At 53.6% G+C, this 230,686-nt stretch carries 197 protein-coding genes, 4 tRNA genes and 2 pseudogenes (2 of these 203 cut by a window edge); 70 read left to right on the top strand and 133 right to left on the bottom strand.

Going from position 1 to position 230,686, the window contains the following annotated elements; all coding sequences use genetic code 11:
* The 7 genes from EGT74_RS17460 to EGT74_RS17490 all read right to left on the bottom strand — a co-directional run.
* On the bottom strand, window positions 1–4,430 hold the 5' portion of the coding sequence (locus tag EGT74_RS17460) for a LamG-like jellyroll fold domain-containing protein (protein WP_123847857.1). It extends 184 nt beyond the left edge of the window; the window shows 4,430 of its 4,614 coding nt (coding positions 1–4,430); it begins with the start codon at window positions 4,428–4,430; its stop codon lies off the left edge, out of view.
* A gap of 257 nt (window positions 4,431–4,687) precedes the next feature.
* Window positions 4,688–6,436: a right-handed parallel beta-helix repeat-containing protein gene (locus EGT74_RS17465; RefSeq protein WP_158618200.1), complete on the bottom strand. Its 1,749-nt coding sequence runs from the start codon at window positions 6,434–6,436 to the stop codon at window positions 4,688–4,690.
* A gap of 219 nt (window positions 6,437–6,655) precedes the next feature.
* Window positions 6,656–7,099, bottom strand: coding sequence for a DUF5018-related domain-containing protein (locus EGT74_RS17470; protein ID WP_123847859.1), 444 nt, complete (start codon window positions 7,097–7,099; stop codon window positions 6,656–6,658).
* Window positions 7,100–7,127: 28 nt separating this feature from the next.
* Window positions 7,128–8,822 (bottom strand): RagB/SusD family nutrient uptake outer membrane protein, encoded by a 1,695-nt coding sequence (locus EGT74_RS17475; protein ID WP_123847860.1) that lies wholly within the window; start codon window positions 8,820–8,822, stop codon window positions 7,128–7,130.
* Window positions 8,823–8,846: 24 nt separating this feature from the next.
* Entirely contained in the window at window positions 8,847–12,170 is a 3,324-nt protein-coding gene (locus EGT74_RS17480) for a TonB-dependent receptor (RefSeq protein WP_158618201.1), read from the bottom strand.
* A 238-nt stretch (window positions 12,171–12,408) separates the two neighbouring features.
* Window positions 12,409–13,470: a FecR family protein gene (locus EGT74_RS17485; protein ID WP_158618202.1), complete on the bottom strand. Its 1,062-nt coding sequence runs from the start codon at window positions 13,468–13,470 to the stop codon at window positions 12,409–12,411.
* Between the two features lie 71 nt (window positions 13,471–13,541).
* Entirely contained in the window at window positions 13,542–14,099 is a 558-nt protein-coding gene (locus EGT74_RS17490; protein ID WP_123847863.1) for an RNA polymerase sigma-70 factor, read from the bottom strand.
* A 244-nt stretch (window positions 14,100–14,343) separates the two neighbouring features.
* Here EGT74_RS17490 and EGT74_RS17495 point away from each other — a divergent pair, with 244 nt between their 5' ends.
* On the top strand, window positions 14,344–16,695 hold the full coding sequence (locus EGT74_RS17495; RefSeq protein WP_123847864.1) for an SEL1-like repeat protein: 2,352 nt from the start codon (window positions 14,344–14,346) through the stop codon (window positions 16,693–16,695).
* Window positions 16,696–16,698: 3 nt separating this feature from the next.
* On the opposite strand, the gene EGT74_RS26945 is transcribed toward EGT74_RS17495, so the two are convergent.
* The 7 genes from EGT74_RS26945 to EGT74_RS17525 all read right to left on the bottom strand — a co-directional run bounded on the left by EGT74_RS26945 (window position 16,699) and on the right by EGT74_RS17525 (window position 23,775).
* Complete coding sequence (locus EGT74_RS26945) at window positions 16,699–16,857, bottom strand: hypothetical protein (RefSeq protein WP_158618203.1); 159 nt, start codon at window positions 16,855–16,857, stop codon at window positions 16,699–16,701.
* A 68-nt stretch (window positions 16,858–16,925) separates the two neighbouring features.
* Window positions 16,926–17,810, bottom strand: a complete 885-nt coding sequence (locus EGT74_RS17500) for an AraC family transcriptional regulator (protein ID WP_123847865.1) — start codon at window positions 17,808–17,810, stop codon at window positions 16,926–16,928.
* A 105-nt stretch (window positions 17,811–17,915) separates the two neighbouring features.
* Window positions 17,916–19,160, bottom strand: coding sequence for an NAD(P)/FAD-dependent oxidoreductase (locus EGT74_RS17505; RefSeq protein WP_123847866.1), 1,245 nt, complete (start codon window positions 19,158–19,160; stop codon window positions 17,916–17,918).
* 13 nt (window positions 19,161–19,173) lie between these two features.
* The gene (locus EGT74_RS17510; RefSeq protein ID WP_246008239.1) at window positions 19,174–20,178 is read right to left on the bottom strand and encodes a 4-hydroxyproline epimerase; all 1,005 of its coding nucleotides are present in this window, start codon (window positions 20,176–20,178) and stop codon (window positions 19,174–19,176) included.
* Window positions 20,175–21,746, bottom strand: a complete 1,572-nt coding sequence (locus EGT74_RS17515) for an aldehyde dehydrogenase (NADP(+)) (RefSeq protein WP_123847867.1) — start codon at window positions 21,744–21,746, stop codon at window positions 20,175–20,177. Before EGT74_RS17515 ends, EGT74_RS17510 begins: the two co-directional genes overlap by 4 nt.
* Window positions 21,725–22,660 carry a dihydrodipicolinate synthase family protein gene (locus EGT74_RS17520; protein ID WP_123847868.1) on the bottom strand — a complete coding sequence of 312 codons (936 nt, stop codon included), beginning with the start codon at window positions 22,658–22,660 and terminating at the stop codon, window positions 21,725–21,727. The genes EGT74_RS17515 and EGT74_RS17520 overlap by 22 nt, the downstream gene beginning before the upstream one ends.
* A 347-nt stretch (window positions 22,661–23,007) precedes the next feature.
* Window positions 23,008–23,775, bottom strand: a complete 768-nt coding sequence (locus tag EGT74_RS17525) for an MBL fold metallo-hydrolase (protein ID WP_123847869.1) — start codon at window positions 23,773–23,775, stop codon at window positions 23,008–23,010.
* Between the two features lie 80 nt (window positions 23,776–23,855).
* Between EGT74_RS17525 and EGT74_RS17530 the strand changes: the two genes are divergently transcribed.
* Window positions 23,856–24,548, top strand: coding sequence for a sterol desaturase family protein (locus EGT74_RS17530; RefSeq protein WP_123847870.1), 693 nt, complete (start codon window positions 23,856–23,858; stop codon window positions 24,546–24,548).
* A 106-nt stretch (window positions 24,549–24,654) separates the two neighbouring features.
* Window positions 24,655–25,101: a GNAT family N-acetyltransferase gene (locus EGT74_RS17535; protein ID WP_123847871.1), complete on the top strand. Its 447-nt coding sequence runs from the start codon at window positions 24,655–24,657 to the stop codon at window positions 25,099–25,101.
* Between the two features lie 57 nt (window positions 25,102–25,158).
* Here EGT74_RS17535 and EGT74_RS17540 read toward each other — a convergent pair whose 3' ends face one another.
* From EGT74_RS17540 to EGT74_RS17585, 10 genes are all read right to left on the bottom strand, one after another.
* The gene (locus EGT74_RS17540) at window positions 25,159–26,112 is read right to left on the bottom strand and encodes an alpha/beta hydrolase (protein WP_123847872.1); all 954 of its coding nucleotides are present in this window, start codon (window positions 26,110–26,112) and stop codon (window positions 25,159–25,161) included.
* A 13-nt stretch (window positions 26,113–26,125) separates the two neighbouring features.
* Window positions 26,126–26,788, bottom strand: coding sequence for an NAD-dependent epimerase/dehydratase family protein (locus EGT74_RS17545; RefSeq protein ID WP_123847873.1), 663 nt, complete (start codon window positions 26,786–26,788; stop codon window positions 26,126–26,128).
* A gap of 49 nt (window positions 26,789–26,837) precedes the next feature.
* The gene (locus tag EGT74_RS17550; RefSeq protein ID WP_246008240.1) at window positions 26,838–27,881 is read right to left on the bottom strand and encodes an MBL fold metallo-hydrolase; all 1,044 of its coding nucleotides are present in this window, start codon (window positions 27,879–27,881) and stop codon (window positions 26,838–26,840) included.
* Window positions 27,878–29,455: a Na+/H+ antiporter gene (locus tag EGT74_RS17555; protein WP_123847875.1), complete on the bottom strand. Its 1,578-nt coding sequence runs from the start codon at window positions 29,453–29,455 to the stop codon at window positions 27,878–27,880. Before EGT74_RS17555 ends, EGT74_RS17550 begins: the two co-directional genes overlap by 4 nt.
* A gap of 49 nt (window positions 29,456–29,504) precedes the next feature.
* Entirely contained in the window at window positions 29,505–29,762 is a 258-nt protein-coding gene (locus EGT74_RS17560; RefSeq protein WP_220392897.1) for a Rossmann-fold NAD(P)-binding domain-containing protein, read from the bottom strand.
* 268 nt (window positions 29,763–30,030) lie between these two features.
* Window positions 30,031–30,597 (bottom strand): DUF4256 domain-containing protein, encoded by a 567-nt coding sequence (locus EGT74_RS17565; protein ID WP_123847876.1) that lies wholly within the window; start codon window positions 30,595–30,597, stop codon window positions 30,031–30,033.
* A 99-nt stretch (window positions 30,598–30,696) separates the two neighbouring features.
* A complete protein-coding gene (locus tag EGT74_RS17570; protein ID WP_123847877.1) occupies window positions 30,697–31,215 on the bottom strand; it encodes a DUF6691 family protein in 519 nt (172 codons plus the stop codon).
* Window positions 31,216–31,237: 22 nt separating this feature from the next.
* The gene (locus EGT74_RS17575) at window positions 31,238–31,801 is read right to left on the bottom strand and encodes a YeeE/YedE family protein (RefSeq protein WP_123847878.1); all 564 of its coding nucleotides are present in this window, start codon (window positions 31,799–31,801) and stop codon (window positions 31,238–31,240) included.
* A 14-nt stretch (window positions 31,802–31,815) separates the two neighbouring features.
* Window positions 31,816–33,219 (bottom strand): MBL fold metallo-hydrolase, encoded by a 1,404-nt coding sequence (locus tag EGT74_RS17580; protein WP_123847879.1) that lies wholly within the window; start codon window positions 33,217–33,219, stop codon window positions 31,816–31,818.
* Between the two features lie 85 nt (window positions 33,220–33,304).
* Window positions 33,305–33,937, bottom strand: a complete 633-nt coding sequence (locus EGT74_RS17585) for a Crp/Fnr family transcriptional regulator (RefSeq protein WP_123847880.1) — start codon at window positions 33,935–33,937, stop codon at window positions 33,305–33,307.
* Window positions 33,938–34,037: 100 nt separating this feature from the next.
* Between EGT74_RS17585 and EGT74_RS17590 the strand changes: the two genes are divergently transcribed.
* Entirely contained in the window at window positions 34,038–34,835 is a 798-nt protein-coding gene (locus tag EGT74_RS17590; RefSeq protein ID WP_123847881.1) for a sulfite exporter TauE/SafE family protein, read from the top strand.
* Between the two features lie 95 nt (window positions 34,836–34,930).
* Here EGT74_RS17590 and EGT74_RS17595 read toward each other — a convergent pair whose 3' ends face one another.
* On the bottom strand, window positions 34,931–35,422 hold the full coding sequence (locus EGT74_RS17595; protein WP_123847882.1) for a hypothetical protein: 492 nt from the start codon (window positions 35,420–35,422) through the stop codon (window positions 34,931–34,933).
* 255 nt (window positions 35,423–35,677) lie between these two features.
* Window positions 35,678–36,655 (bottom strand): NAD(P)-dependent oxidoreductase, encoded by a 978-nt coding sequence (locus EGT74_RS17600; RefSeq protein WP_123847883.1) that lies wholly within the window; start codon window positions 36,653–36,655, stop codon window positions 35,678–35,680.
* A gap of 32 nt (window positions 36,656–36,687) precedes the next feature.
* On the opposite strand from EGT74_RS17600, the gene EGT74_RS17605 reads away from it, so the two are divergent.
* Window positions 36,688–37,068, top strand: coding sequence for a winged helix-turn-helix transcriptional regulator (locus EGT74_RS17605; protein WP_123847884.1), 381 nt, complete (start codon window positions 36,688–36,690; stop codon window positions 37,066–37,068).
* 81 nt (window positions 37,069–37,149) lie between these two features.
* Here the strand turns inward: EGT74_RS17605 and EGT74_RS17610 are convergent, their stop codons facing one another.
* Window positions 37,150–38,124: a methylenetetrahydrofolate reductase gene (locus EGT74_RS17610; RefSeq protein ID WP_123847885.1), complete on the bottom strand. Its 975-nt coding sequence runs from the start codon at window positions 38,122–38,124 to the stop codon at window positions 37,150–37,152.
* Between the two features lie 441 nt (window positions 38,125–38,565).
* Here EGT74_RS17610 and EGT74_RS17615 point away from each other — a divergent pair, with 441 nt between their 5' ends.
* Entirely contained in the window at window positions 38,566–40,929 is a 2,364-nt protein-coding gene (locus tag EGT74_RS17615) for a CBM96 family carbohydrate-binding protein (RefSeq protein ID WP_123847886.1), read from the top strand.
* A 175-nt stretch (window positions 40,930–41,104) separates the two neighbouring features.
* Here the strand turns inward: EGT74_RS17615 and EGT74_RS17620 are convergent, their stop codons facing one another.
* Genes EGT74_RS17620 through EGT74_RS17635 form a run of 4 tightly spaced genes read right to left on the bottom strand, consistent with a single transcriptional unit; the run spans window position 41,105 to window position 47,727 of the window.
* Entirely contained in the window at window positions 41,105–42,706 is a 1,602-nt protein-coding gene (locus tag EGT74_RS17620) for a RagB/SusD family nutrient uptake outer membrane protein (protein WP_123847887.1), read from the bottom strand.
* A 15-nt stretch (window positions 42,707–42,721) separates the two neighbouring features.
* A complete protein-coding gene (locus EGT74_RS17625; RefSeq protein ID WP_123847888.1) occupies window positions 42,722–46,108 on the bottom strand; it encodes a SusC/RagA family TonB-linked outer membrane protein in 3,387 nt (1,128 codons plus the stop codon).
* A 46-nt stretch (window positions 46,109–46,154) separates the two neighbouring features.
* Entirely contained in the window at window positions 46,155–47,117 is a 963-nt protein-coding gene (locus EGT74_RS17630) for a FecR family protein (protein WP_123847889.1), read from the bottom strand.
* A 46-nt stretch (window positions 47,118–47,163) separates the two neighbouring features.
* On the bottom strand, window positions 47,164–47,727 hold the full coding sequence (locus EGT74_RS17635) for an RNA polymerase sigma factor (protein WP_123847890.1): 564 nt from the start codon (window positions 47,725–47,727) through the stop codon (window positions 47,164–47,166).
* 528 nt (window positions 47,728–48,255) lie between these two features.
* Between EGT74_RS17635 and EGT74_RS17645 the strand changes: the two genes are divergently transcribed.
* The 5 genes from EGT74_RS17645 (at window position 48,256) to EGT74_RS27220 (ending at window position 52,556) form a co-directional block, all read left to right on the top strand.
* Window positions 48,256–49,314, top strand: a complete 1,059-nt coding sequence (locus tag EGT74_RS17645) for an AI-2E family transporter (protein WP_148089628.1) — start codon at window positions 48,256–48,258, stop codon at window positions 49,312–49,314.
* A gap of 14 nt (window positions 49,315–49,328) precedes the next feature.
* Window positions 49,329–49,730, top strand: a complete 402-nt coding sequence (locus EGT74_RS17650; protein ID WP_123847892.1) for a hypothetical protein — start codon at window positions 49,329–49,331, stop codon at window positions 49,728–49,730.
* Window positions 49,727–50,347 carry a hypothetical protein gene (locus EGT74_RS17655; RefSeq protein WP_123847893.1) on the top strand — a complete coding sequence of 207 codons (621 nt, stop codon included), beginning with the start codon at window positions 49,727–49,729 and terminating at the stop codon, window positions 50,345–50,347. The genes EGT74_RS17650 and EGT74_RS17655 overlap by 4 nt, the downstream gene beginning before the upstream one ends.
* A 34-nt stretch (window positions 50,348–50,381) precedes the next feature.
* Complete coding sequence (locus tag EGT74_RS17660) at window positions 50,382–51,215, top strand: universal stress protein (protein WP_123847894.1); 834 nt, start codon at window positions 50,382–50,384, stop codon at window positions 51,213–51,215.
* A 132-nt stretch (window positions 51,216–51,347) separates the two neighbouring features.
* On the top strand, window positions 51,348–52,556 hold the full coding sequence (locus EGT74_RS27220; RefSeq protein ID WP_246008241.1) for an LOG family protein: 1,209 nt from the start codon (window positions 51,348–51,350) through the stop codon (window positions 52,554–52,556).
* 7 nt (window positions 52,557–52,563) lie between these two features.
* Here EGT74_RS27220 and EGT74_RS17670 read toward each other — a convergent pair whose 3' ends face one another.
* The 3 genes from EGT74_RS17670 to EGT74_RS17680 all read right to left on the bottom strand — a co-directional run bounded on the left by EGT74_RS17670 (window position 52,564) and on the right by EGT74_RS17680 (window position 55,309).
* Window positions 52,564–53,088, bottom strand: coding sequence for a flavodoxin domain-containing protein (locus tag EGT74_RS17670; RefSeq protein WP_123847895.1), 525 nt, complete (start codon window positions 53,086–53,088; stop codon window positions 52,564–52,566).
* Between the two features lie 9 nt (window positions 53,089–53,097).
* A complete protein-coding gene (locus tag EGT74_RS17675) occupies window positions 53,098–53,940 on the bottom strand; it encodes a hypothetical protein (RefSeq protein WP_123847896.1) in 843 nt (280 codons plus the stop codon).
* Between the two features lie 94 nt (window positions 53,941–54,034).
* A complete protein-coding gene (locus tag EGT74_RS17680; protein ID WP_123847897.1) occupies window positions 54,035–55,309 on the bottom strand; it encodes an MgtC/SapB family protein in 1,275 nt (424 codons plus the stop codon).
* 383 nt (window positions 55,310–55,692) lie between these two features.
* On the opposite strand from EGT74_RS17680, the gene EGT74_RS17685 reads away from it, so the two are divergent.
* From EGT74_RS17685 to EGT74_RS17700, 4 genes are all read left to right on the top strand, one after another.
* Complete coding sequence (locus EGT74_RS17685) at window positions 55,693–55,926, top strand: hypothetical protein (RefSeq protein ID WP_123847898.1); 234 nt, start codon at window positions 55,693–55,695, stop codon at window positions 55,924–55,926.
* Between the two features lie 15 nt (window positions 55,927–55,941).
* The gene (locus EGT74_RS17690; RefSeq protein WP_123847899.1) at window positions 55,942–56,880 is read left to right on the top strand and encodes a 1-phosphofructokinase family hexose kinase; all 939 of its coding nucleotides are present in this window, start codon (window positions 55,942–55,944) and stop codon (window positions 56,878–56,880) included.
* 474 nt (window positions 56,881–57,354) lie between these two features.
* Window positions 57,355–57,795, top strand: coding sequence for an Hsp20/alpha crystallin family protein (locus EGT74_RS17695; RefSeq protein ID WP_123847900.1), 441 nt, complete (start codon window positions 57,355–57,357; stop codon window positions 57,793–57,795).
* Window positions 57,796–57,987: 192 nt separating this feature from the next.
* On the top strand, window positions 57,988–58,812 hold the full coding sequence (locus tag EGT74_RS17700; protein WP_123847901.1) for an adenine nucleotide alpha hydrolase family protein: 825 nt from the start codon (window positions 57,988–57,990) through the stop codon (window positions 58,810–58,812).
* Window positions 58,813–58,932: 120 nt separating this feature from the next.
* Here EGT74_RS17700 and EGT74_RS26950 read toward each other — a convergent pair whose 3' ends face one another.
* Window positions 58,933–59,094 (bottom strand): hypothetical protein, encoded by a 162-nt coding sequence (locus EGT74_RS26950; RefSeq protein ID WP_158618205.1) that lies wholly within the window; start codon window positions 59,092–59,094, stop codon window positions 58,933–58,935.
* A 40-nt stretch (window positions 59,095–59,134) separates the two neighbouring features.
* On the opposite strand from EGT74_RS26950, the gene EGT74_RS17705 reads away from it, so the two are divergent.
* From EGT74_RS17705 to EGT74_RS17715, 3 genes are all read left to right on the top strand, one after another.
* On the top strand, window positions 59,135–59,548 hold the full coding sequence (locus tag EGT74_RS17705) for a polysaccharide deacetylase family protein (RefSeq protein ID WP_262697167.1): 414 nt from the start codon (window positions 59,135–59,137) through the stop codon (window positions 59,546–59,548).
* Window positions 59,549–59,764: 216 nt separating this feature from the next.
* Window positions 59,765–60,826 carry a response regulator gene (locus EGT74_RS17710; RefSeq protein ID WP_123847903.1) on the top strand — a complete coding sequence of 354 codons (1,062 nt, stop codon included), beginning with the start codon at window positions 59,765–59,767 and terminating at the stop codon, window positions 60,824–60,826.
* A gap of 110 nt (window positions 60,827–60,936) precedes the next feature.
* Entirely contained in the window at window positions 60,937–61,776 is an 840-nt protein-coding gene (locus EGT74_RS17715) for a universal stress protein (RefSeq protein ID WP_123847904.1), read from the top strand.
* A 43-nt stretch (window positions 61,777–61,819) separates the two neighbouring features.
* Here the strand turns inward: EGT74_RS17715 and EGT74_RS17720 are convergent, their stop codons facing one another.
* From EGT74_RS17720 to EGT74_RS17770, 11 genes are all read right to left on the bottom strand, one after another.
* Complete coding sequence (locus tag EGT74_RS17720; RefSeq protein ID WP_123847905.1) at window positions 61,820–62,656, bottom strand: universal stress protein; 837 nt, start codon at window positions 62,654–62,656, stop codon at window positions 61,820–61,822.
* Window positions 62,657–62,753: 97 nt separating this feature from the next.
* On the bottom strand, window positions 62,754–63,779 hold the full coding sequence (locus EGT74_RS17725; RefSeq protein ID WP_123847906.1) for a hypothetical protein: 1,026 nt from the start codon (window positions 63,777–63,779) through the stop codon (window positions 62,754–62,756).
* A 253-nt stretch (window positions 63,780–64,032) separates the two neighbouring features.
* A complete protein-coding gene (locus tag EGT74_RS17730; RefSeq protein ID WP_123847907.1) occupies window positions 64,033–65,334 on the bottom strand; it encodes an HlyD family secretion protein in 1,302 nt (433 codons plus the stop codon).
* Entirely contained in the window at window positions 65,324–67,531 is a 2,208-nt protein-coding gene (locus EGT74_RS17735; protein WP_220392898.1) for a peptidase domain-containing ABC transporter, read from the bottom strand. Before EGT74_RS17735 ends, EGT74_RS17730 begins: the two co-directional genes overlap by 11 nt.
* Window position 67,532: 1 nt before the next feature.
* Complete coding sequence (gwsS, locus tag EGT74_RS17740; protein WP_123847908.1) at window positions 67,533–68,603, bottom strand: grasp-with-spasm system SPASM domain peptide maturase; 1,071 nt, start codon at window positions 68,601–68,603, stop codon at window positions 67,533–67,535.
* A gap of 13 nt (window positions 68,604–68,616) precedes the next feature.
* Window positions 68,617–68,802 carry a hypothetical protein gene (locus tag EGT74_RS17745; RefSeq protein WP_123847909.1) on the bottom strand — a complete coding sequence of 62 codons (186 nt, stop codon included), beginning with the start codon at window positions 68,800–68,802 and terminating at the stop codon, window positions 68,617–68,619.
* The gene (gwsG, locus tag EGT74_RS17750) at window positions 68,780–69,754 is read right to left on the bottom strand and encodes a grasp-with-spasm system ATP-grasp peptide maturase (RefSeq protein WP_123847910.1); all 975 of its coding nucleotides are present in this window, start codon (window positions 69,752–69,754) and stop codon (window positions 68,780–68,782) included. Before gwsG ends, EGT74_RS17745 begins: the two co-directional genes overlap by 23 nt.
* Before the next feature lie 88 nt (window positions 69,755–69,842).
* Complete coding sequence (locus EGT74_RS17755; protein ID WP_123847911.1) at window positions 69,843–70,034, bottom strand: hypothetical protein; 192 nt, start codon at window positions 70,032–70,034, stop codon at window positions 69,843–69,845.
* A gap of 35 nt (window positions 70,035–70,069) precedes the next feature.
* Complete coding sequence (locus EGT74_RS17760) at window positions 70,070–70,249, bottom strand: hypothetical protein (protein ID WP_123847912.1); 180 nt, start codon at window positions 70,247–70,249, stop codon at window positions 70,070–70,072.
* A gap of 254 nt (window positions 70,250–70,503) precedes the next feature.
* Window positions 70,504–71,493: a hypothetical protein gene (locus EGT74_RS17765; protein ID WP_123847913.1), complete on the bottom strand. Its 990-nt coding sequence runs from the start codon at window positions 71,491–71,493 to the stop codon at window positions 70,504–70,506.
* A 32-nt stretch (window positions 71,494–71,525) separates the two neighbouring features.
* On the bottom strand, window positions 71,526–72,596 hold the full coding sequence (locus tag EGT74_RS17770; protein ID WP_123847914.1) for a nucleoside hydrolase: 1,071 nt from the start codon (window positions 72,594–72,596) through the stop codon (window positions 71,526–71,528).
* 222 nt (window positions 72,597–72,818) lie between these two features.
* Here EGT74_RS17770 and EGT74_RS17775 point away from each other — a divergent pair, with 222 nt between their 5' ends.
* Window positions 72,819–74,165 carry a M60 family metallopeptidase gene (locus EGT74_RS17775; RefSeq protein WP_123847915.1) on the top strand — a complete coding sequence of 449 codons (1,347 nt, stop codon included), beginning with the start codon at window positions 72,819–72,821 and terminating at the stop codon, window positions 74,163–74,165.
* A gap of 127 nt (window positions 74,166–74,292) precedes the next feature.
* On the opposite strand, the gene EGT74_RS17780 is transcribed toward EGT74_RS17775, so the two are convergent.
* Window positions 74,293–74,961 (bottom strand): DNA alkylation repair protein, encoded by a 669-nt coding sequence (locus tag EGT74_RS17780; RefSeq protein ID WP_123847916.1) that lies wholly within the window; start codon window positions 74,959–74,961, stop codon window positions 74,293–74,295.
* Window positions 74,962–75,139: 178 nt separating this feature from the next.
* Between EGT74_RS17780 and EGT74_RS17785 the strand changes: the two genes are divergently transcribed.
* On the top strand, window positions 75,140–75,634 hold the full coding sequence (locus tag EGT74_RS17785; protein WP_123847917.1) for a PH domain-containing protein: 495 nt from the start codon (window positions 75,140–75,142) through the stop codon (window positions 75,632–75,634).
* A 33-nt stretch (window positions 75,635–75,667) separates the two neighbouring features.
* Here the strand turns inward: EGT74_RS17785 and EGT74_RS17790 are convergent, their stop codons facing one another.
* The 3 genes from EGT74_RS17790 to nudK all read right to left on the bottom strand — a co-directional run bounded on the left by EGT74_RS17790 (window position 75,668) and on the right by nudK (window position 77,592).
* Window positions 75,668–76,036: a VOC family protein gene (locus EGT74_RS17790; protein ID WP_123847918.1), complete on the bottom strand. Its 369-nt coding sequence runs from the start codon at window positions 76,034–76,036 to the stop codon at window positions 75,668–75,670.
* A 71-nt stretch (window positions 76,037–76,107) separates the two neighbouring features.
* Complete coding sequence (locus tag EGT74_RS17795; protein ID WP_123847919.1) at window positions 76,108–76,926, bottom strand: AraC family transcriptional regulator; 819 nt, start codon at window positions 76,924–76,926, stop codon at window positions 76,108–76,110.
* 87 nt (window positions 76,927–77,013) lie between these two features.
* Window positions 77,014–77,592 carry a GDP-mannose pyrophosphatase NudK gene (gene nudK, locus EGT74_RS17800; protein ID WP_123847920.1) on the bottom strand — a complete coding sequence of 193 codons (579 nt, stop codon included), beginning with the start codon at window positions 77,590–77,592 and terminating at the stop codon, window positions 77,014–77,016.
* A 53-nt stretch (window positions 77,593–77,645) separates the two neighbouring features.
* On the opposite strand from nudK, the gene EGT74_RS17805 reads away from it, so the two are divergent.
* The 7 genes from EGT74_RS17805 to EGT74_RS17835 all read left to right on the top strand — a co-directional run bounded on the left by EGT74_RS17805 (window position 77,646) and on the right by EGT74_RS17835 (window position 86,803).
* Entirely contained in the window at window positions 77,646–78,404 is a 759-nt protein-coding gene (locus tag EGT74_RS17805) for a DeoR/GlpR family DNA-binding transcription regulator (RefSeq protein ID WP_123847921.1), read from the top strand.
* Between the two features lie 169 nt (window positions 78,405–78,573).
* A complete protein-coding gene (locus EGT74_RS17810; protein WP_123847922.1) occupies window positions 78,574–79,152 on the top strand; it encodes an RNA polymerase sigma factor in 579 nt (192 codons plus the stop codon).
* Window positions 79,149–79,604, top strand: a complete 456-nt coding sequence (locus tag EGT74_RS17815) for a cupin domain-containing protein (protein ID WP_123847923.1) — start codon at window positions 79,149–79,151, stop codon at window positions 79,602–79,604. The genes EGT74_RS17810 and EGT74_RS17815 overlap by 4 nt, the downstream gene beginning before the upstream one ends.
* 31 nt (window positions 79,605–79,635) lie before the next feature.
* Window positions 79,636–80,058, top strand: a complete 423-nt coding sequence (locus EGT74_RS17820) for a hypothetical protein (protein ID WP_123847924.1) — start codon at window positions 79,636–79,638, stop codon at window positions 80,056–80,058.
* Entirely contained in the window at window positions 80,058–81,716 is a 1,659-nt protein-coding gene (locus tag EGT74_RS17825) for a serine hydrolase (protein ID WP_123847925.1), read from the top strand. Before EGT74_RS17820 ends, EGT74_RS17825 begins: the two co-directional genes overlap by 1 nt.
* 94 nt (window positions 81,717–81,810) lie before the next feature.
* Window positions 81,811–82,728 carry a PorP/SprF family type IX secretion system membrane protein gene (locus EGT74_RS17830; RefSeq protein ID WP_123847926.1) on the top strand — a complete coding sequence of 306 codons (918 nt, stop codon included), beginning with the start codon at window positions 81,811–81,813 and terminating at the stop codon, window positions 82,726–82,728.
* Window positions 82,729–82,756: 28 nt separating this feature from the next.
* Entirely contained in the window at window positions 82,757–86,803 is a 4,047-nt protein-coding gene (locus EGT74_RS17835) for an FG-GAP-like repeat-containing protein (RefSeq protein ID WP_123847927.1), read from the top strand.
* Window positions 86,804–86,915: 112 nt separating this feature from the next.
* Here EGT74_RS17835 and EGT74_RS17840 read toward each other — a convergent pair whose 3' ends face one another.
* From EGT74_RS17840 to EGT74_RS17860, 5 genes are all read right to left on the bottom strand, one after another.
* On the bottom strand, window positions 86,916–87,671 hold the full coding sequence (locus EGT74_RS17840; RefSeq protein WP_246008242.1) for a helix-turn-helix domain-containing protein: 756 nt from the start codon (window positions 87,669–87,671) through the stop codon (window positions 86,916–86,918).
* Window positions 87,672–87,770: 99 nt separating this feature from the next.
* The gene (locus tag EGT74_RS17845; RefSeq protein ID WP_123847929.1) at window positions 87,771–88,739 is read right to left on the bottom strand and encodes an aldo/keto reductase; all 969 of its coding nucleotides are present in this window, start codon (window positions 88,737–88,739) and stop codon (window positions 87,771–87,773) included.
* Window positions 88,740–88,890: 151 nt separating this feature from the next.
* The gene (locus EGT74_RS17850) at window positions 88,891–89,466 is read right to left on the bottom strand and encodes a c-type cytochrome (protein ID WP_158618206.1); all 576 of its coding nucleotides are present in this window, start codon (window positions 89,464–89,466) and stop codon (window positions 88,891–88,893) included.
* Between the two features lie 152 nt (window positions 89,467–89,618).
* On the bottom strand, window positions 89,619–90,398 hold the full coding sequence (locus EGT74_RS17855) for a LytR/AlgR family response regulator transcription factor (RefSeq protein WP_123847931.1): 780 nt from the start codon (window positions 90,396–90,398) through the stop codon (window positions 89,619–89,621).
* Window positions 90,379–91,464: a sensor histidine kinase gene (locus EGT74_RS17860; RefSeq protein WP_123847932.1), complete on the bottom strand. Its 1,086-nt coding sequence runs from the start codon at window positions 91,462–91,464 to the stop codon at window positions 90,379–90,381. The genes EGT74_RS17855 and EGT74_RS17860 overlap by 20 nt, the downstream gene beginning before the upstream one ends.
* A 212-nt stretch (window positions 91,465–91,676) precedes the next feature.
* On the opposite strand from EGT74_RS17860, the gene EGT74_RS17865 reads away from it, so the two are divergent.
* A complete protein-coding gene (locus EGT74_RS17865) occupies window positions 91,677–92,945 on the top strand; it encodes a hypothetical protein (protein ID WP_158618207.1) in 1,269 nt (422 codons plus the stop codon).
* Between the two features lie 363 nt (window positions 92,946–93,308).
* Here EGT74_RS17865 and EGT74_RS17870 read toward each other — a convergent pair whose 3' ends face one another.
* Complete coding sequence (locus EGT74_RS17870; protein WP_123847934.1) at window positions 93,309–93,755, bottom strand: DinB family protein; 447 nt, start codon at window positions 93,753–93,755, stop codon at window positions 93,309–93,311.
* A 224-nt stretch (window positions 93,756–93,979) separates the two neighbouring features.
* On the opposite strand from EGT74_RS17870, the gene EGT74_RS17875 reads away from it, so the two are divergent.
* Together EGT74_RS17875 and EGT74_RS17880 are read left to right on the top strand one after the other, a co-directional pair.
* Window positions 93,980–95,116: a helix-turn-helix domain-containing protein gene (locus tag EGT74_RS17875; RefSeq protein WP_158618208.1), complete on the top strand. Its 1,137-nt coding sequence runs from the start codon at window positions 93,980–93,982 to the stop codon at window positions 95,114–95,116.
* Window positions 95,117–95,287: 171 nt separating this feature from the next.
* A complete protein-coding gene (locus EGT74_RS17880) occupies window positions 95,288–96,313 on the top strand; it encodes an alpha/beta hydrolase (RefSeq protein WP_158618209.1) in 1,026 nt (341 codons plus the stop codon).
* Between the two features lie 138 nt (window positions 96,314–96,451).
* Here EGT74_RS17880 and EGT74_RS17885 read toward each other — a convergent pair whose 3' ends face one another.
* Window positions 96,452–97,633, bottom strand: a complete 1,182-nt coding sequence (locus tag EGT74_RS17885; protein WP_123847937.1) for an FAD-dependent oxidoreductase — start codon at window positions 97,631–97,633, stop codon at window positions 96,452–96,454.
* Window positions 97,620–98,123 (bottom strand): transposase, encoded by a 504-nt coding sequence (locus EGT74_RS17890; RefSeq protein ID WP_123847938.1) that lies wholly within the window; start codon window positions 98,121–98,123, stop codon window positions 97,620–97,622. Before EGT74_RS17890 ends, EGT74_RS17885 begins: the two co-directional genes overlap by 14 nt.
* A 134-nt stretch (window positions 98,124–98,257) precedes the next feature.
* On the opposite strand from EGT74_RS17890, the gene EGT74_RS17895 reads away from it, so the two are divergent.
* From EGT74_RS17895 to EGT74_RS17905, 3 genes are all read left to right on the top strand, one after another.
* Entirely contained in the window at window positions 98,258–99,238 is a 981-nt protein-coding gene (locus tag EGT74_RS17895) for a helix-turn-helix transcriptional regulator (RefSeq protein WP_123847939.1), read from the top strand.
* 130 nt (window positions 99,239–99,368) lie between these two features.
* Window positions 99,369–99,881 carry a ClbS/DfsB family four-helix bundle protein gene (locus EGT74_RS17900; RefSeq protein WP_123847940.1) on the top strand — a complete coding sequence of 171 codons (513 nt, stop codon included), beginning with the start codon at window positions 99,369–99,371 and terminating at the stop codon, window positions 99,879–99,881.
* 266 nt (window positions 99,882–100,147) lie between these two features.
* Complete coding sequence (locus EGT74_RS17905; RefSeq protein ID WP_123847941.1) at window positions 100,148–100,714, top strand: hypothetical protein; 567 nt, start codon at window positions 100,148–100,150, stop codon at window positions 100,712–100,714.
* A 1,017-nt stretch (window positions 100,715–101,731) separates the two neighbouring features.
* Here the strand turns inward: EGT74_RS17905 and EGT74_RS17910 are convergent.
* The 3 genes from EGT74_RS17910 to EGT74_RS17920 are packed head-to-tail and all read right to left on the bottom strand — an operon-like array spanning window position 101,732 to window position 103,864.
* Window positions 101,732–102,454 carry a LytR/AlgR family response regulator transcription factor gene (locus EGT74_RS17910; RefSeq protein ID WP_123847942.1) on the bottom strand — a complete coding sequence of 241 codons (723 nt, stop codon included), beginning with the start codon at window positions 102,452–102,454 and terminating at the stop codon, window positions 101,732–101,734.
* A gap of 16 nt (window positions 102,455–102,470) precedes the next feature.
* The gene (locus EGT74_RS17915) at window positions 102,471–102,860 is read right to left on the bottom strand and encodes a response regulator (protein WP_123847943.1); all 390 of its coding nucleotides are present in this window, start codon (window positions 102,858–102,860) and stop codon (window positions 102,471–102,473) included.
* Window positions 102,857–103,864, bottom strand: a complete 1,008-nt coding sequence (locus EGT74_RS17920) for a sensor histidine kinase (protein WP_220392899.1) — start codon at window positions 103,862–103,864, stop codon at window positions 102,857–102,859. Before EGT74_RS17920 ends, EGT74_RS17915 begins: the two co-directional genes overlap by 4 nt.
* 249 nt (window positions 103,865–104,113) lie before the next feature.
* Between EGT74_RS17920 and EGT74_RS17925 the strand changes: the two genes are divergently transcribed.
* A complete protein-coding gene (locus EGT74_RS17925) occupies window positions 104,114–106,486 on the top strand; it encodes a TonB-dependent receptor (RefSeq protein ID WP_123847944.1) in 2,373 nt (790 codons plus the stop codon).
* 16 nt (window positions 106,487–106,502) lie between these two features.
* A complete protein-coding gene (locus EGT74_RS17930) occupies window positions 106,503–107,321 on the top strand; it encodes a DUF4249 domain-containing protein (RefSeq protein ID WP_123847945.1) in 819 nt (272 codons plus the stop codon).
* 220 nt (window positions 107,322–107,541) lie between these two features.
* Here EGT74_RS17930 and EGT74_RS17935 read toward each other — a convergent pair.
* The 4 genes from EGT74_RS17935 to EGT74_RS17950 form a co-directional block, all read right to left on the bottom strand.
* Window positions 107,542–107,614: transfer RNA gene (locus tag EGT74_RS17935), tRNA-Lys, on the bottom strand.
* 103 nt (window positions 107,615–107,717) lie between these two features.
* A complete protein-coding gene (locus tag EGT74_RS17940; RefSeq protein WP_123847946.1) occupies window positions 107,718–110,123 on the bottom strand; it encodes a penicillin acylase family protein in 2,406 nt (801 codons plus the stop codon).
* Between the two features lie 13 nt (window positions 110,124–110,136).
* Window positions 110,137–110,628, bottom strand: a complete 492-nt coding sequence (locus EGT74_RS17945; protein WP_123847947.1) for a hypothetical protein — start codon at window positions 110,626–110,628, stop codon at window positions 110,137–110,139.
* Window positions 110,629–110,674: 46 nt separating this feature from the next.
* A complete protein-coding gene (locus tag EGT74_RS17950) occupies window positions 110,675–111,784 on the bottom strand; it encodes an aminotransferase class I/II-fold pyridoxal phosphate-dependent enzyme (protein WP_123847948.1) in 1,110 nt (369 codons plus the stop codon).
* A 40-nt stretch (window positions 111,785–111,824) separates the two neighbouring features.
* Between EGT74_RS17950 and miaE the strand changes: the two genes are divergently transcribed.
* A complete protein-coding gene (gene miaE / locus EGT74_RS17955) occupies window positions 111,825–112,424 on the top strand; it encodes a tRNA-(ms[2]io[6]A)-hydroxylase (RefSeq protein ID WP_123847949.1) in 600 nt (199 codons plus the stop codon).
* Here the strand turns inward: miaE and EGT74_RS17960 are convergent.
* A complete protein-coding gene (locus EGT74_RS17960) occupies window positions 112,421–114,646 on the bottom strand; it encodes a patatin-like phospholipase family protein (RefSeq protein WP_123847950.1) in 2,226 nt (741 codons plus the stop codon). The two genes, miaE and EGT74_RS17960, sit on opposite strands and share 4 nt — an antisense overlap.
* Window positions 114,647–114,755: 109 nt before the next feature.
* Between EGT74_RS17960 and EGT74_RS17965 the strand changes: the two genes are divergently transcribed.
* Window positions 114,756–116,261: an MFS transporter gene (locus EGT74_RS17965; RefSeq protein WP_123847951.1), complete on the top strand. Its 1,506-nt coding sequence runs from the start codon at window positions 114,756–114,758 to the stop codon at window positions 116,259–116,261.
* A gap of 54 nt (window positions 116,262–116,315) precedes the next feature.
* On the opposite strand, the gene EGT74_RS17970 is transcribed toward EGT74_RS17965, so the two are convergent.
* The 5 genes from EGT74_RS17970 to EGT74_RS17990 all read right to left on the bottom strand — a co-directional run bounded on the left by EGT74_RS17970 (window position 116,316) and on the right by EGT74_RS17990 (window position 119,994).
* Window positions 116,316–116,660: a DUF1801 domain-containing protein gene (locus EGT74_RS17970; protein ID WP_123847952.1), complete on the bottom strand. Its 345-nt coding sequence runs from the start codon at window positions 116,658–116,660 to the stop codon at window positions 116,316–116,318.
* A gap of 91 nt (window positions 116,661–116,751) precedes the next feature.
* The gene (locus EGT74_RS17975; RefSeq protein WP_123847953.1) at window positions 116,752–117,729 is read right to left on the bottom strand and encodes a GSCFA domain-containing protein; all 978 of its coding nucleotides are present in this window, start codon (window positions 117,727–117,729) and stop codon (window positions 116,752–116,754) included.
* Between the two features lie 12 nt (window positions 117,730–117,741).
* Complete coding sequence (locus EGT74_RS17980; protein ID WP_246008243.1) at window positions 117,742–118,605, bottom strand: hydroxymethylglutaryl-CoA lyase; 864 nt, start codon at window positions 118,603–118,605, stop codon at window positions 117,742–117,744.
* A gap of 36 nt (window positions 118,606–118,641) precedes the next feature.
* The gene (gene rlmB / locus EGT74_RS17985) at window positions 118,642–119,418 is read right to left on the bottom strand and encodes a 23S rRNA (guanosine(2251)-2'-O)-methyltransferase RlmB (RefSeq protein WP_123847954.1); all 777 of its coding nucleotides are present in this window, start codon (window positions 119,416–119,418) and stop codon (window positions 118,642–118,644) included.
* Between the two features lie 18 nt (window positions 119,419–119,436).
* Window positions 119,437–119,994, bottom strand: a complete 558-nt coding sequence (locus EGT74_RS17990) for an NUDIX domain-containing protein (RefSeq protein WP_123847955.1) — start codon at window positions 119,992–119,994, stop codon at window positions 119,437–119,439.
* A 117-nt stretch (window positions 119,995–120,111) separates the two neighbouring features.
* On the opposite strand from EGT74_RS17990, the gene EGT74_RS17995 reads away from it, so the two are divergent.
* On the top strand, window positions 120,112–120,648 hold the full coding sequence (locus tag EGT74_RS17995) for a hypothetical protein (RefSeq protein ID WP_123847956.1): 537 nt from the start codon (window positions 120,112–120,114) through the stop codon (window positions 120,646–120,648).
* A gap of 58 nt (window positions 120,649–120,706) precedes the next feature.
* On the opposite strand, the gene EGT74_RS18000 is transcribed toward EGT74_RS17995, so the two are convergent.
* The 7 genes from EGT74_RS18000 to EGT74_RS18030 form a co-directional block, all read right to left on the bottom strand.
* On the bottom strand, window positions 120,707–121,150 hold the full coding sequence (locus EGT74_RS18000) for a GNAT family N-acetyltransferase (RefSeq protein WP_123847957.1): 444 nt from the start codon (window positions 121,148–121,150) through the stop codon (window positions 120,707–120,709).
* Entirely contained in the window at window positions 121,137–122,072 is a 936-nt protein-coding gene (locus EGT74_RS18005) for a GNAT family N-acetyltransferase (protein WP_123847958.1), read from the bottom strand. The genes EGT74_RS18000 and EGT74_RS18005 overlap by 14 nt, the downstream gene beginning before the upstream one ends.
* Window positions 122,056–122,970, bottom strand: a complete 915-nt coding sequence (locus EGT74_RS18010; protein ID WP_158618210.1) for an EamA family transporter — start codon at window positions 122,968–122,970, stop codon at window positions 122,056–122,058. The genes EGT74_RS18005 and EGT74_RS18010 overlap by 17 nt, the downstream gene beginning before the upstream one ends.
* A gap of 93 nt (window positions 122,971–123,063) precedes the next feature.
* Window positions 123,064–124,491 (bottom strand): pyridoxal phosphate-dependent decarboxylase family protein, encoded by a 1,428-nt coding sequence (locus EGT74_RS18015; protein ID WP_123847960.1) that lies wholly within the window; start codon window positions 124,489–124,491, stop codon window positions 123,064–123,066.
* A gap of 143 nt (window positions 124,492–124,634) precedes the next feature.
* On the bottom strand, window positions 124,635–125,081 hold the full coding sequence (locus EGT74_RS18020; protein ID WP_246008244.1) for a methylated-DNA--[protein]-cysteine S-methyltransferase: 447 nt from the start codon (window positions 125,079–125,081) through the stop codon (window positions 124,635–124,637).
* 13 nt (window positions 125,082–125,094) lie between these two features.
* Window positions 125,095–125,991: a DNA-3-methyladenine glycosylase family protein gene (locus EGT74_RS18025; RefSeq protein ID WP_123847962.1), complete on the bottom strand. Its 897-nt coding sequence runs from the start codon at window positions 125,989–125,991 to the stop codon at window positions 125,095–125,097.
* Entirely contained in the window at window positions 125,988–126,461 is a 474-nt protein-coding gene (locus tag EGT74_RS18030) for a DinB family protein (protein WP_158618211.1), read from the bottom strand. Before EGT74_RS18030 ends, EGT74_RS18025 begins: the two co-directional genes overlap by 4 nt.
* A gap of 93 nt (window positions 126,462–126,554) precedes the next feature.
* Between EGT74_RS18030 and EGT74_RS18035 the strand changes: the two genes are divergently transcribed.
* Entirely contained in the window at window positions 126,555–127,973 is a 1,419-nt protein-coding gene (locus tag EGT74_RS18035; protein ID WP_181954757.1) for an aminotransferase-like domain-containing protein, read from the top strand.
* Window positions 127,974–128,042: 69 nt separating this feature from the next.
* On the opposite strand, the gene EGT74_RS18040 is transcribed toward EGT74_RS18035, so the two are convergent.
* The 18 genes and pseudogenes from EGT74_RS18040 to EGT74_RS18120 all read right to left on the bottom strand — a co-directional run bounded on the left by EGT74_RS18040 (window position 128,043) and on the right by EGT74_RS18120 (window position 144,835).
* Window positions 128,043–129,161 carry an ABC transporter permease gene (locus tag EGT74_RS18040; protein WP_123847964.1) on the bottom strand — a complete coding sequence of 373 codons (1,119 nt, stop codon included), beginning with the start codon at window positions 129,159–129,161 and terminating at the stop codon, window positions 128,043–128,045.
* Window positions 129,161–130,267, bottom strand: coding sequence for an ABC transporter permease (locus tag EGT74_RS18045; RefSeq protein ID WP_123847965.1), 1,107 nt, complete (start codon window positions 130,265–130,267; stop codon window positions 129,161–129,163). Before EGT74_RS18045 ends, EGT74_RS18040 begins: the two co-directional genes overlap by 1 nt.
* Window positions 130,268–130,271: 4 nt before the next feature.
* The gene (locus tag EGT74_RS18050) at window positions 130,272–131,018 is read right to left on the bottom strand and encodes an ABC transporter ATP-binding protein (protein WP_123847966.1); all 747 of its coding nucleotides are present in this window, start codon (window positions 131,016–131,018) and stop codon (window positions 130,272–130,274) included.
* Window positions 131,015–131,929, bottom strand: a complete 915-nt coding sequence (locus tag EGT74_RS18055) for an ABC transporter ATP-binding protein (RefSeq protein WP_123847967.1) — start codon at window positions 131,927–131,929, stop codon at window positions 131,015–131,017. Before EGT74_RS18055 ends, EGT74_RS18050 begins: the two co-directional genes overlap by 4 nt.
* Before the next feature lie 6 nt (window positions 131,930–131,935).
* The gene (locus EGT74_RS18060) at window positions 131,936–132,832 is read right to left on the bottom strand and encodes an HlyD family secretion protein (RefSeq protein WP_123847968.1); all 897 of its coding nucleotides are present in this window, start codon (window positions 132,830–132,832) and stop codon (window positions 131,936–131,938) included.
* A gap of 1 nt (window position 132,833) precedes the next feature.
* Window positions 132,834–134,096 carry a TolC family protein gene (locus EGT74_RS18065; protein ID WP_123847969.1) on the bottom strand — a complete coding sequence of 421 codons (1,263 nt, stop codon included), beginning with the start codon at window positions 134,094–134,096 and terminating at the stop codon, window positions 132,834–132,836.
* 98 nt (window positions 134,097–134,194) lie between these two features.
* Window positions 134,195–134,806 carry a TetR/AcrR family transcriptional regulator gene (locus EGT74_RS18070; protein ID WP_123847970.1) on the bottom strand — a complete coding sequence of 204 codons (612 nt, stop codon included), beginning with the start codon at window positions 134,804–134,806 and terminating at the stop codon, window positions 134,195–134,197.
* Between the two features lie 707 nt (window positions 134,807–135,513).
* Entirely contained in the window at window positions 135,514–135,990 is a 477-nt protein-coding gene (locus tag EGT74_RS18075) for an acyl-CoA thioesterase (RefSeq protein ID WP_123847971.1), read from the bottom strand.
* A 138-nt stretch (window positions 135,991–136,128) separates the two neighbouring features.
* Entirely contained in the window at window positions 136,129–136,890 is a 762-nt protein-coding gene (locus EGT74_RS18080) for an SDR family oxidoreductase (RefSeq protein WP_123847972.1), read from the bottom strand.
* 68 nt (window positions 136,891–136,958) lie between these two features.
* On the bottom strand, window positions 136,959–137,228 hold the full coding sequence (locus EGT74_RS18085) for an ArsR/SmtB family transcription factor (protein WP_123847973.1): 270 nt from the start codon (window positions 137,226–137,228) through the stop codon (window positions 136,959–136,961).
* Between the two features lie 217 nt (window positions 137,229–137,445).
* On the bottom strand, window positions 137,446–138,918 hold the full coding sequence (gene cls, locus EGT74_RS18090) for a cardiolipin synthase (protein WP_123847974.1): 1,473 nt from the start codon (window positions 138,916–138,918) through the stop codon (window positions 137,446–137,448).
* A 111-nt stretch (window positions 138,919–139,029) separates the two neighbouring features.
* A complete protein-coding gene (locus EGT74_RS18095; protein ID WP_123847975.1) occupies window positions 139,030–139,428 on the bottom strand; it encodes a hypothetical protein in 399 nt (132 codons plus the stop codon).
* A 51-nt stretch (window positions 139,429–139,479) separates the two neighbouring features.
* Window positions 139,480–139,983 carry a Spy/CpxP family protein refolding chaperone gene (locus EGT74_RS18100; RefSeq protein WP_123847976.1) on the bottom strand — a complete coding sequence of 168 codons (504 nt, stop codon included), beginning with the start codon at window positions 139,981–139,983 and terminating at the stop codon, window positions 139,480–139,482.
* Window positions 139,983–140,324 carry a hypothetical protein gene (locus EGT74_RS18105; protein WP_123847977.1) on the bottom strand — a complete coding sequence of 114 codons (342 nt, stop codon included), beginning with the start codon at window positions 140,322–140,324 and terminating at the stop codon, window positions 139,983–139,985. The genes EGT74_RS18100 and EGT74_RS18105 overlap by 1 nt, the downstream gene beginning before the upstream one ends.
* A gap of 46 nt (window positions 140,325–140,370) precedes the next feature.
* Complete coding sequence (locus EGT74_RS18110; RefSeq protein ID WP_123847978.1) at window positions 140,371–140,937, bottom strand: RNA polymerase sigma factor; 567 nt, start codon at window positions 140,935–140,937, stop codon at window positions 140,371–140,373.
* Between the two features lie 19 nt (window positions 140,938–140,956).
* A complete protein-coding gene (locus tag EGT74_RS27380) occupies window positions 140,957–142,546 on the bottom strand; it encodes an outer membrane beta-barrel protein (protein ID WP_394338037.1) in 1,590 nt (529 codons plus the stop codon).
* A 969-nt stretch (window positions 142,547–143,515) separates the two neighbouring features.
* Window positions 143,516–143,917, bottom strand: a pseudogene (locus tag EGT74_RS27385) (carboxypeptidase regulatory-like domain-containing protein); the annotation flags it as partial.
* A 21-nt stretch (window positions 143,918–143,938) separates the two neighbouring features.
* The gene (locus tag EGT74_RS18120) at window positions 143,939–144,835 is read right to left on the bottom strand and encodes a hypothetical protein (RefSeq protein WP_123847980.1); all 897 of its coding nucleotides are present in this window, start codon (window positions 144,833–144,835) and stop codon (window positions 143,939–143,941) included.
* A 104-nt stretch (window positions 144,836–144,939) separates the two neighbouring features.
* Here EGT74_RS18120 and EGT74_RS26800 point away from each other — a divergent pair, with 104 nt between their 5' ends.
* Both EGT74_RS26800 and EGT74_RS18130 read left to right on the top strand, forming a co-directional pair.
* On the top strand, window positions 144,940–145,653 hold the full coding sequence (locus EGT74_RS26800) for a glycine-rich domain-containing protein (protein ID WP_148089629.1): 714 nt from the start codon (window positions 144,940–144,942) through the stop codon (window positions 145,651–145,653).
* A 24-nt stretch (window positions 145,654–145,677) separates the two neighbouring features.
* Window positions 145,678–146,019, top strand: a complete 342-nt coding sequence (locus EGT74_RS18130; protein ID WP_123847981.1) for a hypothetical protein — start codon at window positions 145,678–145,680, stop codon at window positions 146,017–146,019.
* Window positions 146,020–146,103: 84 nt separating this feature from the next.
* Here the strand turns inward: EGT74_RS18130 and EGT74_RS18135 are convergent, their stop codons facing one another.
* From EGT74_RS18135 to EGT74_RS18155, 5 genes are all read right to left on the bottom strand, one after another.
* Window positions 146,104–148,512, bottom strand: coding sequence for a S9 family peptidase (locus EGT74_RS18135; RefSeq protein ID WP_123847982.1), 2,409 nt, complete (start codon window positions 148,510–148,512; stop codon window positions 146,104–146,106).
* A gap of 87 nt (window positions 148,513–148,599) precedes the next feature.
* Window positions 148,600–149,268 (bottom strand): response regulator transcription factor, encoded by a 669-nt coding sequence (locus tag EGT74_RS18140; protein WP_123847983.1) that lies wholly within the window; start codon window positions 149,266–149,268, stop codon window positions 148,600–148,602.
* 40 nt (window positions 149,269–149,308) lie between these two features.
* On the bottom strand, window positions 149,309–150,049 hold the full coding sequence (locus EGT74_RS18145; protein WP_123847984.1) for a sensor histidine kinase: 741 nt from the start codon (window positions 150,047–150,049) through the stop codon (window positions 149,309–149,311).
* A 12-nt stretch (window positions 150,050–150,061) separates the two neighbouring features.
* Complete coding sequence (locus EGT74_RS18150; protein ID WP_123847985.1) at window positions 150,062–150,727, bottom strand: hypothetical protein; 666 nt, start codon at window positions 150,725–150,727, stop codon at window positions 150,062–150,064.
* A 26-nt stretch (window positions 150,728–150,753) separates the two neighbouring features.
* Window positions 150,754–151,278 (bottom strand): hypothetical protein, encoded by a 525-nt coding sequence (locus EGT74_RS18155; RefSeq protein WP_123847986.1) that lies wholly within the window; start codon window positions 151,276–151,278, stop codon window positions 150,754–150,756.
* 201 nt (window positions 151,279–151,479) lie between these two features.
* Between EGT74_RS18155 and EGT74_RS18160 the strand changes: the two genes are divergently transcribed.
* On the top strand, window positions 151,480–152,073 hold the full coding sequence (locus tag EGT74_RS18160; RefSeq protein ID WP_123847987.1) for a DUF1801 domain-containing protein: 594 nt from the start codon (window positions 151,480–151,482) through the stop codon (window positions 152,071–152,073).
* 86 nt (window positions 152,074–152,159) lie between these two features.
* On the opposite strand, the gene EGT74_RS18165 is transcribed toward EGT74_RS18160, so the two are convergent.
* Complete coding sequence (locus tag EGT74_RS18165) at window positions 152,160–154,658, bottom strand: phosphocholine-specific phospholipase C (RefSeq protein WP_123847988.1); 2,499 nt, start codon at window positions 154,656–154,658, stop codon at window positions 152,160–152,162.
* An 80-nt stretch (window positions 154,659–154,738) separates the two neighbouring features.
* On the bottom strand, window positions 154,739–155,899 hold the full coding sequence (locus EGT74_RS18170; RefSeq protein WP_123847989.1) for a hypothetical protein: 1,161 nt from the start codon (window positions 155,897–155,899) through the stop codon (window positions 154,739–154,741).
* An 83-nt stretch (window positions 155,900–155,982) separates the two neighbouring features.
* On the opposite strand from EGT74_RS18170, the gene EGT74_RS18175 reads away from it, so the two are divergent.
* From EGT74_RS18175 to EGT74_RS18195, 5 genes are read left to right on the top strand one after another with little or no spacing between them, the layout of a single operon-like run.
* Window positions 155,983–156,552, top strand: coding sequence for an RNA polymerase sigma factor (locus EGT74_RS18175; protein WP_123847990.1), 570 nt, complete (start codon window positions 155,983–155,985; stop codon window positions 156,550–156,552).
* The gene (locus EGT74_RS18180; protein WP_123847991.1) at window positions 156,549–157,001 is read left to right on the top strand and encodes a cupin domain-containing protein; all 453 of its coding nucleotides are present in this window, start codon (window positions 156,549–156,551) and stop codon (window positions 156,999–157,001) included. Before EGT74_RS18175 ends, EGT74_RS18180 begins: the two co-directional genes overlap by 4 nt.
* 11 nt (window positions 157,002–157,012) lie before the next feature.
* Window positions 157,013–157,447: a hypothetical protein gene (locus tag EGT74_RS18185; RefSeq protein WP_123847992.1), complete on the top strand. Its 435-nt coding sequence runs from the start codon at window positions 157,013–157,015 to the stop codon at window positions 157,445–157,447.
* Entirely contained in the window at window positions 157,444–158,592 is a 1,149-nt protein-coding gene (locus tag EGT74_RS18190) for a C1 family peptidase (RefSeq protein WP_123847993.1), read from the top strand. The genes EGT74_RS18185 and EGT74_RS18190 overlap by 4 nt, the downstream gene beginning before the upstream one ends.
* A gap of 2 nt (window positions 158,593–158,594) precedes the next feature.
* Complete coding sequence (locus tag EGT74_RS18195) at window positions 158,595–158,990, top strand: hypothetical protein (RefSeq protein ID WP_123847994.1); 396 nt, start codon at window positions 158,595–158,597, stop codon at window positions 158,988–158,990.
* A 6-nt stretch (window positions 158,991–158,996) separates the two neighbouring features.
* Here the strand turns inward: EGT74_RS18195 and EGT74_RS18200 are convergent, their stop codons facing one another.
* The 6 genes from EGT74_RS18200 to EGT74_RS18225 form a co-directional block, all read right to left on the bottom strand.
* The gene (locus EGT74_RS18200) at window positions 158,997–159,695 is read right to left on the bottom strand and encodes an SGNH/GDSL hydrolase family protein (RefSeq protein WP_123847995.1); all 699 of its coding nucleotides are present in this window, start codon (window positions 159,693–159,695) and stop codon (window positions 158,997–158,999) included.
* A 240-nt stretch (window positions 159,696–159,935) separates the two neighbouring features.
* Window positions 159,936–161,528: a hypothetical protein gene (locus tag EGT74_RS18205; protein ID WP_123847996.1), complete on the bottom strand. Its 1,593-nt coding sequence runs from the start codon at window positions 161,526–161,528 to the stop codon at window positions 159,936–159,938.
* A gap of 34 nt (window positions 161,529–161,562) precedes the next feature.
* Window positions 161,563–163,269, bottom strand: a complete 1,707-nt coding sequence (locus tag EGT74_RS18210) for a RagB/SusD family nutrient uptake outer membrane protein (RefSeq protein ID WP_123847997.1) — start codon at window positions 163,267–163,269, stop codon at window positions 161,563–161,565.
* Between the two features lie 24 nt (window positions 163,270–163,293).
* Window positions 163,294–166,086, bottom strand: coding sequence for a SusC/RagA family TonB-linked outer membrane protein (locus EGT74_RS18215; protein WP_123847998.1), 2,793 nt, complete (start codon window positions 166,084–166,086; stop codon window positions 163,294–163,296).
* Window positions 166,087–166,126: 40 nt separating this feature from the next.
* Window positions 166,127–167,899, bottom strand: a complete 1,773-nt coding sequence (locus tag EGT74_RS18220) for a RagB/SusD family nutrient uptake outer membrane protein (RefSeq protein WP_123847999.1) — start codon at window positions 167,897–167,899, stop codon at window positions 166,127–166,129.
* A gap of 20 nt (window positions 167,900–167,919) precedes the next feature.
* Window positions 167,920–171,021: a SusC/RagA family TonB-linked outer membrane protein gene (locus EGT74_RS18225; protein ID WP_123848000.1), complete on the bottom strand. Its 3,102-nt coding sequence runs from the start codon at window positions 171,019–171,021 to the stop codon at window positions 167,920–167,922.
* A 605-nt stretch (window positions 171,022–171,626) separates the two neighbouring features.
* Between EGT74_RS18225 and EGT74_RS18230 the strand changes: the two genes are divergently transcribed.
* The gene (locus EGT74_RS18230; RefSeq protein ID WP_123848001.1) at window positions 171,627–172,319 is read left to right on the top strand and encodes an alpha/beta fold hydrolase; all 693 of its coding nucleotides are present in this window, start codon (window positions 171,627–171,629) and stop codon (window positions 172,317–172,319) included.
* A 67-nt stretch (window positions 172,320–172,386) separates the two neighbouring features.
* Here the strand turns inward: EGT74_RS18230 and EGT74_RS18235 are convergent, their stop codons facing one another.
* From EGT74_RS18235 to EGT74_RS18245, 3 genes are all read right to left on the bottom strand, one after another.
* Complete coding sequence (locus EGT74_RS18235; protein WP_123848002.1) at window positions 172,387–173,256, bottom strand: pirin family protein; 870 nt, start codon at window positions 173,254–173,256, stop codon at window positions 172,387–172,389.
* Between the two features lie 149 nt (window positions 173,257–173,405).
* Window positions 173,406–173,996, bottom strand: coding sequence for a Crp/Fnr family transcriptional regulator (locus EGT74_RS18240; protein ID WP_181954758.1), 591 nt, complete (start codon window positions 173,994–173,996; stop codon window positions 173,406–173,408).
* Window positions 173,997–174,079: 83 nt separating this feature from the next.
* A complete protein-coding gene (locus tag EGT74_RS18245) occupies window positions 174,080–175,087 on the bottom strand; it encodes an MBL fold metallo-hydrolase (RefSeq protein WP_123848003.1) in 1,008 nt (335 codons plus the stop codon).
* Between the two features lie 107 nt (window positions 175,088–175,194).
* On the opposite strand from EGT74_RS18245, the gene EGT74_RS18250 reads away from it, so the two are divergent.
* The 3 genes and pseudogenes from EGT74_RS18250 to EGT74_RS18260 form a co-directional block, all read left to right on the top strand.
* A complete protein-coding gene (locus tag EGT74_RS18250) occupies window positions 175,195–175,566 on the top strand; it encodes a winged helix-turn-helix transcriptional regulator (protein ID WP_123848004.1) in 372 nt (123 codons plus the stop codon).
* Window positions 175,567–175,809: 243 nt separating this feature from the next.
* On the top strand, window positions 175,810–177,399 hold the full coding sequence (locus EGT74_RS18255; protein WP_123848005.1) for a M60 family metallopeptidase: 1,590 nt from the start codon (window positions 175,810–175,812) through the stop codon (window positions 177,397–177,399).
* Between the two features lie 106 nt (window positions 177,400–177,505).
* Window positions 177,506–178,063: pseudogene (locus EGT74_RS18260) on the top strand (IS256 family transposase); the annotation flags it as partial.
* 43 nt (window positions 178,064–178,106) lie between these two features.
* Here EGT74_RS18260 and EGT74_RS18265 read toward each other — a convergent pair.
* The 3 genes from EGT74_RS18265 to EGT74_RS18275 all read right to left on the bottom strand — a co-directional run bounded on the left by EGT74_RS18265 (window position 178,107) and on the right by EGT74_RS18275 (window position 179,512).
* On the bottom strand, window positions 178,107–178,388 hold the full coding sequence (locus EGT74_RS18265; protein WP_123848007.1) for a hypothetical protein: 282 nt from the start codon (window positions 178,386–178,388) through the stop codon (window positions 178,107–178,109).
* 106 nt (window positions 178,389–178,494) lie between these two features.
* Entirely contained in the window at window positions 178,495–179,025 is a 531-nt protein-coding gene (locus EGT74_RS18270; protein WP_123848008.1) for a hypothetical protein, read from the bottom strand.
* 73 nt (window positions 179,026–179,098) lie between these two features.
* Window positions 179,099–179,512: a hypothetical protein gene (locus tag EGT74_RS18275; RefSeq protein WP_123848009.1), complete on the bottom strand. Its 414-nt coding sequence runs from the start codon at window positions 179,510–179,512 to the stop codon at window positions 179,099–179,101.
* Window positions 179,513–179,713: 201 nt separating this feature from the next.
* Here EGT74_RS18275 and EGT74_RS18280 point away from each other — a divergent pair, with 201 nt between their 5' ends.
* Genes EGT74_RS18280 through EGT74_RS18290 form a run of 3 tightly spaced genes read left to right on the top strand, consistent with a single transcriptional unit; the run spans window position 179,714 to window position 182,697 of the window.
* Window positions 179,714–180,448, top strand: a complete 735-nt coding sequence (locus tag EGT74_RS18280; protein ID WP_123848010.1) for a hypothetical protein — start codon at window positions 179,714–179,716, stop codon at window positions 180,446–180,448.
* Between the two features lie 10 nt (window positions 180,449–180,458).
* Complete coding sequence (locus EGT74_RS18285; protein ID WP_123848011.1) at window positions 180,459–181,412, top strand: hypothetical protein; 954 nt, start codon at window positions 180,459–180,461, stop codon at window positions 181,410–181,412.
* 55 nt (window positions 181,413–181,467) lie between these two features.
* Entirely contained in the window at window positions 181,468–182,697 is a 1,230-nt protein-coding gene (locus EGT74_RS18290) for a hypothetical protein (RefSeq protein ID WP_220392901.1), read from the top strand.
* A 403-nt stretch (window positions 182,698–183,100) separates the two neighbouring features.
* Here EGT74_RS18290 and EGT74_RS18295 read toward each other — a convergent pair.
* Window positions 183,101–183,185 (bottom strand) — tRNA-Ser (locus tag EGT74_RS18295).
* Between the two features lie 183 nt (window positions 183,186–183,368).
* Complete coding sequence (locus EGT74_RS18300; protein WP_123848013.1) at window positions 183,369–183,881, bottom strand: GNAT family N-acetyltransferase; 513 nt, start codon at window positions 183,879–183,881, stop codon at window positions 183,369–183,371.
* 154 nt (window positions 183,882–184,035) lie between these two features.
* Here EGT74_RS18300 and EGT74_RS18305 point away from each other — a divergent pair, with 154 nt between their 5' ends.
* Window positions 184,036–184,716, top strand: a complete 681-nt coding sequence (locus tag EGT74_RS18305; RefSeq protein WP_123848014.1) for an aspartate/glutamate racemase family protein — start codon at window positions 184,036–184,038, stop codon at window positions 184,714–184,716.
* 597 nt (window positions 184,717–185,313) lie between these two features.
* Here the strand turns inward: EGT74_RS18305 and EGT74_RS18310 are convergent.
* From EGT74_RS18310 to EGT74_RS18335, 6 genes are all read right to left on the bottom strand, one after another.
* A tRNA-Ser gene (locus tag EGT74_RS18310) sits at window positions 185,314–185,398 on the bottom strand.
* Between the two features lie 329 nt (window positions 185,399–185,727).
* Complete coding sequence (locus EGT74_RS18315) at window positions 185,728–187,137, bottom strand: efflux transporter outer membrane subunit (RefSeq protein WP_123848015.1); 1,410 nt, start codon at window positions 187,135–187,137, stop codon at window positions 185,728–185,730.
* A gap of 18 nt (window positions 187,138–187,155) precedes the next feature.
* Window positions 187,156–190,329 (bottom strand): efflux RND transporter permease subunit, encoded by a 3,174-nt coding sequence (locus EGT74_RS18320; protein WP_123848016.1) that lies wholly within the window; start codon window positions 190,327–190,329, stop codon window positions 187,156–187,158.
* A 76-nt stretch (window positions 190,330–190,405) separates the two neighbouring features.
* Window positions 190,406–191,587 (bottom strand): efflux RND transporter periplasmic adaptor subunit, encoded by a 1,182-nt coding sequence (locus EGT74_RS18325; protein ID WP_123848017.1) that lies wholly within the window; start codon window positions 191,585–191,587, stop codon window positions 190,406–190,408.
* A 456-nt stretch (window positions 191,588–192,043) separates the two neighbouring features.
* Window positions 192,044–192,928 (bottom strand): helix-turn-helix domain-containing protein, encoded by an 885-nt coding sequence (locus EGT74_RS18330; RefSeq protein ID WP_123848018.1) that lies wholly within the window; start codon window positions 192,926–192,928, stop codon window positions 192,044–192,046.
* A gap of 63 nt (window positions 192,929–192,991) precedes the next feature.
* Window positions 192,992–195,097, bottom strand: a complete 2,106-nt coding sequence (locus EGT74_RS18335) for an endonuclease MutS2 (protein ID WP_123848019.1) — start codon at window positions 195,095–195,097, stop codon at window positions 192,992–192,994.
* Between the two features lie 262 nt (window positions 195,098–195,359).
* Between EGT74_RS18335 and msrA the strand changes: the two genes are divergently transcribed.
* Window positions 195,360–196,001, top strand: a complete 642-nt coding sequence (gene msrA, locus EGT74_RS18340; protein ID WP_123848020.1) for a peptide-methionine (S)-S-oxide reductase MsrA — start codon at window positions 195,360–195,362, stop codon at window positions 195,999–196,001.
* An 81-nt stretch (window positions 196,002–196,082) separates the two neighbouring features.
* On the opposite strand, the gene EGT74_RS18345 is transcribed toward msrA, so the two are convergent.
* Window positions 196,083–196,283, bottom strand: coding sequence for a hypothetical protein (locus EGT74_RS18345; protein ID WP_123848021.1), 201 nt, complete (start codon window positions 196,281–196,283; stop codon window positions 196,083–196,085).
* A gap of 153 nt (window positions 196,284–196,436) precedes the next feature.
* Here EGT74_RS18345 and EGT74_RS18350 point away from each other — a divergent pair, with 153 nt between their 5' ends.
* The 4 genes from EGT74_RS18350 (at window position 196,437) to EGT74_RS18365 (ending at window position 203,330) form a co-directional block, all read left to right on the top strand.
* On the top strand, window positions 196,437–196,976 hold the full coding sequence (locus tag EGT74_RS18350; protein WP_158618214.1) for an RNA polymerase sigma factor: 540 nt from the start codon (window positions 196,437–196,439) through the stop codon (window positions 196,974–196,976).
* Between the two features lie 83 nt (window positions 196,977–197,059).
* Window positions 197,060–198,103, top strand: a complete 1,044-nt coding sequence (locus tag EGT74_RS18355; RefSeq protein WP_123848023.1) for a FecR family protein — start codon at window positions 197,060–197,062, stop codon at window positions 198,101–198,103.
* Window positions 198,104–198,323: 220 nt separating this feature from the next.
* Window positions 198,324–201,647 carry a SusC/RagA family TonB-linked outer membrane protein gene (locus EGT74_RS18360; protein ID WP_158618215.1) on the top strand — a complete coding sequence of 1,108 codons (3,324 nt, stop codon included), beginning with the start codon at window positions 198,324–198,326 and terminating at the stop codon, window positions 201,645–201,647.
* Window positions 201,648–201,671: 24 nt separating this feature from the next.
* Entirely contained in the window at window positions 201,672–203,330 is a 1,659-nt protein-coding gene (locus tag EGT74_RS18365) for a RagB/SusD family nutrient uptake outer membrane protein (protein ID WP_123848025.1), read from the top strand.
* 77 nt (window positions 203,331–203,407) lie between these two features.
* Here the strand turns inward: EGT74_RS18365 and EGT74_RS18370 are convergent, their stop codons facing one another.
* The 6 genes from EGT74_RS18370 to EGT74_RS18395 form a co-directional block, all read right to left on the bottom strand.
* Entirely contained in the window at window positions 203,408–206,779 is a 3,372-nt protein-coding gene (locus EGT74_RS18370; protein WP_220392902.1) for a family 16 glycoside hydrolase, read from the bottom strand.
* A gap of 13 nt (window positions 206,780–206,792) precedes the next feature.
* Complete coding sequence (locus EGT74_RS18375) at window positions 206,793–208,073, bottom strand: Gfo/Idh/MocA family oxidoreductase (protein WP_123848027.1); 1,281 nt, start codon at window positions 208,071–208,073, stop codon at window positions 206,793–206,795.
* A gap of 153 nt (window positions 208,074–208,226) precedes the next feature.
* Window positions 208,227–209,828: a RagB/SusD family nutrient uptake outer membrane protein gene (locus EGT74_RS18380; RefSeq protein ID WP_123848028.1), complete on the bottom strand. Its 1,602-nt coding sequence runs from the start codon at window positions 209,826–209,828 to the stop codon at window positions 208,227–208,229.
* A 17-nt stretch (window positions 209,829–209,845) separates the two neighbouring features.
* Window positions 209,846–213,052 (bottom strand): SusC/RagA family TonB-linked outer membrane protein, encoded by a 3,207-nt coding sequence (locus EGT74_RS18385; RefSeq protein ID WP_220392903.1) that lies wholly within the window; start codon window positions 213,050–213,052, stop codon window positions 209,846–209,848.
* 186 nt (window positions 213,053–213,238) lie between these two features.
* On the bottom strand, window positions 213,239–214,303 hold the full coding sequence (locus tag EGT74_RS18390; RefSeq protein WP_123848030.1) for a FecR family protein: 1,065 nt from the start codon (window positions 214,301–214,303) through the stop codon (window positions 213,239–213,241).
* A gap of 74 nt (window positions 214,304–214,377) precedes the next feature.
* Complete coding sequence (locus EGT74_RS18395; protein ID WP_158618216.1) at window positions 214,378–214,950, bottom strand: RNA polymerase sigma factor; 573 nt, start codon at window positions 214,948–214,950, stop codon at window positions 214,378–214,380.
* 128 nt (window positions 214,951–215,078) lie between these two features.
* Between EGT74_RS18395 and EGT74_RS18400 the strand changes: the two genes are divergently transcribed.
* Together EGT74_RS18400 and EGT74_RS18405 are read left to right on the top strand one after the other, a co-directional pair.
* Entirely contained in the window at window positions 215,079–215,873 is a 795-nt protein-coding gene (locus EGT74_RS18400) for a helix-turn-helix domain-containing protein (RefSeq protein WP_123848032.1), read from the top strand.
* 76 nt (window positions 215,874–215,949) lie between these two features.
* Complete coding sequence (locus EGT74_RS18405) at window positions 215,950–216,330, top strand: VOC family protein (RefSeq protein WP_123848033.1); 381 nt, start codon at window positions 215,950–215,952, stop codon at window positions 216,328–216,330.
* A gap of 181 nt (window positions 216,331–216,511) precedes the next feature.
* On the opposite strand, the gene EGT74_RS18410 is transcribed toward EGT74_RS18405, so the two are convergent.
* The gene (locus EGT74_RS18410) at window positions 216,512–217,303 is read right to left on the bottom strand and encodes a lysophospholipid acyltransferase family protein (RefSeq protein WP_123848034.1); all 792 of its coding nucleotides are present in this window, start codon (window positions 217,301–217,303) and stop codon (window positions 216,512–216,514) included.
* Window positions 217,304–217,332: 29 nt separating this feature from the next.
* Window positions 217,333–218,004: a uracil-DNA glycosylase gene (ung, locus tag EGT74_RS18415; RefSeq protein WP_123848035.1), complete on the bottom strand. Its 672-nt coding sequence runs from the start codon at window positions 218,002–218,004 to the stop codon at window positions 217,333–217,335.
* Window positions 218,005–218,096: 92 nt separating this feature from the next.
* On the opposite strand from ung, the gene EGT74_RS18420 reads away from it, so the two are divergent.
* The 5 genes from EGT74_RS18420 to EGT74_RS18440 all read left to right on the top strand — a co-directional run bounded on the left by EGT74_RS18420 (window position 218,097) and on the right by EGT74_RS18440 (window position 226,340).
* A tRNA-Arg gene (locus EGT74_RS18420) sits at window positions 218,097–218,170 on the top strand.
* A gap of 505 nt (window positions 218,171–218,675) precedes the next feature.
* Entirely contained in the window at window positions 218,676–219,878 is a 1,203-nt protein-coding gene (locus EGT74_RS18425; protein WP_123848036.1) for an ROK family transcriptional regulator, read from the top strand.
* 786 nt (window positions 219,879–220,664) lie between these two features.
* Window positions 220,665–223,928, top strand: coding sequence for a SusC/RagA family TonB-linked outer membrane protein (locus tag EGT74_RS18430; RefSeq protein ID WP_394338038.1), 3,264 nt, complete (start codon window positions 220,665–220,667; stop codon window positions 223,926–223,928).
* Window positions 223,929–223,947: 19 nt separating this feature from the next.
* Window positions 223,948–225,708, top strand: coding sequence for a SusD/RagB family nutrient-binding outer membrane lipoprotein (locus tag EGT74_RS18435; RefSeq protein WP_123848038.1), 1,761 nt, complete (start codon window positions 223,948–223,950; stop codon window positions 225,706–225,708).
* A 245-nt stretch (window positions 225,709–225,953) separates the two neighbouring features.
* Window positions 225,954–226,340, top strand: coding sequence for a hypothetical protein (locus EGT74_RS18440; RefSeq protein ID WP_123848039.1), 387 nt, complete (start codon window positions 225,954–225,956; stop codon window positions 226,338–226,340).
* A 183-nt stretch (window positions 226,341–226,523) separates the two neighbouring features.
* On the opposite strand, the gene EGT74_RS18445 is transcribed toward EGT74_RS18440, so the two are convergent.
* Complete coding sequence (locus tag EGT74_RS18445) at window positions 226,524–227,321, bottom strand: DUF1266 domain-containing protein (RefSeq protein WP_123848040.1); 798 nt, start codon at window positions 227,319–227,321, stop codon at window positions 226,524–226,526.
* Window positions 227,322–227,445: 124 nt separating this feature from the next.
* Here EGT74_RS18445 and EGT74_RS18450 point away from each other — a divergent pair, with 124 nt between their 5' ends.
* The 3 genes from EGT74_RS18450 to EGT74_RS18460 form a co-directional block, all read left to right on the top strand.
* Window positions 227,446–227,820: a YccF domain-containing protein gene (locus EGT74_RS18450; protein ID WP_123848041.1), complete on the top strand. Its 375-nt coding sequence runs from the start codon at window positions 227,446–227,448 to the stop codon at window positions 227,818–227,820.
* A gap of 152 nt (window positions 227,821–227,972) precedes the next feature.
* Complete coding sequence (locus tag EGT74_RS18455; protein ID WP_158618217.1) at window positions 227,973–229,259, top strand: glycoside hydrolase family 2 TIM barrel-domain containing protein; 1,287 nt, start codon at window positions 227,973–227,975, stop codon at window positions 229,257–229,259.
* Window positions 229,256–230,686 carry the 5' end (the start) of a glycosyltransferase gene (locus EGT74_RS18460; protein ID WP_123848043.1) on the top strand. It continues 2,349 nt past the right edge of the window, so only the first 1,431 of its 3,780 coding nucleotides appear in the window; its start codon is at window positions 229,256–229,258; the stop codon falls past the right edge of the window. The genes EGT74_RS18455 and EGT74_RS18460 overlap by 4 nt, the downstream gene beginning before the upstream one ends.

Consider the following 230,686-nt stretch of genomic DNA (forward strand, 5'->3'; position numbering starts at 1 on the left):
TCACGGCCGGCGGTAAACTCAACGGTGAGGTCTTTTGCCACCGGGTTCGGGTACAACACAAATCTTCCTTTCGGATTTTTCTGCGCTGCGTGGTCCCTGGCAACGGCAGCCTGTGCAGGCGTGGTGATTTCTCCTTCGGAGAGGTTGATCTCGGCTACAGACGACCAGTCCGCGTTATTGATCACGCTCAGGGAGTGCAGCTTCACATAACGGCCAATCCTTGGCGTAAAGTTCACGATACGGGCGGTAGCTCCGTTTGCCGGCCAGCTGTCGTGGGCCACGAGCGTCCACAACACACTGTCCTGGCTGATATAAATCTCATATTCTTCGATCTTTCCGCCGGCGCTGCCCATATCCTGCCGTGGCAGGTAACTCAGGCTGCCGATGGTGGCGCAGGTCCCCAGGTCGATCACCAGGTCGTGCGGGTGGGTGGCGCCACCGGAAACGCTCGACAGCCAATAGGTGGAAATACTGTCATCAATGGCATGGATGGCACGGCCGTTATGGGCGCCGGCATTCACCGTTTCTTCAGACGAAGCCGCAATGCGCCAGGTGCTCTTTGCCGGGATGGCGCCGCCTGTACAGGGCACGAAGGAATTACCCTCCGTAGCGATGATGAACTGCCCGAAGCGGTTCATACCGCAGCTGCTACCGAAGGTCACGGAACCGCTGGTACCGGGGTTCGTACTGTCAGCCGCACAGATGAACGAATTCCATGTGGTATCAAAGGCGTTTTCCGGGCGTTTGAATAATTTGAGCACGGAAGGGTTTGCCGCATCTCCAACCGTTACCGCCAGCCTGCCGAAAGTGATATGATCAAGCGGTGCAATGGAATCGTTGACCCCGTAGTTCCTGATGATCCAGTAATCAGGGCTCAACCTGCCGGCAGTGGCGGGCAGCCCATTCGGCTGGCCGTACAAACGGTGCACCACCACTTCCCCGTTCGGCACACGCGTAGCGTTCACATGCAGTCCTACCGCGGGTACGTCGAAATTGTACTGGCCGCCGGCTGCAATGGTGAGGCGTTCACTCACCCCCGTGCCCACCGGTGCGGTGGACGTTGTGATGAGGCTGTTGCCAACGATGGCGGGAACACCTGTACCCAGCGCATCATAGAGGGTGCTCGAGGTTGCGTCGTACTGGTTGAACTGGTAATAAGCCACCAAACCGGTATCAATACCAGGCCTCCGCACAAAATGCATCTTCTCGCGAATCTCTTCCTGCGTCATCGTATAGTTTACGATCGCCAGCTCATCGATGGCGCCTTTAAAGTTACCACCCTGACCGGCATGCAGGTCTTCATTGATCGTTAGCGCCTGCTGCGAAAAGTCGATCGGCGCAAAGTTGCCGTTGGTTACCCAGGGCGTACCACCGTTGAGGTAGATTTTGATCGTGGTCGGCGAATACGTCACCGCAATGTGATTCCATTGATCCACGGCGAGGTTGATGGAAGAAGTGATTCCGTAAGACAACGTGCTGTTGCTCACCACGAGGTTGTTATTGGCTGCATACCCTTTGAAGGCGAAGCCTATCCCCAGCCTGCTCGGGCCTTTCACGGATACGATCTGCGAGAAGCTCTTTTGCAGGCCTTTCGGTTTCACCCAGGCGGTTACGGTAAAGGTGTTGCTGTTGTAAGCGATTTTCTTCAGCGGTATGCGCGAAGTGGCGGTACCGCTGATATCAAGGGCTTTACCGGCGATGGTGTCCGCCTTGCAGATATCTGTCTGGAAGTTGATGAATTGTGTGAGGGTAATCTCGTCAGACACATTCGCCGCGTTGGTCACCTTCAGCTTCACATCATACCGGCCCGGTGTGGTGTACACTACTTTCGGATTCTCCAGGCTGGAAACCGACGGAGAGCCGCCGGGGAAATGCCACTCGTAAGTAACCGCACCCGGCGCTACCGCCGCCGCGCTGTAAAACTGCAAGCTGTCGGCCCCGCAAACGGCATTCCAGCGTTCCGAAGCAATATTCGCTTCAACGCCGGATGTTTCATACAGGTCGTTTTCCCATGCGCCACGGGAACTGCCGAAGCGGATTTTGTTTTTAGCGGGCACTAAGTACAATCGGCCCTTGATGTACCCCATCATCGGCAGGGTGCTGCCCACCTGCTCCCATTGCGGCATGGTGTTGTTACGGTACCAGACTTTCGTGCCGGTTGCGGTGATCGTGATGATGTACACCCCGCCGTTGGTTCCACGTTGGTAAGCAATGTCGCTCACGGCAGCCGCGGGAAGGTTCGGCGTGGTGATGTTGGTCCAGGTAGTGCCCCCGTCGGCAGAGCGCAGCACTTTCGCCGCATTCTGCGCGTTGCCGTAGGAGGCCCACAGTTCGTCCGGCGTTTTACCGGTTTCGATGGCGGTGATGTTCGTCTGGTTGCTGCTGGCGGTCAGGGAGGGCGTTACATTCACCCAGGTCACGCCGCTGTCGGTCGTTTTCATGATCTTTTTCTGGCTCAGCAGCACGTACATGATTTTCGGGTCGCGGCGGGCGATGCGCAGAGCGTTCACTGTTTCTCCAAAATCTTTGAAAGTGGCGGCAGACGCCATGTTATCAGACGACTGCACCAGTATTTTATTATTGGACTTTTTAATGCCGAAAATATTAAAAGCAAGATGGGGATGGAATTGCAGGGAGCCCAAATCCACATCCGACGCAACGGACGACTCGGTGACGGTGCCGTTTTCATTCAAATATCCCTTGTTCACACCGTATGCCCAGTCGTAATACAACCAACGGTCCTGGTACGGATTCACCGAACATACGCCCGCGTCGGCGCCTTTGATATTGCGCCATCCGCCAGGCCCTTCAAAACTGCGCACGAAGGTCTGGTTATGGTCGAGGCCGGCCAACACAATGTCGCTTTTCGGGGATGAAGAAAATCCCCAGATATCCATCGAGTTGATCTCGAAACCTGTGCCCACCATGGTAACACCACCGTTGGTGGAAATGCCCAGCCCGCCGTCGTTGCCTACCAGTACCACATCGCCCACCGCACTGATGCCGCGGATGTCGGCGTGAAGATAGTTACAGCCCGGGCCGTAAGGTTTTACGAACGTTTTACCGCTGTCCGCGGATTTGAGTATATAATCGGGACTGTATTGCCCCTGGTACATCACGTTGCGGTTATTCCAGTCGATATCAAAAGCTTCCACGTAGGCTTTAATGGTATCTGCCCCGAGGAAAGCACCGGTAGAAGAAATTTTATAGCGGGGTTTGTTGCTCACGTACTGCTGGAATACAGAAACCATGTCCGGGCTGGAGGGAATGGTTTTCATGCCCACCATGCTGGTGCTGGTCCAGCCGGTGTTCAGTGTGGTGTTCAGGTTCACCAGCAGCGAGAAGGTGGCGCCTTTATCGGTCGACTTGTAGATACAGGCCTGGTTGGCGCCGTTCCAGACACCGAGATAAAACTCATCCGGGTTGCTGAAGTTCGCTTCGAGCCCGAAGAAGTTAAAAAACCGTTCGTTGAGGCCGAAAGGTGTGTTCAGGTTGTACTGTGAGGTACCCCGGCGGTTGGCGCCGCCCAGGCTGTTATCAAACACCACCGTCCAGGTGTTGCCGCCGTCGGTGGAGCGGTACAATTTCCTGCCGAAGGTGCTGAGCACCACCTGCTGGTCGTCGGAGGCGAGGGTGACGAAATAGGGCCTTTCCGTCGGGGAGGCATTGCGGTTCAGTTGCGGCAGCAGCGTCCAGTTGATGCCGCCGTCGGTCGACTTCAGCAAGCCCGCTTCGGTGGCAGAATAGACCAGATCGCTGTTCAGCTTGTGCGCTTCGATTTCACCGTAATAATAATCGCGGTTGGCGTAGGTGTTAGTGCCGTTGGCGAAGCTGCCATCGGTCAGCTGCCAGGTGCCACCCTGGTCCTTGCTCACCCATAACCCGCCGTAAGAGAATCCTGCGAACAGGTTCTGCGTGTTGTAGGGGTTGACGTACACCCGGTCGCAGAAACCACCCGTTACCAGATTGTTATTACCGCATTGCTGGCGGGTCATGTTCGCCGGGCCGATCATTTTCCAGGTGCCGAAGGTACCGTCGGCCGTAGCAGGCATGCCGGCAACGGCGGTTTTGGCGGCCCTGTTCTTTTTAAGCACGGGATAAGCGCCGCCCATGCCAGCTTTGTCTTTGTAGAGTGCAGCCATCTGCATCCAGGTGACGAAACGGTCTTTCAGCTTGCTGTCTTCATTCGCATGTTTGGCGAAATAACTGTTAAATGCGGCTTGTGCTTTCCGGATGTCCGGTTTTCGTTTGAGCATCTCTGCAAACCAGGAACTGTGTGCATGCGCGTATTCGTTTTTCTCGTTCTCTCTTTCTTTCTTTTCGTGCTCTTCATGCTCTTCCGATTCGTAGTTTTCTTTGCGCTCCTGCGCGAACGTGGTGGTGCCCAACAGTGCCAGCACCGTTACAAGGCGGGTAAATTTACTTATCATACAAGGGGACTTTAGATTTCGGTTCTTAAGAGTAGCGGATATGTGATCTCGGATTCTAAACAGTAGTCAACAACGCATCCATGTGGAAGATACAGCGTGGGGTATGAAAGCAGGGAATCCTCCGGGCGTGAAATGACAATCCCATAACAATTCCGCCTATACGGGCAGAACTGTTTGTTGTACGATTTTCAAGGTCAACCGGCCTGACAATGCAGACAAAAACGGGTTAACAAACAGTTTTTGGGGATTGTTGATTGTTATTGATCCACGTTGAGTTTTTCAAATCCATGGAGGGTATTCCCCTTCACCGTCACTCCCCTGCAGCCCTGCAAAACAATACTGGCCCTCACTGGCCCGGCCGGCATGAATTGCGTCCGTTCGATCCGGTTACCGGTAAATGTGAGCCGATCGGTGCTACGGGCAAAGAGAACGGGATAATCGTACTGGGCGAAGGTGTTGCCGGTGATGCGGATGTTGCGATGCACGTAATGCCCCGGCACGGCCTTCTTTACCTCCGGCTCTATGGCGATCGTAAAATTATGCCCTCCCCTATTGTAACCGCATTCCCGGAATTCGTTGCCCCGGATGGTCACGTCCTGCACCGGCCCGGATTCGTACCAGCCGGAAGCGTCATTGGCGATGAGGATGGCATGCATCCCTGTTCTGTAAAAGACGTTGTTTTCTATCAGTACTTTCCGGCGGGTGGTCACCAGCAGCCCGCGGGTGTTGGTGCCCTCAAACCGGCAATTGCGAACGGTGAGCGAAGGTGTCCAGGTCACATTCTCCACGGCATCGCCGGGTTTGATACCCGCAGGAAGGGGCGATTCAAATGTGAGCTCCATTTCCCGCTCTGATACCAGCCGGGCCGATTTTATGACGGGGAATGCGTATATCCGAAGGGAAGCCGCATCCAGCAGAGCAGTGCTATCACCCGGGAAAAACGCCTCCATTCCGTAAGTTTGCGCATGCATGAAACGCACCCGCAGTTTGCCGGGGGAAACCACCTCCTGCACAATGAGATGGGTACCGTGCACATTGACGGGATCGTCGTGCGAGCCGTTAAAGCGGCTATTTTCAATGGTGATCTGGCCACGGCACCCGGAAAAATGCATGCCGTCTGCAAAGGCCGCAATGCGCCGGCCGCTTTCTTCACGAGGCATCACTACCACACCGTCGTAGTGCAGGTTTTCGGAGAATTGCGCCACAATGCCCAGCCCGTGCATGTAATGCATCCGTACGTTTTTCAGCCGCACATTGGTGGAGCGGTTGACGAATGCGCCCACATGGTCGCGAATAGGATCCCGGACGCTGATAACATCTCCGGGTACAAAACGCCGCTTCCGGAAATCGCCGGAGAAACGCACTGTACCAGGCGCCAGCTGCATGGCCCTGCTTTTTTCAAAAGGCTGCCAGTTGTCGTACCACAGCGTATTATCAGCAGGCCGTACGCGGATGGCATGAAAGTGGCGCATCCCCCATCCTTCGCCATACCACCGCAATTGCCCGCCGGCGATCTCGTAACGGGAATCCGGGTTCACACTTACGTTCACGGTGGAGTCGGCAGCTGAAAGGATGGTCATTTCCGACATACTGGGCCGCTCAAAATCCACGTCCAGGTGTTGAAGCGTCATATTCCGGCAGCGGTCCATGGCCCAGGTGATCATCTTCCCGTGAAACATCAGCAGGGCGCCGTTTCCTTCCACAGTGAGGTTTTCCATCCCTTCGAACAACAGGCCGACTTTTTTCAGCTTGGACGGGCATTCCGTTTCCGACGAGGTATTGGAAATAAAATATTCCCGCACTGCGGCATGTTCGGGCCAGATGTCGTACCGACCGGAATCGAGTAGCAGCACGGTTGCTTTTTTCTCCTTGCAAACCGCAATCGCGCGTTGCAGGGCAGGCAGCGCATCTTCGTAACTGCCGGCTTTCGCGCCGAAATCCGATGCACGCACGGTGTCGCCCGGGGTAACGCCTTGTGCTGACACACCTACTGTTAGCCAGCTCATGATCATTATGCTTATTCTTTTCATCTTTCGTAAAGTTAACGACCAGTATCTCGACAGTTCTCAACAGAATTTGCAATTGCATCTGTTTTTTTTGCAATGCGCGATTCCCGCCTCTTACGGCACCAACGGCGCGGTCGCTAAAAAAAAGCCATGCAACATATTCAACGCATCTAAAAAAAGCAGCCCGCACCGAGCGCGGACTGCCTGTAAATAACCGGATTATTTGATGAGCGTCAGCTGGAGCGTCCAGGTGTTTTTGGTAACACCATCGGCAGCCGTCACTTCATAGGAAGCGGGTTTGGAATAATCGCCGGGCGTACCGAGTGCCGGTGAACCGTTCACCGGTTTGATGGAAGCGGCGGTAGACACATCGCACATTCCCACGATGTTGGCGGCGGAAACACCGTTGCGGACCGCTGCGGTAAAATTACCGGCTGCGGCCGGCACCGTGGTGGTGACGGCAATGGTTTTGCCGTTCACCACCGGTGCGGCGGTATTAAAACGTATGACGCGGAAAGTGCCGTTGTCGTTCCAGCGGTATTCAAAGTCGAACCGTGTAATATTGGCGCCTTTAAATGCCGGCAACTCGTCAAGCCCTTTTTTGAGGCACGACGACAGCAGGCCCGTTACAGCGACCAATATGATCAGCAAGTATTTTTTCATATCCTTTGAGTTGAATCAGTTTAATAAATCACCATCCATCGTTATTCGGCGCCAGGTTAGGATTGGCCTGTATCTGGCCCTGCGGCACCGGGAACAGGAACCTCCTTGCATTGAACTGCCGGTTGGAGTTATTGTTCAGCGTGATGGCGGCAATGGTAAAGGAACGTCCGTCGGCCGCGATGTCGATGCCGCGGATGGGCTCCGCCAGTTCGGGAATGGTCGCCTGGCCGTTGAATTTCGCCCATCGCAGCAGGCTCCAGTAACGGTCTTCTTCCAGCACCATGTCTACCCGCCGCTCGTTGCGATAGGCCGTCCACGCTTCTGCCTGGGTCAGCGTTCCCAGCGCAGGCAATCCGCCATGCGTTTCCCTGGTTTTATTGATAGCGGCCACCGCTTCGGCGGTACGGCTTTTCAGCAGTAGCGCTTCGGCATAGTTCAGGTATACTTCCCCCAGGCGGATGACGGACTGATGGTGATCCGTCGGGTCGCTGTACCAGAGTTTCTTTACTTCGTACAAACCTTTCCGGTAGTAATAGTTGGATTCAGATACGCCCCATTCGCCGCCTACGTTGCTGAGGCGGTTCATATTGCCGAGGGCGCGGGTAAGCACTGCATTGTTGAACAGTTTGGTGGAATCGTACACCACAGTGGCGTAAAACCGTTTGTCGCGGTTGCGGTAGATGGCTTTGGACACATATCCCCCGTTGGCCAGGAAATCCGTGTAATAAGAGGTCGCGTTCCATTTTTTTGCTTTCCCGTCGGCTTCGTCCACCACCTCATAAGCATCCACCAGGTTCTGCGAAGGAAACCTTTCCGGCCATCCTTCGAAGCTTTCGGTGAAAGGCGGATGGTTGTACCCGGGGTTGAGCTTTTCGTTACCGTGATTGGGGCAAAGTGCCTGCATGGCCGTACTGCTGAAAGACGTATTGATGCCTTTCCGGAAGTACGCAAGAATAAGCTCTTTGGAAGCCTGCGCTTTGCCGAAATCGTTGAACATGCCTGCATAGTCGGCGTCGAGGGCGTAATTCATCCCCAGCACCGCTTGCGCGTCCGCGATCACGATATCGAGGTACGCATCCTTTTTTGCAGGGATGTAGGCCGCACCCTGCAGTGCCACACGGGTGCGCATGGCCAGCGCAGCGCCTTTGGAAGCGCGGCCGGTGGCTGCCGTGGCCGGCAGGTCGGTAGCCGCTTCGGCCAGATCTTTCAGGATAAAATCATAGGTTTCCGGCATACTCTTGCGGGGCAGGCGAAAATCCGCCGTGTTGGCCTCCAGCACCTTGTCTACGATCATCACGCCTCCGAAACGCTGGGCCATGAAGTAATAAACCAAAGCGCGGAGAAATTTCCCTTCGGCGATCATCACTTTCCGGTCGGCCTCCAGGATCGCCGTGTTGTTGGTGAGTTTTTCGAGAACGAGGTTGCAGTTACGGATGCGTGCATATTGGTTCCATCCCGCATCGTAATTGTTATCGATGTTATCGAGCGATACATTGTTCGTATAATTATTGCAGTTATTATCCGTCCAGTCGTCGAGTTTCTGGTTGTAATACAGCTGCAGCACGCGGCCATAGGTATCGAACACATACCCTTCGGCCAGGCTTTTATCCTTCCAGATAGCTTCTTCCGGGAAGCGGTCGAGGTAACCCTTGTCGAGCAGGTCTTTTTTGCAGGCGGCCGCCAGCACTACTATCGCCGCTCCCATCCATATGATCTTTTTCATGTAGAATTTTTTGATTGATGAAAACTAGAACCCTATGTTCAGCCCTACGGAATACACTTTCTGCACTGGATAGCCATAGTTGCTTTCGTCGCTGGTTTCCGGATCGAAATAGTCCTTTACCGGCGAGAAAGTGAGCAGGTTGGTGCCATTCAGCGTAACCAGGCAGCTGTTCAGGAAAGCCAGTTGCCGCGGGAACTGCTTTTTGGCATCGAAGGCGATACGCAGGCTTTTCAGACGGAGGTAACGCGCATCATAGAGCCAAAAATCGGAAGCGGTGCCGCCCGGCGCATAGTTGTTATTCCCATTGCGGTCCGACGACAATGCCTGTCGCGGGAAACGGGCCTCCCTGTTGTCGGGCGTCCAGAAATCGCGCTGGAAGTCATATACCAGGAAGTTTGCGGAATACGCCGTGAGCGAGCCTTGCAGCCGCACAGTGCGGGTACCGGTGCCCTGCCACAACATCTCCACGCTGAACGCCTTCCAGGTCGCTGACATGTTCATCCCGAACGTGAGCGCGGGGAAACGCTGTTTGCCGATGCGGGTGGCGTCGTTGCCGTCAATCTTTCCGTCGCCGTTGGTATCCTCATAGCGGATGTCGCCAGGCGTCAGCTGTCCGCCGGGCGTATAGCGGGGATGATTGATGATGTCGTCGACCGACTGGTAATACCCCTGGTTGTGAAGCCCGTTGCCCCAAACAAATGTAGCGTGGGTGCGGCGGTTCTTCGGGTTCTTGAGCGACACGCTGTCCTCACTGTCGTCACGCTCCCACAGTTCGTTGTACATCGTAAGGTTACCGCCTACCTGGTACTGGAAATCCTTGCCCGCCCTGTCGGCATAATTGAGCTGGAATTCCATACCATGGCGCCGGAAAGCGGAGTTGGACGATGCATAAGGAAGACCGGTGCCGAGTGGCGTGGTATACCGTGCCGCGGAATTGATGATATAGCCGGTGGTCCGTTTGTAAAAATAATCCACGCTGCCGCTCAGGCGATTGCGCAGCAAAGCGAAGTCGAGGCCCGTGTTGTAATCGCGGGTGGAGTACCACGACAATACGAACCTGTCTACCAGGCTACCTTCCCTGAACCCGATCATCGGATTGCCGCCAACCACGTAGGCATTTTCTATGAGGGAGTAGCTATTCAGCAGGTAGGGGAAACGCACGGCATTACCGGCGGGATCCCGCACATCGTCATTGCCCACTGTAGCGATTGTATAGCGCAGCTTGAACTGGTCGAAGATTTTTTTGAAGGGGAAGAACTCTTCGTCACTGGCCACCCATCCGAGCGACAGCGAGGGGAAGAACCCCCATTTGCTGTTGCGTTCGCGGGGAAAGCGGTCTGAACCGTCGTAACGGAAGCTGCCCTCGATGATGTATCGCGCATCGTAGTCGTATTTCAGGCGGCCCACATATCCGCGACGCCCGCCTTCAGCGGCGCTGCCGCCATTGACGAGGCCATTGTTGCTGCCCGCGAAAAGCTGATCCACAGCGGAAGAGGGAAAATTGATACGCCTGGCCGACAATTGTTCCGCCATATCTTCGCTTTCCTCATACAGCGCCAGCACATTCACCGCATGTTTGCGGAAACTACGCTGGTACTCGATGCGTGCCTGCAGCGTGGTACTTTGCGAGCGATCCGATATCTCGTCCAGGGAAGGCGGCGTGCGGTATTGTTCGATGCCCAGGTTGTCGAATTGTGGTGCGCGGGTATACCAACCTTTCCGGAAGCGGTCTTCTATTTTGTAATACCCCAGCACGCCGGCTTTGAGCCCCTTTACCCAGGGTACCTGCCAGTCGAGCGTCAGGTTGCCGTTCACGTTCCGGAACTCATCGCGGCGGTAACCCGAACGGGGATCGATGTCTACGAGCGGATGATCAACACCCGCTGCATAAGTCCCGTCTTTGTTATAAGCCATTTTAAACGGGGGACTGTTTTGCAGGTGGCTCCATATTTCGAAAGCGCTGGCACCGGGAAACCCGTTATTGGTGAGCGTAGCATACATGTTAGCGCTGGCGGTGATGCCCTGTTTGTCGAAGTGCTGGGTAACGCTGGCACGGGCGTTATACCGTTTGAAGCCGGTTACATCCGTTTTGTAGTTGCTATGTTGATTGAAATAGGCTAGAGAAAGAAAGTATGTTGTTTTATCGGAGCCTCCGCTTACGTCGAGGCTGTATTTCGTTTGCGGCGTGTAATTGCGCAGGGTCATATCGTACCAGTCGTTATCCTGCCACACATAGGGATCTTTTTTGTTCAGGATGGTATCGAGCCTGCCCGGGGAGTACACGGCCGGCTGATTATCCGCGGCCGCGGCTGCATTCTGCGCCAGCGCAAAGTTGTAGGCGTTGACGCGTTTCGGCAATACCGTCGGTTTCGAAAACTCGGTGAGCACCCCGAAGTTGATACTCACTTTTCCGGCGCGGCCGCGCTTGGTGGTAACGAGGATGATGCCGTTGGCGCCGCGTGCACCGTACACGGCCGTGGCACCACCGTCTTTCAAAATCGAAATGGCTTCGATATCTTGCGGCTGGAGGTTCTGGAAATCAAACCGCGACGATACCACGTTGTCGATTACGAACAACGGGCCGCCCCTGTCCGGGCCCGAACCGCCGCGAACGGCAATCCTTGCCGAGCCTACGCCCGGTTCGCCGCCCGAGCTCATGGTGATCACACCCGGGGCGCGGCCGGCCAAAGCATCGGCCATATTGGAGAAAGGCAGCGTGGTCATCTTATCTGTTTTGATGGTCGACACCGCCGTTACCAGCTTGCGCCGGGTGTCGCTGCCGTAACCTACCACCACCACCTGTTCCAGTGCGCTGGCAGATACCTTCAGCCGCACGTCCATGGGTGTGGCAGCGGCTGCCAGCTCCTGCGGTTCGTAACCGATCAGTGAGAAAATGAGTGTAGCCCCTTCCGGAACGTTCAGTTCGAAGGCGCCGGTTTCGGACGTGGTGGTGCCTCCCGGCCCGTTTTTCTGCCTGACGATTGCCCCTACCAGCGGGGCTCCCGACGTATCTTTCACCGTGCCCCTGACAATAAGGTAGCGCATGGCGCCCGGCTCATGGGGACCAATTACCACCAGTTCCGGCGACTTCAGGGTAAAGGAAAGCGGGGTGCCTTCCAGCACGCGCGTCAACACTTCTTCCACTTTCGCGTTGTGCACGGAAAGGGTCACCTGCTTATCCGGCGGCAGGAGATCATCGTTGTAAATAAAACGGAAAGAGCTACGCTGTTCGATCATTCGAAGCGCGTCCTTGAGGCTTGCCTGGTCGAAGCGCAGCGAGATTCTCCGTTGAGAGAACCCGGCCTGTAACTGAAGGCAGGCAAGCAGCAGCAGGAAAGTAATCTTCATAACTTTGATGCACTGGGTGATAGCAGGCCGGTACGGCAAGCCGCAGGTCCTGTGTGTTTTTTTCATACCTTTGGTTGAGATGGTTTGACAATAGATGCCCCTTCCCTTTGCAAAACGAAGGGCATCTGTACTGAAAACTTTCTTCAGGGGGATGTGTCAGCATTCCCCTTTTGTTTGACGGCAGGGCGTTAGGTGGAATTGTTCTTCATAACAGAAGTGAGTTTGGTTGATTGCGTATCTAATGTACCTCGTTGATGTTCACTGTTCTTTGCATCGAGTCGTATGTATAGTCAAAACGATGGCCGGATGCAGCTTTCAGCGCATCCAGCACGTCTTCCAGCTTTTCGCTTTTTATGGTGGCGGTAAATTCCAGTTTCGCTGCCGCATCATCCGCGAAGCGAATGTCTACATTATACCACCTTTCCAGCCGGGCAGCAAGGCTGGGAAAAGGTTCGCGGTCGCAGCAAAGGGTATTGTCTTTCCAGGCGATTTCCGGGATGAGGCCGTCTTTACCTTTCTGAAACCGCAGCGCTTCGATGGCCACCGATTCCGATAGCGCTTTGCCCTTGGCTCCGGGGCGCGTAATCAGCAGTTTCTCCATGGGCTTCAGCAACACGGTTTCCGTTTTTCCGCCGCTCGGGTAGGCCACCTGTACGCTTCCTTTCAGTAAGGCCGTTTCTACTGAGGGCTCGCCATCATAGGCCTTTAAATTGAAGGCCGTTCCCAACACTTTCACTTCCACCCCGGCAGCCGTTATCACAAAGGGGGTCTCGGCCTGTGTAGCCACATCGAAGTAAGCCTCCCCATTGAGGCGGATGCGGCGGTTATCGCGCCCGAAACCATCGTCGTACGCCAGTTTGCTGCCGGCATTGAGCCAGACCAGCGAGCCGTCAGGCAGGGTAATACGTGATTTGATGCCTGGTTTCGCGGTAATTTCATGCAATTCATGCTCCGGTGCGCCGGTAAAAAACAGGTAACAGGCACCGGCAATACAGGCAGCCGCCACCATGGTTATCCATGCCACAGTTTTTCCCCGCCGGGCATGCATAGGCGGCAGGACCGGCTCGGGGCTTTCACCCGCGTCACCCGCCAGCTTTCCCCGCAGCAATTCCAGTTTGCGGGCCTTCTCCTGTTCCGGTATGGATGGGCGGCTGACGGGCCAGTTCTTCGACAACAGCGAAAGAGCCGGGTCTTCTTCCGCGTCCGGCACGCGCATGGCGGCCAGTTCCTTTAATTCTGCCTCCGTGATTTCCCCGCTCAGTTGGCGGCCAATCAGGATCCAGTATCGATCATCAGACATGAAGACATGCATTGGATTCACCTATAAGACAAATCCGGGGGGAGTAATCACCTAAAACGAATTAAAAAAAATCAGGGGTAGCGCACGAGGTAGGGAGCAATGGCCGCGTGGATGCGCTTCAGCGCAATGGCCACCTGGCTGTCGATGGTGCGAACGGAAATGTTTAGGATGGACGCGATTTCTTTGTACCGCAGGCCCTCTTCGCGGGCGAGCCGGAAAATCATGCGGCATTTGGGCGGCAGCGCTTCTACCGCACGGGCCGCGGCGTCGTGCAGTTCCCGCGAAATGTACTGCTGCTCGGGATTGGATGTATCGAAGTAAGATTCGAGGGGTACGTCCAGCTGGTCGAATGGAAAAAACATCCGTTTCTGATGGTGCTGGATATAGTTGAGGGAAGCATTTCGGATGCAGGAATACAGGTATACCCGCAGGTTGTCGATTGCCTGCAGCGTACTCCTTTTTTTCCAGAGCGTTACAAAGGTGTCTGCCACGATATCTTCGGCCAGCGAATGGTCCATGAGAAAAGAAGTCGCAAACCGGGTCAGCTCCGGCGAAAAATGAAGATACAGCTGCTCGAATGAAGCAGCGTCGTCATGCAATGCAATTTTTTCCTGCCAGGCGCTGATCACTTTCTAACAATTATATGGTGTGCAATGCGAAATATGATATCGAATTAAGACGTGGCCAATACAACGAATACATCAGAAGAGGATGAACGGTCGGAGTTAAAGGTAACGACCCGCCAAACAGGAAATTCACACAGAATTAGCAATTTCTTACGGTATTTTAACAAACCCGTTCGGAGGAAGCCCCGGTACCTCCCTTTCACAATCACACATTTTCGTATACTTGCACCCTTAACCCGGAAACCATATGTCGCACAGAATATATCTCTACAATATAAGCGGCCTGCCTGCCGCCAGTGAAGAAAGACCGGCCCCCACCGGCATCGATGCCATCCTCGCCTCCTATGGCACTAATGGCGACGGCGTGTTGATGCTCACCGAGTGGGGCTACGAACTCCCTCTGCTGTTGCAACCGCTGCTGGCCGGCGACATCACCATACTGCCACCTTTGTACAACGGCACCGAAGGCGGGCTGTATGCCCCTGCCTCCGCGGGCATAACCGCCATCCGTGCGTTGTATGACTTCATCGACAGACACAAAAAGCACCTCATCAAAAACCAGCCGGCCTTTGAGCACGCGAAAGACCAGCTGTTGCAGTTCCTGGACAACAAAGCGGTGTTTCCATATTTCCATCTCGACGCCTGGGATGTTTTTAACGTGATGGACGATGGCAGCGAAGGCAACCACGCCGCACAGGCCCGCGTATTGGCGGAAAGCATCAAAGCTAATAATGCCGCTATCACCGCGGCTATTGCAGCGGATGATCCTGCCCTGCTCGACGCCTGCCCCTATTTTGCTTCAGGAGACGCCTTTTTCCGGAACTTCCGGGAACTGCTCAACGAAGAAACCTACAATTACGGCTGGGCCGTGATCGACAGCTTTGAGCCCGAAACGTCCAACGAGCCGGAAGTGTTCCGGGACGGCGACCGCTATGGCCTGAAAGACGTAATGGGACAGGAAATTCTGCCAGCTGTCTACGAAGATGCATATGTACTCACCGGTAATCAGATCGCCGTAATGCAGCAGGGATCATGGGGCATCATCGACTTCAAAGGCAACACCCTTGTTGATTTCCGTGCGGCGCAGGACGTTGCGGTGGATTATAGCGGTCACTACGCGCACTATATTTTTTACGGAGCCGATGGGCGCAACCAGTATTTCACACACCGGTTCCGGCCGCTGGCGGAGGGCCGCGCCATCAGCATCGACATGTTCGGCGAGTACTACATTCTGAAACAGGGCAACCGGGTGGGCCTGAAGGACGCTGACGGGAACGAAGTGCTGCCTGCAGACTACAAAAACATCCGCGCTGAATATACACTCAACGGCCTCATCGCCGAAGACGGCAATGGCAAAGGACTGTACGTGCCACAAAAAGGCTGGGTGCTCCCCTGCATTTACCAGGCGCTGCATCCATTAAAAGACGTGGGTGACAGCAATGGCGAGGTCTTCGTGGTGGTGATGCAGAACAAACGCACCGGCCTGTTCACCGCAGGCAGTAAACCGGGATGGGTCCTACCCATGGAATACGACGGGGTAAAATGGATCAAAAAAGATATTTTCGGCTACCAGCAAAACAAACATTGGGGCTTGGCCGGCATTGCCGGGAACATCATCACCAGCCCCATCTACAAAAGCCTCAGTGGCAAGGGCGGCGAGCTGGCATATGGCACAGCTCTGGGTTTCCACGATGCGGGCATCGATGTGATCAGCCGCAACGGCGACACACGTCCCATCAACGTAAACGAAGCCAAAAAAGAACTGCGCGACGCAAAATATTACTTCAGTAAAGCGGAAACAGCACAGCTCGAACAGATCGCCGCGCCACAAAAGCTTGCGGAAAGCTGGTACCAAAAAGGAGAAGACGCGCTCGGGAAAGAGCAGTTTGCGAAAGCGCTGGAACATTACGGGAAAGCGGCGGAACTGGGGCATAGCGGGGCGATGACTGATATCGGGTTCATTTATGAAACGGCTGACGACTTCATCAATTACCAACTCGCCTTTGATTGGTACAGCAAAGCCGCGTTACTGGAGAACCAGTACGGCATGAACAACCTCGCCCTCTCCTACCTCTACGGCCGCGGCACGGAGCAGGATACCGCCATGGCGATTCACTGGCTGGAAAAAGCCGCAGCAGCGGGCCACGCCGGGGCGCTCACCTCCCTGGGAGAGATCTATTTCCAACCGGAATACAATCACGTGGACCTCGACAAAGCCCTGCAATATTATTGGGATGCTTATAAAGCGAACGAAGACGTATCCCTGTTCATCGGCAACATTCACGAAAAGAAAGGCGATCATACCAACGCGGTGTTTTACTACAAGGAAGCAGCGCAAAAAGGCAGCGCCTTCGCCAAATGGCGGCTGGGTTGTTTTTATACAGACGGCACGGGTGTAGCTTCCGACCTCAACGTAGCCATGAATTACTACCTCGAAGCGGTAGACGAACAACCGGAGGTACACGTAGACCTTGCCATTCTCTACATGAGCAGCACATTTTACGACCCGGCCAAAGCCCGTGCTCACATCGATGCTGCCGAAGCCGCAGGTGTGCCCTACGCCGACGAATACCGCGAAAAATTTCGCAACCGCTGGTAGAAATTACCGGTTAAATGTTTTCAGCACAAAGCCCACCGTATCTGCCTTCGATTCGGCAAGTCGTTTGTTGAACGCTGCCACCGTTTTGCGGAAGAGCGTTTCGGTTATGCCATCCGATTCGCGGCCGGTAAGGTACAATTTGAAAGTATTGTGATGACGCATCTGCACGAGCATGACGCGATGCGACGGCCCGCTGATGAAGCCGGTTATACCGCAACACCTGCACCAGCCTAAAACCCGTTCACCGCATTATACTGCGCGATGTACTCCCTTGGGGAATGCCCTTTGATGCTTTTGAAAACCCGGTTAAAATTGGTGATACTGTTGAAGCCCGCATTGTAGGCCGCGTCGGCGATACCGTCGGGTTTCCCGGGCCGGGTGAGGTTTTTACACGCTTCGTTGATCCGCACCTCGTTCAGGAAGTTCACGAACTTGCGGCCGGTATGCCTTTTGAAATACCGGCAGAAGGCCGGCGGCGTCATATATGCCACGGCCGCCACTTCCTCCAGCGATACAGGCGTGTTGTAGCGTTGCATGATAAAACTCAATATCCTGCTCAGCCGTATGCCTTCGCTTTCCGACATTTCCGCCGAATAATCCACCGGGCATAACGGAACGGAGCCTTTGAGGGAATGCAGCGTGGTAAGCAGCTCAAGAAAGCGCTGAAGCGCCTCGAGCCCTGATGCTGCATGTACTGCGTGAATGCCGGCGGCCACCACTGTGTTGTGGGCAGCAGCCACTTTGAACCCGTGTTTGCCCGCCTGCAGGAAGGCTTTAACCGCCTTCATCTCGGGCAGATTGAATAATCCGCCCATGGTGCCATTGATATTGAAATAAAGTGATGTGGCTTTGATGGTATGCGTGCTGCCCGGTGCAAAATACTCCGGGTTGCTTTTGAAAAGGTGCGGCAGGTTACCGCCAATCAGGAAGATGTCGCCCGGCCGGAAGGCATGCATGTTGTTCCCAGCAATGAGGATGCCCGCTCCCTTTTCCACGAGGGTGAGCTGACACTCGTCGTGACGGTGCAGGAACTGGTAAAAGTGCGGCTGCTCGATCTGTTCGGCAATCACACTTTTATCGTCAGGATATAAAATGGTAAACGGCAGTACTTTCATAAGCAGCGTTACGTAGCTACAATTTACACATTTTATCCTGAAACAACCCAACAAGCACCTATCCGGTTAAAATCCGGCAAAAACCGGTCAAAATATGGCCGGCCGTCAGAACCGATCCGGGGCAAACGGCTCCATACCTACCTCGGTTGGCTGGCCATTGATGAGGCGGCTCACAAGCAGGCCGGTGGCCGGGCCAAGGCTGAGGCCCATCATGCCATGGCCAGTGGCCAGTACCAGGTTTTTCACTTTTTTACTGTACCCGATGTAAGGAAGGCCGTCCGGCGAAGAAGGCCGGAATCCGAACCAGGTGTTGGCCGTAGCGGGCAACGCAGGGCGAAGGCCTGGAAAATAAGCCGGAATGGCATCTACAATGCCCTGTACACGGTTCATATTCACCTTCCCGTTGATACGGGCCAGCTCCATGGTGCCGCCGTAGCGGATTTGTTCGTCCATCGGTGTAACGGCCACCCGCGCTTCACAAAGGAGCGCCGGGATCTGCAGGCAATCGTTCGGATTCTCGCCCATGAACGAATACCCCTTTCCCGGCATCAGCGGTGCTTTGACGTGCAGCATTTTTGCCACGGCGGGCGACCAGGCACCGGTGGCCAACACAAAATGGTCGGCGGTAAATCGTTTGCCCGATGCCGTTATCGCACGAATGACGCCTCCTTCCATTTCCACACCGTCTGCCGCATGGTTGCGCAGGATGGTGACGTTGTTTTTTTCAAGATATGCGAGCAGGGTGGTCATGAGACTGCGGGGTGAGAGATGCCCGTCGCAACGATAATGTACCGCGCCGAGCACATCCAACTCCAGGTCCGGCTGGAGCGCCCGGCAGGCCTTTGCGTCGAGCAGCGCGAAATCGAGCCCGAGCGCGGCGGCGTCTTTTACAAGATGCGCTTCTTCTTCCGCCGCTTTGTTGGTTTTAAAAAAGGCCAGGATGCCTTTGTGTTGCAGGCCGAACGCTAAACCCGGCTCCTGCGCCAGTTCGTTGTACAACGACCGGCTCAGGAGCGACAGGTCGCGCAGCGGTACGGCCGCGGCCGCCACATGTCTGGCGGTAGCATGTTTGATGAATTGTAACCCCCAGCCGATCAGTTCACTGTTAATCGCCGGTTTTATATAAAATGGGCTCCTGCTGTTAAACATCCAGCGGATGCCCTGTCTGATCATACCCGGTGCGGCCAGCGGCACAAAGTGGCTCGGTACGATCATGCCGGCGTTGCCGTAAGAGCAGTTGCCGGTGATGTCGCCTTTGTCGAGCACGGTTACCTCGTGTCCTTCCCGGTGCAGGTAATACGCCGCACTCAGCCCGATGATGCCACCGCCGATGATAATGATGTGTGCCATGTTCTGTCAAAAATTAAAGCACCTGGAAGCCGAATGCGTACGGGTCATCCGCTTCGTCGATCCTGATCGTATTGTATCCGTATACCCGCGCCCATCCTTCCACGCTGGGAACGATGGCCGGTTTGCCGCCCACTTCCGTCACCGCTTCCACACGGCCGGTGAATTTGCTGCCGATGATGCTTTCATGCACAAACGCATCGCCTTCTTTCAGCTTGCCTTTGGCATGCCATTGCGCCATGCGGGCGGAAGTGCCGGTGCCGCAGGGTGAGCGGTCGATGGCCTTGTCGCCGTAAAAAACGGCATTCCGTGCTGTGGATGAAGGGTCGAGCGGCGTTCCCGCCCAGAGTACGTGGCTGCAGCCATTGATGGTGGCATCGTCCGGATGTACGAACGTGTATGCTTCATTGATGCGCTGGCGGATTACCTGGCTCCAGGCCACCAGCTGTGCGGCGGTATGGTTTTCGAGCCCTGAAAAATTTTCCTGTGGGTCGATGATCGCGTAGAAGTTCCCGCCATAGGCCACATCGAAAACGAGGGACCCCAGGCCCGGGCAATCCACCTGCAGATTTTCCGCGGCAAGGTATGCGGGCACGTTTTTCAGTTTCACGGATTTCACCTTCCCTCCTTCTTCTTTGTAAGTAATGATCACCAGCCCTGCCGGCGCTTCCATCCTGACGGTGCCGCGCACTTTCGGGATCAGCAGTCCTTCTTCTATGGCGATCGTGATGGTGCCGATGGTGCCGTGGCCGCACATGGGCAGGCAGCCGCTGGTTTCGATGAACAGCACCGCCACATCGTTTTCAGGATTGTGCGGCGGATAGAGGATGCTGCCGGACATCATGTCGTGCCCCCTGGGCTCAAACATCAGCCCTTTGCGGATCCAGTCGAATTCCCGGAGGAAGTGCTGCCGTTTTTCGCTCATGCTGGCGCCCTGCAGGACGGGACCGCCCCCGGCAACCAGCCGAACCGGGTTGCCGCAGGTATGCGCATCCACACAGAAGAATGTTTTTGCGATCATCGTGTTGACAAATTTTGATCCGTTGTACGGAGAATATTGAATGGATTGGCGGCCCGTAGTTCGCCGGGCAGCAAAGCATCCGGCCAGTTCTGCCAGGCCAGCGGCCGCACGAAACGGTAGATGGCGGCGGAGCCCACGGAGGTAAAGCGGCTGTCGCTGCTGGCCGGAAAAGGCCCGCCATGCTGCATCGCGGCGCACACCTCCACACCAGTAGGCACACCGTTAAAAATGAGCCGGCCGGCGATGCCGGATAATTGCAGCAACAAATCCTGCTCTCCTGATAATTCCTCTTCTTCCGCGATCACCGTAGCGGTGAGCTGACCTTGGAGTGACGCCACCACCGCCTGCAGGGAAGCTTTGTTCTTCGCCACTACCAGCAATGAACTGGGACCGAACACTTCTTCACGCAGCGCGGGTGTTTGCAGAAAATCTTCCGCCTGCACTTTCAGGACCTGTGCTTGCGCCTGTCCTCCCCCTGCTTCCGTGACAACGGCCAGCGGCGATACGCCTGTTTCCTGGCGCATGGCGGTCGACAATTCCATATAATGATGATGGATAGATGCAGTGAGCATGGTAGCCGGCGGTGTTTGCCGGATGGCCGCTGCCAGTGCGGATTCGAAACGTTCCAGCGAAGGGGTTTCAATAGCCAGCAACAAACCAGGATTGGTGCAGAATTGTCCCGCTCCTAATGTGATGGCGCCTGCCAGTTCAGCGGCGATTGCCTCTGCTCTTTTTTCCATGGCGCCGGGCAATATAACTACCGGATTGATGCTGCCCATTTCCGCGAACACCGGTACCGGTACGGCCCGCTGTGCGGCAAGGCGTTGCAGCGCCATACCGCCTTTCAGTGAACCGGTGAAGGCCACGGCTTTCGTGAGGGGATGCTGCACCAGTGCAGCGCCAACCACATAACCATCGTCGTACAACATCGAAAACACACCTGGCGGCAGGCCGCATTTTTTTACAGCGGCATTCACAGCCCCTGCTACCAGCGCGCTGACACCGGGGTGCGCCGCATGCGCTTTGACTAACACGGGACAGCCCGCAGCCAGCGCCGAAGCGGTATCTCCACCGGCCACCGAAAACGCCAGTGGGAAATTGCTTGCACCAAACACCACCACCGGGCCCAGGGGCACCAGCATTTTGCGGATGTCGGGCCGGGGTTGCGGTTTGCGGTCGGGTTGCGCGGTGTCGATCACCGCCTGCACCCAAGACCCTTCTTCCACCAGGTTTGCAAAAAGGTTCAGCTGGCCTGTTGTTCTGCCCAACTCCCCGGTGAGGCGCGCAACGGGTAAGCCGGTTTCGGCATGGGCTCTCACGATCAGTGAATCTCCAATGGCTGATAATTCCGCCGCTATCGTTCGCAGCAGGGCTGCTTTTTCTTCGCGGCTTGTTCCCCGGTAAGACGGGAATGCCGCAGCAGCAGCCTCCATCGCCTGGTTCACTGCGGGCTCATCTGCGCAGGCAAACGCACCGGGCAGTGTTTCCCCGGTAGCCGGGTTCACCGCCTTGAAATATCTTGTTTCGAGCTGTTTGTAAACTCCTCCTATACTGTTTGCGGTTTCCATGCGGATGTTGTATCGGGTAATGCCGGACGGGCGGCCAATGCGTCGTCAATCACTTTCTGTACACGGGTGCGTTCTTCGCCTGTCAATGGCAGCCTCGGGGCACGGACATGTTCCGTACCGATGCCGGTGGCCGTGGCGGCGAGTTTGATATATTGCACCAGTTTGGGATGAATATCGAGCTCCAGCAACGGCATGAACCAGCGGTAGATTTTCAGGGCAGCCTCAACGTCTCCTGATTTCACCAACCGGAATATCGCCACGGTTTCTTTCGGGAATGCATCCACCAGCCCAGCCACCCATCCGCAGGCGCCCAGTACGAGGCTTTCCATTGCGAGGGGATCCACGCCGGTGAGTATTTTATACCGGTCGCCGAAGCGGTTGATCATGCGCGTAATATTGATCACATCCCTGGTAGATTCCTTCACGGCCTGGATGTTTTTATACGGCAGCAGCGCCTCGAACATCTCCAGCGTAATCATGATTTTATAATCCACCGGGTTGTTGTATAACATGATCGGCAGGCTGGTAGCCTCCGCCACGGATTTGAAGTAAGTAACCGTTTCGTTCGCGTCCGCATTATACCGCATGGGCGGCAGCAGCATCAAAGCATTCGCCCCCCAGCTTTCCGCTTCCCTGGCGAGGTTGGTGGCAGCGCGGGTAGTTTGTTCAGCGATGTTAACAATGATGGGAAAACCTTCCGGCAGAAATTCGCGCGCAGCGAAATAAAGCTGTTTTTTCTCTTCGTTGCTGAGCGAGCTGGCCTCGCCGAGTGACCCGCCGAGAATGATACCATCTACCCCTGCATCCAGCTGGGCCTGTAGGTTGGTACGGAATACCTCCAGATCTATTTCATCAGATGTATTGAACGGCGTGAGCAGTGCGGGGAACACACCGTTCCAGTTAAATTGGGCCATAACATTTGTTTGACCAAAAGTACACGATAGGCCCCGGCGGCACTTTACGCGAATTGGCCGCTACTTTGCGGAAATTAACCGGTTTGAAGCGGCGTTGATATGATTGGGGCAAAAAACGGGGTCAAAACACTTTACGCCGCGATAAAGAAGTTCTCCCCAAAGGGAATATCAACTTGCCGGCATGCACAGATCCGGTGGGTTTCCTATCTTCGTGTATTCAATAAAAATGCACGTATGAAGTCCATTTATCTCCAACGACCGCGATCGCACCCAGCGCATCACCGTTACGGAAGGGGAATTGTACCTGCCGTACGACGTGATGGTGACCCCCTGAGCCGCCGGTCCTTTTACAGTATCAGCACTTCACCATCGGCCGGAATGAGCAATTGACCGCTGCTGATGCCCGCCGCGTCCGCCGCTGCGCGAAGCGATGCGCGGGTGGTGCGGCAGTGGTCGAGCGCTTCCATGTGCACCGCGATCACCTTTGCATTGCCGCCTGCCCGGATCAATGCAATGGCCTGCTCCTCCTGCATCAGGATCGGCGTATGCTCGTGCCCTGGAATTACGGCGCCGCCGGAATTGATGACGATATAATCAGGACGGTGCCGGTGTATGTTATCCGCAATCTCCGGGAGCCAGATACTGTCGCCTACAATGTAGACGGTAGGCGCTCCTTCGGCTTTCAGCACGAAACCCGACACTTCACCCATTTTCAGCAATATCTCCCCGCTCCCATGCCTGCCGCCCGTGCGGATAATGTGGATACCGTTCCAATGTGTTTCATCGGTGATCTTTGCAGCATTCGTAAAATTTTCTTTTTCGAAGTAAGCTTCGTCGGCGGGCTGATGGAGCAGCGTGATGGATTTATCCAGTGCCTGGCTGGCCGCAGCGTCGAAATGGTCGCGGTGCGTGTGGGTGACGAGCACCCCGTCCAGATCGCGTGTGATGGCGTCAACGGGAACCGTCAGGTCGATCGTCGGGTTCCTGGCGATGCCGGCCAGGGAATCGTAAGCGTCTTTGGGGAAAAACATCGGGTCTACCAGTATCTTTCTGCCGGCGTACTGCAGCACCAGGGTGGCGTTGCGTATGAGTTGGAGGGTATTCGTGCGGGTCATATGTTCAATTAAAGCGCAAATGTACAGCGAAGACTCTTATCCGCCTTCAGACATCTCAATTGTTTATATTTGATGCCGAAATGAAGCACATCCTGACCGCGCTCTCCGAACTACCACCAGGCATTCAATTCCTGGTATTTCTCGCGCAAAACCTCTTCGTATTTGCAGCAGCATTGTTGTTTGGCGCTCTGATGCTGCGGAAAAACGGCGTTCCCTGGGAACCAGCCAGCAAACGGGATAGGTTCATCGCCGCGGGAACGGTGCTGATCAACACGGTCGTCACACAGGCAGGGTTCATGTTATGGCAAAAAGGCTGGATTGTAATTGACTCCTCCTGGTCGGCTTATTTCTTCGTGGATGCCCTGATTTTGTTCTTTGTGATGGACTTCCTCATGTACGTTTTTCACTGGACCATCCACTATTCCTTCCTGTACCGGTTTATACACACGCTCCACCACGAGGCCATCGACCCGAAGCCGATCGACCTTTTCGTGCTGCACCCGGCCGAAACATTCGCCTTTGGCGGCATGTGGCTGGCGATTTTACTGCCTTGGGCATTTAACATCTGGGCGATGGTGCTCTACCTCGTGTTGAATGTGGTGTTCGGGATAGTCGGCCACCTCGGCGGCAACGGCCAGCACTATAACACAGGCATCACCCGATTTATCGGCACCTCCCGCTTCCATCACGACCATCACCGCAACCTACACTGCAATTTCGGGTTCTACACCAACCTGTGGGACCGGCTCTTTGGTACCTACGTCAACGCTTGAATCGCCGCATAGGCACCGCTGGACCATCCTATATATTCAAAACTGGTCCCCTCAAGCCATCCGGCTATGGCATACTTTTGCAGCTTAAACCGAAAAACATTTCAGCATGGAATTCAAAATCAGGAAGGCAAGTCTTGAGGACTTAAACGAAACGGCGGAACTATTCAACCTGTATCGTATTTTTTATCGTCAGGAGTCTGACGTTGAACGCGGCAAAGCATTTCTGAAGGAAAGGTTCCAGAACAGCGAGTCGGATATTTTCCTGGCGATGGCTGACGGCAAAGCGGTAGGCTTTGTTCAATTGTACAAATTATTTCATTACACCAAACTGCAGAAACAATGGCTGCTTAGTGATTTATTTGTGCATCCGGATTACAGGGGTAAAGGAATTTCGGTAGCCCTGATAGAAAGAAGCAAACAATGGTGTGCGGAAACCAATGCCTGCGGGTTGATGCTGGAGACGGAAAAGACGAACGATATCGGGAATAACCTGTATCCCAGGTGCGGCTTTGAATACGATGGGTTGCACAATTACTATCACTGGTGGAAATAATTCAATCACTGTACCAAAAGGACAAAGCCAACAACCCTGCTTTGTCCTTTTTTGTTATCACTGCCGGGTATTTCCCCGGGCCGGATGTGACAGCAGCCATTTGACCAACGCCTTCGGCTCCGCGATGCTCCATGAATGGGGATGCCTTTTATTATCCGGCTTTCTGTAACCTTTGTTGTCTGTTGTCGTCAAAACGGCATTTTTGTTGCCCAGCCACTGCAGTTCGTTGATCATGGCGGCGTTATCTTTCGCATTGATGTAGGAGTAATCGTATCCTCTTTCACGCAGCCACCATTGTATATCCGGCTCGGTGAACAGCATGATGGGCGTATTCACCAGTGTTTTGACGGCCCGCTGTGTGGTGTCCGTGTACGAGTATGGCGACATGTCGTAAAAGTTTTGCCGCGCCGTCTCAGGCGTCCCTTTCAATTCCAGTTCGATCCTGCCTATCATGTACGTCACCTCTCCGTTCACCGGTTTGTTCCCGGCCAGCCGCACCATCCGTTTGGCGGCATCGTAGAAGCGCTCCCAGTCGAGTGGAGCATCTACCGCAAACACGGCTTTTGCTTTCACGGGATATTTTTTCTCCACGGCCAGTTCCGCATATTTCACTGCACAGGATCCGCCGATGGAAAACCCGCCGATAAAAAAATCCTTCCCCTGTAATTTGTAACGGCCCATCACTTCTTTGATCTGCTGCTGCAGCGATTGCTGCGATGCGTTATCTGTTCCGAAATATAGTTGTCCTGTTTCCAGTAACGGAATAATAGTGAGAATACCCTGTTGCGCAGCAACCACTGGAAGCGTTGTTTGTTGCAGTACGTCGCGGGGCGAGGCGCCGAACCCGTCGAGCAGGAACATAAATGCCTTGGGCGGTTGATTGTCGGGCAGCACCGCGATGTACATGTTAACAGTGCTGTCTTTTGCGTTGAGGTATACTGTTTCGATTTTTTGCCCGAATGAGATAGCCGGGGCCAGCAGCATCAGGATGGAACAGGCGAGTTTTTGCATATCAGGGAGGATTTTAGTTGGCGGCCAGATTCACAATATCCGGAACTTCCAGCACCTTTTTATCATACCCTTTCTGCGACACACTGATCATGGCTTTCCCCAGTTCCGATAATGTGATAAAATACTTCGGCATCAGCCACCTGAAAAATGGATAAAAGGGCATCAGGATGGCGTAAATCCCCGGGGTATTTTTAGCGCCTTTGAATGACTTCATAAACGCCGGCCTGAAATTGTAGACACCCTTGAAAGACAGCCTCATCAGGTCGTTTTCCGTTCTGCCCTTCACCCTGGCCCACATCAGTCTTCCTTTTCCAGAGCTGTCGGTACCCGCGCCGGATACGTAGCAGAAGGTCATATCGGGATTGATGGCCGCTAGTTGTTCAGCGAAATGTATGGTGAGGGTGTAAGTGACGGCGGTGTATTTTTCTTCCTTCATACCGACGGACGACACCCCGGCGCAGAAAAAGCAGGCGTTATAACCTTTCAGCCGGTCTGCGATGGCAGTAATGTCATTAAAATCGCCATGGATGATTTCCTCCACTTTGGGATGGGATACACCGGAAGGTTTCCGGTTGACCAGCAGTACCTTTTCCACAGCAGTATTCTGCAGGCACTCCTGCAATACCCCTTCCCCAACCATTCCTGTGGCGCCGGTGATGATGACTTTTAGTTGCATGATGATAGCCGGTTTTTCTTTTTTCAAGATGGTGTTGACGGGTTTGTGGTTATCGTTGTTCCCACCATTTCTCCCACACTTTATCGAGGTGGTCGAGATCCACTTTTTCACCGATTTTCGGTGTGGTGATAGACTGATGACTGGCCGCCGCCATGGCAGCCGTCTGTTGCAGCGGCTCATACCAGGGATGCTGCGCCAGTTTGAATTTCGAATTGTGCACCGGCATGAAGTGTTTTGCTTTCAATTCTTCTGCTTCCTTCACCACTTCATCCGGCAACGAATGGATATAAGGCCATTTCTCGTTGTATTGGCCGCATTCGAGCAGGGCCAGGTCGAACGGGCCGAACTGTTCCCCGATATCCTTGAAGTGAGGGCCATAGCCGCTGTCGCCACCGAGGAACAGTTTTTTGGAGGGCGTTTGCAGCACGAAGGAACTCCAGAGGGAGATATTCCGGTTAAAAAGCCTGCCGGAGAAATGTCGTGCCGGTGTTAACGTAACCTTGAAACCACTACCCAAATCCACGCTATCGAACCAGTTCTTTTCGATGAGTTTATCCTGAACCCAGCCCCAGTATTCGAAATGCTGCGCCACCCCCAATCCGCAGATCACTTTCCCGATCTTCGGCTTTAATTGTTCGATGGTGGTATAGTCGAGATGGTCCCAATGATCGTGCGAAATGAACAACACGTCGATATCCGGCATATCCGGAGCCTGGTACCGGTTGGAGCCCGGGAATGCTTTGACGGAGCCGCGGATGGGTGAGGCATTTCCGCTGAATACGGGATCGATCAGGAACTTCCGTCCGTCCACCTGGATGAAATATGAACTGTGGCCAAACCAGACGAGGACGTTCTCTCCAGGGTGCAACTGCTTCAAGTCCGTATCTACAAAGGGAATGGGCTGCACAGGCGCCGTGTCGGGGTGTTTACTCAGGAAATTCCAGAGCACTTTCGTCATACTCGCTCCTTCCGCCAGTGCAGGCGTTGGGATCAGGTTCTGAAACTGCCCGTCTTTATAATTCGAAAGTTTATTAAAGAGCGCCTTCCGGGTATTATCGGGAAGCCGCCCGTATTTTTTATTGAGTCCCATCATCCATGTTTTATTTTTTCTTCTTCCAGGTCGATTTGATGGAGAAACTTTCTCACGATCTCTTCATCGATACGCTGCTCGTTTTTATTCTTTTGGAGCAGCCAGGTGCGCTGCCTGTCGAGAATGTTGATATAAATGGTCTGAATGTGCTCTGGCACCCGGTGCGGCTCGTCCGGCACCAGCTGGTTTTTCCAGTGGCCGGCCAGCTTCCTCAGGTGATAGCTGTGTTCCAGTTCTCCCGGATGATGCTGGTGGAGGTAGTCCAGCGATTCTTTGGCCAGCTCTTCCCGGATGTGTTTTTCGGTTTCCTCTTCCGGCAGGTGGTCGTTGAAATCCGGGAGCTTCACTTTCCGGATGATCACCGGCAGCGTCAGTCCCTGCACTACCAGCGTCAGCAGAATCACGACGAACGTAATGTACAACACGAGGTTCCTGTGGGGAAAAGGCAGGCCATTATCCATCACCACGGGAATCGACAGCGCCGCCGCGAGCGACACCACCCCGCGCATGCCGGTCCAGCCCATCACGAACGGAGCCCGCAAACCGGGATTCCTGTCGGCCACCGTAATAAAGTAACTTGCAATCCTGGTCACGATTACCGCGCCGAATGCGGCCAGCATCCTGCCGAAGATCAGTACGAACGTGATGAGCACCCCGTAGCCGGTAGCCTCATAGAAACTGATGCCTTCCTGCTTCAAACCGGCCACGATCTCCGGGAGGTCGAGGCCGATCAGCATAAACACCAGCCCGTTTAACAGGAACACAAAACTTTGCCAGACGTTTTCGCCCCGCAGCCGCGAAGAGCTGCTCAGGAAGCGATGCCGGTGGTAGGATAAAAACAGCCCGCCGCTCACTACGGCCAGCACGCCGGAGGTATGCGCCTCTTCCGCGGCGATATACATGGCGTAAGGCGTTACAAGGGTGAGGATGATATCCATATTAACATCCGTGGGCAGCCATTTATGTGCTTTCAGGAAAACAAGGCCTACCAGCAAGCCGATGCCCACTCCTCCTATAACCATCCAGCCGAAACTCAGCGCCGCCTCGTACCAGATGAACTGCCCGGTGGCTACCGCCACCATCGCGAACCGGAAAACGATCAGCGACGAAGCATCGTTCAGCAGGCTTTCCCCTTCCAGGATGGCCGACATTCTTTTGGGCACTTTGACGAACTTCAGGATGGCACTGGCACTCACCGCATCCGGCGGCGACACGATACCGCCCAGCACAAACCCCAATGCCAGCGAAAAACCGGGGATAAAGGAGTTAGCTACGAAAGCCACGGAAATGGCTGTAAGGAACACCACGATAAAGGCGAAGCTGCCGATTATACGGCGCCAGTGCCAGAGCTCTTTCCAGGAATTTGCCCAGGCCGCTTCGTACAACAGTGGCGGGAGGAAAATAATAAAAATCAGCTCCGGGTCGATTTTCAATACGGGAACACCGGGGATAAAACTTACCAGCAATCCTGCCAGCACCAATAATACGGGATAAGCTACCTTGATTTTATTGCCCAGCATGATCAGCAGCACGATCAGTACTATCACCGCCAAATAAAAAGGAAAATGTTCCAGCATATCAGACTTTAAAGTTTATCCGGCAAATCTACATCAATAAAAAGCCCGTTTATCTCCCCCGGAACAGGCTTCTGGACGCCGGCGCTTTTCCGACCTCTTTATACAGTATCACATTCGTAATACCGGCAGCCACTCTCCTCCCCGACACCTCGGTACCCGTGAAAGGCTCGTCCTTTTGGGTGGTTTCATAGTCGGATCGCATAAACGAAGTCCCGGCCCTTCCTGCGGCATCCAGGCCGGCACGATGCAGCACGTCGTCTTCGATGATGACGGCTGAGGACTTAAAATATTTTAACTGATTCAGCATTCCGGGCAAATAAAGTTAACGCGGTGCTGTGATTGTTTTGGAGAGATGTTACGACGTGTTGTGCAATGGCTCCACCGGTTCCACGCTAAAACCTTTGTTTTTCCTATTTTAAATATAAATTATTTTCTAAATAAATACAAAAAAGAAAAGAGCCAGTTACAAACAAACCCTTTTCTTATGTAGGTATAAGATAGTCTACAATGTTATCGCTTCGGTTGGGTGGCAACCGAAAACATTCCAGGAATAAAATGAAACATTTTACGGATCGTCAGACCCGCAGCGAGCCGCGGAACGCCCTGGAAGAATAATACGACGATGCGCCGTTGTGGTACACGAATACGTGGCCGTACCGGTAATCGCCGAAGAGGGCCCCGCCAAGTTTCCGGATGGCAGGCGGCGTAATGATCCAGCTCGACGTTTTTGCATCGAAATTCCCCAGTTGCTGCAACTCACGGTATTGTTCCTCCGTCAACACATCGATACCCATGGCATCCGCTATTTCCAGGGCGCTGTCGTGCGGCTTGTGTTCTTTCCGCGCGTCGAGCGCCGCTTTGTCGTAACATACGTTCCGGCGGCCTTTGGGGGTTTCGGGCGAACAATCGTAAAAGATGTATTCGCCTGCTTTTTTATCGAATCCCACCACATCCGGCTCACCTTCGGTCTCTTCCATCTGGTAAAGCGACCATAGTTTGGCGGGATGGGATTCCAGTTTGGCCTGTACTTTGGCCCATTCAATGCCTTTATGGCGTTGCATGTTTTTCTCAAAGCGGGTTTTCAGTGCTTTGAGGAGGTCTTCGCGCTGTTTGGCGGATAGTTCCTTTTTTGCGTTTTTCATATAAAACCAGTTAAATAAGGCTACTTCATGGAATAACCTAAAATAACAAAGGATTCTGACCTGCTCAAATTTCTTTCCTGGGCTCCTGTTTCCGGCGCGCTAGTGCGGTAATTTCTCGCGGAAATAGCCGTACATCCAGGTACCCGCCACCGCGCTCAGGAGCACCACCCCCACCACCAACGCTCCCGTGCCTATCTGTGCAAATAACGGTCCGGGACAGGCGCCTGTAAGCGCCCAGCCTGCGCCAAAAAGCAGCCCGCCATATACCTGGCCCCTGTTGAATTTTTTCGGATGGAAAGTGATTTCTTCGCCGTGGATGGTTTTGATATTAAACCGCCTGATGAGCCACACGGAGATCATGCCTACCAAAACTGCCGTTCCGATGACCCCATACATATGAAAACTCTGCAGCCGGAACATTTCCTGTATTCGGAACCAGCTGATGATTTCCGCTTTTATGAATACCACGCCGAAAACGATGCCCACTGCCAGATATTTGAAATTGTACCACCAGGGATGCCGTTGCACTGATTCATTAATGCAGATAGTATCCAGCGAACGCACTTCAAAGTCAGCATTGCCGGGTACTTGTTTGACAGGTTGTATTGTAGTTTGCATAGTTGTCCGAATGATCTATAGATTACAAATGAAGAATAAGCGGAAGAAGGAGATTGGCCGTAATGAAGCCACCTGCCATGAACATGACGGTCGCGACCAGGGAGGGCCATTGCAGATTACTAAGGCCCATAATGGCATGCCCTGAAGTACAACCTCCCGCATATCTTGAGCCAAAACCTACCAGAAATCCGCCACCCACCAGCAAGATCGATCCGCGCAGCGAAAAAAGGCCACTCCACGAAAACAATTCTGCAGGCAACAGGGAACCCTGACTGGTAATGCCATACCCGGCCAGTTCTTTGGCCAGTGCCGGATTCACGACCACCGGGTCAGGGTTTGGCAATAGCAGTGCGGTTATAACAGCCCCCGCCAATATGCCGCCCACAAAAAAGAAATTCCACATTTCTTTTTTCCAGTCGTAACGGAAAAACTTGATTCCGGCTGGAAAGCAGGCCGCACAGGCATGCCGCAGGTTCGCCGATATGCCGAAATGTTTGTTGCCCAGCAATAAAAGCGCCGGCACAATGAGCCCGATCAGGGCCCCTGCCACATACCATGGCCAGGGTTGTTGCAATATCTGAAGCATTGGTCTTTTTATGATTATTGATGAACGACGGGATTGCCCCCCTGCTGCCAAAGGTTCATCCCGCCTGAAAAATTCAGCACATTCGTATAGCCGTTCCGGGCAAGCAATGAGTAACCGATGGTGGCACGGTCACCTCCCTGGCAGTGGATCACAACCGTCTTGTCCCGGCTGATCTCGTCGAGATTATTGAGCATGGTTCCCAGAAATACATGATCTGCGCCGCTGATATGCCCGGCCCGGTATTCGGTAGCACCCCGCAGGTCCACCACCTGGATCCCGTTGTTCCGGTAAAGGGTTTTGAATTCATCCAGGGAAATGACCGGCACCTTGTTCAGTGCACCGCCTGTTGTTTCCCATGCTTTTACAGACGGGATATAGCCATGGATGTTGTCGAGCCCTATCCGCATCAGTTTGCGGGTAAGGTCGTCCAACTGTGCAGGCTCCGCCAGTAAAATGAAAGGAGTGGTATAGTCGAGGAACCAGCCGGCCCAGGTGTTGAAAGAATTATTCCCCTGGATATTGATGCTCCCCGGAATGTGGCCCGCTGCAAAGGCCGCTTTATCGCGTGTATCGATCAGTTTGTACCCTTTTTCGAGCGCCTCTTTCAGTGCTGCGGCATCCAATTCCTGAAGAATGGGCACTTCGGTCAGCAATGGCCTGTTCACTTTGTTGAGTTTCTTCATCATGGCGAAATATGCCGGCGGTTCCGGCTGATCTGCCAGCAGGTATTCCACGAATCCTGTTTCATCCTGCTCGAAACGAAACGCCCAGTTTCTCACCAGTTCATACCCCGTTGTTGTGGAAGGCACGGCGCCCAATGCTTTCCCACAGGCGGAACCGGCGCCATGGCCGGGCCATACCTGCACGAAGCCGGGCAGGGCGCTGAATTTTTTAAGCGAGCCAAATTGCTGCCGGGCGCCTGGTTCCTGCGTACCTGTTAATCCGGCTGCTTTTTCCAGCAGGTCGGGCCGTCCGATATCACCTACAAATACAAAGTCCCCGGTAAAGAGCATCACAGGAGCGTCGCTTGCCGGCAGGTCCGTCAGCAAAAAGCTGATGCTTTCGGGTGTATGACCCGGTGTGTGCAGTACGGCCAGTTCGAGATTCCCCACCCGGATGCGGCTGCCATCCCTAAGACCGATGTGGTCAAATTCGTATTGCCAGTCCGGTCCGCCTTCGTCAGAAAGATACATGCCTGCGCCAGTGAGGGCTGCCAATTCGCGCGATCCCGAGAGGAAGTCGGCATGAATATGGGTCTCCAGAATATGGGTGATTTTCATCTTCTGCTGCTGCGCAATCTCGAGGTAAGTGTCCACGTCCCTTTTGGGATCGATCACAGCGGCTACACCCGCTTTCTGGCAACCGATAAAATAACTGCCCTGTGCCAGGCTCTTATCATAAATGTGCTGAAAATACATAACATCTGTTTTGCTATTGACTACAAAGGTGCCGCCTCTTTTGCGGATTATCGGTGATGCAGGTCACATAGCAAAAAGATCCCCGTCAGGGCTTTATCCATTCGAATGAATTCCGGTGAATAATCACCCAGCCGTTTTTTTCCATCTTTTTCATCAGCCGGCTGATGACCTCCCGCGAGGAATTGAGGTCTGTGGCGATTTCCTGGTGCGTCAATTTGATATGCCGCCCCATTTTTTTCACCTGCCCGGTAATATAAAACTCCAGACGTTCGTCCATATTCCTGAACGCAATTGCATTGATCGTATTCAGCAATTCTTCGTAACGGGCGCGCCAGGTCCTGATCACAAAGTAATGCCAGCTTTTATACCTGCCCAGCCATTCATCCATGTATTGAAGCGGGATGGTCAGGACCGTCACATCGGTCATTGCTTTAGCCAGCACCTGACTGTTCTCCTGCCGGTACGTGCAAACCATCGAAACTGCGCAGGCTTCTCCGGGCTCTATGTCGTACATAAAAAACTCGTTGCCTTCCTCATCTTCCTGGTAGAGCTTAACAATGCCTTCCAGTATCAGCATGGTAGACCTGATGGCCTGGCCTTTACGCAGCATATGGGTGCCCGCCGGAATGGTCCGGATGTCGCCGTGCTGCGTCATTTCTTCGTACAGCCCTTCTTCGAGCCCGGGGAACAACTGGCGGAGGGAATAATGTTCTTGCATAGTTAAAATTACAAAATTAGGGCGGTCCGGGCATTGCTGTGTGACAATCATCACCGATACCGCCAACAATAGCCGCGACTTTTGCCTGAAAATGCACATTATGCACCTGTTGGGTTATATCGCTTCCTTATTGATCGGGATTTCGCTAGGGTTAATTGGCGGGGGCGGATCCATTCTCACTATGCCGGTGATGGTTTACCTGTTTGGCATTTCGCCGGTGACGGCTACTGCTTATTCATTGTTCGTGGTGGGTTCTACCAGCCTCGTCGGCGCAGCGCAGCAACACAAACAGGGAACAGTCAATATCAGGATGGCCCTGTTGTTCGCCGCAACTTCGGCAGGCATTGTTTTTCTAACCCGCAAATGGCTGGTCCCTGCCATACCGGAGCACATTGCAACTATCCGCGGGTTTGAGGTTACGGAAAACTGGCTCACGATGGTGTTGTTCGCCTTGCTGATGCTCGTCTCCGCAGTTTTTATGATGCGCCACCGGCCGGTTTCTCCAACACAAACAGCCACGCGCGGGTTCAGTCGTGGTAAAATGCTTCTCTTTGGCGCGGGTACCGGCCTGGTAACCGGTGTATTGGGCGCCGGAGGCGGTTTTCTCCTTATTCCCGCGCTCGTACTGATATTACATCTTCCCATGAAAGAGGCCGTAGGCACTTCCCTGCTGGTGATTGCACTGAACTCTCTCATTGGTTTTGCCGGTAATCTCCACGATACGGGAATAGACTGGCAGCTCCTGCTGATCGTCACTTCACTGGCCATTGCAGGTATTGTGCTGGGAGGTTATCTGACCCGTAAGATACCCGGGGGCAAACTGAAGAAGGTATTCAGTTGGTTTGTACTGGCGATGGGCTGCTATATCCTCGTCAGGGAACTCTCGAACGCGCTGTGATTGTTTCCTGACAGCCTGTAATGCCTGCCGCTCCTTTCCCGGCATAAAAAAAGCGCCCCGTTCGGTGCGCTTTTAAGCTATATAATACCACTCCCCTAGTTGCCTTTGTACGAATAACCTTTTTCACCGGATTGCCCTGCGTTAACCACAAGATTCTCCACACTGGTTTCTACCTTGCCGTTTATCTCGGCCTTGTAGCTGACCGTCATCGGCGCCCCGTCGAAATTCAGGTAATCTACATTCAGGGCCCCGAAGTCAAACGGCTTGACTGTCTCAATTACATATGTTTTGGTAGCACCGAGGAAGTTTTGCTCATCCAGCTTGGCAGCCGACTCATTTCCCAGTGCGGTACCGTTCAGCTTCCATATCGGCGAGCCCCATTGGCTGGCATCATGATTGCCTGCAGTTGCCTGAACATAGATATTATCGTTCGCATCGGCACCTGTTACCGTTATCGTGAACTTCATGGATATTTTAGTAGCGCTGGGCTTGGGATCGTCTTTACTGCCACAGCCGGTAGATACAAAACTTGCCATTGATACCAGGCACAGACCAAAAAAAATACGTTTTGCACTTTTCGTTTCCATTTTCTTCAATTATTGGTGATGAATAAAGCAAAGGTAGGCCGGTATGATACCGTTGACAATCCCGGGAAAGCGGGTTTTTCACCCTCCTAACTATAGGAGGTGTTCCTGCCCGCGTCTACATCCGCACCGCAGCCGTTTCATGACAACTTCACCGCGCTTCGCAGACAGCATCCTGCGCGGGTATAAGAAGAAAATTCATCACAATATCTACAACAAAAAGCGAAACAGCGGAGCTGTTGTTACTTCCGGGTGATTTTACCGGAGCGTCTTCATGAGTGCTGAAATCCTTTCCTGTCCGTAACCGGCATCCAGCCCTTTGCGGAAAAGCCGCTGGGCGAAGGTTGCGAAACCATCGTCCAGTTTGTTTTCCGCGGAGAGGCGCACAATCAGGTCGAAGGTTCCGGCACAGATGTCGAGCGAGCTTTGAGGGCTGTCGTACTTTTTCTGCTCGATGTCGTCACCCGTGTCTTTGATCATTTGTCCCAATACGGGCGCAATGTCGCGGATCATTGTGCCGAGATCCGTCACCCGCATGCCTTCCGACTCAATGATGCGGGCGCCGTTGAGGAATCCGATCATCATGCCGAACATACTGGAGAGCGCGGCGATGTCCCATGCCGAGGCAGCACCCGGAGCTTCGCCGAGGTAAATGAGGGTACCGCCAAGGATGCGCAGCGCCGCTTCCGCACCGGCCCAGGCTTGTGGGCTGCCGGAAAGGAAAATGGGCGTTTGTTCGGTGCCCATCTGCGAGGGGGTGGCCAGGATGGCGCCATCGAGATACCAGGCTCCCCGGGCGCTAAAAGCAGCGGCCATCAGACGCGCGTCCTGGGGGGTGCCCGTACTCAGTTGCACGATGGTTTTTCCTTCCAGGGAAACGCCTGCCAGCACTTGTTCTGTGGCCACATAGTCCAGCAAACATATCAGGATGATATCGTTCTCCGCTACTGCTTTGGCAATATCCGCAGTGTAGGTGGCGCCGATGGCTGTAAGCGGTTTGGCTTTCGCTTCGGAGCGGTTCCACACCGTCACTTTCTCACCTTTTTCCGTTAATAACCGGGCCAGTACTGCACCCATGGCCCCCAGTCCAATTGTGAGGATTCTTTGTTGCTGTGTATTTTTCATCGTTCGTTTTCTTTTGCTGCACAAAGTAACGGCAACCCCGAACGCATAACAATAAGGGAAAATTTCTTCGCATAGGGATAATTTTATCCTTGTCCGTTTACCGGCATCCATGTATTTTTGTCAACACGCAAAACGACGAAGATATGTATGAGAAAAAGATACCAAAAGACTTCAGCTGCGGCATATCCGTGCTGATGGAAATCATCGGCGGCAAGTGGAAGTCGTATTTGCTGTTCCTGATCAGCACCGGTGTGCGCCGGCCAAGCGAACTGCACCGGAAAGTGCCCACCGCCACCAGCCGTGTGCTGAACCTCCAGTTAAAGGAGCTCGAATTCCACGGCATCATCTGCAAGGAGATCTATCCTGAAGTACCGCCCCACGTAGAATATTCCCTCACGGCATTCGGCAAGTCCCTCATGCCCGTCATCAACGCGATGGACGCCTGGGGCAGCGGTTACGTCGGAGAATTCCAGCAGCTGATGCGGCAGAAAAGCGAATTGTATGTAGTGGAAACAGGCGAATGATCATTCACTTCTCTGCATAAAAAAAGGCGCGAATATCCGCACCTTCTATGTCCTGTCGGACCATTATCTACAATCCTGCTCCTATTCCACGATACTTCCCAACTCCTTCACGAACGCATGTTTTCCCTCCGGCCGCACGAGGGCCAGCACATTCTTCAGCAATACATGGGCCGCTGCGATCTCGTCTTTTTTGATGGAGATGCTCTCGATGTTAAATCCCACCGGGATATTCTTCAGGTTCGCATACGCCAGCAATTCCTCCGCAATGTGAGTGGCCGTGGTTACGGAAGCTTCCAGGATGTCCTTGGAATGTTTCAGGTCGTTGTACAGCCAGCGGGGCACTTCAATGCCCAGCCACTCCATGAACTGGAGGGTCTTCAGCGAACCGCAGGGCGTCAGCGTAAAAATGATCGGCGCGGGGCGGTTGCCCGTTTCCAGCGCATGGTAATAGTAGTCAGACAGCAGGTTCTTCGACTCATTGAGATTGTACACGCATTGCGACACGAAGAAGCTGCAGCCTTTGTCCATCTTGTCAAAAATCCGGATGTGCTCGTCGCCTTTCTTCCTGTGCCGCTCCGGAATAGTCACCCCACCCAGCGTTATGTGGTCGAAAGCCTCTTTTCTCAGCTGATAGGCATCGGTCAGGGAAAACTTCGTTTCTTCCACCTGCTGGTGCGACGACGCGCCTACGAACACCGTATATTCGATTTCCCCGTTCTCGCGTAACCAGCCTGCAAACTGGTCGTTTGTTTTGTTGGCGATGCTTTTATAAATGATCCGGGGTACGTTCAAGCCGGATAAAAACTCCTTGCTGTATGTTTCGGGCGGAATGGTGGGAATGAACGAATAGGTCCTTTCCTTTTCCGTACGGGTAGCTTCATCCTGGATGTCGTAAAGGATCAGGCCGTCGATGGCCACACTCTTCAGCCTTTCTACCTGATTGGCCGCAATGATGATAAGGCGCTCCGCCTCGGTGGTAACCTTGGGCGGCGTAAGGCTGTAAAATACCAATCCCGGTTGCCGGTTGATGATCTTGTCCCTGAGGGTACTTTCCATGTTGTCAGTGGTTTGGGGCCGGGCCCCGCTGTAAAACCGAATTAAACCGCGCGAAGATACATAAACCGCCGGTTTTTTCATATTGGGGCAGCTTCCGGTATCAGGCATTCAAAAGTAATCCTATTTTATTCCGGGTTTGTGGTGACGACATCCGTTTACTGTATTTGACATAAAAAATAAAAACCACACCCAAATGGCCCGGATACCTGCCGATGCCACCCAATTTTATGCTAACCCGCCGTCCCGGCCGAAGCACTTCGTCGAAAAAATTGCAAACGTTTGCACAAATTCATATATTTACAGTATATCCGCCCGGAAATAGCTGACAGCGACGCAAACCTGACCCTGAAAAATGGCTTCTGCATATATCCATAACAAATTGATTTCCTTTTCTAAAGACCCTTGTTTTCGATCATCCTTAAACCCATAAAACCACACGTTATGCATTTTCATTACCTCTCCCGGCTCTGCCACAAAACGGCTGCCGCATTCTTTTTACTGGCGACGGGTTTTGCCGCGCATGCCCAGGTCACCCTCAAAGCAGACGGCCCCGGCAACACCTATCAGCTGATAGAATCAAAAGGTTTCGGCATCGAATCGCCGGATTGTCGGCACACTTCCTTCGGCCCGCATGTCACCGAAATTTTCGACAACACCCTCGGCAAAAATGTATTTGTTTTTCACAGTCACCCGGTGGACGACGACGACCGCTGCACGAACGAAGACAGGACCCGCATGGAGATCAAAGGCGGCAGCGGCTCGCCTGCGGATATGCAGCACACCCAGGGCCAAACTGCCTATTACCGCTGGAAATTCAAACTGGATGCGGGGTTCATTCCTTCCGGAAGGTTCACCCACATTTTCCAGATCAAAGCTATCGAAGGGGATGCAGGCGCTCCGCTGATCACCATCACCCCGCGAGCAGGCAGCCCTGAAAAGATGCAGATCATTCACAGCTCAGGCAGCGGCAGCGGCGGACTGGGCACGGTAACCGAGGTGAATCTCGCGCCTTTCAAAGGCACCTGGGTGGAAGCGTATGTAAAATACAAAAGCGGGGAAGGCAGCGCAGGCACTTTTGAAATCACTTTAAAAAGACTGAGCGACGGCGCCACCCTGCTCTCCTACACCAACAACAGCCTGGATATGTGGCGGACGGGCGCCGATTATAACCGCCCAAAATGGGGTGTTTATCGTGGGAAAGACCCCGTGCTGAGAACGGAACAGGTATTGTTCAACGATTTCTGCATCACGGAGAGCAGCGCCAGTCTTTGCCCCAGCGACATCGGCCAGCCCAACCAGCCCCCGACCGTCGCTATCACCGCTCCTGCCAATGGCGCAACGTTCAGCGCACCTGCCAATATCACCCTTTCGGCAAACGCCGCGGATACAGACGGCAGCATCACGAAAGTGGAGTTCTTCAACGGCGCACAAAAGCTGGGAGAGGCCACGGCCAGCCCCTACAATTACGCCTGGAACAATGTGGCAGCAGGAACATACTCACTCACCGCGAAAGCGACGGACAACCAGGGTGCTACTACTACCTCCGCTGCGGTGGGCATAACGGTGACCGGCCCGCCTTCATGCGTACCCGTATCCGCCAGTGCCGATGATGGCAACATACCTGCCAATGTGCTCGACAACAATCTCGCTACCCGCTGGTCCGCCAGCGGCGACGGCCAGTGGATACAGTTCTGCCTGTCCGACACGCTGCCTGTTAACGGTGTACAGGTAGCGTTTTACAAAGGAGACATCCGAACGTCCACGTTCGATGTACTGACCGGCCTGGACGGCATCACCTGGTCCACAGCAGCAGCAGGCGTAACCAGCAGCGGCAGCAGCCTGAATCTGCAATTGTTTTCCTTCACACAGAGAGACGCTAAATTTGTACGCATCGTGGGCCACGGCAACAGCCAGGATCTCTGGAACAGTTATACGGAAGTGAAGATCAATACGTCTTCTTCCTCCACTACATTCAGCCCCACCCACGATGCATATGTAAGAGACGGTTCAAATGCAGCCATTACGCATGGCACCACAGATCCTACCCTGCTGATCACTAAACTCTCTCCTTCCGGGCAGCTGAATAACGCCAGGGAAGCATACCTCACCTTCAACATTGCATCCGCAGGAAGCGCTATTAATTCCGCAGTACTAAAGGTTTATGGTAAAATCGACGGCGCGTCCGTTCCGAGTGTACCGGTAGCCGTATACCCGGTAGCCAATACCACCTGGACGGAATCCACCATCACCTGGAACAACAAACCCGCTGCGGGAGCCACCGCCCTGGCAACACAAACCGTTACCAATGCCGCCTATGCGTATTATAGCTGGGACATCACCGCATACGTGCAAAGTGAAGTAGCAGCCGGCCGCAGCACTATTTCGGTGGCGATGAAAAGTTTGCAGGCACACGATCCAAGGATATTCTGGAATTCAAAAGAAGCTACGGCCAATCACCCGCAGTTGGAAGTGAGCACCGCGCCGGCCATCAATGCAACCGGCACAACGCTGTCAAAAATATCAACGGATAAAACCGGCAACACCGCGTCTGCCGCTATACTGGAATACTTCCCCAATCCGTTCCGGGAAAAATGCCAGATAAACATACATCTGCAGGAAGCCGGCCAAACCCAGCTCACGTTATTCGACATGCAGGGGAAACCCCGCGAGACATTACTCAAAGGGCATCTGCCCGCGGGAAAACATCAGGCAATGCTGAATGGCAGCAACATTGCAGCCGGGGTATATTCATTACAACTGATTCACAACGGGAAGATCAGCATCAAAAAAATTATAAAATTATAAGCGCACATAGATTAATAGAAGGGCTAAACGAAAAGAAACATCTTATGTTCAGCCTTCCTTTTGCTATCACATGCATTACCGGCAATCAGCCGGTACTGTTAGCGCGGGGGTTAAAAACAGGCAGGGCTGACCCGTAAGAGCCAGCCCTGCCATATTTAAGAACCCTTCAGCGGTATCAGTTCCACCCCGGCGTCTGTTTGTATTTTCCGTTGCTGCGTGATATTTCATCCGGGCTGATGGGCCAGGCCATATGCTTCAACGGATCAAATTTACGCGCCTGCCATACCTGTTTCACGGTGTAGGGTGAAGCAGGGTCGGTAGCTACGGTATGAATGCGGCCGTGCAGCGGCGCGTTGATCTTGTCGTAGTCGGCCCAACGTTTCAGGTCATGGAACCGGTCGGTCCATTCGCAGGCCAGCTCCACACGGCGTTCGTGTTTGAGGTCTGCCAGCGTGGGCACGGCGATGTTGCCCAGCCCGGCGCGGTTCCGGATCTCGTTCAGCGGCGCAGCTGCTTCTCCTGCCCTGCCCAGTTTGATGAGCGCTTCGGCTTTGAAAAGCAATATCTCCGCATAGCGCATCAGCGGCAGGTTCAGGCGTGTGGTGGGATAGTCGCCGCTGGGATTGATATTCGGGTTGGTGCCGGCATCCTCATTGCTGCCATAGCTGTACGGCTCCATATATTTGTTGATCTGGAAGCCGGACAGGCTGTTGGTGGAAAAATACCGCCGTTCCACACCGAAGTATTTGAATTTGTCGCCGAACTTCAGGATGGTCACTTCCCTGCGGGGATCATTCGCTTCGTACTCCTGGTACAGTTCTTCGGTGGGCTGGAAGTATCCCCAGCCATTGAAAATGCCCCATCCTTTGTTTTCCAGCACTACGCCTGGAAACTCAGAACCGCCCTGCACACCGGAGGTAACCGACCAGATGTATTCCGATCCCCAGTTCTGCGCGATCGTAAACACGGCGCGATAATTCTTCTCCCCACTGCCCATGCCGGTGATCAGCGCGCGCTTACCTTCATTTTTGATTTTATCGCAAAGCGCTGGAATGGGCTCCCATTTGGAGGCGTCAAAAGTGGCCCAATAGGCGTAGGCTTTCACCATGTAAGCCCAGGCGGCGGCTTTATGCGCCCTGCCACGGTCGTCGGCCCCATAGGTTTCGAAGAACGGCAGCAGTTCGGCGGCTTTTTCCAGGTCTTTGATGATCTGTGCGTAGTTGTCTTTCACCGAAGCCAGCTGCGGCGGCACACGCTCACCGTAACCGGCATTTTCCGGCCCGTCGAACGGCACACCCTGTTTTTCGTGGCCCCATACATACGCAATCCAGAAGTGGGCGAAGGCTCTCATAAAATACGCTTCGCCGAGGGAGCGGTTTTTAACGGCCTCAGTTACATTCACGGATTTGGGGATGCCTTCGATGGCCTGGTTGGCTTTGTTGATAAGCCAGTACAGGTCGTTCCAGCCCGAGGTGAGATAACCTTCGCGGCCGGTGGGAATGAAGTTTTTGATGTTTTCCGCGTCTGCTTTCACGCGGCCCACGATCAGGTCGTCGCTGGCCACCTGTATCCAGAACAGGTCGCGGCCCCAGGTGGATTCGTAACGCATCGGAACATACAGCGCCGCGGTGGCTTTCCGCAGGTCTTCGTCGCTTTGCCAGTAAAATGCGGTGGTGGGCTCTCCGTTGGGCTTGGTGTCTACCCAGTCCTTTCCGCAGCTGCCTGCGCCTGTTACCAGTACGAGGCCATACACTATGTTGAGCAATGTTTTTTTCATGCTATGATACTTTTATCAGAGGTTAAGTTTGAGGCCGAGTGAAATCACACGGGAGAGCGGGAACTGCCCCCCGTCTAGCCCGATGCCGCCCACTTCGGGATCCATGCCGGTGTATTTGGTGAAGGTGAGCAGGTTGTCTGCGCTTACGTATACCCGCAGGCCCTGGTTCCACGACATTTTCGGGAAAGTATAGCCGATCAGGAGATTCTTGAGCCGGAGATAATTACCGTTTTCAAGATACCAGTCTGAGCTCGTCTGGAAATTCTTGTTCGGGTCCGTAGCCGAAATGCGCGGAATATCCGAACCGGTATTCTGCGGCGACCAGGCGTCGAGAATCTTGTTCCAGCGGTTGTAACCCTGTTCCGAGCCATTGAGAGTGGTGTGTTTGAAGGCATGGAAAAGCTTCACGCCGCCCACACCCTGCAGGAAGAAGCTGAGGTCGAAGTTTTTCCAGGTCAGGTTGGCGGTGAAACCGTAGGTCAGGTCCGGGAAAGCGCTTCCCATGAATACGCGGTCGCCGTCGTCGATCTTGCCGTCGTTGTTCTGGTCGATAAACTTCAGGTCACCCGCTTTGGCATTCGGCTGGATGCGGGTGCCGCCTTTGCTGTATGCAGCGGCCTCGGCGTCTGTCTGGAAGATGCCATCGTTCTGGATCAGCCAGTATGCATAATACGGCTGGCCCACCACGGAACGGTATGGCCGCAGCACTTCTCTCCAGGCATCGCCGTGCGCCCAGAAAGAGCTCGGATTATCGTCTATGTAATCTACTTTATTCACGAGCGTAGCCATGTTGGCGCCAACTTCGTATTTGAGCATGCCCACCTCGCTGCGCCAGTTGGCGGCCAGTTCGAAGCCGGTGTTTTTGATCCGGCCCTGATTGATGCTGGGAGCGCCGTAACCGAAGGTATTCGGCCAGTCGGTATCCTGCGTTTTGATGAGGTCGTATGTCAGCTTGTCGAAGTAATCCGCCGTGATGTTCAGCCTTTCACCCAGCAGGCTGATATCGATACCGATGTCTGACTGGCGGGAAGTTTCCCAGGAAAGGTTCGGGTTATTGCGGCTGTTGATATACAGGGCATTGCTCTGCGGGCCGTTTTCACCCACCTGGTACGTATGATTGGAGCTCAGTTTGGGATATCCGTAGTAGAGGCCCACGGAACCGATGTTGCCGATGCGGCCCCAGCTGGCGCGAATCTTCACGAGATCTACGCCTTTTACATGAAAGAAGGGCTCGGAACTGAGTTTCCATGCAGCGGTAACGCCAGGGAAACCCATGCCGCGATTGCTCTCCGCGAGGCGGCCGGCAATGTCGTAGCGGTAGCTGCCCGTTACGAAATAACGGTCGGCCCAGCTATAGGAAATACGGCCTACGTAGGAGAGATTTCTGTCTTCCCACTGCCCGTCCCCTGGCCTGTTCTGGTCAAAGATGCTCGCGTTCACGAAGAAGCGAGCCCAGTCCGGCTCGTTCTCAAACCCTTTGGCAGCCGCGCTGAAATCGCGCGCGCCGTTTTCCTGCGCAGTGATGGAGGCCATGCCGCCGATGTTATGCCGGTTGAAGATGCGGTTATAACTGGCGGTGTTTTCCCATATCCAGTGATAACCGCGGTTGGTGGCATAAGACAATGTATTCTGGTTATTCGGTTTGCCCGGCTCGGTCCTTTTCGGCTCGAAGTTTTTCCACAGCGAGCTGTTCTGACGGTAAGCGAATCGTGAAACGAAACCCAGGCCGCGTACGATGTCCGATACGGTGAGCTCGGTCACCGACTGCAGGTCGTTGCCCTTGTTAAAAGGCCTGTTACGCAGCAAAGTGGCTACGGGGTTGATGGCATCGCCATGGATGCCGAGGTAGGCCGATTCACGGGGCCCCACACCGCCGAACGAGCCATCGGCATAATACGGCGTAGCCGAACGGGGCATGTAGATGGCGGAGAGAATGCTCCCGCTGTAACCACTGGATGTTTGCGTGCCGCGGTTGTCGTTATTATTCCAGAAGAGTTCCTGCCGCAGCTTCAGCTTTTTGTTGAATTCATAAAAGGCGTTGAGTCGGAGTGAAATATTTTTGTTGTAGGTATTGATCAGGGTGCCTTCTTCATTTTCGTACCGTGCCTGCAATAATGTGGAGAACTTATCGGTGCCCGCATTCACGCTCACTGTGTGCCGTTGTACGAGCGCCGTGCGGAATATTTCATCCATCCAGTCCGTACGCGTCACCTGGGCATAGGGGTTCAGGTTGGCATCCCAGCCGCTGAGCGGTGTGCGCCCCGCGTTGGTATAAGCCAGGTTCGACACTTTGGCTTCCTCTTCAGCCGTCAGCGACTGCGGTAGCCGCCAGGCGTTCTTTACGCCGGTGAAGCCGCTGTATTCCACACCGGGTGTACCTTTCCTGGCCTGCCGGGTAGTGATGAGGATAACGCCCGCCGAACCGGAAAAAGCACCGTAAATGGAAGCCGACGCCGCATCTTTCAGCACCGTGATGGATTCCACATCCGCCGGGTTGTAAGGTGCGTTAGGCACACCATCCACCACGTAGAGCACGCTCTCAGTGCCCCTGGAGCCCACGCCGCGGATGGTCACCGAAGGTGAACCGTTGGGGTGGCCGCCGTTGTTCACCACGGTAACACCCGCCACTTTACCCTGTATCATGGCCGGTACGTTGAGCACCGGGCGGCTTTTGATCTGTTCCATGTCCGGCACTACGGACACCGCTGCAGAGAGATCGGCTTTTTTGGCGGAACCGTAGCCGAGCACTACTACTTCACTGAGCGACTGCCGGCTGTTGGACAATACTACATCCAGCTCCCCGGAACTACCGGCTGCCAGCTCGCGATTCTCGAACCCCACGAAGCTGAAGCGCAGCACCGATGCCGGGTTATCCACGCTGATTTCGTACCTGCCTTCGGCATTGGTGACCGTTCTGTTTTCACTTCCCATCTGCCACACGCTCACGCCCGGTATCGGCTCATTGTCCGGCGTGGCCACGCGGCCCTTTACCTTGCGTTGCACAGGCTGCGATGTCCCGGACGACGCCGGTACCGCGGCTTTCCTGAAAAAGATGGAAGTATTGTTCACATTGAATTCGACGGCCGCCTTGGTGCGTAATTGCTCTAATGCCTCGCCCAGCGTGATGTCATCCGCTTTGAAATCCGTCACGGTGATCTTGTCGAAATCCTCCGCGATGTAACTGAAAGAATAACGGCTCTGTTTGTCGAGCGCGTCGAGTACGTCCGACAGGGAGGCTTTTGCCAGTTTGACTTTTACGCGTTCGTTCAATACGGCCTGCTGGCCGTACCCGACGTGCGACAGCAGGAGCAGGCCCGCGCAAACCAGCAGGCGCAACAGGGACGGCCCGGTTGTTCGTTGCCGGCGAACAGGCCGATCCGGTTTTGTAAATGTTTTGTTCATAGTGGTGTGTTGTTTTAAACAGGGGAAGTTGCAGGGGCCCTGTGCATTAGTGAATAGTTACCAGTTTTCCGGAAATGCTGAAACGTTTGTGATTCATATAACATAAGCTGCCCAGCATGTCTTCGAACGGCTGGGCGGGCAATGCCACAGTGATTTGTTTGTTGAGGTGATGGGTATTTTCCCAGCGCACGGTGTACCCGTAGCGGCCGCAAAGCCGCGTCACCGCATCGCGCACCGAAAGGGCCGACACGGCAAAGCCTCCCTCCTTCCACGATGCGGCGGATGTATCCGCTGCGGCTACCAGCATCAGGCTATCGCCCTTGCCAACGGTGGCGGCGAAGCCCGGTTGCAGCATGGTGGCCACGGAGCTGTCCGCATTAGAGCATACCTTTACTTTACCGCTGACCAGCGATACGCGGCTCATATTTTCCTGCGGATAAGCTTCCACGCTGAAGGTGGTGCCCAGTACGCGCACGGTAAAATCGCGGGTATGGAGGATGAAGGGATGGTCGCTGCTGCCTTCCACATCAAAGAAAGCTTCACCCGTCAGCTCCAGGTGCCTTTCTTTGTTGGCCGGGTCTTCATTCCATCGCAGGGAGGCATTGGCGTTGAGCCATACTTCCGAGCTGTCGGGCAACGTTACTTTTTTGATGGAACCGGAGCCGTTTTCGACCACCAGGGCGGTGGCAACGGGTGTTGCCTGCTGCGTGCGGCGGAGATATAGCCAGGCCAGCGCGAGGCCTACCAACAGCAATATAGACGCAGCGAGCAGGCGTTTGGCGGCCGGCGGCATCATCCGCACTACCTTCTGGGGTGCGGTGGCGGTGCGGAAGCGTTCCAGGAAGGCTTCACGCTGCGCGTCCGCGGCCTCCACCGGCAGTTGTGCGGCAGCAGGATCGCCGAGGTTGGCGTACCACTCATCGAGCAGCGCCAACTCTTCCGGCGTACATTGGCCGGCATGAAATTTCTCGAGCAGGGCCTTGGCCCCGGGGTATTTTTGCTGTTCCATCTACTGAAGAATACCCGGTGACAGCAAAATGTTAACCCGGCCAAGGTTAAGGAATTGTAAACAAAACGAGGAGGGACATCATACGGGCAGCCAGGGCGGGGTTGGCATGTATATGGGACTTCACCTGTTGCAGGGCCCGGGCATATAATACGCGCGCGGAGCCGGGCTCTATATCGAGCAGTTCTGCAATTTTCCGATAAGAATAATGGTGCCGGCTTCTAAGCAGAAAAAGCCGCCGCTGCGATGGGGACAATACCTCCAGCGCCTCCTCCAGGAAGGACTCCTGGAGCTCATGCACGTCGTCGCGGGCGAAGGCCGCTTCCAGCCTTTCCTGCACCATGTTCTCCAGCGCCTTAAGATGGGCCTGATAGCGGGTGGTGCTGCGGTAGAAATTGAAGATGCGGAGCTTGAGGGCATGTAACAGGTAGTACTCCAGCTCTTCATTCCGCGGCGCTTCTTCCCATTTCTCCCATAATGAAAGAAAAACGTCCTGCACAATATCGGCAGCGTCATCCCGGTTGGTTTTGGCCACGGCAATACCGAGCAGCTTGCCCCAGTGGCGGGCGACTGACTTTTCAAATTCCGCGTGTCGTTGGTGTTGCGGTGTCATATGGAAGAGGTATCTGCGACAAATGTAAAAAGTAAAAGTTAAATGAAAATGAAGCTTTTTGGCGGGAGGCCCCGCGGGAAGGAAGTCGTTTGAGTTTGATTTTCTTCATGTGAAGGCAGGCCATTAACATTTCAACTCCCCCGCCCGTTGAAACACCATCCCGACCAACAGGCAAAAAACGCCCAGGAATACATCCAGGCAAAACTGATCGATGCGGCGAAGTCGAAATTGTTCGACCCCGGCAAATGTTAATGAAATCACCTATGAACTCGGGTTCAAATACCCGCAGCGCTTCAGCCGGCTGTTCAAACAATACACGGGGAGCACGGGGAGCACGCCGGATGAATGCAGGAATAATGACAATTAGCGGATAGCGAAAATCTCCCGACACCCGTTCCTCCATCGGATGCGCCTGAACAAACCCAGCCCCCGCTGACAGAGATCATCACTTCAACCGCATTCGATCATTTAAATTTCTCCCCATATCCTGGAATTTAGAGGTGTCAAAAGTTGCGTTTGCAAAGTCATATGACATCCCCCTCCCGTAATATCGCCCAAACGTTACAGATCCTCCAGGTCACGGTATTTGGAGCAGCGGTGCTCTACTTCGGAAAAACGCTGTTCATCCCACTGTTTATGGGGCTCTTAATCGCCATGATTATGTACCCTGTATCCAGGAGCATGGAAAAAAAGGGCCTGGCCAAAACGCTTTCCGTAACCGTATCGATCACCATCGTGATAGTCATTTTTGCCGCTTTGATAGGCCTGCTGGTCTGGCAGTTGCGCACGTTCATTCACGACTGGCCGCTCATGGCCTCCAAAGTAGATCAGTCGTTCCGGCAGGTCCAGCATTGGCTCGCCGACAACTTCAGCATCACGCTGGAAGTACAGGATGGCTGGCTCCATAACCAGGCAGATAACATCATCAGCATACTGGGACCGGCTGTACAGGGAACGGTGACGGTCACCATCAGCACGATTTTCATGCTCTTTATGACGCCCGTTTTTGCAGCGCTTTTCCTTTATCACCGCCAGATATTCGTCCAGGTACTCCGCCGGTACGCCGGCCCTGCCTTCGAAGGCAGGCTGAATGCAATCCTCGGCAAGGTGATAGACACCTATTTCAACTATATCAAAGGCATGATGATGGTATACCTGATTGTGGGCATCCTGAACACGATCGGCCTGCTGGCGCTTGGTATTCCACATGCGCTGTTGTTCGGCATGCTCACCGCCATCATGACCATCATCCCGTATTTCGGCATCATCGTGAGCGCGCTGTTACCGATTTCCGCAGCCTGGGCGGTGCATGAATCGATCTGGTACCCGCTGGGTGTGATTGGCGTGTTTTCTCTGGTGCAATACCTCGAGGCGAATGTCATTTTTCCGAAGGTGGTGGCGGCGCAGCTCAATGTCAGCACGTGGGCGACGCTGGTAGCCATTCTTGCTGGGGGCATCATATGGGGCGTGGCGGGAATGGTGCTGTTCATTCCGTTTGTAGCCATCCTCAAAATCGCGGCCGATCACATGGAAGAATGGAACGCGCTCAGGTTGCTGCTATCCAGAACACCACAGGCTAACGTATGATAAAATCCGATTTTATGAAAATATTGATCACCGAGGAATCGCTTATCATGAATATCCAGCAGGAGTTTCGCGTCCTTTATCCGCACCTGAAGCTGGAATTCTTCAAAAATCCTCACGGCACCTTTCAGGGCTGCCCGCCCAAAGAGCGGCTGGCACCGGACACGCCGATCGACGAGATTCGCAACATCCATTCCGCGGGCTGGATCGACTTCGGCGGCACTGTCACGGCAGGGGAACTGGAGCAACAATTCTCTCACTTGCTGGGGCTCAGTGCGCAGGTATTCCGGAAATCCGGCACGGTATGGCTTGAAACCACAGCGATGGACAACCGCACATTGGCCGAGCTTGAACGCATGGCCGCAGAAATGCCTGTCGCCCCGGAAATTCCCGAAACCGATTTAAACGAACAATCATGAAAACCGCTTTTTCTCTTGCCTTGGCCGTGCTGCTGCTGGCCGGTTGCCGGTCTACCTACCTGACCGGCTATTGGCGCACATCCCAGGTGCCCCGGCAGCATTACAAAAAAATTCTCGTGCTCGGCATGATGCCCGACTCCCTGATGCGCCAGCGCATGGAAACGCATGTGGCCGGCGACCTCACAGACAGGGGCCTGCTTGCGCTGACATCGTTCCAGGATTTTGATCCATTCGGGTTCCTGCGCACGGACGATAAAGATGTAATGCAGCAGTTTAAACAAAAAGGTATCGACGGGGTGCTGACCATTACGTTGGTCAATCAGTCGGTAGAAGGTTTTTTCCTGCCCGGCAGTTTATACCACCTGTTGACCAATCAGTATTCCACGGATTACTACCGGCTCTTTGCCCCGGAATATTATAAAGAGGGCATGCAATATGCCTGGGAGAGCAGTTTTTACGACGTGAACGCGGGTAACAGGATATTTGCCGTACAGACTGTTTCATTCCAGCCCGCTTCGGTAGAAAGCATGGCCCACGAATATGGCAAAGTGGTCACGCGGCAGCTGCGGCACCATAAAGTCATTTCACGGCAGCATCACCGCGATGCTGTGCGATAGTAAAGTAAATTCATCTTCCAGTCAATATATATGCATGAAAAATATACTTGTTGTCATAGACGGACTGAATTTTTCAGCTTCCCAGCTGGATTCGGTACTGTACATTTCCAGGCTGATGAAAGGGAAATTGACGGTAGCCCTCCTCGATGTTGAGCCTTCGCCATTCCCCATGCTGCTTCCGGGCATACAGGAAGCGATGTACTACAGCGCAGCCTCTATGGCAACCCACGTCCGCGAACGGCACGAACAGGTGGTGGCCAACACCGAAAAACTGCGGGAAGCCTGCACAGGCAGGGGAATGAAAATCACGCTTCATACATACACCGAAGCGCCGCTGGCGTCAGTGATACGTGAAAGCCGGTTTGCCGACGTGCTGCTGGCGATGCATAGCCTCTCTTTCTCCGGCCTGCCGCAAAGCGACCCTCCCGGGTTCATGCAGGCACTGTTTTCCGGGGCGGAATGCCCGGTTTTAACGCTTCCGGACAATATGCAGGTCGTCAAAGAAATCGCGCTCACCTATAATGGTACGTTTTCCTCGATGTTTGCCATCCGCGCTTTTTTCCAGCTGATGCCCCTATTGGCGTTACGGAAAGTGAAGCTGGTATATGTAGCCGAAAATAATCTGGAAACACTGCCGGATGAGCAACTGTTGAGGCAGTACATAAAAGGCGTTTGCCCCAGGGCGGAATATATTATTCTCAAAGGTGACCCCGCCAAGAGCCTGCTCACCTACCTCCGGTATAGTAAACACACGTTGGTTACTTTCGGGGCCTATGGCCGGAGCCGCGCATCCCGTTTTTTTAATGGCAGCATTGCGGATGACACCCTTGGACTGGGACATTTGTATACCTTCATCACCCACCCTTAGCACATATGAATGACAGCCGGTGATTACTTGCATGACCTCCGTCATGTCGGGCGTGCCCCTGATCATTGCCCGATACGGGCAACGGTCCTATTTTGCAGGTAAACGTTTTTCCGAACTGATAAATCCACGATTATGCAACCAACGTTGTTTTCAACCGGATTCTTCGTCACCAATATATTTTTCATACTGGTGCTCGTGATGGCTTTCGTCAAACCGCGACTGGCCGCGATTTGGCTGACGGTCATCTTTGCCGGCGCCGCAGTGGTAAACATGACGCTGGCCATCCGTTCTCCGGAGAGTTACCTTGCTTTTGCAGATGTGGCGGTGTTCGAAATATACGTCCGGTTTATCCGAGGCTCGTTCAGCGCAATGATTCCTGGTTTCATATTATCCATCGCAGCAATTCAGCTGCTGATCGGCGCGGGTATATGGGGCAAACCCACCATGCGGCAGGCCTCCCTCTGGGGCGCCATTCTCTTTTTATGGGCCATTTCCCCGTTGGGCGCCGGGTCTGCGTTTCCCGCGCCGGTCTGGCTCGCCGCCGCCTGTGCGGTATTATTGTGGAAAGATGCAGCGGATAAAAGAAAGCATCCTCCCGGCAAGGGGCAAAACGGCCAGCCTTCTTCCGGGATGCAGGAAGAACGTTATTTTCTGGAAGGGCCGAGGTCCCGGCTGAGAGAGCTTTTTTTCCTGATCCAGATCGTCATTGAGTTTGTCCGTGGATTCCGGACGCTGCACTTCGTACCACCCTGCATTGCCATCTTCGGTTCAGCGAGGGTACTTCCGGGCTCCCGCTTTTATGAAACCGCCAGGAAGATGGGAAGCGGCGTTGCCGGCCTGGGATTTGCCGTCATGACCGGTGGCGGGCCGGGCATTATGGAAGCCGCCAGCCGTGGCGCAAAAGAGGCGGGAGGTACGGCCATCGGCTGCAACATCCGGCTGCCGCACGAACAAAAGCCGAACCCCTGGCTCGACAAGTATCTTAACTGCCGGTTCTTTTTCGTTCGTAAAGTGCTGATGTTTAAATACTCCTATGGGTTCATCATCATGCCCGGCGGCATCGGCACGCTGGACGAGTTTTATGAGGCCCTCACACTGATACAGACAAAGAAAATCCTTGATTTCCCGATCGTGTTGATGGGTAAGGATTATTGGGATCCGGTAACTGATATGATGGGAACCATGTTGAAGGAAAACATGATCTCTTCCACCGACCTCAACTACATCATGGTCACAGACGACCCCGACGAAGCCTTACAGCACATGCGCGAGTTTGCCCTGATGAAGTACAACGTCAAACGGAAAAAGATCTACAGAAAATTCGTGTTCCTGGGAGAATAATACCCTGTCAGCCGCCGACTGTGGCACCGGGCGCCATGGCCCTTACCGTCTCTAACAAAGGCTGAAGGTGCTCTTTGCGCACATCATTATAATCCTGCATGTTGATTTTTTCACCACGCAATTTTGCCAGTTTTGAACCTGTGTACAGGAGGATTTTGTCTTTCAGCGACAACTGCCGGAAACAAAGGCTGCCGGGCAGAAAAAAGTGTACCGCATTCCGTCTCAACGGTTCGGGTACACCCGCATTAAAATACCCCTCCAGCTTTTCTTTTTCATGCGAAGGCGTTCCCGCCACGATGAAATAAACCAGCCGCTTGCCTTCCAGCCACGCAGCGTGCTCTTTCAGCCATTCCGATATCTGCAGCTGCCCGATGTAAACACTCGTGCCGATGACCACATAGTCCACGCCTCCAAAATGCTCTTTACGGGCCAGCTCTGCCTTTACGGGTTCGATTTGCAGCGCTGCGCCGGCCCAAATGGCGTATTGCAGGGTCGCGCCGTATCTGCCTTTAAAAACCAGGAGTCCTTTCATAATATATTTTTAGGGATGTGTAATGAATATGGGAAGGTTGAGCGTCCGCAACACGCCATCGGCATCGCTGCGGTGGAAAAACCTGGAAGCGCGGCTGCGGCCGTAGGCACCAAAAGTGATCACCGCATGCTGCTTTTCAACAGCGATCGAATGGATGCCGGCAAACGGCGTGTCAACCAGGCTCATGCACGATACCTCCTCAAAGTGATGTTTCAGGTATTCTTTCACAAGCCTGCCCCTCGGCATTTTCTGATCACCATCCTCCGCGATGTAAATTACCGTGGCCGGAATGTCGGCGAGGTCGTCGAAAATCAGGCAGAACTGGCGGATGGCGTAAGAGGAAGAAGCAGTGCCGTTATAGGTGAACAGCACTTCACGGATATAGGGCATTTTTTCAGGAATAACCATCACGGGGCACTCCGCATCCGCCAGCATATCTTTTACGAAGCGAGGCGGATTGGAGCCGTGCAGCCATCCCATGGAGGTAGTATTCCGGACCACCAGCAGGTCGGCCAGCCGGCTTTCAATCAGGCATTCGGTGGCAGGGTCACCCGCCAGTTCACGGACCTGCACGGCCATCCCCATATCCCGGTAAAAATCCATCAGGCGTTTTTTATTCACATCCGCCGTGCGACGGCGGGTTTCCATTTCCTCCCTGAACAGGATATCGTACGAAACATCCGCTGCATGCCTGTCAGTACCCACTCCTGCCATCAGGGCCACATCACTGAATATATTCTCCAGAAAAAGAATGGTCAGTTCTCCCCTCGCCTTGTTGGCAATATACCGGTAGCTTTTAAGCTCTTCTTCCGTAAAGCTGAATGCGTCTACGGCCGCAATGATCTTTTTCATACGCACGTGAATTTGTCCTCAATTTACTTTCATCCGGAAGCCTGTAAAATGACCCGCGGCGGAAACGGAATGATTCTTATCAGCAACTGCGGTATTACAGCAACCAGTAAGCTGTCAGCACATATACGAGGCCGGCCAGCACCATGCTGCCAAATGCGAACGCCACCGTTTTCCTGATGGCGGCGGCCCCTTTTGTGATGGCTATGGCGGCTTTTACAACGGTGTTGCTGATCATCGCCAGTACAATGACAATAACGGCAACCGGTAACTGTTCGGCTTCCCGCGCATACCTGGCCATGCTGATAGAGATCGCATCCACATCCGAAATGCCCGACAATATGCCCGACACATACAGCCCGCTGGTCCCGAAAAACTTATCCGCATAAAAAACCAGCAGGGAAATGCCGGTAAACAAAGCGCCGAAGAACATGGCATTCAGGATATTCACGGGGTTACCCAATTGCAGCGGCGGCGAAACCGTTTTTTGCCGCACCTTCCTGGTGATGAAAAACACCCAGAGCAATCCCACGGACGTGAGTAACAGACAAGGTATCAGCAAGACCATAAAAATATTGCTGTTGAACAGGTAAGTCACCAGCAATACCCGCATGAACATCACGCAGCCGGCCAGGATAATGCCTGCGGCATAGCTGTCCGACAGCGCCGGCGATTCTCTGCTTTTCGAGCTGAAAAGCCAGGTAACAGCGGTACTGGAAAAAGTGCCGCCTAAAAAGGCCGTCAGCAGTATTCCTTTTTCGGGGTGGCCGAATTTTATCAGGAAATACCCGACGAAACTAAGTGAAGATGTAATCACGACGACCAGCCCGATCGTTTGGGGATTGATCACCCCTCCAGGTCCGAAATCCTTGTCGGGCAGGAAGGGCAATATCAATAACGAGAGGATGATGAACTTTACAAATGCATACAACTCTTCCTGCGTGATGCGGGACACGATTTTCCGGAACTGCTGCCGCAGCGATAAAACCGTGATTGTAATAACTGCTGCCGCCAGCGCCTCACGAATGAAATGCAGCGCTACCAATCCCCCCAGGCAATAGGCAATCAGCAGCGCCAGTTCCGTGCCGATACCCAGGTTGTCCTTTTTCGTTTTGGCAAAGTGGAAAAAAGTCAGCAGTATAAATATTCCTGGCAGCGACAGCGCAAATATCCATGGCTGGTGACTGATGGAAAGATAAGCGACGATATACCCCAGCAAAGTACACAGGGCAAAGGTGCGCAGTCCCGCAAAATGTTCGTTGCCGGTGGTGGTGTCAAATTCCCGTTCCAGCCCCAATATCAGTCCAATGCCGGCCGACACGAGTATGCCCAGTAAAAAAGGCCCCAGGATACCATTGAGATATTCGTACATGTTCTTCTAACGATTTACAGTCTTATGCAATCCAAATGTAGCAGAATCCTGCATCGCCAGCACCTGTTTGCCGTTGCGACGGGATTGATAATCGTCATGTTCAGCGCCTCCCGGGATCATTGCCGAAGCAGCGATTAAACCCTATATTCGTTATTATTGTTTCACCATAAATCCGATCATATGGCACATGCAATTCCTCACGCCCCCGCTCATAGTTCCACGGGAACCCGACCGATGCTTACAGCAGCTGAAATCGCCTGGGGGCTTACCGCAGTGTTCGCCTGGCTGGGATGGCCATATCTGAGATCCTTTATCGTATGGTTATTGCAGACAATCTATGAGCTATATGTGCTGAATTTTTATTAATTATTAAAATCTGCCTTATGAAAGTCGAGCAATACCTGATACGCGTTACATATCAGGGCATATCACGGGAAATACCGGTTAAGATCGAGTTTAAAGGCGAGGAACATAAAATCAGCGTGGACCTAGACGGCACCGAAATTTGTTACGAAAGGGACGAGCATGACGGGCTTCGGGCCATCAATCACCTGGAAGACTTCGATCCTGAACTTCTTTACCGGGTCGGTAAGGGGATTTTGGAACGCCGTCCATAAAACGAAGACAGGAATATGCACAAAATACTGACGATCACTCTAAATCCGTCCGTTGACAAAAGTACGTCCGTTGCATCCCTGCAGCCGGACAAAAAACTGCGCTGCGCCGCTCCCATACTTGAGCCCGGTGGAGGGGGCATCAATGTGGCCAGGGTGCTCCACCGTTTCGGGGACAATGTGCTTCCCGTATTCTTTGCGGGCGGCCCCTGCGGAGACCAGTTCATTGGCTTGTTGAAAGCCGAAGGGCTCCCGGTTTCTCCGGTAGGCATCGCGGGCGCTACGAGAGAAAACCTTCATCTTACCGAAGAGGCCAGTGGCCGGCAATACCGTCTCGTAATGCCCGGCCCGGAAATTTCAGCCGATGAGCGGCAGGCCATTTTGAGGGTTATTGCCAGCCAGGCTAAAGGCGCCGGATTCATGGTGTTGAGCGGTAGTAACCCGGAAGGTATACCAGCGGCTTTTTTGGAACAATTGGCGAAAATCGCCAGACAGGAAAAAACTTTACTGGTAGCGGATATTTCCGGCGAAGGATTGAAACAGATCCTGAAGGCAGGCGTATACCTGATTAAACCCAACCTGGGCGAACTTGCCCGGCTTACCGGCAAAGAAGAATTGTCGGAAGCCGAAGCCATTGCAGCCTCCCGGGAAATCATTGCAGCTGGTGGCTCGGAAATCGTGGTCGTATCGATGGGAGCAGCCGGCGCCATTATGGTATCTGCACAGCAGGTAGAAAAAATCCAGGCTCCGGTGGTGAAAAAGCTCAGCACGGTTGGTGCGGGCGACAGTATGGTGGCCGGCATCGTGCATGCGCTCAGCAGAGGTTCCGACCATCCCGACGCCGTGCGGTTCGGCATCGCCTGCGGCACGGCCGCCACCATGCGCGCCGGAACCGGCCTGTGCAGGAAGACTGATGCCGAGCATTTGTATCAACTGCTACGGTCGGAAGAGAAATAACTCGTGCCAAACAAACCGGCATCGCGTGTTACAGAACGAGTTCTCCAAAACTTTTCATGCATTCTTTTTTCAGACCCTCCTACGGGTCACAGCAACGTGCCATACGCCCCTTTCAATCCCTTTCGGGATCGCAGCAATTCGACGTGTTTAAAAGTCCGCTTCCAGCAGGGCTATCGGCTCTTGCACGAACAAAACCGACATGCCATTCGAGTTCCGATACCACCGATATTCCGGGGTAATACATCCTTCCCCGTTTCATTGACCATCCACAAAAGTCCTTTCAGTCCCGGTGCGATAGCCTCACCCATGGGGCAGAAAGGCAGCTCACTGAAACACAGGCCAAACATACCTAAGGCAACCACTGACGCAGGTTGACGACAATCATAACAACGGCATCTTATTGTCATTTTTCCCGGCAAACACCTTCGGTAATATTACAGTGTCAATTCATTTTATCACCTCAAATATTTAAAAATGAAATCACTTTCTTTATCGAAACATCGTAGCGGCTTCCCTTCATTTTGGGAAGACTTCTTCCCCGACTGGCTGGAATTCAATGGTAACAAACAGACTCCTTTCCTGACCATGCCGGCAGTAAATATCGAAGAAGGAAAAGATCACTTCAGCATCTCGATGGCTGTGCCGGGCATGCAGAAAGACGATTTTAAAATCGAGGTAACCGGAAATGAGCTGTCGATCAGCGCGGAAAAAGAAACCTCGAATGAAGACAAGTCAAAGAAGTTTACCAAACAGGAATACAATTACAGCAGCTTTTCCCGCTCATTCACACTGCCCGGCAGCATACTCGCCGATCAGATCAATGCCGCATATACGGACGGCGTACTGAAATTAAAGCTCCCTAAAAAGAAAGAGGCGCAGACAGAAGCTCCCAACCTGAAAGTAAAGGTGAATTAGCTGCCAGCGCATGCAAAGTCCGATAATATTTGCATCACAAAATCCAACTGGGAGCCCTATGATGTATGAGCACCAACGCCGGCACGGTCGTCACCAGCCGCATTCATGCGCGGGCATGCCCGTCCGGCGTTACCATGAATTATCTCCTGTCTCCGGTTTTCCCATTCAGCTGAACTATCATAAACAATCGTCATGAAAAAAGTACTACTTGCCTTTGACGGCACCAATTTTTCGCAGGGCGCTTTCGAATTCGCAAAGCGCCTGAACGAACAGGAACCGATTTTACTGGTGGGTTCCTTCCTTCCGCAAATCGAAATCTCTTCCAGCTGGTCGTACGCCGCCGGCAGCATGGGCGTCGTGATGCCCTTGGTGGAAGATTTCAATTCCGCGGTGATCGAAAACAATGTAGCGCAGTTCGAATCACTATGCGGCAAACACGGCATCGAATGCAGGGTTCATACCTTCCCATATGACCTGGCCATCCCGGAACTCCGGAAAGAATCCCGGTTTGCGGACCTGCTGGTGCTGGGAGGCGAATCCTTTTATCACCAGCTGGGGTTCGAAAAACCGAACGAATACCTCCGCATGATGGTGCAGGACGCCGAATGTCCCGTAGTGGTCACACCCGAGCAATTTACATTCCCGCAAAGTGTGGTGCTGGCCTACGATGGCAGTGACGACGCGGTATATGCCATTAAAAATTTCGCATACCTCTTTCCGCATTTGGCCCAGCTCGACACAACCCTGGTGCACGCCACAACAAAAAAACACGCCCGTATGCCGGACGCGGAATATATCACGGAGCTTGTGGCAAGGCATTACCCCCGGCTGACGGTCAGGGAACTGGAAGATACCCCAAGGCGGCTGTTCGGGAAATGGCTGGCGGACATGCCCGACCCCATTGTGGTGAGTGGCGCTTATGGCCGTTCCGACATTTCAATGATGTTCCGCCAAAGTTTTGCCGCCGAGATCATCAGCGAGCATAAACTTCCCCTTTTCATCGCCCACCGCGCATAACAACATTTCATGTGGTTTGTATTATTCACCATGATGGCTGTCCGGTCCGAATTGCAGCAACAGTTCCGCCAGGTGCCCGTGCTATGTTATCACCACATAACTGCAGATAACGAACAGCCTTCATCCGTGCTTTTCATTCAAAAAGACAACTTCCAAAAGCAGTTGCAGGCACTTGCCGACAGCGGATACCGGCATATCAGTCCTGATGATCTGTATAGTTGCCTGCAACAGGGAAAAGCGCCCCCTCCAAAATCCATCATCATCACGTTCGACGATTCGCATGCGGGGCATTTTTCAATAGCCGCGCCCATTCTCGAACAGGCTGGATTCAGGGGCGTTTTTTTTTATAATGACCGTCACCATCGGCAAAAAAGGATACTTGTCGGCCCGTGAAATAAATGCCCTACATCAGCAGGGACATACTATCGGCAGCCATACCTGGGATCATCCGCGTATCCAGGGTGAAGATAGCCTGCCCGATGCGAACCGGCAGCTCCGTCAATCGAAAGCGACCCTGGAAAAAATTACAGGGGCACCGGTTACCTGTCTGGCCTATCCATTCGGCTCGTGGAACGAAGCGACCGTTTCACAACTTCAAAAGGCAGGTTTCCACCTCGCTTTTCAACTCTCTTCCAGGAGGGCGAGCAGACTCCCGCAATACACGATCAGGCGCATAATGGTAGATGGAAGGTGGCAGGGGCAACGCTTGCTGGCAGCTATCCGTCAGTCCTTCTAGCCCAAAACCATGGCTACGGGCAACAAAAATTCCCTGCCGTTTGGCTTATCCGGCCCACATGCCCGTCAATGTAAAATATATGTTAACCTGGTGCAACTATTACTGTCACTTGACGGTAATTTACCGGACATTTCCTAGTTTTATAAAAACAGAACAGCATAGGACAAATATTGCCTGGATATCCCTGCATCAGGCTCCGCCTTATTTCTTACTCCCATGCAAGCAACAATTCTGGTAGTTGACGATGCCCGGGATGAGCGGGAAAACATCTCCGAAATGCTGGAGATGGCCGGGTACCGCGTGTTAACAGGTTCCAATGGCCTGGAGGCCGTGCGTATCGCCCTGGAAAACAAACCTGATTTAATCATCTGCGATATCGGCCTTCCGAAGCTGGATGGATTTGGCGTTCTTCACCTGCTGCAACGAAAAGAAGGTACGGGTGACGTACCGTTTATTTTTTTGTCGGCCCGAACTGAGCGGTCTTATGTGAGAAAAGGCATGGAAATGGGAGCAGACGATTATATCGCAAAACCTTTCGACCCCGCCGAACTGCTGCATGCAATTGCGACGCGGTTAAAAAGAAGCAGGCAGCTGCAGCAGGATTTCACCAACGGTTCTTCCGGCGCGCAATTGCCACAACCCGCGGCTACCACTAAAGAACTGATTGATACTCTCCTACAAAACAGGAATACAAATAAATTCAGAAAAAATGAGCATATCTATTCCATGGGAAACCACCCTGCCTACCTGTTCTTCGTGCTGGCAGGGGTGATTAAGACCTGCCGGTTCAACGACAGCGCCAAACAGATCATCACACATATTTACAATGAAGGCGATTTTCTCGGGTATCCGGCATTACTCCAAAACGTTCCCTATGCTGATGACGCAGAGGCCCTTTCTGATTGTGAAATATCGCTGATCCCCCGTTCCGAATTTGAATCGCTTGTATACCGCAATATAGGGGTCATGAGGATTTTCCTGAAAATGCTGACCGCCAATGCCGACGAAAACGATTCTCACCTGCTCAGCCTGGCCTATAGCTCACTTCGTAAAAAAGTGGCCGAAGCGCTATTGTTCCTGGACAGGAAATACAATTCCCGGCAATTGCCCGGTTTCAGTATCGACATCGGGAGAGATACCATTGCGGCCCTGGCCGGTGTCACAAAAGAATCCATCATCAGAACCCTTGCTGAATTCAGGGATGAGCGCCTTATTTCCGTTTCCGCAGGGTCTATCCATGTCACCGACCGGAAAAAGCTGGAACGGATGATCAACTAAGCCCCGGCTCGCTGGCCGGTTCCATCCGTCTTACATCAACATCACCGCCCCTGTTGACTGTGGTCATTGTAAAAGCTTCGCAATCACCGTAACTTTTATAAAACATTCTTATGAAAAAGGTGCTTTTCCTCTCTGACGCGTTTAAATTGAACAGTGGCGCAATCGATTTTGCAGCATATATCTGCAACCTTCGGCACAGCAGCCTTACCGGTTTGTTCCTGGGTGATTCGGAATCGAACCACCGGCCAGAGCCAGTGCTGCGTGAAAACATTATATGCAGCGGCATTCCCTATTCAGACGACCGGCCGCTGGCGGAACAGAAACTGGAATGTATACAAAAGAACCTTGCGCGTTTCGAATACGCCTGCGATACCCGTGAAATACCACAGGAACATATACTGATCGTAGACCATCCCCTGGAAAGGATACTGCTGGAATGCCGGTATGCAGACCTGCTGCTGATAGACCCGGAACTGGCCTTTTCCGAAAAAGTGAGTGGAATTTCGGGACAAATCGTTCATCACCTGCTGAAGGATGCAGAATGCCCGGTGATCGTAATGCCGGATCATTTCGAAAAACTCGACGAAATTGTTTTCGCGTACGATGGCAGCGCGTCTTCGGTATTCGCCATCAAACAGTTTACCAATACATTTCCGCGATTGGGAGACCGGAAAGTTTCTGTGATCACCGCACATGACGACAAGCTGGTGCCACTGGTAGAGAAACTGAAAATGAAAAGCTGGCTGGAACAGCATTACTCACTCATCACATTTCACAGCTTTGAAGGAGACAGCCGCAGCGAGATCGTGAAATTCGTATTGGGCAAGAAAAATATCATTGTTATAATGGGAGCGTTCGGCCACCACGGATGGCAGGAAGTTTTCTCCACCAGTCATGCCGAACCACTGGTAAGATACATATCGAAAGCCCTTTTTCTCAGCCACCGGTGAGAATGTCGCCACTTCCTGGCGGCACCCTCTTTTCCAGATCACTTTACAGATGCGTAATAAATAACGGAATATCAGCCGTGCGGAGAATGCTATCCGCATCGCTACGGTGAAAGAACCGCGACAGGCTACTTCGCCCGTAAGCACCGAAGGTCATCACGGCATTTTTATGATGGATGGCGATCAGCTGTAACTCTGCAGACGGGGTACCGACCAGATTCCTGTACGTCACTCTGTCATAGTGATGCTGAAGATAGTCCTTCAAAAGATCGCCGCTCGGCAACGTTTTGTCGTCACCTTCTTCCACGTATACCACTTCAACCGGCACCTCCGACAAATCATCAAAAACCTGCGAAAATTGTCTGATCGCATAGCTCGAAGAAAGTGTCCCGTTGTAGGTAAATATTATTTCCCGGATATGCTGAACAACTTCCGGCACGACCATCACCGGGCACTCGGCCTCGGCCAGCAGGTCTTTCACGAATTTGGGCGGATTAGTGTCATGCAACCAGCCTAAAGTGGTCGTATTGCGAACCAGCAACAGATCTGCAAGCCTGCTTTCGGCAATACATTCGGTCGCGGAAGCATTTCTGGGTACATGCACATTTACATCGTCGCCATTATCCCGGTAAAACTCGATCAGCCGCTTTTTATTTTTATCGGCCGTAAGTTGCCGGGTCTCCAGAACCTGTGCAAACATGGCATCGTAGGTCGCATCTTCGACAGACGACCGGCCGGACGCTGCCGAAAACCTCTCTTCAAACAGATTTTCCAGGAACAGGACGGTCAATTCGCCCCTGGCCGTATTCGCCAGGTACTTATAACTTCTGAGCTCATCTTCCGTAAAACTGAATGCATCTACGGCTGCGATTATTTTTTTCATACCATTATAATTTACTTCCAATTTACATGACTGCTACCCCCTGGAGAATGACTTCAGCAGGGTACCCGGATGATCGGTGTCACTTCCCCTGCAGTTGCTACTGATATTGTATATAAACCGGCGAAGGGAACAGTTTCAGCACTTCGGCCGGCTCCATTAGCCGGCCGCCGGTAGCCGGGTCCACAGTATAGAAGAGTTTAAATCCGGTATACTCCACCGGTTGCCTCGAAATCCAGCTGTTGTAACTGTCGCGCTTTTTGGCCGGGCTCCCAAAACCATCCATATTGATCACGATCTGTACCTCAGGCCGGCGGACGATCGAGCTGTAATTCGTCAGCATGGCCTGCGTAAAACGGTGAACAACCAGCACCTTTGGAGGGAGGTTGTGCGCTTGCACAAGGGCAGCGAGGTACACCGTTACGGCGTTGACCGCGGCCGCATCGAGGCTGCCGATAACCGAACAGGGTACCTGCCCTGCCTTCATGGCATATTCCGGATCGATGCCGAGATGTACATCGGGCTGTACCAGGTATTTCTCCAGCGACATGGCTTCAGGCAACGCCTCGCTTTGCCCCTGCTGGATATCGAGGAATGTAATGGCGCCCGCGCTTCGTGCCATTGTCAGGACTCTATCGATTTGGGAATGGGGCATCCGCAACCGGTACCTGTTATCTTTCCCCGGTTGCCGCTGCGCCGTAACGGCAATGTAGTGGAGGGCCGGAATTACAGGAAGCAGCGTATCTGCCTGCTGCCACTGCAGGGCTTGCGCCTTCAACCGGGCAACCAGCGAATCGGGCGGAAGGGCGCCCAATATTCCCATCCTGGTGGAATACAAATTCCCGTAAAAAGCCATTATCCGGTTATAGGGAAGCAACGCACCTTTCGCGGGAACGGTGCCATGCACCGGCCATTTGTCAGACTTCCGGCCGTGGTTCAGGTGCAGGAGGATTCTGGAATAGGTTTCTTCAGGAAAAGCGGGCACTGTGTCTTGTTTATGACTGTCAACGGCATCCAGCACCAGGTGCTTTTCCCGGCCCACATCAGGGAATTGCCTTTGATCGGGCGAGCACGAAACGGACAGCATACCGGCCATTATCCAATACCATGGAAATCTCGAATGCATGGTCTGATAGTTTCCGTAAACCTACCTTTTCAGCCACCCTAAATCAATGACCCCAGCCGCCCTGAATGGTGATTTACATCCACGCATTGAGAAACAGGCTGATAAGAACGGCCAGCGTGGTTCATGGCCACCATTGATGGCAACGCATCAGCAGTATAACGGATTCAAAGGCTCCGCAAGCGCCATTTCCTCATGGTGGCCTTTCAACAAAGAAACAGTCTCTCTGAAAAAGTACCACTCCCCGGCCAGATTGCTATTCAAACCGCAACAGCTTCCTCATCTGGTAAAAGAACCGTTGTATCAGCCGTAAATCCTGCGTAACGATTTCCGCGTTGCCTTTTAATTCTTTATCAAAGGGAAGGGTTTTACGAAAAGAGGTTTGCAGGCCATTGGGGAGCACAACATTTACATAATAGTTGCCGTCTTTATCGGGCGCATTGGCAATATTCTTCACCCGGGCCTCCACCATGCCGAATTCCTGGTAAGGATAGTTGTCCAGCTTCAGCAACACTTTCTGCCCCTCCTTCACCTTGCCGGAATTGGTGGCGGGCACCTGCAGCCTGCCGATGAGGATATCTTTATCGTCCGGCATCACGGACAACAATACCTCTCCCGCCTTCACAAACTGGTTCTTTCCCAGGAACTGCTGGAAGCTCACCACGCCGGCCACGGACGATTGCAGCAGGTAGTTCTGCTCCCAGGCGTTGAGCGATTTTCTCAGCTGTTCGAAAAGCTGCGCCGTCTGCGAGGTCAGGTTGATACGGTCTTTCTCCGCGTTGATGGTGACCCCGCTCCTCGTCTTCTCTATGCCGAGCATGCCTTCTTCCAGCTGCGATATGGTGATGTTGATGTTTTCGAGGTTCTGCTTCGCCTGTAAAAATTTCATCCTTTCCTGGTTCAATTCGGATGAAGACACCACCTTTTCTTTAAAAAGCGCCTGGTACCTGTCGAACTCCCTTTCTGCCAGCTCATATTTCGCCTGTTCCAGGTCCTTTTGCTGCCGAAGAGTGCGTATCCTGTTGCGCGACTCGGCCAGGCCTTTTTCCGCCGCGGCGTAGTCGGGCGAATAAGGGCGCAGCCTGGTAAAAAGGCGTTCCTCGGTGAGCGCCTTTGCAAAGGCGTTATAATCCGTCTGAATGTCGCCCAGTTTAAACCCTGCCACCTCTTCAAGGGGAAAATGCTCCAGTTTCCGGGTATCCAGCGAATCGATGAGGTTTCTCAGGCGGATGACGTCCCGGTAATCGGCCGTGGACTGCAGCACCATGAGCACCTGGTTCGGGGATACCGCCTGGCGGTCTTCCACGAATATCTCTTCCACCCTGGTATTGGTCCTTGCCTCCAGTTTCTCCGGCGGGTTCCGGGATGAAATGATGACGGGGGACGGCAAAAACTCCGGGTACCTGATGAGATAACTCATTCCCAAAATGAGCAGCAGGATGAGAAATATGGTGGTATTGCCCCAGCGGATCATCCAATGCGGCGGTTGCGTCAGGATTTCCTGCACGCCTTCGGAATGCAGCCGGATGGTGTCCAGTATGTCTTTTTCAGTTTCCAAGTTCCAATTGATTTTTTACAAGCCTGTAATACTCTTTCCGGAGCGCTACCAGTTCGTCGTGGCTGCCCTCCTCCACCACTTTCCCCCTGTCCAGCACGATGATCTTATCCGCGTTTTTTACGGTCGACAGGCGGTGCGCGATGATCACCGCGGTTTTTCCTTTCAGGAATTGTTCCAGGTTGCCCATGATCGCTTTTTCGGTGTTCGCATCCAGTGCGCTGGTAGCCTCGTCAAAAAATATGTATTCCGGTGATTTGTAAACCGCCCTGGCTATAAAAATCCGTTGTTTCTGCCCGCCGCTGACGCCGATGCCTTCATTCCCGATTTTCGAGTTGTAGCTGAGGGGCAGGCTTTCCACGAAATCCCTGATGCATGCCACCTCTACAGCCTTCTTCAGCTGCTGCCGGTCAATGTTGTCTACCCCGATGGCGATGTTTTTGGCGATGGTATCGTTGAACACGTACCCTTCCTGCATCACCACCCCGCACTGGTCGCGCCAGTACCGCGCCGAAATATGCTGCAGCTGTACGTTCCCGATCCTGATGTCGCCCTCGCCGGGCTCGTAGAATTTCATCAGCAGCTTCAGCAGCGTGGTTTTACCGCTGCCACTGGCCCCCACAATGGCGGTGGTTTTACGGTGCGGTATGCGAAGGCTTAGTTGCTCGAACACCGGCGCGCCGGCCCCTACATACCGGTATGAAACGTTGTTCAGTACGATATCCTGTTCCGGTATGTCCGTCACCGCCTGCACATGGGCAGGTTCCTCGTCTTCCTTGTCGTGGATCTCTCCCAGCCTTTCCAGCGATATCTTGGCGTCCTGCGTTTGTTTGACGAAGTCCATCAGCTGCAGCAGCGGGCCGTTCAGCTGGCCGATGATGTACTGCACCGCCAGCATCATGCCGAGCGTCAGGTTGCCGTCGAGCACCAGTTTGGCCGCGAGGAAGCTGACGAAGATGTCTTTCATCTGGTTGATAAAATTGGCGCCTACCGTTTGCCATTGCTCGAGCGACAGCGCCTTCACCTGTATCTTGAACAGTTTCACCTGCATAAACTCCCAGCCCCACCGCATCTGCCGCTCCGCGTTGTGCATTTTGATCTCCTGCATGCCATTCACCAGTTCTATCACCTTGCTTTGTTCCTCAGACACCTGGGAGAACCGCTTATAGTCCAGTTCCCGCCTCTTCTTCAGGAAGAAAGAGATCCATCCTACAGACAGGGTGGCCCCCAGCAGGTAGATCAGGAACAGCCGGTAATCGTACAGCAGCAGCACCACCCCGAAAATAACCAGGTTCACGAGGGAGAAAAGGGTGTTCAGGGAGGAGTTGGTAAGCAGTTGCTCTATCCGCTGATGATCGTTGATGCGCTGCATGATATCGCCCGTCATCCTGGTATCGAAATAGCTGATAGGCAGTTTCATGAGCTTGATGAAGAAGTCGGAGACGATGGAAATATTGATCCGGCTGGAGAGATGCAACAGTATCCAGCTGCGTATAATCTCGATGCCGGTTCTGCCGGCAAACAGCATCACCTGCGCCAGGAGCACGAGATAAATAAAGTTCAGGTCGTGGTTCTGGATACCGATATCTACAATGCTCTGCGTGAGGAAGGGGAAGATCAGCGACAGCAGGCTCCCGGCCAGGAGGCCGACCGCCAGCTGGGCGACCAGTTTTTTGTACCGGAAAAAATAGCCGAACAGGAAGGAAAAGTTCTTCCTGCTGCGCGGCTCGGCCGCATCCGCTTCAAAAAATGCAGGAGAAGGCTCCAGCAACAGGGCAATTCCTTCCTCATCCCGCTCCGTCTTTCCCTTGCCTATCCACCCGTCGATAAACTCCTGCTGGGTATATTTGATCAGGCCATAAGCAGGATCGGAAACATACACCACCGTTTGCCCGCCCGACCTTTTTATCTTGTACACCACCACAAAATGCTGCTGCCCCCAATGACAGATGCAGGGTAACGGCGCTTCTTCCATGAGGGTCAGAAAATCGATCTTTACGGCGAGCGACTTAAAACCCATTCCCTCCGCGGCGGCAGACAGACCCAGCAACGAGCTGCCCTCCCGCGTCGTTTCAGCCAGCGTACGGATAGCCTGCAGATCGGTCAGCCTGCCATAGTGCTTGCTGATGATCCTGATACAGGTAGGGCCACAGTCCTTACTGTCCGGCTGCTTGTAAAATGGGAATGACTTCAGCTTCATATTATTCTTTTATCGCTTCCAGGCCGTACCATGCAATGGCGGTTTGCTTCATCGGGTGCTGCGACCAGCTTTCCCAGGTATTGGTGTACGGGTCGTAGCCACATTTAAGGGGTTTGGAGTAGATATCCTGCGGGTCTTCCACGTAGGCCCGGCAATCCGTGCAAACGTGCCTGAACTCGCAGTCTTTACAAACCGAAATATCATCTTTACGGATGTTCCCGTAACGGTGGAACGCGGGGTTGTCGAGTATTTCCCGGACAGATGTTTGCGCGACATGCCCGAAGCCTTCGCGCATCGAAGGGCAATTTTTGACCTGCCCCTGCAGGTCTATGCTCAGTTTCCGGTTCAGGCAGGTATTGTGATGCTGGCTCTCGGTAAACAATTCCATGTTCGAAATGAAATACTCTGAGCGAATTTCGCCACAGGCCCTGCAATCGTTGATACTTTTGCTGAAAAACACGACCGGCACGGAACCGTCGAATATTTTTTCCGCCTTGTCCGCCGGCGCCGAATGGATCAGCAGCGATCTCACCCGGGGGTACTGTTTCACGAGCTTATCCCACTCCCGCAAATCAGGGCCCTCGCCATACGGCATCACCAGTTTAATGAATTTGAGGGTGGTGCCGTTGAACCGCTCCAGCAGCTCACGGACCTTTGCCGTGCTCACCGTAAGATAGCACCTGATCTCCAGCCCCTGTATATTCAGGTCAAACAGCTCCCGGAAAAAAGGAGCATCATAGTCGAGCGTTTCGTTATACTCGATAATAACGTTGGTGATATCCGAATACCGGTCCCAGCTGAGATCCAGCGGCACCAGTTCCGGCAGCAGCCGGCTGTCTGTGAATCCGAGTTCCTTACCGGTCACAAAATCGATGTACCCGGCGATGGCCTCCCGGTTATCTTCACCGTAGTGCGCCATACATTCCTCTATGGAGTGCTCTTGCAGGAACAAGAGCACATCGGCCGTATCGTTCGGGATATGATAGAACCGGCGCATCTGCAGGTCGCAGAGCAGCGACATACCGGCGCCTTTCACGATCCGGCAGTTGGCGTATATATTCAGGTATTCCATTGACAGCGCGGGATCAGAATTTTGAGATCATTTTGTAAAAATTAAACAGCTCGTACCCACCGGCATTGATCTTCCGGGCTTTTTCAAACTTGAGGATAGACCCGGATTGCAGCAGGCTCTCTTTGCCTTTCTCCAGGAAGTACAGCGACAGCGGCAGCCCCTGCTTTTCCTTCAGGTTACTGGTGAATTTCTTTTTCATGGGTGGTATTTTTGTGGAGCAGCCGCGCCATTTTCTTTTCGAGGTAATAGTTGCATGGGTAAGATACCATGCCAAACTGGCCTTCCGGATTGATTTCGAGGAAGTGGTAATTCCCCTGCATGTCCGCCATGAGGTCGATAGACCCCGTCCGGAAGCCGAGCGATTGCATCAGCAGATCCAGTTGATGCTCCAGCTCAGCCGGCAGCTTGTAAGGCACCGTTCTGTTGGGCCGCAGGTTGTCGTAATTCCGGAAGTCGTCCTGGGTTTTCCGGTTATTCTGGGAAAAAATAGCCATGGAATGGCACTCCCCGTCCAGGTAAAAGGTGCGTATTTCGAATTTTTTAATGATCTTCTCCTGTACCAGTGACGGAAAGAATTTTTCCGGTACAGTGGCCAGGGCGGCTTTGTTGACGGTTTTGGTCAGCATTTTGTACTGCCCGCCCGCAGCATCTTCAAGAAGAATGCATTCGCTAACGGGCTTTACGATCAGTTCAGGATAAGACCCCAGCAGGCGGTTAATGGCAGCCCGGGTAGTCACCACGTCCGTAAAAGGCGTACGAAGTCCGTATTTCCGGGCCAGTGCCAGCACATGCAGTTTGTTCAGGTTCGCATCTGAAATAGGGTCGTTCAGCCACTTCCGGCGATCGATGGTGTAAAACAGGAATGAATGAAGGCCGTTGAATTCGTCCGCCAAAAAACGCTTCAGCGTGTACTGCGTAGTGAAGTCGTCTTTTTTGAGACTGTATTTTACCGGGTAGCTGCTGATCTTTCTCCGGTACCAGACAACCGATGTATCGGTGTTGCCCGGCAGATCACCGAGGTGTTGGAAATCGAAAAAGTCCTCTCCATTCACGCGCCGGTAAGGTATGCGAAAATGATCCAGCCACTGGCAAACAGCATCCGTAGTACTTTCCAGGTGCGACTGACTTAAAATGAGGATCTGTGGAGACATTTTATTCAATTGGTTGCAGAAGGTAAAAACTGCCGGCAGCAGCCGGCAGTTCCATGGTTCCGCTCAAACTGGTGCGGAAACCGGGTGTTTACTTCTCGTCGTGTTTATGGTCGCACAGGTAAACATCCGGGCCGGAAAAATGCGTCGGATAGTGCGTGATGGTGCAGGAACCGTCGCCGGTGTCGGCAGACAGGTCGTTAGACATAGAGAGCGCTCTGCCGCCTTTGATAGCGTCCAGCGATTCAACTTTCTTTGCGTTCAGTTTTTTCAGTTTGTCCATTTTTTTAAATTTTAAAAAGGTTAACGAATGATGGGTTACTTGGCAGGATCGCTTTTAACGTCGGTAACGTAGTGTTGACCATTCCAGGTGGGTTTGTTTTCGGTGGTCCTTTCCTGGTCTACAAGATCAACTTCTGCAGACAGGAAATACCTGCCGCCCTTTACGGTTTCCGGAGACGTTACCTTTTTGGTAACCAATTTCTGTAAGTGTTTCATGTTATTGGAGTTTTAATATCCGCCATAAAATTAGGCGGGCGGGATAGTTCCCCGGTCGGCGGATGTACATTTGGCTGGTTGCGGTCAATATTCGTAGTACTCGGGGGAATATTTGCGGACGGGTGGATGGGGCTGCTCATCCCGCATAAAAAAGGGTGCCACTCACCCTTCGGAACGAAGGGGAATGAGGGTCAATCGTATATACGTCGCTTTGTTCAGTCAATACTGACAGGCAGGCGTGCAGGTTGGAGCAGCTACGAGGCCAGGGCTCTTGCTTTCTGCATATTCTCCTTGATTTTCGCGCTCCTGATAAATACCACTTCCCCGGCAAAGAAATGATCTATGACAGATCTGATATTGTCTATGTTCCCGTTATTCAAAGCAAACTGCAGGATCTTTCCCGCAGGTTCCTCCCTGATAATGAGGGTCAACGCCTGCTTGCCAAGCTCAGACCGGTATTGATTGATTTCTCCGAATTTGCTGATCATCAGTTCCGTGAGTCTGACAAACTCCGGTGCATTGTTCTGTTCAATGGCTTCCAGCATCAGCAATTGAATGGCATTTGAAATGTTGTACGAATAAAGTTCCGCATCCTTTACGCTCGGCCAGTTGATGACTTGCCAGAGCAAAGGCCGGGCTTCCTCAAACTTTTTCAAATCGCGCCATAAAACATTCGAAATCCGGCACAGATAATAAAATTTAAACCCGTAGTACAATTCACCGGTGCGCTCATTCAGGGATGTATCCGGCTTTTCATCGTATAGCCGCTGCCAAAGCCGGTACTCCTTTTCCTTGAACTTCCCGTCATTCGCACAATCGCTTAGGAAATACGCAAAATCTTCTACCTCCTTCAGCGACAGGCTTTCTATCGGGGTATCATGGAACTTGTCGTACCATTTATTAGCTTTATACACTTTTTTTATCTCGCCGTTGATGTATTTCTGCAGTTTAAGCGAGGGTTTATGGCCGGGCTCCTTCTCCAGTATCTCGGCAATGATTTTCAGCGCACTTTCGCCACAACTCAGTATCTCGGCACCTGTCTGCATTTCCATGGCATCTATCCATACATAGTATGCCCAGCATAACAGCGAATTGGAATCGCCCAGGTTATCCTGTGCAATTATTTTTCCGATCGCGGATGAAGTGGAATAAAAATCGAAGTCTTCTACCGCCCGCCGAATGCCGGAAGGCAGCTTTTTAACGTCGAAAGGGTATTTGTCAAACGGATGGATACCGGTCTTCATTGATGGGGGTTTTCCCAAATATATAAAAATTCTTAAAAACCAGGTCCCGTCAGCAGCAGCGTGTCCAGCACCGATTCCACATAGCGGTCATTGGGTACTCCACCGGGCTGCCTTTTTTTTAACAGGTATGCCTGCTGGCTGTCCTTGTCGGATTTCCATTCGAAGGTCATGTTCGGGTGAAGATCCAGGTATCCGTTGGCGTGAATATCCCAATAATCGCGCAACCCGCGAACGGCATACAATACCGAAGCGAGGTCCGCCACGTGGCGGTTTTTCGCTGTTCCCCCGAAGTACAGTTCATATGCCCTCCTTACCGGGTTGTTGGCGGGCGTCTGTGCAAGGCGCTCCCCGATCGCCAGGCCGCTCGGCACCGAGCATACCTCGCGCCCGGCGAAGACAAGCTCCGTGGGCCAGTGGTGAACGGCGTAATAGGCCGCAGCCGAGTCGTATGTAAAATTGACATTGCCGAGTTGGAGATCGTCTTTCGGAGGGTTGCCTATAAAATTTCCACCCATGCACACCCACTTCTTCACCTTCCGTTTCACAAGCTCCATACCACTCACGCGGCCCGTTGTTGCAGGGAGTTGGAGCAGTTCGCTGATGTTGGTGAGGTAACCGACGGTAACGATCACCACCGCGCCATCCGGTTGTTCTTCCAGGATGCGGCGGTAGAGGTCGACAGCTTCCTGCGCCGCGGCGACGTTGAAGTCGTGACGAAACTCGGCAGCAATGCCCCGGGTGTATCTGGATTGCCGCAGCACACCTTTGCCTTTGCGGATACCGATCGGAATATCGGGATGGTTGTAATAGGTATTGATAGCATCCACCGTCGGCGCCGAGAAGGGGTCGACCGTACTGCACATCATCGCCAGAATTTCACATTCGCCTTTGTTCTGCAGCGCGTGCAATACAGCCATGGCACCTGCATCATCGCAGTCCGTATGCATATCCGTATCAAAGATGATCTTCACCGGCGACCGCGCCTGCACCAGGATCGTATCATTGTTGACCGGCGCCGGACGGGCGAAATCCGCCCCCGGCAAATAAGCCGCTACCATGCCGGCGAAAAAAAATGCGATACTGTTCAGTTCGAGACGTATCATACGCAGTTGTTGCTTTAAAAAATCAGGCACCAGACGGGGTCCATCCCGTTTCACCGGTTGCGGGCTAGGGCCTTCCCGATAAAAGTATTAAGCTCGCCTGAGAAAGTCAAATTATACAGCCGGCCGGTGCTGTTTTCCGGTAACAAGCTTCGCCGGGAACGGCGGGCATCATATTCGGGAATTTTCTGTAGTTTAGCGAACACTGACTGAAAAACCTTTAAAATGAAACACTACTCTTTGTTGTTAGGCAGCGCACTCGTGTGCATGGCTCTGGGAGCCGGCTGCAAAAAAAGCAATTCTTCCGAACAGGCGGCGCCGGACAGCCGCAAAAAGCCGCCTACCGTTAACACGGCTTTCGCAGACAGCACAATCGAGGTCGCCGAAACACCTTCCGGCCCGCAGGAAGCAACGAGGCTTGCGCAAAACAATCCCGCATCCGACTTCACGCCTACCGGCTTCTACATGCCGCCCGGCGCCACGCTGAAGGTGCAGGTAGACCAACTGGCCGGCACCAGCATGCCCAAGCTGCTCATCGGCACCTACTCCCGATACAAGGCCAAATGGAACCCTACCGAGGTAGTGCTCAAAGCCGGCGAAAACACCATCACCGATGCTACCGGCGGTTTAATGTACCTGCGCTATGCCACCGGCGCCGCCACACCGGGGAAAGTAAAGGTGAAATTCCTCTCCGGCCAGCAGCCCGTGCCTTTTTACGTACAGGGCAAAACCACGCATGCGGACTGGCTCGCGGCCCTCGATTCGCTGACCGCCGCGCCTGACGTACAGCTGGTAAGCGCCCGCACCATCATGGTCGCTTCCCGCGCCAATGCCCTTGCTTATAAGAATGAAAACCAGGACGAAGTGCTCCGCCTCGCCGACCGCGTCATCAACATCGAAGATTCCATCAGCGGCCTCGATGGCGCCACCGCGGCCGATAAGGTGAACGTGCATAAATACCTGATGACGGAAACGGACAATTCCGATTATTACATGGTGGCCACCTGGTACCGCACAGCGTATTACCAGAACACCCTTGCCGCCATTCTCACCGTAAACGGCCTGGGCAAAGACGGTTGGGGCCCCTGGCACGAACTGGGCCATATGCACCAGCAGGGTGCATGGACCTGGGGTGGCCTCGGTGAAGTGACCGTTAACATCTACAGCCTCGCCGTGGAAAGGAAATTCGGCATCACCCCCACCCGCCTGAAACGCGACAACGTCTGGCCGAAACTCGATACCTACTTCGCGCTGGCAGATGCGGAGCGCGACTTCAACAGCGCCAAAGCCGACGTTTGGGTGAGGCTCGCCATGTTCCACCAGCTCTGGATGGCATTTGGAGACAGTTTTTATCACCAGCTGCACAAACAGACCCGCGCGGAAAAGCCCGCTCTTTCAACCGATGCGGCGAAAATGCGTTACTTCATGCTCAAGGCGTGTAATATTTCAGGGAAGAACCTCGCTCCCTTCTTCCGCAAATGGGGTTTTAAAGTAGACGAGAGCGTATATACGGAGATTGCCGCGCTGAACCTGCCTGCGCCGGCGACCGATCCTTCCACATTGCGGGAATAACCGGTTTTAACGATAGCTTTCATATTGCAGCCGGCAACTTTCGTTGCCGGCTGTGTTTTTTGCGGGAGGATTTACATCAATTGCTGTAGTGAGCGGCTCATCCTTATCAATCGCCTTCAAGAACCGGCTATGCTTTCTGCCGCTTCACCATTTCCGTGATCCAGATGGGCGCGAACGGCGATGTACAGCCTTTCGAAACCGGGTAATCGCGGTAAATCCCCAGTTTTTCACCGATCTCGATGGCCCGCTTGCGGTGCTCGGGGAAGCTGATCCCGATTTGCGCGAGCGCGGTATTCATGGTCCATTGTACTTCCGGCGCCGCCTTGGGCATTTCGGCGGCGATGCGGTCTAGCAGCTTCACCAGGTCGAGGCCTTCCGGTTGCCGGGTAATCCGGCCGGCCGTCAAGCTCCAGCCCGCACGAGCGGCCCATATGTTTTTATCTTTCATCCACGCTTCGCGGCGGGCATCCTTTTCAGGATGGTCTTTGAGTATGTAGGCGTTGAACCAGTCCGCCACCTGTACAAAATTGATGGACTTCAACATGGTCTCCAACTCATCGAGCGACAACTGTTTGGGTTTCATGATAAGTGTGGCCAGCAGGCGGGCGTCGATATTGCCTGTTTTCCATAATTCCAGGCCCAATGCATGATCGGACTTGATTTTATTGCCAAGCGTCCGGATATCCCCCAGTTTCGCACCGAACTGGTTTTTGTCCGCACCATGCTTGATATTATGGGCCATCATCTTTTCATTTCCCAGCGCTTTGAGCTGTTCGAGGGCTTCTTTGCTTGTCATAACAGGATTTTTTAACGTTGAACAGGCCTGCTGTTCAGACCAGGCAGGCATTGTACATCAAAAAATACATTAATTTCAAAAAAGAATCTTACATTTTCTGATGAAAATATTGCCCTGCTGGCCGGGAAGAAGTGTTCCCCGGTAAAAAAAGGAAATGACCCTCTAAAATGCATATCAAATGAGCTACCCAATCTATACCGACACCAGTTGCAAGGTTATAACCGCTGCTTTTTCCATCATAACGCTTGCCCTAGCCGTGATGCCTTTCATAGACCCAAGCGCTCCCTGGGGGATTTATCTTGCCGTGACATTACTCCTGTTGGTATACCTGATTTCCTACTTATTAAGACCCAATTCATATACAATTGATGAAAACAAGCTGGCAATACAAAGCGCCATGTCCAGGAAGGAGTATGCCATTGAAAACATCGGCTCCGTTCACCTCTTGCCTAAACATGCATTGCACAATTCTTACAGGGCATTGGGCATTGGAGGGCTATTCTCCTACAGAGGCACAATCAATATCAAAAACTGGGGAAATGTAATGTCCTATGCGAGAGGCTTTAAGGATAACATCATAATCCTTACTTTAAAATCAGGGGAAAGGCTGCTGCTCTCCCCTGAAGACGAATCGTCTTTTTACCAGGCCATCAGCCAAAAAATCGCTGTATAAAACAATCGGAACAGGAAATAACCTGCCACCGGATTAATTTTTAGAATGCAGCCCCAGTTTATTCCCTTCAGTATCGATAAACATGGCAAAGAAGCCGATCTCGGGGCTGATTTCGGTTTTGGGCACCACTATCTTCCCGCCTGCGGGTTCTATTTTGCCTAATACATGCTGCAAATCGTCCCCTGCGTTCAGGTAAACGACAGTGCCTTCGGCAGAAGCCTTATATTCTTCCGATTTTATCAACGTTACGGAAACCGCTTCGTCCTGACCCGGGAACAATCCCATGGGGGTCCCCTGCATATCGATCTCTTCGATACTGATATTCAATATTGCCTGATAGAAGGCGACTGCCCTGGAGAAGTCCTCCGTGGGAATCTCAACAATTGAAATTAAACTTTTCATATGGCCCTGTTATTGGTTTACAGCACAAATCTACCGAGCCCGCGCACGTTAAAATTGTAAAAATGCGACAGCTAGTCTGCTTTGTAGAAAAGGGCGGAGAGGGCCATCGCCTCGTCCCCTAAAAAATCCTTGGGGCTGGTTCCGGTAAATTCCCTGAAGTCTTTGGTGAAATGCGCCTGGTCGTAGTATTCGTTTTCGTAAGCAATACTGGTCAAGCTTCCGGATTGTTGGTTAAGCATCATTTTCAGGGCGGCCTGCAACCGGATGATTTTACCCAGCTGCTTGGGGCTCATCCCGATCTGTTTTAAAAACTTTCTTTCGAGCTGCCGCCTTTTCGACAAATCTTCTTTGAGTAGAACGTTTATCGGCGTGCTCCCCCTCGTAGCCAGCATTGCGTCGATGGTTGATTTCACGATACCATCAATCGTCGATTCTTCTTTTAATCGTTTTAAGAGGAAATCCTCTGCTATTTTTATTCTTTTGATGGTATCCGTGGCGTGGATTATCTTTTGTTCCAGCTCTTTTGCCGGCTCTTCTCCAAACAACAAGCCTATCGGCGTTTCTTTGTTGGCTAAACTGCTAACCGGAACTGATACAAAGTTGGCGAAGCTGTACGGGTAAAAGCGGATCGCGAAGGAATTGACATATCCGGCCGGTTCAACAAAAAAAGGTTCAGTAATTTGCCCGATCACCATTGCGCGCGGCTGGATGATAAACTCATTTTCACCTGTGATCCGCTTCACATCGTCGCCCAGCAAAAAAAACATCTCAATGCAGCCGTCGGGTAAAATGCGTTGTCTTGAGCTTTCCTCAGCCGGCACCTCTAAAGTCCAGAAACATTTTATAACTGACTGTAGCGCTGAACGCGGCTGAAATGTTTGATAGTTCATCTACGGAAAATTACAAAAACGATAAAATACCTGCACAGGAAACCCGGTTCGTTAACTACCGGCGCCCCCGGATTACGAAAAATCCGTTCAGAGCAACTGATGCAGCTTCACATATTGCAGCAGCATAATTGTTTTCCCGTCTTTTATCTCCCCGCTATCAATCATGGCCATCGCCTTGTCGATATGTACTTCCAGCACTTCTATCTCTTCCTGTTCATGCTCCAGTCCGCCGCCGCCGTTGATCTGCATTTCCGGGCTATATTCGGCAACGAAAAAGTGGACCACCTCCGTTACCGAGCCCGGCGACATGTAGGCATCGAATACGCTCCGGACGTCCCGGATGCGGAACCCGGTTTCCTCTTCAGCTTCCCGGCGGATGCATTCTTCCGGGTTATTTTCGTCCAGCAAACCGGCGCAGGCCTCTATCAGCATACCGGTGCTGTTGCCGTTGATGTAGGTGGGCAGGCGGAACTGCCGCGTCAGGATCACGTTCCCAGTAGCGGGGTTGTACAGTAATACCGTAGCACCATTCCCCCGGTCGTACGCTTCACGGGAACGCGTTTCCCAGGCTCCGCTCTTCCCCTTATAGTCATATGTTACCTTGAAAAGTTTGTACCAGTTATCTGACAATACTTCCGTTGAGATGATTTTTATTTCAGGCTGCATGGTTTTGATTAATTTTGATCAAATTTGATTATTTTTATCAAATATAGATCAAAATGGGATACCAGGAGCGAAAAGGAAAAATCCTTAAAATACTTGACAGGAAGGAAAGCATGGAGGTGCAGGAAATAGCGGACGAGCTGGGCATCTCTGCGGTTACCATCCGGAGAGACCTGCAGCAGCTGGCGGACGAAGAGCTGTTGATAAGAACCCATGGGGGCGCCATGAAAGCGCCGTCCAAACATCCCTTCACGGCTTTTGCCGACAAAGAAAGCGTTGCCGTTTCCAGGAAAAAACAGATCGGCAGACTTGCCGCCGCCCTGGTCAAACCCGGGGATACAATATTTATGGATTGCGGCAGCACGGTGTTTACCATGTGCGCCCACCTCAAAGACATAACGCCCCTGCGCATCGTCACCAACTCATTGCCCGTTGCAGCGGCGTTCATGGACGTACCCGGCATACAGGTGAACCTGGCCGGCGGCGAGATGGACGGCCGCCGGAAAGCCATCCATGGCGACAGGGCCATTGCACATATAAAAAGCTATCATGCCGGCAAAGCATTTATCGGTACCGACGGCCTGTCTGTAAAAAACGGGCTGACCGCGTTCAGTGAAACCGAAGCCGGTATCAGTACGGCAATGGCCGGCTGCGCCGATGAGGTGTTCGTGCTCTGTGATTCTTCCAAAATAGGCAGGGATAGTTATCTCAAATTCGCCCCGCTATCGTTAATAACCGCCCTGATCACTGATAAGGAATTGCCCCCCGCCCGGGCAGCGCAGTTAAAAGGGAAAGGCGTGAAAGTGATCAGTTGAGCGGCCTGCGACTTGCCAATCCGGTACACACTGCCTTACCCCATCCAAACAAAGACCATATCCCCCCAGCCCGACGTTTCCGTACCGCAAAGCTGACGGGCTCCGGTGAAGAATAAATTTTTATATTACTTACTGCAACCGTTCCGCTTATTATTTGTCAAATAACATCGTGAACCATCTATACCATAACCGGTCCGACAGGGAATTGGCCGACCTGGTGCTGCAAGGCGACCGGGAAGCATTCAGGGTGATCATGGAAAGGACGGAAAAACTCGTCATCCATATCATCAGTGGCATGGTGCCGGTGCGGGAAGACAGGGAAGACCTCGCGCAGGATGTATACCTGAAGGCTTTCCGGCATCTTTCCGGTTTCCGTTACGAAGCAAAGCTCTCTACCTGGATTGCCCGGATCACTTACAACGCCTGCGTCAACCACCTGCGTAAAAAGCGCCTGCCCCTGGTCGACCCGGCGATAAGCGAAGCTATCGATGCGCCCGACGACGCCGGCGACCCTTTCGCTTTACTGTCGGAACGGCAACTCGCCGGCATCCTGCAGCAGGCGGTTGCCCGGCTGTCTCCGTTACTGAGTACCCTGATTACGCTATATCACCAGGCCGGCCTGGGTATTTCGGACATCGCGCATATCACCGGCCTCCCGGATGGCACGGTCAAAAGTTACCTGTACAGGGCGCGAAAACAGCTACAACAACATCTTCTGACAATTTATCAAAACAAGGAGGCTTTATGAATACGCATCCCAGTGATATCGAGATTCAGGACTATGCGCTGCAGCCACCCGGCGCAACTCATGCGCATATTGACCACTGTCCGCATTGTATGCAGCGGGTAAGGCAATACCGGCTGATGCTTACCGCCCTCAACCGGCAAGCCATTCCCGAACCGGCGTTCCATGTAACCGATGCCGTCATGGCCCGGCTCCCTAAGCGGCCTTCAGCAACGAAAAACGCGCTGCGGCTGACCATGGCCGGCGCCGCCATCATCGCTGCAGCCAGTATACCCTTCCTTCCGTACATTTCCGGTTTTTATAGCTGGCTTTCGCTCGTGGAAAGAAATACCATGTCGCTGCTGGCGCTCGGGAGCATTGCACTGGCGGCTTTCCTGCTGGCATTACAGCTGCTGCACTTCCGGAAAATGATAGGGGCGATAAAAAATAACGAAGCACTGCAACCGGATCATTGATTACCTGTCAGATTATATAACAACAAGATTTATGAAACATACACGCATCTTATTACCGCTGTTATTACTTCCTGTTTTTGCTTCCGCGCAGGGAAACCCGGGGCCATACATCGACAGGGATATTTTCAACGTATGCGCAACGATCGCATTCGCAGCGTTGCTGCTGGGATTTCTGCTGGCGCTATCCCGGCAATTCCTGGATTACCGGATCAAGGCAAAACTGACGGAGAGCGGCCTCCCCGAACCGGTCATTACAAGCCTGCTGCGGCAGGATGCCCATAACGGCAAACTCAACATGGCCAAATGGGCGATCATTTTCGCAGGTATCGCACTGGCATGTACGATCATTTATTACACGCTTCCGGTCGGCGTCCATTCGCTGGCCATACTATCGGCCTGCCTGTCCATCAGCTTTGGCGCTTACTTTCTGTTACTCCATAAGTTGAAACGGTAATGGCTGCGCATATCCGGACTGCCTGGCAGGCACTGCAAAGCATCTGTCTTTTGACGCTTGCCACCCTCCTGCCGCAACCTGCATTCCCCCAGCAGCATGATGCGCCACCGGGCAGGCTGGCGGAACAGCTCGACGGGTTGATGACGGCCTATACATCCACAGGGCTTTTCAACGGTTCGGTACTGATATCGAAAGCCGGCGAAACGCTGCTGGTCAAAGGGTATGGATACAGCAACCTTGCCGCAGGAACGCTTAACACCGCCACCACGAAGTACCCTGTCTACTCCATCACCAAGTCCATGACCGCGGCATTGATATTGCAACTCGCCGAAAGGAAACTGCTGACGCTGGATGAACGCCTTTCCCGGTTCTACCCCACGTACCCCGCCGCGGACTCCATGACGATTTCGCAGCTGCTGACACATACATCCGGATTGTACCCTTACAATAACGACTATTCCATGCCAACGGATTCGGAAGAGGCCATGGTGCGCTTTCTCGCGGGCCGCGCGCTGGAGTTCAAACCGGGAAGCCAATGGCAGTATTGCAATACGGGATACTATCTGCTGGGGTTTATCGTGGAGAAAACAACCGGGCTGCCATACGGAAAGGCACTCGATTCCCTGCTGTTCCGGCCATTGAAAATGAAAGCAAGCGGGCTCGACTTCCGGGCGCTGCAGGCCACCGGCAAAGCCACCGGCTATCGTTTCCTTTATCCCGGTTCCGGGAGTGAAGCCAGGCTGTATCCGCAGGAAGAACTGAGGTCTTCGGGCGGCGTATGGAGCACGGTGGAGGATATGTTGAAGTTTCACGAGGGCATGCAGCACCACCGCATCATTTCACCTGCCAGCACCCGGCAAGCCTATACGCCCTACCAAAAATCATATGGATACGGCTGGTTTATCGACTCGGCCGACGGCCGGCAGATTGTAAGCCATAGCGGCGGAGCGGCCGGTTTCCGAAGCCTGCTGGTGCGCATCCCCGACAGCAATACCTGCATCGTTCTGTTGGCCAATGCCGAGAACGTCGATCTTGCGGTGATAAAGGACGGGATACTACGGCTCCTGTCTGGCAAAGATTACGAAGTGCCGCATTCCGTCGAGGTCGATTCCGCACGCCTGTCCGCCATCGCCGGAACTTACCGGCTGGAACCTGGCCGTTCACTGTACATCAAAAGCATCCACCGGCGGCTGGTAGCGCAAGTTTCCGGACAACAGCCCGCACTGCTATTGGCCGATTCCAGCGGATGTTTCAGGGTTGCAGGCATGAATGGGCACCTCGAGTTCATAGGCCGCCAACCAGGCCTGTACGACAGCGTAGCGCTTTTCCGCAAAGACCGGAGGCACCTGGGCGTAAGGGTCAACGCCACCTGGGGTATCGCCGGCAGTGCGTTGCCCGGAGGATGGTCTGCTCCAGACATCGTGATGCTGCCGGCCAACGGACAGCCGGGCGTATGGACAGCCATGAACGTACGCCTGCTCGACGGGGTGATCAAATTCCGTTTCAACAACGACTGGACATTTAACCTCGGAGCCGCTCCCGGATCGAAGATGCTCGAGGACGATGGGCCCGACATCGCCGTGAAGGCGGGAACCTATACGATCAGCCTGCACCTGCAGTCTTCCACGAATCCGGTATTTATAATGCGGCGGGAATAATCCCCATCCTCCCCCCAACGAGGGATACCCCCATTTTCCGGAATGGCCGTCCTTTGCAGTACAGTATCCCGATTAACCGCAATCATATCCGTACATGATAAAACATTTACACCTGCTGGGCGTCCTCCTGCTCTTATCTCCCATTTTACAAGCGCAGGAAAATTTTATTTACGCAAATTTCAACAAACACCTCGGGTTGGTAAACCCTGCCATCATGGGCATGGACTCTTCCACCTCGCTGACTGCGTTCGGCCGCAAACAGTGGGCCGGCATCAATGATGCGCCGATGGCTTTCAGTTTTACCGGCAACACTTTCGTGCGAAGGCCGGGCATCGCCGTGGGCCTGGTGGCGGAGTATAAAAAGATCGCCGTCACTTCCTACACCTCGCTTGGCGCGATGGTATCCAAAACGGTGAACATCACGCCCACCGAACGCCTCACGCTCGGCTTTTACGGCGGTATGGACAATTACTCGGCACGCTACGGCGGCCTCGGGCAGGGAGACCCTGCGCTGGCCGGCAAACAGCCCGTGAACGAATGGCGGGGTGTGGCCGGTTTCGGCATCATGCTGCACCGCGACAATTTCTACATCGGCGCTTCCATGCCGCGCATCAAACTGAAGAACTTCAAAAGCGAGGGCCAGCTGCGGCCGGAAGACGAAGGCAACAGCGGGTATGTGGCAGCCGGCAGCATTCACCCGCTCGGCGAAAACTTTGCCATCGCCCCTTCCCTGCTCTACAATCTCTTTCCGCAAGACAAGCCGCTGGATATAGGCGCCACCGTGATATACCGCGAAAGCGCCGCGGCCGGCCTCACCTGGCGCAGTACGGGGGAAATGAATGCCGCGCTGCAATACACCGTTCAGCGACGGTTGCAGCTGGGTTACTCCTACATTTTCGCGCTCGGTAACCAGCGCAACATTATCCGGTTCAGCTCCGGCTCGCACGAGATTTTTGTGAACTACCGGATACCCTGGGCCGCCGGCGCCTTCCTTCCCTATAAATGGTGGTAATATCCTTTCCTTCCAAATTCAGCATGATATGTTTCTTTTCCGCATAAAAAATTTACTCTGCACGCTGGTGTTGCTGCTGGCAACATTGCATGCCTGGCCCCAGACCGGACCGTTCGTAAACGTTGCTTCTCCCGGTTTCGCGAACCTCGACACCTATGGCGGCGTGGCCGCATGGGCCGATTACGACAACGACGGTGATCTCGATGTTTGCATCGCCGGCCTGAATTACCAGGGCGGATCGCAGGCGCGTATTTACCGCAACAACGGTAACGGCACTTTTACCGACCTCGGCACCAACTTCGGCAGCACCATTGGCAACGATAGTAAAATGACCATCATCTGGCTCGACTATAACAACGACGGCCAACAGGATCTTCTCCTCCTGCTCGGAGGCCCGGTGCTGCTATATCAGAACTCCGGCGGGTCTTTTTTACCGGCCGGCAATACCGGACTGCCGGAACATATCTCCATAAGCGCCGCAGCTGCAGGAGACTACGACAACGACGGCTACCCCGATCTCGCCATTAGCGGCTTCACTAGCGTCAGACAGTCCAATATCTACCGCAATAACCAGCGGGGCGGCTTTGAGGTAACGAACATCCCCCTGCTGCCGATGTCCGGCGGCGACTTTGCATGGGCCGATTACGACAAAGATGGGCTGCTTGACCTGATGATGATCGGCTTCACGGAAAACGAATCCGCCAACCGCCTGTACCGCAACCTCGGTAATGGGACTTTTTCCAGCGGCACGATGATTGGAGCCTATGGCTTCCATAACGGCACTGTTGCATGGGGCGATTACGACAATGACGGGTATCCCGATCTGTTGATATCGGGATACAGCTCGCAGTTCGTCAACAGATATCTCACCATGATTTTTCATAACGATGGCGGCGGCGGATTTACCGCCAATAGCAGCGTATTACAGGGCGTAAGCGGCACTACCGCCTGGGGCGATTATGATGGCGACGGGTTGCTGGACGTGGTGGCAGCCGGGCAAACGGTCTGGAGGCCGGCACAATCCGCCACGCATGTATACAGGAACACAGGCGGCGGTAACTTCTCCCTCACGGCAACGCTTGCATCCCATATCTATTCGTCCGCCTGCTGGGCCGATTATGATAACGACGGCCGGCTGGACCTGTTGTGGATCGGTTCGGACAACGGAAGCGGGTATGCGTGTACGTTGTACAGGAACACCACTTCCAATCGCAATACCCGCCCCGCCGCGCCCTCCGGGCTTTCCCACAGCGTTTCGGCCGACGAAAAGTCCGTCACCCTCACCTGGCAGCGGGCACAGGATGCACAAACGGCGGCGGCCGGTTTATATTATAACATCTACCTGTACGAAGACCCCGGCAGCTCGGTGAGAATAAACGCACATACCCGCACCGGCGGCTACCGCAGGCTCGTAGGCATCGGTAACACCACCATGAACACCAGCTACACGTTTCATGGCCTTACGCACGACAAGGTGTACCGCTGGAGCGTACAGGCCATCGATGCGGCCTGGTCGGGCTCGCCTTTTGCGGCAGAGCAATCGTTCGCCACCCGTAAAACTCAAACGATCCAACTGAACGACCTCATTCATCAGTACGGCGACCCGGATTTTGTACCAGCCACACTCAACTCCGGCCTGCCGCTGACGATCCAACTGGGCAACCCTTCGGCGGCGGAAGTACTGCCGGACGGCAAGATCCGCATCAAAGCGGTGGACACCTGCACACTCATTGCCTATCACCACGGCAACGGAGAGTGGCTGCCTGCCGCGGTGGTGACGGCTACGATGCAATTCAATCCCGGAACGCTCACGGTTGCAGCAGACAACAAGAACATCACGTACGGCGACGCCTTGCCGGCGCTCACCTACCGCATCACCGGCTTTGCCGCCAACGAAACCGAAAGTGTGCTGACGCAACCCGTGCAGAAGTCCACCACAGCCACTGGCACAAGCGGCATTGGCGCCTACCCGATCAACGTAAGCGGCGCGGCAGCAGCCAACTATACTTTTGTATACCAACCGGGCACACTGACTATCGATCCCAAACAACTGAACGTTGTAGTGGCCCCGGTTGCCGACAAGGTGTACGGCTCCGCCGACTTCAGCCTTAACATTCAGGCCGACCCTGCCCTGCCCCTCGCCTTTAGCAGCAGCCAGCCCGGCGTGGCCACGGTCGACGCAGCGGGCAACATTCACATCACCGGCGCAGGCACCACCGCCATTGCCGTCATGCAAAAGACTGCCGGCAACTACCTCGGCGATACAGCTCTTGTAACACTGCGGGTAACACAGGCATCACAAACCATTACCTTCCCCGCCATCGGGCCTAAAACATTTGGTGATGCCGACTTTGACCCACAGGCGCAGAGCAGCGCAGGGCTACCGGTACAGCTCACCAGTTCGGATGCGAACGTAGCCACCATTACGGCCGATGGAAAGATCCATATCACCGGCGCGGGCACCGTTACCATTACTGCCACGCAAAGCGGCAACACCAATTACAGCAGTGCCTCCGCCACTGCGATACTGACCGTTGGTAAAGCCGCACAAACCATTACCTTCCAGCCGTTGCCCGTCAAAACGTTCGGCGACGCGGATTTTCCCGCACAGGCGCAAAGCAGCGCAGGGCTGCCACTTGCATTCAGCAGCTCAGACGCCAATGTGGCCACCATATCACCAAACGGCATTATCCATATCACCGGCGCGGGTACCGCTACCATCACGGCCACGCAAGGCGGCAACGGCAATTACAATAGCGCCGCCGCCACTGCGGTGCTAACCGTTGGCAAAGCAGCCCAAACCGTCACGTTCCAACCACTGCCCGTCAAAACATTCGGCGATGCGGATTTTCCTTCACAGGCGCAAAGCAGCGCAGGGCTGCCACTTACATTCAGCAGCTCAGACGCCAATGTGGCCACCATATCACCAAACGGCATTATCCATATCACCGGCGCAGGTACCGCTACCATCACGGCCACGCAAGGTGGCAACGGCAATTACAATAGCGCCGCCGCCACTGCTGTGCTGACCGTTGGCAAAGCAGCCCAAACCGTCACGTTCCAACCGCTGCCCGTCAAAACATTCGGCGATGCGGATTTTCCCGCACAGGCACAAAGCAGCGCAGGGCTGCCACTGACATTCAGCAGTTCAGACGCCAACGTAGCTACCGTTACACCCAACGGCACTATTCATATCACCGGCGCCGGCGCAGTTACCATCACGGCCACGCAACCCGGCAACGGCAACTACCTCGCCGCCAGCGCCACCGCAATGCTCACCGTCGGCAAAGCAGCGCAACAGCTGTCACTGCCCGATTTCCCTGTTAAAACCTTCGGCGATGCAGATTTCGCGGCAGGCGCCATTGCCTCCAGCGGCCTGCCCATCACATATACCAGTTCAGACCCCAACGTGGCTACCGTGAACGCCGCCGGCCAAATCCGCATCACCGGTGCCGGCATCACAACAATCACAGCCGCACAACCCGGCAACGGCAACTATGCTGCTGCAGCAGCGGTCAACAAACAGCTGGCGGTAAAAAAAGCCACACAAACCATCACCTTCGGACCACTGACGGCGCGTAACACCAACGAACCGCCGTTCGACCCCGGCGCCACCGCCAGCTCAGGCCTCCCGGTTACGTACGAGATAGAGAACACCATTATCGCTACGGTGGCCAACACGCTGGTAACGCCGCTGCGTCCGGGCATTACCCGCATCACCGCACGGCAGGCGGGCAATAGCAATATTGAAGCCGCCACCTCGGTTACGCAGGAGCTTGAAATCGTTTCCTCCGGCCGGGAAATAAAAGTAAGCGACGCCATTACGCCGAACGGCGACGGCATTAACGACTACCTGCAAATAGAAGGCCTGCGCAATTTCCCGGACAACGAGATCCATATTGCCAACACAACCGGCAGGATACTGTTTGAAGCGAAACCCTATAAAAACGATTTCAGAGGCTATGCCAATAACGGTAGCCAGCTGCTGCCGAAAGGCGTATACTACTATGTGTTCCTCTACACATCGGGCGGCACCCGAAAAAAAGTGACCGGCTTCTTTGTGCTGGAGTATTAACCGGGAAAAAGCTTATCGGAAAGCATCACAATAGGAAAAAAGCCGCATAAACTGGTGTTTATGCGGCTTTGCAATCAGCGTCTTTTGCAAACCGGCCCAGAGTCCGGCGCCCTTACGCCGCCCATTCAGTGGGCGTTTTCCCGAATTTCTTCTTGAAAGAATGTGAAAAGTGGGAAAGGCTTTCAAATCCCAGGTCGAGATAAATGGCCGACGGCTTCTTGTTCTTACTTTCAATCAGATGCCGGGCTTCCGCTAACCGCCTTTCCAGTAACCATTGCCGGGGCGCCATCCCGAATATTTTCCGGAAATCGCGTTTGAACCCCGCAAGGCTTCTTCCCGCCAGCCTTGCAAACTGATCGACGGGAATATTGTAATGAAAATTGCTGGCCATGAATTTTTCCAGATCGATCTTATACGGCTCGGAAAAGTCGAACAGGAAGTCCCTGAGCCCGGGCATCACGTCCAGCAGCAGATATACCGCCTCTTTTATTTTCAGCATCCCCACCTCGGTAGTGATCTTCTTCTCGGGATGCTGGACATAGGGCAGCAGGGATTGAAAAAAGGCCTGTAAAAAATCGTTACCGGGGATGAGGATGTTGGAAGGGCCTGTATATTTCTGTGCTATCGTGATTTGTTCCTCCAGGGCAATTTTCCTGAGCAAATCCTCTTTCAGGCGAATGACAATGGTTTGATACCCCCGCCCGTCCAAAGGCATCTTGGAAATTTCTCCCAGTTGGTTTTTCCGTATCAGCATCATTTCGCCGCCGGTCATGGAGATACGCTGGCTGGCGGTTTCCAGTGTAAACTGGCCCAGCACCTGCAATACCAGCGTATTATCCTCCATGAATGCGACCTTCTCTTTCCTCATGTCCGAGTAATAAGAGAAAAAAATGACCCCGGGGAGTATTTCAGTTGGATTCATCATGCCATAAAGTTACAAAACCGGTGGAGCTTATGCGCAAGGCGGCTACCGCTGCAGGTAGGTGCCTCCCACTATCGCCCCCGGCGCAAAATGCGTATGCAGGGTATTCAACTCCTCAGCCGTGAATGCAATCTCCATGGCCCGCCGGTTTTCCGGCAGCCGTGATCGCCGGCTCATGCTTACCAGCGGCATGATATGATCGTCCTGCACATTCACCCAGGCGATCGCCAGTTGCGCCGGCGTATAGCCCTTCTCCTTCGCCATCTGCTTTAATACTTCGACCTTTTCAAGATTCTTTATGAGATTCTCTCCCTGGAAACGCGGGAAGTGATGATGGTAGGCATTGGCCGGCAGCGGCGCTTTCATGTCGCCGGTAAGCAGGCCTTCGGCCGTATTGGCAAAGGCCACAACGCCTATCCCCAGTTCTTTGGCCGCGGGAAGCAGGTCGCTTTCTATCTGGCGGTCTGCCAATGAATACCCGATCTCCAGTGCCGTTACAGGGTGTATGCTATTTACCTTCCGCAGTTGCTCCGCGGTGATTTCAGAAACGCCGAGGTGGCGCACCTTCCCTTCCTTGATGAGGTCGGCAACCGTGCCGATCACATCTTCGTCCGGCACGCTCCCGTCGAGCCTGCACGGCTGGTAAAGATCGATGATATCTGTCCCCAGGCGCACCAGGGAATAATTGATGAAGTTTTTGATGGATGCGGGGCGCAGGTCCAATCCCAGTAACCGGCCACCGTAGAAGATCGCACCAAACTTGACGCTGATAAATGCGTCGTCCCGCCTGCCTTTGATGGCCTTCCCTACCAGCAGCTCGTTATGCCCGGCGCCGTAAAAATCTCCCGTATTCAGGAAGTTGATACCGCTGTCCAGCGCCGCCTGGATGGTAGCGACGCTTTCTTTTTCATCATTCATCCCGCCGCCCCAGACAGGGGACATGCGCATACAGCCTAAACCCAGTTTGGATACGAGCGGGCCGTTCTTTCCCAAAGCTATCTTTGTTGTTGTCATTACCTTTATTTTATTGATTAACGACACAAAGATCAGTCTTCAAAGCCCCTGGCTGCTTTCCTCCATAGCTCAATTTACTTGCCTGGGCGGCTCAGCCGCAATGACATCTTCTTTGGGGCCTATGCGTTCAAATTTTGACGGGCGGCTTCCGTTAAAAGAGCACTGGAGTCGGAGGAAAGTTCTTAACCGGCCTGGTTTGTTTCAGGTAGCTGAAAATCGCGTCGAGATCTTCATCCGTTAATTCGGTATAGTTCGTCCACGGCATGGGAGGCAGCAGGGAACGACCTTTTTCAGCTCCTTTGAGCTTTCCGTGTCTCATAGCGGTTTTGAAATTGTCAAGCGTCCAGTTGCCGATGCCGCTGACGTCGCTGGTAATATTCAGCGCGAAACTGATGCCCCAGGGACCTGCGGCGGCCGTCATATCTTCATTGAACTGCGCGATGCCCTTTTTTGCCAATGCAGTGTCAAAGGCTGCCACGGGCCGGCCCGAGGGATAGCCAGACAGCCGGGTTTCCGGAATTACTTCCGGCCCCATATTTCCCATTCGTTTGGGAGAGTGACAATCATTACACCCACTGATGGTTACGAGGTATTCGCCACGTTTTACCAGGGAAGCGGAATCGCCATACTGGCCGCCAGAAGCATTATTATTAGCGGAATCGCAGGAGATAAACAACGTCAACAGGAAGCTGGCCACAACTGTAGCGGTCGGGATTAATTTAATCATAAATGTTACTGTGTTAGTTCGATATGCAAAACTATCCCATAACATATATAAATACTGGCAAAGCATGGCCGAATCGCAAGTTTCGACGCATCAGCCGTAAAAATCTGCGCTTAAATGGTTGCGCCAACGGGCTACTGATAACAACGGATATTTCATTTGCCAATCCAGTCTTTAAACGCTGCCACTTTGTCTCTGCTAACGATGGAATCTTTGTCGAAAGCAGGACTGAGATCCAGATGTAGCCTGTTCCCCGGGAAAGATTCAATTGTCCTGACCGATTTTATAGCCACTATGCACGACCGGTTAATTCTGAAAAACAGGGAAGGATCCAGCATCTCATCCTCCAGTTCTTCCAGCGTATAATCAGTAATAAATTTGCCGTTCCCAAACGTTCTGAAAAAAGTAATCCTGCCGTCCCTGTAGAAATAAGCGATTTCTTCCGTTTCGATGCTTACCTGCTTATTTCCGGATTTTACGAGGAAACGTTTCCTGTATTGTTTCTTGTCGAAGCTCTCCCGGAGGTCGTTCAGCAACCGGGTTATATTCACGGATTTCACGGCCTGACCGGCATAATGTGCCTGTATTGCTTTGTGTTTGTTGAGTGCCTGCGCAAGCCCTTCGGGCTCAACAGGTTTAAGCAGGTAATCCACACTGTTTACTTCGAAAGCACGCAACGCATACTGATCGTATGAGGTAGTGAAAATAACCGGGCTGGTCACTGTCACCTGTTTGAATATCTCGAAACTCTGGCCGTCTGCCAGCTCAATGTCCATAAATATCAGGTCGGGCGCCGGATGCTCACTCAGCCAGCTGACGCTTTCCGCGATGCTCCGAAGGGTTGCGACAACCTCGATACGACCGTCAATTCCGGATATCAGTTTTATCAGTCTTTTGATGGCGAGATTTTCATCTTCAATGATAATCACTTTCATGGGTAGCGGGATTTATAAGCGGGAGAGTCACCGTAAAATACCGCTCGTCCGGCACTACGGTAACAATCTGTTGCGATAATAACTGGTACTTTCTCTGAATGTTCTTCAACCCAATTCTGTTCGACTGCACGGATACCGGTTTGGCCTGCTGGTTATTACGGACCACTAACTCCGAATTGCCGTTGATAAACAAATCAATGATGAGTGGATTGGATTCTATAATAATATTATGTTTGACCGCATTTTCCACCAGCATCTGAAGCGTGAAAGGCGGGAGCAGGCGATTATGATATCGCTCCGGGATGTTGATGTCCAATTGGATGGCGGCTTCATACCTTGTTTTCAGAAGATAGAAATAAGACTTCAGGAATGTCAGCTCCACACCAAGCGTGGTAAGCTCATGTTCGTTATTCTGCAACAGGTAGCGGTATACCCTGCACATTTCATACAAAAATCGTTCGGCTTTTTGCTGATCTTCGGAAATGAGGGCGGATAAGGAGTTTAACGAATTGAACAGAAAATGGGGGTTGACCTGTGACTTCAGATTATCCAGTTCACTTTGCAGGGAAGCCTTCTTTGACTTCTCCGCTTCAACGAGGGACGTCTTCCATTTTTTTAACAGGTAGGTTGCCTCAAACACTGCAGTGGCTAAAATATTCAACACAATGCCCGCTACGGAAATGCCGCCGAATTTTCCGGGCATATACGGGCGCCCGGCGGCATGGCAGCAAAACAACAGAATAAGGTAGTTGATAAAAATCGTGATGGGTATAAAAACCGCGAGCGTTAATAACACACGCCGGGTCGTCTGGTTGACTTCCGGATAATGACTCCTGATGATATACCCTGCTTTTGAATGAACGAACCAGGATAATGGCCATACAATGAGTATGACAACTGTTGTGGTAAAAAAAATCCGCGTATCCGTCACATATTCCCTTCCCCAGATAAGCCCGGCCAGAATGAAATAATAGGGCAGCACGATAAACAGTACTCTTACATCATAACCAGTGAGTTGGTTGCCTCTCGGTGCTTTTAAATTACCAGGATCGGTTTGTTTTGTCATGCCGCGTCAAAAATAGGAAAAAGGAAATAGTTTTAATCTCTTCCCTGCAGGTGACCCGGATCGTAATGATGGCCCATACCACGCCGACGGCTATTTTTACGATTGAGACGCCCGTAATAACGATTCAGACAGCCAGCAATTTTCCCCTGCCCCCATTTTATTTTCTTTGCACTCGCCTTTTTATCCCCAGCGTAAACACAAGAATATATATTATGAAGACATTTCATTTAACCCTTATTTTGGCTTTCGCCGCACTCCTGGCCTCCTGTCAAAAATCCCCGAAGGAAATGGATGCACCTGTTGTCAATCCGGTCAAAAGAAATACCGGCGGCACTACCGGGCCGGCCGTGTCTAAAACCATTGGCAGCGATGGCGGTACTTTGCAGGCAACAGGAGTGCAACTGGTCATCCCTGCGGGCGCCGTCAGCGAACCGGTCAATTTCAGCATACAACCGGTAGAAAATACATTAACCGGCTCGTCCCGCCCCGCCTTCAGGTTCCTACCGGAGCATATTGCCTTCAAAAAACCGGTAAGGATTGTTTTGGAGTACGATGCATCGGAAACTGCCGGCACCACTCCGGACCTCCTTCACCTGGCTTACCAGGATCCGGAAGGTTTTTTCCATATGGTAATGGAAACGGAACGAAACGTGACGGCGCGTACACTTACCGCTCTTACGACGCATTTCAGCGATTGGACTTATGTTGAAGCCTTAAAGATAGAAGCCGACCGCACCGAATTAAAGACCGGAGAACAGGCTCAGTTAAAACTGATGTATTATGAAACATTGATTTCCCCGCTGGAGAAAGATCCTCCCCTTGGGCAGTATGTAGATTATTACATCCGTTCACAGATTCCACACATTCAATGGAAACTGGCCGTTGGAGAAGGAACAATCAAACCCGATGGCATCAATTGCCTGTTTACCGCTCCCGGCGCCCCGCCTGCTGTAAACCCGTCGCTGGTGAGCGTTTACGTCCCTGTCTGGAATTCCGTGAAAAAAGACTACAGCAAACAAGCCATTCTGACAATCCCCCTCACTGTCGTCGAGGACGAATATCTAATGTATACGCTGGACGGTACAACCCACATAAACAAGAAAGATTGTGGTCCGGAAGACTGCATCAGCATGGAAGCGGATAACTTTTACATCAATGCGGAAATGAGCGGTGGCCAGTATATCAGGATCCGCCTGCTGGGTGAATCATTTGGACAACGCTCCTACCCTTACGGCCTGGAAGACGACCAGGGTTACATCATCGTAGCAGGAATGGGGGAATATGACTGGGCCACCAGTAAATTCCCCTGCCCGACGTGTGATGAGCAACATTCCTCAGGCAGCGTTACAGTTACCCGCTACGAAGCTGTTGGAGGCTACGTTGAGGGCAAGTTTACAGCCGAAATATGGTATCAGAACGGCAGTTACAACCCGCCGAAAAAACAATTGTCGGGCCAGTTCAGGATAAGAAGGAAAACATAAACAGATTTCCGGCACCCCGCACGTTTTATTTCGGCGCCGGACATCCGGTCGAACAAACTGAGCAGATCTGTCAGACCTATCCCCTGCTTGCGGGGGATAGGTAATTCCGTTTCGTGACATGCCATACCCGCTATTTAGCGGTTCATGTCTCTTTTTCCCGAATTGCTTTTGTGAGGTGCCGGGCTGTATGTCCAGTATACTTCCAGCCGTACAGCCAGTCCAATTTCGAGGGCTGTTTCCTGATAAAGATGCCGATCAGCCGATCCCTGAACCAGGCCGCCACCGGGTTAATCTTTGCTTTTGTATCCCCTATTTTCCGGGCGGTGCGTAGCTCAATTTACTTGCCTGGGCGGCTCACCCCTATTATTTCCGCTCGTAGAGAATATAGTCGGTTGCCAGCGGGTCAAGCCCGCTTTGCCTGCATTCAGTGGCAATTTGTCCCCTGTGATAGGTGGAATGATTAATTACATGAAACAACAGATGCCGGACACTTTTGCTAAACCTGTTTACTTTACCAATGGTGTACTGGATTTCGCTGTCGAGGTCCAGCTTATCGACGATCTGCATGGTATGCTCATGGTTTGCCTGCTCAATGTTCCGCCAGTCCCCGATGGCATGCACCTGCCAGATGCCGAAAGCAGGCTCCCTCGGCTCTATCCGGTTATTCCATATCTGGTGCGCATTCAGGATATGGCTATAGAGTTTTATGGTCTTTTCAGAAGTTTTGTCTGCATTGCCGGTCAATAAATCCACCAGCTTCTGATTACAATCGTGATTATATTCAAACAGTTCGGTGAAGAAGATTTTCATAGTTCTTTACTTTTTTTTTGTTCAGTACCTTAATTGCTATATCGAACATCATGAGTGATGCCTGCTGTGCCGGCGATAGCTTTCCATGGCCAGGTGAACAACGCTACAATTATTGCAAGCGCACACGAACAACAAAGAACACCCGGTGAAATTTAGGGAATTACCGGGAAAACCTGCTCCAAAGCACTATATTTATTTCCCACAACAAAATGTTTCAGGCGCAGATGGAAACGCTTTATTTATCCGGTGCTAGTATAGGAGTTTTTTTATCTTTTGTTTTATTCACCAAGTCAGATAAAACGGTGGCGGATTATATGCTTGCCTCCTGGCTTGCAGCTTCAGCCATTATGTTGCTGTCTGTTTACCTGCTGGCGTCGGGACAGTATACAAAGTATCCAACAGGAGCCATCCAGGGTTTATGGATGCCATTGGCCCAGGGGCCTTTCCTGTATCTGTATATAAAATACCAGACGCGTCCTGTACTATTTCAAAAGCGGGATCTCCTGCATTTTTTACCGTTCGTTTCGGGTTATTTACTTTTTTCCCAGTTTTACCTGCTTCCGTTTGATGCAAAGGTCAGTGTTCTTGAAAACAACGCCGCTGGCTTTGAACCGGAAAATAAACTGAGGGCTATCCTGATTTATGTATCCGGGGTCATTTATATCCCTTTGTCCTGCCACCAACTCCTGCTTTTTAGAAAAAGCCTCGAACACCGGTTTTCAAACGTTGAAAAAATCAATTTCCGTTGGCTGCTTTACCTGATTACCGGGATGGCCGCCATCTGGATTGCCGTTTTGGTGGTTCATTCAGACCGGCTTGTCTTTTCGGCCTCCACTATATTTGTATGCTGGATGGGCTATTTCGGCATCAAACAGGTGAATGTATTCAGCCAGAAAAATATCGAAACCATCGCTTTCGCAGCAAATGAAGCCAAGTTGGCAGAAGATACCGACAAAGACCAGCCATCGTCTGTTCAGCCTCCCGTGCCCAAATACGCCAAATCTGCTTTGGATGACGAAACCGCACAAAAACTTCATAAAACACTGCTTTCCGTACTGGAAGAAGAAAAACCCTACCTGGATCCGGAATTAACCCTCGATGCCCTCGCCGGTATGGTCCATACAAATCCGAACCTGCTGTCACAGGTCATTAACGCCGTTGAACAAAAGACTTTTTACGAGCTGATAAACGAGCTGCGGGTGAAAGAATTCTTGCGGCAGGTCGTCCTCCCGGCCAATAAAAAATATACGCTGCTGACCATTGCCTACGATTGCGGGTTTAACTCAAAAGCCTCCTTCAACCGGAATTTCAGGAAAATCACCGGAAAGTCCCCCAGTGAATACCTCCATACGATTTCTTAACATCCTTTTCAGACGCCCATCCGCGCCAATTAGTCTCAATAGACATAAATAATTGTATTTAAGGACTTTATGGTACCCAAGAAAGGAGTATCACCCTACCGGATGCGCCTCCATCCCCATTTGCGGGAGATACCTTTGTGCCTGCGCCGAAGCGTATCAAAAGCATCCAACATGAAAATTCCAAAATGGGTTAAAAGGGTCGCCGTGGCCATATTTGCATTAGTGGCCTTGTTGTTGATCACCGGGTTTGTATTTGAAAGCATATCCCGCTATAATGCCGGAAAGATCATTCCCAACGGCCGGTTTGCCGAAGTAGGCCATCACCGCCTTCATTATCTGCAAAAGGGAACTGGGAGCCCGACGATCGTTTTCGAAACGGCGTTTGACCCGGCCGGCCACCTCCAGTGGTTCAATATGCAACAGGTACTGGCTGCATATACGACAACCATTTCGTACGACCGGGCCGGGATCCTCTGGAGTGAAAGAGGGGGCAATCCCAAAACCGGCGACAAAATAGCCGAAGAATTACACCTCCTGCTGGAGAAATCCGGGGCCCCGAAACCCTATATTCTTGTGGGGCACTCCCTGGGAGGCGTGCTTACCAGGTTCTTTGTCCGTAAATACCCCCACGATGTAGCCGGGGTGATACTGATCGACAGCCAGCACCCGGATAATGAAAAATTCCTGTCGCCCGAACTTTCCAAAATGGTCAATCAGGGATTACCGGGCGGCTTTCTGAAGTTTGCCAATGCTTTCGGGCTTGCCAGGCTGATGTTCGGCAACATGTTCCCTCAAAACGGGCAATACACCTATCAAAACTCCATCATGCCGGCATTGCTCCATAAAAGTGCTTATGCCGTTCTGGAAGAGCAGGACGGGATGCCATCGATAAAAAAAGAGGCGTCAAAAATCAGGTCTTTCGGCTCCATTCCCCTATGCGTCATTAGCGCAACTGACGAAAACAGGTTTGATTCGTTTATCAAAGACGAAAAACTGAAGGCCGAAATGGTTGCAGCATGGGACAAAATGCAGAAAGACCAGTTGGGGCTTTCCGCCATCAGCAGGCAGATCCTCGTTCCGAACAGCGGCCATTATATCAACCAGGATCAACCGAAGGCTATTGAAGAGGCGGTAAAAGCAATGATTTTAACTACCCGGCATAAAAAACCAACGCCTCTCGGCCAGCTGGCCCAATGACCATTCATAGTGGGGTCCCTTGCGAATTGCAGCGTCAGATACCTATATGAAAGCTGCCATCCTTTTCACGGTCTCCGCTTCGGTGGTATGTGATGCCGGCATGGGCGGGCCCGGCCTTGGTTCGACAGGTTTGCCGAATTAACGGGCAGGATATTTCCAGCCGTACAGCCAGTCCAGTTTCGAGAGCTGTTTCCTGATAAAGAAACCGATCAGTCGGTCCCTGAACCAGGCCGCCACCGGGTTAATCTTTGCTTTTGTATCCCCTATTTTCCGGGCGGTGCGTATTATTTTCTCGACGCGGCCGCTGCGGGCAGCCTGAAATTCAGCAAAAGCCTCGCTGCAATGCTCCTTTCTGCCCAGCAGATCTGTCAGCACAACACTGTCTTCCAGGGCTAAAGAAGCGCCCTGGCCCACGTGGGGTGAAATGCCGTGAGCGGCATCCCCCATCAGGCAAACCCTGTTCTTATACCAGTATGGCAATTCGGGTATGTCATACACCGGATAGGCAATGATGTCGCTGCTATTCCGGATGATTTCGGAAAACAACGGGTCGTCATTTTTATGGACCGTTAAAAGATTCTGCCGGATTTCTTCTTTCAGCGTGGTCCTGATTTCATGTGGCGCCGGTTCCTCGTTTCGCCTGTAGTTATTAAACCACCAGACTTCTCCTTGGCCGGATACCGCATAAGCGAAAAAACCCCTTTCGCCAAATGTCATATGTATCGCATCCGAGGGTTGTGCCAAACGGGGATGGCGGGCATACCCCCCGGTGGAAATCAATTTCGTGTATCGCAGCCCGTTTTCACCAGGAAATATCTGCTGCCTGACGGTGGAGAATATGCCATCGCACCCGATGAGCATATCGCCGGAGGCAACGGTGCCATCGTCAAAAAAAGCCGTCACCGTGTTTTCGTCCTGCTCCAGTCTTGTCAGTTTCCTGTTGTACCGGATCTGTACGCCTTCCGCCGCCGCGGCTTCCCGGATGCAGCGGTTCAGATTTGACCGCTTCAGCTGGAGCGTTTCCGCACCGTATTTTTCCAGCTGGTATCCCGTAGGCCCTTCCGCAATCATTTTGCCCTTCGCGTTATAGAATTTTATCGCCCCGGGCGTTGAGTCCTCTTTCAGTTCATGGAGGTCGATAAACTGCCTGAGGATATTCAGGCCGTTCGGCGTTATCCCGAGGAACGCCCCCTCATGGATGTTCTCCTCGCTCCGCGACTCGAATATCTCCGCGTGGCCGCCTTTTCTTTTCAGTTGTATGGCTAGTGCCGGACCACATACCCCCGCACCGATAATGATGATTTTTTTACCCGCGATCATTTGAATTGTATTTGAAGAGTGGGATCATGAGCATATTCAGCATGAAGAACAGCGATACACGGAGATAATTCCAGTTTCGCCAGCCGGCGGCTTTTTCAACGAGCAGCTGATCGACGGCGCCGCTGAAGGGAACCTCCCGGAACTGGTCGATGGCGGGAGCGAAGTATAAAAGCGTCCAGGCTCTTATGGCGAAATGCGCAATGAATAGCAGCAAAAGTTTGAATTTTCGCTGCTTTACCCGCCAGTTCGTCACAATGGCTATTATAAAAATCAGCTCGTGGATGCTATGTGTAATTATCCAGAATTGCTTGAAATCCAGCGGATAGGGCTCCTGAAAGAAGACAAGCGAAGCCGGCGGCGCCTTTGTCCATGCAGGTACCATGATGGCGGTTTCCCAAAGTTGCGCGCCGTTCATGATAAAATATCCGGCGATGCAGAAAAACAGCCATTTGTCGGCCGTCGAATACGTTATACTTCCAGTTTTTTCCATATGGTAGTCGTTTGTACAGGACGTCTTGCGGATGGGTATCGCCCCTTCCCAGCGCCTTGCACCGGTGCAAAATTAGCGTACCTTTAACAGCGGCAGTTTACATTAAAAGGAGTAAAACTTACATTTGGCGGAGTATGGCATTTGAATTAATCAATGACAAAGGCGATAGCCTCCTGAAGAGCGATCACCAGATTGACGGAATGAAACCGGCGTTTTCTTCCGAAAGCTTTGATCTTGACTTGCCATTTGGAAACGTAAGATCGACCCAATGGACCTTCGATGGAATAAAAGCCATCAGTACCGACTCCCGTTTCCGGGCGCCCACGGTGTTTGACTGGAAAGGCGACAATGAGGTGATCACCATGCACTTTAATTTACTGGGCACCATTTCCATGTTCGATCCCCGGCTAAACAGGCCTTTCGTATTATCCGCCAACCGGCATAACCTGTTTTACGGCAAAGAGGCCGGCGGTAAAATTCAAACGGACGACCTGCATACGAATACCTTTCTCATACAATTTTCCAAAGATGCTTTTTTCAGGATCGCGGAAAATGGCAACGAGGCCATCAAACGTTTTGCCGGCCACGTTGATGCCGGGCGGTCGGCCGCACTTTCCGACACGAACCTGGATATTGACTTCAGGATCCAAAGCTGCATCAACGCGATGCTGCATTGTCAATTCAACGACCAGCTGAAGGGATTGTTTTATTTATCCAAGGCCATAGAACTGCTGGTGTTACAGGCCGAAACATTCGATAGCGCCTTGCAACCCTATCCCCGGCACCTGAAAGGCGAGTACGACAGGGAGCGCATTATTTTTGCAAAGGACTACCTGCTCGAACACATTCAAAACCCTCCCAGCCTGAAAGAACTATCGAAAGTTGCGGGGATGAATGAATTCAAGCTCAAGAAAGGGTTTAAAGAGATTTTTAATCGCACCGCCTTTGAGTACCTGTCGGATGTGAGGCTAGAAAGAGCAAAGCAGGACCTGATGGAACGAAACAAAACCGCCACACAGATTGCCGACGAGCTGGGTTATAGCTCACTTCACCATTTCAGTAATGCATTCAAGAAAAAATTCAATGTTCCCCCGACGAAGATTCTAAAAAAATAGCGGGCATTCTCTCGGCAATAGCTCCTCATTCGTAACGGCTACTGACCCACCGGAACTCCATTGATTTAAAACAATTCCTGTTGGTATCGGATGCACCGTTGCCGCTCACCCAAACGAAACCTGACAAACCATGAGTATACCGGCTGATAAAGAAGAATTGCTGAAAGCCATCAAAACGAATTACGACAAACTGGATACGGAACTCATGTCAATTCCCCCTGGGCTAGCCACAGTCAGGGAGCTGGAGGGCCATGCCAGGGGAAGCCTGATGAGCATTCACAATCTCGTTTCATACCTCGTTGGATGGGGTGAATTGGTGCTGAAGTGGAATCGTAAACAGGACAATAAAGAACCGGTCGACTTCCCCGAAACGGGTTATAAATGGAATGAACTAGGCAAACTTGCGCAGAAGTTTTATGCAGATTATAAAAAAGAAGACTTCCCTGCCCTTCTTAAAAAACTCAACGATACGGTTTCAGATATTTTATCATTGGTGCAGTCAAAGTCCAATCACGAATTATATGGAACGGCGTGGTACGACAAATGGACTTTGGGCAGGATGATACAGTTCAATACCGCTTCACCCTATACCAATGCAAGAGGAAGAATCCGTAAGTGGAAAAAGGAAAAAAACATTCCGTAGGTGCGAACCGGTGAGAAGTGGGAATAAACAATTGATAACCAAATATATGAATAGCAATTCGGGAGCTAATTTGTCCGTACTGGCCCTTCGCCACTACCCGGGCGACTTTTTACAGTACCCCCATTTTTTGAATCTCATCTATCTTTTTGCCCTGATCTGAAAAATCCTTACCTTAGGTAAGGTATTGAATACGTATCCCCTAAGCCTTTCCCATCGTCTCCTTTCTCATTACCCTATCTATTATTCAAAAATTAGAAACAATTTTTATGAGAAAGATTTATCTTTTCGCAGCGATCGCATTTTTGGCATCCTGCAATCCCCGCACCGACAAATCCAAAACAGAAGCGGAAAAGGCTCCCGACCCCGGTCAGGCAAAACAGGAAAGCATGACATATCCTTTCACGCCGGATTATTCTGCTGATTTTGAAATCGGTGACACTAAAAATGCACAAACAATTCTCAATTTGTACCAAAACTGGGACAACAACACGCTCGACAATTCAAAGAGCTCTTTCGCAGAAACTGACACGATGTATTTTTCCGACGGCACCATGTTCGCCGGCAGCAGGGACAGCCTTTTTGCTACTGCCAACAAGATCAGGGGACAAATGGGCACCGTCGTTGATTCCGTTCATGCCTGGGTACCGCTCCGGAGCAAGGATAAAAAGGAAGATTGGGTGCTGATATGGACGCGGGAGATTTCAACGGACGCCAAGGGAAAAAAGACAGCCAAAGAGCTGCACGAACTATGGCGATTTGATAAAGATGGGAAAATCAACCTGATGTACCAATACGAGCTGCAGCCCCCAAAAATGCCGTCGCCGAAAAAATAACATTTTGGCTCGCAAAAAACCACGGTCTCAAAACGAACAGGTTCGCAAATCTGCGGACCTGTTTACCTGTGTTCCTGCCGTGATTTTTCCCCCGCGATAATTAGGTCCCGCATGCAGGCAGCCATTCCCGGTATCAAAAAAGAGACCGGGCAGTCGCAGAAAGGAGACCGCTACGGTCGCAAAAATGCGACCTGAATACAAACATTTAAACAATTCGAGCTTAAAACATGGCGCACTCCCTACGCACCAGGAGCATAAAATGATACCGGAGATACCCTCCGGCATGGACAAAACGGACACTTTTTTTCGTGAAAATGTGCTTTGCGGACGATCACGCGTCGCTTTTTTCCATCGCTGCCAGCCCAATGGCCGGAATCAGCGCAACGGTTTGCCGATCGGGAACAGGAAAGCCACCGCGGAAAAATGGATGCTCAACATTCACAAACCGGCAGTAATGGCGCCACCGCGCGCCTCCACGGCGCCAAACAGCGCTTTTCAAGCCCCTATATGACCGCGTAGCGAATCCGGCAAACAACTGCCCCACACACCCGGTAGCCGGGCAAAAAAGGCCCCGTACGCCGCCGGAGGGGAACCCGGCAAACCACTCAAATGCGTTTGTATCGCTGCGGGAGTGCCGTTACTTCACCGGCATGGACAAGGAAACGGCAAATGAGGATTGCCATTACCGGGAGGAGGCCGCAGCCATGTCTGACCGGGTCTGCCAGGGGTCTACTCCCATGTTACTTAAGGGATACTTAGGGGATACTTAGGGGATACTTAAGGGATGGTAGCATGGGAGTGCGTGTTTTCCGTGTTTTTGCGTTTTAGGGAAATTTGGGGACGGTATCGAATTTGACGGATGGAAGATTCTCAGTTCTATCGGGAGATTTCCGGGCGGGGGCTGTACATGGGGAGCTTCGGGGCAAGGGATCACTTCCCCGGCAACCGCGTACATCTCCCCTTGCCATCGTTCCGGCTCCACGGCCGCCGGTAACTCAAATGGCGCTGCGGCGGTAATTACCTGTTCATCATCCTTTTTGTCACGAATTCTGAAAAAAAGAAATCTCTATAAATACTACCGATCGGGATCTCGTTCGTACCCATGTACACCGTGTTATTATCCACAGAATCGATATGCTTGACATTGATCACATAGGACTTGCTCACTCTCACAAACATATCTTTTGGCAATTGCTCGTAAATAGTTTTGATATTCATCGCCGTAATCACCTTCTGATTTTCGCTGTGCATCACGACATAATCCTTTAAACCCTGGATAAAAAGCAGGTTATTGAAATAGACTTTAAAAATTCTCCGGTCTGCCTTCACAAAGAAAAAATCGTCCGCTACCTGCTCGATATTGTTATTGGCGTAATCCGCCTTGAATAACTTGGCGTAAGTGTGGGCTTTTTCAACCGCCTTTTGAAAACGCTCCAGCTTTACGGGTTTTATCAGGTAGTCGATCGCATCTACTTCATAGCTGTCGGTTGCAAATTCAGCATAGGCGGTTGTAAAAATCACAAATGTCTCTTTCGGAATGGTTCGGGCAAAATCAATTCCGTTAATTCCCGGCATTTGTATGTCAAGAAAGATTAATTCCACCGTATTGCTTGCTATAAATTTTGCCGCCGTTTCGGGACTGTTGAACGAGCCGGTTAAATCCAAATTATCTGTTTGATTGATCAACATCTCTATGGCTTCTCTTGCCAATGGTTCATCGTCTATAATAATACAGTTCATAATTCCATACGCTTTACTATATGATGAAATAATCGTCTGCCATATTTGCACTTCCCATCTTTACAACGCGGGAATAAGTTCTTGCCATATCAACTCCCTTTTGAAACCGAACTGATATTGAACCAATAGCAGCAACAGGTTGATGTGTGCTGATGGCAGTTGAAGAAAATCCGGAAATAAAAATAACGAATGTTCCGGATGGGATGGCCTTGATAAACCTGTAACCCTTTGTTTCATCCGCCTGAATATCGAAGAACACCAAATCCACCGTGTTTTTGGACATAAATACGGAAGCCTCCCCTGTATTGTCAAACGACGCCACCAATGTCAGGCCGTCCGTTTGGCCGATTAACATGCTGATGACGTTTCCCGCTGCCGGTTCTCCATTTATCACAATGCAGGTCACAGCTGTATGGTTAAGGTCACACAATACCTTTCCGGGTCGTCTTCGATATGTAGAACATGTGTTGCCGGGAACAAAAGTTCCAGCCTTCGTTTGACATTTGTCAGCCCCAATCCGCCTGTATTGTTAACGGCTTTAAGCATCGGTTTGGAGTTGATGCATTTAAAAAAAAGTTCACCGTTTCTGACATCGAAATACAGGTTTACATAAGACGAGTTTGTTGCATCATTATTGTGCTTCACGGCATTTTCCACAAACGGAATGAACAGCAAAGGAGGAATCTGTACGCCGCTCAAATCTCCCTCTTTTGAAACCAGGAAATCAAAACTATCCCGCCTTACTTTTTCCAGGTTCAAAAAATCTTCCAGGAAATGAATGTCCGAAGTCAACAACACCTTATCTCTTGCGCTGTCATAGAGCTGGTAGCGAAGTAAATCGCTCAGCTTCATTAAAACCTGCGAGGCTTTCCCGGGGTCTTTCTTCGTTAGAACATTGGCATTGTTCAGCATATTAAACAAAAAATGCGGGTTGATCTGGTTTTTCAATTGTTCCAATTCCGCATAAGCTTTCGACTGTTTCAGCTCATAGATCAATTGCCTATCCATCATTCCCTTCTGAAACAGTTTTATCGACGATGAAGCCGCTACCAGCACCAGGGTCAGGAAGGAAAAAAGCGGGATATTCAGCCCGTTTTCTTTGTTAAAAGGATTGACAAACCAACCACAAATAGCTACTACAACAAGGATACCGGCCACAGACAGGCAGTATTCAAGGTTCTTGTTCCTGAACAAAAACCTTGGCACCAGCACGTACATATTCAAATAGAACAATATAAGAAAATACAAAAATACTGCTACCGGGTGATCAATTACGGAAGCACTGTTGTACAGCACGGCGCCTATGAAAAAAATGAGCAGCAGATGCCGGAGTATCCTGCGGTCAGGTGAAATCAGGAAACGAAAAAGCGCGTTTTCGCTAATAGCCTGTTGATGGGTAAAATCATTCATTTATAAAATTGTGTAGAACAAACTTAACATTTAAAGCGATGGTCTGCACTGCTTTTTATACGAAAGTGCGTGCTTTTTATACAAAAGCACGAAGCATTGTAAAAACGCATCAAACAGGCAATATATTTTGTAGCGCCCCGGCGCACTTTGCTATAAAAGATACCGCGTTTGGTATAATAAAAAAAAGGCGTTTATCCAAAGGAATAGATTTGTATCCAAATTGAAATTATTCACCCGATTTTTCAAAAGATGAGATACAGGATCATTCATACACTGCTGTTTATAACCATTTCCTTCGGGGCCTATTCACAGCAGAAAGTCACCTTAAGTGGAACAATCACCATAAAAACAAGTACCGAAACAATAAACGGCGCAAGCATTTTCATCCCGGAAGCAAAAGTTTCAACAATTACCAATGCGTATGGTTTTTATTCCATCACCCTGCCCAAAGGAGACTATACCATCGTCATCAGCTGTATAGGATTCGACAATATCAGGGAACATATCTCTCTGACGGAAAACACCAGGAAAGATTTTTCGATGCTTGAAAAAAGTAAAACGTTAGACGAGGTAGTGATCAAATATAATAATTCAGCCAGCAACATCCAGAAACCGGAAATGAGTGTGAACAAACTCTCCATCGCCACCATCAAAAAGATGCCGGCCGTTATGGGCGAGGTAGACATTCTGAAAGCTATCCTGCAACTTCCGGGCGTTTCCAATGCACAGGAAGGATCAACCGGTTTTAACGTCAGAGGAGGTTCGGTCGACGGCAATCTGATATTGCTGGATGAAGCCGTTGTTTACAATACGTCACACCTGTTCGGCTTTTTCTCCGTTTTTAATGCGGACGTGATTAAAGATCTGAAATTATACAAAGGTGGCATACCCGCTAATTTCGGTGGGCGCACTTCATCTGTTCTGGATATTTATCAAAAAGAAGGGAACAACAAAGAATACCACATAACGGGTGGAATTGGGGCGGTTTCGAGCAGACTATTGGCAGAAGGCCCTATCGTAAAAGATAAAAGTTCATTCGTGGTTGCCGGCCGCGCTTCTTATGCTCATTTGTTCATGAAATTGGCAGACAACGCCAACGCCGTTTCCTTTTATGATCTGAATGCCAAACTGAATTATAAAATCAATAACAACAACAGGCTTTTCCTTTCAGGATATTTCGGTATGGATAAAATGGATTTCAGTAATTTTTTCAAAAACAATTATAGCAACTCATTCTTTAATCTTCGCTGGAATCATATCTTTTCCGATAAATTCTTTTCCAATGCATCGGTCATTTACAGCAAGTACGATTATGGCCTGAAGATAAAATTTGCTGGCCTTGATTGGGAATCGGACATCCGCAATTATAATCTGAAGTACAATTTCAACCACCACCTGTCCGACAAGCTGGTTTTGAATTATGGCGTCAATTCCATCTATTACCAGTTCAACCCCGGCACCATAAAACCTATGGATGCCACATCGCCTGTCAATGCCAGCCAGATTGAAAAAAAATATGCCTGGGAAAATGCATTGTATATCAGCGCCGAGCAAAAACTCACGGATAAACTATCATTGAATTATGGACTGCGATATAGCCATTTCCAACGGTTGGGCGCGCAAAATGTAAACAATTATGCCAAAAATCAGGCGGTATCTTTTAACCCGGAGTTACAAATTTACGAGGAAGGAACGCCTGCCAGCATCACTCATTACAAAAAAAACGAAAAGATCATTGATTTTGGAAATCTGGAACCTCGCCTGGCAGTTTCTTACGCCATTAATGACGACCAATCCATCAAGGCGAGTTATAACCGGATGAGTCAGTATATCCATTTAATCTCCAACACGGCTTCCGTCTCCCCGCTCGATATCTGGGCGCCGAGCGACCAATATTTGAAACCCGAAATTCTTGACCAGGTCGCATTGGGCTATTTCAGAAATTTCCGCAATGGAAAATACTCTTTGGAAACAGAGGCTTTTTACAAGAAAATTAAAAACAAGGCAGATTACATTGACGGCGCCGAATTGATTGCCCACAAGGCCATAGAACAGGTATTGCTCAACGGGGAAGCAAGGGCTTACGGACTGGAGGTGATGCTGAAGAAAAATACCGGAAAACTGACAGGCTGGCTTTCTTACACACTTTCCAAAGCAGAGCAGCGCACACCGGGAAGAACCGCGGAAGAACCGGGCATTAACAACGGCGAATGGTATCGCGCCAATTACGATAAAACGCATAACCTTTCACTTACAGCCGCGTATCAACTGACAAAAAAATGGAGTTTTGGCGGCATTTTCACCTACCAAACAGGAAAGGCGGCAACTTATCCCATCGGCAAGTATCAGTACCAGGGGATTACGATTGCGAATTACGGAGAGCGAAACATCAATTCGCTTCCGGCCTATCATCACCTGGATGTATCGGCCACCTACATACCCAAACCCGACAGCAAAAAAAAGTGGAAAGGTGAATGGGTGTTCAGCATTTACAATGTTTACAATAGAAGTAACGCCGCATCCATGATGTTCGAGCAAAACAGGGAAACAGGGTTGAGCGAAGCAAAGAAAGTATCGATTTTCGGTATCATTCCCGGTGTGACTTACAATTTCAAATTTTAATTATAATAATGTAAAAATGAGAAATAGACTTGAATACCTGTTTGCTGCATCCTGCTTTCTTCTGTCGTGCACAAAAGTAGTGGAAGTGGATCTGGAAACAGCAGAACCGAAACTGGTCATTGACGCATCGATTGATTGGGTAAAGGGTACGACAGGCAATGAACAGAAAGTCAAACTCTCCACCACAACAGGATATTACAGCAAGACATTCCCTACCGTTTCAGGAGCGGACATCGTTATAACAAATTCCGAAAATACTGTTTTCAGTTTTACAGAAAGTCCCGGTACGGGCGAATATATATGCTCCGGTTTCCATCCGGTCATCGGGGAAACTTATACATTAAAAGTAGTTTTAAACGGGGAGGTTTATACCGCCACCGAAACCTGCATAGGTGTGCCGGATATTGAAGATAGTATTGTACAGAACAATAACGGAGGATTCGGAGGGGATGAAATGGAAATCGCATACAGCTACCAGGATAATGGCAATGAAGAAAATCACTATCTGCACCGTATTCTATCTCCGGCATCAACGTTTCCGGACTATAAAGCCCAGGATGACGCGAACAGCCAGGGCAAACTCATGCAGGAATATTTTTCTGACGAAAAGCTGAAAACCGGAGACAGGATAAACATCAGGCTGTATGGAATTTCAAAGAGATACTATAATTATTTCCGAAAATTATTAACCGCATCCGGAGCCGGTGCCGGCCCGTTTCAAACCACACCAGGTTCGGTGAGAGGAAATATCACCAATCAAACCCATTCCGCAAACTTCGCTTATGGATATTTCAGATTATCGGAAGTGGACGTAAAGGATTATACGATCCGGTAATGGGATTCACAGTTAGCGCATGTATTTAGCCCCTCAATTAAACAGTATCGGAATAGGAACAACCTGATTTTTAGAACAAATGGGAACACTCCGGAAGCAATCAGGAAGTTAGCGCCATTATTCAACGGAGCTGTTATGCTTCCGGCGTAAAAGGAACGTGATCGCTCACTTGACTAAAAAAACAAGACCCGCGCTATGCGCAGGTCTTGCAAATTTCCAGTGATCCCGCTGGGACTCGAACCCAGGGCCCATACATTAAAAGTGTATTGCTCTACCAACTGAGCTACGGAATCAATCACCCGTTTTCGTTTGGGATTGCAAAGATATGTATTAAATTATTTTTGCCAAATATTTCAACAAAGAAAATTGAAGCGATCAATAAAACCCTCTCCCACCCTACGTTCCAGGCTTAAAAAAAATTTTCTTCACGATGCCTGATGATGTTTGTTTATCATCATATAAACGCAGTGAATAATATTTTCCGTCTACCCAATCGTCCACCATATTATCATAAAACCGGCTGCCAGGGTTGCCGCTTTGTCCGCCGGGATAAATCCCCCACGCCTTCGTTTCTTTCCCCAATTCCACGATCATCCGCCACGAGGGACCGGTGGTTTTCTTCGTCGCATTCACGATGTGTTTGCCGCCGCCGGTATTCAGGCCCATCCTGCTCAATGCGGGCAGGCTGCGCGAGAGGTGCCGGATATCCGTGCCCCGGAATTTCCCCAGCGTGAGTTTGCCGGCGGCATCGAGCACGGCCGCGGAATCCGCCGCGCGTTGGAACGCGGTCACCACGGCATCCGATAAAGTTTCGTGTTGCGGTGTTCTGATATTGTCCACGAAATGCATCGCCGTATCGCGCATGAGCCAGAAGAGCGTCGTTTTTTCGTCGGGGAAACGCAGGGCGATGCTGTCGCGGACGAGGTCGTCGTTCCAGATTTCCTGCTCCAGCGCGCTCCACCATAGCAGGAACAGCGTGGCGCCTTTGCTGTCGGGCGCACTCACGGCGTCCCAGGCGAACATCGTTTTCCAGTAAGCCCGCTGTGCGGCGGTCAGGCTCGACGCATTCACGAACTCGCCCAAAAAAGGCAATGCGGCCTCCGCCAGGCGGTTTTTATTGTCTTTCTGCAGCCGCATCATATCTTCCGGCGTAATGCCCTGCATCCCGCTTAATTGCTCTTTTATGCGCATGCCGCGGAACAGGTCGTAGTAGCCGAACATATGATAGGGGTACGTACTGTCGGTGGCGGCCTGGTTGGCGGAGCTCACGAAACCTTCGGGCGGGTTGTAGCTGTGCGGGTTTTCGGCCTGGGGTATGAAACCCTGCCACGCATACGTACTGTCGGAGCCGGGCATCACGAATTTCCCCTGGTCTTTCCAGCGGAGGGGATGGCGGCCGTTGTGCCAGATGGCGATGTCGCCGGAATCTTTGCCGGCGTATACAAAGTTCTGGGCGGGACAGTTCCACAGCGCCATCGCGCTTTTATACCCGTCGTAATTGCGTGCGTGATTGAGGCGGTAAATGGCCAGCAGTTCGTTCGAGGGGTCGTGGGCCGTCCACCGCATGGCGAGGAAACGTTCGCGCGAGCGGAGGTCGGGGAATGTATTATCGTACATCACGGGGCCCCATTCGGTGTAGGCCACGGTGTCGATGAAAGGTTTGTCGCCGCGGATCTTGATCTCTTCCAGCCGCAGTTGCGCGGGGCGGTATTCGCCGTTGAAGAGGTATTCTTTTTTGCCGTTGCGGAACTGCATGCGGTAAAAGTCGAGCACGTCCATATACCCGTTGGTCAGCCCCCAGCCGATGTGATCGTTAAAACCGATGATGATGCCGGGCGCGCCGGGCAGCGATACGCCGTACACGTTCATCTCCGGCGTTTTGATCTGCATCTCGTAAAAGAGCGAGGGCAGGCCGAGCTCCAGGTGCGGGTCGTTACACAAAATCGGCGCGCCGGAGCGGGTTTTGCTGCCGGCCACCACCCAGTTGTTGCTGCCTTTGTCGCGGTCGCTCACGGGGGATTGCAGTTTGTAGAATTCCCCCAGCAGGCTGTCTGCGGGCGGAACGGCGTGTTTCGTGGCGGCGGGGAACGCGGTGCCGGCGGGAATGATGGGCGCCTGCTGTGCCGGGAAATCCGGGTACATAAGGTCGAAATCTTCCTTGCCGTACAGCTGCCGGGCGTTGGTGTATTCCAGGTCGTCGGTGGTGGACGCCAGGTCGTAGCTCATGTATTTGATGAGCAGGGCGGTTTTCAGGTTCGTCCAGGGCTCGGGCGAATAACCCAGCAGTTTATATTCCAGCGGGTAATTGCGGGGGCGCAGGGTCTGGATGTACGCGTTCACGCCGGCGGTGTAGGCATCGCTCTGCATTTTCGACACGGGATCGGCCTCGATGGCGGCGACGGCCCGTTCGGCGGCGAACACCATGCCTTCGCGGCGCTTGCGGCGGTCGTACTGCAGCAGGTTGGCCCCGAGTATCTCGCACAGCCGCCCGCCGGCGGCGTAGGTTTGCAGTTCCATCTGCCAGAGGCGGTTTTTGGCGTGCAGGTACCCCTGTATAAAGTAGGCGTCGCGCTCCTGCGCGGCGAATACGTGGGCCACCATGCGCTCGTCGAACCATACCTGGGCCTCGCCCTGCAGGCCGGGCACGAGCAGTTCTTCTTCCGGCGTAATGGCGAGCGACTCCGCATGCTGCCAGAAACCGTGCTGGGGGCTCAGGAGCATGCCGAACGCCGGCAGGCTGCCCCATTTGTGATTGAGCGCCCAAACGAGCGCAATCGTTACAATGAGGGGAATCAATCGCATATGTGGAAATTAGTTACAGGCGTGACAGCGAGGCTGGCTCTTCCAGGTACAGGTCTATTACCTTGTTGCTGATTTCGTCGTACTTGGTAAAGATTTTCTTGAGGAGCGCGTACAGCTCCTTGTAATTGGTAAAAGATGGTTTCTCAGGTACAGGCGGCTGGCCGAGGACTTCGCACAACTTGTTCAGTTTGCCGCCCTCCTTCACGTCGTGGTCGAGGTCGAACACCATCGCCACATCCACAAAACCGTCCTTCAGGGAAATCGTGATACCCGAACCCAGGCCCTTTACGGTGCGCACTTCGTCTACCAGTTCCACGGTGTACACGGCCGTTTTGGCGTCGTACACGGTTTTATCGTAGCCGAATTCCTTGATCATCTCCTGCGCTTCCGTAATACTGTGATCTGCAAAGGCCGGCGTTCCCTGGTATTCCGCGAGCAGCGTTTTATACCAGTTACAGATATCAAGCTCTTCCAACACTTTTTTCCAAACAGGATGAATGTCCATAAAACAGTTTTAGAAGGGTGAAGAAATCATTGTTAATATACACCTTTTACGGAAAAATAATCCGGATCAATTTTGCCACTTCCTGTTCAGTGTTAAAACTGTGCAGCACCACCCGCAGCCGTTCCCCTCCCCGGGGCACCGTCGGGTGCAAAATGGCCCGTACGTCTAACCCTTCTAGTTGCAATCGCTGTGCCAACCCTCGGGCGGCCTCGTTACCGGGCGCCATGACCACCTGGATGGGGGTCTCGCTGTCGAGCCGCCGGTCTTCCGGCACCCCGGCCCTGAATTGCTGTATCAGCTGCTGCAGGTGCCGCCGTTCGGCCTGCATGTCCGGGAAAATACCGTACGCGGCCAGGATAACGGCTACAGCCTGGGGCGGCAGCGCGGTGGTATAAATGAACGACCGGGAATAGTTGATAAGGTAGTCGCGCAGCACGGCCGAGCCCAGCACCACGGCGCCATGGCAGCCAACGGCCTTGCCGAAGGTATGCACCCGGGCGAAACAGCTGCCGGCTAACTGCAACGCCTGTACGAGACCCTCACCCTTGCCGCCGATCACGCCGGTGGCATGGGCTTCGTCCACGATCAGCAGTGCGCCGGACTTCTCGCAGAGCGCGGCGATCTCCGTGAGGGGCGCCAGGTCGCCGTCCATCGAATAGACCGACTCCACGGCCACAAAAATGCGGCCGGCGGCATTGTCGAGTTTTTTCTGCAGATCGGCGAGGTTATTATGCAGGAAAGAATAGGCCGTGGCGGCGCTGAGGCGGATGCCGTCGCGGATGGAGGCGTGTATCAGCTGGTCGTACACGATGGTGTCGCCCTTCTGCGGTACGCACGAAAACAGGCCCAGATTAGCATCGTAGCCGGAATTGTAGATGAGCCCGGCAGGAGCGTCGTGGAAAGCGGCGAGCACTTTTTCGGCTTCCTCTACCAGCTCGTAGTTGCCGGCCAGCAGTCGCGACCCGCCGCTGCCGTGCACCTGGTGCAGCTGTTTGGCGATGGTATGGGCCTCTTCCTGCACCCGCTCGCTGCGGGCCAGGCCCAGGTAATCGTTGGAGCAGAAATCCACCAGTTGCCCCTGCACCCGCAGCTGCCGGAAAGCATGCTGCTGCCGCCGCTGCCGCAGCGCATCTTCGAGAAATCCCTCATTTTGCATGGTCCAAATCTATAACTTTGTGCTCCAATATCAACACCGTATGAGCAGTAAAGTTTCAATACTCGGCCTGAAGTTACCCACAGACCCGCGCTGGGTGAACCTGGCGGCGATTTCGCTGGAAGAAGTGCTGACCGACCACGCTTTTTGCGAACAGAAAGCGGCTACTTCCTGCATCTCGCTGATCCAGCGGTACCCGGATAAAGAAAAGCTCGTGGAAGAACTGGCGCCGATCGTGACGGAAGAATGGGGCCATTTCCGGCAGGTGCTGGCGGAAATGAAAAAACGGGGCTACACCCTGGGCAAACAGCGGAAAGACGAATATGTGAACGCGCTCATGCTCTTCCAGCAAAAAGGCGGCTCCCCGCAGGATGTGCTGCTCGACCGCCTGCTGATCTTCGCCCTCATCGAAGCGCGCAGCTGCGAGCGCTTCCGGCTGTTGAGCGAAGGCCTGCAAGACAAATATCTCCAGCAGTTCTATTATAAATTTATGGTATCCGAAGCGGGCCACTACCGCCTGTTCATCGACCTGGCCAACGAATACATCCCCGAAGAAAAAGTAAAGACCCGCTGGCAGCAATGGCTGGCCCACGAAGCGGAGATCATCCAGCACCTCACCGTGCGCGGCGACCGCATGCACTAGAAGTGGAACCCGAGGTTCACGTAAGCTTTCAGGTATTTGGCCTGGTCGCAATACATCAGCGTGCCCTCCAAAGGACCTAAACGGCTGCTGTAGCCGAGCGTAATGCCGTACCCGGTGAGATAGTCGAAACTGGTGGGGGCCAGCCGTTTGGTATCGAGGTATGCGGCGGATGCGCGGGGGATCACAAATACATTTTTGAACGCTTCATACTGGAACGCGATCTGCGTGGCGGCTACCCTGGAGGTGTTCATCTCGCCCTCGTAAAGCCCCACGAACGGTATCTGGTTACGGCTGAAATCGGTGATGCCGCCGATGAAAAAGTCGTTCACCAGCTCCTGGTTGTAGTTGAGCGTCATCCCGGCATAGATGTTCCAGTTGAAGGCGGACTTGCGCCCCAGCGGAAAATAGTAGTTCATTTTCAGCAGGCCGCGCTGGTAGTTGTTAAAGCGGAATCCCAGGCTGTCGAGGTTCAGCTCCCCGCCGGTAGTACTGCGCATCACGAAAGAGGGGTTCTGGCTGTGCACCCGGCCCACTTCGAACTGGATTTGCGCCCCGCGCGTGGGATACTGCTTCCGGTTGATGGTGCTGAGGCCGTAATAGAAGAAAGTATTCAGCTGCCGGGTGTTGCCGTCTACCTCGATATACGGGCTGAGTTTGGGTTTCAGGCGGATGTACTCCCAGCGGCTCCCCACCCCCACCGCCATCACGCGGTTGAGCATGTACTGCATGTGAATGTCCACGGCCGCGTATTTGTTGCGGTATTCCTGTATTTTTTTGAAGTTGTCGTAATAGTTGAGCGGGTTGTTCTCGTAATAGGCGCCCAGCCCGAAACCCACATTCCGCTTGCGGCCCAGGTATTTGAAGAACTCCGCGCGCAGGCGGGGGTTTTCGCTGATGGCCACGGTCACGTAGGCGCGCGAGTTGGGTACAACGAAGTTGCGCTGCGTCACGTTCAGGATGGCGCTCACATTGGTGAAGCTGTTGTAATTCAGCGCCACCTTCACGTAGGTGAGCGGGTTTTCTTCCACGTCCAGTTCCAGCTGGCTTTTGCCGTAGCCGAGCGGGTTCATGTGGTAGGTGATCTGTTTGTAGAAACGCGTGCCGTACACGTTCACCACGGCCTCCCTGATCTTCTGCGGCGTATAACAGCCGCCGGGCTTGAGGTTGAGCCTGCCGCGGAAAAACTTCTCGTCTGAATGCACAAGGCCCTTGATAAGAATGTCGCTGATCTCGACATCCGGTACAACGGGCACGCGGTTTTTAACCGGCGGCGCCGCAGGATACAGGGCGTTCAGCGAATCGGCGAGGTGTTTGAACACGGGGTACAGCTCCCGCCCTTTCCGTTTGCCCAGTTCGATGATGGAATCCACGCTGCCGAAACTGGCGGCGCCGTAACCTTTCAGATCATGTTCGATGTAGATATCCGTCACCTTGCGGGCTTTCCTGAAATCTTCCGCGTCTTTATAAAAACCGAGCTGGTAAAGAATATCGATGGGGGTAACCAGCTCGTCGGCCTTGGCCAGGCCACCGCTTACGCTGGAACCGATGACGATGTCTGCACCCATTTCCTTGGCGGTGATGGACGGGAAGTTGCGCACCACCCCGCCGTCGACCAGCTTGCGGCCGTCGATCTTCACGGTGGTGAAAACGGAAGGAATGGCCATACTGGCGCGCATACACGAAACGATCTCCCCTTTCTCGAGCGTCACGATTTCCCCCGTGGCCACATCGGTGGCGATGCATTTAAAGGGAATGCTGAATTTCGAAAAATCTTTCACGTCGCGCACGGGCCAGCACATCGACGCCAGCTCGAGCCACAGCTGTTCCCCGGAAATCACGCCGGAGGTCAGTTTGGGCTTGCCGTATTCAAACGGCACTTCCACCATGTAACGGTTGTATTCCGCGCGTTCTTCATAGCTGATATCGGTGAGGTTGGGCTGGTTGGAGAAGAGGGCGTTCCAGTCGAGCTTCCGGGCCATATACTCGATGGAGTCGCCGGAGTAGCCGATGGCGTAGAGGCCTCCCACGATGCTGCCCATGCTGGTGCCGGTCACATAATCGATCTTTAATCCCGCGCTGTCGATGGCCTGGAGGATGCCGATATGGGCCAGCCCTTTGGCGCCGCCGCCGCTCAGCGTGAGGCCTACTCCCGGGCGCTGGGCGTACAGTCCATAGGGATGGCAGGCTAAAATCAGGATAATGATTAGATAAATACGACGCATGGCGGCTTTTCTGTCCTTATATAAATAAAGATAAAGGATTTTGCCAGATGCATACTTTATTAAACAATTTTTCTATCTTTTCGGGATAACAATTTTTCATTTTGACTTTATGAGCTCCACGAAACAGCAACAAAACATCTGGCAGGTGATCTTTGCATCATCGGCCGGGACATTGATAGAATGGTATGATTTCTATATTTTCGGCAGTCTTTCCCTGATTTTGTCTGAAAAGTTTTTCCCCGACAGCAATCCGACGCTATCATACATCGCCACCCTGGCCACCTTTGCGGTAGGTTTCATCGTGCGCCCGTTCGGCGCCATCGTGTTCGGCCGGTTGGGCGATATGGTGGGAAGAAAGTACACCTTCCTGCTCACCCTGCTCATCATGGGCGGCTCCACTTTCGCGATCGGCCTGATACCGAGTTATAAAACCATCGGCATACTGGCCCCCATCCTCGTGCTGATCCTTCGCCTGGCCCAGGGCCTTGCGCTCGGCGGCGAATACGGCGGCGCGGCCACCTATGTGGCGGAGCACTCCCCTGCGCACCGCCGCGGGTATTACACGAGCTTCATCCAGACCACGGCCACCCTCGGCCTGTTCGTGTCGCTCGGCGTGATCCTGGCCACCCGCATCTGCATGAGCCCGGAATCGTTCAACGACTGGGGCTGGCGTATCCCGTTCTGGCTGAGCGTGTTTTTAGTGCTGATGAGTTATTACATCCGCATCAAACTGCACGAGTCGCCCCTGTTCGCGCAGCTGAAAGCGGAGGGCAAAACTTCCAAAAACCCGCTCAAAGAGAGCTTCGGCAATAAAGAAAACCTGAAACTGGTGCTGCTCGCGCTCTTCGGCGCAGCCATGGGCCAGGGCGTGGTGTGGTACACGGGACAGTTTTACGCACTCTCCTTCCTGCAGAAAACGATGAACATCGAATTCGTGCAGAGCAACATCATCATCGCCATCGCCCTGCTGGTGGGCACGCCGTTCTTTATTTATTTCGGGCACCTGTCAGACAAGATCGGCCGCAAAAAGATCATGATGGCGGGCATGCTGATCGCCGCACTGGCTTATTTCCCGATCTACAACGCGATGGATAAAACGGTGGACCTCTCCGCCAAACAGGAAGTGACCGCCATGTACCGCGTGGAAGGCAGCATCATCCCGCAGGAAGACGGCAGCACCATCGAAAAAACGGCCAAGATCCGCACGTATTCAGACAGTACGGTCGTAAGCGAGATCACGACCATCACGAAAGATAAAAAGGAAGTAAAGAAAGAAGTGACGGTGGGCACCAACAACCTCATCTGGCTGATCGTGCTCGTGTTCATACAGGTGCTGTTCGTAACGATGGTGTACGGGCCCATTGCCGCGTTCCTCGTAGAACTGTTCCCCACGCGCATCCGCTACACCTCCATGAGCCTGCCCTACCACATCGGCAACGGCGTATTCGGCGGCCTGCTGCCGGCCATCGCCACGCTGATGGTGCAAAGGACGGGCAACCACCTCGCGGGGCTGGTGTACCCGGTGGCCATCGCGTTGATCTGCCTGGTGATCGGCGTGATATTCATCAAAGAAAAGAAAACGGAAGACGGGTATGCGGAAGTATCCGAGGTTTGACCTACCTGTTCAACATAAAAAAGGCCGTCTCCTTGCAGGGAGACGGCCTTTTTTTTATAATGCCGCGCTGGCCGTTTTCAGAAAATCCGCCAGCTGTTTGTAATCTACTTTCTGTCCTTCTAGGATGGTGGCCGTTTTCCGCTCCGGCCCGGTCATCGACTTAAAATACCCTTTAATCTCGGGCAGTTCGGTGGCATTGAAGATCATAAAAGACAGTTTGTCTTTCGCCGCGGCGATCACCGCCGCATAATGCCCGTTCTTCAGGTAATGCGGTTTGCCGTACTGGAGGCGCTCTTCCACGCCGGGGATGGTTTTATGCACCGCTTTCCGCAATGTTTCTGCTGCTTCCGCCTGCCATTTGGGGAGCTTCTGGATGTACGCTGTAACTTCCTGGTTCATGAGATGAGTGTTTTAACACACCAAAGTTACAGGGCCCGAACGGGATGCACCGGGTATGATAGCGACATTGAACAGGTGAAATGCGACTTTGTCACTCCCCACCGAAATACCGCCGCTCCTCGTCCATTTCAATGTACGGATGCGCCTCCGTCAATGCCTTCACCTTCTTCGCATACGCCGCCAGGAACTGCCGGTGCTGCGGGGTTTGGGGGTTGAACGGGCGGTGCTGCCGCGCACGCAGGATGTCGGTCACCTGTTTTTCGAGCTGCTGCGCATCAGGGTGCAGGCAGGCGGCGGTGAAGTGGTCCCATACGTACTGGATGGCCAGGTCATTGGGATGCACGAGGTCTTCCTTGTAAAAGCGGTAATCGCGCAGATCGTCCATGACGAGTTCGTAGGCGGGAAAATAAAACAGGCGGTTGAATTTATTCACGAGGTGATGCACGGCCTGCAGCAGGATGGCTTTGCTCAGGTTGTTTTCCACCACGCCGTCGCGCACATACCGCACGGGGCTGACGGTGAACAGGATGTTCACTTTCCGGTTTTCGAAAAACAAACGGTGCATCATATTATCGAGCGCGGCGATGATTTCATCGGCCGTGAGCAGTTTTTTATAGAAAGCCGCATCGGGCACCTTGTGGCAATTGGCCACCATGCGGCCGTTTTCTTTCAGCATGTGCACATGGGCCGAGCCGAGGGTGATGATGAGCCAGTCGGCTTCCCTGAGGCGTTTTGTGGCCGCGGCGGCGGAGGCGTTGATGTCCGCCAGCACGGTTTCACGGTCGGGACCGGAGAAGCGGGAATGATGGTCCCAGCTGTGCCAGAGGTCTTCGTGCATCAGCAGGTCGTCCGCCGTGTATTGCTTCCCGTCGAGGTAGCCCTGCATGCTTTGCGCGATGCTCAGCGGGTTGAATAAAATCCCGTTCGGGTTGAGCTGTACGTTGAACTTGTGCTGTTGCAGGCGCTGGCCGATCTCTTCGGCGAAACACGAGCCTGCCAGCAATATTTTGTCGGTGTACTGCACGGACGGTTCCAGCGGTTGCACCGGGAAAGTGAGTCTGAAGTTCATGTTGCAAAAGTATCAAATCAAATCGTGGCGGAAGAGCTGCTCCGCTTTTTTGGCGGCCTCGCCTACCGCCTCCAGGCTGAAGGGCATGGGAATGTCGAGGGAAGCGCACCAGGCGGCGATGTTTTCGGTGGCGATGTTGCCTACCAGCTCATCCTGGGCCATGGGGCAGCCGCCGATGCCCTTGAGCGCGCTGTCGAAGCGGCGGCAGCCGTTGTTGTAGGCCGAGGCGATCTTTTCTTCCCAGGCGTACGGCGTGGAATGAAAATGCGCCCCGAACTCCACCGCCGGGTAAGCGGGAATGAGTCTGGAGAACAGCGAGGCGATGATGCCGGGCTGCGCCACACCTACGGTATCGGCGAGGGACAGGATATTGATGTCCATACCGGCGAAGGTGGCGGCCCATTCGAGCACCACATCCGGACTGTAAGGGTCGCCATACGGGTTACCGAACCCCATCGACAGGTACACCACCAGCTGTTTGTTGTTCTTCACGCACAGCTCCTGGATGGTTTGCACCTGGTCCAGCGATTCCTGCATGGTTTTATTCGTATTGCGCAGCTGGAACGTTTCGGAAAGGGAGAACGGAAAACCCAGGTAATCGATCGCTTCGTACCCTACGGCATCCTCCGCCCCGCGCACGTTGGCCACGATGGCCAGCAGTCTGGTGGCGCCGTTAGGCTCCAGCCCCCGCAACACTTCCGGTGTATCGGCCATCTGCGGGATGGCTTTGGCCGAGACGAAGCTGCCGAAGTCGAGGGTATCGAACCCCACCTTCATCAGATCATTGAGATAAGCCGTTTTGGCGGCGGTGCTGATCGGGTGCGGCCAGCCCTGCATCGCGTCGCGGGGACATTCTATGAATTTCATCCGTTTCATGGGTGCCAGTTTTACCACGGCTGCTGAACGCCGCCGTTATTTCTCCTGCATCCGCTGCTTCATGGCCTCGTACAGTATGATGCCCGCGGCAACAGATACGTTAAACGATTCAAAAGTGTTCTGCATGGGAATGTGAAACTGCTGGTCGGCCGCCTTGAGCAACGCCGGGTATACCCCTTTGTCTTCCGAGCCCATGATCACCGCCACCGGCTCGCGCCAGGGCAGGTCGGCCAGGGTGGCTTTGGATTCCATTTCGCTGGCCATCACGCTGATGCCGTTGAGGTGTAGCGTGTCGATGGCCTTGAGCAGGCTGTTCACGCGGCAGACCGCTATTTTCTCCAGCGCGCCGGCGGAAGATTTGAGGGCTTCCTCGTTGAGGGCGGCGATGCCCTTATCGGGGATGATAATGGCCTGTGCGCCGCAACATACCGCACTACGGGCAATCGCCCCGATGTTCCGCACGTCCGTAATCCCGTCGAGGATCAGGAACAGCGGGGTTTCGCCTTTTTCCACCACATGGGAAATCACGTCCTGGAGGTCGAGGTACGCTACTTTGGCCGTTACGGCCACCACACCCTGGTGATTGGCCTGGGTGAGGCTGTTGAGCTTCTCCACCGGTACCGAATTGATGGGAATGCGCTGTTCTGCGGCCAGCTGGCGGATTTGAGGGATGATATCCCCTGTGGCGCTTTTCAGCATAAAGATCCTTTCAATGGCTTTGCCGCTCTTCATGGCTTCCAGCAGGGGCTGGCGGCCGATGATCAGCGCAGACTGTTTCGGTTTCGGCGGCGAAGGTTTAAATCGATTGTTCATCGCGGCAAAGATAACGCATCAAAGCTCCCCTTCCAGCATCATGAGTTGAATCTTTTGGATGGCGGCTATGGAGAGGGAATCGGTGATTTCATGGTTTTTCACCATTTCGTAAGCTTTTTTGAAAGGCAGCCGCAGGATGGCGAGCTGCTCGGTTTCTTCCGGTTCGGGCTCCCGCTGCTCCAGCCCGCGGGCTAAAAACACCATCCCGTATTCGTTGGACACGGAATTGGACAGGTGCATGTGCACGATCAGGTCCCAGCGCTCCGCCACCAGGCCGGTCTCTTCGAGCAGTTCCCGTTTGGCGGATTCGAGCGGGTCGGTACCGAGTGGGCCGCCGCCTTCGGGAATTTCCCAGCTGTAGGCGTTCAGGGCGAAGCGGTATTGCCCCACCAGCCAGGTATGGCCTTCGTCGTCGAGCGCCACCACGCCGATGGCGATGTTCTTGAAATGCACCACGCCGTAGATGCCGTCACCGCCGGAGGGATTGATGACCTGGTGCTCGGTCAGGCTAATCCACGGATTATCATAATGCAACGCGGACGACTTCACTTTCCAGGGATTTTGTTGCTGTTCCATTGAACAAAGAACGTGGAAAAAGCGATATATTTATATAAGAAAGCGCTTTTTTCCTCGTCTAAACTATCAGTGGAACTTCCCGGAAGTCCCACCAGGCCCTAAAATAAAAATGAGCTAATGAAACATTTTTACCTCATACTCCTGCTCCTGGTCCCCCTGGTTTTACAAGCACAACGCAGAGAAAATTTCAGTAACGCCTACCTCGGCGTCATGATGCACAATTCGCAGGCGGGGATTTCGCTGGTGAATTCGTTCGGATTTATCCGTTACGCGGGCATCGGCGCGGGGGTGGACCTCACCAGTTTCTGCAATAACATCATGGTGCCCGTTTATTTCGACGTGCGGCTGAAATACCCCGTGGGACGATTCATTCCGTACGCACTGGGACAATTCGGCAAACCGCTCTACGAAAAAAACAATGCCCTCACTTTCCGCGAAGAAACCGGCGCCATCAACCCCATCAAGATCAACGGCCGTCACTTTTTCGGGTCCGGCGTGGGTTTCCAGTACCGGGCGGACAAGGTCTGGCTGTTCGCCTCGTACATCCGCCGCGAGTACCATATGCAGTACGAAGGCAAACGCACCCTGCCGCATTCGTTCGACACGCAGTTCAATGCCAATACGAACATTTTTATGGTGGGATTTACGTTCTGAGAAAAAAAAGCGGGAACGCACTGCGCCCCCGCTCCTCCACTGTTTAGACGGAGAATGGTTAAATGGAAAGATAGTAGTAATAAAACTCGTCGTCCCGCTTAAAGCCTTCGTCTTCGTATAAAGCCTGTGCCGTTGTATTCGTAATATGCGTCTGTAACATGATGTACCGTGCGCTGGTGCGCTCGCCCAGCTCCCGCGATGCGGCGATCAGTTTGCGCGCCGCGCCTTTCCGGCGATGCTCCGGGGCCACGTACAGGTCGTTCAGTATCCATGCCTTTTTCATGCCGATGGAAGAAAACACCGGGTATAACTGTGTGAACCCGATCAGCGTGCCGTCTTCATCCGTGGCGGCGTAAATCTCGCTGTCGTGTTGCTCCAGGCGTTCCGCCAGGTAGGCTTGTGCGCCTTCCACGTTGGTGGGCTGTTCATAGTGTTGACGGTAGGCGTCGAACAAAACGGCCAGCTGCGGCAGATGGGAATGGTTTGCTTTAATAATTTGCATGTACCGGGAATATTTGATTGAGGTGATGTTGTAAATGCCTTAAATAATCTTCCGCAATATACTGCAGCGTTACCGGAGCGCCCGGCCCGATCACCACGATGTGCCCCAGCGCCTTTGCCGGGATCAGCGGCAGGATGCGGGCGATGTGCAGGTTGAGCGTTTTCCAGAGCTGCACCAGTTCTTTCCAGTCGGCGTACTGGTACTGGCGGGCCTCTACCCAGAAATCCTGGTTATACCCCGGCAGCTCCGAATATTCCGAATGCTGCGCGCGTATAAAGCGCGGGTAGTTATTGGTGGCGGAATCGATGAGGTGGCCCAGCACTTCCTTGCGGCTCCATTTGGCCGGCGAGGGCCGTACCCCTGCTTCTTCGTTGCTGAAGCGCAGCAGTTTTTCGCTCACCTGTTCGGCGGCTTTGCGCAATTCTCGGCCCAGGCTGGCCAGCACCGGCGGTTGCAGGTCGATGCCCATCTTGATGTTGCATCTTTCGTAGCCGCCGCTTTCCAGCTCCATTTCCTGGAAGCCGAGCTTGCGGTACATGTTGATGGCCGCGGCCTGTTTGGTGTTGGAGTACAGGATCATGCGGGTATACCCGGCCTGCGCGGCGCGCTCCATGATGGCGGTGGCCAGCAGCCAGCCGAGCCGGCGGCCCTGGAAGGCTTCGTCTACGGCCATCTTCGTCATTTCCACGATGTTCTCGTCCACATGTTTATACGCCACGGTGCCTGCCAGTTCATCGCCGAGGGCGGCGAAGATGATGTCTCCGCCATGGCCGAGGATATGCGTTTCCGGTTCTTCCAGTACCGCATGATCGATCGGCTCCATGGTGTAGTTGGCGCTGATCCACGCTTTGTTGAAGCGCTCGAAATATGGTTGATAGTCGGGGTGCCAGGCCAGCACCCGTGCATCATTTGCTGCGTTCATAACTCTTTTTATTCTTGTTAAATGCGTTATTGACAAGATAGACGCCCAGCAGGGTCACGAGGCACGATACGCCGATCATCCAGTTCAGTTTTTCACTTAATACCAGCCAGCCGAGAATGACCGCCACCACGGGATTGACGTATGCATAGATGGATACGAGCGAGGGCGGCAGGTTATTCAGCGCGAACACATAAGCCGAATAACTGAGCAAAGATCCGACAAAAATCAGATACAGCAAGCTGCCCCAGAGTTCGCCCGTAAAGCTGGTGACGTTCAGGTGCTCGCCCATGAGCAGGGAAATGAAAAACATCACCACGCCGCTGAACAGCATCTGGAAACCCGCGCCGTACAGGTAATTGACGCCCAGCGCCCACTTCGCCGTGAGCACGGAGCCCAGCGCCCAGAACACACAGGCGGAAGTGATGAGCATCACCCCGAAGCGGTACTGCGGGTCCATCAGCTCTTTGATGTGATCGTAAAAGATGCCGCCGATACCGGCCAGGCCGATGACCATGCCCAGTATCAGCTGCGCCGTAATGCGGGTGCGCTGTACGAGGAAATAACTGAAGATCGTGATCCAGATGGGCACCGTGGCGGCGATGATGGCGCCCATGCCGCTGGGGATGTATTTCATGGCCCAGGTCATGAGCCCGTTGCTGCCGCAGAGCATCAGCACCCCGATCACGAAGAGCCGCGACAATACGGGCAGCTTGGGCAGCTTGTATCCCCGCAGCAGAAAGAACCCCACCAGCAGCACGCCGGCGGTGCCCTGCCGCAGGGCGGCCAGCAGCATGCCGTGCATATGTTGTACGCCTATCCTGGAAGCCAGGTACGTGGTGCCCCAGAAGATGCTGACGATCACCAGGGCCACATAAGCGTTGATATTTGATTTTTTCATGGTCTTGTTGTTAATGGTTTTTCCTGAGAAATGGCAAGGTGATAACATGCGACGGGTGGAGACCCGCCGCCTTAACTAATATCAACCTCTAAATCAATTATTTTCTATGATGGCGGAAAGATGGGCAATGTCTGCGGCAACGGTCTCAAGCTCTTCCATCACCTTATCAATGTCCTGTTCCGTGGTCCGCCAGTTGACCAGCGCCGCCCTGATGGCGGATACACCCTGGTACTGGGTAGGCGTCACATATACGAGGCCCCGCTTGTTCAACTTTTGCAGGAACAGTTGTACATGCTCCGCCAGCATTCGCGGCTCGTGGTTGAGCGTGAAGCATACCACGCATAACCGCACCGGGGCGAGTAACTGGAAACGTTCGCTTTTCTGTATCCGTTCGCCGAGCAGCTGCGCCAGCCGGATGTTTTGCTCCACCATGTCCCTGTATCCCTCGGCCCCGTAGGCCTTCAGTGAGAACCAGGCGGGCAGCGACCGCAGGCGGCGGGAGTTTTCCGGCGCGTAGTTGATGTAATTGAAATTTTCGGCGGGGTCGCCCAGGTAGGCGGCGCCTGCATTCTGGAACACGGCTAACTGTAACAGGGGATGACGGGTGAATATCATGGCCGCATCGTACGGCACGTTGAGCCACTTATGGGCGTCTATGGTAACGGAGTCTGCCGCTTCCCACCCGCGGAGCAGGTGTTTGTAGCGGGGGCTGGCGGCTGCGAAACCACCGAAAGCGGCGTCTACATGCAGCCAGAAATTATGTTCTTTTTTGAGTGCGGCGATGGCGGCGAGGTCGTCGAAGTCAACCGTATTGACGGTGCCCGCGCTGGCCACATAAATGAAGGGCTCGCCGGGATGGGCGTTGATCCATGCCTGAAGTGCAGATACGTCCACCGCCTCGCGCCCCGGCAACGTGGGCAGTTTCACCAGGGCGTTGCGGCCCAGGCCGAGCATCGACAATGCTTTGGCGATGCTGGAGTGCGGGGTGGCGGCCAGTACCTTCACATCTTTCAGCGCGCTGGCGCCGGCGATGTCCACATCCACCCCCTGCTGCCTACCGAGCCATTGCCTGGCGGTCGCAAGGCCGGTAAAATTACTCATGGTGGCCCCGCTCACAAAACTTCCCAGCATCTCGTCGGGCAACCCGAATAACTGTTTCAGCAGGTCGATGGTTTCTGTTTCAATATGGAAAGAAACGGCCGATTTGTCGGCCGGGTTCATGTCGAATGTAGCGGCGAGCCAGTCGCCTGTCAATGCCGCGGGCGTTACGCCGCCGGTCACGAAACCGAAGTAGCGCGGGCCGGCGTTGCCGGTGAGGTAATCGCCAAACCGGTTGTCGAAATGCTCCAATGCGGCCTCCGCCCCCATGCCCTTTTCCGGTAAAACCGTAGCGGGGAACGAAGGAACCGGCAGGTTGACTTTCAGCTCGTTGATCCGGGAAAGAAAACTGCCTGCATAGCTGGCTGTTTGCTGCAGCAGTTCATTCAGCTGTAAGAGGTCGTGGCGGAATGTTGCATTCATGTTTCGCGGTTGAGAGGTATTCGATTTTGACACCACAAAATTCCGCCATTCCGGTATAAAAAAACAGATTCAGTTTTAGAAATTTTGACCAGATCAGATGGGTTGACGAGCATCCCTGATCAGTGACGAATGCGATTCGTCATTCAGAACAACGTGCCGCCCCCTTCATGGTCGAGCAGCCACTGTTTACGCCAGAGCCCGCCCGCGTATCCCGTAAGTACGCCACCACTGCCGATCACGCGGTGGCAGGGCACCACAATCGCGAGGTTATTACGGCCGTTGGTGGTGCCCACGGCGCGGATACTTTTGACGTTGCCCACCCGTTTGGCGAGGGCGAGATAGGTAATAGTTTCACCAAAAGGAATGGTGGTGAGCTGATGCCATACGGCCTGCTGAAAAGGGGTGCCTTCCTGCTGCATGGGGAAGTCGAACGTACGGCGGGTCTTATCGAAATATTCCTGTAACTGTTTCACCGCCAGATGCAGCAACGGCGGCACTTCGGGGCTCTCCTCCCCTTCGTCCGTGAACAGCACGGCGTTGATGTGATGTTCGGTGCCTTCGATGAGCAACCGGCCAACGGGCGAAGGCATGCTGATCCGGTACCTATTTTGCGTAGAGGGATCGCCAGCAGTAGAAGGTTGCATAGGCAGCATGGTTTTTCCAGTGATCGGTATATTTTTTCACCTCGGGGATGCCGGGTTTGGCGGGCAATCCCATCCGGTAGCGGATGGCGTTGTGCAGGCCCGCATCTTCGAGGGGCAGCGCCTGCGGGTGCTGCGCGAATTTCATCAGCACATAATTGGCGCTCCAGGGGCCGATGCCTTTGATGGATACGAGGGCGTCGCGGGCTTCTTCGTAGGTCATCCGCATCAGCATGTCTTCATGCAGCCTGCCGTCCGCCATCAGCTGCGCCACGCGGATGATGCCTTCGGCCTTGGTGCGCGAAAACTGCATGGGCATCAGGTCTTCGGGACGCAGCACGGCGATCACGGCGGGATGGGGATAGAGGTAGTACGTACCGCCCTCCCATTCCACCGTATGCCCGAAGGCCTGCACGAGCCGCTGCTTCATGGTATACGCAAAAGCGAGGTTGATCTGCTGGCCGGTGATGGTCCAGGTGATGCATTCGAACAGATCAGGGATACCCACGAGGCGCAGGCCGCTGAATTCCTTTACCAGCGGGCCCAGCAACGGGTCCGGCGCGGCAAAGTCGTAGAACGGTTGCAGGCTGCCGCTGAGATGCAGCCAGCGGTCCATGAAACGGCTGATATAGGCTTCGCCGTTAGGGCTCACCTCTCCTTCCAGCACTTCCGCGGAGAGCGACTGCCGGGCCGCGTCTTCCCGGATGCGCAGCAGCACGGGCGCGCCTTCCGGCGCCAGCAGTTTATACACGGCGCCGTCGCGCACCTGGTGCAGGCATTCGCGGGGCGAGCGGTTCAGGAACTGCAGGCTTTCGGCAAAGTTGAAGTGATGATATTCGTTGACAGGCAGTTGGATCATGTTGTTTTGGTATGCACCAGCTGGAAGATGGTGAACAGGTGATGCGCTTCGTGGAGAATGAACAATTCTATCCACTGCGCCATATCGAATTTTCCATACACGGGATGGCTGCCTTTGCGGCGCAGGGCCTGCGCATCCAGCCCGTCCACAAAGTTGATCATCTCCTCCCGGTCTTTCCGGTAAATATCCAGCAGCGCCGCTATCCGGATGTTTTTGTATTGTGCGAAGAGCGCGTCGTTTTCCCAGCTGTAGCGCTCGAATTCCGGTTCGTCCTCTTCGAGGATGCGCCGGAAACGCGCCATGTAAACGGGATGAAAAACGGCGAGGTGGGCGGCGTTCTCGAAAGCCGTCCATTTGCCGGGCCTGATCTCCTGCTGCAGCACTTCCTGCGGCACGGCGCCGGTAATTTCCGCCAGCGAAAGATGCTGGGTGCGGAAACGGGTATCTACCGAAAAGGGTAATCTTTGCATGTGACTGGTTAAATGGGATATGAAAATATAAAATTCCTTCCAAACAGATGCTATTTCCGTAAATTTGGGCATATCAGTATAATATCCGGCACTATGGACCATTTATATCTGCAGGTGGCAGACCGTCTGCAAACGATGATAGAAAAAGAGGTGATCCGCATCGGTGACAAACTTCCTTCCGTGCGTTCCCTCAGCAAAGAACAGGGCATCAGCATGAGCACCGTGTTCCAGGCGTATTATCACCTTGAAAGCAAGGGATATATCGAACCGCGGCCCAAATCGGGCTACTACGTACGGTTTTCGCCGCGCCGCCTGCCGGAAATGCCCAAGATCTGCCGCCCGGTGAAAAAAGCGACGGAAGTGAACGTGAGCGATATGATCACGGAAGTGTTCTATCATCTGTCGCCGGACGATGTGCTGCGTTTCTCCGTGGCCGCGCCGCACGAAAGCCAGCTGCCGGCCGCCAAACTGAGCAAATCCCTCATCCAGGCGATGCGCAGCCTGCCCGCCAACGGCACCAGCTACGAGAACCTGCAGGGGAACCTCAATTTAAGGCGGCAAATCGCCCGTTTGAGCCTGCAATGGGGCGGTACCATTACCGAGGATGACATTGTGACCACAACGGGCTGTATGGACGCGCTGACGCTCTGCCTCTCGGCCACCACCCAGCCGGGCGACGTGATCGCCCTGGAAAGCCCGGCATACTGCGGCACCTTCCAGCTGGCGGAAAGCCTCGGGCTGAAAGTACTGGAAGTGCCCACCAACCCGGTGTGCGGGGTAGACCTCGAGTACCTCGACAAAGCCATTCCCAAGTTCAAGATCAAAGCCTGCGTTTTCGTCACCAACTTCAACAACCCCATCGGCTCCTGCATGCCGGATAAAAACAAGCGGGAACTGGTGCGCATCATGAACAAATACGACATCCCCCTGATCGAAGACGATATCTACGGTGACACATATTTCGGTAAAACCCGGCCCAGCAGCTGCAAACAATACGACCGTACCGGCAACGTACTGTACTGCAACTCCTTCTCCAAATCCCTGGCGCCCGGCTACCGTGTGGGCTGGACGATGCCCGGCAAGTACAAAGACAAAGTGCTGCGCCTCAAACTGAACCACTCCGTATCGAGCGCCACGCTTCCCCAGGCCGCCATCGGCCACTTCCTCGAAAACGGCCGTTACGAGCACCACCTGCGCGGCCTCCGCAAAATGCTGCATATGAACTGCCTCCGCTACCAGCAGGCCATCGCGGATTATTTCCCGGAAGACACCTGCGTTACCCGGCCCCAGGGCGGTTACGTGCTCTGGCTCGAGCTCAACGAACACGTCAACACCATCGAACTGTATGAAATGGCGCTCCGCCGCAAGATCAGCTTTGCGCCGGGCCGTATCTTTTCGCTGCAGGACCGCTACAACAACTGCCTGCGCATCAGCTACGCCATGCCCTGGAACAAACAGGTCGACGACGGGCTGAAGACGATCGGGAAGCTGATCCGGCAGATGTCGTCGTGAAACAGCACCGTGACGGATAAAAAAGCCGGGGCGCAAAAACCCCGGCCGTCTGTTACCTACAACTGTTTACTAGACCGTTTTACGGTAGTTCCATACGGCCACGCTGTTGACGATGGCGGCGAACAGCAGCATGATGCCTAAATATATGCTGATATCTTCCCAGCCGCTCCCCTTCTGCATCACCATTCTGATCACTTTTACAAAATAGGCCACGGGGTTTACCAGCGTGAGTTTCTGCGCCCACAGGGGCATGCTTTCCACGGGCGTGAACAGGCCGCTCATGAGGATAAAAATGATGAGGAAAAACCAGGTGATGAACATGCTCTGCTGCTGCGTGTCCGTGAACGTGGAGATCAGCAGGCCGAGGCCCAGCATTACCAGCAGGTACACGGCGGCAAATAAAAACACCCAGGCGATGTTCCCCTCGAACGGCAGCCCGAATACGAGCTTGCCGACCAGTAACCCGAACGCCAGTTCGAACAGGGCGATGATCCAGAACGGGAGCAGCTTGCCGATGATGAAATGATGCTTGCGGATGGGGGTTACGTTGAGCTGCTCGATGGTGCCCATCTCCTTTTCCTTCACGATGTTCATGCCGGAAAGGAACGCGCCGATGAGGGTGACCAGCACCACCAGGATGCCGGGCACCATGAAGAATTTATAGTTCAGTGTGGGGTTGTACCAGTAACGGTAGGAAATATCGAAATGCTGCGGGCCGTCGTCTTCGTCGAGGGCGAGCCAGTCGAGGCGCACCTGGCGGTTGAAGCGGCCGATGATGTTAGCGGCGTAACCGTAGGCCAGCCCGGCTTTGCTGCCGTTGATGGCGTTGACCAGCAGCTGCACTTTCACTTCGTTTTCCCGCACCAGGTCGCGCTCGAAATGGCGCGGGATGGTGAGAATGAGGTCCGCGCGGTTGGCCTCCAGGTCGTCGAACGCCTCTTTGTAATTGTAGGCCTGGCGGTGCAGGGAGAAGTAGCCGGACGATAACAGTTTGTCCCGCAGCTGGCGGCTCCAGGTGGAGCCGTCGTAATCCACCACGTCGATCGAGAGGTTTTTGATCTCGTAATTGGCGGCAAAGGCCAGCACCAGCAGCTGCACCACGGGCACCACGAAGATGATGGGCAGCATGGAGCGGTTGCGGAATACCTGCAAAAACTCCTTTTGCAATATGAAAAAGATGGTACGCATCAGCTTAAGCGGGTTTTAAATTTCCGGACACTTATGAGCAGGAAAAAGAGCGTCATGCCGCCGAGAATGGCGGTGGGCACCAGCACCTGGCGGAGGCCGGCGCCTTTGAGCATGATGTCTTTCAGGATGATGATGAACCACTTCGCCGGTACGATGTTGGCGAAGAGCTGCAAAGGCTTCGGCATGCTTTCCAGCGGGAACACGAAGCCGGACAAGAGTATCGTGGGCAGCAGCAGCCCCATCATCGAGATCATCATGGCGGTTTGCTGGGAACTGGTGACGCTGGAAATAAGGATTCCTAACGACAATGCGGCGAGGCAGAACAGCAGGCACTCGAGCAGCAGTAAGACCAGGCTCCCTTTCACCGGCATGCCGAATATCCAGAAGCCCATGGCCAGGATGCTGAGGGCGATGATAAACGACAGGGCGATGTACGGTATCACTTTCCCGGCGATGATCGTCAGCGGCCGCAGCGGCGATACGAGCAGGATTTCCATCGTGCCCAGCTCCTTTTCGCGGGTGATGGTGATGGAAGTCATCATGGCCGACACCAGCATCAGGATAAGCGTCATCACACCGGGCACGAAAAGGAACACGCTTTTCAGGGACGGGTTGTAGATCATCCGCACTTCCGGCGCTATCGTCAGCGGCAGTTTTACTTTCCCGGTGATCTCTTCCTGGTATGCGAGGATGATGGCGTTGGCGTAATTGATCAGCGTGGTGCCGGTGTTGGGGTCCGACGCATCGGTGAGCAGCTGCACGGGCGCCTTGCGGCCGTGATTGAAGTCGTGGCCGAAACGGGCGGGTATCACCACCACCATTTTCACCTCTCCCCGGCGGAATTCCCGTTCTATGGCGGCTTCGGAAGAAAGGTAAGTGCTCACGGCGAAATACCCGGAAGCGGTGATGCGGTCTACCAGCCGGCGGCTGTACGTATCACGGCTTTCGTCGAGCACGGCGATTTTGACGTTCCTGATCTCGTTGGTGATGGCGAAGCCGAACAGCACGATCAGCACCACGGGCATGCCGAAGAGGATCAGCAGGGTGCGCCGGTCGCGGAAAATATGGTAACACTCCTTTCGGACGAATACAAAAAATTCACGCATCGTTTCAGGGATTTGCGGCGGCGGGTTTGGCCCGCGCCAGTTGTAAAAACACGTCGTTCATGCTCTCCGCCCTGTATTGTTCCTTCAGGCGGCCGGGCGTGTCGAGCGCCTGTATCCTGCCGTCCACCATAATGGAAATGCGGTTGCAGTATTCCGCTTCGTCCATGTAGTGGGTGGTCACGAAGATGGTCACGCCGCGGTCGGCCGCTTCGTAGATCAGGTCCCAGAACTGGCGGCGGGTGATGGGATCCACCCCGCCGGTAGGCTCGTCGAGGAATACGATGGACGGGTCGTGCAGCACGGCGATGGAAAAAGAGAGTTTCTGTTTCCAGCCCAGCGGCAGCGAGCTGACCAGGTGCGCGGCTTCTTTTTCGAGTTGCAGTTTGTGCAGCAGTTCGGCGGTTTTGTTTTTGATGGCGGTGTTGGTGAGGCCGTAGATGCCGCCGTAAAAACGGATGTTCTCTTTCACGGTGAGGTCTTCATACAGCGAAAACTTCTGGCTCATGTAACCGATGCGCTGCTTCACTTTTTCCGCCTGGGTGAAGATGTCGAAACCAGCCACCGTAGCCTCGCCGGAGCTGGGCTTCAGCAACCCGCAGAGCATGCGCATGGCGGTGGTTTTCCCCGCGCCGTTCGCGCCCAGGAAACCGAATATCTCGCCCTGGTCCACCTCGAAGGTGATGGCGTTGGTGGCGATAAAATCACCGAACTTTTTGGTGAGGTTGCGGGTAACGATGGCCTTGTTGCTCATAACGTTTCGTTTTGTTCCTGCATCAGCTGCATGAAGGCGTCTTCGATGCCCGCGCTGGCAGGTTTGATCACCAGGTTTTCGTGCTGCTTTTGCGCCAGGTACGCTTCCGCCGTTTCCAGGGGTACGCGCAGGGTGACGTGCAGGTACTCCCCGAAAGCGAAACAGCTGTCGGTCCCCTCGAAAGCCCGCAGGTCGCGGATGAGGCGGTACATGTGCTGCGCGCGCATGGCCCAGATCTTTTTCCCGAAGCCCTGCACGATGCGCTCCGGCGTGTTGATCTGCATGATCTCCCCTTTCTGGATGAGCGCCACGCGGTCGCACAGCATCGCCTCGTCCATGTACGGCGTGGATACCATGATGGGAATGCCTTTCTGTTTCAGGCGCTGGAGCATTTCCCAGAACTCCTTCCGCGATACGGGATCCACGCCGGTGGTGGGCTCGTCGAGAAACAGGACTTTGGGCTTGTGCACCAGCGCGCAGCAAAGGGCGAGTTTCTGCTTCATGCCGCCGGATAATTTGCCGGCGGGGCGTTTGGCGAAGGGCGCGATCTGTTCGTAGATTTCTTTGATGAGGTCATAGTTCTCTTCCACCGTGGTTTTGAAGATGGTGGCGAAGAAGTTGAGATTTTCCTCGATGGTCAGGTCCTGGTAAAGCGAGAACCGGCCGGGCATGTAGCCCACCTGCTGCCGGATGCGCCGGTAATCTTTCACCACGTGCAGGCCGTTGACGGTGGCGCTGCCTTTGTCCGCCAGCAGCAGCGTGGTGAGAATGCGGAAGAGGGTGGATTTCCCGGCGCCGTCGGGACCAATCAGCCCGAACAGCTCCCCTTCTTCCACGGCGAGTGAGATATTGTGCAGGGCTTTCACGTCGCCGAAGCTTTTGTGCACGTTTTCTACAACGATGGGTTGCATATGCGTTTATTTAGCGATCCTGAATTCGGCGGGCATGCCTATTTTGAGGCTGCCGTCGTTCTGTACCCGTATTTTCACGGCGTACACCAGTTGCACCCTTTCTTCGCGGGTCTGGATGGTTTTGGGCGTAAACTCCGCCTCCGACGCTATCCAGCTCACCGTGCCCGGCCAGTTTTTCATCGTGCCGCCGGGCATATCCGTCTGCACCGTTACCTGCTGGCCCATTTTGAGCTGCGGCAGCTGTGCGCCGCTCACGTATGCGCGGAGATACATGGTGCTGAGGTCCGCGATCTTGTAGAGCGGTTTGCCGTAGTTCACCACCTCCCCTTTTTCCACGTACTTGGTGAGCACGGTGCCCGCCACGGGATTGATCACGCGACTTTGCGCGAGCTGTTCGTTCACCTGCTGCACCTGCAGCTGAAGGGGCTGCGTTTCGCTGGTGATGCCGCTCACCTGCGTGTTGAGCGTGGAGGCCGTGGATGCGTACTGTTTCTCCAGCACGGCGATGGCGGCGTTGATATCGTCGAGTTGCTTGGGCGTGGCGGCGTTCGCTTTCAGCAGGTTCTGGATGCGCAGTTTTTCTTTCTGCTGCGTGGCGATCTGCTGGCGGATCACTTCGAGCTGGGGATTGATCTCGGGCTTTTTACTGAGCACCGCCTTGATATTGGCGCCCAGCTGGGCTTTCCGGAGGTTCAGCTGCACCGAGTCGATGCCGCCCACCAGGGCGTTGGCAGCCAGCTGCATGCCTTCTTCCACCTCGAAAGTGAGGAGGCGGCCGGTGGCTTCGGCCGATACGATGATTTCGGTCGACTCGAAATTCCCGTACCCATCCGCGCCGTTTTCGCTGTTGTTGCAGGCGGCGAGCAGCGCCACCGATAATATAGCCGTGAACGTTGTTTTCATATTAATATCCTTTTATAACCTGATAATTTAAAGTGGCATACACCCATTGGATGCGGTGTGTTTTTTCGGCGATCACCGCCTGCGTTTCCGCGTGGAGGTCGCTGAGGTAATCGTGCACCGTCATCACCCCGTTGTCGAGCTGCGCGGCCGACACGGTGCGGATATTTTTCCGCAGCGTCACGATCTCTTTGTCTTTTTCCAGCGAGGCGGCGAGGTGGCTGATCTCCGCACTTTGCTGCACCAGCTGCGAGCGGGTTTGCAGTTCGAAGGTTTCCGACTGCGCGGCCACCGTTTGTTCCTGCTGCCGCAGGATGGCTTTTTCCGTGCGGTTGTAGCGCCAGTTCCAGAGCGTCCAGCTCAGGCGCAGGCCGCCCATGTAATAGAAGTCGAATTTATTTTCGAGCATATTGAGGCCCGGCCGGCCGTAGCCGCCCTGTGCAAAGGCGCTGATCTTCGGCAGGCTGCGGGTGTCCGTCAAACGGCCCTGCTGCTGCAGCACATCGGCCTGGTAACGGTAGAGCTGCAATTCGGGACGGTGCAGCGCGGTGCTTTGCGCCGGTTGTGCCGCGGGTAGTTGCAGCCTGGTGTTTTCGTTGACGGTTTTCCCCGTCAGCAATGCGAGCACTTCGAGGGCGGCGCGTTTCCCCGTTTCCGCCTCGTACACCTGCTGTTCCGTTTTCAGGAGCTCCGCTTTCAGGAGGTCTACCTGGCTGGCCAGCACGGTGCCGTTGTCGACGCCCGCCTGCAGGCGCTCCATGCGCTGTTTCACTTCCGCGAGCAGCTGTTTGCGCGCGGCGATGTTCTCTTCCCAGAGCAGGGCGTTGAAGTACACCTGCATCACCTGCTGGCGGAGTTTATACAGTTCCACCTCCACCTTTTGCTGCTCGGCCTTCTGCTGCGCCAGCTGCACGCCCCGCTGCCCCGCGGTGGCGCCACCGTCCCAGATGGTCTGTTTCACCAGCAACTCCACGTTGTACTGGTCTTTGGCCGGGGTGGGAATGTTCACGTTGGGAAGCTTGATGGGGATGCTCGTTACGTCTGACTGGTAAGTGGCCTTGCCGCCCAGTTCCACCTGCGGCAGGTAATTGGTCCGGATGTTCCGCAATTGCAGGGCCGTCACTTCGTCCACCACCTGCTGCTGTTTCAGCAGCGGATAATACTGCCGCGCATACTGCCAGGCCGAATCGAGCGATAGATGCTGCTCCTGGGCCGCCGCCCCGAAGGCGGCAAGGAGTCCGGAAAGCAACAGGGAAAAGCATTTCATGATTAACTCTTTTATTTAACTATTTGGTTAATTCCGGTTCAAAAAAAAGCGAAGGGCCAGGCCGTGGTGCATTTTACCCTGCACAGGCCCCGGTTCTGCTACGGCCGGAGGGCATGCATCACAAAGTCCGTCACGAACTTCTTCCGTTCCTGCATCATCATGCCAAACTGCATGTCGTTGACCGTGAAAGCCGCCTGCAGCAAGGGCCTTGCAACAAACGGGAATATGCACATCGAAATAATGCTGACCATCAATTGCGCGGGATTCACTTTCCTGAACGTCCCGTTTTCCATGGCCGTACCTATTTCCCCGATGAACACCTGGATGTTCGGGAACAGGGGCGCATGCATGAAACGCTGCACCATCCTGTCCGGGTTCTGCTGGATCTCATTCAGCACGAACATCGGCAGGTAAGGGTTTTCGCTAAGGTTGGTGATGTAATAATCCACCACGGTGGCGAGCTTCTGCTCTACCGGCATCTTTTCCGCCAGCACATTGTTGACCTTGATCAGGAGCTGGTCGATGGCCTCGCCGAACACGATCTCGAAGAGTTTTTCCTTGCTGCGGTAGTAATAATGCAGCATGGCTTTATTGATACCCGCCTCGTCCGCGATATCCTGCATCCGGGCGCCGGCAAGGCCCCTGTGCATGAATATCTTCCTGGCTGCTGCTATGATCTGCTGTTCGGTGGTATTTAAGGTCTGCGTCATCAACTTAACTGTTTAACCATTTGGTTAAACTCTGGAGCAAAGGTAGAGAAATAGGCGAAATGACCAAATAAATTTGTGGCCGCCCGTTAGAATAGTCATTTAGTGATTGATTTTCAACAAGTTCCTCTACCTTCCTTCTCTATCTATGCTAATCATATGGTACGAAACTGGTCTGAAACCGTTGCTGGTATTGTCTTTATAGGTATATACGCCCTATATACTCCCTATATACGTCCTATTTCCGTCCTTTATACTTCCTTCTATTAAAGGAAGGACGTATAAAGGGCAGAAATAGCCAGTTAATAGCGTTGATATAGAAAATAAAATAATGTTCTCAGGCTTAACAAGGCATGGCGGAACCGGGATTTGACTATCTATTTCCCGAGATTGCTGCCCTATGCACGCTGGACAACAGGACATGGAAAGGCCGGAGGTACGACCACCGGATACCCCCAAATGGCTATTGTACACACACTGAACAGGACATGGAAAAGCCGGGGCTTCCCAGCTACTAGCAGAATCCCCCGGAACAGGACATGGAAAAAGCCGGGGCCTCCCGGCTACTACCGGAATCCCCCGGAACAGGGCATAAAAAAAGCCGGGGTACGACTACCCCGGCGGCTGTTTCCTACAACTGTTTACTTATGAGTTTGTTAGCTGCCTGCGCAGCTGTGCTTTCCAAATATTTTCTGTCATGGGGTTAACTATCAGACCGGTTGCTGCCGCATGGCGGCAATCCGCTGATCGAACGTTTCACCGGAATCGCGGGCGGTGGCGATCTGCTCCAGCAATTCCATCATCTGCGGGTCGTGCTCGGCGCGGCGGCCCGTTTTCAGATCGATGTGGGTGAAGGTGGACCATAATACCGACTTTACTTTTTTCTTTTCGTCGTCGGTCATCCACATTTCTACCCGGATGTAGCTGCTGCTGAAGTCGAGCACGCGGGAAAAGATCTGCACCTTTTCGGCCACAAGCGCGGGTTTGAGATAGGCGATCTGGTGTTCGGTGACTACCCAACCCAGGCCTTTTACCGCGTAATCTTTCAGTTGAATACCGTACGCGTCCACCAGGTGGTCTTCGCGGGCATTCATAAAATAGTTGATGTACGAGGCATTGTTCAGGTGACTGAACGGATCGCAATCATTAAAACGGATAATGTACTGGCTTACCGGTTCTTTGGTCATACAACATGGTTTTAATGAACCGAAAGTAAAGAAAAAGCCGGGTTCAGTGCGAAACTGCCCGGCTTCGTTTCGCTAATGTCAATTTTTAAACGCATCAGGGTTGTACACAACGGAATCTATGAAATATGCAGTCTCCTTTTATCCTACCAGTTCGTGGATAGTCAATCCACCGTCAATGTTATACTCGGCGCCCGTAATGAAGGAAGCATCGGAGGAAGCCAGGAAGGCCACCAGTTTTGCCACTTCAGACGATTCGCCGGGTCTGCTGAGCGGAATCCTTTCTGAAAATTTTTTATGGAAGGCTTTGATGCCATCTTCGTCCAGCCCTGCCTTCGCAAGGATGGGCGTTACGATCGGGCCCGGATTCACCACGTTTACGCGGATCTTTCGGGAAGCCAGTTCGCGACTTAACGTTCGGCCCAGGGAGTTCAGTGCGGCTTTACTGGCAGAGTATACTGACGACCCAGGCATGCCTGTGAAGGCATTCACGGAAGATAACAGGATGATGGAAGCGCCATCGTTCAATAACGGCAGAAACTTCTGGACCGTAAAAAAGGCGCCCTTGAAATTTATATTCATCGTTTCATCAAACTGTGCTTCCGTTACCTGGTCTACCGGCACGAAAGCCCCGATACCGGCGTTGACGAACAGCACGTCAACTTTTCCGTACGTTGCTTCCACCTCCCCGGCAAGCCTGGATGCTTCCGTGATCCTGCCCTGGTCCGCGGTAATGCCCAATGTACCGTTGCCCAGCGTGGCGGCAGCCGCTTCAACAGCAGTGCGGTTGCGCCCCGTAATGATCACTTTCGCACCACGGGAAATAAACTCCTCTGCCGTCGCGTAGCCGATGCCACTGTTGCCGCCGGTAATGACGGCCACTTTGTTCTGTAAGGTGCTCATAAATGTAGTGTGAGTGTTAAATTTATATCGATTTATTTAAAATATTCGATGTATTTGGCCAAAAAAAATCAGCTGAGCTGTAAGAAGAACATGGAGAGGTGTTTCATCATGTCTTTATTGATGGATAATGTAACGTTCCTGCCTTCTTTGGTGCTGATGAGCACCCCGCTGTCAACCAATATCTTGATGTGATGGGACACAGTGGGTTGCGAGAGACAGGTCATATCCTGAATCTCCCCACAACAGCAGTTTTCCTGCCGGGCTATTTTCATGAGTATAGCCATGCGGTTCTTGTCTGCCAGTGCGTTCGCCGCTTTCTCAATCATCGCTGCGTCCATGATGCAAATATAGGTACTTTTTTGAAATATCGAAATATATCGATTTATTTTTTTTCTCCGGGAGGGAATGTGTCCCCTCCCCCCCCTGTAAAATCCCCCGGCGAATGCATGTGTCCGGGTACCCGGCTGTGCGTGTGATTATGAAATCACCTGAGAGCAATCGGTGATATCAGCCGCACCACCGCTTCTCCCAGCCGTGCGTTATAGTGAAATCACCTTACAGCAACGGCGATATCAGCCGCACCACCGCCTCTCCCAGCCTGGGCCACCGGCCGCGCTCGCGCCAGTCGGCCAGGATGATCTCACTGCTGTGGAGGGTGTCCTGCAAAAAGGCTTCGGACAGCTTCCAGTTGATCTCCCGGCTGTATACGAAGGCATTCACTTCAAAGTTGAAGTCGAAGCTGCGGATGTCCATGTTGGCGGTGCCTACTACGGAGAGATTATCGTCCACCACCATGGTTTTGGCGTGCACGAAACCCTTGTTGTACCGGAAGATGCGCACGCCGCAGGCCAGCAGGTCTTCGTAAAACGATTCGGCGGCCTTGTTGACGAGGCGGCTGTCGCTTTCGCCGGGCACCAGCAGGCGCACGTCCACCCCCGACAGCGCGGCCTGCTGCAGGGCGTGATAAATGGAATCGTTGGGAATAAAATACGGGGTGGTGATGTATACCGAGCGTTCGGCCTGGTTAATGGCGGCGAGAAACGAGAGCATGATGGACGACCGTTCGGAATCCGGGCCGCTGGCGGCGATCTGCACCAGGTCGTCGCCTTTGGTTTCGATGTCCGGGAAAAAGTCCTGGGTAATGGGCAGGTCGCTATCGGCGCAGAAGTTCCAGTCGCCCATGAACAGGAACTGCAGCGTATGCACGCCCTGGCCTTTGATGCGCAGGTGCGTATCGCGCCAGAAGGGCCAGTGCGGGTGGGCCTGGCGGTACTGCGGTTCGTTGATGTAGCGGTCGGCGATGTTGATGCCGCCGATAAAACCGGTATGCCCGTCGATCACCACGATCTTGCGGTGGTTGCGGTAATTGAGGCGGTTGGCCAGCAGCCTGATCTTGTAAAAGGGGAACACTTCCACGCCGGCGGCGCGCATTTCTTTGAGGAAGCGGCGGTTGATGTCGCTGCTGCCGAAATCGTCGTAGATGAACCGTACCTCTACCCCGTCGCGGGCTTTCTGCATCATGATCTCCATCACTTCGCGGCCGATGATGTCTTCTTCGAAAATATAATACTCGAGGTGGATGTGGTGTTGGGCGCTGCGCAGCGCTTCGATCAGCGCGGGGAATTTTTCCTCGCCGTTGATGAGCAGTTCGGTTTCGTTGTTCGCGGTGATGGGCGACAGCGTGTCGCGGAAGAGCAGGCGGGCGATGCCGTCTTTGTTCTCCACCAGCGCCGAATGTTCCAGCAGGGTATCGCGGTTCTCCTTGCGCAGGTAGTCTTTGAGGCGTTCGCTGAGGCGTACGTTGCTCATCCATTTGCGGCTGTAGATGCGGTTCACGCGGCGGTTCACGCCGATGAGCAGGTAGATGAGCACGCCGAGGCCGGGAATGAAAAAAAGCAGCAGCAGGTAGGCCAGCGTTTTGCCGGTTGTATGGGTTTCCAACAGGGCTTTAACGGCCACCAGTGCGGTGATGGCGTAGAGTATAACGATGCCGATGGATTGCCAGTGATCTTGCAGGAATTGTAACATACCGTGCACAATAATACGGATTTCTTTACACGGCATAAAAAAGCCGTACTATACTGCGTGCATTCTTCTTCGTTATTTGCAGTATAATACGGCTACAGATGTCGGGTACAATCAGTTGCTGCCGTTGCCTCCGCCGGCCCCGCCACGGTTGCCCATGCGCTGGCGCCTTTCTTCTTCAGCGGCTTTGTACTTTTTGTACTGCTCCTCGTTGAGGATGCCTTTTACCTTGTCGTCCCTTTCAGTGGCGAATTTCTGGAACGCTTCGCGATCCATGCGGTTGCCTGAGCTTCTGGCGTCTTCCCGGGCTTTGTCCATGTCCCTGAACGATTTCGAGAAAACGGAATCCAGCTTCACCGTTTGTTCCGGTGTGATCTGCAGGGTTTCCTTCATCCGGTCGAGCGTCATTTTCACGCGCTCTTCAACGGTACGGCGCTGGCCGCCGCCCTGTTGGGCAAATGCGCTGATGTTCACCGCCAGCGCAAAGGCCAGCAAAAAAAGAATCTTTTTCATGTTGTGAATGTTGTGGGTTTCTGCTAAAGGAATATATAATCGATGCTCATGTTAGTGTTTCACGCTGTCTTCTTTGGCCTGGCTCCTGCGGCCGCCCATTTTCTTGATCACCTGCTGTACGAGGGAATCGAAGCGGGGCTGCTGTTCCGGGGTGCAGATGGCTTTCACCTGTTCGAAGTGCCGGAAGGTCTGCAGGTCCATCTGTTTCTGCTTGGCGGCGATGGAATCGGCCAGCCGCTGCACTGTGGAATCGGGCACGGAGGCCTGGTTCAGCAGGTTGTAAAAGTTATTGCGGGCGGTGCGCATCTCCCCGAAATAGGGTTTCATCCTGTCCCAGTGCTGGTCTTTCAGTTTTTTGTACTGGTCCATCTGCGCCGGGCTGAAGCCAACTTCCTTTTCCAGCACCTGCATCACGTCGCCGCGGCTATCTCTTTTGAACGCGTGTTTGGGTTCCGGTTTCATCCAGACAAAAAACACCAGCATCAGGATATTCGTCAGCAGTAGCACCAGTACCAGTAAACTCAGTACTTTATTCCTCGCGAAGGTTTCCTTCATTACGGCTCTGTTTTTTCGTATTCGTAAAAAGTGTTGATCCCCAGCTGGTATTCATCCGCAAAGGTCTGTTGCCGGGTGGTTTCCACCAGTTCGGTGGAATTGTTCAGCTGCGATACAAACATGAAGCCATTGGCGCCCAGCACGAGAATGAGGGCGGTAATGGCGACAGAGGGCCGTGTGATAAGGGCGATCAGGCGGTCCCAGGCGTCTGCCGGCCGGGCCTGCTGCATGCGCGCCATCAGCCGGGTATAGAAGTACGGCGCCGGTTCGGCCCGCTCCGCCCCGTCGAGGCTGCGCATGGTCTGTTCTGTTTCGTGCTGTATATCTAGTCTCTGCTTCATATTCGCTGTATTTAATTTAGACGACAATTATGCTGAAACCTTTTATTTATTCTTCATTTCTGTAATAATCTTCCAGTTGGTCGCGCAGGTTCTGCTTGGCGCGGTGCAGCAGGCCTTCCACGGCGGACACGCTGGCATCCATCACCCCGGCTATTTCGCGGCTGCTGAGCCCCTCCAGCTTCTGGAGCACGAAGGCCACTTTCTGGCTTTCGGGCAGCTGGCCGATGGCTTTAAAAAGCAGCGAAGCCCTTTCTTTATCAGCGAGTTGTACCCCGGGATGGTGAAAATCCGGCGGGTCGATGATCAGCTCGTTCTGCTGCCCGAAAAGGCTGTACACCTTGCCCCAACGCTTTTTGCGGGTCTTTTTCCGCAAATGGTCGAGGCACTTGGTAACGGTGATGCGGTACAGCCAGGTGGAAATCTGCGATTCTCCCTTGAAGTTGCCCACGGACTCGAATACCTGCATAAACACTTCCTGCGCCACGTCTTCCGCATCGGCAGCATTCTGCAGGATGCCGAGGGCCGTGTTATACACCATGCCCTGCCACCGGGCCACCAGATCCTTGAAGGCGGCCTCGTTCCCCTGCTTTAATTGTGCTATGATATCGGTCAATGCGCTGGGTGTAATGGGTTTAGAACGATCTGTCGCGCTGCATCATACCGGGAGGCGGCCCGTCTCCGCGGTCGAACCGGCGGTTACCTCTCTCCCCCTGCGACATGTTGAGCTTGCCAAAGTTTTTAAGCCTGTACGTAAATGTAAGCATAAAATACTGGGTGAGCACCTGGTTCTGCTCGTCCACGATCTCGAGCCCGTTCATGGTACGGCTTACGCTCTGGTTCTGCTTTAACAGGTCGAACACCGACAGGCGCAGCTCGCCGCGCTGGTTTTTCAGGAACTTCTTGCCCACGCTGGCGTTCCAGAGCCAGAAACGCTGGTCGAAGCCCTCTCCCAGGCCCTTGGTGAAGGTGTGGTTGATCTCGTTCTGCACCACCCAGCCGTTTTTGCTGAGCAGGTTAAGGCTGGCGGCGGCATTGTGGGTGGAATAATTGGCGTTGTTGCGCGGGTCGATCGTATTCTTCAGCACGTTGAAATTGGCGGTGTACGATACGGTAAAATCGACGTACTCGCTGATGTTGCTGCTGACCACGGCGCCGAGGTTATAGTTGTAGTTATGCGAAAACCCTTCCACGTAATTGGATACGCCCGGTGTGCGGGTATAACCGAACCCGGCGTTCATGTTGAAGTTGGATTTGATGAATTTCAGGGGCACGCCGTAGGTGAAGAACGAACGGGCGCTGAAATACCCGTCCATGTTCATGGCCTTGGTGAGGCGGCCGCCGGCCTTGAGGGTATCGGTAGCCGTCAGCAGCGAATCGCGCGCGCTGGTGTAAATACCGTTGGCAATGTAGTCGTTATTGGTCTGCACAAAAACGTTCGCGAAAAAGTTGTTCCCGTTCACCGTGTTGGTGTAGTTATACCGGCCGGCCACCATGTGCCCGAACTGCTGGCGCAGGTTGGGATTACCGATGCTCACGTTCGTGAGGCCGGAATACACGTACACGTCCTGCAGCTGCTGGATGGACGGCTGGTTGGTGGAGGAACGGTAAAACACCCGGATGCGGCTGTACTCGGACAACCGGTACATCAGCATGGCATTGGGCAGGATGTTCTGGAAACTCTGCTTGCCGGCGAAGGGCGACGGGAATTCCCGTTTGGTTTCCATTTCGGCGTACTGGTAGTTCAGGCCGAGGGATAACATCTTATCCCGGTTACCCAGCCGGTAAGTGAGGCCGGCGGATTGGGTGTTGTATTTGTTGGTAAAGAGGTTGGACTGTGAAGGGTCCAGTATCGTATAGTCTTTCCCGGCATAGTCGTATTCATACGCCTTGCGGTCTGAGCTGTTCTGCGACCAGGAAGGGTTATAGCTGACCTGCAACTGGCCTGACTTGCCCACCGGTTCGGTGTAGGAAACGTTGACGTTGAACGATTGCCCGTCGGACAGCGGTCTTACGCGCTGGCGCAGCGAATCGTCTTTTCCTTTGCCGGTCACGTAGTTCAGGTCGCTGTTCGTGAAACTTTCCCCGGTACGGTCGTTGGTGCTCACGCCGAGGCCCACGGTAATGGTGCGCCCTCTTTTCGCGAACGCGTGGCGGTACAGCAGGTTGGCGTTCAGGTTGTACCCCGAATTCATGCTGGTGCTGTTGTAGGCGTTATGGCTCATGAGCGACTCGTTGGTGAGCGTGTTACCGCTGGAACGGGAGAACGCGTCGTTTTTCTGGAAGCTGATGCCGGGGGTGAATATGATGGAATTGTTCGAGTCGATGTTATATTCCAGCCGCGCGTTGATGCGGTGGTTGTAATTGGAGCTGCCGCTGTTGGACGTATCGTTCTCCACGCGCTGCGTGATGGAATCGATGGCCGTCTGCGTACGGGAAATGCTCGCGTTGCGGGCATTGCTGTTGTTGAAGAAATAGCTGCCGCTGAAGGTGACCTTCTTGCCCCAGTTATCGTTGAAGTTGATGCCGATGGAATTGGTTTTGTTGAGGCCGTTCTGCTGGCCCACGAGGAAGTTGCCGCCCCCGCCGCCGAAACCGCCGCCGCCGCCGCCACGGTTACCGCCACCGCCGCGGCCTCCACGGCCGCCGCCCCTGCCCGAGCCCGCATTCTGTACACCGAGCAGGTCCTGCGACGAGAAATTCTGCTGGTTCACGTTATTGGCGATGCCGATGATGGAGATGCGTTTTTCGTCTTTGAAGAGGTTGATGTTGCCGCCGGCGGAATACCGCCCGTCTGTGCCGTAGCCGGCATATACCTTGCCGAACTGCCCCTGCCGCATTTCAGCGCGGGTCACGATGTTGATGGCTTTGGTGGAATTGCCGTCGTCGAAGCCGGTAAACCGGGCCTGGTCGCTCATCCGGTCGAACACCTCGATTTTGGAGATCACCTCGGCCGGCAGGTTGCGCAGCGCGAGGGTGGCGTCTTCGCCGAAGAACTCCTTCCCGTCTACCGTCACTTTCCTGACTTCTTCCCCGCCCGCTTTTACGGTACCGTTCTCCACGGTGATGCCGGGCATCTTCTTCACGAGGTCTTCGCCGCTGGCGTCGGGGTTCACTTTATAGGCGTCCGCGTTATACTGAAGGGTATCGCCCTTTTGCTGGGCGGGCGGCACCTGGCCTTTGATCACCACTTCCTTCAGTTCCCGGCTCGATTTGGGCATATAAATGGTGCCCAGGTCCTGCGTTTCGGCCTGCAGCATGATGGCGCGGGTCAGTTCCCCGTAGCCCACGAAGCTGATGGTGAGGATGTAAGGTTGCCGGGAAAGGCCGGTCAGTTCAAAAGCGCCGGTGGTATTGGTGATGGCTTGTTTTTTAAATGCGGCATCTTCGGGAGAGCTGAGCCGTATGGTCGCATTCTTCAATACGCTGCTGTCTCCCTTGTCTTTCAACACGCCCTTCAGCACGAGGTTTTGTGCAAAGGCCTGCTGCGCACAGCTTAATAATAAAAATAAAAAAGTAAAAATCAGTGCATGCCGCATATGAATGGTGGTTATTGAAAGGTTGGACGATGTTTTATTCAAAAACCTTTGCGGCATGTAAAAAATCACTCATCTTTCCTAGTGCTCGGTGATACGGTTCAGCTGCCTGTCTTTCAGATGCACCATGATATGTTTGGGCAGCAGCGGGCTGTTGAGGGCGAGATCTACGGATACTTTCTGGAAGTTTTTGATATGCTCCACCCGGTCGAATATCTCATACAGGGCAATGGGCTCTTCGTTAAAGCTGACACAGGTGCTGATGAAATTCAGTTCATTGATGGTAAAGCCCGGCGTTTTGAGTTTGTCTTCCACATCCTTCAACCGCCCGATGAAATGGCGCTGGCGGATAAACGTGGTACTGTTCATGATGATGAAAATGTAGTTGGCGTACGAGGTGATCTTGCCGTAATACATGTGGTTGTCCTTACCGGTGCGCTCTACCAGGTATTCGTCGCCCGACTTGTAGATCTCCAGCGCCGAGCGCCAGACCCTTTCTTCCGTTTCCTTGTCCGACTTGAACGGCAGGTTACGGTTGTAACAATACCAGCGCCCCACGAGGTGATCGAGCAGGCGGGTGTTGACGGTGGCCAGGGGGATGTTGATCTTCAGTTCGTGAAAACTGAAGCTGTCGGTCGCATTCCGGATGAAGTCGATATAGTTGTTATATCCCAATGCCCCGGCAATGATGTTGAGTTTGGTGAAATTGGGGCTGCTGATGGAGGCCACCGCCTTGCGCGACTTCCAGGGTTTGAGTTTTTTGATCACCAGGTGCTCGTAGAAATAATTCTCGCCCAGCAGTACCGGATCTATATTCACTTTTTTAGCCTTCTGCTGTTTGCGGAGGAGCAGGTTGAATTCCCCTGAAATGTGCGCCCATTCCGTTTTAGATACGTCTTCCCAATCCCTTTTCTTCAAAAAATGATGGGCGATGTAGTTCATCAGCCGCTCCAGGTTCTGTAATTCTTCCCTGCTCATGATAATACGATTTTAATACTAATATACGACGGCTTAATATAACCGCAAGACTTTCATCTTCCCGCATCGCGACATCTTTGTGTCAACAAAAAAAACGCCACTACATGAAACACCTCAAATACAACGAAGACCCGCTGTGGCAGCGCATCGACAACTTCCACCCGGACGACCCCACGGCCACTTACCCCTTTTCCCGCAAGCTCGCCGGCGAGCAGCAATGGACAGCCGCCTTCACCCAAAAAGCGATCACCGAGTACAAACGGTTTGTGTACCTCTGCTGCGTACTGCCCGGCGGGGCCTCGCCTTCCCCCGTGGTGGACGAGGTATGGCATCTGCACCTGGAGTACACGGTGAACTACTGGGAAGAATTCTGCGAAAAGGTGCTGCGCAGAAAACTGCACCACCACCCTTCCAAAGGCGGCGTGGCGGAAAAGCAGAAACACGTCAGCTGGATGGGAACCACGCTGGCGCAGTACGAACAGGTATTCGGCCAGGCGCCGCCCGCGGATATATGGTTGCCTTCCACACCCGGTCACACCCCATGGCGGCGCAGGGTATCCCGCTGGCTGGCCGCGCTCCTGCCAATAGGCGGCCTGGTAGCGCTCACCGGCTGCGATGGCGGCACGCTGGCCTGGACGACCGTCTTCTTTATCGCCTTATTCGCCTTCTTTATCGAATTCACCTCCGAACCGCTTACCCCGGTTGATAAAAAGAACAAGGAAGACGGCAGTTGCGGCGGCGCGGGCGGTGGATGCAGCAGCGGCGGGTGCGGAGGAGGATGCGGCGGTTGTGGAGGCTGCGGCGGATGCGGCAGCTGATAAGAATTGTATAAAACCTCTATGATGAAAACAATCAAACCTTACCTGATCACGCTCCCGGCCCTGGTCATTCCCTTCCTGTTCCTGCAGGGCCCGAACCCTTTCCACCTCACCGGTCCGGCATTCCTTCACTTCTACCTGACCCTGCTGCTGGCCACGCATACGGCTGTGTTCCTGCTGCGACGGTACGTCAAGGGAAAACAGGCCACCCCGTTCACCGGCTGCCTCATGGGCATTACACTCTTCACCGGCCTGGCCAGGCTTGTGCAGGGCCTCTCCCATGCAAAACCCGTGGGGTACCTGCTGTTGCTGATAGTGCTGCACCTGGTGCTGTACGGCTTTATCCGCGGCAGGTTTTCCGCATAAAAAAAGGACCGTCCCCGGCGGCGCTTCCAAAGTCAGCAACTGTTGAAAGCACACCGCAGCAGACGGCCCTTGTTGTAAGGAAAATTATTTCTTCGCGTCCCTCACATATTTATTCAGCCACTCCGTTTGTTCCCAGAGCATATGCAGGAGGTTTTCCTTCGCTGCATACCCGTGGCTTTCAAACGGCAGCTGCACGAAACGGACGGTACCGCCGTGGCCTTTCACCGCGTTGTAGAGCCTTTCGCTCTGTATCGGGAAGGTGCCGGGGTTGTTGTCCATTTCGCCGTGAATGAGCAGCAGCGGCGTTTTGATCTTGTCCGAAAAACTGAACGGGCTCATGTTATAATACACTTCGGGCGCCTGCCAGTAAGTGCGTTCTTCCGCCTGGAAACCGAATGGCGTGAGGGTGCGGTTGTACGCGCCGCTGCGGGCGATGCCGGCTTTGAACAGGTTCGTGTGTGCGAGCAGGTTAGCCGTCATGAAGGCGCCGTAGCTGTGGCCGCCTACCGCCACGCGGTTGCTGTCGCCCACCCCCATTTTGGCCAGTTCCTGTATGGCGGCATGGGCGTTGAGGTAAAGCTGGGGAATAAAGTTATCGTTCGGCTCCTTGTTGCCTTCGCCAACGATCGGCATTTCCGCATTGTCGAGGATGGCGTAGCCCTGGGTTACCCAGAACAGCGGGCCGCCATACCCTACGCGGGTGAAGGTGTATCTGGAGCCCCTTACCTGTGCGGCATCGGCGGCGGATTTATACTCGCGGGGATAGGCCCAGATGAATACCGGCAAAGGCCCGTCTTTTTTCGCATCGTACCCTTTGGGGAGGTACAGGTTGCCGGTGAGGCCCACACCGTCTGCGCGTTTGTAGGAGATCTTCTGTTTCGTTACGCCCTCCATGGCTTTGTACGGATTGGTGAAATCCGTGATGGGCGTACCGATGGCGGAGCGTTTGCGCAGGTCGCGGATGTAATAGTTGGGCACGTCCGTGAGGCTTTCGCGGGAGGTGAGCATGATGAGCTTCTCCGGGTCGAGCGCTTTCACCACGGTTTCGTAGAAAGGCGCCTGGCAACGCCAGAGGATGCTGCCCTTGCGGGTTTTCAGGTTATAGCTCTGCACAAAAGGCATATCTCCTTCGGGCGATGCGCCCTGCGCATACAACAGCAGCTCGCCGTTTTTCTGCACGAACAATACATCTTCCCCATACTGGTTCTTGACGGTAAAGGGCGTGCCGATATCGCCGTAGGCGTCGTTGCTGCTTCTTTCGAAGAGGGAGTCGAGCTGGCCGGTGACGCTGTTATAGGTGCTGATGCGTTCCTTCCGGTCGGCGAACATGCCTTCGTACACGAGGGCGAGCTCTTTGGTGGGGCCCCAGGTAACGCCCTGGAAGCGGCGTCTGGTGCGGAACAGTTCTCTCGGTGCGGCCCTGTTCAGCACGTCCACCATGTACACCGCATCGCGGTATTCGGCTTTCTGGCGGCCCAGGCCGCCGTCGAGCGCCTTCACGTAAGTGATGGCATGGGGCTCGTCTTCTTTCCAGGCATAACCGCGCGGCACGTCCATCACGTCATCAAAACCGATAGGGGCGCCTTCGCCGGAGGGCGTTTTATCCAGCACCTTCACTTCCCGGCCTTCCATGTCCCATACCATGGTGGTGAAAGGGAATGCGTAAGACGGCACGAGGTAAGAGAACGGTTTTTCTATGCGGCGCAGCAGCACGTACTGATCGTCGGGCGAAACGGACATACCGCCGTAGATAGCGGGCGCGCCGATTTTCTTTTCAGCCTGCAGGTCGCTGATCACCAGCTGCGAGGTGGTCATATACGCGAAGAGGGCTTCGTCGTAGGGATTTTTGATCAAATCCTGGTAGGTGCGCGAAGCGGCGGCTTTGCCTTTGCTTTCCTGCACCACCGGCCCGTTGGGAGCTACGGGGCGTGCGGGCAAAGCACCGGCGCCGGCGGGCACGGTTTTGTACAGCAGGCGGTCGTTCCCCACCCAGGCGTACGCCGCGCTCATGGTAGCCACCAGCGGGGCGCTGTTGACCTTGCGCGCCGAATGGGCGGCAATGTCTATCACGTAGAGGTCTATACGATCATTTTCGTTTTGCAGGAAGGCGGCCCTTTTCCCGTCCACGCTCCAGGTAAGGCCGGAGATGCGGGGCACGGCGGGCATGCCGCTGATGGCGTGCACTTCTTTCGTTCTGATATTTTTCAGCGTCAATCCCGCGCCATAACTCTGCCTGCTGGGCCCGAAGTTGCGGGGATTGAGGCGAAGCCCTGCGATGCGCAGTTCGGGCTGCGCCAGTTCTTCCACGCCTTCGTAAGAGTTGCGCTCGGTGAGTATCATCCACTCCCCGCCTTTGCCTACGCTCACGGAAGGCGTGGGTTTGGCCAGCAGCAGCTCCTCCAGCACGGCCGGCGGTTTCTGGTAGGTAACATTGTCCTGGGCCGTTGCGGCAGCGCCGGCCAGCAGGCACAGGATCAGTACGGATTGTCTCATTAGCAGGTAATTTATGTTGGCGATAAAAATAGAAAACTTATCGTGCAGTACGCCGGCACGAAACGAAAATTGGGATGAGCGGTTGTTTCAGTGGAGCTCTTCTTCCCTGATGAGGTTGTTTTTCAGGGCATACATCACCACGCCGGCGGTGTTGCGCACATTCATTTTTTCGAGGATGCGGGTGCGGTACCCTTCCACCGTTCGTTTGCTCAGGAAAATGCGGTCGCCGATCTGCTGGGCGGTCAGCTGCTGGCAGATGAGCCGGATGATTTCCTGCTCGCGGTCGGTGAAAGTGACCACCTCTTTGGGTTTGTGGGGATTGAACTTGCTGCGGGCGATCATGCCGGCGAGTTTGGCGGAGGTGCTTTTGCAGTAGTACACCTTATCTTCATACACATGCGCGATGGCATCGAGGATTTCCTGTTTGTCGGCGTTTTTGAGGAGATACCCTTTCGCGCCCGCTTCGAGCATTTCCACGATCTGGTCTTCTTCGTCGAACATCGACAGGGCGATCACACGGGCGTCGGGATTACGGCGGATCAGTTCGCGGGTGGCGGTGATGCCGTCCATCCGGGGCATCTTGATATCGGTCATGATCACATCGGGATTTTCTTTTTCCACCAGGTCGAGCAGTTCCCGCCCGTCTGCCGCCTGGCCCACCAGGGTAATGTTTTCCTGCCGGGACAGCATCAGCGCCAGCCCGTCGAGGAATATCTCATGATCGTCTGCTACTGCGAGGCGGATATCGTAGTTCATGCCGCTTAGAGGTTATTTGAGGTCCTGTCAAATATACGAATTATCCGAGAGGTATCCGTATGTAATAGCGGGCGCCCTTGCCGGGACCGGAGTGGATGGAAATGGTGCCGCGCAGGATGTCTGTCCGTATTTCGAGGCTCTTTAACCCCAGCCCCCGGGAATTGCGGCGGCTTTTTTCCACGTCGAAACCCTGGCCATTGTCTTCCGCCAGCACCAGCAGTTCCTTTTCGTCTTCGCGGAACCCGATTTCCAGCCGTTTGGCCGCGGCGTGCTTGAGCGTGTTGTGGATGATTTCCTGTACGATCCGGAAAATATGGATATCCCTTTCCGGCCGCGAAGAGATGGGGTTGACGGCGTATACGTGCAGCTCCATCCGGTCTTCCTGCCCCAGCAGCTGGTAAAACTCGCGGATGGCGTCGATGAGGCCTTTTCTTTCGAGGGTGTTGGGCAGCAGGTTGTGCGAGATCTGCCGCATGGAGCTGACGATATCGTCGATATACCGGCCCGATTTGGCGATCACGAGTTTGTCGCGCGCATCGGGCACCTCTATGCTGGTGATGTTGAGCTTGACGGTAGACAGCAATGGCCCCAGGCTGTCGTGCAGGTCCGCGGCGATGCGCCTGCGCTCGTTTTCGAGCAGCCTGATCTCCGCGGTGATACGTTCCCTTTGCAGGCGGATATACCGGCGGTGGTAGCGGATGATGGAGGTAATAAAAAAGGTGATGATCACTGCCAGCAGCGAACAGAGAAAAATCGTCGTATAAACAATTCTTTCTTCCATGGGGTTTGGGTGCTACGCCTTGAACCGCTTCGAAAAGTAATAATCGTCCCTGACGGGCAGAAAATACACGGCTACCGCGTAAACAATATTAACGAAAGCGTTGATAAATGCAAAAATGATGAATATCCGCCGGCTCACGGAGGAATTATACGGGTCGATCAGCAGAAATCCTTCGGTGATGAGGCTGTACACCCCGATGATGATGAAACCGATGCAGATCAGGAATTTGGCGTTGCGGAACAGGTTGCCGCTGTACGAGGTGATGAGCAGGTTGATTTCGCTGATGGATAAAAATACGGTGGTGAGGGAATACAGTATCACGAAGTAGGAGGAAAAGCCGTTGGCCAGCACGCCCATCCCGATATTCTCCACCGTCCAGGTGATCAGGTAGGCGGTGCCCAGCACGCCGAGCAACCACTTCTTCCGGCGGAGGTATCCCCAGGTATAGAACTGGTACAGGATGATGGCGGCTTCCAGGAAAATGTAGATGTTGTTCGTTACCCGGTTATCGCGGGTGAGGCGGATGCTGATTTCGCTCACCACTTCGGCGGTGAAGGCGAGGAACAGGAACAGCAGGAAGGGATGATAGCTGGCACGGATGCGGTTCATCCGTACCAGCCCCATGATCAGCGGGATGAGTACTGTAAAGCTCAGTAATTGTGTGGCGAGATTGGACATATCGGGTCGATGAAAAACAGTTCGGCTTAGGGTTGGGTGACCGGGCTTTCCGCATCACAGGTATAGGGGCAGCGGTGCCCTCTCTCCATGGCTTCCGGATCTTCCCCTTCCTGCGCCATGGCGCGTTGCACACCGGGGATCCAGGGGGTTTCATAGGCGACGAGCTTGCCGGAAATATCCTTGCCTTTCGCGTCTACCGGCAGCAACACGAACACTACTTCTTTTTTCTCGTTGAGGCCCAGGTATATCCGGATGCCTTCCGCGCCTTTTTTATTGAGCAGCGCCCCGATGGCGTGGCGGTTGAACAGTTCGGCGGCGGGCAGGTTGAAGTTCCGGGCGAGGTACGTGCTGTCCTGCAGCCTCCTTTCCAGTTCCGCTTTACCGGCCCTGAACGCTTTGGTATAGGCGGTGGCGTCGGTCATGGCAATCACGTGCTCTTTGGCTTTCTCTTTGTCTACCGGGATGGAGCCGCCCCTGCCGAATTCGCGGTAAATCAGGAGGATGAGCAGCAACAGGATGATCAGATAGAGTACCGTTTGGGATCGTTTCATAACAATTTGTATTTTTTGATGTGAGTAATTGCAAGGTAAAACGGCGGCCGGGAATAAAGGCAGGTAATACTGCCCGAAAAAAAAGGTATAAATACCTATTGCCAATCCCGGCAAAGGGGCATAACCGGTCCAGTGGCGTGCGCTCGAAGCCCCGGGGGCAAATCCAGGCATACAAGATAGCTATTTTCTTTAATTTCAATTATGGATACGACCACACAGTACATTGCCAAAGCCGCCCCCTTTGCGCAGCCTATACTGGAGCATTTGCGCAACCTGGTGCTGAAAACCTGCCCGCACGCCACCGAGCGCAAAAAGTGGGGCATGCCTTTTTTTGAAACCTACGGAGACAACCTTTGCAGCATGGCCGCTTTCAAGCAGCACTGCACCTTCGGGTTCTGGAAAGCGTCGTTGATGAAAGACCCGCAGGGCCTGATTTCGCAGATGGGCGAAACCGCCATGGGGCATTTCGGGCGACTGACCAGCCTGGAAGACCTGCCGCCGGACAAGGTCATCATCGCCTATATCAGGGAGGCCGACCAGCTCAACAAAAAGGGCATCAAACCCACGGCGAAGAAAACGGATAAGAAGGACCTCACAACGCCGCCGGTGCTGGCCGCCGCGCTGAAGAAAAACAAAGCCGCCGCGAAAACCTTCGAAGCATTCAGCTACTCCGCGAAAAAGGAATACATCGAGTGGATCGAAGAAGCCAAAACCGAAGCCACCGTGGCCAAACGCGTGGCAACGGCGGTGGAATGGATGGCCGAGGGCAAACAGCGGAACTGGAAATACCAGTAACAAGCAACGGAAAAGCCTGCTTTCTCCGGCCCCTGGCGAAGGTGGCGGGTAAAAACAGGCTTGTCCGGGTACGGGATGTCTGCAAGCTATCCCTTCTCTCCGACTACTTTCCCCATCAGCGGGTCGCTTTTGCTGGGGGCGCCGTTTTCCGCGTGCCCCGCGTACCGTTGCATGAAATTATTTTTCCCTCTTACGGAAATCAGCTGATCGTACCAGCCGTGGCTCGCCGCCAGCGGCACCCTCACCGTTTTGCGGGCGCCCGCGGCCAGGTTGAGCTTTTGCGGCTTCCCGCCGTACGACATGTCCGCCACGGCGATCTCGAGCCCCTGGGCCGAAGTATTGTGCAGTTCGAAAGCGATGCTGCCGTCCGGTTTGTTGCCGGTACGGGTATATGTCAGTTTCACGGTGAGGCCGGGGTCTGCCGCGTCGCCTTTGAATTCCCGGTAAAAGCCGTTGGGGCCGTATACTTCGAGCGAATAACCCGTCTGTGCGTCCCACTCGTCCGTTAACCGGTCGCCCGCCTTTACGGCATATCCCCTGCTCTGCTGGTTGTGGCCGGTGTACACATGGAACGGCGCGCCGGCGGACTGTTTGCCGAACAGCGCGTTGCCCGCGGCCAGCTGCAGCACCACCTGCCTGCGGTCTTTGCTCAACGCCGCGTCCGCATACAATTCGTAAGGAATGGCGCAGGCCGGCCGGATACCGGGTTCCTGTTCGGGCAAAAGGCCCTTTTCCTGCCCTTCCCGCACCGATTGCACCTGCTCGCCTGCGATGTTCTTGAAGTTGGCCGGCGGGGCTTTAAAACGGGCCTTATGCACCGTTTCGATGAACGCCTCTTTCTCCACCGACGCCGGCATGTCGATTTTCTCGCCGTTGTAGGGGCGGAAGATGGAAGAGAAGTCGCCGCAAACGGTGCGGCGCCAGGCGGTGATATTGCCGGTCGCGATATTTTTCTTCAGTTTATGGCTCAGCCATTTTTCGAGGAACTGGAGGTCGGACGTATGGTCGAACACCTGCGAGTTCACATACCCGCCGCGGCTCCAGGGCGAAGCCACCACCAGGGGCACCCGGTAACCGAGGCCGATGGCGCTTTCGCGGGCGCCCCTGCCGGGGGCCTGCGCGGCCAGGGTCACATATTCCACCGCGGGGTCGATGCCGGCGGATACCTTGCCGGTACCGGCCTTCCCGGGCACGGGCGGCACAAAGGGCGCCACGTGGTCGAAATAACCGTCGTTCTCGTCATAGGTCAGCACGAAGATGGTCTTTTTCCAAACCTCGGGGTTCTGCGTGAGGATGTCCATCACTTCCGACAGGTACCAGGCGCCATACCAGGGCGCGCCGGGGTGATCGGAGAAGTTCTCGGGCGCCACTATCCACGATACCGCGGGCAGCTGGCCGTTTTTAACGTCGTGCCGGAACTGGTGCAGGATGTCGCCTTTCGGCAGCTGCACTTCGCGCTCCGTATTGCCGTCGTTATATTTCAGTTTGGTCAGTTCGTGATAATCGGGGTCGCCGATGTTGGTGGTGAACGCTTTTTTATGCAGTTGCTGCTCTCTTGCAGGCAGTGCGCTGAAAGGGGTTTTGGCCACCATGTCCAGCGTTTTGTGCGTATAGGCGAGGTATTCTTTCTGGCGCTGTATCTTTTTTTCGAGCGCTTTGTGCTCGTCGGTGCCGGCCTTCAATGCGGCCAGTTCCTTTTCCTGCGCCGCCAGTTTGGCGGGCAGTTCGTCCTTCACCCTGCGCAGGTATGCGAGGTGGGCTTCGGAATATTCCACATGGTACTGTGAAAACCACTCGATGGGATTGTCTGTGAAGTTGGCCAGCCAGGCGTCTTCCTCGCCTTCGAACCCGGTGTCCACGCTCACTTCGTTCTGGTAGATCTTCCACGATACCTGGTTGGCTTCGAGGATTTCGGGGAAGGTTTGCCAGTGGGCCTGTTTGCCGTAGTCCACATCCGAATTATATACGTTGGCTTTTACATCCGGGCGCGCTTCGCTGCGGATGGTGCCCGTCCAGAAGTAGAGGCGGTTGGGCGTGGTGCCGGTGAGGGAGGAACAGAAGTGCTGGTCGCACACGGTGAAGGCGTCGGCCAGGGCGTAATAGAATGGAATATCTTCCCGGTCGTAATACCCCATGGTGAGCGGCATGCGGCTGTATTCGCGGTGGCCGGACTTTTTCACGTCGAGCCAGCGGTCGTACTGCCCGTTATTGCGCGCATCCACCTGGTCGGCCCAGGAATGCGGCAGGGCGCTCATCCAGGTCGCCCTGGTGTCTTTGATATTGAGGCGGAAGGGCGCATAGGTTTCGCCTTCCTTGTTTTTCTGCATGAATACGGGGCGGCCGTCTTCCAGTTTCAGGGCGCGGGGGTCGTTAAAACCGCGGACTCCTTTGAGGCGGCCGAAACAATGGTCGAACGACCGGTTTTCCTGCATGAGGAACACCACGTGTTCAGCATCGAGGAAGGTGCTGCCGGGCGCGGGATTGATGGCCAGGGCGCGCTGAATGGTTTCAGGGAGCATGTTGGCCAGTCCGCCTGCCCCGGTAAGCAGGGCGGCTTTGCGTAAAAATTCTCTTCTCGTGTCCATAAGCTGTTGCTTTGATGTTTGATTCCGGGGTTTAAAATAGAAATTATTAGCGAATGCATGCGGGTGCATGCTCAATTTAATTATTTGATCACGGGTGGGGTGAAATGCAGCTCCGAAATGGTGTACCAGGGGATGTTGAGGTAGCCGCTGTGCAGGGTGACCTGCACGCTGCTGCCTTTTTCCACGGCGTTGTACAACCGGCGGGGCACCATTTCTTCTTCCCCGGCGGGTTTTGGCCCCCAGGCATCCAGCCTGAGGTAGTAAGTTTTGCTTTTCCCTTTGACGAACCATTTATCGAGTACGGTTACAGAATATTCTTCCACCTCGCCCTGATCACCCAGGATATTCGCGAACATGGCTGTGCCATACCCATATGGCAAAGCCACGGATATCGCGAGGAGCACTGATATCAGGTCCGTTTTACCAACTCCCCATAACAGCAGCCCCCCTATGGCTACCGCTGTTACTATCATCGGCGTCCATACTCCGGCATGACTGACGATGTGCATCTTTAGCGCGCAAAAAGCCAGCAGGCCGGCACAAACGATCACGGCATAATAAATGGACGGGAAAGGAATGCTTTTCCCCATTTCAAGACTGATGAATCCCTTGTGAAAATGAGCGAGCACGGTAGCGCCCAAAGGTAAAATCATGGCCAGTACCAGGGCGTATTCCCAAAGGTCGTCAAACAGACTGGCGATGATCAGGCCAACCGCCGTCACCGTCATCGCACCGCAAAGCTTCTGCGCGCGTTTCAAACGGGCTTCCACTTCCTCCCGGCTGGCGCCCAGCGCCGGGTTTTCCAGCGCCGCTTTTCTTGCCAGCATGTCCAGGTCGGGATATCTGGCCGTAGCCCATGCTACGATCTCGTGATACCCGTTCAAACCGGAACTGATGCTGATGCTTCGCAGCGAAGGGTCCTCAGGCACCAGTTCCAGCGTGGTGCTGCTCCGGTGTGTGCTGGTGGTATAACCTTTTATGTCTGAGAAGGATAATGTCCTGTCCGTAAACAGCGATTTGTCGTGGATACTGTCTTCAGAAACGGTCAGCCGGATGCTGAAAATGTAGATCATGGCGATGACACAAGCCAGCATCACCGCCGCCATGAACAGTATTCCGGGTGTGCTGACCGGATCCCGCTGCAGGAATTCGCCAATGCCGTAGGCGGCCCCCGCTGTGGCCAGTGCACAGATAACGGTAACGGTAATTTGCAAGGCAAGGGACAGCTTATATGTTTTCATGATCTGCAGGATAACGGTACAATGATAAAAAAAACCATAGATTTATTGCAACATTCCGGCCCCTCACCTGTCTGTTTAATCCAGTGCATGCTCTGAACGGAAATACGCCCACCGACCACCAGCTGGTGGAACAGGTCCTGCGCGGGGATACCCGCGCCTTTGCCGTCATTATCCAACATACCGAAGGCCTGGTGGCGCAGATCATTTTCGGGATGGTGCGGCATGCGGAAGACCGGAAAGACCTCGTGCAGGACGTCTACCTGAAGGCTTTCAAATACCTGCCCGGGTTCCGCTTCCAGTCGAAGTTATCGACCTGGATGGCGCGGATAGCGTATAACACCTGCGTCAATTACCTCGACAAAAAACAGTTGCTGCCCCTGCCCGAAGGTTCCGAAGCGGAGCTGCCGGAAGATGAAACCGCCACCGCCGCCCTTTCCCGCAAGCAGCTGCACGATATCCTGCAAGCCGGCATCGCGCGGCTGCCCCCTTTGTATCAAACCCTGATCACGCTTTTTCACCAGCAGGAATGCAGTTATGAGGAGATCGGGCAGATCACCGGGCTGCCGGAAGGCACCGTAAAGAACTACTTATTCAGGGCACGGAAGGCCCTTCGTGACAATTTATTGCTTCAGTATAAAAAGGATGCGTTATGACCGCAACACACCTTACAGACGCCGCCATACAGGAATATGCGATGGGCCTGGCCCCGCAGCACGCGGCGCATATAGACGGCTGCCCCGCCTGCCGGGCGAAGGCGCAGATGTACCGGGAGATGGTAGCCGGCATCCAGGCACAGCCCGCGCCGGTATTTGATTTCGATGTGAGCGCCGCGGTACTGGCCCATTTGCCCGCTCCCCGGCGCACGGCCCTCCCCCGGCTGCTATACGTGGCTTTGACGGCGATACTGCTGGTTAGTGGGGCGGCGCTGTATATCTTCCGGGCGGATGTGGTGGCCGTGTTCAGCGGCGCGGCCTCGATGATGACATGGGTGATGGTGACGTCGCTGTTGACCATCCTCATTTTCCAGGGGCTCGACCTCCTGAAAACGTACCGGAAAAAAATGCGCGAAATGCTGCAACATTCATCACCCGCAACTGTCTAATTTAATACCAGATGAAAAAGATATCCATCATAACGGCCCTGCTCACCGCAGCAGTAACGGCACAGGCGCAGGACCTGACCACGCCCCTCAAACAGGGCAGCTCGCTGGAGCTGGGGTTCCGGATTTTCGCGATTACCGTATGCATGTACCTGATCGGCACGTTCATCATCACCATCGTGAAACTGGTGCTCGACTACCAGCTCAAAAGCAGGATGATCGACCGCGGTTTTTCCGAAGGCGACATTTCCCGTTTCTTCAAACCCGGCAACACGGCCATCCGGAACACCGCGCTGAAATGGTTTGCCGTGCTGGCGGGTGTGGGCTTCGGGCTTACCATCGTTACGCTGTCGCAGCCGGTGGGCCTGCATTCCCTGGCCATCATGGCGTTTTGCATATCGGCGGCATTCCTGGTGTATGCACAATTCATCAAACGATCAGACACATGAACACCTCGCTCCTTTTAGCGGCGGCCGGCTGGCTGGCCGTCAGCATCACCACCGGTTGCCGGCAGCAGCAGGCAAAGGCGGAAGACCATCCCCCGAGCCAATACCGGTTCACCCCGGTATCCGACATCCCTACCACCCCGGTGGCCGATCAGCAGCGCTCCGGCACCTGCTGGTGTTTTTCCACTTCCTCCTTTCTTGAAACGGAGATCATGCGTATCACCGGCGAGGCAACCGACCTGTCTGAAATGTATTTCGTGCGTTGCGCGTACCTCGACAAAACCGCCAACTACATCATGCGGCAGGGGGCGGCCCGTTTCTCCGAAGGCGGCCTCAACCACGACCCGGTGCTCAGCGCCGCCGTGGCCGGCATGATGCCGCAAAGCGCCTATACCGGCTTAACGGGAACCGATTCCGTCTATGACCACCGGCAGTTATTCCAGACCCTCGAAGAGCGGGTGAAAGCCTATGCAGAACGGAAAGCCGGCCCGGCCGCCCACTGGAAAACAGACATCCCGGCCATCCTCGACCAATACCTCGGCCCCGTGCCCGCTGAATTTACCTACAAAGGGAAAACGTATACCCCCCAAAGTTTTGCCGCGGCCACACAACTGAAATTATCCGATTACGTCACCATCACTTCCTTCACCCACGTTCCATTTTATCAACGTTTCATCCTGAACATCCCGGCCAATCACATGAACGAAAGTTTTTACAACCTGCCGCTGGAGGAATACATCGCCAATATCGACCATGCGCTGGCGAACGGGTATTCCCTCGCGCTCGATACGGACGCCAGCGAAAAAGGGTTTTCGATCAGGGAGGGCATTGCGGTGGTAGCCGCCGATACAGCAGATGAAAAGCGGATACTGACGGAACCGGCGCCAGAAAAAATCATCACGCAGCAATACCGGCAGGAAGAGTTCGAGAACTTCAACACTACCGACGATCACAACATGCACATCACCGGAAAGGTGCAGGATCAGACAGGCAAAGTGTATTATAAGGTAAAAAATTCCTGGGGCACGCGGAGTGGGAAGAATGGATATTTTTACGTCAGCATTCCTTACATGCAGCTGAAATCCATTTCGGTGCTGCTGCACAAAGATGGATTGACAGCCGCCACCAAAAGCCGTTTAAATCTCTGAACATGACCACCTATAGAATATTCTTCGTTTTCGGCCTGCTCTGCATTGTGAGTGCGCTGTTCATTTTCGCCCGCCAGCACCGCCGGGACGACCGGAACATCTCCGTCTCCGTCTCCGAATCGAAGGAGGCATATAAATTCAGGGCCGATTACCCCACAGCCAATCATGGCCGGGTTTGCGATTACCTGGAGAAACAGCTGGGCCGTTATACGAACATCAATTTCCACGATGTGGAAATCGACGGCCATGTGGTGCTCGACAACCAGGCTGATTTTTACCTGCTGCTGGAGCCCGGCAAGCTGCGCATGACGCTCAACAAAAAAGATAACAGTTACGCCACCTACGAAAAGTTCAGCCAGATGGGGCGTGAGCTGAAAGAGGTGGCGACGGGGCGCTGAAAACAGTTACCTGAAATACGGCAACACGCCTTCGGCGATCAGGGCATGCCCCGCTTTATTGGGATGGTTGCTTTGCGACATCAGCGTTTTGAGATCGCTCCCTTTCCCCGCCGCCGCTTTGAACAAACCATAACTGTCCGCCAGCCCGATGCGGTATTTTTCCGCCAGCGCCTTCAGCTGATCGGCGTGCTGTTGCAGCACGTTACCGGGTTGCAGGATGTTCACGCCCAGGTCCGGTGAGGGCGTCAGGAGGATCACTTTGATATTCTTTTGCAGGGCCTTTTGGATCATTTGTTCCATCGCCGCTTTCGAACGTTCCAGGCCGATGGCCCTGTCGTTGAGGGCGTAGTCGATGAACAGCACGTCCGGCCGGTGCGGCAGCACATCCTGCCCGAATCTTTCAGCGCCCTGCTCCGAATTTTCTCCACCAATGGAAGTAGTGATCGAATTGACCACGGCATAGGGGTATATCGTTTTCACCCCTTCCAGCACCCGGTAAGGGTAAGCTTCCAGCGTTCTGACATCGGGTGTTTTAAAATAACCGCTCGGTACGGAGTGGCCGTGGAATACCAGGTTGATGGTGCGGTTCTTCGGCCACTGTTTCAGCAACTCCGCTTTTACGTCCGCCAGGTATACGGCGGGGCCGGCCACCTGCGCGCGGGCGGGCAGGCACCAGAGCAGTGCAAAGAGCAATAATCTGTTCATCCTTCTAATTTAAGCCATGCTGTGATAAAACTCAATCTTCGGTTTCTACATCGAAATGCGGGAGGTGGTTCTCATTCAACAGCAGGTGGTGATAAAACGCCATCTCCCCTGTTTTCGATATCGAAAAGCGGGATATATCTCCCTTTCAGCAGCCATGCTGCAATAAAACTCGATTTTCCTGTTTTCACTATCGGAAAGCGGAAGCATATCTCCCCTTCATTTGCCAAGCTGTGATAAAACTCAATCCCCTGTTCTGACCACGCGAAAGCGCTGCAAAACGATGTCGTAGGTGGCTTTGAACGTACCCCTGGGCGACAGCGAGAATCCCCAGTTGGCCCCGCCGGTGCTCGCGCCTACCGGGCCTACTCTGGTGATGAGGCTGCCGTAATCGTCTTTCATATTCGCCCTGGCCGCCGTCATCCTGAACCAGCCTTTGCCCCATACATCGCTGTTGGCGGACTGCGGCGCGTTCAGGCTCATGTTATCGGAGTTGCCGGTGGTTTTGAACGTGCCGGTGTAGAGATACGGGTGATCGCTTTCCTTTTGCAGTTTGGGGGAAGTAGCCGCTTCCGTCCAGCCGCCGGCGGAGCCTGTTACCGCCGGGCCTGTTACGGCCAGGTAAGGCCAGGGATTAGCGGCCGTCCAGCCCGGATATTTCACCGCGTCGGCCGGCGCGGGCGGCGCAAAGGCCACGGCGCGGATGGTGCGGGCCGTCATGTCGACCGTTACCTTGTAATACCCTTTCTGGCTGACGGGCAGTTTGAATCCCGCCGCAGCCAGGCTGGTGGTTATTTTCCCCGGCTCGGCCGCACTCATGGCGGCCACGTTGGGGCCGGCGAACGTATAATTCAGCTTGCTCTGGTTGGTGATAAAAGGCACGTCGGTGCCCAGGAACGCCACGAAGCGGATGTTGTCCGTAGCCGCGTTGCGGTAATACACATCGGCCACGAAGGTGTTGGCGCCCTGTTTGGTCATCGATACCAGGGTGCCGATGCCACGCGCCGCACCCATATGATCGAACCCCTGGTTCAGCGCTTCCGCCTCGGTTTCCGCATCGGAGAGGTACAGTTTATCGATGTAACCCACGGTAATGATGCCGCCTTTCACGGATTTGTTGCCGCTGGCGTCGGTGGATTTCACCACGTACTGGTACTCTCCCACTTTGCCGGCCGGCAATGCGAACGAGCGGGCGTATTGAAAACTCTTTTCTTCCGCTTCTCCGGCGGGCTTGCGGATATCTTCCACCAGCACCGGTTCCCCCGCAGCAGTTTCGCCCCATACCTTCACTTCCACTGATACGATTTTGGTATCGGTAATGGCTGCTTCCACCTCGATGTTGACCGGATCATTGGTGAAGCCGAGGTATTTGGTGACGGTGGGTTTCGTAACGGTAATGGCGGGTGGCAACAGGTCCGGGCTGTACCCCGGTATCTGGTTCTGGGCGGAGAGGTCTTCCACCTCCACATTCGTTTTGGTGATGCCGCCGTTGCTGTTGGTGATGGTCAGTTCCACCTGGTGTTTCGTGGGGTTCACGTCTTTGCTGACCAGGAAGGTTTCGCTGATGTCATAGGTCGTCTGGTTACCGGCGGCGAGCACGGAATCGATCTGCCACTCGCCGTTTTTGATGCGCACTTTGCTGATGCCCTTTTCGTCCGCCAGCTTCGCCTTCAGCACCAGTTTATATTCCGGGCCAATCCACAGGAACTGTGCGGTGGCTTCTTTCAGCTCGGGCACGTCCGTCAGGCCGGTATCGGGGAACACACGGGGTTTGCTGCATGCCGCGATCATCACCACCGCCGCCAGCATCGATATTTTTAAAATTGTCGTCTTCATAAAACCATTTTGAATGAAGCAATGCTGTAATATTTTACCATCCGCTATTCTGCGTGATCTTGCCTTCGCTTTTCAACACTTCCACCTCGGGAATCGGGTATAGATACATGCGCTCGGTAAAAACGCGGTCTTCCGCCCTGATCACCTGGTAACTGAAAGAGTTGTCCGCGTTGCGGGTGATCTTCATCGCCATCACCGGCATGTTTTCCGTTTGCATGGCTATTTTCCAGCGGCGCACGTCGAAGAAGCGATGTTCCTCGAAGGCGAGCTCCACCCGGCGTTCGTTGCGGATGCGCTGGCGCATTTCGTCTTTCGACAGGCCGGGCGGCAACGGCGGCATCTGGATGCCGGTGCGGGCGCGCACCATGTCTACCGCCTTTTTGGCCGTGAGCGTAAAGCCGCCCGTCGCTTCGGGGCCGTAGGCTTCGTTCATGGCCTCGGCGTAATTGAGCAGCACTTCGGCATACCGGAACAGGATCCAGGTGTGCATGCTGGTCTGGTTCTGCGCCAGGTTCAGCCCTTCGTCGATGAACTTGCGGAGATAATACCCGGTGGTGGTGGCTTTGGGTTTGCCCAGGCCATCCAAGCCGCCCGTCCATATTTCCAGCGGCCGGTTTTTGAAGGTAACGGCATTGGTGAGTATCGACAGGCCCAGCCTGGGATCGCGGCCTGCGTATGGATTGGCGGGATTGTAGCCCGAGCCGGGCTCGCCGATGGCCATGCCGGTGGCTTTCATTTCATAGGCGTCTACGAGGTTCTGGGAAGGGCTGGTGCTGCCTCTCCCACCCTGGTCGTACCCGACGGGATAATTGTAAATCTCGAAATCGTTCCTCGACCAGCCGTGCTGCGCGAAGATCACTTCCGCATTGCCGTCTGCGCCGTTGCCGAGCCTGAACAGATCTTTATAGCTGGTATGCAGCGAATAGCGGTTGAGCGCAATCACGTCATGCGCCGCCTGCGCGGCCCTGCGCCATTTGGCCACGTCGTTGGAAGGGTTGTGCAGCGGGCTGGCGGCATAGAGCAGCAGGCGGGCCTTCAAAGCCAGCGCCGCGCCACGGTTCACGCGGCCGCGCCATTTCTCGGCTTCGTAATTCACCCAGGTTTCTTTCAGCAGCGGCAGCACGGCGTCGCACTCACCCGCGATATACTCCACGCTCTCATCGAAACTCTTACGCGTCATGGCTTTCAGTTCACCGAGGTCGGCGGTGGCTTTTTCCATCACCGGCACGCCGCCGTAGCGCTTCACCAGTTCGAAGTGATAAAACGCGCGGAGGAACCGCACTTCGGCCCGCAGCCATTCGATGTCGCGCACGTTGTACTCGTACTTGCTTTTGTTGGCAGGGTCGAGCGTATCGCGGAAAATGATGTTTTTGTAATCGGTGGAGTTCTGCAGGAACAGGTTCGCCCTGCGGATGCCCTGGTAGAAATAGGCCCAGCAGTCTTCCGGGTTGGAAGCAGCGTTCCAGGTGCCCATGTTGTACCGGTGGATGGAGGAGTTCACGTCTGCATGATCGGCCTCATCGCTGGCGGAGGCGAGCATGGCATTGTCGATGCGGTGGAAACCGAAACGGTTGAACAGAAACGTGTACACCCCGTAGCCGGCCTTGCTCATGCGCTCGTAGTTGACGAACACCTCGTCTTCGCTGTAATTGACGGGAATCTCCCGGTCGAGGTACCCCTTCTTACAGGCGGCCGCGGAAAGCAGCAGCGCACATCCTAGTATGAATTGAGACAGTTTCATTGTTGATCGTTTATGTGTACGCGGCTAGAAGTTTACACTCAGCCCGGTGGAATATGTTTTGATGACAGGATAGCCGATGCTCAGCGTTTCGGGATCCACTTTCACGTCGAGGTCGTCCCAGCTCAGCAGGTTCAGCCCGCTGACGTACAGCCGCAATCCCTTCATGCGCGCTTTCCCGAGCATTTTGTCCGGGAAGGTGTAGCCCAGCTCCACGTTCCGCAGCCGCAGGAACGATCCGGAACGGAACCAGAAATCGGACGTGCGGTAGTTGTTGGGATTGGGCTGCGTGGTGAGCCGGGGAAAGGTGGCCGAGGCATGCGTTTCAGGCGTCCAGCGGCCTTCGGCGGCCCAGGTGGAAATATTGGCGTTGTTCACGAAAGGCTGGAACATGTACCCTTCGAGGTACACGGTCCTGTTGGCCATACCCTGGAAAAACAGCTCGAGGTTAACCCCCCTGTACGAAGCGCCGGCGTTGAACGAAAAGTTGATCTCGGGGTAACTGTGCCGGCCGATGGCCACTTCGTCGTTGACGTCGATGATGCCGTCGTTGTTCTGGTCTTTATACTTCAGGTCGCCGGGGCGCACGTTGGAAAAGGTCTGCACCGGGCTGGAAGCGATGTCGCTTTCGTTCCGGAAGAAGCCGATGGCCTCTAGCCCGAAGTACTGCCCTACCGGCCGGTTTTTCCGGGAACTGTAGGCTTCCTTGCGGGGCACGTCGTAGTTCTCGAGGATCCTGTTGCGGGCGAACGCAAACTGCGCGCCGGCAAACCAGTTCACGCTCCCGGTTTTGTCTTTGTACGTGGCCGAAACCTCGGTACCGTAACTCAGCACCTTGCCGCGGTTCTCGAACGCCACGGAGGGAATGCCGGCCAATGCGGGCATTACGTTGCCCATGTTCACGAGGATGTCGTAACGGTTTTCGCGGTACACGTCCAGGCTCACGCTGAGTCTGTTACGGAGGAAAGCCGCATCCGCGCCCACGTTGTAGATCATGCCTTTTTCCCAGGTGATGTTCGGGTTGGCCATGGCCAGCTGCACCAGGGCTTCGCTGAATGAATTGCCGGTGCCGAAGTAATAACCCTGGCTCGACTGCGTGCCCCAGTACTGGTTGTATCCGAAGCGGGCGGCGCCCCTGTCGTTTCCTGTCAGTCCCGCCGAGGCCCGCAGCTTCAGATAATTGACAGCCCGGCTGTTGGCCAGGAAGTTTTCTTTATGCAGCAACCATCCGGCCGACAAAGCGGGGAAAAAACCATACCGCCTGCCGGGCGCATAGTTTTCCGTGCCGCTGTAAGAGAAGGCCAGTTCCGCAAAATATTTTTCGTTGTAATCGTACATCAGCCGGCCCATCAGGTTCTCCATGGCGAAGGGCGACTGGTTGCCCACCACCGTGTATCTGTCGCGCTGGAACATCACCATGGCGCCGAGGCCATGGGCGTTGAAACGGCGTTTGTAATTGAAGCCGCCGTTGAAGATGATGCGGTTGTTTTCGTAGTTGTTCCCGCTGGACACGGTGAGGTCCGTATCGAGGCCTCGCTGCACGAACACCACTTCCGGCTGGCCGTTGGCGCCGGTGCGGCGTACGGGCTCGTAATAGGCGTAATTCCTTGTTTTATCGTAGCGGCTGTTGAATTCATTGTCGAAGAGCAGTGCGCCGAATATTTCGAGGCCGCTGGTGAGGAAGTCGAGGCGCTGGGTGCCGCGCACGAACGACTGGATATTGCGGTCGTGGCGGCTCTGGTAACCTTTCTCCAGCAGGTACCCTACCGGGTTGTACGGGAAGTTGGCCGTGCCGGTGATCTTGCCGTCCGGCGTGCGCACCGGGTACAGGTTCGGCGCGTAGGTGGCCATGTACCGCCAGTGGTCTTCCGTGCCGATGGGCGGGAACTTGCGATCCTGCATGTTACCGCCCAGCCCTACCTGTACGGTCAGGCTTCGGGTGACGTTGATGTCTACATTCGCGCGGAAGTTGATGCGCCGGAAACTGATGTTGGCGTTGTGCTCCCCGTCCGTATGTGCGTACAGGCCCTGGTTGTTCATAAAACCCAGCATCAGGAAATACTTCGCCGTTTCGCCGCCGCCGTCGAAGGTGAGGGAATAATCCTGCATGGGAGAATTTTTCCGCAGCACTTCATCATACCAGTTCACATCCGGGTATAAATACGGGTCCGCGCCGGTGCGGTACCCTTCCAGGTCCTGGCCGGTGTACAGGGGCTGCTGCCCGTCGTTGCGCAGCGCTTCGTTGTACAGCCGGGCGTAGTCGTACGAGCGGGCGAACTTCGGCAACAACGTCGGCGCCTGCACGCCATACCGCGCGTTGAAAGAAATATTGATCCTGTCGCTGGCGCGGCCGCGTTTAGTGGTCACCATCAGGGCGCCGTTCGCTCCTTTCGCCCCGAACAATGCCAGCGCCGCCGCGTCTTTCAGCACGGTCACGCTTTCGATCTCATCCGGGGAGATATAACTGAGGCTGTTGATCTGGATACCGTCTACCAGCACCAGGAAGCCGTTGTTGAGGGTGGTATGGCGGCCACGGATAAAAATATCCGGGTCGTCGAAGCCCGGCGCCCCGCCGTTGTTCATGATGGCCACGCCGGGCAGCCGGCCGATGAGGGCGTTGGATAAACTGGCGGTATTGGTTTTGCGCAGTTCCGCCCCGCCGACGCTGGCCACCGACGACGCCACCTGGTTGTACGGCTGCGAACCGTAAGCCACCCGCACCGTGGAGTCGCTCTGCGCCGCCGCCGGCCGTGGCGCCGCGCATAACAGCAGGAAAAGCGCGCCGGCGGGTTGAAGATGTTTATATGAAAAAAGTTTCATGATTGTGGTTGTTGAAGAAAACAATAATGCTTTTGTTTGTTTACCAGCCCGGGTTCTGTACGATGTAGCCCAGCTCCACCTCACTTACGCGGAATGGATACAGGTACATCTTGTCGCTCCAGGCGCGGTCTTCAAATTTTTCCAGTTTGTAAGTGGGCGCCGCGCCGCCATACAGTTTGAGGCTGTACATGCCGCCTTTCATCACACCTTCCTGGCCGGCGATCTTCCAGCGGCGCACGTCGAAATAACGGTGCTGTTCGAACGCCAGTTCCACCGCCCTTTCGCGGCGTATCTTCTCCCGCATCTCCGCCTGGCTGGTGTAAGCCACCGGCGGCATGTTCACGCGGGCGCGGATCTCGTTCACCGCCGCCGTGATCTCGGAAGAGGGACCGTTGCTCTCGTTCAGCGCTTCGGCATAGTTGAGGTAAAACTCCGCCAGCCGGAAGGTGATCCAGCGCGGGGCCGGGCTGGAGCCGTTGGACACGCCTTTTACGAACTTGCGCAGGAAACCCACGCCGTTGTAGAGGTTCAGCTGGCGGGCCGACTGCTCGTAGAAATGATACCGGGTGCCCGTGCCGCGCGCCCACTCCGTGCCCGACTGGAACACGGAAGCCTGGAAACGCGGTTCCAGCTCGCCCAGTTTCTGTACGTATTGCGCATAAGGGTATGCCGTGCCCGGTGTTTCGTTCCAGGTCTGTTCGGTACCGTCCGCCTTCTGGTAAAACTTCGCGAAGTTGAAGGTGACGCCGATGTTCACCGGGTCGGTGCCCGTGTACACCACGGTGCCCGGCGTCATGAAACGCACGAAATAGTTGGTGCTGTTGAGGCCCATCAGGCCCGCGTCGAGGATGATCTCGCTCACGTTCGGGTTGATGAAAATTTCTTCGTAGCGGTCTACCGCGTTGTTTTTGCCCATGTACAGCGCGCAGCCGCTGCTTTCGGTGCGGGCCCAGTCGAGCACCGCCTTGCTGGCGTCCGCCGCGCGTTTCCAGCGCTCTACCTTATACCCGTCCGCATACCCCACCATGGCCCTGAGCGCGGGGTTGCCCACGGGCACATAGGTATCGTTCGAGTTAAAGAGCGGGCTGGCGGCGTAGAGGAGCGTTCTGGCCTTCAGCGCCAGGGCGGCGCCTTTGGTGATGCGGCCGCGGAAGCGGCTGTCGTAATTATTGGGCAGGTCCTTCGCCGCATCGTCGCAGCTCTTCACGATGAACTCCACCGTTTCTTCAAAGGTGCTGCGGGGGATGGTCACGTTGGGAATGTCTGCCGCGCCGGACACGCTCAGCACTTTGTCCGCGATGGCCACGCCGCCCAGGCGCTGCATCAGGTCGAAGTGCATGAGGGCGCGGAGGAAAACGGCTTCCGCTTTCATGGCCGCTTTTTCCGTGTCGGTGAAAGGCGAGCGGTCGATGTTTTCGATAAAAATGTTCGCGTTGCGGATGCCTTTGTAACAGAATTCGCTGCGGAACTCGAACCAGTAAATGTCCGTAGGCCCCCAGTTGCCTTTGTTGAAGGCTTCGGCGCCGGTGTAGTTGGCATAGGCGTCCGCCTCGTCGCAGGCCGCCGCCAGGATCGTGTAGGTGGCGCCGTAGTGATAGTAGCCGTTGAAGCCCGCGTCCCAGAAGTACGGGAATTCAAAAATCGAACAGGTGCTGTACACGTTCCATAGAAACTGCTCGGCCTTGTCTTTCGACTCGAATACCTCCTTGATGGTCACCTCGCTGCTCACCGGCTTTTCGAGGTATTTCCGGCAGGCGCCGAACAGCATGATCAGCACCAGCAGGCTGCCCGTAAGTAATACATTCCTTCGCATATCAGATAAGTTCAGCATCATTAAAATTGAAAGTTTACACCGCCGTTGTAGACCCGCATGGACGGGTATACCCTGCCCCAGAGCTCGCGCGCGTCGGGGTCTTTGGCATATTTCATCGACGTCCAGGTAATGAGGTTGTTGCCGCTCAGGTACACCCGCATCGATTGCAGGCCAATCCTGCGCAGGGCGCCGGAGCTGAAGCGGTAGCCGATCTCCGCGTTCTTGAGGCGGATGTACGACGCGTCCTGCACCCAGAAGCTGGAAGGCTGGTAGTTGTGCTGGCGGTCGGGCGACAGCTCCACGCGCGGGAAGGTGATCTTTTCACCGGCGGCATAACGCTCCGGCGTCCAGCGCTCGAGGTGCCATTGCTGGGCGGAGCCCCAGCTGGCGGTGAAAGGATAGGCGGCGGAAGAAGAGAAACTCACCGATACATTCTCCGTTCCCTGGAACAGCACGGAAAAGTCGAACCCTTTGCACGAAGCCCCGGCGGAGATGCTGTAGGCGATTTCAGGCCAGTCGGAGAAACCTACCGGCCCCATGTCGTTGGAGTTGATACGGCCATCACCGTTGAGGTCTTTGTATTTCATATCACCCGGTTTCAGGCCGGTTCCCTCCCATTCCGATTTCGGGCGTTTGGGATCGTCGATCTCGGCCTGTGTATTGTAAAACCCTTCGAAGGTCAGGCCGAAGTACTGGCCCATGCGGCGGCCCGTGCGCTGCATCCATTCGTGCGCCTTGGTGGGCTCGTCCTGGAAAATGATTTTGTTGCGGGCGAAGGAATACGAGCCTTTCGCCCAGTAGGTCAGGGCGCCGGCGCGGTCGTTCCAGCCCAGCTCCACTTCATAGCCGCGGTTTTCCACCTTGCCGATGTTGGCCGGCGGCAGGGGCACCGCCACCAGCTCCGGCACCGTGCTCAGTACCCAGAGGATGTTGTCGCGCTTTTCCTGGAAATAGTCGCCGGTAAAAGAAAGCCGGTCGCGCAGCAGTTTGATCTCCGCGCCGATGTTCATCTTCCGCGCCCGTTCCCAGGTTACATCGGGGTTACCCAGTTTGCCTTCGCGGTACATGTTGAAGCGCGACATATTCGTGCCCGCCTCGCCGAACACCACGGCCTGGTATCCGCCGTTGTTGAGCGCGTAGGGCCCGTTGAGGTAGAGATAACGGTCGCCGCCGATCTTATCGTTGCCCACTTCGCCGTAAGAGCCGCGTATCTTCAGGAAAGTCAATACATCATTTTTGGGCAGGAACGCTTCTTCCGTCACCACCCAGCCCAGCGACACCGCCGGGAAAAAGCCGAAGCGGCTGTTTTCCGGGAAGTTCTCCGAACCGTTGTAGCCCATGTTGAACTCGGCGAGGTAGCGGTTTTTGTAATCGTACGTCACGCGCGACACCAGGCCCAGGTACGTCGTCGGCAAGCCGAACTGCATCGACGGGTAATGCCCCCGCTGGAAGTTGCCCAGCACGAGGCCCGTTACCGTATGCCTGCCGAAGGTGCGTTTGTAATCGATCGCCGCTTCGGTGTAGAGCTTGCGCCATTTGTTGGACTCCGCCACACCTTCGCTGAGGTTGTAATACGGCCCGCCGTCGGTGCTGCGGTACATGGTGTATTTGGCGGGATCCACCGGGTCGCGGGTGATGGTGTAAGCCGGGAAGTACTTGCGGCGTACGGCGTTCTTGAGGTAGTAGCTGTCGTACGAGCCCATCGCCCTGACGGACAGCCCCGGTGTGATGCGGTGCAGGTCGTAGCTGATGGCGAGATTGGTGTTGAGCGTGCTGGAATAGTCTTCCGTGATGAACGCGCCGCCCGTGCTGGTGGGGCCGGCCTGTCCCCATGGGTTGAAGTTCGGCACGCCGGCCGGCAGGCCGTTGATCTTTTCGATGTATTTGCCGTCCACAAATCCCGGGCTGGTCATGGGCGGCTGGGTGGCCGCCTTGTCGAACGCACCCCAGGCGCCGCCGTTGGGAATGGTGTTATTGGTGATCTGGTTGCCCAGTTTCACCGCGATGTTCAGTTCCTTCACCGGATTAAAATCGAAGTTCATCCGGATGTTGTATTTGTCGTACGTGTGTTTGTAGGGAAAGCCGAAATCCTGTTCCGGCTGGTGGTAACCACCGCTCTGGTTAAAATACCCCAGCGAGGTGAAGTAGCGCAGCTTCTCCGTGCCGCCGGATATATTGGCGTTGTAGGATTGCTGGAAAGAGAACGGTTTCACCAGTTCCCTGATCCAGTTTTTGCTGGGATGGAAGACCGGGTCTTCGCCTGTTCTGTAAAGCCGGATATCTTCGTCCGTAAAGCTGGGCGCGAGGCCCATGTTGCGCTGCGCTTCGTTGCGGAGCAGCGCGTAATCGTACGAGGTGAGCAGTTCCGGCAGCACCGTGGGCTGAATGGCCGCCAGGTTACTGGTGACGTTGATCTGCGGTTTCCCCACTTTACCCTGGCGGGTGGTAATGAGGATCACGCCGTTGGCGCCGCGCACGCCGAATACCGCGGTAGCGGAGGCATCTTTGAGGATGTTGATGGTTTCGATTTCGTTGGGGTCGAGGTTGTTGTAGGTTTCGCGTTCCACTCCGTCGATCATGATGAGGGGCCCCCTGCCGCTGGCGTTGAGGGTGGCCATGCCGCGGATGAGAATGGTCGCTTTGTCGCTCCCGAACTCCCCTGAGTTCTGCACCGCCGTGATGCCCGAAGCGAGGCCCACCAGCGCGTTGCTGATGCCCGCCACCGGGGCTTTAACGAGGTCTTTTCCTGTTACCGATGCAATGGCGCCCGTGGTGGTCACCTTCTTCTGTACCCCGTAGCCTACCACCACTACTTCCCCCAGCTGGCTGTCCGTAGCTGAAAGGGTTTCGTTGATGACGGCCCTGCCGCCGACGGGCACTTCCCTGACCCGGTAGCCCACGAAAGTAAAAATCAGGATATCCGTTCCGGCCGCGTTCAGTGAAAATTCACCGTTCGCGTTGGTGACGGTGCCGGTGCTGGTATTTTTGATTTTCACACTCACGCCCGGTAAAGGCTGGTTTCCGTCGGTGACCCTGCCTTTGACGGCGATCGTCTGGGACATTGCATGTTCGAAAAACAGGAGGGAGAATACCCATGTAAAAATGAGTATAATGTTTTTCATATACTTCTACGTTTAGCGTTTGGAATTATTTTGATTGATATTGGTGTGCGCTGAAAAGCCGCAGGGATCTAATGTATCATAACGTTGTTTTTTTGATGCGGAATAATGATATCAAATGAAACTCCGGCAGAAGCCGCATCGCCCGTTGGAAACAGGCCGCGCGATCATCCGTTGTTACAGGCGTCGGGAGGCTATTAAGTCATACATTACCGTGGAAAAAAAGTCAGCGAAATCAGTACTCAAAAGTCAGAAAAACCGGAGTGTCCGTTTCGTTCCAATCAACAGTTCAAACCTACTTTCATACGCGAGAATATCAAATAGCGGATTCCACGAAAAAGATGGATTATCTTACGCCGGGCGAATATGCCCCGATCGTTTAGCAAAATTTTAGCAAGGGCCTTATTGATTCATAATTAATCCATTATGATTAGGCGGGAATTGACACATGATGTTGTGATGGATGGTAAACCGTCGGCAAACGCACGCCCCGCCGCGATGTTAATTCTTTGCGCCGCTGCGGTGAAAAACGAACAAATAAGTATGCCTCCTTGTTGGTTTTAGGCGATTATCACAGTGAACATTCATCACATTAAAAAATCCATCACATGGCTGAAAAAGACCTGAGCATTATTCTCGTCCACGGGGCGTGGGGAGACGGTTCCCATTGGCGGCATGTCATTCCGCTGCTGCACAAAGCGGGCTACAAGGTGCGGGCGGCGCAGAACCCGCTGACGTCATTGGAAGACGACATCAACAAAACGAAAGACCTGATCGACAACCAGGACGGCAAGGTGTTGCTGGTGGGGCATTCCTACGGCGGCGCCGTGATCACCGGGGCGGGGCTGCATGAGAAGGTGGCCGGCCTGGTGTATATTGCCGCATTTGCGCCCGACAAAGGCGACAGCCTGGGCGGCATCTTTTCGCGCCGCGAACAGCCACCCGGCGGCGCCAGCATCTATCCCGATGAAAAGGGCGTTTTATGGATCCGGTACGACGAGTTTCACACCAACTTCTGCGCGGATGTGCCGGAAGAAGATGCGCTGGTGATGTCGCTCTCACAGAAAGCCATTAACGGCCGGTGTTTCGGGGATGCCACCGGCGAGCCTGCCTGGAAAACCAAACCCAGCTGGTACCAGGTGTCTGACCAGGACCGCATGATACCGCCCGTCACCCAGCAGGAAATGGCCGATCATATCGGCGCCAAAAAGATCATCCATCTCGATGCCAGCCATGCATCGCTGGCATCGCAGGCAAAAGCGGTGGCCGGGCTCATACTGGAAGCCGCAAAAGCGGTATAGCCCATATCGTAAAACGGGCCGGCTGTCTATGACAACCGGCCCGTTGATATCCGTTCCTCTTCCTTACTTAATCCAATACCCCGAATTTACCGAGGTTGTAATCCATGATCGCCTGTTCTATTTCTTCTTTGGTGTTCATCACGAACGGCCCGTAACTCACGATCGGTTCGTTGATGGGCTCGCCGCTGAGCACCAGCACCACGGCATTTTTGTCTGCCGTCAGTTCAAGCTCCTCTCCTTCGTTCCCGAACAATACGAAGCTGTGTTCCGCTACAGGTGTGCCGTTGATGGTGATGTTCCCGTTGATGACCAGCAGGGCGGTGTTATGCGTAGCCGGGATGCTGGTTTTGAATGCGCCGCCTGCGTTGAGGCGCACGTCGAAGAGGTTCACCGGGGTGTAGGTGCTGGCCGCGCCGGATACGCCGTTGGCATTGCCGGCGATGACGTTCACCACGCCGCCGTCGTTGTCCAGCACGAGTTTACCCATTTTATCGGCCGTGAGCGCCTGGTAATGCGGGTCCACGGATTTATCTTTTTTCGGGAGGTTCACCCAGAGCTGCACCATTTCGAAGGGGCCGCCTTTCCTGGAGAACGATTCCTCGTGAAATTCCTTGTGCAGGATGCCGTTGCCGGCCGTCATCCACTGTACGTCGCCGGGGTTGATGACACCGCTGCTGCCGCTGCTGTCGTAATGCGCCACGCTGCCTTTGTAGGCGATGGTCACCGTTTCGAAACCTTTGTGGGGATGCACGTCTACGCCGCGGATATGATCGGACGGGCCGAAGTCGTATTCCGCGTTAAAATCGAGCATTAAAAAAGGGCTGATGCGTTTCTGCAGAATACCTGCGCCGGGGATGAAGTTGAACACCCGGAAACCGTCGCCCACCATACCGGGCCTTGCAGGTTTTGCCGCTATTTTCTCGATGATCTTTTTCATGGTTTACTCCTTTATTTCTTTACACAAAGGTATTGATGGCGCCGTTGCCCCATCTTGATGTATGATAAGACCGGTGTTTCGGGACGGCGGATGATGCGACTGTCCCGATGGATGTTTCGTGAGTATTGCGGGTTAACAGGAACAGGCGCCTACTTCCCGAAGTTCTTCCTCGCCAGCTCTTTTCTCACGCGGCTGAGGGTTTCGGGGGTGATGCCCAGGTACGAGGCCACCATCAGCTGGGGCACACGCAACATCACATTGGGGTACATATGAATAAAGGAAAGATAGCGCTCTTCCGCGGTGGCGGCCAGCAGCGAGGCGATGCGCTGCTGCATGTGGCGGGCGGTGTTGTGAAGGAGGTAAATGTTGTACCGGGCGTAAGCGGGGCAAATTTCCTGTGCCCTGTCCATAAAATTTCGGTTCACCACCACTACTTCCGCGTCTTCCACCACATCCACATAAAAAGTAGCCGGTTCCCCAAAATACATCGCGCCCCGGTCGCCAATCCACCAGTTTTCCGGCGCGAACTGGATGATGTGCTCCTTCCCTTTTTCGTCGGTGGCATAGGCCCTTAGGAGGCCCTTGCTGACAAAATAACCGTTATCCGAGGTATCGCCCGGCTTTACGAGGATGCGGCCTTTGGGGTACGAGCGCGGCGTCACTTCGCGGCTGAGCTGTTCGAACTGCTCGTCTGTAATGGGCGTATGGTCTTGCAGGTATTTCTTGAAAACGGTCAGCATGCCGCTAAATTAATGGATTTTGAGGGCCGGATGAAGGGTGCCCGGCTTCTCCTGTAAATCCGTGTCTTGCAACCAGGGTGCCACTACCGGCGACCGGGTAGCGCCGCAGCCACCGGCACAGCATATGCCTCCGGTACCCATTCCCATTTGCTGCCTTCCGGCTTCACATACCCGATGCCGGGCCAGGGGAAGTGATAGGCAAATACCTTCGTCTGTTCTTTGGCGAACCTTACCAGCAGTTTTTTGCGGGTGGCGGCTGCCTGCGCAATATCCACATCGCCGTTGAAGCCCCATTCCGGGTGCGGAATGGAGAGCACGTCTGAATGTACGAGGTCGGCCACGTGCACTATTTTTTCATTCCCTGAATAGATATGCGTGAGCGCATGGCCCGGTGTGTGCCCGGGCGCGATTTCCATGCGGATGCAGCCGAACAGTTCCGCGCCATCGTCGAAGAGCTGCACGCGGTCGCCGAGCGCTTTGAGGGTCTGCTGCGTGCCGGTGGTAAAAACAGCCAGCAGTTGTTTGTCCTGGAACTTCGATTTTGAAAAGTCCTGCTGCGGGGCCATCCAGAACGCGTTTTCGGGTTTGGAGAGATATACTTTCGCGTTGGGGAACACCGGCTGGCCCGTTTTGGTCACCAGTCCGCCCACATGGTCCGGGTGGGCATGGGAGATGATCACCGCGGTGACGCCTTCCGGCGTAAAGCCTGCATCCGCCATGGATGGCAGCATCCAGCCGGAGTCTTTCCCGAAAGCGCCGCCCGTGCCCGTATCGATCAATATCACCTCGTTGCCCTTTTTGATGAGCAGGATGTTCATGCTTAAATCCATTTCGCTGGTGGGGCGGAAATGTTCGTGCAACAATGCCTTTTCCGCCGCTTCGCTGCCGTTGGGGAAATTCGGCTGTACAGGGCTCAGGCGGATGAACCCGTCCGTGATCACCGTCAGTTCCAGTTCACCTACCGTGAAGCGATGAAAGGGCCGTTTGAATGCCCGCAGCGCGGGTATCATGTCCGCCCATACTTTCCTGAAGGGAATGGCAGCCGCCATCCCGGTTAACATCAACTGTTTGATCAGCGCTCTTCTTTCCATCTTGCAATAATTTGCTGCAAATCTACCGGCACACTATCTTTGAAACAAGTAGGCACTTAAAAGTAGGCTACGCACCAAAAGGATACTAATACTGACAATCAAGTGTGATGAAAGAAAAAAATGTTGAAAAACAGTCGCCCATGTGCTCGGTGGATTTTGCGTTCCGGCGGATCGGCGGCAAATACAAAGGCAGGATCCTGTGGTACCTCCACCTGAACCGCGTTTTGCGGTACGGTGAGCTGCGTCGCCATATTACCGACATCACCCCTAAAATGCTGTCGCAAACGCTGCGGGAATTGGAGGAAGACCACCTGATCCACCGGGAGGTATATCATGAGGTGCCGCCCCGGGTGGAATACTCCCTCACGGACGTGGGCGCCGAGCTGGTGCCGTTCATCAATCACCTGCGGATGTGGGGTGAGCAAAGGATGCGGAAGGAGAATATACCGATGTTCCAGCAGGGGGAGCCTTGTGCGTAGCGAAGCGTTTCCTGGCCAGGGATAACTGGAAGCTCCCGTTACACAGAAAAATTCCAGCGCAACATACCGCGCCCGTCCATGGATAAACCCGGCTGCCGCCAACCGGTAAGCCCTCATAAACGCCGTTGCTCCATCTTCCCGGTACGGCGAAACTTTTTTCCCTATCTTGGCCCCGACACTCTTTATTTGTATGAAAGGCGGTTGTACGGGAATCCCCAACCCTGCCTGACAATTCATTCACACATGAAACCAAAATTATTCCTGTTGCTGCTATTTACAGCGGCTACCACCTGGGCCCATGCCCAATCTTCCAGCGAGATCGCCGGCATCGAAAAAGACCTGACGGTTTTCGACAGCCCGATGGCGACGGCCCTCAAAAAGAAAACGAAGAAAAAAGACATTGAAGCCATGCAGCACCCGCAGCTGCGCGAGGCCGCACTGGCCATGCTGAACGGACAGTATGCCCCGCAGTACCGCCTGGCCGATTATGCCGCCATCCTCACTCCCACCACCCTGGGCCGGGAACTGATGATCGGCGACGGGTACAGCCGGTACGAAAATATGACCGGCGTGTATTTACCGGCAGGCCGCCACGTGGTGCTGGTGAGCAATATCGCCGAAGGGAAATCCGTGGGTCTGGTGGTGCCGAACTGGAACCGCCGCGCGCCGGAAGGCATCGAGCCCACGAAGGATCCCGCCGGCTGGGGCATCGTGAAACAAAAATTCACACTGCAGAACGGCGTGAACATCATTGACGTGAAAGGCTTCGACGGGCTGGCCTATGTCGATTATTATTCCGACACTCCGGACAATGAAAAACCCGTCAGGGTGCATTTCGTCAACGCAGCGGTGAACGGCTATTTCGACATCAGCAAACACAACAACGAAGACTGGAACAAACTCATCGATAACGCGGTGTACCCCATCATCGACGCCAAAGGCGCCCATATCCAGATCGTGTACCCGGCGGCCGACTGTAAAAAACATGCCTACGGCAGAGGCGTGGAGCTCATCAGCAACTACGATTCGCTGGTGTACCGCCAGCACCGCATCCTCGGCCTGATCAAATACAACAAGGTGCCGAAAAACCACATCCTGGCGCGCGTGAACTATAACTACTACATGTTCCGGGACGGCGACGGCGTGGCCTACATGGGCACCCAGCCGGGCAATGCCATGCCGCTGGTAGTAGACCCGAACCGCGTGATCAAAGGCGATCCATGCTGGGGCTTCAGTCATGAAGTAGGCCACGTGCACCAGGTGCGGCCCTTCTTCAACTGGGGCGGCCTCGGTGAAGTGAGCAACAACATTTTCTCGCTGTATGTCACCACCTCCTTCGGCAACAAAAGCCGGATTTCAGAGCAAAAGAACTACCAGAAGTCGCGCGACAGCATCATCAACAGGAAGATCTGCTACCTGCAGGACAAAGACGTGTTCAACCGCCTCATCCCGTTCTGGCAGCTGCAACTGTATTTCGCGGGCGAGGGCGGCAACCCCGACTTCTACCCCGACCTGTTTGAGGCCTTCCGCCGCCAGGGCGAAGCCACCCGGCCCGCCGGGCAAAAACAGCGCGCCGAAGGCTGGGGAGCCAGGGGCAGCAACCCCGCCGTACACCAGCTGAACTTCGTCAAAACCGCCTGCCAGGTGAGTAAAACGGACCTCAGCGAGTTTTTCGACAAGTATGGGTTCTTCTATGTGGGGGCGTTCAAATACGATGATTACGGCAAGTACAGCTATGATATGACGCAGGCCATGGTGGATGCCTGTAAAGCGGAGATTGCGGCAATGAAGCTGCCGAAGCCGAAAGTGGATATCAGCGGGTTGGAGGATTGAGGAACGGATGAAGTACTTTATATGAAAAGGGCTGCGCGATGCGCGGCCCTTTTGTTGTATTTTGTATATGTTTGTAAGCACGGATCGAATCGATTGCTTGAGACTATTACAAAACCGGGGGCTGGAGGATATTTTTATCGCTTGTATTGACAATCTTCAGGGCTTTGCAGATGCAATAGAAAGTATCTTCCCTCAAACCGAAGTACAACTTTGTATTGTTCACCAAATCCGTAACAGTCAAAAGTACTTGTCTTACAAGGACGTCAAGCCCTTTATGAAGGATTTGCAAGGTGTTTACCGGGCTGCGACGGTTGATCAGGCGGAGCGTAATCTTGGCCAGCTTGAAGTCAACTGGGGGCAACGCTACCCCAAAGTCATAGAATCCTGGAGAAAGAACTGGCCGCGTTTAAGCAGCTACTTCCAATACAACAAGGATGTTCGCAGGATTATGTACACCACCAATATCATCGAGGGGTTCCACCGACAGCTCCGGGCCGTAACAAAATCAAAAGGCGCCTTCCAATCCGAAGACGCCCTAATGAAACTTTTATTCCTCGTTCAGGAAAATATCTGCGCTAAGTGGAACAAACCGGTTCACAACTGGAATCAGACGCTTGCTCAACTATCTATTATCTTTGGGGACAGGCTCAAACTCAATCTCTAACAAACTGACACACTTTATGTAATACTACCGATTGCTTATATCATTAAATGTCGCTCTTCTTTTTAATCTGCACATTCATTCCAAATTTCTCTGCAATATCTTTTCCTTTAACAAAGAGCCCATATACATACAAACAAGCCTCTTCTTCCGTTACGAACACCCTCTCATCATTTCGTCCACCACGCTCATCCAAATAAAAAACCTCCCACTTCGCATAATTATGAAAAAGGATAATTGCATCAGGCTTTAAGTCGCCATTCAAAGAATAGCTTCGAGAACTAATCTTTAAATCCCGCAATCTCTGATCTAATTCTAACACCTTCATAAAAATTTATTGAACTGGGACAATAATACCTTTCTTTAACAAGGTATTGACATTACTAACTTGGGGAAATTCCCTAGGAATTCCAAAGTTGGGTTATTATACTGGGTTATTCAATATCTCTTCTAGGATCTCCACCTTCCATAAGAAAGAACTTTTTGCAAACAGGAGAGTTGCATCCATAAAAATATGTTGTATCTTCATTTGAAATTGTAAAATAAGACCCTGCATTAACAGTGTAGCTATAAAGCGCACTATCAATCTCTACAGCCCCCCTTACTTCGCACGGTAGTACATAATATAGGTAAGAAAAATCGTGCATATTAATCGGTTCGCCATTTTTAAAGATGGTCTCAATAGAACCGGCCGACAAGCTCCATCTCTTACACTCATTAACCATACTGTCATCCGGCATGGCCTCATTCAAAACCCAACTTATGGATTTCACGTTTATGATCGAGTTGGGTTTCATTTCAACTTTTCTCACACTCCTTCCTTTTAAACTATCCGTTGGAAGAACTTTAATGACACTCTTTACATTCGCACTATCCTGCTCTTTATTTAAAGCATGATTCCTGGTCCCACAAGAAATTATTATACCAACCCAACTTAATACTAAGATTAAAAAAACAAACTTCATACAAAATCTATTTGGTTATATACTGCATCCACCAAGGAGTTTATCAGAAATGGGACCGGGCGCACTTGCGGTTTCACTCCCGGTTATTCGTATATGCCTCCAGGAATGCCTCCCACCCTTCAGCCACCAAAGGCTTCCCCAAAGTTTCGACCATATCTTCGGGCAGATGTTGCTCCGTTTCGATGCTCAGGGCGATCATATGTTTTCCGTCAGGCTCATAAAACACAAAATTCCCCAACTGCATCACGGCATACAGGCAACGGATCAAGCGTTCATCCGCACACGGCCTGTTAATGGTAATACCTGAGTTCGTGGGCTCACCGGTATCCATATAAACGGTGCAACTATTCAGTTCATCAAAATACAGATCGATGTAACTATCGTCTTTTTGCGAGATGTATTTTTCAAAGATGCGGAGGAATTTCTCCGTCGGGATTTCCTGGGCTTCTCCGTGAACATGTGCCTGCATGAAATAGTCGTACGACATGAACTGATTTTGGTTCCAAGTTAATGGAATCGCCCCGGATGCTATTTAAAAAACTCAAAAGCGCCGGCGCACGCCTCATCCGGATTCAAACCCCTTTCCCGCGAATATCAGGCGGTAACCGGCGAATCTATATCGTTTTAACCCCGTATTGCTTTTTTTCACGAGTTTTGCGGCAAACTGCCGAATACCATAAAAAGAAAAATGTTCCATAAAAAGCTCCTGTACTGGCTGCCTGTATGTTCCCTGTTCTTCCTGGGAGCGTGCGGCGGGCATCAAACCCCAGGCACATCAAAAGACGAAAAGGCTGCACCCTCCGATCCCGTTCCTACAGCCCCGGCACAATCCGTCCAGGCCGGTCCGGACGATTTTAACCTGACGCGTTTTCTGGCGGACGGCAACTACACCCTGCAATACGAAAGTGACGGTTTACTCAATGAAGACAGCCTGCCGGACAAAGTACTGGTGCTACAGGAAGTCAGCGAGGAGAGCCAATATCTCCCGCGGCTAACCATCATATTGCTGGGCGGGAAAACGGGATACCGCCTGTATTCCAAAAGTAAGACCGTGATGCCCGCCGAATTCAATTCCGATGGTTATCAACTCTTCGATACGGAAGCGGTGAAAATCGACTCCGGAAAAGTGACGTTCGACCTCTATGCCGTTGGGCCCAACGGGCATATCTATTTTGATTATCGCTGGAAAAACAACCGGCTGGCCCTGCACGAACTGACGGGATATTTCATGGGCGCGGGCTCCCATTCCGGGTTCACCTATCTCGCCGGAAACGGCGCCGAAGGCATTGTGGAGCGAACAGTGGTCAATACCATGGAGGAAGACATGCCGTCGGAAACCACCAAACAGCCCTTCACACTGCGATCCCCCACCAATTTTGAAAACTTCGATTATGAGAAATGCCTGCAGGAAATCTCCGAATAAACTTCGTTCCATGAATAAAAGATTGCTCCGGCTGCTGACGTTATGCTTATGCTCCCTGTCCGGGTACGCCCAAGACCAGGAGGCCATCACAGGTTATTACAGGTCACCCGGCCCGTCCATACTTCTTGTGGACAGAGACCATCATTTCTACATCATTGCGTACGCCACGTTCATTCATGGGCGTTGGACCGTCGAGGGCAACCGGGTCAAGCTTATCCCGAAAAACCCGGAACACCCCTTTGAGCTGTATGGCAGATACAACCCCAACATCCGGGAAGGCTACCGCATCAAGTTCTACGGCTTCGAAAAAAATCAAACCTTCATAGGAAAAGCCGGCAGCGATACCATGCAGCGCGTCTTCAACCTTGACCCCAATTGTTTTGACGACAGCTATGTCCATCAATTCCCGGGCGCGACCGCATTTTCCTTTGCTGATTCCCTACGAACGGATGAGCCCGGGCAGAGGAAAACCTATACATTTCAACCCCGCAAACACAACGATTTCATCGCTGTTTATCGCGATCCGGAAAAGTCGACCAAGGAAATGATTTTCGATATTGGCGGGGGCACTGAAAATCCCTTCTCAGACGGCGCCTACGTCTCCCTTGAAAAAGCGGAGCAGGATGAAAAGCTGAAACAGGAAGTGATGGAGCTCAGGGAACTCGGCAGGAAAAACAGAAATGAAGAGAATGTGTTTTTTTGCAACCCGTCGTACCGGTCTTTTGATACCACAGCTGTCAGCTTCCAGCAAAACTACACTTTCAATAAGGCCAAGAATGCGTATGTATCCAAACATAACTATGAAAAAGACGAAGAAATACATCCTGAAAAAAAGAATAACGCCTACCATTCCATCGGGATCCTATTTAAATACGAAAAGATAGCGCCCGCAGGCATCGTCGCAACACCTTTCAAAATACAGGAGAAAAGCCTTTTTACCGCCAAATGCGGCGGGGAAGAATAAGATTCATCATCGTCCTGCTTATACCATGAGAACCGTTTTCTATATTATTTCCTGCATGGCGTTACTGACGGCCTGCTCCCCGAAACTGATCGTCTCCGACAACCCGCAACCGGCCACCGAACCGCATGCCGTCCGGAACAAGGAATTGGTGACCCTCGTGTTTTTCAACTTTGGCAGCTCTGACAAACTGGACAATCATCTGTCTGCTTACAAACGGTTTGCGGAAGCGTTTAAAGACGCAGAAGAAGTACTGGTGCTGAAGACCGATCAGAACGAGGTGCTTGAATTTGAGAACTACGGTTACTTTTATTTCCACAACAACGGCACGAAATCCAGGCAGGGCATGATATTATCGAATGGCATCGACAAACCTGTTGTCGTAACAAACCCGGACAACTATATCAAAACATATGAATCCTATTTTGGCGTCCCCTTCAACGACAAAGTATATTATTCCCGGATGCGGAAAGCGGAAATAGCAACCCGTCAAAAGGCGGCAATAGCGACGCTGGAAAAGAAATTCAAGGTAGACCAGCGCTATGCGGCCCAGTTGGCAGCACATTCCAACACTTCCTTCTACCCCAAAAATCCCGGTAACTCGCGCTGCCTCACCGGCAAAGTAACTGTCCGGTTCTATGAAGACAGCGCCCGAACAAAAAAATCGCCGGTTCGCACCGAAACCGTATATGACGAAAACGGCCAGCTGCAGCGATATACCATGTTCATGAACGACGCGCTGTTTTCGGAGGATATCTATTACCGGAACAGCTACCACCTGATCGACAGCATCGTCAAAACCGACAACAATGGCCTGCGATCAGCCACCGTGTTTAAATACGGAAAAGACAGGTTCTCTATCGTTTCGGTGGATGCAAAAAATATGATGATCTCCAATGTCTTTCAGCTGAACGACCGGTTTCAGTGCGTCAGGAAGGAAACTTTCAACGGCAGCGGCGACCTCGTGGGCGCATCCTCATTTAAATATGATACCCTCGGGAGGGTGATTGAAGAAACCGGTGCAACACAGCGAATCAGGTATGAATACAACGGGCAGGAAGAATTTTATGCTGTCATGCGAATATACGGCGCGCCGGATGGAGCATTGCTGACCGAGAACATACGGCAGCAGGGAAAGGACAGGCTGTTGATGGTTTCGAAAAACGATGGCAGGGTGTCGTCAAGGAGCATTTCGTTTATGAGCCCCGATGGTTGTATAAAAACTGCGTACAACTATAATGGGAATGATAAAATAACGGAGGTGTACGAGTACTTCTATGGGAATTAATGTCTGAACTCTTTATAAAACACCAATGTCCCGCAACCTGCGAGACATCAATTGAGGAGCGGAGGAAGAGGGATTCGACCCCCCGGACCTGCTCAGTCAAAATCATCGTTGCAAAGACTGTCACCCCCAAAAACACCAATGTCCCGCAATCTGCGAGACATCAATTAAGGAGCGGAGGAAGAGGGATTCGAACCCCCGGACCTGTTACAGTCAAAATCATCGTTGCAAAGACTGCCCGCACTCCAAAAACACCAATGTCCCGCAACCTGCGAGACATTTAATTAGGAGCGGAGGAAGAGGGATTCGAACCCCGGAACTGTTACAGTCAAAATCATCGTTGCAAAGACTGCCCGCACCCCAAAAACACCAATGTCCCGCAACCTGCGAGACATTTAATTAGGAGCGGAGGAAGAGGGATTCGAACCCCCGGACCTGTTACAGTCAACAGTTTTCAAGACTGCCGCAATCGACCGCTCTGCCATTCCTCCGGCGCAAAAGTATAAATCTGAACGGATTTTAAAAAATTATTTTGAGCGGCAGGGTTTTAACAGGGCCAACCGTCGCTTCCCTGGCCGGTTCTGCCAAAACTTTTTTATGACGTCGTGTCGGAAGGAGGTTTAGGGAAACGCCTATCTACCTGAGCAAAGAAAAAATGATCGCGGCCGACCAATTCACACCGCACAATTAATCTCAAACAAACTGACTTCGGCATCGTGATAGTGACCGGGAAGACTGTCTGTATCGCCAAGTTTTACCAATCCCAGAAAATCAAACCCGCATTTTTTATAATAATTGATCAATGCCGTGTTCTCTCCCACCGTGTCCATTCTAATGAATTGCTTATGGTTTTCCCGGGCATGTTTTTTCGCCCAGTCTACAATGACGGCCACCAGGTTCCTGCCTCTGAATGCCGGGTTGGTGGCGATACGGTGAATATATACGGCCGGGTCAGCATTTCTTTTTCCCCAGATCTGCGGATCGCTGAAAGCGGTTACCCAAATGCAGGCGATTTCATTGTCTAATACGATCTTCCACTGCCTGTTTTCCGCGATTTCGGTTTCGATAAGGCTTCTTTCAAATTCCGGCCAGAGAACAATGTTTTTTGTCCGCTGAAAATCGGTAGCTAAACGGTATAATCTGAAAATTTCTTCGATATCGTTGCTGCTGCTGTTTGCTATGATCACTGCTTTTGATGTTTCTGGTTACCTCAACAAATATAGAGATAAAACGGAGCCGGAGCTTCATTGACCATCGCATTATCAAGCGATACGATGCCGTATTTTATCTAAATTTGACGCATCGCACAAATAACCTTCAGTAATAAGTAAAAGCATTTTTATGAAAAAAATCGGATTGGTAGGCGGAATAAGCTGGGTATCGACACTGGATTACTACAGGTTTATCAATGAGGGCGTACATGAAAAATTAGGCGGATTGAATGCAGCCGAATGTATCATATACTCTTTGAATTTCGGGGATGTGCAGGCTGTAGGTTGGGAGAATTCCTTCGGGCTACTATTGAATGCCTGTGAAAGCCTGAAAAGAAGCGGAGTGGACGGCATTGTGCTATGCGCCAATACCGCGCACCTTTTCGCAGATCAACTTCAGGAGGCGATCCAGCTGCCGATTATCCACATTGTTGCAGAAACTGCCAAAGCCATCAACAAAGAGGGCTATAAAAAAGCAGGCCTGCTGGGAACCAGGTTCACGATGGAAATGGATTTTTATAAAGACAAGCTTGAAGCGTACGGGCTTGAGGTGTTGACCCCCGAAAAGCAGGAAACAAGAGATTATATCCAGTACACGGTAAAAGAGGAACTGGGGGTTGGATTGATCAACCCCGAAACCAAGGTGAACTACATTTCAATTGTGAAAGACCTGGTCGACCGTGGTGCGGAATGTATCATTTTAGGCTGTACGGAAATCCCTCTACTGATAAGCCAGGACGATTTTACGATACCGGTTTTTGACACGGCTAAAATACATTCACGGGCCATTGTGGATTATATCGTTTCGTAAACCTGCGAGACATTTAATTAGGAGCAAAGGAAGAGGGATTCAACCTCCCCGACCTGTTACCGTCAAAATCATCATTGCAAAGACTGCCGACCCCAAAAAACACCAATGTCCCGCAACCTGCGAGACATCAATTAAGGAGCGGAGGAAGAGGGATTCGAACCCCGGACCTGTTACAGTCAAAATCATCGTTGCAAAGACTGTCACCCACTAAAACACCAATGTCCCGCAACCTGCGAGACATCAATTAAGGAGCGGAGGAAGAGGGATTCGAACCCCCGGACCTGTTACAGTCAAAATCATCGTTGCAAAGACTGTCACCCCCAAAAAACACCAATGTCCCGCAATCTGCGAGACATCAATTAAGGAGCGGAGGAAGAGGGATTCGAACCCCCGGACCTGTTACAGTCAAAATCATCGTTGCAAAGACTGTCACCCACTAAAAACACCAATGTCCCGCAACCTGCGAGACATCAATTAAGGAGCGGAGGAAGAGGGATTCAACCTCCCCGACCTGTTACCGTCAAAATCATCATTACAAAGACTGCCGACCCCCAAAAACACCAATGTCCCGCAATCTGCGAGACATCAATTAAGGAGCGGAGGAAGAGGGATTCGAACCCCCGGACCTGTTACAGTCAACAGTTTTCAAGACTGCCGCAATCGACCGCTCTGCCATTCCTCCGGCGCAAAAGTATAAATCTGAACGGATTTTAAAAAAAAATTTTAGCCCTTCCCGCTTAAAAAAACCAAAAAACCGCCATGGCAGGCGGTTACAGCTGAATATTTTTTATAAAAAAACCGGTAAACCGCCCTCAAGGCTAAGTTTACCGGTACAACCTGATGTTCATGAAGAGCGGTGTAACGTTGACAGATGACAGTTGTGGCTTGCATTCTTCTATAACCAGTCTGTTGATCCGGATATACAACTATCACCTGTCTGCATCCGCCATTCTTCGTTGTTTGTGTATGAATGGAAGCGGTTCGAAGGGTTCCCCTCCTCCCCGCTCGTTTTTACTGATAACCGCCGCCCAGGGAACGGTAAAGTTCCACCATGGCAGAGAGGCGCTGGCGGCGGATGTCCGCCTGTGCCAGTTCCGCCTGCAGGCTGCTGGTCTGCGCCGAGATCACTTCCAGGTAGTTCGCCAGGCCGCTGCGGAAAAGCAGGCGGGCATTGAAAACGGCCTTTTGGGTGGTTTCGAGGCGGGAGGTGGCAATGGTTTGCTGTTCCTGCAGTTTGTCGAGCTGCACCAGGGCGTCAGACACTTCGCGCACGGCGTTGGTCACCGACTGGCGGAAGAGGATAACTGCCTGGTCGCGTTCCACTTTCGCCACTTCCAGCTGCGTTTTCAGGCGGCGCTGCTGGAAAATGGGCTGGGCGATATTGCCCGCCACGGTGCCGAACAGCGAGTTGGGAATGGAAAACCATTTGCCGATCTCGTAGGCGTTGAGGCCGCCGTTGGCGGTGAGGCTCAGCGCCGGGTACATCGCGCCCTGCGCTACGCCTACGTTGGCGTTGGCGGCTTTCAGGCCCAGTTCGGAAGCTTTCACGTCGGGGCGGTTGCTGATCACAGCAGCCGGTACGCCGGTGGAAAGATCGTCCCATACCTTAAAGCGGTCGAGCGTGGTGTTGCGCGCCACGGGGCCGGGCATCTGCCCCATCAGGATGCGGATGGCGTTTTCCTGGATGGCGGCCGCCTGTTCCAGCTGCGGGATCAGCAGTTCCGCGGCCTGCTGCTGTATGATGGCCTGCTGCACAGCCAGTTCCGTTACGTCACCGGCGGTTTTCTGCATGCGGATCATCTGTACGATGGTATCGCTCAGGGTGGCGTTGCTGCGGGCAATGCGAAGCTGTTCGTCGAGCATCAGCAGGTTGAAGTAGCTGTTGGCCACATTGGCCACCAGGCCGGTCTGGATGGCTTTGGCGGCTTCGAACGACTGGAGGTAGGTGGCCAGCGCGGCTTCCTTCTGGCGGCGGATTTTGCCCCATATGTCTATTTCCCAGCTGATGCCTACGCCCAGGTTATAATCCTCGATATGGTTCGTTTTGAGGAAGTTTTCCAGGCTCAGGCCGTTCAGGCTGTTTTTGGAAGGAATGGTCGTATTGGCGGTGGCGTTAGCCGTTACAGACGGCAGCATGGCGGCTTTGGCCTGTTTTACGTAGGCCGAGGCCGATTCGATGCGCTTGAGCGCCACCTGCAGGTCGAAGTTGTTCACCAGTGCGTCACCGATCAGCTGCTGCAGCGCGGGATCCGGGAAAAACTGCCGCCAGGAGGCTTTGGACACCGTACTGTCAGATGCGGCGGTCCTGCCAAACTGGGCCGGTACGGCCACTTCGGGCCGCCTGTAGTCTTTTCCGACCTTACAGGCGGCAAACGAAGCTGCCGTGAGTATAGCTATTAGATATTTTGAATATTGCATCATATTATGCCTTAATTTTATTTATACAGTTGCTTCTTCCATCTCTGCTTCCATCTCTTCTTCATAAACCCTCAATCCGGGGCGGCCGGTTATTTTTTCCTGTAAGAACTGGAATATCACATACAGCACAGGAATAATAAATATGCCCAATATCACACCGGTCAACATACCGCCGATAGCGCTATAACCGATTGAATGGTTACCCACCGCGGATCCCTTCTGCACAAATACCAGGGGTATCAGACCTACGATGAAGGCAAATGAAGTCATCAGGATGGGGCGCAGCCTGGCTCTCGCCCCGGCCAGTGCCGATTCAAGCAGGCCCATGCCGTTGCGTCGTCGCTGCACGGCGAATTCCACTATCAGGATGGCGTTCTTCGCCAGCAGGCCTATCAACATGATCATACCGATCTGTACGTAGATGTTATTGTCCAGACCGGCAAAACCGATGAAGGCGAATACACCCAGGATACCTGTGGGGATGGTCAGGATAACTGCGAGCGGCAATACATAACTTTCATATTGCGCTGCCAGCAGGAAGTATACGAACAGGATACTAAGCAGGAAGATGTAGATCTGCTGGTCGCCGGCGCTGATCTCTTCGCGGGTCGCGCCGGTCCATTCGTACCCATATCCATTGGGCAAAGCCTGTTTTGCCGTTTCTTCAATGGCCTTGATGGCATCGCCGGTACTATAACCCGGTTTGGGCGTACCGTTGATAGTCACCGCATTGAACATGTTGTTACGCGTCACCGTTTCAGGACCGTATACACGCTTGAGGGTAACCAGTGATTTTACCGGCACCATCTCGCTCTGGACATTCTTCACGTAAATGCCATCGAGCGAGTGGATATCCGTACGATAGGGTACGTCTGCCTGTGCTACCACACGATAGTATTTTCCGAAACGGTTAAAGTCCGAAACATAGCTGCTACCGTAGTATATCTGCAGGGTCTGCATCAGGTCGTTGATGGATACGCCTAACTGTTTGGCTTTGAAGTTATCTACTTCCACCCTGTACTGGGGGTTGCCCGCAGAGAAGGTGGTGAAGGCTGCGCCGATCTCTTTTCTCTGCATCAACGCGCCGATAAAGGCCCATGCGTTATTACCCAGCTGGTCAAGCGGGCGGCCCTGCTTGTCCTGCAGCATGAACTCAAAGCCGCTCACGTTACCGAAGCCCTGCACGGTGGGGAAGTTGAAGAAGAAGGCGCTGGCGTCTTTCAGCTGGCTCGCCGGCCCGTACATCATTCCGGTAATCTGGTCGATATTCTCCACATCTCCCCTTTCACCTTTGTCTTTGAGGCGTATGAAGCCTGCGGCATAAGGAGATGCGGCGGCATTGCTGATGAAGTTGAAGCCGTCCACCGTCCAGGTATGTTTCACGGATGGGAACTGGCGAAGCATCTCGTCTATTTTCTGGGTAGACTTGTGCGTTCTGTCCAGAGAGCTGCCCGGAGGCGTGTTCAGGGCATATAATACAAAGCCCTGGTCTTCCGTGGGAATAAAACCGGTAGGTGTTTTTCTGGCCAATATAAAAGCGCCGACGGTTACGATCACCAGGAGGCCGATGGCAATCGCCTTGCGGCGGATCAGGAAATTCAGGCTCTTGACATACCGGTTCGTCATGGAACGGAAACCGGCGTTAAAGGCATTAAAGAAACGGCTTCCGAATCCCGTCTTCTCGCCATGCTCGCCGTGTTCAGGTTTCAGGAACAGGGCGCACAACGCGGGGCTCAGGGTCAATGCATTAATCGCAGAGATCATGATAGCAATGGCCAGCGTAAATGCGAATTGCCTGTAGAACACGCCTGCGGGGCCCTGCATAAAACCAACGGGTATGAATACCGCCATCATTACCAGGGTAATGGAAATAACGGCGCCTGATATTTCGTCCATCGACTTCAGCGTGGCTTTCCTTGCCGGCCATCGTGTTTGTTCCATCTTGGCGTGCACCGCTTCCACCACCACAATCGCGTCATCCACCACGATGCCGATTGCCAGCACCAGCGCGAACAGGGTTAGCAGGTTGATACTGAAACCAAACAGCTGCAGGAAGAAGAAGGTGCCTAAAATGGCCACCGGTACCGCAATGGCAGGGATCAACGTAGAACGGAAATCCTGCAGGAATATGTACACCACCAGGAACACCAGCAGAAATGCGATTACGAGCGTTTCACGGACCTGGTGTATGGAGGCGTCGAGGAAGTCCTTGGCGTTGTACATCACTTCCGTTTTCACGCCGGTAGGGAGCGTAGCTCTGAAATCCACCAGCAGTTTTTCTATGTTATCGAGGATCTCATTGGCGTTGGAGCCCGCTGTCTGAATGATAGCAAAGCCTGCGGCAGGCTTTCCATCCAGCAGGTTGTTGGCGCCGTAGTTGAGTGACCCGAACTCTATCCGGGCCACATCTTTCAGGCGCAGCATGGATCCGTCACTGTTGGCTTTAATGACAATATTCTCATAGTCTTCATTCAGGCTCAGCTTACCCTTGTATTTCAATACAAATTCAAAGGTTTCCGTGCTGTTTTCGCCCAAACGGCCGGGGGCCGATTCGATATTCTGATCCCTGATCGCGCTCAATACATCCTGTGGCGCAAGGTTATTGGCTGCCAGGCGGTCGGGCTTTAACCAGACGCGCATGGAATAATCCTTGGCGCCGAAAATCTGCGCCTGGGCTACACCGGGTACACGCTGAATCTGGGGAATCAGGTTGATCTTGATATAGTTCTGCAGAAACTTCTCATCGTATTCCTTGGGGTTTTCACTATACAACCCCATGAACATGATGAAACCGTTCTGTACTTTCTGCGTACTGATACCCGCCGTTACCACCTCTGAGGGTAGCTGGCTGGTGGCTTTGGATACCCTGTTCTGCACGTTCACGGCAGCGATATCCGGATCGGTCCCCTGTTTGAAATAGACCGTCAACACCATGCTGCCGTCGTTATTGGAGTTGGAGGTCATGTAGGTCATGTTCTCCACCCCGTTCACCGCTTCCTCTATCGGGTTAGCTACGGAACGGGCCACTACTTCGGCGTTGGCACCGGGGTAGACGGCCGTCACCGTCACACTGGGCGGCGCGATGTCCGGAAACAACGTAACAGGCAGGGCAAAATATGATATGATGCCCAATAATAGCAGGATTATGGACACTACCGTAGAAAGGACCGGCCTTAATATAAATGTTCTTAACATGATAAATTCACTTTTAGATCGTAAGTAAAATTGATTGCCGCAGGTCGTACTTTACAATGAAAGTATCGCCTGTTACTTACAATGGTTTTGACTTGAGCACACTATCTGCCGGTACCAGCTGCGGTGTGATGACAGCGCCGTCCCTTAAACTGCCCGTTCCGGACAGAACGATCTTTTCGCCCGCTTTCAGGCCCTCGCTTACAAAATAAAGGTTGGCCGTTTTTCCGGCGATCCTGATGGGCCGGCTTGCCACTTTATTGCTATCGGCTACGGTATATACCAGCACCTTGTCCTGGATCTCGAATGTAGCTTCCTGCGGTATCGTAACGGCGGTGGGAACTTCCTGTGCGAATCTTACTTTACCTGTGTTGCCGGTACGGAGTACGCCATCGGCATTCGGGAAGGTGGCACGGAAACTGATAGCGCCGGTCGTTTTATTGAACTGACCTTCTATCGCCCCTATTTTTCCTTTCTGGGCGAACGAACTGTTATCCGCCAGTATCAGCTCTACGGGCGGTGCATTCTTCAGCTTCTCTTCGATCGTCTTACCCGGGAAGTTGTTTTTGAATGTGATGAAGTCCGCTTCGCTCATTGAAAAGTAAGCGTACATTTCACGTACTTCGGAAAGCACGGTGAGAGGCTGGGCATCGATGTTGCTTACAAGGGCCCCTACTTTGTAAGGAATCCTTCCTATGTAACCGCTCACGGGTGCGGTAACCAGGGTATAGCCTACATTGATCCGCGCGCTGCCTACCGCCGCTTTAGCCTGGGCCAATGCGGCTTTCGCTACCTCGTAGTTTGCCTTGGCCGTTTTTAACTGCACGTCGGAAACCACGTTGCTGGCAACCAGGGGGGCCAGGCGGTCCACTTCCACCTGCGCCTTTTCCACGTTAGCCTGTGCTGCCAACTGGTTCGAACTGGCACCGTTCAATTGTTCAGCATATACTTTCGGATCTATTTTAAACAGCGGCTGCCCTGCTTTTACATAGGCGCCTTCGTCTACAAATATCTTTTCCAGATAGCCGGATACCTGCGGGCGCACGTCTACATTCACCTTTCCTTCCAGCGAAGCGGGAAATTCCAGGTAAGTGGTAGCCGGGGCCGATGTAACCACCATCACCGGCAGCTGCGGGGGCCCTTGCTGGGGCGGACCTGCCTGGGGAGATGAACAGCCGTATAATAACACAGCCAACATCAGGATGCCGGGCAAGTAACGGAGTGGCTTATGTGTGATCATTTTTTTCAGTAATAGTTTCATGTGTTATTGTGTTATAGAATTTAATGTGAGTCCGGTTTAAGCGGTCAAGGCAGATATGATGCTGAACATATCGCCGTTAACCGATTAATACCTGGTATGCTGTACTTGCTGTTTCAACGTTCATCATAAACTATTTCAATATCGTCGACCTCATACACGATGCATGCCTTCCGCTTTTTTTATGCAAAAAAGCGATTGACATAACGGAACATCCAGGCATGTAAGTACCTGTGTATCCAGAACATGGTGTGAAAAAAGGAAGACTGCGCTACTGCCTGGGCTTGCAGTAGTAGGATCCGTAACTTCTGAAACGCTGCTTAGATTGCTGTTATAAAAGCGGCGTTGGGCTGTTACAGGTCATTACATGACTTTCATAGTTCGATGTATTGATGCGTTGCAATTGACATGGCAAAGGTAAAAAGTTACTTCATTCAAAGTACGTTCCATATCGCGGGATTAATTGTACTTTTCGCGGATTGTCTTTTGGAACAATGCGGGGGTCTGCCCCGTATGTTTTTTAAAGAATCTTGAAAAGTAGGCGTCGTCGTCGAAGTTCAGCTCGCCCGCGATCTGCTTTACGGAGTGTTTCTGCCAGAACAGGAGACGCTTGGCTTCCATGATGCGTTTGGCGTCTATGATCTGCTTGGCGCTGCGCCCGATGGTACTTTTTACCGTGTCGTTGAGGTGCCCGGGCGTTACATGCAGCATTTCCGCATATTCGGATACCTGCACCTTCTCGCGGAAGTGCTCGTCGACCAGGATCTTGAACTGTACGCCGAGGCTGTTCATGCTATTGTCCGGCCGGTAGATCTCGGGCGTTTCGGGCCGGGCGATGCGCCCGCAGGCAATGATGAACGCACTGAGCACGTTGCGGATGATGGCCTCCTTGCGCGGCCGGTCGTTCCGGAACTCGGCGAGCAGTATCCGGGCAAAGGCGAGCAACTCCTGCAGCTGGCCTTCTTCGAGCTGGAGCACGTTGTCTTTGAACACGCATTGCCAGCAGCTCAATACCCCCAGCGTTTCTGTAATGAGAAAGTCACGGGTAAAATACAACGCCAGTATCTCGGCGTCGGAACTGCGGTCGTGCTGGTGGATCTGCTCGGGGTCGAGCATGATCACCGCCGGGGCGTGAATGGTATGTTTTTCGAAATCGATATATTGGGTAATGCTGCCTTTGAGAAGTATGTCGATGGTATACCCGTCGTGCCGGTGCGGAATGTCAAACCCTTCCCAGTCGATATCACGGAGGTTAGCCAGCTGTATCAGAAACTGCGACCCCTCGTCGCGGGCAGATTCCGCGAGATGGATAAGGGGAATATGGTGCGTTTTTGTGAGTTGCATGGGTCTGTGTTTTAGGTTAAATGTTCCGCTCCACCGGGAATAAACAGGCGTGTAAAGATACGGTTATTCTGCTTTCACCCGCTCCTGCACCAGTACCAGGTCGCTGATCTTGACCTGGATGGGAATGTTCCCGATCTGCACCACGGCCGTTTTGCCCCGCAGTTCGTTCACCTTTCCCACCTGGTTGTTGGTCCGGATTTTTACCCGGTCGCCTACCTTCACCTCTCCTTTCAATTCCTCGAATTTGTCCTGCACCTTTTTCTGCAGCTTGTCGTTATGGGCTTTTTCTTTTTTCCTGAACAGCAGCGCTTCGGCCTGTTTAATGACCTTCTGCTTATCGTCTGTCCGTTTCCACTCTATCACGATCTGCTTCAGCTTCCGCTCCATCTCTTTCAGGTACTGAATTTCCTCTTCCCTGATCTTGTTCTGCAGCTTTAATATGGTGTACTGCTGCTGGGTACGTTCCTTGTCGGACAAAGTTTCGTATTCCTTTTTCAGCCGTTCGTTCTCCTTGAGGAGTTTCTGCAGCTCTCTTTCGCGGCTTTCCACCTTCTGAAGGTCCTGCTCGGCTTTATTGAGCAGTTTATCGAGGCGGAAGTGCCCTTCGTCTACCAGTTTTCGCGCCCTGGCGATCAGCGCGGGGTCGAGCCCTATCCGCTGGGCAATGGAAAAGGTGTAGGAGCTGCCGGGCTTGCCAACCAGCAGTTTGTACATGGGCTGGAGGTTTTCTTCGTCGAAACCCATGGCCGCATTTACAATGCCCTTCACTTTTCCAGCCATGATCTTGAGGTTGAGGTAGTGCGTGGTAACGATGCCGAAGGCATGTTTACGCGCCAGCTCTTCCATGATCACTTCGGCAAAGGCGCCGCCCAGGTTGGGGTCGGAGCCGCTGCCCAGCTCATCTATAAAGAACAGGGTTTTACCGTTCGCATTTTCCATGAAATACTTCATGTTTTTCAGGTGCGAGCTGTATGTGCTCAGTTCGAATTCCAGGCTCTGGGTGTCGCCGATGTGGATCATCAGGTTCCGGAAAATGCCCAGCTGGCTGGTGGGATGCACCGGCACCAGCAGGCCGGCCTGCAGCATCAGCTGGATGAGCCCGACCGTTTTGAGGGTCACCGTTTTACCCCCGGCGTTGGGCCCGCTGATCACCAGGATATGGTTATCCTTGTTGAGCGTCAGGCTGACGGGGATGGTGGGTTTGCCCTGTTTCTGGTTGTATAACAACAGCAACGGATGATAGGCCTCTACCAGGTGCACCTGCGAGTGGGGCACGAGCATCGGGTAGTTCCCGTTAATATCGAGGGCCAGCCGGGCTTTTGCCCGGATGAAATCGAATATGCCGAGAATATCGTGATACCCCTGTAGCAGCGTGTGGTGTTTGGCCAGGTCTGCGGTAAGGGTGCGGAGAATCTTGTATACTTCGCGCTGTTCGTCGCGCTCGAGCGAAAACACCTCGTTGTTCAGCTGGATGGTTTCTTCCGGTTCCAGGAACGACGTGCGGCGGGTGTCTGACTCGCCGTGCAGGATGCCTTTCACCATGCGTTTGTGCTCGGCGAAGATGGCCACTACCCTGCGGCCGTTGAGGAAACTCTCCTCGATGTCGGCCAGGTAGCCCTGTTTTTGCAGTTTCGACAAAATGCGGTCGAACACCCGGCGCAGTTCGGTGCGTTTACGGAAGAGCGACATCCTGATCTTGGCCAGTTCGGGGGTGGCATTGTCGCGCACCTGCCCCACCTCGTCCAGCACCGCATCTATCAGCGCCACTATTTTCTTTTCGTAATGGGTGCCCGCGATCACCTCGTAAAGGCCGGCATATGTCACTTTTCTGTCAGCATCGAAAAAGCGGACGATGCTATGCATGCTTTCCGCGAGCTTGCGCAGCTGCATGAACTGTTCGCCGCTGAGAACGGCCCCCTGGATATCGAGGAGCCGCAGTTCCTGCCGCAGGTTCAGCACGTAATCGTTGGGAAAATGCTGCTGCAGCAGCACCAGCTGCTTGTACTCGTGCGCCTGCTGCAGCGCCGATTTTACGTAATCTATATGTGTGTGCAGGCGCAGCTCTTCTGCCATCTGCTTACCTAACTCCGTTTTACAGTGCTCGCCCAGGAGCACTTTTACCTTGTCAAATTCCAGTTGCACCAGCGCCGACTCCGGAAAATATTTCACCTTCTTGTCAATTTAATTATTTCGGCTACCGGCCCAATTGCAGCCTTTTTTCCTTTTTTCGTACCGCAAAATTGGCCGGTTTGCCTCAATTGATAAAAAATGTTTGATCAACCGGCAGCGACGAATGACAAATGCAGTTCATCATCCGCCACTTTCCGGAAAAGAATGTTAAAGTTACTTAACTTGTTGATCCAAAGCTCTGCAAATGTCGTAATTTGATATATGCCGGAGAAACGGCCGGCAATAACAAATCGCTAACAACATGAAATACGTGATGCTCCTGTGCCTGATGGCTTCCAGCCTGGTTTCGTGCGCACAGAACGGTAAAAAAGTAAATGAACCCGGGGATATGACCATTCAAAAAGATCAAAAAACAGCGGAAGCCGTGTTTGGAAACGGCTGCTTCTGGTGCACAGAAGCCATTTTTCAGCAACTGGAAGGGGTATTGAAAGTGGAATCGGGGTATTCCGGCGGCGCCAACCCCAACCCCACCTACGAAGAAGTGTGTACGGGCACTACCGGCCATGCCGAGGTGATCAGGCTTACCTACGACCCGGCCAAAATCAATTACGCCACCCTGCTGGAGGCATTCTGGGCAAGCCACGACCCCACCACCCTCAACCGCCAGGGCAACGACGTGGGAACGCAGTACCGGTCCGTGGTGTTTTACGGGAACGAGGAGGAACGGAAGGAAGCGGAATACTATAAAAAGAAGCTGCAGGAATCCGGGGCGTACGACAAACCCATTGTCACGGAAATATCACCCCTGAAAACGTTCTATGTGGCCGAAAACTACCATCAGAACTATTACAACCAGAACGGCTCGGCGCCCTACTGTCATTATGTGATCCGGCCGAAACTGGACAAATTCAAAAAAGCCTTCGCGGATAAACTGAAGAAATAAGACGGGGAACAACTTCCCGTAAATGCGAAAAAGGCCGGCCCGCTTGCGGGTCAGCCTTTTTTTGTTGTATAATTGTTGCTGTTACAGCACTTCGAGCTCTTTCACACCTTTGGTGAGCCATGACAATAAAAAATACGCGATTGCGGTGATTATCAGCACATATCCGGCAAATCCCATCGTCACCACCGCTTCGATGCTCATCCAGGTATAAAGTTCTGCGAAATAGGCAAATACCGCCATCAATACGCCGGCAATGCCGCCTATAAGCGTGATAGTTTTCATCTGAGGTATTTTGGGTTGAAGGCAATAGTTATTCTTGGTCTGTCCACATTCTTTCCTTCCTATAACGTGCCAGAAATCCAAAAGTTTACAGCCCCCTAAAACTATTTTTAAATCGCGCTATAGTTATTAACTTGCCCGGACAATTGCGATTTGTTGAAAAACTATTCTGACGCCACGTTAGTAGGCCAATTGCAGAAAAACAGTGAAGAGGCATTCCGGGAAATTTACGACCGGCACTGGAAATCGTTGTATGAAACAGCGTTTTACAAAGCAGGTCCCGAAGATGCCGGCGACCTGGTGCAGGAGATTTTCCTCTACCTGTGGAAAAATCGCAGCAACCTGCAACTGCAGGTACAACTGAACACCTACCTTCACGCCGCACTGCGCCACAAAATCATCGACCTTTACCGGCTGAAAACACAGCGGGGACTATACTATGAAAGCATGCTGCCGGCCAACCCGCAGGCAGCGCCGGATTATGAAACGAAGGAGCTCGACGGCATCATCCGCGCCACCATCCAGCGTATGCCTACCAGGATGCGCGAGATCTTTCTCCTCAACCGCGACGGCGACCTTCCCTCTGCGGAAATAGCGCGCAAACTCTCCCTCTCCGACCAGACGGTGCGCAACCAGATCAGCACCGCCATCCACCGTATCCGCAAGGCCGTAGACGCCTACCGCAACAGCCGTTGAACTTTTTTTTCCGCACCTCTGGTACAACCCGTTTTTTCGCCCGACTATAACCTGCCCATTCTATTACCTTAAACCACATCACATTGAGCCCACAACGTATTCAAACCCTGCTGCTGAAATACGGCAAGCAGGAATGCACGCCGGAAGAAACGGCCGAACTGGAACAATGGTACGCCTCGCTGGACGGCCAGGCGGCCCGTCCTTTTGCGGACGATGCCGCGGAGGCCGACATGCGTGAAAAGCTCTGGCAGCAGATTTCCACCGCCCGGCAGCCGGCCCGCCGGTTTCACCTGCCCGTTTGGGCCCGGGTGGCCGCAGTGGCCCTTCCCCTTGCGGTAGCGGCCCTGCTGTTCTACAACCGGGGCAGCCGCACCGCGCATAACGGCACCGCCACCGTGAACGCCACAGCCGCCGTGATCACCATCCCTTACGGCACCACCCGCAAGGTGTCCTTGCCGGACGGCACCACGGTGACGCTCAACGCCGGCAGCGAGCTGCGCTATGAACCGGATTTCAACCAGACGCACCGCGAAGTGGCGCTGACAGGAGAAGCGTACTTCGACGTGACGAAAGACGCGGACAAACCTTTCATCATCCATACCGGTAAAATGGACATCCGGGTGCTGGGCACCTCCTTCAACGTAAAGGCCTACCCGGAAGACCTGACCACCGAAGCCTCCCTCATCCGCGGCAGCATTGAAGTAACGCCCACGGCCCAGCCCGGGCGCAGGTTCGTGCTGAAGCCCAACGAAAAAATCGTGCTGCCCAACCAGCAGCTGACAAACAGCCCCGGCGCCATGCCCGAAGAACTGTTTGCAACCATGCAGGAAAAGGGCTACGCCGTATCCAACGTTTCCATCAACCCGGCAGACAGCACCGTGGCGGAGACAGCCTGGGTGAGCAACCGCCTGGCCTTCATGAATGAGAGTTTTAAAGAAATCGCGCTGCAGCTGGAAAGAAAATTCGAGGTGAAAGTCATCTTCGAAAACGAAGCCATCGCCGCGCTCAGGTTTACGGCCACTTTCGACAACGAGAATATCGCACAAACACTGGAGGCGCTGCAATACACGGCTACCGCCCCCTTTACGTTCAGGATTGATCAGCAAAACATTTACATCACACGTTAAAAAACTGCCTATGCAATTGTGACGTTTTAACTAAATGAAACAGGGAAATGTTTGCAGCATTTCCCTGGAAGAATTTAGATGAACGCAGACAGGTTCTCAGTTGGAACCAAAGGCCTGTCAACATTTTATTGACCTAAATCCACTTAAAAGTATGAAAAAAATCAGACTTCCGGGCGTCTTATTGCTATTACCCGAGCCCTTTTTAAAAGTCCTGCTCTTTATGAAATTATGTTTTGTAGTCGTACTCATTACATGTATGCAGGTATCAGCCAAAGTTTATTCACAGAAAACGAAACTCACCTTCAAAGCGGAAAAAGTTCAACTAGCACGGATACTGAAACTGATCGAGAAAAAAACCAACTACAGGTTCGTTTACAGTAACGACGTTCTTCCCGCCGAAAAAAAGATCACGTTTACGGCCGAAGAAACACCTTTTGACGAAGTGATGAAAACTTTGCTGGATGATACCGGCCTCAACTTTAAAATGCTCTCCAACAACCTGGTGGCCATTGCGCCGCAGCATGCCGTGATGGCCGACATTACGGTGAAGGGGAAGGTGACGGATGCCAAAGGCTTTCCGCTCATCGGCGTGGTGGTACGGGTGGAACAGTCCACCAAAGGCACCACCACCAACAACGAGGGCCAATATGAAATCAAAGTGCCTGCAACGGCGGCGCTGGTGTTCAGCTACCTGGGCTACGTGTCCCAACGCATCGAAGTGAACAACAACACAGCGATCAATATCACCATGCAGGAAGATGCCAAAGGCCTCAACGAGATCCTGGTGGTGGGTTACGGCACCCAGAAGAGGGTGAACATGACGGGCGCCGTGGCGGCCATCAGTCCCGCCCAGATCACCCAGCGCCCGGTGACCTCCATCCAGAACGCCCTGCAGGGTCTGGTGCCGGGCCTTACCGTGCTGAACCGCCCCGGTGATGTGGGCTCCGACGTGGGCACCATGACCATCCGCGGCCGCACCAACCTGAGCGCTCCCGGGCCATTGATCGTGATCGACGGTATTCCGGCCTCCAACCGCGAACTGGCTTCCCTCAATCCCTCGGACGTGGAAAGCATGAGCGTACTGAAAGATGCGGCCTCCGCCGCCATCTACGGCGCCCGCGCCGCTAACGGCGTGCTGCTCATCACCACCAAACGCGGCAAGGAAGGCAAAATGTCCGTAGACCTCAATGCGAGCTACGGCGTACAGTCCCCTACCCGCCTGCCCGACTACCTGGGCTCCGCAGATTTTGCGCGCCTGTACAACGAAGCGATGACCAATGCCGGCAAACAGCCCCGCTATACCGCAGAGGAAATTGCCAAATTCGAGAACGGCACCGACCGCGACCTGTATCCCAATACCGACTGGTACGATGAGGCGCTGGCCAACAACCCGGCTTACAAAGACGTGCAGCTGGGCGTAAGCGGCAGCAACAAGGGCACACAGTATTACATCGGCGCGGGTTACTTCGGCCAGCAATCGCTGGTGCAGAACAAAGGCATGAACCGCTACACCGTGCGCACCAATATCAGTTCGCAGGTGCTGCCCATCCTGAACATCGGCGCCAACATGTCGTTCGTGAAACAGGACCTCGATACCAAAGGCGGTGAAATGAACTGGGTGAGCCTCAACAGGCTGGGGCCCACCATGGCGGCGCGCCATTCAGACGGCACCTGGGGCACCATCAACGGCGGCAAGGTAGACGCTACGCTGGCCAAAGACAACGTGCTTCGCAACATGGCCGAAGGCGGCCGCGGCTGGACGCGCAACCAGGTGGTGCAAACCGCCCTGAACGCGACCCTCACGCCCCTTCCTGGCCTGAGCATCAAAGGCCTCGGCTCCATCAAATACAATAACGACATCAATAACCGTTTCTGGAACGAGCTGCCTCCGCTGACCAACTTCCTGACCAAACAGCCCATCGCTTCCACGGCCGTTACGCCGAACGAAATGGAAGAGTACTGGGCCCGCCGCCAGGAATTGCTGCTGCAGGCATACGCCGAATACGAAAGAAGTTTCGGCCGCCACACCGGCAAGATCATGATCGGCGCTTCACAGGAAAGCAATGAGCTGCGTAATGCGTTCATCGGCAGAAAACGCTTCCCCAACAACGCGGCCACTACCGTGGGCCTCGGCAGCGGCGGTTCTGAAAACATCAGCGACGACGCCGACGGAACTGCCAACCGCTCCACCGCGGAAGAATGGGCCATCCGCTCCTACTTCGGGCGTCTGAACTATAACTACAAAGACAAGTACCTTTTTGAAGCCAACCTGCGCCTCGACCTTTCATCCCGTTTCCACCCAGATTATCGCCTGGCGAAATTCCCCTCCGTATCTGCCGGCTGGCGTATCTCCGAAGAGCCTTTCATGAAAAGCATCCAGTGGATCAACAACATGAAGCTCCGCGGCAGCTGGGGCATCCTCGGCAACCAGGATAACGTAGCGCTCGGCAACTATTACGACCGCCTCAATACCGGCTACTCTTACAATTTTGAGGGTTCGCCCGTAGACGGTGTTTGGCAGAGAACCGGCACCAACATCAAAGCCAGCTGGGAAGAAGTGACGATGACCGACATCGGCCTCGACTTCACCCTGTTTAATGGCCTGCTGGACGTGACCGCCGACTACTACGTGAAAAAAACCGACGGCATCCTGCTGGCGCAAAGCGTGCCTTCCACCTATGCGCTGGATGCCGCCACGGTGAACTCCGGCGCTACCCAGAACACCGGTTTCGAGCTCATGCTGAGCCATACCAAACGCATCGGTAAAGATTTCGAGTACCATGTGAGCGCCAACATCTCCCACATCCGTAATAAAATCGTGAGCCTCGGCGAGGGCGTTACCGAAAGGCTGAGCGACCGCTGGATCGAGCGCGTGGGCGAATCCGTGGGCTCCTTCTACGGCTGGGAAGCACAGGGCCTGTTCAAAGACAAACAGGACGTGGATCAGCATGCCACCCAATCCGCTTCCACCAAAGCGGGCGACATCAAATACAAAGACCAGAACGGCGACAAGAAGATCGACGCGGCCGACCGCGTGATCCTCGGTAACGACGTGCCCTGGGTGAACTATGGCGGCTCCATCGGCGCCTCCTGGAAGGGTTTCAGCGTGGAAGCCCTCCTTTACGGCGCAGCCGGCGTAAAAACTTACCTCGACGGTGAGGCGGCGTTCTCATTCTTCAACGGCGCCAGCGTAAAATCCTATCACCTGAAACGCTGGACGACCAACAATCCGGATCCGAACGCAGCTTATCCCCGCATCCTCATCAGCGCGGACGGCAAGCATAACTATGACAACCGCTCTTCGTTCTGGCTGTTCAACGCTTCTTACCTGCGCATCCGTTCGCTGAACTTCGGGTATACTTTCCCCAGGTCATGGGTGGAAAAGGCCGGCATGCAGCAGGCGCGGCTGTTCGTAACGTCCAACAATCCGTTCACCTTCATGATGGATAAACGTTTAACGGACTACGATCCGGAAATCGGTTCCGGCCGCGGCGGATACCCCGGTATCAAAACCTGGGCGATCGGACTGAATGCAAGATTTTAATGAAGACTATTAAACAGACAACGTATGACACGCAATAAATTCCATATAATAGCAGCGCTGACCCTCTCGGGGATGCTGTTTTCCTGTAATAAAGATTTCCTGGAAAGACCGCCGCAGAACCAATTGTCCGAAGGCACCTTCTGGACCAGCGAGAAAGACGCCTATGCGGCGCTGAACGCGATTTACGCGCAAATAGACGGCAGCGACGGCGATGCTTATCTCGACGGCGCCAGCGACAACGCCCATGCGCAATATCCCTGGGAAAGCAATGCCACCACCATTTCCCTGGGCGACGTGACCACCTCGATGAACGAAGGCTGGAACTTCGAAGCCATCCGCCGGGTGAACTATTTCCTCGAAAACGTGGACCGCGTACCGATGGATAACGCCCTCAAAGAAAGGTTCAAAGCCGAAGCCCGTTTCATGCGCGCTTTCCGCTACTTCAACATGATGCTCAACTTCGGTGACGTGCCGCTGATCACCAAAACGCTGACCACCGAAGAATCATATATAGCGCGTACGCCGAAAGCGGAAGTGCTGAAATTCATCACCGACGAACTGACGGCGCTGACGGCGGCCCTGCCCCCTTCATATGCCGGCGGTAAAAACAATGAAAAAGGAAGGATCACCAAAGGCGCCGTAGTAGCCCTGAAAGCCCGCGTACACCTGTACACCGGCCAGTGGCAACAGGCTGTGGACGCCGCCACCGCCGTGATGGGCATGGGTTATGAGCTGTTCAAGGTCACCACGGAAGACGCCAAAGACGCCACCGACAACTATGCAGCGTGGGTGAGTTTTGCTGACGCCGCGGAAGAAAAAAAATTCCGCAACGGCCTTCGCAGTTATGAGAAACTGTTCTGGCAGGTGAATGAAGGGAACAAGGAAGTGATCCTCGACCGGCAGCAAATCCCGGAAAAGGATGCCAAGTTCATCAACACCCTGGTACTGTCTGACGACCTGGGCGGCTGGAGCTCCATCGCCCCCACCCAGAGCCTCGTAGACGCTTACCAGAGCTTCAAAACCGGCGAAGCTGTAACGCCACCCTCCGCTGCCGACCGCGCTACCCGTTACAAAGCCCGCGCTACCGACCCGGCCTTCTACAACGAATACAAAAACCGTGACCCGCGCTTTTATGCGAGCATCCTGTTCGATAAAGCGCCGTGGCACAGTATCGAAGACGGTTATGCATTTGCCTGGGTGAAAGGCGGGAACAACTGTTCCAAAACCGGCTACAACTTCCGCAAGTATGTAGATCCCGTGGCCTGGGGCGCGCAGGTAGACAACCACGCCAACCACATCATCATCCGGTATGCGGAAATACTGCTGACCTATGCCGAGGCGAAAAACGAGCTCTCCGGCCCCGATGCCAGCGTATATGACGCGATCGACCAGCTGCGCGTACGTGCCGGCATGCCGGTGATCAACCGCACCAAGATCAATACACAGGCCCTGCTGCGCGATGCTATCCGCCAGGAGCGCAGGATTGAGCTGGCGCTGGAAGGCCACCGCTTCCGCGACATCCGCCGCTGGAAAACCGCCGCCGCTGTGATGACTTCCCTGTACGATCTCGAAAACGGCCTCGTACAGACCCGTAAGTGGGACGATAAACTGTACCTCATGCCCGTACCGCAGGCGGACGTGGACAAGAACCCCAAACTGCTGCCCAACAACACCGGGTACTGATGCTACGCTTTTTATATACGCAAAAAGGGCTGCCATGACCGGCAGCCCTTTTTTTGTTCCTTATGCAGTGTTGACCATTATTTCTTCGCGAGGTCTTTGATGCGGATGTTGCGGAAACGCACCACGGAACCGTGGCCCAGGAAACCGATATGACCGCTGGTCCTTTTCAGGCCGGGGTGGTCTTTATGGTCGAGAGTGCCTTTATCCCGGGCTTCGGCGATGTCGCCGTCGAGAATAACGGTGCCGTTCAGTTCTACGGTGATGCGGGTGCCTTTCACGGTTACCTGCTCGTAGTTCCACTCGCCTACCGGTTTGAGGAAGCCGCGTTTGGCGGGAATCACGCCGTACACGGAACCGTGGTACTGGTAGATGTGAAGGTTTTTATAGATGTCCGCTTCGTTGTCGAGGATCTGCAGTTCCATGCCCTGGTAGGCAGCGTCGCCGGAGGGCGGCATGCGGATGCCGAGGCCGTTGTTGGCGCCGGGTGTGAGCTGGAATTCGAAACGGTATACGAAATCGGAGAACTCGTTTTTGGTGTAGAGGTTACCGCCGCCGGAGCCTTTGGGCGAACAGAGAATGTTGCCGTTATCGAGCACATAGCTGGTGGTGTTGCCCGTCCATTCGTGCATGTTGGTGCCGTCGAACAGGATTTTGTAGCCTTCCTTCTTTTCCTCGGCGCTCAGCTCGAACGGTTTTACGCGTTCGAACTCGCGGATGTACAGGTTGCGGTAGGCCACATAAGTGCCGTGCGCCTGCAGTTCCAGCTGCTCTTCGGGGAAGATGGGCAGCTTGCGGTCCCAGTAGTTTTCCAGGATAACATTGTTCACCACCAGTTTACCGTTGAGGTACACCGTTACGCGGTCGCCTTTCATGATGATGCGGAAAGTGTTCCATTCACCGATGGCGTTATCGGCCAGTTCGGAAGGTTTGCTGGGGTTTGCCTGGTTGTTGTACAGGCCGCCGGAGCCTACCTGTGCGCCCACGTCGCGGCGGGCGGTGTCCCAGATCTGCACCTGGGGCGTACCACGCAGGTATACGCCCGCGTCGCCGTCTTTGGTGATTTTCCAGTCCACGAACATTTCGAAGTCGCCGTATTTTTTATCCGTGCAGAGGTTGCTGCCATGACCGTTGAACACCAACAGGCCGTCTTTCACGCTCCAACCTTCCTTCATCACGGCGTCTGCTTTTTCCTGTTCTTTTTTCAGTGTGGCGGCGTCCATTTTGGCGCGTTTGATCGGGTCGGCCACGAGGCCTTTCCAGCCGCTGAGGTCTTTGCCGTTGAACATGTTCACGAACCCTTCGCCGGCCGGCATTTCAGCCAGGTATTTGCGGATGGCCTCGCGCTGGTAGTCGGCATCGCCGCCCGTCAGCGTGCCGGAAGCCTGTTCCAGCAGGTTGCGCACGATGCTGCCGCTGTAGGTTTTATCGGCCAGCGCAATGCTCATCACCGCTTCGGCCGCCTGTTGCTTCACGGCGGCATCGTTGAGGTAGTTGCCGGCGAACACCAGTGCGGGGAAGGTTTTGCATTGTTCCGCCTGCTGGAGGATGGCTTTTTTCAGCCCTGCGTCGTTCGCCAGTTCCATGGCGTTGGTGAGCATGAGCAGCCGCTGGTCGGGTGTGGCCGCGGTTTTGGCGAGGCGTACATAACCCTGCAGCGCGGTTTTGCGGTGGTCCGCATTTTCGCGGGCGATCTTCAGCAGGTCAGCCGCGGCGCTCGCGTCTTTCCAGCCTACCAGCGCCGTTACGGCCGCTGCTTTCTGGGCGGCGTTGCCACCGGCAAACGCTTCGCTTACCACCTGTTTGGCGGCGGGGCCGCCAATACCGGCGAGGATGGCGTAATAACGCTCCTGCCCCGCGGCGTTTTCTTTTTTCATTTGTGCGATCACCGGTTCGGCGGACTGTGAAGAACCGGCTACCACCGCGGCCTGCAGCGCTTTCACGTCTGCGGGGGCAGTGGCTTTGGACAGCATGCTGAACAGCACCGGCAGGTTATTCGCCGTTACCACATCTTTCAGCGCGCTGAACGCAGCGTTGCGCACGTTTTCCTGCGGCGCTTTGGTGAGGGCCAGCACCTGCTGTACGCTGCCGTCGGCTTTGCGACCGGCCAGCACGTCGATCAGGGCTACCTGTGCCGCGGGCGGCATGGAAGCCACAGCGGCGGCAGACTGGGTTACCACCTCATCGCCTTTGATGGTTTTCAGCGCTCCCTGGATGGCGGCGGTTTCTTTATCGTCCGCTTTTTTCAGGCGCGCGAGCAGGGGTGCAACGGCCTGGGCGCCGGAGATCTGCCCGGCGGCGGTGATGGCCGCCAGCCTTACGCCGGCATCTTTATCGTTCAGTGCGGCCAGCACCACGGGGGCGGCCAGTTCAGCTTTGTTATTGCCCAGCATGGCGATCACAGCCGCTTTACCGGCAGGGGTCGCTTTTGCCAGCGATTTGATCCAGGCGGCGGTGGTGGCCTGGCCCAGATTGTTGCCTGCGAATTTCAGCGCGGCATCGCGGTAATCGGCGGCGGGGTCGTTCACGGCTGCCAGCAGAACGGGCAGGTTTTCTTCCCCTTTCAGCTGGTTAAGCAGGTACAGGGCGGCGGTGCGCACCTGCGTCTGGCCGGCGCTGCGGGCGCCTGCCATGATGTTGCCGGCCACGTCGGCCGCTTCTTTCTTATGGCCGTTGGCGGCTAACTGCTGCGCATATACGAGATAAGACGTTACCGCATTGGTTTCGTCGTATTTGTAACCGGCTTTTACCACGGCGGCCTTCAGTGTGTTGGCCGCTTCCGGCGCCGCGATGTGCGCCAGGGCGTACAGGGCGGTTTTGGCCAGCATCCTGTTTTCCGAACGGGCCAGCGGTTGCAGCGCGGCGGTGGCGCCGGCAATGCGGGCATCCCCCACTACTTCCGCCAGTATCTGCTGGTTGCGGCCGGTGGTTTTCGGCAGCGCTTCGAGCAACGCTTTCTGCGCGGCGGGCGAATTGATTTTCAGCAGTGTGCGGGCGGCAACATCGCAGAGGCGCTCATCCGCCAGGTAAGGCTGCAATGTGCTCACGGCGGCATCGGTGCCGAAGTGCTGCAGCATGGTAATGAGGAACGCCTTGTTTTCCTTGTCTGCCACCTGCTTCAGCGCTTTGCTGAAAGCGGAGACGGCAACCGCGCGTTCTTTTTCCTTACCGGGCTGGGTTACGTAAAAGGCGTAACCGCCCAGTGCGTATTCCAGGGCGGTGTTATCGCCTTTGCCGGCGGGCGAGAGCATGGCCGCCATATTGGCGATGCCTTCTTCGCCGAGGTCCGACAGGGCGGCCATGTTCGCGTTGAGCGATTTGGCGTCTTTGGCAGGCTGCTGGGCCAGCAGGTCTGCAATTTTGGTATGCGCTGCACGCACGTCCTGTTTGGGCTGGGCCATTACCGCCAGCTGCGCCAAACAACATGCAGCTATGATGAACAGTTTTTTCATGATGTTGTGTTGATTAGATGGTCCACGGTCCGCGCATCGGCTGGAATATCAGCCGGTTGGCGCCTTCGTCGTTGATAAACTCCTGTTTTACCGGATCGAACTCCAGGTTGCGGCCCAGTTGCAGGGCGATTTTACCCATGTTCACAATGGTGGCGGAACGGTGGCCGTTCTCTTCATTGAGGGCGAACTTCTGGCGTTTTTTAACGGCTTCCACAAAGTCCGTTACCTGCGGCGCAGGGTCGGGGAATGCGGCGAGTTTCTTTTCGAGGTCCGGGATATCTGATTTGAAACCGGGGTACAGTTTGCCTTTCGGCCCTTCGATATAGGCTGCGTTGGTTTCGGTGCCGGCGCCGTCGAGCACGATCTGGCAGCCGTCTGCATACGTATAGGTGATCTTGCGCCAGGTGCCTACCGCATCGGTATGCTGCTGGGGCGCGTCGATTTCCACTTTTACGGGGCTGGTATCGTCTTTACCGAGGAAATACTGTACGGGGTCGAGGTAGTGCTGCCCCATGTCGCCGAGGCCGCCGCCGTCGTAATCCCAGTAGCCGCGGAAAGTGCTGTGCACGCGGTGGGCGGTGTAGGGCTTGTAGGGTGCGGGGCCCAGCCACATTTCATAGTCGAGCTCCTTGGGAACCGCCTGCGGGGCGAGGTTGGTCTTCCCTACCCAGAAAAATTTCCAGTCGAATCCGGTGTGGCGGCTCACGGTCACCTTCAGGGGCCAGCCGAGCAAACCGCTTTCCACGAGTTTTTTGATGGGTTTTACGGTAGTGCCCATGCCGTAGAAGTTGGCATCGAACCGGAACCAGGTGTTGAGCCTGAAAATACGGCCATGCTGCTGCACGGCCTCTACCAGGCGCTTGCCTTCGCCGATGGTGGCGGTCATCGGTTTTTCGCACCATACGTCTTTACCGGCGCGTGCCGCGTCGGCGGCGATGATGCCGTGCCAGTGCGGCGGGGTGGCTACGTGTACGATGTCGACCTCCGGCAGCTGGATGAGCTCGCGGTAGTCGCCGAATGTTTTAACGCCCTTCCCCTGGTTCGGCAAAACGTCCAACGCCTTCTGGATATGCGTTTTGTCAACATCGCAGATGGCTACCACCCGCGTGCCGGCATACCCGAAATGGCCGCGGCCCATGCCGCCGGTGCCTACTACGGCTTTTGTAAGCTGATCGCTGGGTGCCAGGTAACCGCGCCCCAGTACGTGGCGGGGCACAATCGTGAATGCCGCCAACGCTCCCAGTGAGTTACGGACGAATTCCCGCCTGGAAGAATGGTTTTCTTTCTTTCCCATGGTTTTATTTAAGTGTAAACGTGATTTTTAGCGGAACAAAATACAAATTAGATTTTTTGTTTACTGATGGTATATTGGAAAAAACCGACATAATAATAAAGAGCAAACGGCATTTTTATACCGTTTGCTCCCAGCTTGCTTTCCTTCTGCTTATCAGTAACCGTCGTTTTGTCTCATATTCGGGTTCGACAGCACTTCCTTCTCCGGGATGGGCCAGTAATAATCCCGGTCGGTGTACGCCCGGTCCTGCACCTTGATGGCCTGGCCGGTAGCCGGGTCGGTAGCCCCGAACACCTCCCCGTTCATCACGGCTTTCACCGTGCCCCATCGGCGGATATCGAAATAACGTTGCCCTTCAAAAGCCAGCTCGGCCTGCCGCTCGCGGCGGATGAGCACACGCAGCCTGTCTTTGGTATTGAACCGGGCCACGTCCACCGGCGGCATGCCGGCGCGGGTGCGCAGGTCGTTGAGGTGGGCAACGATGTCCGGATTCTGCCAGTCGTCGAGCTCCAGCAGCGATTCCACGTAATTGAGCAGCACCTCGGCGTAGCGGATGAACATGAAGTCGAGCGTGCCGCTCCTGCCCTGCCGGTCGCGCTGATCGAGGTACTTGCGCACCCAGTAGCCTGTGGCGGTCGATTTCTGCACCCCGATCTTGTCGAGGTTCAGCGTGGAGGGGTCAAAGGGTTTGAGGATGTACGCCGCATCAATGAATGACTGGCCGGGATACAACACCGAAGCCGTGAGGCGCGGGTCGCGGTTGTTTTTATAATTGGGATTACGGCGGTAAGCGTCGATGGAATCCGGGCCGAGCTCCTGGATGGAATAGCCCTGCCGTGTTTCGTAGTTGTCTACCACGTTGGCGAGCGGCGACAGATAGGTTTCCCCGCCGATGCCGTAAGGCGCCAGCGTGGTCCATGCGGAGCCGCAGCCGTCTCTCCTGAACCAGATGCGCTCTTTGTTCAGTTCGCCGGCATAGCTGAAAAGCTCGGCGTAGCTGTTGGCGTTCGCATTGGAGCTGCGGTGCAGCCGGTATACGCCGGAGCCGATGACTTTGACGGCGGCGGTTTTGGCGGCATCGTATTTTTTGAAGTACATCGCCAGGCGGGTGAGCAGCGCGTAGCAGGTGCCGCTGGAAATGCGCCAGGCCTCATCGTTCACATATTCCTTCGGCAGTTTTTCGCCGCACGCGTTCAGCTCGCTTTCGATGAAGGCGTACACTTCCTCCGCGGTATTTCTTTTCATCACGTTTTCCGTGGGGGTGAGCGACTTGGTGACGATGGGGATGCCGCCGAAATACAGGAGGCACTCCATATGATAATAGGCGCGCAGGGCGCGGGCTTCGTATTTCATGCGCTCGCGGAGCGTAGAGTCCATAAAACATTTGTCTACGTTCTCAAGAAAGCGGCAGGCGCGGCGGATGTCTAGATAGTTATCGCGCCAGATCCATTCCGCTACGTCCCAGGTGGGGTTTTGCAGGCCGCGGGTGAAGATGTCGTAGTTACCGCGGAAATCGCCCCGGTTCACCGCTTCATCGCTGAGCCCGGAAATGAGCATCACGTTGCGGCCGCTGGTACCGTCGGGCACGCCGGCGTAGATGGAGCCCAATGCGCCGTAGGCGTTGGCTTCCGTTTTCCACCATACATCGTCGGTGATGGCGGTGGGGTGGTCATTGGTCAGAAACTTTTCGCATCCGGTGAATAACAGCATGGCTGCCCCGGCCACTATCCAGATATTGACAAACTTTATTTTCATCGTTGGATTTTTAAGAATTAAAACTGAACGTTCAGGCCCATCATATATGTTTTCATAATGCCGTAAGTCCACTGGTTACCCTGACTTTCGGGATCCACGAGTTTCATGCCGGTGAACACGAAGGGATTCTGGGCGTTGGCGTAGATGCGCATGCCCTGTATACCCATCCGTTTAAGCCCGGCCGTTTGCAGGTTATAACCCAGCTGGATGTATTTCATGCGCATGTACGCGCCGTCCTGGAACCAGAAGCTGGATGTGAGCTTGTTGGATGCCGGGAGCGTGTTAAGGCGCGGGAAACGGGCATTGGGGCGCTGCGGCGTCCAGTAGTTTTCCGAATAATATTTAGTGGGCACCCCGCCGTCGAACGACATATCCAGCGGGTACGCCAGCATGCCGGCCAGCAGCACGTCGTTGCTGGAAACGCCCTGAATCAGGAACTCGAGGTCGAAGTTTTTGTAGCTCACGCTGAAGTTGGCAAAGTAGTCCACCAGGGGTGTTCTGTTGCCGATCAGTTTCTGGTCTTTACCATCGATTACCTTATCACCATTCTGGTCAACATACCGGATGTCGCCCGGTTTCTGACCGGCGTAGATCGGAACGGTGCTGGCGCCGCCCGGGCCGAAGTCGCTTTCCTGCAAAAGGCCCTGTGCCTGGTAACCATAAATGCTGTTGATGGTGTGCCCTTCCTGGTCAATGCGGTTGGCGCCGGCATTGATGTAAGGCCCTCCTTTCAGCGAAAGGATCTCGTTTTTATTGTACGTAATACCTGGCCTCACCGAAATGGTCCAATCCTTCCCGATCTGGTCATTGTAATTTACCGCCAGCTCGAGACCTTCATTCTTCACTTTACCGGCATTGATGGGAGGCGTTCCCAAACCGCCTACATAGGAGACCGGCGGTTTCAGCAGGATGCCGTTCGTTCTTTTATCATAATAGTCGAATGTCAGTTCGAGTTTGTTGCCGTATAAACCCAGGTCGAAACCGACGTCCAGCATGTTGACCGTTTCCCAGGTAATATCGGGATTGCCCCAGGTGGATTCCACGCCGTCGCCGGAACTGATGAGGTTTTGGTACAGATAGGGATCCACGTCCTGGTTACCCAGCGAGCCGTAAGATGCGCGCAGCTTCAGGTTGCTGATCGTGCGGGAATCTTTCAGGAAACCTTCTTTATGCACGTTCCAGCCCAATGCTACAGACGGGAAATAGCCATACTTGTGCCCGGGCCCGAATTTGGAGTTACCGTCCATACGGATTGCACCTTCCAGCAAAAAACGGTCGTCGTAAGAATAATTCACTTTGCCGTATACGCTCAGCATGGAAATCACATCCCATTGGCCGGACTGAGTTTCTTCCTGCGAGTACCCCGCAAGTGCGAATAAGTTGTGCTTGCGGAAGTTGTACGTATAATCTGCGGATGCGGCAGCGTAATAGTAAGAGCCTCTCGGCGCGTCGTACGACCGCTGGAGCCCCCATACCTGGAGCAGTTGCCCCGAGTAATAATCGAAGAAATAATAGTTATCCCGGGTAGTTCTGGTCACATCGCTGTTGAGACGGTAGCTGAACTGGCCTTTGAGGTTAAAGCCGGGAAACACTTCCCATTTGGGTTGCAGGTTGATGCTGCTCTGCATGGATTCATATCGCGTCTGGCCTCCCTGCTCCGCATATGCCACCGGGTTCACGATGTCCACATACCGGCCGTACATGATAGGCGCACCGGGCTTTGCGGGGTATTTAGGCAGGATGGTCGGCGGCACGCGGTAAATATCTTCCAGGATACGGTTACCCTGGTTGCCGTTGGGACGGTTGGGGTATGATACGTTCCGTTTGATGGCCAGCATATCCATGTTGATCAGAAAGGTTTTGCTGAGCGTGATGGAGGTATTGGCCCGCACGTTGTATTTTTTCGAATCGTTGAGCGGGATCATGCCGCCATGATACTGGTAGTTGGCGGTAAGCGCAAAACGCGCCATGTTGTTGCCGCCGCTTACAGACAGCGAATGGCTGGTGATCGGAGCGTTCTTTTTAATGATCTCATCCTGCCAGTCGGTATCCGGGTATTTGATCCGGTCTGTTCCGGCGATGGTATTATCGATGTCTGCCTGGGAATAGAAAGCCGGGCGGCCCGCATTGGCCAACGCTTCGTTGTACATGTTCATGTAGGTGGGAGCATTGACCAGTTTGGGCATGGTGGATGCATTCTGCACACCGTAATACCCGTCGTAAATCACCGATACCCTGCCCGGCGTACCGCGCCGGGTAGTTACAAGAATAACGCCGTTGCCACCGCGCGCGCCATATACGGCTGCAGCCGCAGCATCTTTCAGCACCGTCACACTTTCCACAGTCAGCGGGTCAATGAAGTTCATGTCCATGGGAATACCATCTACCAGTACCAGCGGATTACCACCAACGCCCGACGTTGTGCTCAATCCCCTGATTTTGATAGTAGCCGCATCACCACCGGGTAAACCGGAGCCTTGCCGCACCTGCAAACCCGTTACACCGCCTTGCAAGGCCTGCGATAACTGGGTAACCGGTTTCCCCGCCATCTGCGACTGCACGTTCACCATGCCCACGGAACTGGCGATGTGCTTGCGCTGCAGTTCGGACAGACCCACCACCACCACTTCATCGAGGGCGGACACATTTTCTTTCAGAGAAACAGTAAGGCTGTTCACCGCTTTGGTAATGGTCACCTCCTGCGGATGATAACCCATGAGACTGAAGAGCAGCACGTCGTTTTTGCGGGCGCGGATGGTGAAGTAGCCGTCCGCATCCGCCAGGGTGCCCTGGTTGCTGTCTTTGATCCGCACGGTTACGCCGGGGATGCCCTGGGGCGGTTCGTGAGTGTCGAATATCCGGCCTTTGATAAGCCAGCCACTGTCTTGCTGCATCGGCTGCGCCACCGCTTCCGGGGCAAATGCGTTGAGCGGCACGATGGCCACCTGCTTGCGCAGGATGCGGTAGGTGAGCCCGGTGTTAGCCAGCGCCAGGTCGAGCACCTCGCGGATGTTTTTGTCTTTCACTTCCAGCGTCACTTTCTGCCGCTGTACCAGCTCATCTTTGTAAAAGATGCGCCAGTCGCTCTGCTGCTTGATCTGCTGGAACAATTCCGGCAGGCTGCCTTGCACAAGGCGAACGCTGATTTTCCCCTGCGAGTAGGACGGGGACGAGAATACCGCGGATATTCCCACAAAAAACATGAATACGGTCAACTTCATCATCCTGATCACTTTAGGCAAAGCATTTCCCTTCCGGAGGCCATGCTTCGGGACGTGTTTTTTTTGCATACATTTACAGTGTTTACATGATTACAATAGCATGCTGGTTCCGATACCCGTCGGCACCAGTTGCCGGAAGATGTTAGCGCATCTTCCGTTTTTTTTACATCAGATTATTGGTTGTTTAGCTCAATTTTCAAATACGAAACCCTGTTCAGTTTTTTTGAATGATAATCCTGTACTCACGCTCACTGCTTCCATTACATCCCGGATATCTTCTGACAGATCGAGGTCACCGGAAAATGTGGATTTTAAATTAGTCTCACTGGTAATAGCAACATTAAAGTACCTGCTCAGTTTTTTAAGAATATGGTTTAGCGGCGCCTGTTCAAACATCAGCCGCCCGTCTTTCCAGGCCGTATAGGCCAATATGTTGACATTTTCCTGATACATATTTTGCGTAGCGATGGCGTAGCCTGCCAGGTTCCCCGGGGCCAGCAGCCGTTCTGCATTGCCTTTATTGGTTTTCACTTTTACGCTGCCTTTCGCCAGCACCACGGTTTCATTGTCTTCGTCGGCGTATGCGTTGATATTAAATTCCGTGCCCAGCACTGCGGTTTTGAGGTGACTGGTGTATACAAAAAACGGTTGTTGTTCATTCGCGGTCACATCGAAATATCCCTCTCCTTCCAGAAACACTTCGCGGCTTTTTTCGCTGAACATCATGGGGTACACCAGCCTCGAGCCGGCGTTGAGCCATACTACGGAACCGTCCTGCAGCTGCACCCTGGCGCGGCGGCCGTAGGGTACGATGAGGGTGTTGTACTGGCCCTCCTGCCCTTCCTGTTCGTACTGCTGCCGGTCGTTCACGCTCACCTGCGTGCCGTTCCGGCTGTAGGTAAGGCTGGCGCTGGTATCCGATAATGTTACCTGCTGGTTATTGCTTAACAAAAGCCTGGTTTCCGTTGACGAATCCTTCACTGTCTGATTCCGGGCGAAAGTCAGCACGCCGCTTTCGGATGGCCGCGGCTGCAACAGCCACCAGCCGGCCGCGATGAGCACCAGTACGGCGGCGGCTACTTTCCAGCCGATGCGGAATACGGACGGTTGGTGTGTAAAGCCGCTCTGGATGCGTTCCCACAATGCCGCTTTGTCTTCCGGTTTCATGCTTTCGTTGCCGGCCGCGCTCACGATCTCCCTCACACCGGATTCCAGCGGTTCATCATTCCCGAAAAGCTCATTATGCTGACTCATGCTTGATTTATTATATAGAGTGAAGAATGGAAGGGATATAGACTATATTGTTAAACTTTTTTTTGTGAAGAGGGTTACCCCCGTGAAAGGGCCAGCAGGCAGGCGGCGATCAGGTACATGGGCGCGGTTTTCACCTGTTCGCGCAATTGCTGGATGGCGCGGTACGCCAGCGTGCGGCAGGTGGGGATGCTGATTTTCATGATTTCCGCCACTTCTTCATAACCGAGGTCGCAATTATAACGGAGGTAGAGCACTTCTTTCTGCCTGGAGGGCAGGCGCGAAAGGGCTGCGGCCAGCTGACGGAGCATCGCCTGCTGCCGTTCGTTTTCCACGAGCTGTTGTTCCACATCAAATTCAATCAGGAAGGGCATTTCAGCCGGGGCGCCGAAACGTATCAGGGAGGCCTTGCGGCGGGCTTCGTGGAGTTTGCGCCGGAAAGCGCCCAGCAGGTAAAAGCGGATATTTACAGCCGGGGAAAGGTTCCGGTGATAGCGGTGGAGATCTACAAACAGGTCGTGCATACAATCCTTCACGGTGTCTTCATCGTCAAAAAAGCGGAGGCCGTAGCGGTAAAGCACGTCGGCATACGCCTCGTACAATGCTTTGAAAGCGCCGGCATCGCCATCCCTGACAGCTGACCATAACACTGTTTCATCCGTAAAATGCGAGATATTGTCCAATTGCCGTAATTGACGCGTAATTGATGCTCAACAATATATAAAACTTTCGGGAATGAGAAGGACGATATTGTTAACTTTAAGGAGAATAATGCTTTATGTATCTCACCTTTCCGCCTCCGCCGCAACTGGCCGCCCACGTACGGATGTTCTGGGTGTTCGAGCACGATGTGCCGGCGGGTGAGCCGTATGTGTACCGTTCCATGGCTGACGGCTGCGCCGAATTAATATTTCATTATAAAGGTGTGTTCTCCGAGCCGGCCGGCAGCGGCGCCTCGCATGCTGCGGTCGTTCATGCACAAAGCAGCCATCACCGCCGTTTCCTCACGCAGGAAAGTTTCGGCATTTTCGGCGCATACCTCTACCCCACCGCTTTGCCGCACCTGTTCGGCCTCGCTTCCCCGGATTTCAGCAACCAGATGCCCGACCTGGCCTCGGTACTGGGGCACGAAGGCAGCCTGCTCGAAGAACAGATCATGACCGCCGCCGGCCACGAAGAAAGGGTGCGGCTGCTGAGCCGTTTCCTCAGCGGCCGGCTGCGGAACAAAGAAGAACATCCCACCGTGGCGCACATCGCATTGCGGCACATCCTGCAGCATAAGGGGCAACTGAACGTGGAGGAACTGGCCGGGCACATCTGCCTGTCTACCCGCCAGTTCGAAAGAACGTTCAAAACCTATTGCGGCTTTTCCCCCAAGCTCTACACCCGCATCATCCGCTTCCAGCAGGCGCTGGAAGCATACGGCGCCAAAGACATGAGCCTGACGGCCATCGGTTACGCCTGCGGGTACTACGACCAGAGCCATTTCATCCGCGAGTTCAGGGCGTTTTCCGGCTATCATCCCCGCGAGTACTTTGCCGGCAGGCCCGAAGGCATCGAATACCGCGAGTAGTTTCCAAAATGTCGTGTTTATCCAATTTCCCCCCTGCCCCGCGGTTTACTTTTGCCGTACGATCAAACCATTCGTTATGTCTACAAGAAACAAACCTGAAGGATACCCGGCCGTGAGCCCTTATTTTCTGGTGCCCGACGCAGACCGGTTCATGCATTTTGTAAAAACCGTTTTTGATGCGGAAGAAATCATGGTGTATAAAGACGGCGCCGGCAGGGTGATGCATGCCGAGCTGCGTATAGACGACAGCGTTATCATGCTGGGCAACAGCACGGCGGTTTACCCGCCGCAGCCCGGCGCCGTATTTATGTACGTGAAGGACACGGACGATACTTACCGCAAAGCCCTGGCGGAAGGCGCCAGGCCGCAGGAAGAACCGGCGGATAAAGACTACGGCAGATCTGCGGGCGTGTTCGATGCTTTCGGGAACAGCTGGTGGTTTACATCGATGCAGTAGCGGTGCGGTGTTCCGGAAACAACTGGCGATTCACGATGATGTGGTAGCGGTGTAGTATTCCGGGGACAGCCGGTGGTTTCACGATGATGCAGTAGCGGTATGGCGTTCCTGGAACAACTGGCGGTTCACGATGATGCAGTTGCAAAGCGCGTTCCGGGCACAGGCAGTGGCCTGCGTGGTGTCAGTCTTTCCGCTGTAACAGTTGCTCAGGCCGGAAATGCACTTCCCCGGAGCCGCCGTTGGCGATGTAATAATCCCACATGGTGACGAATACTTTCTCTTTTAACAGGGGCAAGTCGGCGCGCGTGAGGCCCTCGGTGGAAACGGGCGGCAGGAAGTGAAAGTCGATGCGGTGCGGCAGGGCGAAAAATTTGCCCGGCAGCAGGATGTCGCGCGTATGGAAAAGCAGCGAGGGCATGATGGGCGTTTGCGTGTCGATGGCGAGCATGAAAGCCCCGTCGTAAAAATTCTTCAGCGGGTAACCGGTGCGGTTGCGGGTGCCTTCCGGGAAAAGCACCATGTGCATGCCCATTTCCAGGGCTTTTTGCATGTGCTCGAAACTCTGGCGCCGGCTCGCGTCGTTTTTCCGGTCTACCATGATGCCGCCAATCCTGTACATCATACCAAAAAGGGGAATCTTCGCCATTTCAGCCTTGGCGAGGGTTTTATTCACACCGGGCACACCAGGTGTCGTAACGGGCACGTCCATGAAAGAATTGTGGTTGCATACCACTACGTACACCTGCCCCTTTTTGAAATGCTCCAGGCCTTTGCGGTATACCGGGCAAAAGATGAGGTTCATGTACACCTTCATCCATACGCGGCCGATGGCGAGGAAACTGCGGGTTTTCTGCGGGTCGGGAAAAAAGGAAACAATCCAGATGGGTATCAGCACAATCAGTAAAGTAGCTGCGAACAGTAACAATCCGTAAACGGCAAACACACGCCCTGCTATGTTTCTGAGCCAATTCATGTAAAGGGAATCAATAATTACAATTTTATTTACAATTGCCAGTTCACCGGTTCTTTGCCCTGCCGGGTCAGTATTTCATTTGCTTTGGAAAAATGCCGGCAGCCGAAAAAACCTTTATCTGCGCTGAAAGGTGACGGATGGGCCGCTTTCAGGATGTAATGTTTCGTACCGTCGATCAGCACCTGTTTGTCTTGCGCGAACTTGCCCCAGAGCATGAACACCACGCCATCCTTGAGATCGGACACCTTGCGGATGACCGCGTCCGTAAAACTCTCCCAGCCTATTTTGCTGTGCGAGGCTGGTTCCCCGTCGCGCACCGTAAGCATGGCATTGAGCAGCAATACGCCGCTTTCGGCCCAGGGGGTGAGGTCCCCCGTCTCCGGGATGGCGGAACCGATGTCTTTCTGCATCTCTTTATATATATTGACGAGGGAAGGCGGTGGTTTAATACCCTTCTGCACGCTGAAACACAGGCCGTGCGCCTGGCCGGGGCCGTGGTAAGGATCCTGGCCGAGAATGACTACTTTTACGTTGTCGAAAGGTGTTTTATCAAATGCATTGAAAATCAGGTTTCCGGAGGGATAAATGGTTTTACCCAAGGCTTTTTCATGTTTCAGGAACATCACGATCTGCTCAAAATATGCTTTCTGAAATTCATCTTTCAACACTTCTTTCCAGCTGCTTTCGATCTTTACATCCATTACTATAATTTTGAATCAGAGGATTATTTTGATTAATTAACGGGAAATTATATAAATTTGCACTCCCAGTAAAAAAAAATTTATTGTGTACCGGACCGGTAGCTCAGCTGGATAGAGCAGCTGCCTTCTAAGCAGCAGGTCATTGGTTCGAATCCAATCCGGTTCACAAGGGTCAGGCAGGCTTCCAGTTTTGGTAGCCTGTTTTTTATTTTCCACCGGTCGCATCCGGAATCATAAAATCATTTATGAAGAGGATGGTTTGTGATCCTTTAACCAGTCTTCCGGCAGGATGACCATTTCGGCTATGCTCATCCGTTACATCCGGTTGATCTAATATGGTATTGAAAACCCTTCCGTGCAATCCTTTGCACTGTGCATAGATAGCGAGAAGAAAACCTTTATTATCTATGCTATTTTGACTTTTATCGATGCTATACTACCCCAAGGTTGCCTATCCAGGCACTGAAGCTATCCAGTACACCGACAGGTTTCTCCGTTAACCTATCGCATTAGAATATCAGAATCAATGCTTTATAATAATACCTGCTTAGGTTTGCCCACTTATACTTTTCCTGAACAAACTATTGCTATTTTTTTAAAAAGATGCGCCAGGTTTTCTAATTATTAACCATACTATTGTTGTTTTTCCAATTTCTATTTACCTTTCATTAATGTTTAGCAAATCTGACCTGTACAAACGAAGGATTTTAAAGGAGCTCTGCTTCGGAAATGCGCTGTCTGGTACAGAGATCAGTTCGCGGATAGAAAAAAGCCTGCCATTGACGGTCCGCATTTTGGGAGAACTGGTGAAAGAAGGGCTTGTGGAAGAAAAAGGATACGCACCTTCGTCCGGCGGCAGGCGTCCGCAGGTGTATGCCCTTAAGCCGGAAAAGATGTATGTGGTATCAGTGGCGATGGACCAGTTGGTGACCCGCATCGCCATCATTGATATGCAGAATTGTGACATTATCTGCACAGAAAAAATCGGACTGCCGCTGCCAAAGAACCCGGATGCGCTGGGAGTGTTGGCCAATCAGCTGAACCACTTTATCGACAATTCAACCATAGCACGCGATAAAATCATTGGAATGGGCATTGGAATGCCTGGCTTCGTGGATGTCTCCAAAGGGATCAACTATTCTTTCCTTAAAACCCCTACCAGCATCGTCGATTTTTTGCAGAACCGGGTTGGGATACCGGTATATATAGACAACGACTCCAGCCTGATCGCGCTTGCGGAATTCCGGCTGGGAGCAGCCCGCGGCCGAAGCGATGTAATGGTCATCAATATTAACTGGGGCATCGGACTGGGACTTATTTTGAATGGTGAATTGTTCCGCGGATGCACGGGATTTGCCGGGGAGTTCAGCCACATCCCCATCTTCGTCAACAACAAATTATGCAGTTGCGGTAAAAGTGGATGCCTTGAAACCGAAGCATCCATGTTGGTGGTAATTGAAAGAGCCGTGGAAGGATTGAAAAGCGGGCGGGTTTCAACCATTGAGGAAATGCCTGAAGATTTTGAAGAGGCCTGCAATACTATCATTAGTGCAGCCACACACGGCGACACGTTCGCTGTTGAGCTGCTCTCGGAAGCGGCCTACAACATCGGCAGGGGTATCGCCATCCTGATTCATATACTGAACCCCGAATTGATCATACTGAGCGGCCGGGGGGCGGCGGCAGGCAAACTTTGGCTGGCGCCAGTGCAGCAGGCAGTAAACAGCTATTGTATACCCAGGCTGGCATCCCAGTCTGAGTTGGCGGTATCTACACTCAATAACCGCGCAGAGCTGATCGGTGCCGCGGCATTGGTGATTGAAAACTATGATAAGAAACCGGCGAAAAACAAGGGGGACAGGGTGCTGGCATAATCATACACGAGCATACATAAATATAAAAAAGGTACGGCAAATGAGCATCGATGCTGTAGCGATCAACCAAATTTAGACAATGAACAGGTGTTGAGAGAATGACACACCACCAGAATCAGTGAACAGGGTACGGCCCGGCGGATGAGCGTCGATGCTGTAGCGATCAACCAAATTTAGACAGTGAACAGGTGTTGGTAGAATGACACACAGCCAGAATCAGTGAACAGGGTACGGCCCGGCGGATGAGCGTCGATGCCGTAGCGATCAACCAAATTTAGACAGTGAACAGGTGTTGATTAAAATGACACCGCCAGAATCAGTGAACAGGGGTACGGCCCGGCGAATGAGCGTCGATGCTGTAGCGATCAACCAAATTTAGACAGTGAACAGGTGTTGATTAAAATGACACACCGCCAGAATCAGTGAACAGGGTACGGCCCGGTAAATGCTTTCATGCAGTAATAATCATTCAATATAGATAGTGGACGGTATTGGCATCATCATGCACAACCATCTCGGGCGAAGAGCATACCGCCCGGCTAATGGGGCTTGGATGCAGTAATCATCAACCAAATAAAAACAGTGAACACGTATTGGCATCATCACAAACAACCAGAATCAGGAGAACGGGGTACGGCCCGACGAATGGATTTCGATGTATTGATAATCAACCAAATGTAGACTAATCGCTTTTAAACTTTTCAAATCTAAAACAACTGCAACATGAAAGATGCAAAACGGCGGATCTCAATGATCCTGTTATTTTGTTTTTGGGTGGGCATTGCGATGGCTCAGCAAAAACGAACAATTTCCGGTACGGTTACCGATGTGCAAGGAGACCCTGTGCCGGCGGTCACGGTTCTCCTTAAAGGTACTAACATTGGCAGCGCTACCGACGTACAGGGCAAATTCAGCATTACATTTGACAAGCCTGACGCCATCCTGGTTTTTAGCTCCATTAATTTCAAAGGCCAGGAAGTGAAGGTTGGCCAGAGTAACGTGCTTAACATAGTCATGGAAGAGAGTGTTGTTGGGCTGGGTGACGTAGTGGTAACCGCCCTCGGCATTAAAAGGGAAAAAAGAGCCCTCGGGTATGCTACCGCAACGGTTAAAGGAGAAGACCTGACGAAAGCGGGTGCAACCCTGAACCCCTTTCTCGCCTTGTATGGTAAGGCTGCGGGCGTTGGCATCAACATTTCCTCGGCCGGCCCAACCGGCGGTGTGAACGTGCGCATCAGGGGCGCTGCCGGCCTCGAATCAAACACCAATACAAGACCTTTGTTCGTAGTGGATGGCGTACCACTGTATGATGAAAAAACCTCCATGGAAAGCAGGGGTTATGACCCGTTAAACTCTTTTGACTATGGGTCAGGTGTGAATGACATCAACGCCGACGATATTGAATCGATTGAAATCCTGAAGGGCGCAAAAGCTACCGTGCTCTATGGCAGCCAGGCGCTGAACGGCGTGGTGCTGATCACTACAAAAAGCGGGAAACAGACAAGGGGGCTTGGTATAACACTCTCCCATCAGGTAACGGTGGACAAGCCGTTTACATTCATCGATTTTCAAAATGACTTCGGGTCCGGAGCCTCCGTACGTGATACCCAATACGCGCTGATCCGCGGGGTAAATACCAGGAAACTCCCGCTGAGCCGCTTTAGTTTCGGGCCCAGGTTCGATAACAGCAATGTGATGCTTTATGACAGCACAATGGGCACGTATAGGGCATATCCCAATAACTTTATCGACTTCTTCAATACCGCATTGTCAAACCGCACCAACGTTTCCGTTGCGGGAAGCGGCACTTTGGGGAGCGTCAGGGCTTCCTACACCCGCAATACCTATGAGGATGTGATCCCCGGGTTTACGCAAAAGAACAATACCTTCAGCTTCAATGGCAATTTTAAGGTTTCGGAGTTTGCAACATTCGAGTTTGTCAATAACCTGTATAGCGTGCAAACGCGAAACCGCCGCCCCAATATTGGACAGTTTGTAGCAACAGGCCTGAACAGAGACTATGATTACAACTGGATGAAATCGTTCTACCACGACCAGGACGGCTTTAGAAGAGACCTGGAGCCTTATGGGCTTGCAGGTTCAAGCCCCGGTTTCTGGCCAAACGCTGTTGCCGGGATCATGTGGGAACAAAACGACAACAAAGACCAGGACAACAAGTTTCACCTGGTCAGTTCACTCAGGTCGACACTTCAGTTTACAAAAAACATATCCCTGATCGCACAGGCCTCTTTGGACTATACCAATACGGATTTCATCACGGAGAATAAAATTATCCGCCTGGCCCCTGTAAGAACGGGTGGCAGGTACAGCTGGAGCAAGCGCAATATGACCGTGCAGAATTACCAGGCCCTGGTGAAGTATGAAAAGGACTTCAACGATTTCAATTTCTTTGCTTTCGGTGGCGGCGCTTACCAGAAAGTGACAGAGAACAACATGTATTCATCTACCGGCGATATGGGTTTGTTATTTCCCGGCTGGTTTTCGCTTGGGAACGCAGATACCAGGTTCTGGCCTACCTCTGGCGACAGGGGCAAGGTGACCGGGTTGAGAAGGGGCTCAGATGTGCTGTATAGCGCTTTAGGCTCTGCAACGCTTTCCTGGAAAGAAACCTATTACCTGGAATTGCAGGCAAGGAACGACTGGAACTCCACTCTGCAAGCACCCAATTACTCTTATTTCTACCCCGGCCTCTCGCTCACCTATAATTTCTCCAACGATATTGACGTTCCCCATCTTCAATATGGTAAACTTCGCTTTGCATGGGCAGACGTAGGTGGCGGACCGACAACGGCTGTTGGCGACCGGTATTTTGCCAATGACGCATACAGCGTGGGGCAACTCCCCTATGGGTATGGCCCTACCTCCGTTACGCCTCCCTCTGCCCTCTTCCTGGAACCGTTAAAACCATTCCGGAAGCGTGAATTTGAAACCGGCTTCAATACAAGATGGTTTGACAAAAGCAGGGTTGAGATCGACTTTTCTTTTTATACCAACAATACGTACAACCAGATCGTACAGCAACCCATCACACCGGCTACCGGTTATACTGCGGCAAAAATCAATACCGGTAACGTGAAAAACTGGGGCTTTGAACTTTTAATAAAAGGTGCTCCCCTGGCCACCCCGAAATATCGTTGGGATTTGACTTTTACGGCTGCTAACCAGTTTTCTAAAGTCATCAAGCTATATCCCGGGATAACCCAAAAATATGTTGATGGCAACTCCGGGTTCCAGGTTTGGGCCAAAGAAGGAGAACGCATGGGGGAAATACGCGCGTATGACTACAAGCGCACCCCCGATGGCAACAGGATCGTAGGCAGCAATGGTTTGTATGCGCTGAGCGACCAGGTTACCACTACCGGTAAAAATGTAAACCCCAAAGTATTTGGCGGTTTGTACAGCGATTTCTCCTTTAAGGGTTTCAATTTTCACATTGGCATTGATTACAAATTCGGGGGCACCATCTTCTCTTACACCAATAACTACCTGATGGGCACCGGTGTAATCAAAGCTTCGCTTCCCGGCAGGGATGAAGCAACCGGCGGGTTGGCCTACTATATAGACAATGCTTCTGGCGCCAGGGTAAAATGGGAGCACAATAAACCGGCTCCCGGGAATGCACGGGACGGCGTTGTTTACCACGACGGTATTGTGCTCGATGGTATGAAAGAAGTGAATTCGGGCGGCACCGTCAGATATGAAAAGAACGATGCTATCATAAGCGCTCCCGCCTACTACCAGACCTATATCAACGACCTTGGCACATCATGGCCTCCGGACCGTTTGTTCAAAAACGATTACATCAAACTGCGCGAGATTTCGCTGGAGTACAGCCTGCCCAAGAAGGTTTCGAATATGCTGAAACTGCAGAAACTTTCGGTAACTGCCGCAGCAAGGAACCTGGGCTATTTGTATAAGACGCTGCCCAACATCGATCCAGAAGGCGCGCTGGGCGCCCAGGGATATATTGAAAATTCATTCTATCCCTCTATCAGGTCTTTCAGTTTTGGTGTAAATGTTAGTTTCTAAAAGCTTCAAAAGAAAAATCATGAAAAAGATACTTATAGGGATGATTGTTTTTTCGGTAGCGTTTGCGTCCTGCAAGAAAACGCTTGAAAAAGAATTTCCCAACCCGGAAAATTATGATAAGACCGGCAACCTGTTTGCCGGGATGTTTACCAAAACCCTGTACGCCTGGAAGCTATATGTACAGGACTACGGCGAGTGGTGGTGGGAGCTGGCAGGCACCGGTTCAATGGGGGTTGCCGGCTACACGCAAGTATCCCATCGCTACATTACCGACCGGTACGCCTGGTTTTCAACTTATGACGACCTTACCGGCACGACGGCTTTTGGCTCCGAAAACCAGCTCTGGCAAAACAGGCTGGGCGCCTTCTATGGCAGTGTGAATGCCTGGGCCGTTATTAAAGACAATATAGCAGCGGTATCAGGGGCCGAGCTGGATGATAACCAGATATACTACTCCCTTACAACCGTTATGAAGGATTATGCGGCTTTGCTGGCGGTTGACTTTTATAATAATATTCCATATTCGGAGGCATTCAAAGGTAAAGACAGGGTGTTTTTCCCTAAATACGACGACCCGAAGGAGATTTATAAAAGCGTGCTGGACGAGTTAAAAAAAATATCCACCGACCTGCCGGGCGAGTATAGCAAAATGTCCGTATCCGCCAAAGCAGTATTCAATACACAGGATATTGCGTTCCGGGGCGATATCAACAAATGGGTGCAATATATAAATGCCATCCGGCTGAAATTTGCTGTGAGGATTTCGGGCGTGGAAGAAGCTTTTGCCAAATCGCATATCCAGGATGTGCTTTCCAAGAATAATCTGCCCGCAAGCGACCAGGTATGGAGCATGCCCTATGCCCTGATGGCCAATGGCGGTGGTGAATGGATCCGTGGTATCGGCGAAGGCTGGCCTGCCACATTCATCCCCGACATTATCATGAGGAGGATGAACAGGAACAATACCCGTTACGAGCCCGGCATTGATGACCCGCGGCTGCCTGTTCTGGCGATGCCTACCAGGTTCAGCGATTTTACTTCTACTCCGGCAGTAGGTGACTATCGTGGCGTGAATATGAACTCCGACGGTCAGAAAGCCGCTTATACGGCAGGCGAAAGGTATTATACAGGCGGTCCCTATGGTGACCTGAATGAACATTTTAAACAGAACGCCCGCTCCATGTACAACCTCGCAACGTTTGCCCGTAATGAGAAGTACCCGGTGTATATGATGTCGCTGGCCGAAACAGATCTGCTGCTGGCGGAGGTTGCCCTCAAAAACCTCGGCACAACCGGCAAAACGCCCGCAGCGCATATTAAAGACGCAATCAATAACTCCACCAATTTCTGGTACACGCTCAACCAGAATAGTCCCTTTGCCACCTCCACCCCGCTGATGCATCCTGCCAAACCTTCGGCAACGGTCATTAATACCTATGCAGACTCGATTGCCGCCAGGTTCAACAGCAGAGTGAATACCGAGGATAAGATGGAATTGCTGATGCAGCAGAAATATGTTCACCTGAACCTTATGTGCCCTTACGAGTTATGGGCGGAATTGAGAAGGACCCGGCATCCCAAACTGGAGCCCATGACCTTCAATACTAAAGTAATGAAGCCGCTCCCGGAACGTTTGAGATATCCTGTTTCCGAACAGCAGACAAACCCCGACAACTATGCCACTGTAAAGAACCAGGACAACTTTACAACCCCGATATTCTGGGTGCCTGCGGCTTTGAAAGGGGTAAACCCTTACTGGGACAATTACAATTACGAATAAGATTACATCCAATCCGGTCCACTTTTTTGACAAAACCCGCTCGTTTGAGCGGGTTTTGCCGTTTTCAGGATGAGCGAAGGATCGCAGGAGGATGGCAGGTTTGAGCTGCTCCGGGAGGGTGAAATCACCCGCCATGCGAAAAAAATATCATCACCATGCAACCTTTTCCGTATTGGGTCGTCTTTTTACATAAGCATACTCATTGGCTGCCCTCTTTTATATTTACAACGTCCAAATGGCGCAATATGCTGCAATCGAAATTTATAGCCGACATCCTGGAATTGCTGCTCGACGGAGATGACGCAGGAATACTGAAACGCCAGGTCCCATATTTATCCGATGCTGAATACGATTACACGATCAGTGGTGTTTTTGTTTCTTTCAGCCACGCAGCCGGTATTGAACAGCACCGGCTGGATACAGGGCGCCTGGTGCTGGATGGGGTGACCATCGAGTCTGATATAATCCCTTCCGGTGCTACGGCTACATTGTTTATTAAAGACGGGTTGATCGATTTCCTTGAAATCTGGAGCCACGCCGACACCTATCCGGGCAATGTGCTGAAAACCTATACCCTTACTCAAGTCTGGAAGGGAAGCAAGGGCAGAAAACTGACGGTGGGGTATACATAATAAATAATCGATAATTGGCGAAATTAACCCTATGCCAATAAAACTTCTCTCTTTGTTACCAACAGCATGTTTGCTGATCCAGCTATTTGCCCCCTTCGCCCATCCATTCTTCCAGTCCGGTGTATGCCAACAGGTGCCCGAGCGCTTGGAGTGATCTTCTTCATATCGTTTCCGTTTGCCCGGTTACCATTGAAACTGCACCCAGGGGCTATCCGGGCTTTCCTGAAGGTATTTCGCTATCGCCATGATGCCGGTGTTGTGCGCGTCTTTACCACCCCAGAGCGAACGGCCGATCACATAGCTTCTGGCATAACTGTCCCAGCTTCTGAAATGGTTCCGGGCCAGTGTGTACGCGCTGTCGATGTACTCCCACGTTTCCTGCTCGGTGATATACCGGGCGTCAAAACAAAGCCGGGCTACAAACACGAGCCTGCCGCAATCCCACCCCACGGTGCCGTATTGGAGAATGTCGCTGTCGTGGGTGATGATCTGGCCGGTTTTCAGTTCCTCGATGGTTTCCTCCAGGTTCTTCAGTTGTGAAAATGCTTTTTCGATATCTTCCTGATCGGTCATCTCGCCGAGAATCGCGGCCGATTTCCCGGGCTCGGGAGCGGAATACGCTTTAAATACGGCCGGCAGGTAAAACCGGAAGCCCTTCACACTGAGGTAGGATAAAGTTTCCAGCGCCTCTTCGCGGTTGGAGATGCCCCACCAGTTTTCAAGGATCGTTTTCAGATCGTCTTTGTTCATCCCGGTTTCCAGCGAGTTGATGTACGTTGTTTGCTGTTCGCTGTAAATAGCGCCGAGCGATACTTTTTTGTACTGGTCGTTGGTGAGGGAAGAATTTTTATTGCGGTAAATTTTGGAGAATATGCCTTTGGTGGCTTTGGATACTTTTTTAAAAAACGGGATCACCCGGGCTACGATGAAGTACCCTGCGCCAACGGCGATCACGAGATATGCAAGGAGGTTCGTGTTCATAAGAAATATGGTATTTCCTCCAATTTATAACAGGTGCGGCAGCTCAGGCACCTGCATTCCATTTCCGTGGTGTATTTTTTGAAATGCGCGATGGATTGGCGGATATTCGTTTATATTTATCCCCATGAATTTTCTCGGCAACCTGATCTGGCTCATTTTCGGCGGCTTTTATTCCTTTATCGGCTATATGGTGGGCGGTTTCTGCCTTTGCCTCACCATCATCGGCATTCCTTTCGGCTTACAGCTATTCAAGATCGGCATCCTGACGCTCTGGCCCTTCGGCACCGGCGTGCGCGAAATCCCCGGCGATACCGGCTGCCTCGCCACCATCATGAATATCCTGTGGATACTGTTCGGCGGCATCTGGGTAGCCCTTGGGCATCTCCTTTTCGGTTTGCTGCTGGCCATCACCATCATCGGCATCCCGTTCGCAAGGCAGCATTTTAAACTGCTCGCGCTCACTTTCACGCCCTTCGGGAAGGAATTGTACCGGCCCTAACCAAATACCCCGCCCCCAAATGTGTCGAAGAGCGGGGAAAAGATTATATTTAGCAACCGAGAAACCCTGGAACCATCGAAGCACAGCAGCCACAGTACGTATCTATGTATACCAACACCTACTTAGGGCAATACAAATATATCTGCGGCCTTATGGCGATGCTTGCCTTTTTACTGGCGGCAGGCTGTACGCAATCCCCTGTGCCGGCGCACAAACCTGCTGTGCGGATCAGCAAGGAAGGGAAAAAATATGTCCTCTACCGTAACGATACCCCGTTTATAGTGAAAGGCGCTGCCGGTTTCACGCACATGCGGCAGTTGCGCGAGGCCGGCGGCAATACCGTCCGGGTGTGGGACACCGCTCAGCTGGGCCGCATCCTGGATGAAGCGCATGCCCACCAGCTGGCCGTGATCGCCGGCTTACCCATGCCGGTGAGCAGCATCCTTTCTTTTTATCAGGACACGGCTAAAACGGCCGCACAATATTCCGCCTTCCGCGCCGTCGTAAACCGGTACAAGTCGCACCCGGCTTTACTGATGTGGTGCCTGGGCAATGAGGTCGACTTTCCCTACCGGCCGAAATTCAAGCCGTTCTACAAAGCGTATAACCGGCTGCTGAACATGATTCATGCAGACGATCCGGATCATCCCGTTACAACGGCCGTTATCAACATGAACCACAGGATGATCTACAATATCCGCTGGAAAGTAGACGGTCTCGATTTGATTTCCGTCAACATTTTCGGCAGCCTGCGCTACATGGACCGCCACCTGAGCAAACTGTCGTGGGCCTGGAGCGGCCCGTTCCTGATCACGGAATGGGGCATCAACGGCCCCTGGGAATCAGATGGCACCACCGCCTGGGGCGCTCCCATCGAAAGAAGCAGCGGTAGAAAAGCCGAGCAATATCTTCAACTGTACAAATACATGCCTGTGAACAATCCGCGGTTCCTGGGCGCCTGTGTGTTTTTCTGGGGCCAGAAACAGGAAACCACCCATACGTGGTTCAGCCTTTTCAGCGACAACGGCGCCTCCTCCCAGGCCGTAAACGTGATGCAGTTTCTGTGGACCAACCGCTGGCCGGAACATAATGCTCCAGCGCTGAAGGAAGTACGGGTCGATGGGAAAGGGGCTTGGGACAATATCCTGCTTAATCCCGCAACCGTCCATACGGCGGAAATGGTATTCGACGCGTTGCCGGGAGACAGTATCCGTATCAAATGGGAATTATTGAAAGAAGACTGGTATATGAAAAACTGGTATGAACCAAACCTGAAAAAACCCGCATCATTCGATAGCCTGCTGCTATCCTGCGAGGGATACAAAGTCACGTTCAGGGCGCCCGCAAAAACCGGCCCCTACCGTATCTTTGCAACGGTATTCGATGATAAAGGGCGGTTTGCAGCCGCAAACACACCATTTTACGTAGTAGGCCCATGAGCAAAACGCTGTACCCGGTTACGCCCCCCACGAGGAGCGAACTGTTTACTTTACGGTTGATGATTTTGTTTGGCACATTCAGCATGTGCTACCTGTTGTATTGCCTGTTCCGGCAATCCCAGGTCGGCTATGCGCCCTTCTACTGGATACTCATGGCCGGCATTACCTTTAACGCCCTTCGCGTGCTGCACGAATGGTATCACTATTTCGCGATCCGCATCCCGCCACGCCCGGCCCGCCTGCAGCCTTATACCGTCGATATCTTCACCACTTTCTGCCCCGGTGAGCCTTATGCCATGATCGAGGAAACCCTCACCGCCATACAGGCCATTCATTACCCGCATACCACCTATCTCTGCGACGAGGCCAATGATCCCTACCTGATCGAACTCTGTCAAAAACTCGGTGTAAAACATGTTACACGCAACAACCGGAAAGACGCCAAGGCCGGCAACATCAACAACGCCCTGCAATACGCCACGGGAGAACTTTGTGTGATACTCGACCCGGACCATGTGCCTTCGCCTGAGTTCCTCGATCATGTAGTGGATTATTTCAACAATCCCGAAGTAGGTTTCGTACAGATCGTACAGGCCTATCATAATATGGGCGACAGCCTGGTGGCCAAAGGCGCCGCACAGCAAACGTTCCAGTTTTACGGGCCCATTATGGCTTGCATGAATAGTTACGGCACGGTGCTGGCCATCGGCGCCAACTGTACCTTCCGGAGGGCCGCGCTGGATTCCATCGGCGGGCATGCGGCAGGGCTGGCAGAAGACATGCATACGGCCATGCAGCTGCACGCGAAAAACTGGAAATCCGTTTACGTGCCGGCCGTGCTCACACGCGGGCTGGTGCCATCCACCATGTCGGCCTATTACAGCCAGCAGCTCAAATGGGCGCGCGGTACGTTCGAGCTGCTCGTGACCAGCTATCCGAAACTGTTCAAACAATTCACCTGGGCACAGCGGTTGCACTACTGCGCTATCCCCCTGCATTATTTTTCCGGGGTCATTTTTTTCATCAACTTCCTTATTCCCATACTGGCGCTGGTTACCGGGCTCATCCCTTTCACCGTGGACATGGTCGATTTTGCCCTGCTGGGCCTGCCGGTGATTGCCGCCGTGATCCTCATCCGCCACTACGTACAGCGATGGGTGATGGAGGAAACGGAAAGAGGGTTCCATATTGTGGGCGGGCTATTGCTTATCGGTACCTGGTGGATACATATCCTGGGGCTGGTGTACACCGTCATCCGCAAAAAAGTGCCCTACATCCCCACCCCGAAAGACGATTCCGGCCCCGATAACTGGCGACTCAACATTCCCAACTTCGTCATCCTGCTGGCATCGGCCGGTGCGATCGTGTACGGGCTCACGTACGACTGGAACCCATACGCCCTGGTGATGGCCGGCATTGCAGGCATC

It is taken from the genome of Chitinophaga lutea, from assembly GCF_003813775.1.
In the GTDB taxonomy this organism is placed as follows: domain Bacteria; phylum Bacteroidota; class Bacteroidia; order Chitinophagales; family Chitinophagaceae; genus Chitinophaga; species Chitinophaga lutea.

Excerpts from the sequence above, each read along its gene's own strand:
- EGT74_RS17465 (WP_158618200.1), bottom strand. The coding sequence starts at position 6,436 with ATGAGCTGGCTAACAGTAGGTGTGTCAGCACAAGGCGTTACCCCGGGC.
- EGT74_RS17470 (WP_123847859.1), bottom strand. The coding sequence starts at position 7,099 with ATGAAAAAATACTTGCTGATCATATTGGTCGCTGTAACGGGCCTGCTG.
- EGT74_RS17475 (WP_123847860.1), bottom strand. The coding sequence starts at position 8,822 with ATGAAAAAGATCATATGGATGGGAGCGGCGATAGTAGTGCTGGCGGCC.
- EGT74_RS17480 (WP_158618201.1), bottom strand. The coding sequence starts at position 12,170 with ATGAAGATTACTTTCCTGCTGCTGCTTGCCTGCCTTCAGTTACAGGCC.
- EGT74_RS17485 (WP_158618202.1), bottom strand. The coding sequence starts at position 13,470 with ATGTCTGATGATCGATACTGGATCCTGATTGGCCGCCAACTGAGCGGG.
- EGT74_RS17495 (WP_123847864.1), top strand. The coding sequence starts at position 14,344 with ATGTCGCACAGAATATATCTCTACAATATAAGCGGCCTGCCTGCCGCC.
- EGT74_RS26945 (WP_158618203.1), bottom strand. The coding sequence starts at position 16,857 with ATGCGTCATCACAATACTTTCAAATTGTACCTTACCGGCCGCGAATCG.
- EGT74_RS17500 (WP_123847865.1), bottom strand. The coding sequence starts at position 17,810 with ATGAAAGTACTGCCGTTTACCATTTTATATCCTGACGATAAAAGTGTG.
- EGT74_RS17505 (WP_123847866.1), bottom strand. The coding sequence starts at position 19,160 with ATGGCACACATCATTATCATCGGCGGTGGCATCATCGGGCTGAGTGCG.
- EGT74_RS17510 (WP_246008239.1), bottom strand. The coding sequence starts at position 20,178 with ATGATCGCAAAAACATTCTTCTGTGTGGATGCGCATACCTGCGGCAAC.
- EGT74_RS17515 (WP_123847867.1), bottom strand. The coding sequence starts at position 21,746 with ATGGAAACCGCAAACAGTATAGGAGGAGTTTACAAACAGCTCGAAACA.
- EGT74_RS17520 (WP_123847868.1), bottom strand. The coding sequence starts at position 22,660 with ATGGCCCAATTTAACTGGAACGGTGTGTTCCCCGCACTGCTCACGCCG.
- EGT74_RS17525 (WP_123847869.1), bottom strand. The coding sequence starts at position 23,775 with ATGACCCGCACGAATACCCTCCAACTCATACGCAACGCCACCCTGGTG.
- EGT74_RS17530 (WP_123847870.1), top strand. The coding sequence starts at position 23,856 with ATGAAGCACATCCTGACCGCGCTCTCCGAACTACCACCAGGCATTCAA.
- EGT74_RS17535 (WP_123847871.1), top strand. The coding sequence starts at position 24,655 with ATGGAATTCAAAATCAGGAAGGCAAGTCTTGAGGACTTAAACGAAACG.
- EGT74_RS17540 (WP_123847872.1), bottom strand. The coding sequence starts at position 26,112 with ATGCAAAAACTCGCCTGTTCCATCCTGATGCTGCTGGCCCCGGCTATC.
- EGT74_RS17545 (WP_123847873.1), bottom strand. The coding sequence starts at position 26,788 with ATGCAACTAAAAGTCATCATCACCGGCGCCACAGGAATGGTTGGGGAA.
- EGT74_RS17550 (WP_246008240.1), bottom strand. The coding sequence starts at position 27,881 with ATGATGGGACTCAATAAAAAATACGGGCGGCTTCCCGATAATACCCGG.
- EGT74_RS17555 (WP_123847875.1), bottom strand. The coding sequence starts at position 29,455 with ATGCTGGAACATTTTCCTTTTTATTTGGCGGTGATAGTACTGATCGTG.
- EGT74_RS17560 (WP_220392897.1), bottom strand. The coding sequence starts at position 29,762 with ATGCTGAATCAGTTAAAATATTTTAAGTCCTCAGCCGTCATCATCGAA.
- EGT74_RS17565 (WP_123847876.1), bottom strand. The coding sequence starts at position 30,597 with ATGAAAAACGCAAAAAAGGAACTATCCGCCAAACAGCGCGAAGACCTC.
- EGT74_RS17570 (WP_123847877.1), bottom strand. The coding sequence starts at position 31,215 with ATGCAAACTACAATACAACCTGTCAAACAAGTACCCGGCAATGCTGAC.
- EGT74_RS17575 (WP_123847878.1), bottom strand. The coding sequence starts at position 31,801 with ATGCTTCAGATATTGCAACAACCCTGGCCATGGTATGTGGCAGGGGCC.
- EGT74_RS17580 (WP_123847879.1), bottom strand. The coding sequence starts at position 33,219 with ATGTATTTTCAGCACATTTATGATAAGAGCCTGGCACAGGGCAGTTAT.
- EGT74_RS17585 (WP_123847880.1), bottom strand. The coding sequence starts at position 33,937 with ATGCAAGAACATTATTCCCTCCGCCAGTTGTTCCCCGGGCTCGAAGAA.
- EGT74_RS17590 (WP_123847881.1), top strand. The coding sequence starts at position 34,038 with ATGCACCTGTTGGGTTATATCGCTTCCTTATTGATCGGGATTTCGCTA.
- EGT74_RS17595 (WP_123847882.1), bottom strand. The coding sequence starts at position 35,422 with ATGGAAACGAAAAGTGCAAAACGTATTTTTTTTGGTCTGTGCCTGGTA.
- EGT74_RS17600 (WP_123847883.1), bottom strand. The coding sequence starts at position 36,655 with ATGGATGCCGGTAAACGGACAAGGATAAAATTATCCCTATGCGAAGAA.
- EGT74_RS17605 (WP_123847884.1), top strand. The coding sequence starts at position 36,688 with ATGTATGAGAAAAAGATACCAAAAGACTTCAGCTGCGGCATATCCGTG.
- EGT74_RS17610 (WP_123847885.1), bottom strand. The coding sequence starts at position 38,124 with ATGGAAAGTACCCTCAGGGACAAGATCATCAACCGGCAACCGGGATTG.
- EGT74_RS17615 (WP_123847886.1), top strand. The coding sequence starts at position 38,566 with ATGCATTTTCATTACCTCTCCCGGCTCTGCCACAAAACGGCTGCCGCA.
- EGT74_RS17620 (WP_123847887.1), bottom strand. The coding sequence starts at position 42,706 with ATGAAAAAAACATTGCTCAACATAGTGTATGGCCTCGTACTGGTAACA.
- EGT74_RS17625 (WP_123847888.1), bottom strand. The coding sequence starts at position 46,108 with ATGAACAAAACATTTACAAAACCGGATCGGCCTGTTCGCCGGCAACGA.
- EGT74_RS17630 (WP_123847889.1), bottom strand. The coding sequence starts at position 47,117 with ATGGAACAGCAAAAATACCCCGGGGCCAAGGCCCTGCTCGAGAAATTT.
- EGT74_RS17635 (WP_123847890.1), bottom strand. The coding sequence starts at position 47,727 with ATGACACCGCAACACCAACGACACGCGGAATTTGAAAAGTCAGTCGCC.
- EGT74_RS17645 (WP_148089628.1), top strand. The coding sequence starts at position 48,256 with ATGACATCCCCCTCCCGTAATATCGCCCAAACGTTACAGATCCTCCAG.
- EGT74_RS17650 (WP_123847892.1), top strand. The coding sequence starts at position 49,329 with ATGAAAATATTGATCACCGAGGAATCGCTTATCATGAATATCCAGCAG.
- EGT74_RS17655 (WP_123847893.1), top strand. The coding sequence starts at position 49,727 with ATGAAAACCGCTTTTTCTCTTGCCTTGGCCGTGCTGCTGCTGGCCGGT.
- EGT74_RS17660 (WP_123847894.1), top strand. The coding sequence starts at position 50,382 with ATGAAAAATATACTTGTTGTCATAGACGGACTGAATTTTTCAGCTTCC.
- EGT74_RS27220 (WP_246008241.1), top strand. The coding sequence starts at position 51,348 with ATGCAACCAACGTTGTTTTCAACCGGATTCTTCGTCACCAATATATTT.
- EGT74_RS17670 (WP_123847895.1), bottom strand. The coding sequence starts at position 53,088 with ATGAAAGGACTCCTGGTTTTTAAAGGCAGATACGGCGCGACCCTGCAA.
- EGT74_RS17675 (WP_123847896.1), bottom strand. The coding sequence starts at position 53,940 with ATGAAAAAGATCATTGCGGCCGTAGACGCATTCAGCTTTACGGAAGAA.
- EGT74_RS17680 (WP_123847897.1), bottom strand. The coding sequence starts at position 55,309 with ATGTACGAATATCTCAATGGTATCCTGGGGCCTTTTTTACTGGGCATA.
- EGT74_RS17685 (WP_123847898.1), top strand. The coding sequence starts at position 55,693 with ATGAAAGTCGAGCAATACCTGATACGCGTTACATATCAGGGCATATCA.
- EGT74_RS17690 (WP_123847899.1), top strand. The coding sequence starts at position 55,942 with ATGCACAAAATACTGACGATCACTCTAAATCCGTCCGTTGACAAAAGT.
- EGT74_RS17695 (WP_123847900.1), top strand. The coding sequence starts at position 57,355 with ATGAAATCACTTTCTTTATCGAAACATCGTAGCGGCTTCCCTTCATTT.
- EGT74_RS17700 (WP_123847901.1), top strand. The coding sequence starts at position 57,988 with ATGAAAAAAGTACTACTTGCCTTTGACGGCACCAATTTTTCGCAGGGC.
- EGT74_RS26950 (WP_158618205.1), bottom strand. The coding sequence starts at position 59,094 with ATGCGAATCGTCGAACGTGATGATGATGGATTTTGGAGGGGGCGCTTT.
- EGT74_RS17710 (WP_123847903.1), top strand. The coding sequence starts at position 59,765 with ATGCAAGCAACAATTCTGGTAGTTGACGATGCCCGGGATGAGCGGGAA.
- EGT74_RS17715 (WP_123847904.1), top strand. The coding sequence starts at position 60,937 with ATGAAAAAGGTGCTTTTCCTCTCTGACGCGTTTAAATTGAACAGTGGC.
- EGT74_RS17720 (WP_123847905.1), bottom strand. The coding sequence starts at position 62,656 with ATGAAAAAAATAATCGCAGCCGTAGATGCATTCAGTTTTACGGAAGAT.
- EGT74_RS17725 (WP_123847906.1), bottom strand. The coding sequence starts at position 63,779 with ATGCATTCGAGATTTCCATGGTATTGGATAATGGCCGGTATGCTGTCC.
- EGT74_RS17735 (WP_220392898.1), bottom strand. The coding sequence starts at position 67,531 with ATGAAGCTGAAGTCATTCCCATTTTACAAGCAGCCGGACAGTAAGGAC.
- gwsS (WP_123847908.1), bottom strand. The coding sequence starts at position 68,603 with ATGGAATACCTGAATATATACGCCAACTGCCGGATCGTGAAAGGCGCC.
- EGT74_RS17745 (WP_123847909.1), bottom strand. The coding sequence starts at position 68,802 with ATGAAAAAGAAATTCACCAGTAACCTGAAGGAAAAGCAGGGGCTGCCG.
- gwsG (WP_123847910.1), bottom strand. The coding sequence starts at position 69,754 with ATGTCTCCACAGATCCTCATTTTAAGTCAGTCGCACCTGGAAAGTACT.
- EGT74_RS17755 (WP_123847911.1), bottom strand. The coding sequence starts at position 70,034 with ATGGACAAACTGAAAAAACTGAACGCAAAGAAAGTTGAATCGCTGGAC.
- EGT74_RS17760 (WP_123847912.1), bottom strand. The coding sequence starts at position 70,249 with ATGAAACACTTACAGAAATTGGTTACCAAAAAGGTAACGTCTCCGGAA.
- EGT74_RS17765 (WP_123847913.1), bottom strand. The coding sequence starts at position 71,493 with ATGAAGACCGGTATCCATCCGTTTGACAAATACCCTTTCGACGTTAAA.
- EGT74_RS17770 (WP_123847914.1), bottom strand. The coding sequence starts at position 72,596 with ATGATACGTCTCGAACTGAACAGTATCGCATTTTTTTTCGCCGGCATG.
- EGT74_RS17775 (WP_123847915.1), top strand. The coding sequence starts at position 72,819 with ATGAAACACTACTCTTTGTTGTTAGGCAGCGCACTCGTGTGCATGGCT.
- EGT74_RS17780 (WP_123847916.1), bottom strand. The coding sequence starts at position 74,961 with ATGACAAGCAAAGAAGCCCTCGAACAGCTCAAAGCGCTGGGAAATGAA.
- EGT74_RS17785 (WP_123847917.1), top strand. The coding sequence starts at position 75,140 with ATGAGCTACCCAATCTATACCGACACCAGTTGCAAGGTTATAACCGCT.
- EGT74_RS17790 (WP_123847918.1), bottom strand. The coding sequence starts at position 76,036 with ATGAAAAGTTTAATTTCAATTGTTGAGATTCCCACGGAGGACTTCTCC.
- EGT74_RS17795 (WP_123847919.1), bottom strand. The coding sequence starts at position 76,926 with ATGAACTATCAAACATTTCAGCCGCGTTCAGCGCTACAGTCAGTTATA.
- nudK (WP_123847920.1), bottom strand. The coding sequence starts at position 77,592 with ATGCAGCCTGAAATAAAAATCATCTCAACGGAAGTATTGTCAGATAAC.
- EGT74_RS17805 (WP_123847921.1), top strand. The coding sequence starts at position 77,646 with ATGGGATACCAGGAGCGAAAAGGAAAAATCCTTAAAATACTTGACAGG.
- EGT74_RS17815 (WP_123847923.1), top strand. The coding sequence starts at position 79,149 with ATGAATACGCATCCCAGTGATATCGAGATTCAGGACTATGCGCTGCAG.
- EGT74_RS17820 (WP_123847924.1), top strand. The coding sequence starts at position 79,636 with ATGAAACATACACGCATCTTATTACCGCTGTTATTACTTCCTGTTTTT.
- EGT74_RS17825 (WP_123847925.1), top strand. The coding sequence starts at position 80,058 with ATGGCTGCGCATATCCGGACTGCCTGGCAGGCACTGCAAAGCATCTGT.
- EGT74_RS17830 (WP_123847926.1), top strand. The coding sequence starts at position 81,811 with ATGATAAAACATTTACACCTGCTGGGCGTCCTCCTGCTCTTATCTCCC.
- EGT74_RS17835 (WP_123847927.1), top strand. The coding sequence starts at position 82,757 with ATGTTTCTTTTCCGCATAAAAAATTTACTCTGCACGCTGGTGTTGCTG.
- EGT74_RS17840 (WP_246008242.1), bottom strand. The coding sequence starts at position 87,671 with ATGAGGAAAGAGAAGGTCGCATTCATGGAGGATAATACGCTGGTATTG.
- EGT74_RS17845 (WP_123847929.1), bottom strand. The coding sequence starts at position 88,739 with ATGACAACAACAAAGATAGCTTTGGGAAAGAACGGCCCGCTCGTATCC.
- EGT74_RS17850 (WP_158618206.1), bottom strand. The coding sequence starts at position 89,466 with ATGATTAAATTAATCCCGACCGCTACAGTTGTGGCCAGCTTCCTGTTG.
- EGT74_RS17855 (WP_123847931.1), bottom strand. The coding sequence starts at position 90,398 with ATGAAAGTGATTATCATTGAAGATGAAAATCTCGCCATCAAAAGACTG.
- EGT74_RS17860 (WP_123847932.1), bottom strand. The coding sequence starts at position 91,464 with ATGACAAAACAAACCGATCCTGGTAATTTAAAAGCACCGAGAGGCAAC.
- EGT74_RS17865 (WP_158618207.1), top strand. The coding sequence starts at position 91,677 with ATGAAGACATTTCATTTAACCCTTATTTTGGCTTTCGCCGCACTCCTG.
- EGT74_RS17870 (WP_123847934.1), bottom strand. The coding sequence starts at position 93,755 with ATGAAAATCTTCTTCACCGAACTGTTTGAATATAATCACGATTGTAAT.
- EGT74_RS17875 (WP_158618208.1), top strand. The coding sequence starts at position 93,980 with ATGGAAACGCTTTATTTATCCGGTGCTAGTATAGGAGTTTTTTTATCT.
- EGT74_RS17880 (WP_158618209.1), top strand. The coding sequence starts at position 95,288 with ATGAAAATTCCAAAATGGGTTAAAAGGGTCGCCGTGGCCATATTTGCA.
- EGT74_RS17885 (WP_123847937.1), bottom strand. The coding sequence starts at position 97,633 with ATGATCGCGGGTAAAAAAATCATCATTATCGGTGCGGGGGTATGTGGT.
- EGT74_RS17890 (WP_123847938.1), bottom strand. The coding sequence starts at position 98,123 with ATGGAAAAAACTGGAAGTATAACGTATTCGACGGCCGACAAATGGCTG.
- EGT74_RS17895 (WP_123847939.1), top strand. The coding sequence starts at position 98,258 with ATGGCATTTGAATTAATCAATGACAAAGGCGATAGCCTCCTGAAGAGC.
- EGT74_RS17900 (WP_123847940.1), top strand. The coding sequence starts at position 99,369 with ATGAGTATACCGGCTGATAAAGAAGAATTGCTGAAAGCCATCAAAACG.
- EGT74_RS17905 (WP_123847941.1), top strand. The coding sequence starts at position 100,148 with ATGAGAAAGATTTATCTTTTCGCAGCGATCGCATTTTTGGCATCCTGC.
- EGT74_RS17910 (WP_123847942.1), bottom strand. The coding sequence starts at position 102,454 with ATGAACTGTATTATTATAGACGATGAACCATTGGCAAGAGAAGCCATA.
- EGT74_RS17920 (WP_220392899.1), bottom strand. The coding sequence starts at position 103,864 with ATGAATGATTTTACCCATCAACAGGCTATTAGCGAAAACGCGCTTTTT.
- EGT74_RS17925 (WP_123847944.1), top strand. The coding sequence starts at position 104,114 with ATGAGATACAGGATCATTCATACACTGCTGTTTATAACCATTTCCTTC.
- EGT74_RS17930 (WP_123847945.1), top strand. The coding sequence starts at position 106,503 with ATGAGAAATAGACTTGAATACCTGTTTGCTGCATCCTGCTTTCTTCTG.
- EGT74_RS17940 (WP_123847946.1), bottom strand. The coding sequence starts at position 110,123 with ATGCGATTGATTCCCCTCATTGTAACGATTGCGCTCGTTTGGGCGCTC.
- EGT74_RS17945 (WP_123847947.1), bottom strand. The coding sequence starts at position 110,628 with ATGGACATTCATCCTGTTTGGAAAAAAGTGTTGGAAGAGCTTGATATC.
- EGT74_RS17950 (WP_123847948.1), bottom strand. The coding sequence starts at position 111,784 with ATGCAAAATGAGGGATTTCTCGAAGATGCGCTGCGGCAGCGGCGGCAG.
- miaE (WP_123847949.1), top strand. The coding sequence starts at position 111,825 with ATGAGCAGTAAAGTTTCAATACTCGGCCTGAAGTTACCCACAGACCCG.
- EGT74_RS17960 (WP_123847950.1), bottom strand. The coding sequence starts at position 114,646 with ATGCGTCGTATTTATCTAATCATTATCCTGATTTTAGCCTGCCATCCC.
- EGT74_RS17965 (WP_123847951.1), top strand. The coding sequence starts at position 114,756 with ATGAGCTCCACGAAACAGCAACAAAACATCTGGCAGGTGATCTTTGCA.
- EGT74_RS17970 (WP_123847952.1), bottom strand. The coding sequence starts at position 116,660 with ATGAACCAGGAAGTTACAGCGTACATCCAGAAGCTCCCCAAATGGCAG.
- EGT74_RS17975 (WP_123847953.1), bottom strand. The coding sequence starts at position 117,729 with ATGAACTTCAGACTCACTTTCCCGGTGCAACCGCTGGAACCGTCCGTG.
- EGT74_RS17980 (WP_246008243.1), bottom strand. The coding sequence starts at position 118,605 with ATGAAACGGATGAAATTCATAGAATGTCCCCGCGACGCGATGCAGGGC.
- rlmB (WP_123847954.1), bottom strand. The coding sequence starts at position 119,418 with ATGAACAATCGATTTAAACCTTCGCCGCCGAAACCGAAACAGTCTGCG.
- EGT74_RS17990 (WP_123847955.1), bottom strand. The coding sequence starts at position 119,994 with ATGGAACAGCAACAAAATCCCTGGAAAGTGAAGTCGTCCGCGTTGCAT.
- EGT74_RS17995 (WP_123847956.1), top strand. The coding sequence starts at position 120,112 with ATGAAACATTTTTACCTCATACTCCTGCTCCTGGTCCCCCTGGTTTTA.
- EGT74_RS18000 (WP_123847957.1), bottom strand. The coding sequence starts at position 121,150 with ATGCAAATTATTAAAGCAAACCATTCCCATCTGCCGCAGCTGGCCGTT.
- EGT74_RS18005 (WP_123847958.1), bottom strand. The coding sequence starts at position 122,072 with ATGAACGCAGCAAATGATGCACGGGTGCTGGCCTGGCACCCCGACTAT.
- EGT74_RS18010 (WP_158618210.1), bottom strand. The coding sequence starts at position 122,970 with ATGAAAAAATCAAATATCAACGCTTATGTGGCCCTGGTGATCGTCAGC.
- EGT74_RS18015 (WP_123847960.1), bottom strand. The coding sequence starts at position 124,491 with ATGAATGCAACATTCCGCCACGACCTCTTACAGCTGAATGAACTGCTG.
- EGT74_RS18020 (WP_246008244.1), bottom strand. The coding sequence starts at position 125,081 with ATGCCTTCGCCCGTTGGCCGGTTGCTCATCGAAGGCACCGAACATCAC.
- EGT74_RS18025 (WP_123847962.1), bottom strand. The coding sequence starts at position 125,991 with ATGATCCAACTGCCTGTCAACGAATATCATCACTTCAACTTTGCCGAA.
- EGT74_RS18030 (WP_158618211.1), bottom strand. The coding sequence starts at position 126,461 with ATGCAAAGATTACCCTTTTCGGTAGATACCCGTTTCCGCACCCAGCAT.
- EGT74_RS18035 (WP_181954757.1), top strand. The coding sequence starts at position 126,555 with ATGGACCATTTATATCTGCAGGTGGCAGACCGTCTGCAAACGATGATA.
- EGT74_RS18040 (WP_123847964.1), bottom strand. The coding sequence starts at position 129,161 with ATGCGTACCATCTTTTTCATATTGCAAAAGGAGTTTTTGCAGGTATTC.
- EGT74_RS18045 (WP_123847965.1), bottom strand. The coding sequence starts at position 130,267 with ATGCGTGAATTTTTTGTATTCGTCCGAAAGGAGTGTTACCATATTTTC.
- EGT74_RS18050 (WP_123847966.1), bottom strand. The coding sequence starts at position 131,018 with ATGAGCAACAAGGCCATCGTTACCCGCAACCTCACCAAAAAGTTCGGT.
- EGT74_RS18055 (WP_123847967.1), bottom strand. The coding sequence starts at position 131,929 with ATGCAACCCATCGTTGTAGAAAACGTGCACAAAAGCTTCGGCGACGTG.
- EGT74_RS18060 (WP_123847968.1), bottom strand. The coding sequence starts at position 132,832 with ATGAAAACAACGTTCACGGCTATATTATCGGTGGCGCTGCTCGCCGCC.
- EGT74_RS18065 (WP_123847969.1), bottom strand. The coding sequence starts at position 134,096 with ATGAAATGCTTTTCCCTGTTGCTTTCCGGACTCCTTGCCGCCTTCGGG.
- EGT74_RS18070 (WP_123847970.1), bottom strand. The coding sequence starts at position 134,806 with ATGACGCAGACCTTAAATACCACCGAACAGCAGATCATAGCAGCAGCC.
- EGT74_RS18075 (WP_123847971.1), bottom strand. The coding sequence starts at position 135,990 with ATGACCAAAGAACCGGTAAGCCAGTACATTATCCGTTTTAATGATTGC.
- EGT74_RS18080 (WP_123847972.1), bottom strand. The coding sequence starts at position 136,890 with ATGAGCACCTTACAGAACAAAGTGGCCGTCATTACCGGCGGCAACAGT.
- EGT74_RS18085 (WP_123847973.1), bottom strand. The coding sequence starts at position 137,228 with ATGGACGCAGCGATGATTGAGAAAGCGGCGAACGCACTGGCAGACAAG.
- cls (WP_123847974.1), bottom strand. The coding sequence starts at position 138,918 with ATGTTACAATTCCTGCAAGATCACTGGCAATCCATCGGCATCGTTATA.
- EGT74_RS18095 (WP_123847975.1), bottom strand. The coding sequence starts at position 139,428 with ATGAAAAAGATTCTTTTTTTGCTGGCCTTTGCGCTGGCGGTGAACATC.
- EGT74_RS18100 (WP_123847976.1), bottom strand. The coding sequence starts at position 139,983 with ATGAAGGAAACCTTCGCGAGGAATAAAGTACTGAGTTTACTGGTACTG.
- EGT74_RS18105 (WP_123847977.1), bottom strand. The coding sequence starts at position 140,324 with ATGAAGCAGAGACTAGATATACAGCACGAAACAGAACAGACCATGCGC.
- EGT74_RS27380 (WP_394338037.1), bottom strand. The coding sequence starts at position 142,546 with ATGAGCCATAACGCCTACAACAGCACCAGCATGAATTCGGGGTACAAC.
- EGT74_RS18120 (WP_123847980.1), bottom strand. The coding sequence starts at position 144,835 with ATGAGCAGGGAAGAATTACAGAACCTGGAGCGGCTGATGAACTACATC.
- EGT74_RS26800 (WP_148089629.1), top strand. The coding sequence starts at position 144,940 with ATGAAACACCTCAAATACAACGAAGACCCGCTGTGGCAGCGCATCGAC.
- EGT74_RS18130 (WP_123847981.1), top strand. The coding sequence starts at position 145,678 with ATGAAAACAATCAAACCTTACCTGATCACGCTCCCGGCCCTGGTCATT.
- EGT74_RS18135 (WP_123847982.1), bottom strand. The coding sequence starts at position 148,512 with ATGAGACAATCCGTACTGATCCTGTGCCTGCTGGCCGGCGCTGCCGCA.
- EGT74_RS18140 (WP_123847983.1), bottom strand. The coding sequence starts at position 149,268 with ATGAACTACGATATCCGCCTCGCAGTAGCAGACGATCATGAGATATTC.
- EGT74_RS18145 (WP_123847984.1), bottom strand. The coding sequence starts at position 150,049 with ATGGAAGAAAGAATTGTTTATACGACGATTTTTCTCTGTTCGCTGCTG.
- EGT74_RS18150 (WP_123847985.1), bottom strand. The coding sequence starts at position 150,727 with ATGTCCAATCTCGCCACACAATTACTGAGCTTTACAGTACTCATCCCG.
- EGT74_RS18155 (WP_123847986.1), bottom strand. The coding sequence starts at position 151,278 with ATGAAACGATCCCAAACGGTACTCTATCTGATCATCCTGTTGCTGCTC.
- EGT74_RS18160 (WP_123847987.1), top strand. The coding sequence starts at position 151,480 with ATGGATACGACCACACAGTACATTGCCAAAGCCGCCCCCTTTGCGCAG.
- EGT74_RS18165 (WP_123847988.1), bottom strand. The coding sequence starts at position 154,658 with ATGGACACGAGAAGAGAATTTTTACGCAAAGCCGCCCTGCTTACCGGG.
- EGT74_RS18170 (WP_123847989.1), bottom strand. The coding sequence starts at position 155,899 with ATGAAAACATATAAGCTGTCCCTTGCCTTGCAAATTACCGTTACCGTT.
- EGT74_RS18180 (WP_123847991.1), top strand. The coding sequence starts at position 156,549 with ATGACCGCAACACACCTTACAGACGCCGCCATACAGGAATATGCGATG.
- EGT74_RS18185 (WP_123847992.1), top strand. The coding sequence starts at position 157,013 with ATGAAAAAGATATCCATCATAACGGCCCTGCTCACCGCAGCAGTAACG.
- EGT74_RS18190 (WP_123847993.1), top strand. The coding sequence starts at position 157,444 with ATGAACACCTCGCTCCTTTTAGCGGCGGCCGGCTGGCTGGCCGTCAGC.
- EGT74_RS18195 (WP_123847994.1), top strand. The coding sequence starts at position 158,595 with ATGACCACCTATAGAATATTCTTCGTTTTCGGCCTGCTCTGCATTGTG.
- EGT74_RS18200 (WP_123847995.1), bottom strand. The coding sequence starts at position 159,695 with ATGAACAGATTATTGCTCTTTGCACTGCTCTGGTGCCTGCCCGCCCGC.
- EGT74_RS18205 (WP_123847996.1), bottom strand. The coding sequence starts at position 161,528 with ATGAAGACGACAATTTTAAAAATATCGATGCTGGCGGCGGTGGTGATG.
- EGT74_RS18210 (WP_123847997.1), bottom strand. The coding sequence starts at position 163,269 with ATGAAACTGTCTCAATTCATACTAGGATGTGCGCTGCTGCTTTCCGCG.
- EGT74_RS18215 (WP_123847998.1), bottom strand. The coding sequence starts at position 166,086 with ATGAAACTTTTTTCATATAAACATCTTCAACCCGCCGGCGCGCTTTTC.
- EGT74_RS18220 (WP_123847999.1), bottom strand. The coding sequence starts at position 167,899 with ATGCGAAGGAATGTATTACTTACGGGCAGCCTGCTGGTGCTGATCATG.
- EGT74_RS18225 (WP_123848000.1), bottom strand. The coding sequence starts at position 171,021 with ATGAAAAACATTATACTCATTTTTACATGGGTATTCTCCCTCCTGTTT.
- EGT74_RS18230 (WP_123848001.1), top strand. The coding sequence starts at position 171,627 with ATGGCTGAAAAAGACCTGAGCATTATTCTCGTCCACGGGGCGTGGGGA.
- EGT74_RS18235 (WP_123848002.1), bottom strand. The coding sequence starts at position 173,256 with ATGAAAAAGATCATCGAGAAAATAGCGGCAAAACCTGCAAGGCCCGGT.
- EGT74_RS18240 (WP_181954758.1), bottom strand. The coding sequence starts at position 173,996 with ATGCTGACCGTTTTCAAGAAATACCTGCAAGACCATACGCCCATTACA.
- EGT74_RS18245 (WP_123848003.1), bottom strand. The coding sequence starts at position 175,087 with ATGGAAAGAAGAGCGCTGATCAAACAGTTGATGTTAACCGGGATGGCG.
- EGT74_RS18250 (WP_123848004.1), top strand. The coding sequence starts at position 175,195 with ATGAAAGAAAAAAATGTTGAAAAACAGTCGCCCATGTGCTCGGTGGAT.
- EGT74_RS18255 (WP_123848005.1), top strand. The coding sequence starts at position 175,810 with ATGAAACCAAAATTATTCCTGTTGCTGCTATTTACAGCGGCTACCACC.
- EGT74_RS18265 (WP_123848007.1), bottom strand. The coding sequence starts at position 178,388 with ATGAAGGTGTTAGAATTAGATCAGAGATTGCGGGATTTAAAGATTAGT.
- EGT74_RS18270 (WP_123848008.1), bottom strand. The coding sequence starts at position 179,025 with ATGAAGTTTGTTTTTTTAATCTTAGTATTAAGTTGGGTTGGTATAATA.
- EGT74_RS18275 (WP_123848009.1), bottom strand. The coding sequence starts at position 179,512 with ATGTCGTACGACTATTTCATGCAGGCACATGTTCACGGAGAAGCCCAG.
- EGT74_RS18280 (WP_123848010.1), top strand. The coding sequence starts at position 179,714 with ATGTTCCATAAAAAGCTCCTGTACTGGCTGCCTGTATGTTCCCTGTTC.
- EGT74_RS18285 (WP_123848011.1), top strand. The coding sequence starts at position 180,459 with ATGAATAAAAGATTGCTCCGGCTGCTGACGTTATGCTTATGCTCCCTG.
- EGT74_RS18290 (WP_220392901.1), top strand. The coding sequence starts at position 181,468 with ATGGCGTTACTGACGGCCTGCTCCCCGAAACTGATCGTCTCCGACAAC.
- EGT74_RS18305 (WP_123848014.1), top strand. The coding sequence starts at position 184,036 with ATGAAAAAAATCGGATTGGTAGGCGGAATAAGCTGGGTATCGACACTG.
- EGT74_RS18315 (WP_123848015.1), bottom strand. The coding sequence starts at position 187,137 with ATGATGCAATATTCAAAATATCTAATAGCTATACTCACGGCAGCTTCG.
- EGT74_RS18320 (WP_123848016.1), bottom strand. The coding sequence starts at position 190,329 with ATGTTAAGAACATTTATATTAAGGCCGGTCCTTTCTACGGTAGTGTCC.
- EGT74_RS18325 (WP_123848017.1), bottom strand. The coding sequence starts at position 191,587 with ATGAAACTATTACTGAAAAAAATGATCACACATAAGCCACTCCGTTAC.
- EGT74_RS18330 (WP_123848018.1), bottom strand. The coding sequence starts at position 192,928 with ATGCAACTCACAAAAACGCACCATATTCCCCTTATCCATCTCGCGGAA.
- msrA (WP_123848020.1), top strand. The coding sequence starts at position 195,360 with ATGAAATACGTGATGCTCCTGTGCCTGATGGCTTCCAGCCTGGTTTCG.
- EGT74_RS18345 (WP_123848021.1), bottom strand. The coding sequence starts at position 196,283 with ATGAAAACTATCACGCTTATAGGCGGCATTGCCGGCGTATTGATGGCG.
- EGT74_RS18360 (WP_158618215.1), top strand. The coding sequence starts at position 198,324 with ATGAAATTATGTTTTGTAGTCGTACTCATTACATGTATGCAGGTATCA.
- EGT74_RS18365 (WP_123848025.1), top strand. The coding sequence starts at position 201,672 with ATGACACGCAATAAATTCCATATAATAGCAGCGCTGACCCTCTCGGGG.
- EGT74_RS18370 (WP_220392902.1), bottom strand. The coding sequence starts at position 206,779 with ATGAAAAAACTGTTCATCATAGCTGCATGTTGTTTGGCGCAGCTGGCG.
- EGT74_RS18375 (WP_123848027.1), bottom strand. The coding sequence starts at position 208,073 with ATGGGAAAGAAAGAAAACCATTCTTCCAGGCGGGAATTCGTCCGTAAC.
- EGT74_RS18380 (WP_123848028.1), bottom strand. The coding sequence starts at position 209,828 with ATGAAAATAAAGTTTGTCAATATCTGGATAGTGGCCGGGGCAGCCATG.
- EGT74_RS18385 (WP_220392903.1), bottom strand. The coding sequence starts at position 213,052 with ATGATGAAGTTGACCGTATTCATGTTTTTTGTGGGAATATCCGCGGTA.
- EGT74_RS18390 (WP_123848030.1), bottom strand. The coding sequence starts at position 214,303 with ATGAGTCAGCATAATGAGCTTTTCGGGAATGATGAACCGCTGGAATCC.
- EGT74_RS18400 (WP_123848032.1), top strand. The coding sequence starts at position 215,079 with ATGTATCTCACCTTTCCGCCTCCGCCGCAACTGGCCGCCCACGTACGG.
- EGT74_RS18405 (WP_123848033.1), top strand. The coding sequence starts at position 215,950 with ATGTCTACAAGAAACAAACCTGAAGGATACCCGGCCGTGAGCCCTTAT.
- EGT74_RS18410 (WP_123848034.1), bottom strand. The coding sequence starts at position 217,303 with ATGAATTGGCTCAGAAACATAGCAGGGCGTGTGTTTGCCGTTTACGGA.
- ung (WP_123848035.1), bottom strand. The coding sequence starts at position 218,004 with ATGGATGTAAAGATCGAAAGCAGCTGGAAAGAAGTGTTGAAAGATGAA.
- EGT74_RS18425 (WP_123848036.1), top strand. The coding sequence starts at position 218,676 with ATGTTTAGCAAATCTGACCTGTACAAACGAAGGATTTTAAAGGAGCTC.
- EGT74_RS18430 (WP_394338038.1), top strand. The coding sequence starts at position 220,665 with ATGGCTCAGCAAAAACGAACAATTTCCGGTACGGTTACCGATGTGCAA.
- EGT74_RS18435 (WP_123848038.1), top strand. The coding sequence starts at position 223,948 with ATGAAAAAGATACTTATAGGGATGATTGTTTTTTCGGTAGCGTTTGCG.
- EGT74_RS18440 (WP_123848039.1), top strand. The coding sequence starts at position 225,954 with ATGCTGCAATCGAAATTTATAGCCGACATCCTGGAATTGCTGCTCGAC.
- EGT74_RS18445 (WP_123848040.1), bottom strand. The coding sequence starts at position 227,321 with ATGAACACGAACCTCCTTGCATATCTCGTGATCGCCGTTGGCGCAGGG.
- EGT74_RS18450 (WP_123848041.1), top strand. The coding sequence starts at position 227,446 with ATGAATTTTCTCGGCAACCTGATCTGGCTCATTTTCGGCGGCTTTTAT.
- EGT74_RS18455 (WP_158618217.1), top strand. The coding sequence starts at position 227,973 with ATGGCGATGCTTGCCTTTTTACTGGCGGCAGGCTGTACGCAATCCCCT.